Source organism: Eggerthella guodeyinii (genome assembly GCF_009834925.2).
Classification (GTDB): domain Bacteria; phylum Actinomycetota; class Coriobacteriia; order Coriobacteriales; family Eggerthellaceae; genus Eggerthella; species Eggerthella guodeyinii.
Genome location: NZ_CP063310.1, coordinates 1,323,837 through 1,551,325, shown reverse-complemented (window position 1 = coordinate 1,551,325; position 227,489 = coordinate 1,323,837). Strand labels below are relative to the sequence as shown.

Below are 227,489 nucleotides of genomic sequence, written 5' to 3'. Positions count from 1 at the left end.
TGCTACGCCAACCCTGCGCCGGCGAGCTTCCCCGTCGACGTGTGGCGCAAGCTCGCGAACGCGGTCCTGTACTCCCCCGAAGCGCAGCTCGTCAACACCTACTGCAACCCCTTCGGGGATTACGACCTGCGTTGCGAGCTGGCTCGCTACCTGTTCGACTCGCGCAGCGTGGCATGCCGCCCCGAGCAGGTGGTGGTGCAATCGGGCATCGCCGACGGCTTCGACCGGCTGCTGAAGCTGTTCTCGCCGCGTGACGACCGCATCGCCTTCGAAGACCCCTGCCTGAGCGTCGCGCGGGCGGCGATCGTCGGCAACCGCTTCGAGACGGCGCCCCTATCGGTGGCGTCCCCGCAGCGCTTCTTCGACGATCTCGAGCGGTCCTCGGCGAAGCTCGTGTACGTCACGCCGTCGCACCAGTTCCCCACCGGATTCACGATGCCGCTGGCCAGCAGGATCAAGCTGCTCGAATGGGCGGCGGCGAACGACGCCTACATCGTCGAGGACGACTACGACAGCGAGTTCCGCTACAAGACGAAGGCCGTGCCCTCCCTGCACGCGCTCGACGGCGACGGGCGCGTGATCTACACGAGCAGCTTCTCGAAGACGCTCTCGCCGAACCTGCGCGTGAGCTACTGGGTGCTGCCTCCCGAGCTGATGGAGCGCTACCGCGAGCGCATGGCGGTGTTCCCCTGCCCCGCATCGTGGCTCAACCAGCGCGTGCTGTACCACTTCCTCGCGCAAGGGCACTGGGAGCGCCACCTTCGGCGCTACCTGACGCTGAACAAGCGCAAGCGCGCCGCCCTGCTCGATGCGTGCGATGCGGCGTTCAAGGGCGCGCTCCAGCTGTCGGGGACGAACGCCGGGCTGCACGTGTGGGCGAAGCTCGAAGGTTGCACCAGCAGCCGCGAGCTCATCGACGCGGCGGCTGCGGCGGGCGTCGTCGTCTACCCCGTCGACTGCTTCTACTGCGATGCGGCGCGCAGCGAGCCGGGCGCGTTCATCCTCGGGCACTCCAAGATCGAGGAGGAGGACATCCGGCCGGGCATCGAGCGCCTCCGCGACGCCTGGTTCCGCTGAGCGCGCGGGTGCGGCCCCGCAAGGAGCCGCACCCGCCGCCCGGTTCGCGGCTACGCGAGCAGCGCAAGCCCCTCTTCGGCGGCCTCGCGGGCCGTTTCATGGCAGTCCACCGTGGCCGAGCCGTCTCCCATGTTATGGAATCCCAAGCTCTGATCGCTGCCGTAGGCCAGGTAGAACACAGCCTTGTTGAGCAGCGTGGTGGCGCGGGCGAGCGCATCGGCGTCGGCGGAACCCGCCTGGGTCGTCTCCTCGAGCGCCCGGGCCAGGGCGTCGATCGATTCCTGGACGTCGGCCATGCCGGCCGAGAAGTCCGCCTGGCGCGCTTCCACGGCCTTCTTGCGATCGTCGGCGGAGCCGCTGTGGCAGCTCAGGCAGTTCTCGTACAGCGCCTCGTCGGTGCCGACGCTTTGCCACTGGTGCTTGGTGTAGGACGCGCCCGCCTCGTCGACCGCGGTCTGCGCGTGGCAATCGGCGCACGTCGCGCCCGCCTTGTCGTGCGTGCTTCCCAGGAAGTTGTTGAACACCACCTCCGCGGTGGGGACGATGGGCGTCTCGTTGCCCTCGGCGACGAGGTAGTCCCACACGTCGTCGGGGTCGAGGCCCACCTGGAGCAGCGACCAGGTCGAGCTGTCCGGATCCGAGAACTGCTTCGAGAAGTCGCCCATCGAGTGGCACTGCCCGCACACCATGTTGCCGTCGCTCGTCTCGATGCCGCCCTGCTCCGCGGCGTCGAGCACCCATCGGTTCACCGGCGTGAGGCTGCCGGGGTCGTTCTCGTGGCACGAGTAGCACGTGATGCCCACGTCGATCATGTCCTTCACGGTTTCCACGTCGGCGGCGAACAGGTCGTCGCCCAGGCCCTCCATCAGCACGCTCTGGTAGGCGCTCGAATGGCAGGAAAGGCATCCCGTCATGAACGGCGCGGGATAGTCGGGCGGCGGGTTCATGACGTCGACGTGCGCGTTCACCTTCCCGGTGGCCCCGTCGTGGGCGTACGCCGCGTGGCCCGCCTCCTGGTAGCTTTGGTACTGGTCGGGGTACTGGCTCTCCCAATGGGCGGCGTCCACGATCGGCTCGGCGGACGGCGCCGCCCCCTGCGCGTCGGTCGATGCCGCCGGCTGGGCCGCGCAGGCGGTCAGGACGCCCATCACGGCCACGGCCGCGACGACCCCGCCCAGCTTGCAGCGCGCGCTCGAAGCTCTCCCTTTCATCTTCTCCTCCTTCGTCAGCTCTTCGACATGCGTCGCCCGAAGAGCCGCACGCTCGCGATCCCCGGGTTCGCCGACCACGATATACGACGAACTGTCTTTTACCTAGGGACACATTCGCGATATTTTGTGGGACAGATGAAAGGGCAGCGGGGGGGGCCGGAAGAGGTTGCGGCCGTCCCGCTTATGCGGGGCGGTTTTTCCTTCCGGGGCCCATGAGCAGCTGGCGCAGGCCGGGCGTGACGGGGAACTCGAAGGCGCGCTTCGTGCGCACGCGCCCCAAGAAGCCCAGGTCGACGAGTTCGTACAGGTCGGCTCGCGCCGTGGCGTAGGCCACCCGGTGGGTCTTCTGGTGCGATTCGATGCGGAACACCGCCTCGGGGTTGCTGAGGGCGACCTGGAGCACCGCGCGCTGCCGGTGGTTGATGTCGAGGTCGTCGCGGAGCGCGCGCACGAAGGCCTCGTCGCGCTTGAGCATGCGCTTGAGCTCCGACTCCACCTCGTCGAGCTTGCGGCGCACGAGCTGCGTCGTCACGTTGATGTGGATGGTGTAGTCCACCTCGTCGCCGACGAGCACCTCGGCGTCCGCCACCGACGACATGACGGCGGGCGGCCGAAGCGCGCCGCGCTCCCATTCCCGGCTCGCCTTCACGATGGGGACGAACGCGAGGACGGGCCGGTGCGTCTTCCTGAACAGCAGCTTCATCATGAGCGAGCACACCATGCCGTTCCAGGCCGGCAGCGGCAGGACGCTCATGAACAGGTGCCGCACGCCCAGCGCGAGCAGCAGCGGATGCTCGTCGTAGGCGCCGCTGTTCTCCTCGATCAGCTTCGCCGCGAGCGCGAGCGCGGCCGGGCGGTCGAGCTGCTTGCGCTTCCACAGCCGCGAGCTCTGCCTCGACGGGCGGGTCGTCTGCCCCTCAACCCCGCAGGCCACCCGCTCGTACACCGCGAGGATCGTGTCGGGCGTGCAGGGCGCGTCGGCAAGCTCCTCGAGGTCCCAGGCGGCCCGATGCCAGTTCAGCAGCAGCCGCTCCTCGGAGCTCTCGGGATCGCGCTCGGCCAGCAGCACCTCGCGCGCCTTCTCGTACCCGATGCTCAGCCCGTCCTCCTGCAAGGTGGCGATCGCCTCGTCCACGTGGGCCTCCACGAGGAAGTAGGTCGTGTTGCGCGCCTTCGTGGCCAGATCGAGCCACGACCCCTCGTGGCAGCGCTTGTCGATGTCGTCGAGGTCGGCCACGATCGAGCGCGTGGGATAGTACCACCCGCATCTCCCCTCCCCGTCGCGGAACGGCAGCTCGACGGCCGTCTGGCGGCGCAGGGCGTTGAGGACGTCCCACGTCTGCTCGCGCGTGAGGGCCGCCGGCGTCTCGAGCGCATCGAATTCCGTCCGCGGCAGGGGATGCTCGTCCACGAGCGTGCGCAAGCCGCAGAACACCGGGTCCTGCAGCAGCGCTACCATCTGCCGCACCGTCGCATCCGTCATCGCTTCCGCCTGCATCCCCATCGCCCCCCTCGGATCGCCCGTCGCGGGCCCCACCTCCCCAGCTCGAGCCCGCCTGCACCGCGATCCATGTTCTAGCAGATATTGATAGTTCATCATACGCCGCGCCGCGTGCGCGTGGCAACCCTCCCCCGTTTCCCGCCTCCACGCTCCCGACGTGGGGGTTTCGCGACGGTTTTCATCTCGTTCGCCGCGAGACGCGTCTGTTCCAACTATCAATTTTCTAGATATTGACAGTTGATTCTTGCGACGCGTACCCTTCTCACCAGGGCAGATGCCCGCAAGGGAGCAAGCATCAGGGAGAGAGCTTGAAAGGGAGTGGAGACATGAGCAGCGAGAAGAGCATGACCCGCAGGGGATTCGTCGGCGCCGCGCTTGCGGGGACCATGGGAGTGGCGGCATCCTCGTTCCTGGCGGGATGCAGCGCGCCGGCCGCCTCGGGCGGCCAGGGCGAGGGAACGTGGAGCCAGGAGGTGGACGTGGTGGTCGTGGGCGCCGGCGGGGCGGGCTTCGCGGCCGCCATCGAGGCCGCGAACGCCGGAGCCAGCGTGCTGCTGCTGGAGAAGGCGGGCGCGGTGGGAGGCGACTCCACGCTGTGCGACGGCATCCTGGGCGGCTGGGGCACCAAGCTGGCCAAGGAGCAGGGCGTTGACGTAACCGCCGACGAGGTGTACGCGTGGTTCATGGGGCACCCCGAATGGTACGGCCCGAAGGATCCCGCCGTGGCGCGCGTCGAGGCCGACAAGAGCGGCGAGACCATCGACTGGCTGCAGGAGCTGGGCGTGCCGTTCGAGCAGGAGGTGGCCCCCCGCTTCGGCTACACGGAGCTGCCCGTCATCCACCAGGTGGACGGCAAGGGCGCCGAGATGATGCGCGTCCTCGCCGAGGTCGCGGAGAAGGCCGGCGTGACCACGCTGACCGACACCCCGGCGACCAAGCTGCTGACCGACGACAGCGGGCGCGTCGTCGGCGTGGAGGCGACGCAGAAGAAGGACGCCGTCCGCTTCAAGGCGAACAAGGGCGTGGTCATGGCCACGGGCAGCTTCGCCGGGAGCACGGACCTGCTGGGCACCCTCAACGCCGAGTGCGCGAACCTCATGCCCGGGTCGAACCCCGGCGCCACGGGAGACGGCCTCGTCATGGCCATGGAGCTGGGCGCCTACACCACGAGGGTGTCGGACCTGCCGCTCATGAGCTCGCTGGCCGGCGTGGAATCGGGCAGCATCGTGAACCTCAACTACGGCATGCGCCTGCACGGCCTGTGGCTCGACGCGAACGGCGAGCGCTTCTTCGACGAGGAGACGAACTACGAGAACCCCACCGGCCACCGCGCCATCGTGCGCAAGCAGAACGAGCAGGGCACCCCGCCCATCGCGCTGCTGGGCACCACGCCCGAGCTCGAGGCGATGCAGGCCACGTACCCGCTGAAGTGGGCCACCGCCGACACCGTGGAAGAGGTCGCGCAGATGGTGGGCCTCGACGGCGCGAAGGCGAAGGCGACGGTGGAGCGCTACAACGGGTTCTGCGAAGCGGGCAAGGACGAGGACTTCGGCCGCCCCGCCGACCTGCTGATCCCCCTGACCGGCCCGTTCTACGCCGCGCCCATCATGGTGAGCACGTCGGTGACCATGGGCGGCTTCAGGACGGACGAGCGGGCGCAGGCCCTCAGGCTCACGAGGCCGACCAACGGCTCGGCGACCGAACCCATCCCCGGACTCTACGCGGCCGGCGTGGTGTGCGAGTGGAACTGCGCCGCCGGCGCGACGGTCCTGTGCGCCATGACGATGGGCCGGATCGCCGGGAAGAACGCCGCTGCGGAGACGCCCGCGGCCTAGCGACGAAGACCATACGCCCCCTCCCCTCGAGAGGCCCGACCCTGATGGGCCGGGCCTCTTGCCGTGCGCCCCGCCGCGGCGCATGACCGCTACGCAACGGTTCTCCAGATCGTCGGCGAACCATGACGACGCAGCGGCCCGTTCGCGTTATCATAGACGTCGACACACGAACTCGCGCTCGCGGCCGCGCCCCGGCCGCGAGCTCCTACGGAAAGGCGGCACTGCATGGATCTCACTCCTGATCAGAAGCTGCACGGGTTCACCGTGCGCACGCGCGAGGACCTGCCCGAGATCGACGGCACGGCCTACGTGCTCGACCACGACAAGAGCGGCGCCCAGCTGCTGTACCTGCAGAACGACGACAGCAACAAGGCGTTCTCCATCGCGTTCAAGACGCCGCCCGCCGACGACACGGGCGTCTTCCACATCCTCGAGCACTCGGTGCTGTGCGGCTCGGACAAGTTCCCCGTCAAGGAGCCGTTCGTCGACCTGCTGAAAAGCTCGATGCAGACGTTCTTGAACGCCATGACGTTCCCCGACAAGACCATGTACCCCGTGGCCAGCACGAACGACCAGGACCTGCTCAACCTCACCGACGTGTACCTCGACGCGGTGCTGCACCCGGCCATCTACCGCAAGCGCGCCATCTTCGAGCAGGAGGGCTGGCACTACGAGCTGGCCGGCGACGTGGAGGCCGAAGCGGGCGACTCCGTGGTCGGCGACGCCGTGGCCGCCGCCGAGGCGGCGGACGGATCGGCGCGCCTCGTGCTGAACGGCGTGGTGTACAACGAGATGAAGGGCGCGCTGTCCGACCCGAACTCGGTGCTGTACGACGAGCTGCAGGCGGCGCTGTTCCCCGACACGGCCTACCGCTTCGAGTCGGGCGGCACGCCGCGCGCCATCCCCGACCTCACCTACGAGCGGTTCCTCGAGGAGCATCGCCGCCACTACCGCCTGGACAACAGCTACCTCACGCTGTACGGCGACGTCGACCTGGACGGCATGCTGGCCTTCCTCGACGATCGCTACCTGTCCCCCGTCGCCGACGAGCAGGCGGCTTCCGCGAGCCTCGACGCCGAGGGCGCGCCGATCGGCCCCCACGAGCTGCGCGAGCAGGCTCCCGTGCGCGCGCTCGGCGTGAAGCGGAACATGGCCACCGCGCCCGAGAACGCGTGCGCGGGTTTGGGCTACGTCATCGGCAACGCGCGCGAGCGCACGCGCATGGTGGCCGTGGACATCCTCATCGACGCCATCGCGGGCTCGAACGAGGCGCCGCTCAAGCGCGCCCTGCTCGACGCGGGGCTGGCGGCCGACGCGCTGGCGTTCTTCGCCGACTCGCTGCTGCAGCCCTTCGCCGTCATCCAGCTGCGCGGGCTCGAGGAGGGCGGCGCCGAGCGCTTCCGCCCTGTAGTGGAGGAAACGCTGCGCGGCCTGGCCGACGGCGGGCTCGACCGCACGCTCGTGGAGGCGTCGCTGTCGCGCGCCGAGTTCGTCATGCGCGAGCGCGACTTCGGCATGGCCGACGGCGTGGCGCTGTCCATGAGCGCGCTGGCCGGCTGGCTGTACGACGACGATGAGGCCACGTCCTACCTCAAGTACGAGGACGACTTCGCGTTTCTGCGCAAGGCGCTCGACGAGGGCTACTTCGAGCAGCTCATCCGCGAGGTGTTCCTGGAAAGCGACCACCTGGCCGAGGTGGAGATCGTCCCGGTGGACGGCGACGAGGACGCCTACGAGGAAGCGCGCCTCGCCGCCGCCGAGGCCGCGATGACGCCCGAGGACTTCGTGCGCGTGGCCGACGAGGAGGCGGCGCTGCGCCGCCTGCAGGAGGAGCCCGACGCGCCCCAGGCGCTGGCCACGCTGCCGCGCCTGTCGGTGTCCGACATCGGGGAGGCGCCCGTGGAGCCCGCGTACGGCCTCGTGGAGGGCGCGGACGTCCCCACGCTGCGCCACGACGTTCCCACGCGCGGCATCGCCTACGCCTACCGCTACTTCGACCTCGACCGCGTGGCGTTCGACGAGCTGCCCTACGTGGCCGTGCTGGGGCTCGTGCTGGGCAAGCTGGGCACCGCGCGCCATACGGCCTCCGAGCTGGACACGCTCGTCAACGGTAAGCTGGGCAACCTCTCGTTCTTCGCCGAGATCTACGAGGACGAGGCCGACCCCTCCGCGCTCGCGCCGAAGTTCGTCGTGAGCTCGAGCGCGCTGACCGAGAACGTGCGGGAGCTGGCCGAGCTGCCGCGCGAGATCATGCTGGAGACGGACTTCTCCGACACGAGCAAGATCAAGGACGTGCTGCAGCAGCGCCGCATCGGCATGGAGCAGGGCTTCGCGAACGCGGGCCACGCCAGCGCCATGGCGCATCTGGCCTCGTACTACCTGCCTGCCGGCGTGGTGCGCGAGCAGCTGGGCGGCGTCGGGTTCTACCGCTTCCTCAAGCAGCTGCTGGCCTCGTTCGACGAGCGCACCGACGACGTGTCCGCGCGCCTGGCCGACCTCGCCGCGCGCCTGTTCGCCGACAACGCGCTGACGCTGAGCTTCACCGGCTCCGACGACGACTACGCGCGCTTCGCGTCCGCGGGCGCGACGCTCGGGCGCACGCGGCCCGAGGACGGCGTGCGCCTCGTCGCGCCCGACCCCGTCGTGCTCAACGAGGCGTTCGTCGTGCCCACCGACGTGTGCTACGCCGCGCAGGGCTTCGATCGCCGCGCCTTCGACGCGGGCTACACGGGCGCCTGGCAGGTGGCGGCGCGCGCGCTGTCCTACGACTACCTGTGGAACGAGGTGCGCGTCAAGGGCGGCGCGTACGGCGCGGGCTTCCAGACGGCGCGCACCGGCAACCTGCGCTTCTACTCCTACCGCGACCCGCACCTCGACGACACGCTGGCCCGCTTCGCCGGAGCGTCGGAGTGGCTCGCCGCGTTCGACCCCGCCGCCGACGCGATGGAGGGCTACGTGGTGAGCACCGTGGCAGGGTTCGACACGCCGCTCAAGGCGCGCGCCCTCGTGCGGCGCCAGGACGGCGATTTCTTCGGCGGGCGCACCCCCGAGAGCCGCTTGGAGACGCGCGCCCAGATGATCGACGCGGACGCCGCCACGCTGCGCTCGCTGGCCGCGCCCATCGCCGAGGCCGTCGCGCTGAACGCCGTGTGCGTGTTCGGCAACCGCGACATCATCGAATCGTCCGATGCCGGCCTCGCCGTGGTGGACCTGCTGAACGAGTAAGCCCGCCGCCTTCCATCGCCGCCGCGGCCCCGAGCGCTCCTGCGCCGGGGCCGCGGCGCGTTCGGGGCCGCGCGTGCGCCCATCGATGTTTCACGTGAAACATTCGTTCGCCTCTCTTTCACCGCGGATCGACGCAGGATCGGGACGAAAGCGCACTTTCGGGGCCCATCCGCGCACGGTTGAGCTAGAATAAGCGGTTGGAACCGAGTGCGTGCGATGCGGGCGGAATCGGGGATCGCCCCGGCCGTTGACGGCCGAGGGATACGCGCCTCCCGCCGAGCACGCGGCCGCGCTTGACTGAGCGCCGCACTAATGATAGTAATATAGTATCAAATAGACGAGAAGAGACGGAGAAGGCGCATCATGCTGGAACTGAAGAACCTCACCTTCGAGGTGCCGCTCGCGGACGGATCGAAGGACACGAAGCGCATCATCGACGATTTGTCCCTCACCATCCCCGACGGCCGCTTCACGGTCATCACCGGCCCCAACGGCGGCGGCAAGTCGACGCTGGCCAAGCTCATCATGGGCGTCGAGCGCGCGACGAGCGGCCAGATCCTGCTCGACGGCGAGGACGTCACCGATCTCGGCATCTCCGAGCGCGCCAAGAAGGGCATCGGCTACGGCTTCCAGCAGCCCGCGCGCTTCAAGGGCATGAAGGTGAAGAAGCTGCTCGACATCGCGGCCGGCAAGAAGCTGCCGATGCTCGCGTGCAACGAGTACCTGGCCAAGGTGGGCCTGTGCTCGGCGAGCTACCTCACGCGCGAGGTGGACAAGAACCTGTCCGGCGGCGAGGTGAAGCGCATCGAGATCGCCACGATCCTCGCGCGCGACCCGAAGCTGGCCATCTACGACGAGCCCGAGGCCGGCATCGACCTGTGGAGCTTCGACCGCCTCACCGAGACGTTCCGCGACATCCACGAGGCGCGCGACGGCCGCTCCATCGTGATCATCTCGCACCAGGAGCGCATCATCCAGCTGGCCGACGAGATCGTGCTGCTGCGCGACGGCAAGGTGGTGGACACGGGCACGCCCGACGAGCTCATGCCGAAGCTGGGCTTCGTGGCGAAGGGCATCCCCGGCTGCCAGCTGAGCACGCCCACCGAGCTGCACATCACCGAGATCCCCACCACCTGCTAACCCCGCGCGGGCCGCGCGCCCGCCGCACCGCACACGAAGGAGGCCATCATGGCTGTTGACCTTTCCCCCATCGACGAGGGGCTGCTCGCCGAGATCGCCAACATACACGGCATGCCGAAGGGCGCGTTCAACATCCGCAAGGACGGGCAGCTCGTCGAGCGCCATTCGTCGGCGAACATCGAGATCGCCACGAAGACGGACAACCCCGGCATCGACATCCGCATCAAGGCCGGCACGAAGGGCGAGACGGTGTACATCCCCGTCATCGTCACGCAGTCCGGCCTCAAGGACGTCGTGTACAACACGTTCTACATCGAAGACGACTGCGACGTGACCATCATCGCCGGCTGCGGCATCCACAACGAGAGCCACCAAGCGTCCGAGCATGACGGCATCCACACGTTCTACTGCGGCAAGAACAGCCACGTGAAGTACGTGGAGAAGCACTACGGCGAGGGCACGGGCACCGGCGAGCGCATTTTGAACCCCGTGACGAACGTCGTCATGGAGGAGAACGCGAGCTGCGAGATGGAGCTCACGCAGCTGCGCGGCGTGTCGTCCACCGTGCGCGACACGAACGCCGAGCTGGGCGCGGGCGCGAAGCTCGTGCTGACCGAGAAGCTGCTGACGCACGACGACCAGGTGGCCACCTCGAACATGAAGGTGGAGCTCAAGGGCGACGATTCCAGCGTGCAGGTGATCTCGCGCTCGGTGGCGCAGGACAACTCCAAGCAGATCTTCAACCCGCTGGTCATCGGCGAGGCGCAGTGCCGCGGCCACGTGCAGTGCGACGCCATCATCATGGGGCATGCCAAGGTGACCGCCATCCCCGGCATCGAGGCCGCCAGCGAGGACGCGCTGCTCGTGCACGAGGCCGCCATCGGCAAGATCGCCGGCGACCAGATCACGAAGCTCATGACCCTCGGCCTGACGGAAGAGGAAGCCGAGCAGGAGATCCTGGAGGACTTCCTGAACTAGCGCGACCCGAGCTCCCGAACCCGAAACGCCCGTCGAACCCCTTGCGGATCGACGGGCGTTTTTCGTTCGAATGTTTCACGTGAAACATTTGTTTGCGCGAACGAATGTTTCACGTGAAACATTCGGGGGCCGGGCCGGGCGCGCGCCTACCGCTCGTAGCGCCCCACGAAGTGCAGGATGACGGCGGCGCTCGTCGGGGTGCAGCGCTCCCCCTCCAGGAGGCGCTCGCACGTGGGGATGCCGCGGGCGATGATGGCCGCGGTGGCCGGTGCGGGGATGGGCAGCTCGCCGTGCGCGCACGTCACGGTGCCCCGCCCCGTCTGCACGGGGGTGGCGACGATCTCGTCGGGATCGAGGGCCTCCACGGCCAGGCAGATGGCAGCCACGTTGCGCAGCGCCTCGCCGTTGCCCACCTCGTGGAAGTGCGTCTCCTCCACCGCGCAGCCGTGCGCCGTCGCCTCGGCCTCGGCGAGGATGCGGTAGATCGCGCGCATGTCGTCCTTCACGCGCTCGCTCGCGTCGAGCGCGTCGATGGTGGCGTAGACCGCGCCCAGGTCGTGGTGGTGCCCCTCGGGCACCCCGGCCGCATCCGCGGCGGCGCGCACCTGCGCGCGGCGCGCCTCGGGCAGCTGCAGCAGCGCCTCGTCTAGCAGATGGCGCCGGGTGGCGTTCTCCTCCAGGTTCCAAACCAACGTCGTCATGCCGTCCTCGCTTTCACATGGTTGATCATATGGGCCTGGTAGCCCGCGCCGAAGCCGTTGTCGATGTTCACGACGGACACGCCCGAAGCGCACGAGTTCAGCATGGCCAGCAGCGCCGCCACGCCGCCGAAGCTGGCGCCGTAGCCCACGCTCGTGGGCACCGCGATCACCGGGCACGAGGCGAGGCCGCCCACCACGCTGGCCAGCGCGCCCTCCATGCCCGCCACCGCCACCACGACGCTCGCCTGCGCGATGTCGTCGGCGTGCGCGAGCAGGCGATGGATGCCGGCCACGCCCACGTCGTAGAGGCGCACCACGTCGTTGCCCAGCATCTCGGCCGTCACGGCGGCCTCCTCGGCCACGGGCAGGTCGCTCGTGCCCGCGGCGGCGATCACGATGGGGCCGTTGCCGTCGGGCTCGGGCGCCTCGCCCACGATGCCGAGGCGCGGCCCCTCGCGATACGCGAACGGCAGCGAGCACGCGCCCTCCAGGCCGCGCTCGACCGCGGCGGCCTTGTCGGCGTCGAGCCGGGTGATCAGCACGCGCTCCTGCCCGTTCGCCACGAGCGCGCGGCACACGCCCGCGATCTGCTCGGCCGTCTTGCCCGCGCCGTACACCACTTCCGACACGCCCTGGCGCATACCGCGGTGATTGTCCACCGTCGCGTAGCCGAGCTCCGTGAACGGGGCGATGCGCAGCGCCCGCTCGGCCTCGTCGATGGCCGTCTCTCCCGCCGCAACGCGCTCGAGCAGCTCGCGCAGTTGTCGTTGCTCCATGTTCAACCTCTCCGTCGTCTTGTCGTTCGTCGACCATTGAACCACTTGGAGCGCACTCCAAGTCAAGCGCCTCGCCGCCCCGTCACGAAGAAAGCCCCGGATGCGGGTTCCGCGATCCAGGGCTTTCGCACGTTTGGCGCATGCCGTCGCTAGGCGGCGATGTCCTCGGGCTGCACGGCGTTCTCGCCGGCGTTCACCTCGTCGCCGGTGTTGTCGTCGGCGGGCGCGGCGGCGTTGCCGTCGTCGGCGGGCGCGGCGTTGTCGTCGGCGTTGTCGCCCTCGCCCTCGTCCTGGGGCTCGTCCGTCGTGTCGGCGGTGTTCGCGTCCGTCGACTTGGTGGCGCCGGCCGTCAGCGGCGTGGACGACAGGTCGAGCGCGGTGCCCAGCCACTTCGTCTCGATGACGTCGATGGTGCCGTTGCTGGTCAGCGTTGCAAGCGCCTCGGAAACGGCCTGCTTGAGGTCGGTGTTCGCGTCGGACACGCCCACGCCGTAGCCGGCCGCCTGCTGCATGAGCGCCACGATGTGGACGTCGTAGCCCGCACTGTGCGCCGCGTACGTGCCGATGATGGCGTCGGCCGCCACGTACTGCACCTGACCCGATTCGAGTTCGGCGAAAGCGCTCTTGAGGTCGTTGGTCGTGGAGAAGGCGGCCTTGTCGAACTCGTTGGTCACCGCCCAGGCGCTCTTCGACGACACCTGCGCGGCGATCTTCGTCTCGGCGGTGTTCGTGGGAACCTGAGTGTTGGACGGCGTGGAGAACAGCGCCACGGCCGTGGGCAGGTAGGCGTCCGACTTCCAGAACGAGGTGCTGCTGTCGGACTTGTCGATGCCCATGACGATGTCGACGGTCCCCTCCTTGAGCGCCGATTCCGCGTCGGACCCCACGTCGACGATCTCGAGCTTCAACCCGAAGCTGTCGGCCAGCGCAGCCGCCACGTCCACGTCGATGCCGACGATCTTGGACGACGATTCGGGCTGGCCCGCCAAGGGCTGGTTGTCGGTGTTCACGCCGACGCGCAACGTGCCGTCCTTGCCGATGGTCGGCGACGACAGCGTGGCCGCTTTCTCGGGGGGAGTGTAGCTCTGCTGCGATGAGCAGCCCGTCAGAACGGCGAGCAGGGCTGCCATGCACGCGACCGCCATGCAGCAGGACGCGAGCGTTTTATAACGCTTCATAACCGGTGAGCCTCCATCTAGCTTGATCTTCATGCTGCCTCTTTCGACTGACCTAGTCTTTGCCCCCACACTCGCGCACTGGAGCTCAGCTTGCGCCTTGCCCTCTCGCCCGTCGCAACCGTATGTCGCGATACGCGGGCGGTGCGGCTTACCTCTAGGATACGCCATGATCGTCGCGCGGAAACCGCGTGGCTTACGTGGGTCCTTTCGACCGCATCTGCCGTGGACTGAGGTTGAAAAACCCGCAACTACAGACTCGAAAGAAGCATGGTTAGTGTATCAGATCATGAATTGAGCCGGAAGCGCACCGGCAGAATCTGCGGATTCGGCGATTCGCATAGCGGAAGCCCGATCACGTGCCCTGTATGAGCGCATCCTGAACCAGAAGGTCTCTGAGGAATTGGCGATCGGTCCGCAAAAAGCCGTCGGTCAAATACGCCAGCCCTCGATACATGCCCGTCACAGCGAATCGCTTCATGTCCGCCGTGAGCATAGGAACCCATGAGACGAGATGCTCCTCGAGGAAATCGAGCTGCAGGGCGAGAAGCTTACGGGCCTTTTCGGTATCGCCGCCCTCATACGCCTCGATGGCCCGATCGCACAACACTTTTTCGAACTCCAGTTCAAGGGCGAGGTGATCCTCCCCTTCTTTCCAGCAGGGATCCTTTTCGACACCGCATGCGCGGTAGATCGCCAAAATCTCACGGCGCGCCCCCTCCATCAGCAAGCGCTTCTCCGACGTGTACACCGATTCGTAGGGGTAAGCGGCTGAAAAGCCATCGACGCCGTGTCCGAAAAAGCAACGTGCGAAATCGATTCTCAGCTCACTGAGCGACTCACTCCACAGGTTCGAAAGGAATGTCGCAATGAGCAGGAAACCCGTGTCGAGATCGTCGTCATCTGCGTCGGCAGGATACAGCATGCCATGCATCTCATCGAGCAGCTCTTGGTCGATCTCGGTACGGTACAGACGAGACAGCAGCGCATATGTTGCAGAGCGCCGCCCAAGAACGCCCGCTACGTCCCGTTCAGCGCTCCCTTCTATGCGCGACGACCCCATTTCAACGGTTTTCCCAGTCATGATTCAGACCCTCTCTCAAATCGTTCCGAGAAGACGCGGACGAGCGCTTGCCTCCCCAGCTCGGTCGTGCGCCATCCACCCGCCCACGAAAGCGCTCCGCAGTCTTCGAGCCTCTTCAGGAAAAACGAGCAATGCTTTCGCGGGCTTCGTTCCGCAGGATCACCGCCGACGAGGCGCTCCAGCTCTTCGACCTTCCTGCCAACCCCGTCGTCGCAGTACCTCAAAAGCCGTTCGTAGACCGGGCGGTACCGGGGCTCCTCTCGCGAAAGCCGCACCAAACAAGACCAGGAGTCGTCTTTTTCGAGGTAAGCCCGTCCTTCGTCGGTAGCAACCCAAAACACACGTCTGCCGTCGACTGGCCGGTAGAATCGCGAGCCGTCGATTTCCACGATATCCGGGCGCTGCTCCGCTTCACCAGCGAAAGCCGAACCGTCTTCGCCCACCTTCTCGATAGCGCCCGCCTCTTCAAGCAGCAACGAGTAATCGTAGCCGGAGTACACCGACCGATCGAAGGATTGCAACTCTTCGACTTTTTGCCTCAAAGCATCCGCACGCCTGATCTCTAACAGGAAATCCATGATGCCCACGAGCACGCGACGCCTCGGCGCCAAGGCTTCGAACAGGTCGTCTATACGTTGCAAAGCAGGGCGGTCATCGGCCTTCGAAACATAGCCGATAGTCGCCATGACGTCCATGCGCGGCCCTCGTTGGCCGCCTTCGTCGTCGATATCCTCATCGATTTCGCAACTCGCGAAAGGATCGTAATCCGTCTCGTATACGGAAAGAGGTTTCCCGGATGCTTGCTCAACGTCGTGCTCCATGAGTAATCCCTCCTTTTCATCTTGCCGATTCGGCATCGTATCGCTTCGGGCAACCTCGAAAGAGGCTGCCCGAAGCTCCCTCACATGCGTCCCGACCCTGCAAAAGGGGTATTATGGGGAAAGGCCGAGGCACATGACGCGGGTCAGTAGAACATGAAGACGCTGCCCCCGCAGGCGAAGAACACCATGCGAAGCAGGATGCCGCCGACGACGGCGAACAACGCGACGCCCAAGCCTGCGGAAGCCCATGCTCTGCGTTTCCGCCCGTAGAAGGCGCAAGCAACCGCTGCAAGAGCGAAGACGAGCGCGAGAACCGTGAAAGCGACGACGCTCCCTGAAAAAGGACTGTACGTGGCAGCTGCGGCCATAGCGGTGGTAGGGTGATTCGGGTCGAAATAGTAGCCCACGTCGGAGAACCCTCCCGATGCGCTCGTCATGACGAGAACGAAAGCGACCGTGCCGACCACGTTCACCACGCTGCCCGTCAGCGTGCATGCTCCATGGAAAGCCGCATCCTCATCGGCCTTGCGGTCGATGAACGCGAAAGCTCCGGAGCCTACCGCAAACGCGAGGCCCAGCAACGAGGATACCTGGAGGAGCGAGTTCCACGTAGGACGAGCGGCCATCATGTACGACAAGCCGGCGATAACCACAAGCGCGACGGAAGCGAGTATCGCGGCGATTGCGCACCATTTGGGCACCCCGCCTTCGCGCCGAAGCACGACGAAGAAGGCGATCATAACCGCCGCCATGACGACGACCGCGATAAGCTCTTGGGTGATGCCGCTCGTTATATGGCCGAACCCGTTGAACACCCTCTCCCAATGTTGCAGATGGAGGAACACCGAGATGCCTCCAAGCGCCAAAAGGGCAGCGCTTGCATACAGCGAGGTACACTGCGCCCGCACGCCTTTACCGACCAGCGCATAGACGCCTTGCGCTGCGAACAGGCCGGCGCTTGCCGAGACGAGCGTCGTGAACAGAATCAAAGGCCATTGTAATTCCATGGTCTACTCCTCTCCGCGCCATTGGCGATCGCGAAGGATGAAAGCGAACGAAGGCCGGTTCCCCACATCGGGAAGATGATGAACGTCCGCATCCGCATAGGGATGCACATGGTCACCGAGCTTCACGCGGGTCTTCTTCATGGTCTCGTACGATTTGTCCGTCCCGAAGGCGCTCGGCTCGCCAGGTGCTTCGAGATTCTCCATACCCCGATCCAAGTCCCCGAAGAACCGCGCACGGGCACAGCACTGCTCGACGCATTGGGGCAGCTCCCCCTGGGCGATCTTCTGTTCGCATAAGGTGCACTTTTCCACGACGCGTTCCTCTTCGTTCAAATAGCGAACGCCGTACGGACAGGCCATGACGCAAAACTGGCACCCTATGCACTTGGATTTGTCGACTTGAACGGTGCCGTCTTCCGCTTTGTGCGACGCTTGCGTGGGGCAAACGTTCACGCAGGCGGGGTTCTCGCAATGCTGGCAGCCTGCCGGAAGAAAATACATCTCGACATCGGGGCACTGTCCGTCAGGACTCTTCGGGTTGGGACCGATGCGCAAGACTTTGTTCCAAAACGAGCCGACCGGTACGCCGTTGGCTGCTTTGCATGCCACGCTGCAGCTCAGGCACCCTACGCAACGGTTCAGGTCGGTAACGATAACGTTATGCATCAGTAATCACTCCCGTTCAAAGAATAGTCGGGCAGCCATTCCTTCAAGCGTGGATCCGAAGCATCGTGGATGATCTCGGTCCCGTCTTCGTCGCAAGGAACGGGATTGCCGAACGGACTGTTCTCAGGCGTCGCTTTGTACATCTTCACCGCAAAACCGCGCATGCATGGCGAAGCCATGATCGGATCCACGTTCTCGGGATTCAGCAAACGGTTGCAATTGCACAGGCTCTCTCCATGGTTGGGCGCAGAGAGCTCGGGGAACCACCAGGCATGCTCCAGGTTCACCACCCCTTCCCCGATGCCGTAGTAGACATCGGCGCATTGCCTGATCTTGCCGTGCTTAGTCTCGATCCACACCCAATCTCCCTGCTCGATACCCAGTTTCGCGGCATCGAGCGGGTTGATTTCGATACGGGGCACCGGCCATTGCTCGCGGCACCAAGGAAGCTGGCGATGCTCGGAATGGAAGTACACCGGTATACGTCGGCCCGTCGTGGCCACGAACGGATATTCTTCGAAAAGCTTCGGATCGCTTGCAGGGCTTTCCAAGGGCTCGCGATAATCAGGAACGAGCCACGACATGTCGACGTTCGCCTTACCGCCCATGCCGTACCGCTCGATGACGGTGGGCCACAGCTCATACTTCGACGTCGGTGTGATATAGCCGAATCGACGGGTCTCATCGCATCCCGGCACGCTGAGCCCAACGATGCCTTCGGCGCGTCCGACGCCGGGCTTGATGGTCATATATCCCGTTTCCCATCGGCGGTACGTCCCCATCTCTTTCGGATATACCTTCTTCGCGTTCTGCCACCCGTTCTCCTGGAAATCCTCCTCAAATTCCCGATAGCTCTTATACGGCAACCCTTCTCCGATTTTCGCGGCTTCCTCCTGAGCCAGCTGGAACATGCGCTCGCACGAGTCCGCCGTATCGGGATCGGGCATGTCGGGGTCCATGCTCCAGGGAAATTCCATCGCCTGCGCCAGCGCCTTCATGAACATGGGATCGTCCTTGCAGTCGCCGGGGGCATCCACGCAGGGCACGTTCATGGCCAAGCCGCAATGGGGTCCTTGGCTGATGCGAGGGAAGCGCATCTCCAGCCAGTGATACACGGGCACCAAGATATCGGCGCACTCGGCCGTCGGATGATGCCAAAGATTCGCCTCCAGCCAGAAGTCGAGCTTGTTCATCGCTTCCCAAGCAGGTCCCGACGTGCCATGGTTCATAAACGAACCGGAATCGTTCGCCCCGGCCACGATAGGATACGGATCCCCCGTGAGAACCGCCTTCCATATGCTGTTAGGCTCCGACCACTGCCCGTACCATTTGGTGATGGGCCAGTCGTCGCCGCCAACGATCAGCTCGTTCTGATCGAACTTGTTTCCCGCTTCCGGGCTGGCGTCGAACTGACCGCCGAGAAACGCGTAGGGCAGCCAGCATTCGTCGTTGAAATAGGAGTGGGTAGGACCTCGGTTCCCCGCTGGTATGTCCATGTTTCCCGTCATATGGGAGAGCAGCATGATCGAACGAATCGTCTGGTAGTTGTTGCCGTTCTGATCCATGGCGAGGCTGATATGGATGCCGCCGTTGCCATGATCGGCCCCCTCCGGTCGCGTAGCCCAAGCGAGGCAAGCCTCTTCGATCTTGCGGGCATCGACGCCAGTGACCTCCTCGGCCCATTCGGGAGTCTTGTCTTCAAGCATGTCCACGTAGTACTGCCAAACGGTTTTCGCTTTGACAGTACGCCCGTCTTTCAGGGTTACATCGTACTCGCCCGTGAGATCGGGGTCGATGCTCTTGAACTGCGTCGGGGCGGGCAGCCAGCCTTCGAACGGCGTGCCCTCCTTTGCGACGCGACCGTTCGACATCGCATCGTCGGTGGTGATGGACTCGCCGTCCCATTGCGTGACCTCGACGTCGTAGAAAGAGAGGGCGTCGTTGCCGACCTTGCCGTCCCGAGCCTTATTGGCATCGTGAACGAAGAACTTCTGATACGAACCGCCCTCTACGATGTCGCATTCCTTCAGAAGATGGGTTTTCATATCATGCGCGCCCGAGTTGTCTATCATCCATCCGCCCGACGGTTCCATATCCTCGACGACCAAGAACGGCCCGTTCGACCACCGCTTCATGTACAGTTCGTCCATAAGGTCGTGTTCGTAAATGATCTTCGCCCATGCGAGGGCAATAGCCTGATCGGTGCCCGGCCGGACGTTCAGCCAGTAATCGGCCTCTTTGCCAATACCGGTCATACGCGGATCTATGCTGATAAAGGCCTCGGCCTTGCTTACCGCATTCACGACGCTACGGCATGAGTCATCGTAATTGGAGTACTCGATATTGCCGCCCCACTCGACGTAGACGCGAGGCTCTTCGGCAGATGTCATCCAGTTCGACCCGTACTCGTCGGTCGTGGACGTCGTGAGAAAACGAGGCCCCTTGCAGATGCACGATGCCACGTGATGGTTCACGGCTCCCGTGAGGATCGCCAAGGTAGCATAGCCCCCCATAGCCCACATACGGCTGGTGCCGTTCATGGTGAAAATGCCGGTTCCGCCGTACTTCTCCTTGACCTCCGCGAATTTCTCAGCAGACACCTTCATTGCCTCATCCCAAGAAATACGCTCCCAACCTGGGTCTTCGCCTTTCGGACGCGTACGCTTCATAGGATAGCGCAGCCTGTCGGGATGATAGCAAGCCTGGATGGACGATTGAGACTTCGTGCAGCAATTTCCTCGGCTCGTAAAGCACGACTGATCGCCCTCGACACGGATCGCCTTTCCATCCTGCACGGTCACCCACACTCCGCACTCCATTTTTCCGCAAGCACGGCAGACGGTGCGGACGCGCCTCACATCGTTTTCCGCAGTCGCAGAGTCGCCCTCGTCGGCCAAGGCGACAAGCGAGCCTCCAGACGAAACCGCCACGATGCTTGCCGTAGCCACAGCCATCTTCACGAAACTGCGACGGGATACGTTCAGCTTTTCCACCGGTTCTCCTCTCCTCCAAGATCCTGCCAGCGCAGGCACGCACGACATACTTTTTGGCACTGGAACAAGCAAGACCCCCTCTCAGCTGCTTGGTATCGGTGATTCCACCATAGCGGCCAGGATCACGCAGCGAATCGGATGAAGTTTATGTTCGGTCTCAGAGCGTGCGCCTGTCTGTCATAGATAGTTTATGATTTTCTGTAATACCTGATGAGCGCTTTATGACATCACAATTCCTCGCAAGAACCCAAGCGCGCTTCTGACGAAGAGCTTTTATAATCGAATCGGGGGAGAAAACGTACGAAGGGGTTCGCATGTCGGGGGATTTCGCCAAAGAGACGCCGAAGGACATCTTCTTCGCGCGCTTGAAAAAGTTTTCCAACGAGACGTTCTCGAAGCGCATGCTCGGGTTTTCTTTCAGTCGCGCCTGGGTGTTCTTGGTATTTTTCAACGAAACGGCGCTGGTAAGCCCCGTTGGAGAACAGGTGCTCACCGAGATATACCAAGGGTCGCTGTTCGTCTTGGTATTGACCTTGTTCGCCTGCGGCCTCATGAGCCGCCTTTCCGAGAAATTTTCAAGCAGCACCGCGGCTCGAATCGCACCGGCGATCTTCTGCATAGTCGGCACTTCGGCCATCCCCTTCGCAAGCCTCGAAAGCCCAGCAGGTTACGCAATGCTCGCGGTGGCCGCAGTGGCAACCGGGGTCGGATCAGGTCTTCTCTTGCTGCTTTGGGGAAAGATCTACAGCTTGGAAGGAGGGCCCTCGACCGCAGCCGAAGTCTCCGTTTCCTACGTGCTGGCCACGCTGCTCGTCCCTTTCTATCACGCAACGACACACGGTTTTCAGATGATTATCGTATCGGTTCTCCCTATCGCCTCGAGCGCTCTCATGGCAAGGGAACTGAAAAGGGTGAAAACCGAAACGTCCGAGGAGCAAACCGACGAGATGCAGCATCGCGCCATGCCCGAAAACGGATCTCTCGGGTACGCCGGCATCCTCGTCAAATTCGCTATCAGCTCCGTTGTGTTCGGATGCGTCATCAGCGTGGTCCGATTCTTCTACACGGCGAACGCAACCGTCGATCCCGGAGCGTACCCCTCCTTCGTTTTCCCTCTGTCCGCGCTGCTGGTCGGTTGCGTCATGTTGGGCATCGTCTTGTTCAGCAGGCGCCTCGACCTGGCGTTCTCGTATAAGCCGGTCCTCATTTTCATGGCGCTCGGATGTCTGATGCTGCCTTTTTTCGAAGCTAATTACTTTCTCTCGTACACGTTCGCTCTGACCGGCTACTTCTGCTTCGAAATCGTCAGCTGGGTCATGCTGTCAGACATGACCTTTCGCTTTGGAGTACCGGCATTCAAGGCGTACGGTTTCGGGCGCTGCGCGGTATCGGGAGGCGTCCTGCTCGGCTCCCTGCTGATCTCCTGGCTGGCGGAAAGCGTGAACCTCTCTTCTCAGTTTCGCTTCGCCGCTGCATGCTTGATGCTTTTCGTGATGATAGTGGCGTACACGCTCACGCTTACCGAGCGCGATATAGCGCGTATGCATCGTCGTTCTATGGATCGATTCGAGACGCAAGCTTCTCGCATCGCGCCTTCCGACGCCTGGAAAAGCACGTCAGGCGACGAATCGGCACGAGAGCCGCTTTCCTTGGAGGAAAAGGTTGCGATCATCGCCGAGCAGCACCAGGTCTCGGGACGCGCGCTCGAAGTGATGACGCTCTTGGCGCAAGGACGCACGGCCGCTCGCATAGAGCAGGAGCTCTACATATCACGAGGAACCGTGAACACGTACAGTCACCGCCTCTATCAGAAGCTTGGCGTCCACAGTCGCCAGGAGCTGCTCGATCTCATTTACAGCGTCGAGGAATAGAGCCTTCGTACCTGACACGCGGGCGCGGCGCGGGCATGCGCGTTGGAGCCACGTGGGATGCGCGTGGGAAACGGGGGCAAAGGGCGTGGGATCGGCGTGAGGCGCGCGTGGGAAGCGCGCGAGAACGGCGGGTGCCGGGCGTGCGAGCGCGGTGTGCGGCGCGTGGAACGCCCCGTGCTATCCTCGAAGGATGACGAAGACCCGCACAGCAACCGCCCTCTCATCCGCGCCGCGCCCGCGCAGCGGCGCCCTCGCGCGCCCGCTTCCCCCGCGCCGATCCCGCGTGGCGCAGACCACGCGCCTCTATGGCCGCGGCGCGGCCGAGGCCATCGCCGAGACGCTGTGGCCCACGCGCTGCGCCGTGTGCGACGCGCCCGGCGAGGTGCTGTGCGCGCCGTGCCGCCTCAACCTGCGGCACGTCGACTGGTGGCGCGCCTGCCCGCGCTGCGGCGCGCCGTTCGGGCGCGTGCAGTGCAGCGAGTGCAACGACGTGATGCTGGCCGCAACCGGGCGCGACGAGCCTCCCTTCGACGCCTGCGCGAGCGCCGTGGCCTACGACGACGCCGCGGCGCGCATCGTGCGCACCTGGAAGGACGCCGGGGAGCGGCGGCTCGCCGAGGCCATGGCCGCGCTCATGGCGCCGATGGTGCCGCCGTCGTGGCGCTCCGAGCATCCGGCGATCGTGCCCGTGCCGGCCACCGGCGCCGCACGGCGTCGACGCGGCTTCGACCACGGCGAGGAGCTGGCGACGGCCGTGGCATCCCGCCTCGAGCTCGACGTGGCGCCCCTGCTCGCCCGCCCTCGCAACCGCGACCAGCGCGCCCTCGCCCGGCGCGACCGGCTCGCGAACATGGAGGGCCGCTTCATCCCCCTGCCGGGCGCGAGCGCGCCGCCCTCGGTCATCGTGGTGGACGACGTGTACACCACCGGCGCCACCCTGTTCGCCGCAGCCGACGCCGTCCGCGCCGCCGGCGCCCGAACCGTCCGCTGCCTCACCTTCGCCCGCGTCTGGTAAGGAGTCCCGCACGATGAGGAGAACGTCATCGAAACCGTCGCCCGAAACGTACGGTTTCGGGCGCGATTCCGACCGTTTCGGGCGACCGCGCCCACAAAAAAGCGGCGGGCCGAGGCTCGCCGCTTTCGCGTGTTGCTTGTCGGTCGAAGCGCTAGATGATGCGCTCGCGCTGCTTCTGGGGGGCGGCGCTGGCGGCGTCGGAGAGCTCGGCCACGTCCACCGAGATGCTGTGCTTGATGGGCTTCCAGTTGCACTTCTTCACGAGCGCGACGAGCGCGATGGGGATGTAGGTCATCATGAACACGGGGAACGTGAACATGTACAGCACCTTCTTGCCCGTGGTGGAGCGGATGGAATCCCATTCCACGAACGTGGTGAGCACGCCGAACATGAACATGAAGATGAAGTAGTTCATCAGGCAGAACAGGATGGACGACAGCGACGAGGCCACCATGATGCCCGTGGACATGGCACCGGTGAGGCTGAGGAACACGATGATGGCGTTGAACAGCACCGACACGATGGTCAGCAGCATGCCCGGCGCGATGGTCATGAGCATGTCGTAGCAGGCGAAGCGCGCGCCCTTCGGGTTCACGGCGATGCCCTTCGCCAGGCGGGCGCCGTAGTGCCAGAACACCTGGTAGAAGCCCTTGGCCCAGCGGAAGCGCTGGTTCCACGAGTCGCGGAACGTGATGGGCTGCTCGTCGTAGAGGATGGCCGTGGGCGTGTAGCTGATGCGCGTGCCCTCAAGGATGCTGTTCGCCGAGAACTCGATGTCCTCGGTGAGCAGGTGCCACTTCCAGCCGCCGTTCTTCTCGATGATGTCGGCGGCGATGAAGAAGCCCGTGCCCGACACGGCGCAGCTCGTGTTGAGCGTGAGGCGCGCCTGGTTCAGGAACTTGGCCTCGCGCAGGAACCACACGGCGTAGCCGGCGGAGATCCAGTTGGAGTCGTAGTTCTTGGAGTTGCGGTAGCTGGTGGAGGCCTTCGCGCCGTTGTCGTAGGTCTTGTTCATCTCGCGGAAGTAGTTCACGTCCAGCACGTTGTCGGCGTCGAACACGAAGAACGCCTCGTAGCCCTTGTCGGCGTAGCGCTCGCGGATGCACTGGAAGCCGTAGTCGAGCGCGTAGCCCTTGCCCACTTCCTTGTCGTTCGTGCGGGGGAACACGATGGCGCCGGCCTCGCGGGCCACCTCGGCGGTGTCGTCCGTGCAGTTGTCGGCGATGACGAACACGTCGATGAGCTCGGAGGGGTAGTTCTGCACCTTGATGGAGTGGATGAGGTCGCCGATGACGGCGCTCTCGTTGCGCGCGGAGATGACCGCGGCGAACTTGTGGTTCTTCTTCGCCGTAAGAACCTTGGGCTTACGCGTCAGCACCACGAACACGTAGTACAGCTGATACGTGTAGCAGATCGTGAACGTGAGAAACACGCAGAAGTTGAATATATCAACGAACGAGATCTGCGAAAAAAACTGGTCCAGCACCTTTGCTCCTTTGTCGGGCCGCGAACCTGCTTGGCGACCGTGCCATCGCGCACCCGTCTTGTGCGGGTCGCGCTCCGCCCCCCTTGGTGTTGTTCGGTTTCGTCTGAGGGTTGTGCGGAACGCCGACGAGCCCTGCCGATGACGCGAGGGCTGCTATGCGTTCCAAGCTGGACAGATTATAGCGGGTGGGCGGCCGTTCGGGGCAACAACGAGTCCGTTCGTTACCGTTTCTTCCGAATTTGAGGCGATAAATCACCGGTATTCACAAAGGTTCTGCATATGAACTTCATAAATGGGTCGGCCCGGCTATGATAATCTGAGAGATCGAGAATCGAACGTTCCCTTATGTCAACGGAGGCATACCCTTGAACTACGACATCAAAGACATCGCGCTGGCCGACGAGGGCCTCGCCCGCATCGAGTGGGCCGACCGCGACATGCCCGTGCTCGCGTCCATCCGCGAGCGCTTCGAGCGCGAGAAGCCGCTCGAGGGCGTGCGCATCGGCGCCTGCATGCACGTGACCACCGAGACGGCGAACCTCATGCGCGCGCTCACGGCCTCCGGCGCGCGGGTGACGCTGTGCGCCTCCAACCCGCTGTCCACCCAGGACGACACGGCCGCGTCGCTCGTGCGCGACTTCGGCATCGACGTGTTCGCCGTCGCCGGCGAGGACGCCGACACCTACAACCGCCACATCGAGGCCGTCATCGCCACCGACCCGCAGATCGTCATGGACGACGGCGCCGACCTCGACACGGCGCTGCACACGCGCTTCACCGACAAGCTGCAGCACGTGGTGGGCGGCACCGAGGAGACCACGACGGGCGTCGTGCGCCTCATGTCCATGGCAGCCGAGGGGACCCTCGCCTACCCCGTGTTCAACATCAACGACGCCAACACGAAGCACTGCTTCGACAACCACTACGGCACCGGCCAGTCCACGCTCGACGGCATCGTGCGCGCCACGAACCGCCTGCTGTGCGGCCGCACCATCGTGATCTCGGGCTACGGCTACTGCGGCAGCGGCCTGGCCCTGCGCGCGAAGGGCATGGGCATGCGCGTCGTCGTGTGCGAGGTCGACCCGCTCAAGGCGCTCGAGGCGCACATGGAGGGCTACGAGGTGATGCCCGCGGCCGAGGCGGCGCGCCTCGCCGACGTGTGGGTGACCGTGACGGGCAACTGCAAGGTGGTGGACGGCCCGGCCTTCGAGAACATGAAGGACGGCGCGATCATCTGCAACTCGGGGCACTTCGACTCCGAGATCAACCTCGAATGGCTCGAGGCGAACTCCGTCAAGAAAGAGGAGATCAAACCGCTCGTCGAGGAGTACACGCTGCCGGACGGCCGCACGGTCATCGTGCTGGCGCAGGGGCGCCTCGTGAACCTGTCGTGCGCCGAAGGACACCCCGCCAGCGTGATGGACATGAGCTTCGCGAACCAGGCGCTGGCCGCCGAGTACCTGTTCCAGCACGCAAGCGAGCTGGAGAACAAGGTGTACGACGTACCGGCCGCCATCGACGACGGCGTGGCCCGCGTGAAGCTGGAGACGCTCGGCATCGAGATCGACGAGCTCACGGAAGAGCAGATCGCGTACATGAGCTCCTGGAACTTCGAGACGCTGTAAGGGCCGAAGCCCCCTCCCCTGCAGGTAACGAACCCGGCGCCGCGACGCGCCGGGTTCTTTTTTCGCCTATACTGCGAGATGGACGGCAAACCCGCGTCGGGCACCCTAAGACGCCCGCAGAAGGAGGCGTTTGACATGGTCGATTACGCATTGGACGGCAAGGTCGCCATCGTGACCGGGGCCGCGGGGGCGGGCGCAGGCGGCACAGGCCTCGCCATCGCTGCGCAGCTGGCAGAGAACGGCGCCAAGGTGGTCATGGCCGACATCAACCCCGCCGGCAAGCAGCGCTCCGACGAGCTGAACGAGCGCGGCTTCGACACCGCGTTCGCGGAATTCGACCTCGCCCAGGAGGACGCGATCGTCGCGCTCGTCGAGGGCGCGGTGAGCCGCTACGGCAAGCTCGACATCGTGGTCAACAGCGGGTTCATGCAGCTCAAGGAGGGCCAGGTGGCCGAGACGGACGTCGAGACATGGGACCGCGTCTTCGCCGTCAACATGCGAGGCACCTTCCTCATGGTGCGCCACAGCCTGCCCCACCTGCTCGAGCACGGCGGCGCCATCGTCAACGTCAGCTCCACGGCCTCGCTCGTGGCCGAGGACAACACGGCCGCCTACGCCTGCTGCAAGGCCGGCGTCAACGCGCTCACCCGCTCGGTGGCCGTGCAGTACGGCGACAGGGGCGTGCGCTGCAACGCCGTGGTTCCCGGCTCCATCCTCAACGACCAGGTGCTCGCGTACGCCGCGACGAACGAGTCGGTGCAGTTCCAGTTCGACATGCTCAAGCGCCACGCGCCCCTCAAGCGCTACGGCGCGGCCGAGGACATCGCGAACACCGTGCTGTTCCTGGCCAGCCCGTTGGCGCGCAACATCACCGGCCAGGCCGTCGTGTGCGACGGCGGCTATTCCATCCGCTCGGGCATGTGGGCCGACGTCCACGAGTACAAGCAGGACCACCCCTGGGACACGATGTAGAAAGTTCCGCTTGACTTGGAGCGCGCTCCAGGGTTCATGATAGGCGTCGAAGCAACGGACGCACGATCATGATTCGCGATAGGAGATGCACATGTTAGGAACGTTCAGCTACGTCAACCCCACCAAGCTGTACTTCGGCGAGGACGCGCTCGACTCCCTCCACGGGGAGCTGGCGCGCTACGGCGACCGCGTGCTGCTGGCATACGGCGGCGGCTCCATCAAGAAGACCGGCCTGTACGACGAGGTGCGCGGCATCCTCGCGCGGTGCGGCAAGGAGGTGTTCGAGGTGCCGGGCGTCATGCCGAACCCCACCGTGGAGAAGCTGCTGGAAGGCTGCGCGGTGGCGCGCGACAACGACGTCGACCTGATCCTGGCCGTGGGCGGCGGCTCGACGGTGGACTACGCGAAGGCCGTGAGCGTGTCGGCCTGGTGCGACGAGGACCCGTGGGAGAAGTACTTTGCGCGCCTCGAGGAGCCCGAGAACCGCATCATCCCCGTGGGCAGCGTGCTGACCATGACGGGCACCGGCTCCGAGATGAACGGCGGCTCGGTGATCACGAACCGCGCGACGAAGCAGAAGATCGGCCACGTGTTCGGCGAGGAGGTTTTCCCGAGGTTCGCCGTTTTGAACCCGCGCCTCACGTTCACCGTGCCGCGCTACCAGATGGTCGCCGGCATCTTCGACATCATGTCGCACATCCTGGAGCAGTACTTCTCGGGCGACGACGACAACACCTCGGACTACCTGGCCGAGGGGCTCATGCGCTCGCTCGTGCACTCGTCGCGCATCGCCGCGGTGGACCCGGAGGACTACGAGGCGCGCAGCAACATCATGTGGACGGCGGCCTGGGCGCTGAACACGCTCATCGCGAAGGGCAAGTCCACCGACTGGATGGTGCACATGATCGGCCAGTCCATCGGCGCGTACACCGACGCCACGCACGGCATGACGCTGTCGGCGATCTCGCCGGCGTACTACCGCCTCCTCATGCCCTACGGCCTGCCGAAGTTCGCCCGGTTCGCGGTCGCGGTGTGGGGCGTGGACGCCGCCGGCAAGACCGACGAGCAGACGGCCGCCGAGGGGCTCGAGCGCATGGAGGGCTGGATGCGCGAGATCGGCCTCGTGATGAGCATAACCGAGCTGGGCGTGACCGACGACATGATCGACGGCATCGCCGACGGCTCGTTCGTCATGGACGGCGGCTACCACGTGCTCGACCGCGACGAGATCGTGGCCGTGCTCGAAGCCAGCAAGTAGCGCCGCGCGCCGCCGCCTCGCCCGGGTTCGGACGGGGCGGCATGGGAAGCGCTCGTGTCGCCCCGCCCGCCTATCGAGGCTCGAACGGATTCTCCATCTCGATGCCGAGATAATCGAAATCATGCACGTTGCGCGTAGCGAGGACCGCCTCGTTGCGTTGGCATATCGAGGCGATCATCAGGTCTTCGATCGTAGGTACGCGACCGCTCGAAAGGGCGCGATCGTGCAGGCGCGCGCACAGAAACGCACTGAACGCATCGAAGGGGAACGTCTTGTCCGAGCAATCCATGACGATTGCCGAGATGGCCTCCTCCAAGAGTCGGCGGCGCTTTCCTTCCGGTAGGCGCAGCATGCCGAAGTACAGCTCTTTGACGGTTACCGAAGTAAGGTACACCTCCCCTTCGCGATCGAAGAACCAGTCGACGACGTCAGGCGATGGGTGAGGTTTCATCAACTCCGAAACCACGTTCGTGTCGGCAACGTACCTCATAGCCAGCCCGCTGCGTCGAACGTGCGAGCGGGATGGCGCTCGGGAGCTTCGATCTCGAGGCCGTCCGCCGACGCAGCGGCCCTCCGGAGCATCGACACCCAGTCGCGCGGTTCAGGCTGCAAAGCGGATTCGAGGATCGCCCGCGCCTCGGCTTGTTGGGAGCGGCCGTTCTTCGCCGCGCGCGCGACAAGCGCGTCCTTGGCGCGGTGATCGAGGTTTCGAATGAGCAGGTCTGGCATGGCGATCCTTTCTCTTGAAGCGCATCCAGATGATATCATCGATATCATCTGGATGCAAACGGGGAGGGGAACCGAAGAGCGGCGGTGCCCGCACCTCAGCGCTTCGCGGGCAGGCGTTTGACAGCTTTCGAGATATCCTTGTACTTCCGTTCCTTTTGGGCCAGGTAGCCGGCCTTGTCCTCGGCGAACGCGGCCTCGGCCTTCAGCTTGCGGTACGCCTGCCAGCGGCGCTCGGACAGCTCGCCGTCCGCGATGGCCTCGTAGACGGCGCACCCCGGCTCGGACGCGTGGGTGCAGTTCGAGAACCGGCACGAGGCGAACAGGCGCTCCACGTCGGCGAACCCCTGCTCGAGGCCCTCGGCGACGTCCCCGAGCCCCAGCTCGCGCATGCCGGGCGTGTCCATCACGAGGCCGCCGCCCGGCAGCAGCACGAGCTGGCGGCGCGTGGTGGCATGACGGCCGCGGCCATCGGCGCGCACGGCGCGCGTTTCGAGGACGTCCTCCCCCAGCAAGCGGTTGACCAGCGTCGACTTGCCCACACCCGACGAACCCAGAAGCGCGACGGTCCTGCCGGGGCGCAGGTAGGGGCGCACGGCCTCGCAGCCGCCCTCCTCCATCGACGACACGGCCAGCACGTCGACGCCGAAGGCCACCGACTGCACGGCGCGCAGCCGCCGCTCCAGGCTGTCGCACGCATCGGCCTTCGTCAGCACCGCGACGGGCACCGCCCCGCTTTCCCACGCGAGCGTCAGGTAGCGCTCAAGGCGCCGCAGGTTGAAGTCCCCGACGAGCGACATGCACAGAAACGCGGTGTCGATGTTCGCGGCCACCACCTGCCGCTCGAGCGTTGCACCTGCCGCCTTGCGCACGAAGGCGCTCGTGCGCGGAAGCACCTGCCCGATGATGGCGCGCCCGCCCGCGTCGTCCGCGCGGTCCATGAGGACGAAATCGCCCACCGCCGGGAAGTCGGCGGCCGAGCGGGCGGCATGGCGCAGCCTGCCCGCCGCTTCGGCGAAGAGCTCGCCCTGCGCGCCGACGACGCGATACAGCTCGTGGGCCTGGGACAGGACGCGTCCCACGACGGGGTCCTCGACGCCGGACGCCTCGCGCGCACGCTGCATGAGCGCGTCGGTCACGCCGTAGGCGCGCAAGTCGACGGCCGCCATCACGCCTCGCCCCCTTCGCGCGTTGGCGTGCCGCATGCGTCCGCCCCGAGCCCCTCGAGAGGGAACGGCGGCTCTGCCAGCGGCTTCACGGCGATGGACATGAGCTTGACGGGGTTGTCGTCGGCTGCGATGCGGTTGGAGCTCAGGTGCCCGCAGCGTTTGCAGCGGTGCACGATGGCCCATTCCCCGCCGTTGCGCACCCACACGCTGATGGGTTCCATGACGCTTTCGCACACGGACGCCCGGTCGCCGGGCCGCTCGTCGACATGCAGGCTGTGCAGGCAGTGGGGGCAATGGTTGCGATGGCGGCTTCTCGCCTCGTCGGGCGTGACGAGGCGGCCGCACTGTTTGCAGATGAAGCTGTCCATGCAGGCATGAGCCTGGTAGAAGGCGCTGCCTCTCTTACATTTTTTCACGGTGGTTCTCCCAAAACGTTGATGGTCGTTGCCCTGTTTGGGAGGTTCCGGCGGAGACTAACGCTCGCAAACCTCCCGGCTTGCGACAAGCTCCACGCTACATCCTTGTGACAAAAGTCATGCTCCTCAAGTTGTGTTGACGCCGCCGTTTATACCACAGGAAGGCGGAGGGCCGCAAGCGCGGGCCCGGGGAGCCTCGCCCGCCGCGCGTCGCGCAGCGCGCGGGCGACCACCTTGTCGAGCGGCACGAGCCCGGGGAAGGCGACGCGGCAAAGACCTCGGAATCTCTGCCAGAAGGCACGGTGCCAACCGCATGCGCCCCTGCCAGGCAGCGCGGGACCCTTCGGCCCGCTTCCCCGCTCAGGATGGCAAAGCGCCGATCGCGAAGGGGCGGCTCGCGAGCCGAAGGCGAAGCGCGGCAAGGAAGGCGTGCGCGGCGGGCGGGAATCCGGTAGGATGGCACCAGGTTGTTTTCCTCAAGAGAATCGACGCCGCCATGCATGCAGAAAAGACCTCCTCGCCCCGCCCCGGCCTGACGAGGAAAACGTGGACGCTCATCATCCTGCTGTCGTTCTTCGGACAGGTGGCCTGGGCGCTCGAGAACAACTTCTTCAACCTGTTCATCCAGGACGTGTTCAACGCGTCGCTCGCCGATGTGGCGCTCATGGTGTCGGCCTCGGCGCTGACCGCGGCGGCCACCACCCTGTTCGTGGGCGCGTGGTCGGACCGCGTGGGCAGGCGCAAGGCGTTCATCGGCGCAGGCACCATCCTCTGGGGCGCGTCCATCATCGTGTTCGCGTACCTGCAGACCATCTCGCTCGCGCTGGCCGGCACCGCGGCGGCGGCCATGGCGTTCGGCGTGACGCTGACCATCGTGTTCGACTGCGTCATGACGTTCTTCGGCAGCCTGGCGAACGACTCGTGCTTCAACGCGTGGGTCACCGACATCACCACCGAGAAGAACCGCGGCAAGGTGGAGGGCGTGAACTCGGCCATGCCGCTGCTGGCGATGCTGGCCGTGTTCGGGGGCGCGATGTTCCTCATGATCGTGCGGCCCGACGGCACGGTGACCTACGACTACCCGCTGTTCTTCACCATCGTGGGCGTGGCCGTGGTGGTGCTCGGCATCGTGGTGGTGCTGCTCATGCAGGACTCGCGCCCCGAGCGCACGCAGGCGGGCGGCTACCTGGACAACGTGCGCTACGGCTTCCGCCCGCGCGCGGTGTCCGAGCACCGGATGCTCTACCTCGTGCTGCTGGCCTACCTCGTGTTCGCCACCGCGCTGCAGGTGTTCATGCCCTACTACGTGCTGTACCTGCGGCTTCCCTACATCCTGGGCGAGAACTACGTGTTCGTGATGGCCCCGGGCATCGTCATCGCGGCCGTGTTCACCATCCTGTACGGCAAGCGGGTCGATCGCCGCGGGTTCCTGCGCGCGGTCGTCGTGCCGCTCGCGCTGTTCGTGGCGGGATGCCTCGTGCTCACCCTGCTCACGAGCGCGGCGGGCGTGTTCGTCGGCTCGGTGCTCATGCTGTGCGGGTACCTGGGCGCGGTGGCGTGCTTCGGCGCCGAGGTGCGCAACAACACGCCCGCCGGCTACGTGGGGGCGTTCCAGGGCGTCCGCATCTTCATGGCGGTGCTCATCCCCATGCTCGTGGGGCCGTGGATCGGCTCGACCCTGAGCGCCACGTCGGGCGCCATCGGGTTCGGCGTGGTGGGAGACGGGTTCACGCCGTCGTCGCTCATCTTCTTGGGAGGCGCCGTCGTGGCGCTGCTGACGTTCGCCGTGCTGCCGTTCATCCGCGCGCAGCGGCGACGCAACGACTAGGGACGAAAAGGAGCCAGCCATGCTCGACCTCAAGCGCGTCATCGCAAGCGCGCCGCGCAAGCCGGAGCACGCCGCGCTGCAACCGCTGACCACGCCGTGGAGCGACCTCGCCGCAGCGGGCGGCGACCGCGCGGCGCACCACCCGCGCCCGCAGTTCGCGCGGGCGGCTTTCGAGGTGCTCGACGGGCGCTGGGACTACGCGATCGCGCCCGTCGCCGACGCGGCGAGCACGTGGCGCGACGCCGAGCCGCCCGCCGCGTGGGACGGGGACATCCTCGTGCCGTTCTCGCCGGAAGCGCCCCTGTCGGGCGTCGGGCGGCAGCTGCAGCCGGGCGAGCTCCTGTGGTACCGGCGGCGCTTCGGCGCGCCGGAGGGGTTCGACGCATCCCGCCAGCGCTGCATCCTGCACTTCGAGGCCGTGGACTACGCATGTGCCTGCTCCGTGAACGGCGCGCGCGTGGGCGCGCATGCGGGTGGGTACCTGCCGTTCGCCTTCGACGTCACCGACGCGCTGACGGACGGCGACAACGAGCTGGTCGTATGCGTGCACGACCCGAGCGACGCCGGCGTGCAGCTGCGCGGCAAGCAGCGGCTTGCGCGCGGGGGCATCTGGTACACCGCGCAGAGCGGCATCTGGCAGAGCGTGTGGTTGGAGGCGGTGCCGAACGCGCACCTGGAGTCGCTCGCCATCGACGCGCGGGCCGACGAGGGGAAGCTCGTGCTGCGGGCGGACGTGCGCGCGGACGGCGGCGCGGATGCGGCAGCCGGGACGGCGCCGGCGGTGAGCGTGCGGCTGCTGGACGGCGGCGTGGAGGTCGGGCGCGCGTCCGCGGCGCCGAAGGACGGCGCCTGCACGATCGCCATCGACGTCGCCGACCCGCACCGGTGGAGCCCCGACGACCCGCACCTCTACGACCTCGAGGTGTCGTACGGCAGCGACCGGGTGGACAGCTACTGCGCGTTTCGCACCGTGACCGTGGAGGAGGACGGGCGCGGCGTGCGGCGGCTGTGCCTCAACCACGAGCCCGTCTTCCTGCGCGGCGTGCTCGACCAGGGGTACTGGCCCGACGGCCTCATGACCGCGCCGTCGGACGAGGCGCTGGCCTTCGACGTGCGCGCGATGCGCGAGGCCGGCTTCAACCTGCTGCGCAAGCACATCAAGGTGGAGAGCGACCGCTGGTACTACCACTGCGACAAGCTGGGGATGCTGGTGTGGCAGGACATGGTGAGCGGCGGCGCGGCGCCCGACCCGTGGCACTCCAGCTACAAGCCCACGTTCTTCCGCGGCTCGTGGGGTCGCTACGCCGACGACGACCCGCGCCACTACCCCGGGCTCGCGTCCGACAGCGCGGCGTTCCGCGCCGAGTGGACCGACGCGTGCGCCGCCACGGTGCGCCATCTGGGGAACCACCCGTCCATCGTGACCTGGGTGCTGTTCAACGAGGCCTGGGGGCAGTTCGACGCGCGCGCGGCGGTGGAGCTGGTGCGCGGGCTCGACCCGACGCGTCCCATCGACGCCGTCAGCGGCTGGTACGACCAGGCTTGCGGGGACTTCCTGAGCGTGCACAACTACTTCCGGCCGCTCGAGGTGTACGACGACGCGGCGCGGCCGCGGCGCGCGTTCGTCATCTCGGAGTTCGGCGGGCTGTCGTGCCACCTGGCCGCGCACAGCGCGCTGGCCTCGTCGTACGGCTACGCCGCGTACCCCGACCTCGCGTCGTTCCGCACGGCCGTGCGCGAGGTGCTCGCGCAGGCCGACGCGCTGGAGGAGGCGGGGCTCGCGGGCTACGTGTACACGCAGCTGTCCGACGTCGAGGAGGAGACGAACGGGCTTCTGACCTACGATAGGCGCGTCGACAAGCTGACGGAAGGGGGCGCACGATGAGAACCGAGGAGGAGGCGCTCGCGCACCTGCGGTGCCGATTCGCCACGCTGTTCGGCGACGCGGACGGGCGCGCGTTCGCGTTCGCCTCCGCGCCCGGGCGGGTGGAGCTGGCCGGCAACCATACCGACCATCAGGGCGGGCGCACCATCTCCACCGCCATCGGCCTGCGCATGTTCGCCCTGGCCGCGCCGAACGGCACCGACGACATCCGCGTGTGCATGGAGGGCTTCGGCGAGGCGCTTGTGAACGTCGGCGACCTCGAAGCGCGCGAGGAGGAGCGGGGGACGTCGCGCGCGCTCGTGCGCGGCATGGCGGCGGCGTTCGCGCGCGCGGGCGGCATGGTGCGCGGCTTCGACGCGGTGACGTGCTCGGACGTGCCCGCAGGGTACGGCGTGTCCTCGTCGGCCGCCTTCGAGATGCTGCTCGGGCTGCTGATCCGCGCGGTGTGCGAGCCGGACGGGCCCGCTCCGGAGCGCGACCTCACCTCGCTCGCGCTGGAAGGATCGTGGGCGGAGGACGTGCATTTCGGGAAGCCGAGCGGGGCGCAGGATCAGCTGGCAAGCGCGTACGGCGGCATCGTGAGCCTCGATTTCGAGGGCAGCGTGCCCCGCGTGGCGCCCGTCGACTTCGACGTGCGGACGAGCGGGCACGCCCTGTACCTGGTGGACAGCCGTTGCGATCATTCCCGCTACACCGACGAATTCGTGGCCATCCCCACCGACATGCGCGCCGTCGCACGGCGCCTCGGCCGCGAGAGGCTCGAAGACGCTCCCTATCGGGAGTTTCTGGAAGCGCTGGCGAGCGTGCGCGTCGAGCTCGGCGACCGCGCGGTGCTGCGCGCCCTTCACTACTTCGAGGAGACGCGGCGCGTGGCCGCGCAGGAGCAGGCGCTGGCGAGCGGCGATTTCGCGGCGTTCCTCCGCCTCGTGCGGCAATCGGGCGCATCGTCGGCCCAGTTCCTGCAGAACGTGTCGCCGCGCGGCGACGGCTCGGGCGACGAGCAGCCGGCCATGGTGATCCTCGCGCTGTGCGCGCACCTGCTGGGCGGGCGCGGCGCGTACCGCATCCACGGCGGCGGCTTCGGGGGCAGCGTGCTGGCCATCGTGCCGTGCGACGAGGCTTCGGCGTTCCGCACCTCGATGGACGCGCTGCTGGGCTACGAGGCCTGCCTGCCCGTGTCGATAGGCGCTCCGGGAGCGCGCGTCCGGCAGGTCGCCCGATGAGCACGCCGCTGCCGCCGCCCGAGGAGGTGCGCGCGACGTTCGACCGCCTGCTCGCGCGCGAGGCCGAGCAGGCGGCAGTGTACCTGCACGGCCTCGGCGTTGCAAGCGGCTACCTCGCGGGGGCGGCCGACGCGCGCAGCATCCGCTGGACGAGCGGGAGCGCGTACGGCCCGCTCGAGTGCACCGTCAACCTCGCGAAGCCCGAGAAGGACCCGCGCGCCATCGCCGCGGCGGCGGGCGCGACGGACGCGGGAGGCGCGGGGGCCGAAGGAGGAGCGGGGGCCGGCGTCGGCGTGCCGCAGTGCGACCTCTGCTGGGAGAACGAGGGGTTCCCCGGCACGCCCGAGCACCCCGCCAAGCCGGGCCTGCGCATCGCCGCCATCGAGCTGGGCGGCGAGCGCTGGGGGCTGCAGTTCTCGCCGTACGCGTACTTCCCCGAGCACTGCATCGCGCTGTCCGCGGAGCATCGGCCCATGAAGATCGACGAGGCCGGCTTCGAGCGGCTGCTCGACTTCGTCAACCTGTTCCCGTTCTACTTCGTCGGCTCGAACGCCGACCTGCCCATCGTGGGCGGCTCCATCCTCTCCCACGACCACTTCCAGGGCGGACGCCATACGTTCCCCCTCATGAACGCGCCCGTCGAGCGCGCCGTCGAGCTGCCGGGGCTGCCGGAGGTGCGCGCCGGCGTCGTGACATGGCCGGCGTCGGTGCTGCGCCTCGCCTCGCGCGACCGCGCCGCCCTCGCGCGGGCGGCGGCGCGCGTGCTGGACGCGTGGCGGGGCTTCTCGTTCGAGCCGGGCGGCGTGCGCGCGTGCAGCCGCGGCGCCGGGGGCGCACCCGTGCGCCACAACACGCTCAACCCCATCGTGCGGCGCGTCGGCCCCGCCTACGTCATGGACCTCGTGCTGCGCAACAACCGCGCCGACGGCGCGCGCCCGTGGGGCGTCTTCCATCCCGGCGAGGAGCTGCACCACATCAAGAAGGAGAACATCGGCCTCGTCGAGATCATGGGGCTGGCCGTGCTGCCGCCCCGCCTCGCCCGCGAGCTGCCGGCCGTAGAGCGCGAGCTGCGCGCGGCCGTGCGCGAGGGCCGCTCCCCGCGCCAGTTGGAGGCGCGCCTGCTGACCTGCGCGGACACCGCGCCCCACGCCCCCTGGGCGGCCGACGTGCTGGCCCGCCGAGGCGCGGACCTCGCCGCGGATCGCGCGGACGGCCCGCGCGGCGGCGCCGAGGGCGGCGCGCCCGGCCCCGTCGTGCGCGAGGAGGTCGCCCGGGTGTTCGCCGCCGTCCTCGAATCCACCGGCGTCTTCAAGCGCGACGCCGTCGGCCGCGCGGGCTGGGACGCGTTCATCGGGGAGCTGGGCCGCCCCCGGTGAGGGCGAACCTGCGCTCGAGCCAGTCCATGAGGTCGTTCAGCGGGTGGCCCGGCCTCTCGCGCATGGCCAGGTAGAACGTCACGTGCACGGCGGCGTCTTCGAGGGGGATGGAGACGCGGTCGAGATCGGCGCGCTTCAGCTCGGACTCGTCGGTGACGAAGCTCGGCAGCGGCGAGGTGCGCGCCAGCTGGCCGAACACCAGGTAGTCGCTCTGCGTGACGTAGTGGGCGCGCGGCATGAGGCGCTCGCAGATGTCGCGCCAGAACCCGATGCCGGCGTACAGCAGGAACGTCTCGCCGTCCAACTCCGCAAGCGAGAGGGAGGAGCGGCCCGCCAGCGGATGGCCCTTCGGCAGGAACGCGCACAGGTCCTCGCGCATGAGCACGGCGCTGCGCACGCCCTCCCCCTCCGGACGGTGCGGCACGATGGCGAAATCGAGGGTGCCGTCCAGCAGCCGGCGTTCGAGCTCGGCCACGGGCATGGTCTCGGGATTGGCCACGAGGTCGGGGCGGCGCTCGGCGATGGCGGGCATGAGCCGCCACAGCGGCGCGGGCGCGCACGTCCCGACGCGCAGCATGCTGCGGCGCGCCCGCAGGCCGTCGAGCGCCTCCCGCATGCGGGCGACGTCGCGCAGGATGCCCTGCGCGTGCTCGAGCGCCAGCAAGCCGGCCTCGTTGAGTTCCACGCTGTTCTTCGTACGCGCGAACAGGCTGGCGCCCAACTCCGCCTCGAGGCGCTGCATCGAGCGGCTCAGCGCCGGCTGCGAGATGTGCGTCCGCTCCGCGGCGGCCGAAAACGTCCCGCACGACGCGACCGCCTCGAGCTGCCTCAGCTGTTCCAGTTCCATCGCTTCACCTCCGCTATGCGTTTCATGCATGGCTACAACGCTTCTTGCATTGTACTTCCTTCTTTCGGCTCTGCATACTATGCATAGAGAACCGATCACGACGAAAGGAAGCGACATGGATTACCTCACCTTGAGCAACAACGTGCGCATGCCTCTTTTGGGCTACGGCGTGTACCAGGTGGACGCCGGCGACGCCGAGCGCTGCGTGAGCGACGCCCTGGAAACGGGTTATCGCCACATCGACACCGCCCAGGCGTACTACAACGAGGAGGGCGTGGGCGCGGCCATCGCGAAGAGCGGCGTGGCGCGCGACGAGCTGTTCCTCACCACCAAGGTGTGGATCTACCACGCCGGCGAGAAGAACGCGGCGGCCTCCATCGACGGCTCGCTGCGCAAGCTGGGGTGCGACTACGTCGACCTGCTGCTGATCCACCAGCCCTTCGGCGACTACTACGGAACCTGGCGGGCCCTGGAGGCCGCGTACCGCTCCGGCAAGGCGCGTGCCATCGGCGTGTCGAACTTCTACCCGGACCGCCTGGTCGACCTCTGCCGATTCAGCGAGATCAAGCCCATGGTGAACCAGGTGGAAACGCACGTGTTCCAGCAGCAGCGCGCCGCGCGCGAGGTCATGGACCGCTACGGCGTGGCGCACGAGTCCTGGGGGCCCTTCGCCGAGGGGCGCAACGGCTTCTTCTCGAACCCGGTGCTTGCGGCCGTGGGCGCGAAGCACGGCAAGACGGCGGCCCAGACGGCGCTGCGCTTCCTCATCCAAAGCGGCGTGGCCGTCATTCCCAAGTCGGTGCGCAAGGAGCGCATGCGGGAGAACTTCCAGGTGTTCGATTTCGAGCTGGACGCCGAGGACTTGGGCGCCCTGCGCGCGCTCGACAAGGGGGAAAGCCTGTTCTTCAGCCACTACGACCCGGAATTCGTCGAGTCCATGGCCGATTTCGGCACGCGCGTGATGTAGCGCGCCGCCGCCCCGCGGGCGGCGCTCGCGGGGCGGCGGCGTTGCCGATCAGGCGCGCGCCAGCCCCTCGATCCACGGCTCCACCTCATCGAGCGCGCCGGGAAGGCTGCCGCGCGTGAGATGCAGGGCTTCGCGCACGTCGGCTTCGGGGCACAGCTCGCGCAGGGCGTCGAGGGCGGCGGCGTTGCCGCTCGAGCTGCTCGTGGAGAACGGGGCCGCCGTCTTGCCCGCCAGGTCGTGCTGCGACAGGAACGCCCGCATCACGTGCGGCAGGCCGCCCCACCAGATGGGATGCCCGAGGTAGACGGTGTCGTAGGCGTCCCAATCGGGCGCTTCCCCGACGAGGGTCGGCAGGTAGCCCTCGTCCTGCTCGCGCTGCACCTGGGCGATCATGGCGTCGTAGTCGTCGGGATACGCATCCGCCGTCTCGATGCGGAAGAGGTCGGCTCCCGTCGCCTCGGCGATGCGCTCGGCCACCGTGAGCGTGGTGCCCGAGTACGAGAACACCGCCACGAGAGCGCGTCCGCCGCTCGTCCCCGAGGCCGGGGCGGGCGTCGGCTCGGGCTCGGCGCCCGGGGCGTCCGGCTCGGGCGCCGCTGCGGGTTCGGCGGGCGCCGCGCACCCGGCCAGCACGTCCGCGCCGAGCACCGCCAGCCCCAAGCCGAACGAGCCCATCACGAAGGTTCGCCGATCCATATCCCGTTCGTTCATTTCATGCTCCCTTTCAATCGTTATCGCAGTATGCGGACGAGCTCGATGCCTTCTGCCTCGCCGCGGTCGCGGCTGTAGAGGCGCTCGACCGCGTTGTTCCAATGCTCGTGTACGCCGAGGTTTCCCACCGGGCCGCCCGCGCCGTCGCGGTAGGCCGCGCCCGACGGCGGCGCGGCGACGAGGGCGGCCTCGTGCAGGTAGTTCTCCACGCCCAGGTTGCCGTCGAGCGCGGCGTTGCGCGACGTGACCGCCGGCTGGTTGATGAGGAAGTCGGCGCCCACCGAGTCGAGCGCCACCGGATCCTGGGACAGCAGCAGGCTGGCAGCGAAGCCGCCGTCGAAGGGAGCGCCCTCCCACCGAGCGGCTTCGGCCGTGACCGATGCGCCCTCGGACGTGGCGGGCACGAGGCCGTCGAGCATCCACAGCATCGTCTTGCCGCCGAGGTGCGCGTTCGCCAGCAGGTCGACGAGCACGGTGTACATGCCCATGACCTGGCCGGACACGAAACGATGCACGCCGGCGGCCTCGGGCGGGCGCAGACGGCTGGAATTGACGAGCGAGCCGAAGTGGTTCTTCGCGCTGAGCGTCAGGCCGTAGGAGTGCCCCTTGAGGCTGGCGAGCCCGATCAGGTAGTCGGCCTCGGACGCGCACGCCGGCACGACGTTGGCGTCGCCGGCCACGTCCGCGGACCACCGGATCGGCGCGTCCTCGTCGCCGACGACGTCGTTCGGGCCGCCCTCGTCGTTGTAGCGGAAGCGCACGTCGGCGAGCGCGCCCTCCGAGCACAGCGCGCGCACGTGCTCGGGGACGATGCGGCACACGTCGTACACCGTGATGTCGGACGCCGCCGCGCCCGCATCCTCCACGAGCGAGAGCAGCAGCGCCCGCAGCAGCACGGGCGTCGTATAGCTCATGGCGCTGTCGACGTCCGAGCCGTTCGTGCCCGCGCCGTTCATGTTGGCCTTGACGGCGATCTTCTGACCCGCCCGGTAACCGCCGCTGCGCCCGACCCGGGCGTTGTGCGCCTCGAACAGCGCCCGCCACCCGGACGCCGCGTCGTCCGCGCCCGCCGTGGCGGCGATCCCATCGTCCACCATGCGCCGCACCGCACCCTCGTCGAAGTGCTCGCGCTGCCACCAGTAGCCCGATCCGTCCCAGATCACGGCCGCCGCATCGCGCACCCAGGCGACGCGCCCCGGCAGGGCGCCCACACCGCGCCCGAGAGGCTCGTGCGGCGGGAACGCCGAATCGTAGGGAAGCTGCGCGGCGCGCGGCGCATCGGGCGCGGCGGGTTCGGGCGCCGCCGCCGGTTGCTCGCCGCCGCCTGCGCAGCCGACCAGCGCCCCGCCTGCCAACGCGGTCGCCCCGAGCGCGGCCGCACCCATGACGAACGTGCGCCGATCCATGCGCGCTGCCTTGCGAGTGCCCTTCATCTCGTTCATCGCGACCCCTTTCGTCGTCGGCTTCCTGGTACCATAGCGGCTGGAGCGCACTTCAGGTCAAGCGGGAAAGGACGGTTTTATGGAGAAACTGCTTCTCGTTTCCCTGTTTCAGAGCGTCACGGGCCTCCTTAGGCAAGTCGAACCCGACCTCAAGGGCAAATCCGTCACCTACATCCCCACGGCAAGCCGCGTCGAGCGCCGGGGGTTCCTCGCCCGCATGAGCCGATGGGTGCTGCGCAGCATGGGCCTGCGCGTGGACGCGATCGACGTGTCCACCGCCCCCTACGAGGCCATGCGGCGCGCCTTCGAGCGCAACGACCTCGTCTTCGTCGTGGGCGGCAACACGTTCTACCTGCTGCAGGAGCTGAGGAAATCGGGAACCGACGAGCTGCTGCGCGAAGCGGTGCGCGCGGGAAAGCTCTACATCGGGGAGTCGGCCGGGGCCATCGTCGCGGCGCCCGACATCGCGTACTCGCGCGCCATGGATCGTCCCGACCGCGCGCCCGACCTGCGCGACACCGTCGGGCTCGGCCTCGTCGATTTCTACCCGGTGCCCCATGCGAACAACCGCGAGCTGGGACCTGCCGCCGAGCGTATCGTCCGCGAGCACGCCGGAGCCCTCGACGTGCGCCCCTTCGACGACAAGCAGGCGCTCTACGTGGAGAACGGAGCCGTGCGGGTGCTGAACGCTTGAGCCGAGATGCCCCAAAAGGGGACAGCTCCCTTTTGGGACACTTTCAACCGTCCGTCCCCGCCGTGCGCCATAAAGGGTTACAGGATGCTGGCGGCGTAGAAGGCGTAGCGGGCGGTTGCCACGCCGACCAGCACGAGGGCGAACGCCGTCGCCGGGCCGACCGCGGCCGGGAGCTTGCCTTTCCAGGCCAGCAGGCCGAACGCGACGCCCGCAGCCGCCAGTACGACGGCTGCGGCGAACGGCAGCGCGTCGTAGCCGAGCGAGGCGAAGTGCGCGGCCACCAGCGCGATCGACGCGATCGCGAGCGCACCGAGAACCGTGAAGGCCGCGGCGAACAGGTCGTTGCGATACGTTCCGCCGCGCAACAGCGCCCACAGCGCCGCGCCCATGGCCAGGTCGCCCGCCACGAACAGCGGCAGCGTCTGCCACGTCGCCCAGGCGGGATTGCCGTAGCTCGTGAAGTACGCCCACCCCATGACGCCCATGAGCCCGAGCGCGGCCGCCGCAGCCGCGACGCGCACGACGCGCGGGCTCGCGCCACGGCGCAGCAGCAGCACGAAATCGACCAGCACCACCACCCCGAACGCGATGGACCAGTACGCCTCCTCCGCGATCATCGACGCGGGGTTGCTCATCGCCAGCAGGAACCGCTCGGGACGCCCGAGGTGCCCGAGCACGCCCAAGAGCCCGACGCCCAACAGCGCGAGGCACACGAGCGGGAACAACCAGGGGCGCTTCGCCTCTCGCCCGTCGTCCGCAAAGCACGCGGCAACCGCGTACGCCCCGGCAGCCATGCCGCCCAGGGTCGTGAACGCGAACAGGGGGAATTCGGTAATCAATGCCATCACCATCCTCATCGCGTTCCCGCGCACGAACGCGCGGGAACAAGCTCGTAATCCTCGATGCCGTACGGGCGCAGCGCCTCGAGCGCCGCAAGCGCTTCGCGCGCAGCCTCGAGCGCGCGGGCCTCGGCGCTCCCCTGCCGCACGTCCGGCGCACCGACGGGCGTCCCTTCGGCGGCCAGGCCCTCGGCCCAGTACGCCGCCTCAGCAAGGAACACGGCGTCCACGCGTGCGAACGCCGCAAGCGCCTCGATCAGCTGCGGGTACAGCACCGCCGTCCTCGACCGCCGCACCGCCTGGGCGAACGCGTCCAACCAGCTCGTCAGATGCGCCGCCACGAACGCCCCCTCGTCGCGCAGCTCGACGGCGAGCCCGTTCGCGTCGCCCGCACGCAGCGCCGCCAGCGCCACACCAGAGCGCTGCGCCAGGAACGCGCACAGCAGGGCCGCATGGTCGTCGGGCACGCGCGCGAGGCGCTTCGGCTCGAAGCCGTGCGCACGGTAGGCGGCGCGCACGGCCAGCGTGCTCTCCTGGAACAGCGACGGCTCGTGCGTGCGATAGGGCGACTCCCAGGAGAACGCCGGCAGCGGCCCAGGGCCGACGAACAGCCGCACGTGCTCGTCGCGCGCCTCGTCGAGCAGGGCCGCGCGGTCCTCGCGCGCGGCCAAGCTTTGCAGGAAGCGTCCGAACCCGCGCATCGTCGCGTCGTCTTCAGCGTAGGTGCTCACCACCTCGGCGGTCCCCCGTCCCAGCAGCGCGTCGAGCGCCGGCGCGTCCGGCGCGGCGCCGAGCAGCTTGTGGAACAGCGTGTACAGATAGGCGCGGGACAGCAGCAACTCCTCGAGCGCGAACGCCTCCTCCGCGACCCCGGCGACCGTCGCCGCCTCGGCCGCGCTCACAGGGTCACCTCGCGGAAATCCTCGCGCAGCGCTCCCGCGCTCGGGCGCAGCAGCAGGTTCGGGTGCGTGACGTCGGCGCTCGGCAGCACGGGCAGCTCGCTCGTCAGATCGCCTCCGTGCGCGGCGCGCAACCCGTCCAGCTCGCCGAACTCGAGGGCCCGCATGGGGCACGCGTCCACGCACACGGGGTTGCGACCCGCATCGCGCAGCGCCTTGCAGGCGTCGCACTTCGCGATGAGGTTCGCGTCCTCGTCGTGCTGCGGCGCGCCGTAGGGGCACACCGTCATGCAGTTGCGGCAGACCACGCAGCGGTCGGCGTCGTATTGCACGGTGCCGTCGCCGGCCTTGTGCAGGGCGGCCGTGGGGCAGCCCGCCACGCACGCCGGGTCGTCGCAGTGGTTGCACGACAGCGCGAGGTGGAACAGGCTCACGTCCGGATACGTCCCGCACTCGAACGAATCCACCCTGCGCGGGCGCGGGCCCGCCGATTGCAGGTCGCGACGGTCCTTGCACGCCACCTGGCAGGTGCGGCAGCCGATGCAGCGTTGCAGGTCAACGTAGAATCCCAAGCTCATCGTCTATGCCTCCTCGTTCTCGTAGATGCCCCGGACGGTGTACGCGGGCGCGTCCTCGGCGTCGATACCGGGCGCCAGGAACGGGTCGCGGTCGCAGTCGGCAGGTAGGGGATCGCCGTCGTATTTCTCGATTTCTATGAGCAGGCTGTTGTACCCGTCCACCTGGGGAAAGTAGTTCGATTGCTGCCCGTCGGAGAGCATCTGCTCGCTTCCGCCGCGATCGACGATGCGGTCGGCGTCGCTCTCGTCGAGCAGCGTCCGCACGCCGTGAGGGATGGCTGCCGTGCCCGGCATCATGCCGTGCAAGGGCTGGGCGCGGCGAAGCATGCGACCGAACTCGTTGAAGCACGCCACCGTGTCGCCGGCCTCGATGCCGCGCTCCTCGGCGTCCTGGGCGTTCATGAACACCGGGTTGGCGAACGCCTCCTGCGTCCACGCCATGTTGTCGTAGCACGTGTGCGCACGGCGCATGTAGTGGGGCGTGTACGCCTGCAGCGGATAGGGGCCCTTCGCCTTGGCATCCCAGTCGGCAAACGTCTCCTGGTAGCCGCGGTTCGGCACGAAGTAGTTCGCATAGGGCTTGATGGGCTCGGGGTTGAGGCCCACTCGGTTCACGTTGTCGGCTTTGAACTGGCAGTATATTTCCAGCTTGCCCGAGCGGGACGGACGCGGCCATGCGGGGTCGGCAACCGTCACCGACGTGCCGTCCTCGCCGATGCCCAGCTTGTCGTCGCGGTAGCCCACGTAGTTGCGCCGGTCGTCGGCGGAGCGCTCGACCACGTAGGAGCCCCGCGCCATGAACTCGTCGAAACCCACCTTGCCCTCCTGCTCCGGGTAGTTCGCGCCGTGCTTCTCGTTGTCGGCGGCCGTCCAGGCGATCACCGGTTCCCAGCGCGACAGGTCGCTCGAAAGCTCGCGCATCCCCAGGAAGTAGCCGAGCCACTGGTCGTAGTTGCTCTTGGGATACGCCTCGTCGGGGTCGAAACCCATGCGCTCGATGATGTCGCGGCAGATGCGCTTCTCCTCACGCGCTTCGTACATCGGCTTCACGAGCGGGCGCCACGCCAGAAGCGCGTCCTTGCGCTGCTTCTGACCGTTGCCGTCGCCGAAGGGGCTCGGCCAGCACAGCTCGCCCCAGGCCTCGTCGTCGTTGCCCTCCCAGTGCGTGGCCACCGGCAGGATGATGTCGGCGAACTGCGCGGTCAGCGAGAACTTGATCTCGAGCGAGATGCACGTGTCCGCGGCGCGCATCACCTCGATGGCCGTGGGCAGGTTGCCGCGCGTCTGCATGAAGTTGGAGTTCGTCTGGAACAAGAGACGCGGGTTGACGGGCATCTCGCGCGCCTCGTGGTAGGTGGGCGTGTTGGCGCGCAGCTTGGCGGGATCGTCGCCCGATCCCAGGTCGTAGGGCCCGACCGACGTGGAGAGGTAGCGGCCTTCCGCAAGCGAGCTCCACCACGAGTTGCCCTCGATGCAGCGGTTCGGCCCGGTAGCGCCCGGAGAACCCACGAGGTTGTCGATATAGCCGTAGTCGCCGCCTGCATGCTGGATGAGACGGTAACCCGAATCTCCCGCGTCCCACGTGTAGATGGCGGCCGAGCCGTGCCCCGACTTGCCGTAGTGGCCGCCCAGGGCCGACACGGTCATGAACGTCTGCGGCAGGTTCTCGGCGCCCAGGTAGCGGGACGCCGCGTAGCTGTGGAAGAAGACCACCTTGTTGTTCTTGCCGGCCAGCTCCGCGTACCACGCGATGTCCTCCACCGGCGTGCCGCATATCTCGCTCGCCCACTCCGGCGTCTTCGGCTGGCCGTCGTAGGCGCCCAGGACGTAGTCGCGGAAGTTCTCGTCGTCGGCCGCATCGTCGGGCATGGTCTCGGGCGTGAAGCCCACCGTGCGCTCGTTCACGAAGTCCCAGTCGATGACGTCGCCGCGCTCGTCGTCCAAGCGGATCATCTCGTGGATCACGGCCAGCAAAAACGCCGTGTCGGTGCCGGGGCGCACGCGGATCCAGCGCGCACCCAGCTGCGCGGCGCTCACGTTGTAGCTGGGGCCCACGTACACGAACTCGGTGCCCGCTTCTTTGGCGTTGTTCAGCCAGTACATGCTGGAGTGCTGCGCCCACGCGGGGTTGCAGCCGTACAGCACGATGGTGTCGGCGTTCGGCAGGTCGTACTTGTCGGGGCCCATCATGAGGTCGGGATGGTCGCCGTGCGAGTACAGGCCCAGCGCCTCGGTTTGAAACGCCCAGCAGCCGAACGACTCGGTCTCGGTGTTGTACACCGCCCCGCCGATGACGGGGAACATGGCCGAAGCGGGGGCCCAGCGCCAGCCGTTGCAGATGACGGCGTCCTGGCCGTATTCCGCATACACGCGCTTGAGCTCGTCGGTCACGTAGTCGAGCGCCTCGTCCCAGCCGATGCGCTCCCACTCGTCCTTGCCGCGCAGCTCGCCGTGGGCGCCCTCGCCGCCGCCGGGCTGCCAATGCTTGCGCTTCATGGGATACTTGATGCGATCAGCGTTGTACACCTGCTGGCGCAGGCTGCGGCCGCGCAGGCAGCCGCGCTGCTGCGGGCAGTCGAAGCGGTCCTCGCGAGCGTCGTCCGTCTTCTGCCGAACCACGACGCCATCCACCACGTAGCCCATGTTCAGGCACATCTGGTTGCAGTTCTGGTGGCAGTGGATGGGGACCCACTCCCCCTCCCCGCCGATGACGCGCGCGTCCGACGCGATGGCCAGCGCGCCGTCGTCGTCCGCGAGGCGCGCCGGCGCCTCCGCGCTCGAGCAACCGGCGAGGCCGAGCGCCGCCGCGGCGGCCGTGGCTCCCGCGCTCGCCCGCAGGAAGCTGCGACGGCTCATGGTGCTGTGCAACAAACTCATCTTCGTCTCTCCTTTCCCCCTGCCGGCACCTCGCGCCGGCCTTGTACCCATTGTGCGGTGGGGAAAAGGACAAAGCTAATACCTATAATGAGTAGTTCCATATGCTTGCTAGGCATGCAGTGGGAAGCGCATCGAGATGAGGTGCATCACGAAACCTCCATTTGACTTGGAGCGCGCTCCAGGGGGCACACTGGGATGCGACATGACGATCGACGCATCGCACCGAACGAGAGGAAGCACCATGGGAAAGAACGTCTTGGTCGTATCCGCCAGCCTCAGACCCTCCAGCAACTCGCACGTCCTCGCGCTCGCCTTCGCCGAAGGGGCGCGCGAGGCGGGGCACGACGTGGAGACGGTGAGCCTGCGCGGCAAGCGCATCGGCTTCTGCCGCGGATGCCTCGCCTGCCAGGCGGGCGCGGCGTGCCCGCTCGACGACGACGCGCCGGCCATCGTGGAGCGCATCGTCGCGGCCGACGCCATCGCGCTGGCCACGCCCATCTACTTCTTCGAGATGGCGGGCCAGCTGAAGACCCTGCTCGACCGCAGCAACCCGGCCTATCCCTCCAGTCCCGCGTTTCGCGACGTATACCTGCTGGCCGCGGCGGCCGACGAGGACGAGCACGCCTTCGACGGCGCGGTCAAGGGCGTGCAGGGTTGGGTCGACTGCTTCGAGCAGGCGCGGCTCGTGGGCGTGGTGACCGCCGCGGGCGTCGATGCGCCGGGCGCGGTCGAGAGCCGGCTGCACGTCGTCAACCGCGCGCGCCTCATGGGATGCGGCGTGTAGGGGCCGGGTGCCCCTCGCCCGCCCCCTGGCCCCTCGGCCCCGTCATGCTTTCGGGGCATGAAGAATCTTCCACTATAAGCATTGGCCCTTTCCCCGCCGCCCGGGTACCGTGGTGTCAGGACGAGCGGGCCGAACACGACAAGCAGGAGGATCGCCATGCAAATCGCCGAAGTCGCGAAACGTTACGACGTCTCGGTCGACACCATCCGCTACTACGAGCGCATCGGGCTCATCCCCCACGTCACGCGCCTGCCGAACGGCATCCGCGACTTCGCCGAATACGATTGCGGCTGGGTGGAGTTCATCCGCTGCATGCGCGAGTCGGGCGTGCAGATCGAAGCCCTCGTCGAGTACGTGACGCTGTTCCAGGAAGGCGAGCACACCGCCGCCGCGCGTCTCGAGATACTCGTCGAGCAGCGCGAGAAGCTGGCTGCGAAGCTCGAGGAGATGAGGGCCACCGTGCAGCGCCTCGACGGCAAGATCGCCAGCTACCGGGCCGGCGGGAAATGCTCCGAGACCGGCGACGAATGGCTGCGCAAAGAATAAAGATACTCGCCGCATCTCCTCCTCTCTGAGAAAAGCACCGGATGGCACTTTTTCACTGCCCTTGCGATGCCGCCCTGAAGCGAAGGAGAGCATGCATCGAATCTGGCCCGTACTGCACAAAAACCGCCGTCGTGCGACACATCCCCGACGTCCTCATCGCACGGCTCCGCTTACCGCAGGGAAAACACCAGGTCGGGGGAAAAGGATATTTCCCAAATACGCTCTGCGTCCATCATGGCGGGGTGCACGAGGCCTATAGGTTTCGCACGTCGAGGTTTTTTGTGCACTGAGGCTCGAAATACGTGTAAAAGACGTCCGTCGGATCCCCGCCGACCGACATACGTGGAAGAAGCCGAGGCGGTGCACCTCGCCTGTTCGACCCTTCGCGCTCCCCCCTCCCTCCGGTGCGAAGCGAACGCGTGCCGGCGAAGACATTCGTGCTTCGCCGGCACGCTCGCCATCACTCCTGGCCCGCGCATTCCTCCTGCAAGCAGGCCAAAAACGCCTCGGCGGCCTTCGAGAGGCGGCGGTGCTTCTTCCAGACGACGTCGATGTTCGACGAGAGCGGCGGGTCGAGCGGCCGGAAGCTCACCGGGCCGCCGGGGGCCGTCTTCACCAGCCCATCGTAGCAGATGGCCGACCCGAGGCCCTCCTCCACCATGAGCGCCCCGTTGAACACGAGGTTGTACGTGGCCACCACGTCCCAGGAATCGAACGCCTCGCCCGCCCACGCCTGCATGACGCCCGCTTTGAGCGCCTGGCGCGAGCAGATGACCGGACGCTCGGCAAGATCGGCCGGCCGCACGGCGGAAAGGTCGACCAAGGGGGAATCCGCGCGCATGAGCACGCCCCAGGCGTCGAGCATGGGCAGCGGGCACGACAGGCAGTCGGGGCGGCTCACGGCCTCGAATTCCACCATGAAGTCGAGCAACCCTTCGTTGAAGCGGTCTATCAAGTCGGCGCTCGTGCCGCTGAACAGGTGGAAGTGGATGCCGGGGTGCTCGTCGCGCGCCCGTTTCGCCGCGCGCAGGATGATGCGCATGGCGTCCGACTCGCCGCAGCCGATGTACACGTCGCCGGCCACGGCGCGCTCGGGCTGGGCCAGCTCGGCCTCGGCCTTGTCGGCCAGCTCCACGATGGCCTCGGCGTACTCGCGCAGGCGCACGCCCTCGTCGGTGAGCACGATGCGCTTGGCCCCGCGCTCGAACAGCTGCTTGCCGAACCCCTTCTCCAAGTCGGCCAGCTGGCGCGACAGGGTGGGCTGCGTCACGTGCAGCGCTTTCGCCGCGTTCGAGACGGTGCCCTCCTGCGCGAGGGCGAGGAAGTACCTGAGCGTTCGAAGCTCCACGACGGCCTCCGTTTCGGTATACCCGATAGGCATATGTAGGCTTTCATTATAGGCATTGGCTATCTTATCACGCCCGCAGTACGGTGGAGGAGGAAACCAAGGACCGTCTGCTGGAGGATGCTATGAACACCGAAACCCCAACGAGCCCCGCACGCGCCACGCTCGCGGCGGCGCTGCTGGTCGCGCTCGCGTTCGCGCTCGGCTTCGCCGAGTTCGTGCTGATCGGCATCACGCCCGCCGTGGCCGAAGGGCTGGGCGAGCCGCTCACGCTCATCGGCGACCTCGTGGGTTACTACGCGCTCGCCTGCGCCGTCGCCACGCCCGTCATCGCGCTCGCCACGGCGAGCGCCGACCGCTTCAAGGTGATGGCGGCGCTGCTGGCGGTGTTCAGCGCCGGCAACCTGCTCACCCTGTTCGCCGGCGACTACGCGCTGCTGTTCGTCTCGCGCGTGCTGCCCGCAACCGCGTCGGGCACGCTGCTGGCGCTCGCGCTCACCTACGTGCCCGACATCGTGGCGAAGGAGCGCGTGGCCGCCGTGCTGGGGCTCGTGCTGGCCGGGTTCTCGGTGTCGAGCGTCATCGGCGTGCCCATCGGCACGGCGCTGGCCGGCCCGTTCGGCTGGAAGGCCGCCTACGCCTGCGTGTTCGCGCTCGGCCTGGCCGTGAGCGCCGCCCTGCTGCCGACGCTCCCCCGCGGTTCCTCCGCGCGCGCCGCGAGCGCGACGCCCACCCTGCGCGCGCAGCTGCGCCTGCTCGGCGACGCGCGCGTGCTGGGTGCCGTCGCCATGATCCTCGCCGGCGCGGCGTCCACCTACGTGTTCTACACCTACCTCACCCCCGTCCTCGCCGACGTCGTCGGCCTCGACGCGGCGGGCGCGAGCCTCGTGCTGCTGCTGTTCGGCACCGCATGCGTGGGTTCGAACCTGCTGTCAGGCTGGGTGGCGGGCCGTTTCGGGCTGCGCGCGCTGCCCGTCGCCTTCGTCGCGCACGCGGCCTTGCTGGCCCTGCTGGCCGCGAGCCTGCCCGCCGGCGGCATCGGCATCGCGAACATCCTCGCGGTGGGCCTGCTCATGTACGTGATGAACTCCACCGTGCAGATGCTGTTCCAGGACGTCGCCCGCGCCGACTACCCCAGCGCGCTCACGTTCTCCGCCTCGCTGCACCCTATGGCGTTCAACGCGGGCATCGCGCTGGGATCGTTCGCCGGCGGGCTCGTGGTGAACGCGGGAGGCCTGCTGGCCACCGGCCCCGTCGGAGCGCTGTTCGCCCTCGCGGCCGCCGCATCGGCCTCTGCGCTGGCCCGCAACGCGCAGCGCAGGGACGTCGCCGAAGGGCGCGCCCGCGAAGCCGCGGAGCTTTCCGGAGCCCGCTCGCGAGGTATTCGCGAGGAAACTCCCGCAAACGCGCTCGATAGGCTATCATAGACGCAGGTGATCGGCGCGCACCCTGTTTCCGCGCCGCGCACGATGCGCGCCAACCGCGCGCCGCGTCGTGCGAATCCCGTAATGATGCTTGGAGATGCGCTTTGAGTTCGACGTTTCAAGACCTCGGTTTGTCCGAGACGACCCTGTCCGCCGTCGCGCGGATGGGATTCACCGTACCCACCCCCGTGCAGGAGCAGGCCATCCCGCTGGTTCTCGAAGGTCGCGACGTCGTGGCCGCCGCGACCACCGGCACCGGCAAGACGGCGGCGTTCGCGCTGCCCCTGTTCGAGCGCATCGGGCGCGCCAAACGCCCCGGGTCGCCGCGGGCGCTCGTCGTGAGCCCCACGCGCGAGCTCGCGCAGCAGATCGACGCCGCCTGCCTGCAGCTGGCGAAGGCGTCGGGGCGCCGCATGCTCACCGTGGTGGGCGGCATGCCCTACAAGGGCCAGATCGCGAAGCTCGGCCGCGGCATCGACGTCCTCGTCGCCACGCCCGGGCGCCTCTACGACCTCATGGAGCGCGGCGACGTCAAGCTCGGCGACGTGGAGGTGCTCGTGCTGGACGAGGCCGACCGCATGCTGGACATGGGCTTCTGGCCCACCATGAAGAACATCGTGGCCGCCACGCCCTCCTCGCGCCAGACGCTGCTGTTCTCGGCGACGCTCGACCGCAAGGTCATGCAGAGCGTGGCCTCCATCCTGAGGGACCCCGCGTTCGTCGAGGTGTCCCACAAAGGCGAGACGGCCGACACCATCGACCAGTTCATCGTCCCCGTCGGCCCGATGAAGAAGCCGGAGCTGCTGCGCCTCGTGCTCCAACAGCGCGGCGACAAGCGCGTCATCGTGTTCACCGACACGAAGACCCGCGCCGAGATCTGCACCGGCCAGCTGAAGCGGGCCGGCTTCCGCGCAGACTCCATCCACTCCGACAAGACGCAGGTGCAGCGCAAGCGCGCGCTCGAGGGCTTCAGCAAGGGGACGATCGACGTCCTCGTGGCCACCGACGTGCTGGCCCGCGGCATCGACGTGTCGAACATCGAGTACGTGGTGAACTACGACCTGCCCGAGAGCCCCGAGGACTACGTGCACCGCATCGGCCGCACGGGGCGCGCCGGCGAGACCGGCTACGCCATCTCGTTTGTCAGCCCCGAGGCGAAGGCGCAGCTGCTCGACATCGAGAAGCTGCTGGGCGAGCACATCCCCACGCTGGACATCGACGGCTACGACGCGACGGAGGCGGAGAAGGCGCTCGCGGGCCAGTTCGTGCCCAAGACGACGGTGGGCAGCGCCGCGTTCTCGCGCTCCCTGCGCCGCAACGGCGCGGGCGGCTTCGGCAGAAGGCGCTAGCGGCAGGTCAGAACTCGACTAAACCGTACTCCATATCGGCGGGCTTGTAGGCGCTCACGAACTCCTCGGGCGTGAGCGCCGGCACCGGCGATTGCGCGAAGTCGCGCTTGTTGCGGGTGACGATCACGTCGACGCCGTTGCGCTTCGCCGCGCAGGCGATGAGGTCGTCCTCGTAATCGCCTTCGAATTCGCTGTGCGCGCGCAGGCAATCGGACGCCCCCACGTCGAGAATCTCGACCAAGCTCGCCAGGTTTCCGAACGCCTCCCGGGCGTCCTTGCGCGACATGAGCTTCCGCGCCGACAGCAGGTACACGATGCTGGGCGTCATGTTTGCCGTGATGCACAGCTCGAACTCGCGCACGATGGCAACGTCCATGGCCTCGAACGAAAAGGCGAAGTCCTCGGTTTTGCCCCAAATGTCGATGATGACGTTGACGTCGAACAGCACTTTCATGAGCGAACGCCCGGGCGGGTTTTCCATTCGAGATGATCGTGCCATGAGGTCGAAGCTTCGAAGCACGGCGATGCGGGCAAGATGCCCACCATGTCGCGCAGGGTCGAGCGCTTGCGCCCCACTGCCGCACGGCGGGCATCCTCGTTCGCCGGCTTGATGAATTCCGGAAGGCGCTGCTCCCTCTCCATGTACTCGTACAGCCCGCGAACCGCATCGGACACGGACACGCCTTCGCGCTTGAGCACCTGAGCACCGCGATCCTTCAAGTCTTCGGGCAAACGTACGTTCAAAGTTGCCGTAGCCGCCATTGCCTCACCGCCTTTCCCGCATTGGATTTCCTCTAGTCTACCATGGTGCATTACGTAATGCAATTCTGGCTAGCGAGGAAACTCCCGCACCGCGCGCCGACCAGCGCGAGGGGCGTCGGGATCCGAAGTTTCGGGCAGGTACCCCTCGTTCGCGAACGCTTGCGGCAGATCCCGGACGGTCACCTCGAATTCGACGTTGCCGAGCGTCAAGGGCTCCGCCTGCTCCGCGACGACCACCTCGTCGACCAGCGCCGGGAGCGGCACCTCGCCGCCCCTACGCCATGGCCGCCAGGCGCTTGGCATGCCAGGCGCCGAACACGTTGAACAGCACGTGGAACAGGGCGGTCACGCCGATGGCCAGGATGGTGAACAGCACGGTCATGCCGAAGGTGAACGGCTGGATGCCGAACAGCCCGTGCAGCACCGTGGCCCCGAGCGCCGTGCCGCCCACCACCACGACGAGCAGCGCCGCGCGGATGGGCGTGAACGGGATGGACAGCCGCACGATCAGCAGCGCGCCGATCCACGCCGTGAGCAGCACGCACATCGTGGACACGTGCGCGTAGTCGAGGTGCAGGAACTCGTAGCCCACCACGTTCACGACGAGGATCGTGAGCACCGCGCAGATGGCGCCGGGAATCGATTTGACGATGACGTTCTCGAGGAAGCGTCCCCGGATGCGGTCCTTGTTGGGCTCGAGCGCCAGCACGAACGACGGCAGCCCGATGGTGAACGCGCTGATGAGCGTCATCTGGATGGGCTGGAACGGGTACTGCCACGGCAGCAGGATGAACAGCACCGCCAGCGTCATGGACAGCAGCGTCTTCACGAGGAACAGCGACGCCGAGCGCTGCAGGTTGTTGATGGAGCGCCGTCCCTCGGCCACCACCTTCGGCATGGCCGCGAAATCGTTGTCCACGAGCACGAGCTGCGCCACGTTGCGCGCCGCGTCCGAGCCGGCCGCCATGGCCACGCTGCAGTCGGCCTGCTTGAGCGCGAGCGTGTCGTTCACGCCGTCGCCCGTCATGGCCACGATGTGCTTCTTGGCCTGGAGGGCCACGACGAACGCCTTCTTCTGCTCGGGCTTCACGCGGCCGAACACGCTGTAGCGCTCGATGGCGTCGGCGATGGCGGCGTCGTCGGCCAGCGTGGTGGCGTCGACGTAGGCCTCGGCATGCGGCACGCCCACCTTGAGCGCGATGCCCGACACGGTGCGCGGGTCGTCGCCCGAGATCACCTTGAGGTCGACGCCCTGCTCCTTGAAGTACGCGATAGTCTGGGCGGCCGTCGCGCGGATCTGGTCGTGGATGGCGACGAACCCGAGCGGCTCGGGCGCGCCCACGATGTTGCCGTCCGCGTCGAAGCCGTCCACCCGCGCCAGCAGCAGCACGCGGGCGTCGGCGGCCAGCTCGTCCTGCTGGTCGGCCACCGCCGCGAACCCGTCCCCCAGCACGAACTGCCCCGCGCCCATCACGTAGCACGCCCCGTTCGCGAACGCGGCGCCCGACCACTTCTTGTCGGACGAGAACGGCACCATGCGCGCAGGCCGCAGCGTCTCGACACCGGTATCCGCGTAGTGCTCGACGATGGCCAGCGCCGTGTCGTTCGGATCGTCGTCGGCGCGCGCGATGGACGCGAACGCCGTGTCCACCGCGGCCTGCTCCACGCCCGGCACGGGTTGGACGGCCGCCACCTCCATCTTGCCCGTGGTGATAGTGCCCGTCTTGTCGAGGCACAGCGTGTCCACGCGTGCGAGCGTCTCGATGCAGTAGAGCTGCTGCACGAGCACCTTCGACTTGGCCAGGCGCACCACGGCCACGGCCAGCACCGTGGACGTGAGCAGGATGAGCCCCTCGGGGATCATGCCCACGAGCGCGGCCACCGTGGACAGGATGGCGTCGTTCAGCGCCACGTGCTCGCCGCTGAAGAACTGGCGCGCGAACAGCAGCGCCCCCAGCGGGAAGATGATGAAGCTGACGAACCTGATGATGCCGTTCAGGCTGTTCATGATCTCGGAGTTGGGGGCCTTGTGCTGCTTGGCCTCGGCGCTGATCTTGGCGGCGTAGTTCTCGGGCCCCACGTGGCGGACGCGCGCCCACACCGTGCCCGCGTTCACGAACGAGCCGCTCATCAGCTCGTCGCCCGTGCCCTTCTTCACGAGCTTGCTCTCGCCCGTGAGCAGGCTCTCGTTCACGTCGCACGCGCCCGAGACCACGGTGGAGTCGGCGGGGATCTGGTCGCCGCGGCCCAGCTCGATGACGTCGTCGCGCACGAGCTGGTCGAGGGGCAGCTCGACCTGGGCGCCGTCGCGCAGCACCGTGGCCTTCGAGCTGGCCACGATGGACAGGCGGTCGGTGGTGCGCTTCGAGCGGATCTCCTGCACGATGCCGATGCACGCGTTGCACACGATGACCACCATGAACAGCATGTTCTTGTACGATCCGGTGAACAGCACGAACACCGCGAGAACGGCGTTGATGGCGTTGAACAGCGTCAGCACGTTCTCGCGCACGATCTGGCGCACGGAGCGCGTCTTCACGCCCGCGTCGACGTTCACCTCGCCGCGGGCCACGCGCTCGGCGACCTCCGCCGCGCTCAGCCCGCGCACCTGTTGCTCTTCGGTCATGCTCGCTCCTCGTCCCGTCGCAGGGGGACGGCCGGGCCGCCCCCCGCTTGCTCAGTCTTTGATGTTCACGCCCAGCCGACGCGCGATGCCGGCCGCCTGGAACAGGTCCATCGAGCACCCGCGCAGCTCCCCCATCGCGTCCGACAGCACGATGTCGGCCAGCTGGCACGTGGACAGGTCCACGCCGTCCAGGCTGCACCGGAAGAAGCTCGTGCCCACGAACCGCACGTCGTCGAACTCGACGCGCCGCTGGCGCAGCTCGGCCAGGTCGGCGTGGGAGAAGTCGGTGGTGCCCACGCGCACGTCCTCCAGCTTCCCCTTCGCGAGCGACGCGTAGGCGAACGTGGAGTCGCGCACCTCCACGCGCGAGAGCACCGCCTCGAGGAAGTCGGCGCCCGTGAACTTGCACGAGGCGAACGTGCAGCGCGTGAAGTTCGCCTGCGAGAACGTGGAGTTGGAGAAGTCGCAGTTCGCGAACGCCACGTCGGCCACCATGGCCCGGTCGAAGTCGCACCCGACGAACGAGCACCCCTCCACGCGCGATTCGGCCAGCTCGAGAAGGGCGAAGTCGGCCTCCTCCGCGGAGTCGCCGCGCACGTGAACGTGCGACGCGCGCATATCGCCGCCGGAGCGCTCGATCCAGCGGGCGAGGTCTTCCACGTCCACGAGCTCGCCGGGGATGTCGGGACGCGCCGGCTGCGGGGGCCGGGGCGCGCGTGCGGGTTCGGTCATAAAGGTTCCTTTCCTGTTGCGACCCAGTATAGCGAAGCGGCTGCCCGCGCGATGCGCGGCCGGCGCGCTTCCATCGTTTACGAAGGGTTTATCTTCCGCCTTTATCCTTGCAACCATCGTACCCGACGGGCCGCACCGCGGCCCCGCCAGAAAGGAATCGCCATGGAAGTTTACGAGAACGCCCCCGTCACCTACGAGTACAAGACCGTCGCCGCGCCCGGCGAGCGCGAGGCCCTCTACCGCGACACGTACCGGAGCTTCGGCTGGATCGTCGAGCCCGGCAGCGCGTCGCCGACGGGGCCCGTCGCCGCTGCGAGCAGCGGAGAGCGCACGCTCAAGATGAAGCGCGACCGCCGCCTCGCGCAGCGCGAGCAGGTGACGGAGCTGCAGCGCCGATGCGAGGCCGCCCTGCGCGACATCGACAAGCTGGAGCGCTCGAAGAGCTCGAAGGCGCGCATCGCCGCCTTCACCCTCGGCGTCGTGGGATGCGCGTTCATGGCGCTGTCGGTGTTCAGCTACCTCGCCGGCAACCTCGTGGCCATGACGGTGTTCGCCGTGCCCGGGTTCCTGTGCTGGGCCGCGCCGTACTTCGTGCACCGCGAGCTGCTCGCGTCGAGCGAGCGCTCGCTGGCCCCGCGCATCGACGCCCAGTACGACATCGTGTACGGCACGAGCGAGCAGGCGGCGACCCTCCTGCGCTCCGCCTAGCATGCCCGCGCGCGCATCCGGCGCCCTCGCGCGGGGCGTCCGGCGCTCGGACTTCATCCGGCTGTCGTTCGGCACGAACGCGGCAGCCGGCGCGCTCAAGCTGGCGCTCGGGCTGGCCGGCCTCTCGCCGCTCGTGCTGCTCAACGCCGCGTACAACGGCGTGCTCGCGGCGGCGCGCCTGGCCATGCTCGGGCACCGTCGCGCCATCGACGCGGATGCGGCCTCGGAGGCCGGCGCGCGGCGCCTGCAGCGCACGAGCAGCGTCGCGCTCATGGCGCTCGGGTGCACCTTCGTCGCGTTCAACGGCCTCATGCTGGCGCAGGACCGCGCGCTCAGCTTCGACTACAACGTGGCGCTCGGGTTCGCCACCTGCGCGTTCGCGAAGCTGGGGGTGGCCGTGTACGGCATCGTGCGCGAGCGGAAGAACCCCGACGGCGTCGTGTTCGCCTGCAAGCTGACGAACCTGGCCGACGGCATGGCGTCCATCGCGATCACGCAGGCGGCGCTGCTCGACATCACGGGCTCGCAGAACGTGCTGGCCAGCGGCTGCTTCGGCGCGGCCACGGGGGCGGCCGTCCTGGGCATCGGGCTGTGGCTGCGCGTGCGCGCGCGGCGCGGCGGGGCCTAGAGCGTCGGCAGCACCACCGAGAACGCGCTGCCGGCGCCCGGGGCGCTGACCACGCTGACGCGCCCGCCGTGCAGCTCGGCGACGCGCTTCACCAGCGCGAGGCCGATGCCGTTGCCCGGCGTCGCGCGCGAGGGATCGCCCTGGTAGAACCGCTCGAACGCGCGCTCGCGCACCGCGTCGTCCATGCCCGGCCCCTCGTCGCGCACCGTGAACGCCACGCTGCCGGGAAACGCGTGGAGCTCGACGCGCACGGTGCCGCCTGCAGGCGAGAACTTCGCCGCGTTGTCGAGGAGGTTCGTCCACGCGTGGTTCAGCAGGTCGGCGCTGCCGAGGTAGGTCGTCTCCTCCAGGTCCAGCTCGAGGGCGATGTCCTTCTCCACCCAGCGCGCCTCGAGCGCGAGCACGGCGCGGCGCACCTGCTCGGTCAGGTTCACGGGAGCGCGGTCGGCCACGATCTGCTGCGCGTCGGCTTTCGACAGCGCCAGCACGCTCGACGACAGCGACGCGAGCCGATCCGACTCCGCGATGATGGCGTCCAGGTAGCGCTCGCGCTCCCCGTCGGAGAGCCCCGGGCGCTTGAGCAGGCGCGCGAAGCCGGCGAGCGAGGCGATGGGCGTCTTGAACTCGTGCGAGAAGCTGTTGACGAAGTCGGTGCGCAGAAGCTCGATGCCCGCCAGCTCCGCGGCCGTGCGGTTCACGCTGTCGGCGAACGCGCGCACCTCCGACGGGTACCGCCCGCGGCCCAGGTCGATGCGCGCATCGAAATTCCCCGCCGCCACCTCGTTCAGCACGTCGGCGATGCGGTAGAGCGGCCACACGAACAGCCGCTGCATCATGACGATGACCGACGTGGCCACCACCGCGCAGATGAACAGCATCGCGGCCACGCCGAACGCGGCGCTGCTCACGACCGGCGACGACTGCAGGCCGCCCCTCACGACGACGAGGCTGACCGCCGTCATCAGCACGATGACGATGAGGAACACGTTCGCCACCAGCAGCACGAAGCCGCCGAGGTACGTGCGCAGCGGGCTCTTCGGCCGCCTCATGCGCTCCTCACCGCCCGGTAGCCGATGCCGCGCACGGTTTGTATCTGGAACTCGGGCCAGCCGTCGAAGCGGGTGCGCAGGCGGTTGACGTGCACGTTCACCGTGGCGAAATCGCTGTCCGAGTCGAGGCCCCACACCTCGTCCATGAGCTGCAGTCGCGTGAACACCTGCCCCGGATACGCCAGCAGCTTGTACAGCAGGTAGAATTCCTTGGGCGGCAGCGTCACCGGCGGCTGGCCGGCGCGCGTCACGCTGAGGGCGTCGTAATCGCACACCACGTCGCCCATGACGATGCGGCGGTCGCTGACGATGCGCGCGCGGCGCATGAGCGCCTTGCAGCGCAGCACCATCTCCTCGGGATCGACCGGCTTCACGAGGTAGTCGTCGGTGCCCACGAGGAAGCCGCGGCGGATGTCGCGCGGGTCCTCGCGCGCCGTCACCATGAGGATGGGCAGGTCGTATCCGCAGGTCCGCAGCGTGTCGGTAAGCTCGTAGCCGTCCATGCGCGGCATCATGACGTCCACCACCAGCACGTCGTAGCGGCACGCGTCGAGAGCGGCCAGGGCGGCCTCGCCGTCGAACACGGCGTCGGCCTCGTAGCCCTCCGCGCGCAGCACGGCGCAGAAGTACGCGTTCGTGTCGACGTCGTCCTCAACCACCAGCATCCGAACCATATCCGGCTTCCTTCCTCTCGATGCGCCCCGCGCATCCGGCGAGGGGCGCCGCCCCCATGCTGCCACGCGAAGGTAAACCCAGGGTAAACGCAGGGCGCCGGGGAGCGGGGCGCGGGGTCGCCGGCGGGCGCGAGCGCGGGCGCGGCGGGGAGCGCCGGCGGCCCTAGAGCGCCAGCGCGAGCGCCATCGCGACGGCCAGCACGCCCACGGCGGCCAGCGGCGCGGCACCGGCCGCGTAGGCGCGCAGCGGCTCCAGGCGGTAGTACAGCAGATAGCTTGCGAGGCTCGCCAGCAGCACGAGCACCACGAGCGCCCCCAGCGCGACGGCGACGGGCGCGGCCAGCGCCGAGGCGGCGTACGCCACGTTGAGCACCCCCAGCTCCAGCACCGCCCAGGCCGTGAACAGCAGCAGCTCGGTGGTAACCGGCCGCTTGAACAGCTTCACCGTGCCTGTCAGCAGCACGACGTACAGCGCGAGCCCGCAGCCGGCCATGCCGCCGAGGACCGCGGGCCGCGCCCCGGCCGGCAGCAGATCCGCCATGCCGACCGCGCACAGCGCCACGCCCGCGACGCCCAGCACGGCCGCGCCCACGATGCACGCGACCCCCGCGGCGAAGCGCAGGCCGCGCGGCCTCTCCCGGCGCGGGTCGAAGAACAGGCGCCACCAGGCCAGGTACAGCGCCGTGCAGGCGGCGAGGGCCGCATGCCCCCCGACGAGGAGGGCGATCGGCGCGGCAAGTTCGGTTCCCAGCATGGCGCCCCCTTCGCCCTACCGCGCCAGCAGGCCCGCGGCCGCCAGCGCGTCCTCGATGCTGTCGTCCTCGGTGATGGCGCGCACTGCCCGGCAGGGGTTGCCGAACGCGATGGTGCGCGGCGGCACGTCCTTCGTCACCACGCTGCCCGACCCGATGACCGCGCCCTCGCCGATGGTCACGCCCGGGTTCACGGTGACGTTGCTGGCGATCCACACGTCGTCGCCCACGGTGATGGGCAGGTCGCGCTCCCACAGGTGCGACACGCCGTCGCCGTCGATGCGCATCGCGCGCTCGCGGCCCACGAGGGGGTGCAGCGGCGTGACGAACGAGCAGTTCGGCCCCACCCACACGTCGTCGCCGAACGTGATGGGCGCCCCGTCCAGGAACACGCAGTTGTAGTTGAAGAAGCAGCGCTTGCCCACGCGGATGTTGTACCCGTAGTCCACCTGGGCGCCCGTCGTGAGGGACGAGTGCTCGCCGAACGCGCCGAACAGGTCGCGCAGCAGCGCCTCGCGCGCCGCGTCGTCGAGGTCGGGGTCGGTGTTGTAGCGCCGCATGACGGCCACGGCGCGCTCGTGGTCGCGCATGAGCGAGGCGTCGGCGGCGTCGGTCCACGCGCCCGACGCCAGCTGCGCGCGCATGCGCTCGTTGTGGGCGTCGCGGCCGTTGCGGTCATCGTGTTCGGAGGCGCTCATGGGAGCATCACCATCCCTTCGTCTTCGCGGCCGATGCCGCGCGCGTGCGGGGTTTCGGGGCGGGCAGCTCGGGCAGCATGGCCGCCACGAGGCGCGCCACCTCGGTCGGGCTCTCGCTTTCCACGAGCAGCATGGGCTTCGCGCCCTCGTAGGGGATCGCCTCGGCGCGCAGCAGGCCGCGCGCCGCCGGCACGTCCTTCACGAGCAGGCGCTCGTCGTAGACGCCGCCGAACAGCTTCCCTTCGGCGTACAGCAGGTACTCGCCCATCATGGCGCGATGGGACACGCCCGGCACCTCGGCCAGCAGGTCGAGGACGTAGGCGAGGTAGTCTTTGCTCGTGGTCATGCGATTCCCTTCGTCGGCTCTGCGAGGCGCATGTGCAGCTGCGGAAACGGCCGGCCGGCGTCGTCGACGGGCGAGCGGCCCTCGACGCGGAAGCCCATGCGCTCGTAGAAGCCGCGGGCCTGCGGGTTCTGCTCGTTCACGTCGAGCGTCACCGCGCCCTCGTGCTCCATCGCGTGCTCCAGCAGCGCGCGTCCCACGCCGCGCCCGCGCGCCTCCGGCGCCACGAACAGCATCTCCACCTTGCCGTCCTGCGTGCCCGCGAACCCGCACGGCGCCCCGTCGGCGTACGCCACCGCCAGGGCGGCGACGCCCGCGAGGCCGGGCCCCACTTCGGGGCGCAGCCCCACGATGTCGTCCTCGGTGAGGAAGTCGTGCGTCGCGCGCACCGACCGCTCCCACACGTCGGCCAGGGCGGCCACCAGCTCGGGCGTCCTCTCGGCAGGCGTTTCGATATGCATAGGCGCTCCTTCCGCCCGTCCCCGGGCGACGTTTCACGATGCCCCATTCTACCCGATATGCGCGCGAAGGTGCGCCGTCGGCTTCGCCTCCGCCGCAGGGGCTCACGCGCCCCAGGCGCCGCCGGGGTCGTCGGGGGGCGGGTCGGCGGGCTCGGGGACGATCTCCTCGACGAACCAGCGCGGGTCCTCGTGGAACAGGAACGTGTGCGCATGGCCCACCAGCACGTCGTAACGCACGCCCGAGCCGCCCACCTTGAGCGACGCGCACCGCCGCACGCCCAGGATGGCGCGCACGGGGAACCGCCGCCCGTCGCGCCACACGACGGCGCGCGGCAGGATGCGCCCGTCCTCGAGGAACGTCGCCTCCACCTCCACGTACCGCTTCCGCCGCGCCGCTATGCCCCGCACCATGCTCGCTCGTCCCCCCCCTCTTCATCCTGCCGATTCGCGCTCTTCACCCGACGCTTCGTCGGCACCCGGCTCGATGGGGCGCACATCGAGAGCCCTGACAATCTCCCGACCGAAAACCCGTCGCACGGCTTCCCTGCCGCCCAAGAAACGCCTGATGGGCGAAAACGGGACGGCCACCCGATGCCGGCGAACCTCCGAAAAATTGTCAGGGCTCCCCTTTTGCGCCCCCTTCGGCCCGTCGCTGGACGACGCCGAAGGGTCCCGCGCGGCGGCAGCCGGAAGCGTCGCGGCTGGCGCCGGACGACCCCCTCGCGCGCCCTCGGCCCTAGAAGTACCCCACGGGGTGCACGACGTTCTCCTTCTTGACGTCGAGGTCGAGCAGGCTCTCGTCCAGCAGCTCGGCCCCGCGCTGGATGCAGGTGTTGCCGAAGCGGCGGCGCAGACCGTCGATCGTCTCGTCGAGGTCTTCCAGCACGCGGCGATGCGCGTCGAAAGGCAACTCGAGCTGCTGGGGCGCGGCACAAGGCTCGAGGTTCGACGCGCGCACGTGCAGCCCGCGCAGGGGCCGCGACTCGTCGAGCGGCTCGTTGGCCGCGAGCAGGTCCCAGGCCGTGCGCGCGACGGTGCCGGTCACGTTCGTCGCGCGGCGCAGCGTCGTCTGGCGCGAGTAGCTGGTGAGGTCCTGCGCGCTGCGCACGCCGATGGACACCGTGGACGCGCGGAAGCGCGCCTCCCGCAGCCGCTGCGCCACCGACTCGGACAGCAGGTAGATGAGCGCCTTCGCGTCGGACGCGTTCACGATGTCGTGCGGCGCGGTCAGGCCGTTGCCGAAGCTCTTCACCGTGCGGTCCACCTCGTTTCTCGCGGCGTCGTAGGGCTTCACGGGCGTCGCGTCCTCGCCGCGCGCGAACGCGCGCAGCACGAGCCCGATCTTGCCCAGGCGGCGGCGCAGCAGCTCGGGCGAGGCGCACGCCAAGTCGCCGATGCAATCGATACCCGACGAGTGCAGCTTGGCGCGCGTGGCGGCGCCGACGTACAGAAGCTCGCTCACCGGGGCGTCCCACACCAGACGGCGGTAGTTCTCCGGCGTGACGAACGTGACGGCGTCGGGCTTGCGGTAGTCGCTGCCGAACTTCGCGAATATCTTGTTCCACGACACGCCGATAGACACGGTGCAGCCCAGCTCGTCCTTCATGCGGCCGCTGATCTCGGCGGCCGCCTGCGCCGCGTCGCCGCCGGCCAGCCCCAGCGAGCCGGTGAGGTCGAGCCACGCCTCGTCGAGGCCGAAGGGCTCCACGAGGTCGGTGTACTGGTAGTAGATGCGGCGCGCCATGGCCGAGTACGCCTGGTACACCTCGTAGCGCGGCGGCACCACCACGAGCCCGGGGCACTTCGCCCGCGCCTCCCACAGCGCCTCGCCCGTCTTGACGCCCGCCGCCTTCGCGCCCGCGCTCTTCGCCAGCACGATGCCGTGGCGTAGCTCCTCGTGGCCGCCCACCACGAGCGGCAGGCCGCGCAGCTCCGGCCGCTCGGCCTGCTCCACGCTCGCGTAGAACGCGTTCATGTCCGAATGGAAGATCACGCGGTGCTCGTCGACGCCCTCCGGCGAGCCGATCGTGCGCCCGCCGAACGTCTCGGGGACGCCCCTCTCGCCTCCCTCGCCCTTCGCGCCCCTCTCGCTTGCTGCCTGCATGCGCGCCTCGCCGCCTTCCGCACCGCGTCCCGATCTTGTACGAGAACGCATGTTCGCACACAATCGGGCGGCGCGCAAGCGAACAGACCGTGGAGTTTCGGCGATGGAATACGTCTATTGATCAGGTGATATATAAGCGATGAACCCTACGAGCCGACCGGTGCGCGCACCTCGTGCGCCACGATGACGCGCGCCTCGCCGACCTCGACGCCGCCGTCGCGCAGCAGCGCGGCCAGGTCCTCGGCGGACGGGGCCGGCCCCGCTCCCGCGATCTCCACGGTGACGCCGTCGTCGGCCGTCTTCACGCTCAAGCTCTCGTAGCCCGACCCGTCCAGCCACTGGCGCACGGCCGCGTTCGCGGCGCGCTCGTCGGAGGCGCCCTGCGCGATCCTCTCGCTCGTCGCCGCAAGCGGCAGCGCCACCAGCAGCGTGCCCGCGATGGCCGTGGCGTACCACAGGCGGCGCGCCACCGCGCCCGCACGGTCGCGCCGGCCGAAGCCCATGAGGAAGAAGGCCAGGTTGCCGGCCAGCTGGATGGAGAAGAAGTTGACGAAGAACAGCAGCAGCGCCCCGCCCGCCATCGCGAGCGCCCCTTGCACGAGCGCGGCTCCCGCCACGCACAACGGCGGCACGATGGACACGGCCACCGCCACGCCCGGCAGCGTCTCGCCGACGTCGTCGCGCGCCGCCGCGAGCGCGCCCACGAAGCCGGACGCCACGGCCACCACGAGGTCCACGAGGCGCGGCGCCGTGCGCGACGTCGCCTCGACGTTGCCCGCCAGCGGCACCCCGGCCGGCAGCAGGGCCGTCACGAGGCACGCCACGAGCACCACGACGAGCGCGCCGCCCGCCGCCACGGCCAGCGCCCTGAGCGCCTGGCGGGGACGGCCGCGCGTGACGGCGAACGAGGTGCCCATGATGGGCATCATGAGCGGGGCGATGATCATGGCGCCGATGATGATGGCCGGCGAGGACGCCGCCACGCCGCCCGTGGCCACGACGGCCGACAGCACGATGCACAGGAAGAACGCGGACAGCTGCTTGAGCGGGTCGTCCACCACGGCGAACAGGCTGCGCTCCATGCCGGCGACGTACGCCTCGTCCACGCTGCCGCCGAGCAGCACGCGCGCGATCCGGTCCATGCTCCTCCCCTCGTGTCGACGTTTCGCACGATGGTACCCCGGCGCGCCCGGGCGCGGGCGAACCGGCACCGAACATGATCCCAACCGTTAGCGCGCCGTCATGCGCGTCCGCGGGCGCGTGCAGGCCCCGCGCCCGGGCGGCCCCGCCATGCGCTAGAATGGCCCCATGCAGACGGACACCTTGAAATACTCCGGGATCGTCTTCCTCGCCGGCGCCAGCTACGGCGCTCAAGCCACCACGGTGAAGATCACCTACGCCGCCGGCTTCACCTGGACCCAGGTGGTGGCGAGCCAGGCGCTGTTCGCCGCGCTGCTGTTCGCGGCGGCGCTGCTCGTGCAACGGGCGCGCGGCACGCGCCTCGTGGCGCTCTCCCCCAAGCAGGTGCTCGCCCTCGTAGGCCTCGGGCTGAACACGTGCATCGGCACCGTGCTGTACAACTACGCGCTCACCCTGCTGCCGGTTTCGGTGGCCATCACGCTGCTGTTCCAGTTCACGTGGATGGGCATCGTCGTCCAGCTCGTCGTCATGCGCCGCCGCCCGCGCGCGGCCGAGGCGGCGGCCGCCGTCGTCATCCTGGGCGGGACGCTCCTGGCCAGCAGGGTGTTCTCGAGCGACGTGGGAACGCTCGACCCCGTCGGGGTGGCGTGCGGGCTGCTCTCGGCCCTCAGCTGCACCTTCTTCATGTTCTTCTCGAGCCGCGTCGGGCGCGGCCTGCCGCCCATCCAGCGCGGGCTCGTCGTGTGCCTGGGCGCGTGCGCGCTCGGCTTCGCGCTGTGCCCCGACTACTTCGCCAGCGGCGCGCTGCAGGACGGCATCTGGAAGTACGGCCTGGTGCTGGGGCTGTGCGCCCTGTTCGTCCCCGTGGTGCTGTTCGGCATCGCCACGCCGCACCTGACGCCGGGGCTCTCGGCCATCATGGCGTCCTCCGAGCTTCCCTGCGGCATCGCCCTGTCCACGCTCGTCATCGGCGAGCCGGTGGAGGCGCTCCAGATCGTCGGCATCGTCGGCATCCTCGCCGGCATCGTCATCTCGCAGCTTCCCCATCTGCGGGCGCGGGTCGAACCCGCAGCCCGCGCGTGAGGAACGGCGGGAACGGATCGCCCGCGTCGGAGGGAAGCGGGCGCGGGTCGGCGGCCTCGTAGCGCGGGGCCGGCTCGGCGAGGACGCCTTCGAAACGGACGGGCACGCCGAGCGATGCGTAGAAGCTGCGCCCCGCCTGCACGTGGAAATGCAGATGCGGCTCCGAGCTGTTGCCCGAGCTGCCGCAGCGCCCCACCGCCTGCCCGCACGCCACTTCGTCGCCCACGCGCACGGCCACGCTGCCGGGCATGAGGTGGCACAGGCTGGAATACTCGCCGTGCGCGTGCTCGATCAGCACGTAGTTGCCGCGGATGTCGTCTCCCCCGCAGGCCACCGAGCCGTCGAGCGCGATGGGCGCGTCGGGGCAGTCGTCGCGCGCCTCCGCCACCGTCCCCGCGGCGGGAGCCAGCACGTCGAGGCCGTAGCAGCGGTACGAGGCGGGGTCGGACGGGTCGGCGGGGTCGGGAGCGCAGCTGCCGCCCTCGTCGTCGAGCACGAGGAAGTCGTAGGCGTAGCGCTGCGTGACCACGTCCCAGGAATGGGAGGTCTCCTCGGTCACGCCGCCGTTGAACACCGTCCACGCCCCCGCGAACGGCAGCCGGTACGCGTTGCGCGACGGGCCGTCCTCGGGGCCGGGCACCTTGTTGTCGTAGCGAAACGCGATGGCGACGAGACCCGCCACCTGCTTGATCGCCTGGATGAGAATCGGTGGTCTGAGCATGGGCCGCGGTCCTTTCCGTCGCCTGCCGAGCGCGTGGGCACCATCATAGCAAATGCGCGGGACGCGCTGCGCGGCGCCCGGCGTTCGCGCCGGGGCGGCGCCTCGCCTGCGTCAGAGGTACGCCGCCGTCGCGCCGACACCTGAGGCGCGCAGGTCGGCGGGGGTGCCGGCGAACATGAGCTCGCCGCCCGCGTCGCCGCCTTCGGGGCCGAGGTCGATCACCCAGTCCGCGCGGTCGATGACCTGCGGGTTGTGCTCCACCACCACGACGGTGCTGCCCGCGTCCACGAGACGGTCCACGAGGGCCAGGAAGTGGTCCACGTCCTGCGGGTGCAGGCCCGTGGTGGGCTCGTCCAGCAGGTAGAGGTTGGTGCGCCCCTTGCCTTCGATCAGCTCCTTCGCCAGCTTGAGGCGCTGGCCCTCGCCGCCCGACAGCGTGGTGAGCGTCTGGCCCAGCATGAGGTAGCCCAGCCCCACGTCCTCCAAAAGGCCCAGCGTGCGCGCGATGCGCCGCCCCGCCGCGCCGTCGGCCGCCGCGCCGAAGAACGCCGCGGCCTCCTCCACCGTGAGGTGCATGACCTCGTCGATGGACTTGCCCGCGTAGGCCACGGCCAGCACCTCGTCGACGAACCGCCGGCCGCCGCACGCCGGGCACACGGCCTCGACGTCGGTGAAGAACAGCATGTTGCTGGTCACCGTGCCCAGCCCCTCGCAGCGCTCGCAGCGGCCGCCCGGCGCGTTGAACGAGAAATGCTTCGGCGCGAGCCCGGCGCGCACCGCGTCCTCGGTGGCCGCGAACAGCGTGCGGATATCGGCCGCCACGCCCGAGTACGTGGCCACGTTCGAGCGCTTCATCTTCACGAGGGGCGCCTGCCCCACGTCCACCACCTGGTCGAACCCGTCGCAGCCGCGCACCTCGCCGCCCTCCGAAGAGCCGTCGCCGCGCGCGACGAGCTCGAACACGAGCGTGGACTTGCCCGAGCCCGACGGGCCCGTGACGGCAGTCAGGCAGCCGGCGGGGATGCGCACGTCGATGCCCTTGAGGTTGAACAGGCGCGCGCCGCGCACCTCCACGGCCGTGCGGTCGGCGGGGCGGAACGCCGCCTTGGGCGCGGGGGGCGCGCCGAGGTAGCGCCCCGTGGCCGACGCGGGCTCGGCGGCGATCTGCGCGAGCGTGCCGGCGGCGACGATGCGCCCGCCGTGCGCGCCCGAGCCGGGACCCACGTCCACGATGACGTCGGCCGCGCGCATGACGTCGGGGTCGTGCTCGATGACGAGCACCGTGTTGCCCAGGTCGCGCAGCTTCTTCAGCACCGCCACGAGACCCTCGGTGTCGCGCGGGTGGAGGCCCACGGTGGGCTCGTCGAGGAGGTAGATCACGCCGGACAGCTCCGAGTCCAGCACGCTGGCCAGGCGCATGCGCTGCCGCTCGCCGCCCGACAGCGTGACCGTCTGGCGGTCGAGCGCGAGGTAGCCGAGCCCCACCTGCACAGAGCGCGCAAGCTTCGTCTGCACGTCGCGCAGGTAGTCCTCCACGAGCGCGCGGCGCTTGGGCGCGAGCGACGCGTCGAGGGCGCGCGCCCACGCGAGGATGCGCTCGAGCGACGCGGCGGCCAGCTCCGGCAGCCGCGTGCCGTCCACCGTGGCCGTGCGCCCGAGCTCGCCCAGGCGCTCGCCGCCGCACGAGGCGCATACGGCGGCCGTGAAGTAGCGCTCGAGTCCCTTCGAGGCGCCCTCGTGCTCGGCGTAGCGCCGCCACAAGAGCGGCAGGACGCCCTCGAACTTCCCGTCCGCCATCGTCTTCGGAGGCGCGATGTGCGGGCACGCCTCGGCGAGCACCGGGCTCGCCGTGCCGTTGAGCAGGATCTCCCGTTGCAGCGCGTCGAACCGCGCCACCGGCACGCCCACGGGAACGTCCAGGCCGTAGCGTCGGCACGCGGCATGCAGCGCGCCGATCATGTAGTCCTGGTAGCGGCTCGCCCAGAAGTCCACCGCGCCGTCCTCGAGCGAGCGGCTCTCGTCGAGCACCGCCTCCAGGTCGATGGCGAGCGTCGTGCCCAGCCCCTCGCACGCAGGGCACGCGCCCTCCTTCGTGTTGAACGAGAACTGCGTGCGCGTGAGCTTCGGCATCCGCTGCCCGCACGCGCTGCAGCGCATGAACACGAGGAAGTCGCTCCCCCGCTTCTCGGTCTCCTCCTCGCACGCATCCGAGCTGACGGTCGCGCCGCAATGCGGGCACGTGCGCACGTGCAGCTTCTCGAACACCATGCGCAGGTCGGTGTACACGTCGGTCACGGTGCCCACCGTGGAGCGCGGGTTGCGGTTGGCGTCGGTCTGCGAGATGAGGATGGCGGGGGACGCGCCCGCGATGCGGTCGACCTGGGGCTTGCGGATGCCCTCCATCCCGAGCGCCTCGAGGTACTGGCGCTGGCACTCGTTGAACAGCACGTCGATGAGCAGCGTGGACTTGCCCGACCCCGACAGCCCCGTGAACACCGCGAGCTTCCCCTTCGGGATGTCGAGCGAGATGCCCTTGAGGTTTCCTTCGCGCGCGTTCCGTACGACGATGTTCGACATAGGGCGTCCTCCCCGCTTCGGTTTTCAGGAAAACCTTGATTATAGAGGAGGAGCGCCGCCCGGACAAGGAGGCGCCGTCAGCGCGCGCATTCCGATCCGTTGCGCACGACGAGGGCGACCGCCGCGGCGAAGAGCGCCACGCCGGCCAGCACCGCGGGCAACGGCGCGAACAGCGCGAGCGCGAAACCCACGCCCACGAGCGCGAGGGCGCCGTACTCGTAGCACAAGCGGGGGCCGCCCGGGAACGGGCGGACGGCGTCGAGCCCGCAGCTGAGCAGCAGCGCGGCGTTCAGGAGCGCCGCGAGCGCGGCGGCGGCGAGCGGGGACGCGCCCGCAGGGGCGGCGACGGCGGCGACCGCGCAGGCGAGCACCGTGGTCAGGACGAACGCGGGCAGGGTGTCGAACACCAACAGCTCGAGCACGCCGAACGGCAGGCGGTCGCGCACGAGCCGGTTGCGCAGGTCGTCGCGAAACGCCCGCGTGGCCTCGCGCGCGCCCTGCGGCATGAGGACGGCCACCGGCAGCCAGAACACGAACAGCGCGGGGCCGCCCGCACCGAGGAGCGCGAGCACCCCGAGCGGCACGGCGAACGCCCCCTGCATCAGGAGACTCGGGATGCCGTCGTACTGGCGCGCGTGCGACAGCACGGCCCGCTGCACGAGGGCGCGGCGGCCCTCGCCCGACGGCAGGGAGAACCGCGCCGGGCGGGCGGCCAGCTTGCGGCGACGCTGGTATTCGGCGATGTCGCTGCGGTCGAGGGGCGACAGCACGCCGAACCGGCAGAGGTCGGCGTGCAGGGAGTTCTCGTCGATGACGCGCGTCATGTCCGCGCGCGGCGCCAGCAGGAAGAGCGCGAGCGCGGCGAGAGCGACGGCGAGGGCCCCACCCGCGGCGAGCGCCGCGAACGCTGCGGGAGCCAGCAGCGCGGAGGCGTGCGCGCTCAGCACGAGGGCGCACCACGCGGCGGCGGCGACGGCAAGCGCCGCCACCGCAGCGGCCGCGTTCCACCCGGTCCAGCGCGCGCGTGCCAGCCGCGCGAGGCCCGCGACCCAGCCGAGCGCCGCCGCAGCGGCCGCCACCGCCGCGCCCGCGAGCGCCACCGCGGCCGGCGGGGCCGCGAGCACGGCCGCGCTCTCAAGCCCCACGCCCAGCAGGAACCCGGCCGCGCCCCCGGCGGCCGCAGCCGCGAGCGCCTGCACGCCTGCGGCCATGCCGACGAGCGCCCGTGCGCTCACCGCGCTGGCCGCCAGATAGGCGATGTCGGGATGCGACAGCTTCAACGGCGTCGTCCGCACGCCCGCGATGCCGCTGCGCAGCAGGACGAACGCCGGCACCAGCAGCGCAAAGCGCACCGCGAGCGCGCAGACGGCGGCGTCGAGGCCCGCGAACGCCCCCTGGATCGCATCGACGAGGGCGGCCGCCATGAGCGCGAACCACACGGCCATGATGCCCACCGCGTACAGCTGGTAGGCGCGCTCGCCCCAACCGCCGTCGTCGATGCCCGCGCCCGCGAGGTGCAGGGCGCGATCGATCGCCGAGCGAGCATGCCGCACGCGCAGCCACAGCAGCAGGCGGACGTCACGCATCGTCGCCGCCCTCGTCGCCATCCTGCGCGGCCCGCGCATCGCGCACGTCCAGGCGGCCGCCCTCGAGGCGCGCCAGCTTGTCGGGCCGCAGGTTCGGCACGTCGTGGTGGCAACTGACGAGAACGGCGGCGCCGGCGTCCCGTGCCTCCTCGACCAGCGCGCTCAGCACGGCGGCCGCATCCGGGTCGAGCGGCCCGTAGGGCTCGTCGAGCAGCAGCAGGCGCGGCGCGCGGGCCAGCGCCAGCACGAGAGCAAGCTTCTGGCGCATGCCGCGCGAGTACGACGAGGGCAGCCGGTCGCGCTGACCGTCGAGGCCGAACCGGGCCATGAGCTCGTCCGACGGGTCGTCGGCGGCATCGAGGCGATTCGCCTGCCGCACGAAGCGGATGTGCTCGCCCGCCGTGAGGTCGTCGTAGAACGAGGGCACGTCGGGCACGAACGCGAGCAGGCTGCGCTGCGCGCGGTCCGAGCCGTCGAAGCGCGCGCCGCACAGCTCGACGAACCCCTCGGCGGGCGCGTCCCACCCGGCGAGGCAACGCAGCAGCGTCGACTTCCCCGCCCCGTTCGGCCCGGTCAGAAACGCCACCTCGCCCGCCCGCAACGCGAACGACGCCCCGCCGAACACCTCGGTCTTCCCGTAGCGGTAGCCCAGCCCTTCCGCGCGCAGCACGGTCTCGCGCGCCCCGCTCATCGCAGCGCCTCCAACCGGTCGAGCAGCGGCCGGAACCGCGGGTCGTCGGCATGCTCCATCCACGGCGGCCGAGCCGTGATCAGCTGCTTGCCCAGCTGCTTGGGGTCGAGCGCCGCGACCTGGGCGTCCTTCTCCTGCTCCTGGCCGGGATCGGACGCAGTCAGCTCGGGCACGAGATCGTAGAGCACGCCCTGGCGCGCGCCGTACAGCAGGCCGCGCGCATCGAGGCTTCCCAAAAGCGCGATAAAGCGCTCCAGATAGGCCTTCGTGCGCTCCTCGTCGCCCGCAAGCAGGTACGCGGCGGAAGCGCTCGCCAGAAACGTGAGCGCCGACAGGGGGTTCTCCGCTTCCAGATCGAACCCGCGCAGCATGCCTTCTCCGGCCTGCACGAGCGCATCGCGATGAGCGGCGTCGTCGGCATACAGCGGCAGCTGGGCGTTCAAGCTGCTCATAACGCTTATCACGCCCCAGCCCATCGACTCCTGGTACAGCTTCAGGCAGGCCTCGCGGTCGCCTTTCTGTTCGTACGTGACAGCCAGGAGCAGTTCGACGCCGATGGATCTCTCGGGTTTCAGGCTCTCGAACAGCGAGATGCAGCCGTCGACGTCGCCCAGGATGTTCATCGTGGACGCACGCATCATGCGGGCGGTGCGCACCAGCTCCACGTCGTCCGCGTGCTCCTCGACGCGCTCGAACAGCTTGATGGCGCGCATGCACAGCTCGTCCGGATGCTCGGTGTCGAACACGGCGCGCTGCACGTAGAGCCCGCCCATCTGCTGCAGCAGCGGCCAGCAGGAGTAGTATTCCGCAACCAGCCGGTCGACGCTCTCGAGGGCGGCATCCGGATCTTCGCTCATCTGCGCGAACAGGCGCAGGTAGACGTCGCGCACCTCTTCGGCCGTCAGCTGCGGCCGATAGTCGAACAGCTCGTCGAGCGTGAGGTCGAAGTAGGCGGCGATGCGCGGCAACAGGGCCACGTCGGGCATGCTCTGGCCCAGCTCCCACTTCGACACGGCCGCCTTCGTCACGCCCAGATGGGCGGCCAGCTCGCCCTGCGTGACGTCGGCCGCGCGCCGCTCGCGCGCGATGACAGCTCCCAAGTTGATGTCGCGCATGCGCGCTCCCTTCCGTCGCCCCGCTCGTTTCGTGCTTCCAGTATGCGGGAACACGAGCGGTTGACGCAAGCGAACAGCAGTTGACTTTGCCCGCCGCCCGTCAACCGCCCCGCGTCCGAGAGGGCGAACGCCGCGTGCGGGCTCCTGCGCGACCACGGCGCGCCGACCAACGAGGGATCCATGAGACAACGCCGGACATTCCGAGCCCCCTTGAAGAACGAAGCCGGAGAAGCCGTCGGCTCATGCGGGACGGAACCTTCCGCGCGCTCGCGGCCCGCGAACATCCATCGGGCATTATGCGTCAGACGGGGAGCCGGAACAGACGCGGTCGCCCCTCCTCTGACGCATAGCCGCAGTTCGGAGTCCGACACGCTCCCTCTGATCGGGCGCGCCGCCGCCTGCAGCCCGCCGCAGCTGCCCGGTCCTCGCCCCCCGGTTCCCGAGTTATGCACCATCGTGGCAGGCCCGATCGCCCCTCATCGGGCACCTCGCGCGCGGAGGTGCGGAATAACCCCAGGTCGGAAGTTTCCCGTGCGGGCTAGGTGGCGCGCAGAGGGCTTCGCAGGGGTGCATAACTCGGGAACCGAGCGTTTTTCGGGGGTTCTCGATGCCGCGGGGGTGCATAACTCGGGGACTTCGCCCGGGAACGGCCCTTGCGCGTCCCGATCCGGCGCGGCCGCCCCGCCAGGCGCGCCGGCCCAGCATCCCGGCGGTTCCCGAGCGGGACGGCACCGGCAAGGGCCGAGGTCCCGACCCTCCTCGGCGCTATGCGATCATGCGTCAAGGGGGGGGGGAGCCGGAACGCCTGCTCACGTGAAACATTCCGCTGCGGGCATGGTAAGCTGGAAGCGCATGCACGAAGCGCGATCGAAGGGGCTGGGCGGATATGGACAAGGCGTTTTGGGAGCGGTTCGCCTCCCTGTACGACCTCGCGATGAAGACGCGCGGCGGCGCGGCCGACGAGGCTGCCGCATGGGCGGCGGCGCGGGTCGCGCCCGATGCGCGCGTGCTCGACGCAGCCTGCGGGACGGGGCTGTTCGCGTGCGCGCTCGCGCCCGGGGCGGCGCGGGTGGACGCGTGCGACTACGCGCCGGCCATGGTGGAGCGCACGCGCGCGAAGGCGGCGCGGCTCGGGCTGGCGAACGTCTCCTGCTCCGTCGAGGACGCCTGCGCCCTCTCGTTCGCCGACGACGCCTTCGACGCGGCCGTGGCGGCGAACGTGCTGCACCTGCTCGACCGCCCCGAAGCCGCGCTGGCCGAGCTGTCGCGCGTGACCAAAGCCGACGGGCTCCTCATCCTCCCGAACTACGTCAATGCCGAAAGCGACGGCGCGATGCGCTTCCAAAAGCTCATCGGCGCGGCGGGGTTCTCTCCCGCGCGCAGCTGGACCGCTGACGGGTACCGCGCATTTCTCGAAGCGAACGGCCTGGTCGTAGAAGAAAGCCGGCTGTTCGACGCCAGGCAGCCGCTACTCGTGGCGGCGGCGCGGGTTGTCGGGCGTGCGGCGCGGCGGGGCTGAGCGCCATGCGGATGGAGCGGCTCATCGGCATCATGTGCGTGCTGGCGGACACGCAGCGCACCACCATCGGGGCGCTGGCCGAGCGGTTCGAGGTGTCGACGCGCACGATCGCGCGCGACCTCGACGCGCTGGGGCGGGCCGGCGTGCCCCTCGTCACGTTCCCGGGCGCGGGCGGCGGCGTGGGCGTCGTCGAGGGCTTCAAGGTGCGCCGCGACCTGCTGAGCACGCACGATGCGGCCGCGCTGTACGCCGCGCTCGACGGGCTGCGCAGCGTCGACGGCGACCAGGCCGTCACGCAGCTCATCGCCCGGCTCGTGCCCGGCGCCGACGCGAACCCGCGCGCCGCAGCGGGCGGCCCCATCGCCCTCGACCTGTCGTCGTGGTTCGCCGACGGCGTCGTGCAGGAAAAGCTCGCCCTGCTGCTCGACGCCGTGCGCGGGCGGCGCTGCGCGCGGATCGAGTACGTCGCGCGGTCGGGGCGCGGGACGCGCGTCGTGGAGCCGGCGCGGCTCGTCTACAAGCAATCGAGCTGGTACCTGCACGCCTTCTGCCGCGAACGCGAGGCGTTTCGCCTGTTCAAGCTCAAGCGTATCGCCGCTCTCGACGTGCTGGACGAAACCTTCGAGCCGCGCGACGCCCCGCCGCTCGCCCTCTCCGCCCCCGACGCCCCGCTGCTGCTGCCTCCCGACGAGGACGCGCCCGGCACCGCGCTCGTGGAGCTCGACTACGATGCCGCGAACGAGTTCACCCTCGCCGAAACCATCGACGCCCGCTTCCTCGAGCGCGATCCCGGCGAGGCCGTCGGCGTCGCGAGGTTCCGCACCGACAACGTCGCCTGGGCGCGGCGGCTGGCCGGTTGGCTGGGCGATCTCGTACGGTTTCGCGAACCATGACATACTGCTGTCATGGTTGGTTCGGTAGCATGGTCGGCGTCCCCAATGGAAAGGATCCATCATGCAAGATTCGAAGAAAACCGTGCTCGTCTACGTGTTCGACGGCTTCGCCGACTGGGAAAGCTCCTACGTGTGCGCCGAGCTCAACCAGACGGACGGCTTCGAGGTGAGAACCGTCGCGCCCGACCGCGCGCCGAAGCACTCGATGGGCGGCCTCGCCGTGCTGCCCGACTACGCGCTGGACGACGTTCCCGAGGAATTCGCCGCCCTGCTGCTCATCGGCGGCAACCCCTGGCTCGACCCGACGAGCGGCATCGACGCCGTGGTGCCCCTCGTCAAGCGCGCACGGGCGCAGGGGGCGCTCGTCGGCGGCATCTGCAACGCGGCGTCGTTTTTGGCCGAACACGGCTTCCTCGACGACTGCGCCCACACGGGCAACACGCTCGAGTACGTGCAGCAGTGCGCGCCGCACTACCGCGGCGGCGAGCATTTCGTGGAAGCGCAGGCCGTCGCCGATAGCGGCGTGGTCACGGCGAACGGAAGCGCCGCGCTCGAGTTCGCGCGCGAGGTGCTGCGCGAGCTGAACGCGAAGGACGACCCCGACGCCTGGTTCAAGCTCCACAAGGACGGCTTCTACCCCGGGTAGCGACGCCCCCCGTGGCGCGGACGCGCCCGAGCGTCCGCAAGCGGCGCCCCGCGTCACGGGGCGCTCGCCCCTAGCCCCGCGGCAGCCGCAGCGTCACGCGGGCGCCGCGGCCCTCCGCGGCGTCGCGGTTCGCCAGCTCCACCGAGCCGCCGTGGCGCGCGGCGGCCCCCGCGGCCACGTGCAGCCCCAGCCCGCGGTGCCCGCGCGCGGCGCGGGCGGGATCGCCCTGGTAGAAGCGCTCGCATCCGCGCTCCAGCGCCTCGGGCGAGAAGCCGGGCCCCGCATCGGCCACGCTCACCGCGAGCGCGCCGCCGACATCGGCCGCGCCGTCCGCCCGCACGCGCACCTCCACCGTCGAGTCGGCGGGCGCGTGCTCCACGGCGTTCGCCACCACGTTCATCACGGCGCGCTCCACGAGCGCCTCGTCCATCCGCAGCGTCTCGGGCAGCCCCGCGCCCTCGCTCCACGCCACCTGCGCGCCGCCGCACGCCGCGAGCGCCTCGGCCTGCGCGCGCAACCGCGCGAGCAGGGGGCGCAGCGGACGTTCGACCGGCGCGAACGCCGTTGCGTCGCCCAGCGTCGCGTCGATGAGCGCGGCCAGGTACGTCCCCATCTGGCGCGCCCCCTCGGCCGCGTCGGCCGCGCACGGGCGCTGATCGTCCGTCAGCTCGCCCTCCAGCAGCAGGTCGACGTTGCCGCGCACCACGGTGAGCGGCGTCTTCAGATCGTGCGCGAGCGCGGCGATCTGCTCGCGCTGCGCCTGCTCGCTCCTCCATTGCGCCTCGAGGGAGTCCTTCAGCGAGGCGCGCATCTCGTCCATCGCGCCCAGCACGTCGTCGATCTCGCGCACGCCCGACGTCCCCACCTCGAAATCGAGGTCGCGCTCCTCGATGCGGCGCGCGGCGTCGGCCAGCGGGGCCATCTTGCGCGACAGCACGCGCGCCGCGCGCACGGCGATGCCCACGAGCACGAGCACCGCCAGCACGGCGAACCCTCCCAGCAGCAGGTTCTGCGGGTTCGGCAGCGCGTCGCGCAGCCCCTTCGACGCGAACTGCGGCATGTAGTCGTACGTCAGCACGCACACCGAGCCGTCGGCCAGCTCCACCGGTTCGTAGCGCGTCGTGCTCAGCCCCCCGTAGGCGATGGCGAGCCCGTCGAAGGCGGCCGCTTTGAGATCGTCGCGCGCGCTCTCGGGCGCATCGCCGGCCACGTAGGCGCCGTCCTTCGCGAACAGGGCCCAGCGGAAGCTCGACGGCACGGCGGCGTCGACGGCCTCCGCATCGTCGGTCGGCAGCTCGGCAAGGCGCGCCGACGTCTCCGCGAGCGCCGTGTCGCCGTAGTTCGCCGGATACACCGTGCCCGTCCCCACGAGGATGCCGAACACGACGTACGTCCCCACCGCCAGCGCGACGGCCGCCGCCAGCACGTAGGCGAAGTAGCGCAGGATGACGAGGCTCAGCGGCAGCCCGCGCCCGCGCCGGGCGCCGCGCCCGCTCACGCGATCCATTTGTACCCCACGCCCCACACGGTCTGCACGGGCTCCGCGCCCGCGGCCTTCAGCTTCGCGCGCGCGTTGCTCACGTGCACCGAGATCGTGGCCGCGTCGCTTTCCGCGCCCCACCCCAGCACGCCCTCGACGATCTGGTCGCGCGAGAACACCTGGCCCGGATGGCGCGCCAAGAACTCGCACACGTCGAACTCGGTCTTCGTGAGCGCCACGCGCGCGTCGCCCACGTACAGCTCCCGCGCCGCGAGGTCGAGCCGCACGTCGCCGAACGCGAGGGCGTACACACGCTCGCGCTTCTCGCGCCGCAGATGGGCCGCCACCTTCGCGCGCAGCTCGGCCGCGCCGAAGGGCTTGCGAATATAATCGTCCGCGCCCACGCCCAAGCCGAACACCGCGTCCTCCTCCGCAGCTTTCGCCGTGAGGAACACGATGGGCGCGTCCGTGCGCTCGCGAACGATGCGGCACAGCTCGAAGCCGTCCATGCCGGGCATCATCACGTCGAGCAGCACGAGGTCGTAGCGCTCGGGGTGCGCCGCGAGCGCCTCATCGGCGCACGCCGCGCAGCGCACGTCGTGCCCGTCCTTGCCGAGCGTGCGTTCGAGAAGGCTCCTGATCGCCGGCTCGTCGTCCACCGCCAGTATCCGCGCCATCGTCGCTCCTTTCATCCGTCGTCGAGTGTAGCACGAGGCGGCAACCCCGTCCCGCCGCCCCGCCCCTTGCCGTCGCCTCATTCCCCGCCGCGGCGGCCTTCGAAGCGGTTCGCGCAGGCCAGCGTTACGGCCAGCACCACGGCCGTCGCGACGACGCACACGAGCGCCACCGCCGTCCAGGCCGACGCGAGCGCAGACGCTTGCGCGGCCGCGCCCAACCCCGAGGCGATGGACGCCTCGAGGGGGAGCGTCGCCAGGCGGGACGGCCAGGCGAACGGCACGACCGCGGCCAAGCCGACGCCCAGCGCGCCCGACAGCGTTCCCGTCACCAGCCCGTTCGCCAGCCCGCCGAGCAGCGCCATGGCGGCGATGAACCCGAGCGCGCCCAGGCCGATGGACGCGTTGCGTCCCCATTTCAGCGCCACGAGCAGGAAGATCGCGTACGAGCACGCGCTTCCCAGCGCGATGCCCAATACGGCCAGCGCGAGGGCCGGAAACTCCGGCAGCGCCCGCCCCGCAAGCGCCAGAGCCGTGCAGAACAGCACCGCCGCCCACGCCGCCGCCGCGAGGCCGAGCGCCAGCAGCGCCGCGAGCTTCGCCGCGAGCGCAGCGCGCCGCGACGACACGCCCAGCAGGTTCGCCCCTTCGCCCGCACGCTGCTCCGCGTCGGCCGCCAGCCCGCACGCGATGCCCGCCAGCAGCGGCGCGCCGGCGCCGAGCAGCTGGAAGAACGCGTCGGTCCCCATGAGCGAGTCCCAGGACGAGAACGCGAAGTACGCGCCCGCGAGCCCGCCGAGGACCGTCGCCAGCACCGCGTGGAGCCACACGATCGGCGAGCGGCGCAACCGTACCGCTTCCGAGCGCAGCGCGTGCGCGAACGTCACCCGCGCCATCATGCGGCCTCGCGCTTTGAGAACCACGCCGCCCCGACGATGGCGAGCGCGGCGAACAGGGCGACAGCCAGCGCGAGGCCGAGCACGGAGTCCCCGCCGAACGCGCCGAACGCGTCTCCCGCCTCGAGCGGCACGCCCGAGGGCGCCACGCCCAGCAGCGGCGCCACCGCGCACAGCGTCGTGGCCGGGGGAAACGCGAACCACGAGTCCGACGTCCACAGGGCGACGCCCACGCCCACCTGCACCAAAGCCGGAATCGCAATGCCGGCGAGCGTGCCGAAGCGCAGGGTCAGCGCGAGCGCGGCGGGAACCATCCACGAGCTGGCGATCGTCAGCAGCGCCGCCGCGGCCAGCCCCTCGGCGAAGCTCGGCCCCTCGGCGCCGAGCGCCGTGAGCACCGTCGAGCACGCGAGCACGACGAGGTTCGCGCCCAGCACGAGCGCGAGCGCGTAGGCCACCTTGGCCCACCACGTGCGCGCCGGCGGCAGCGGCAGCCCCAACACCGGGCGCAGCTTCTGCCGCGCGTCGAGGTTCGCGATGGACGCGCAGATCAGCGCGATGGCCACCGGCATCATGAGCGCGTACCAGTAGTTCCACAAGCACGTCGCGATGCCGCCGACGGCGCCCGTGCCCGGGATCACGCCGGAGGACAGCACGCCCAGCGCGCAGAACGGCAGCGGCGCGATGAGCGCCACCTTGCGCGGGGCGGCGCGGCGCCCCTTGAGCACCTCCGCCTTGAACGCGGTCGGAAACGATCGGGCTCCGGCCCCCATCATGCCACCGCCCTTCCCCTGCACACGTCCATGAACAGGCGCTCCAGGTCGACGCCCGCGTCGAGCGGCGCCTCGTAGGCCAGCCGCCCTTCCACGATGATGCCCACGAGGTCGGCCACGTGCTCCACCTCGCCCAGGATGTGGCTCGACAGCACCACGGTGATGCCGCGCTCCGGGAACGACCTGATGAGCGCGCGCAGCTCCTGGATGCCCACCGGGTCCAGGCCGTTCGTCGGCTCGTCGAGGATGAGCAGCCGCGGGTTGCCCACGAGCGCGAGCGCGATCCCGAGGCGCTGCTTCATGCCGAGCGAGAACTGCCCCGCCCGCTTCGAGCCCGTGCCGACGAGGTCCACCGTGGCCAGCGCCTCGTCGATGCGGCTCTCGGGCACGCCGAGCAGCGTCGTGCGCACGCGCAGGTTCTCGCGCGCGGTGAGGTTGTCGTAGAGCGGCGGCGTCTCGATGAGCGCGCCGATGCCGTCGAGGTCGGCGCGCGTCCACGGCCGTCCCGCGAACGCGATGCTGCCCGACGTGGGGCGCAGCATGCCGCACACCATCTTGAGCAGCGTCGACTTCCCCGCCCCGTTCGGGCCCAACAGCCCGTACACCGCGCCCTCCGGCACGTGCAGCGACACACGATCGACCGCCGCCTGCCCTTTGAACGTCTTCGTGAGCGCGTTCGTCTCCAATATGCATCCCATTGCGCTTTCCTTTCTCGATCCTTCGAACCCAGGATGCGCCCGGTTCTTAAAGATTCGTTAAAGGCGAAGAAAAAGCCTGCAGCAAGCGATGCACCGCATTGACCCCGACGCAGCGTCATGGTTTACCATAGAAACGCAAACCGCCGCACGCCCGTCAGGAGGCCCTCATGACCCCCATGTCCGCAAACGCGCCCTCTCCGCGCGCCCACCGCGCGCCCCCGCGCCTGGCGCTCGCGCTGCTCGCCTGCCTGCTGCTGTACGGCATCGACCTCGCCTGCGTGGCCGCCGTGCCGGCCGACGGCCTCTCCTACGCGTCCAACTTCGCCCTACCGTTCGACCTCATGGTGTGCGTGCCCGCGGCGTTCTACCTGCTCGTGGTGCGCCGCGCGCAGCTCTCGCCGCTGCTCGTGCTGCCGGTCATCTGGCTGGGCGGCCTCGTCTCGCTGCAGCTCGCGGTTCCGGAGCAGCCCTCGATCCTGCCGCTGCTGGGCGTCGCGACCCTCGCCGTCGAGGCGGCCGTGGCCGTGCGCGAGATCCGGCGCTTCGTCCGCGGCTACCGCGCCGCGCGGGCCTCCTCGGACAACCCGCTCGACTGGTTCGCGGGGGCGTTTTGCGTACTCGTGCGCAACGAGCGCGCCGCGCGCATGGCGGGCCTCGAGCTTGCCATGTGGTACTACGCCGCGGCCTCGTGGCGTTGCGCCCCGCGCGTGCCGTCAGGCTACCGGGCGTTCACGTCGCATCGGCAGAGCGGCTACGTCGCGGTGGTCGGCGTCCTGATCGGGCTCATGGCCGTGGAGACGTTCGCCGTGCATATGATGGTGGCGCGGTTCAGCGTGGCCGCGGCGTGCACGCTCACGGCGCTGTCGGTCTACACGGTCGTCTGGATGGTGGCCGAAACCCGCGCCGTCGTGCTGAACCCGCTGCTCGTCGGCGACGCCGAGCTCGTGGCGCGCTGGGGCATGCTCGTCTGCGAGCGCGTGCCGCTGAGCCTGATCGCGCGCGTGGGCGCCGACGAGCCCGCCGTCCCGAAACGGGAGCGCCTCGACCTCGCCGCCATGGGCGGACAGGCGTGCTGGATCGAGCTGGAGCGGCCCCTCGAGGTGCGCGGCGCCTTCGGCAAACCGCGCCTCGTGCGCGCGCTCAAGGTGAGCCCCGACGACCGCGCCGCGTTTACGAGCGCGCTTCGCCCGCGAAGCTGACGCGGTTCTTGCCCGCGCGCTTCGCCCCGTACAGCGCGCGGTCGGCCGCCCCGAACAGCGCCTCGTACGTCGCGCCGTCCGCGCCCGCCATCGCCGCGCCCACGCTGATCGTCACCTGCGCGCACGCCGCGCTTCCCACGCGCGCACGCCGGCTCACCCGCAGCGCGGCCTCGCGCGCCTGCGCGCGGTCGGCATGCGGCAGGAACGCGACGAACTCGTCGCCGCCGATGCGCGCGATGACGGCGTCGTCGTCCGCAAGCGCCGCTTCGAGCCCGCGCGCGACGCTCACGAGCAGGTCGTCGCCCGCGAGGTGCCCGAACGTGTCGTTCACGCCCTTGAAGTCGTCGACGTCCACGACGAGCAGCGCGCCCGCGCGGCGCGCGGCGCTCGCGCGCAGCAGCGGCTCGATGAGCTCGGAGGTGGCGCCCTGGTTGAGCAACCCGGTGAGCGGGTCGCGGCGCGCCTGGTCGGCGAGGTCCTCGAGCTGGCGGCGCTCGTCGGTGACGTCCTTCCAGCTGCCGATGGTGCGCACGGCCGCGCCGGCGCGATCGTACAGGACCATCGCGTGCATCCGCGTCCACCGCCAGGTTCCCTCGGGCTCGCCCTCGAACCGGCGGCGCACGTCCATCGTCACCGACTCCTCGCACTGCAGCGCCTCGACCAGCCGCGCGTAGTCGTCGAGGTGCATGCGCGCGCCGTCGCCCAGCATCCCGGTGTAGCGTTCGAAGCGCCGCTCTTCCGGCAGCGCGTTCTCCCCCGCGCCGGGCATGCGCTCGTACTCCACGAGCACGTCCCGCTCGATGTCGTACTCGAACAGCACGTCGGTGACGCTCCGCAGCGCGATGCGGTAGCGCTCCTGCTCCATGGCCAGCGCGATCTCGGCCTCCTTGCGCGACGTGATGTCCATGAGCACGCTGCCGATCTTCACCGTCCCGTCCGCGGTTCGCACCTTGCGGCCCGAATCGAGCACCCACGCCAGCGAGCCGTCCTTGCGGCGCACGCGGTACTCCGTCTCGTAGGTGGGCCCCTGCGCGAAGCAGCGGTCCACGTCGGCGAGCGCCTGCTCGAGGTCGGGCCCGTACACCATGCCCCGCGCGGTGCCGCCGCTCATCTCCTCGAGCTCCTCGACGGTGTAGCCCAGCATGCGCGCCAGGCCCTCGTTGATATAGGACAGCGTGTAGGCCTCGTCGTCCTCGCTCATCTTGAGGCCGCCCATGATGTTGTCGGTGAGCAGGTCGATGGTGGCCGTCTTCTCGCGCACGAGCTGCTGCAGGTACTCGTAGTTCTGCATGCCGCCCTCGAACGGGAAGTAGCGCTCGTCCTTCATGGCCTGGTAGGGGTTCGACGCGTGCACGTGGCGTATCTTGAGCACGCCCCCGTCGTCCACGAGCTCGTAGGTGCACCGCTGCCGCTCCTCCAGCACGAGCCCCGACTCCGCGCACGTCCGCACGCGATAGCGGCCCATGACGGTGCACGTGCGCTCCGCGACGTTCACGAGATGCAGCTCCTCCTCGGACACGTCGCAACGCGGGGCGAGCGGCGCCCGTTCGCGGAAGTAGGCGAACGCCTCCTCGGCATCCGCCGAGAACTCCACCTCGCCGGCGCCGACCCACGAGAAGTCGTCGGTGAAGCGCTCCACCACCTGCTCGATGCCCTCTCCCGCCGCGTAGAACCGGCGGATCGTGTCGAGCACGAACGCTTTTGCCTCGTCGAACAGCGGATTCATCGCATTCCTCTCGCCTGTCGAAGCGCGCATTCCCGCCGCACCCCCTGTGCATTACCTCAGATGAGTATACCGCTTCAACCCGGGTTTCAATAAAGGAAAGGGCATGTTCGCCGAACAACGAGAAAGGCCGGGCGCGTCATGCGTCCGGCCTGGTGTTCCGTGGAGCCAGTGACAGGACTCGAACCTGCAACCCACAGTTTACAAAACTGTTGCGCTACCATTGCGCCACACTGGCGTGCGCTTGAAACGCGCGCGTGCGTATTGTACGACATCGCGCGCGATTCGCAAAGCGGCAATCCCCGGCGACGGCCATGGCGCGGCCGCCGCGCCCCCAGCCTTCGGCACCGCCCCGGCCCCTCCGCTTCCCCGCCTCCCCTAGGCGCCCGGCTCGTCGATCCTCAGCGCGCGGTACAGGCGATCGGGCACGAGGCTCACGAGATCGTCGGTCCAGCGCGCGAGATCGGTGGGCGCATCCGAGCGGAACCAGTCGTTCAGCACCTCGCATTCCAGCTTCGAGAACACCTCCACGATGAAGCGCATGTTGTCGTTGACCGTCACGTGGCGGTAGTTCTCCAGCGTGTCGAGCAGCACGGTCTTGCGGTTCTCGGGCATCACCGTCTGGCCGAACGGCGTGTTGATGCTGTACTGGATGGACTTGCGGTAGAAATCGCGCTCCTGCGAGATGAGCCGCAGGTGATGGTAGTACCCCGTCTTCCAGTCGATGGTGCGCCCGATCTCGTTGAGGTAGAATTGCCGGCAGAAGATGGAATGCCACCAGGGAATGTCGTACTTGCTCTCGAAGTGGCGGTAGAACGTCTGGCGCGATATGCCGGCGTTCTCGCATATCTCGGCGATGGTGATGCGGTCGAGGGACTTGTCCACGGCGTGGAGAATCCTCATCTTCGTCCTCAACTCCGGCGAGTCGAACACGTCTTCCCCACGCGCTAAATTCGGCAGCATGCGAACCCCTTTCTCTCAGAATCGGCGCTCGCGTGGCACGAACGCCTTGACGCGACCTCTCCATGAAAACATACCGCCGCCGCCCACCAACATGCACGTGACGTTTTCCATCGAAGGTAACGCGAAAAAAGACACTTTGAGCCAAATGTCACGCCGCGCGGACGCGAGCGCCACGCTGTGCAAACCGAGGGCGACACCTCCCCGCGTGCGACCTTTGAATCCACCGTTACCGCACATCAAAATGCGTTTATGGAGAGGTGGACAATCCACCCTGCAATCCTCAATAGGCAGCGCAGGGAGCGTTGCCGGAGAAAGGAGACTGTCATGGCGAAGATAGTCAGCTCTTGGAACGACTGGGACCCGCTGAAGCGCGTGATCGTGGGCCGCTGCGACTACTCGATGATCCCGCCCGAGGAGCCCGCGACCTCCGAGAAGGTGCCCGTCGACTCCGAGATGCGCGGCATGTGGGGCCCCCGCCCGACGGCCACCGTCGAGCGCGGCAACGAGTGCCTCGACAACCTCGTGAAGATCCTCGAGGACCGCGGCGTGGTCGTCGACCGCCCGACGCCTTTGCAGTGGAACCAGGCCATCGGCACGCCGGACTTCCGCAACGACTCCATGATGACCTGCATGCCGCCCCGCGACATCCTGCTCACCATCGGCAACGAGATCATGGCGTCGGCCAACTCCTTCCGCTGCCGCTACTTCGAGTACCTGGCCTACTGGCCGCTCATGAAGCAGTACTTCGACGAGGACCCCGAGTTCAAGTGGACCCAGGCCCCCCGCCCCCGCTTGACGGACGCCTCCTACAAGCACAACTACTACGACGAGAAGATCTCCCTTGAGGACCGCCTGGTCCGCACGGCCAACAAGGACTTCGTCACGACCGAGGTCGAGCCGATGTGGGACGCCGCCGACGTGATGCGCATGGGCAAGGACCTGTTCATCCAGCACGGCCTGACCACCAACCGCACCGCCATGGAGTGGTTCCAGCGCTACTACCCCGAGCTGCGCGTCCACGCCGTGAACTTCCCCGGCGACCCCTACCCGATCCACATCGACGCGACCTTCGTGCCGCTGCGCCCGGGCCTGATCATCAACAACCCGCAGCGCCACCTGCCCGAGGAGCAGCGCGCGATCTTCGAGGCCAACGACTGGCAGATCGTCGACGCCGCCCAGCCGGCCCACACCGAGCCGCCGGCGCTGTGCTACAGCTCCGTCTGGCTGTCCATGAACTGCCTGGTCCTCGACCCGAAGACCGTCATCGTGGAGGCCTCCGAGGTGCACCAGCAGGAGCAGATGGACAAGCTCGGCATGAACGTCATCCCCTGCGACCTGCGCGACGCCTACCCCTTCGGCGGCGGCCTGCACTGCTCCACGGCCGACGTGTTCCGCGAGGGCGAGTGCCTCGACTACTTCCCGAACCGCGTCGCCGACCCGACCCTCATCCATCCCGAGATGTGGAACGACTAGTTCGCCCTCAACCGTGAGCGCCTGCGCGCCAGGGGACACCGCGCGCAGGCGACACCGTTCGAGATCCGGCCCCGGAGAGCCCCGTCCTGACGCGCGAGCGGCACTCCTTGTTCGAGGTTTTCCGGGAGTCGGGCAGCCTTTCCCTATACGATACTTCAACACCCATGCGGCGCCGCAGCGCCCGCGTGATTCGTTGCACCCTCGAGCACGTCCGCAAGCCCGGACCTATAAGGGTTGACGTGTATCCAGGACCCGGACGACACGACGCCGCTCAAGGAGGGATACATGAACGAGCAAGCGAAATACAAGCTCAAGGGCTTCATCTTTATGTTCCTCTCGTCGTCCGCGATGGGCGGCATCGGAGCATTCGGACGCTACATCAACGCACCGGGCGACTTCATCTCGTTCGGCCGCAACCTCATCGGCTTCATCGCGCTCACCGTCATCTTCGTCGTGTTCGCGCGCGGCAACTTCAAGAAGGTGCGCAGCACGAAGCTCTCGCCCGCGATGGTGTTCTCGGGCATCTTCCTGGGCCTGCTGTCGGGCCTCTACGTCATCTCGACGCAGTACACGACGCTCGCGAACGCGTCGTTCCTCATCTACACCGGCCCCATCTACTCCACCATCCTGGCCGCCATCTTCCTCAAGGAGAAGATCAACGTCAAGGGCATCCTCTGCATCGCCGCCGTGGTCGTCGGCATGCTGTTCATCGTGGGCATCATCACGCCGACGGGCCTCACGCTCGACCTCGACCCGAAATGGATGTTCGGCAACATGATCGGCCTCTTGTCCGGCGTGGCCTACGGCCTGTACCTGTTCGTCGGCCGCTACCGCCAGGACTGCGACTCGAACGTGCGCTCCTGGTGGAACTTCCTGTTCGCCTCCGTCACCATCCTCGGCCTCATGGCCGTGGACAGCTTCCTGTCGGGCGGCCTCAAGTACACGGTGAAGGTCAACGGCGTGCAGCAGGTCGACGCGGCCGGGCAGATCATGACGGCCCCGTGGAACATCTTCACCATGGACGCCACGTCCTGGCTCGTGTGGATCGCCGCCGCGCTGATCACCGGCTTCATCGCCTTCCACCTGCTGGCCTATGCCACCAAGATGCTCAAGGCCGGCGAGCTGGCCGCCATCTCCTACCAGGAGACCATCATGGCGTCCGTCCTCGGCTTCTTCATGTTCGGCGAGATCCTCACCCCGCTGCAGCTGGTCGGCGGCGCCCTCATCATCCTCGGCGGCGTCTCGCAGATCTTCTTCTCCACGAAGGCCGCGGCCAAGGAGGGCGACAAGGTGCTGAAGGAGGCCGAGATCCGGGAGACCCTTGAAGCGCACATCGACGAGGAATCGGCCAAGGAATCGCTGAGCTAGCCCACACGCCACCGACCCGAGGAGGGTGCGAACCATGAAGATCACATCCAACCTGACCCATATCGCCACCGAGGTGGAGCTCGAGGCCGCCAAGAACGCCGACGAGCTGCAAGCCGCGTTCGCCGCGCAGGGCCTGCCCGGCTTCCCGGCCGAGCTCGACATCGCCGAGCGCACCGAGGACCACGTGCAGATGCTGTCGCTCGATGCGATGCTGCAGTTCGCGCGCGCCGCCAACGCCGGCGCGGTCACCTACGACGTCACCTACTTCCCGCATGCCGACGAGGCCGAGGTCGACTACCAGCTGAACCAGCTGGCGCACGACCTGGAGATCAGCGCCGAGGTCATCCGCGACCTGTGCGCGGCCGAGATCGGCGAGTACCTGGCGCTCGACGCGAAGCGCGACGCGAACGTCCCGGTGCACAGCATCGTGGAGGCCTACGTCGGCGGCACGGCCGTCGCCTGGTACGGCATGAACGACTACCCGCGCCTCAAGCGCGTCATCCTACGCAAGCTGGCCCAGGGCGGCGCCCAGGCCCGGCGCAACTTCATCCTGCGCGCGAGCAAGGCCCAGGTGGACCTGCTCGAAGACTACTGATCCAAGCGCTGACCCGACACGGCGCCCGCCGCGTGCGGCGGGCGCCTTCCCATTCAAGGAGGGACCCCTTATGAAACCCACTGTGTACATGGAGGAAATGGACGCGTTCACCTACCGCGAGAAGCTGGCGAAGGACGCCGTGGTGTTCATCCCCGTCGGCGCGCTCGAGCAGCACGGCTCGCACATGGCCATGTGCGTGGACGCCGCGCTGACCAAGGCGATGGCCGGAGCCACGGCCGAGGCGCTCGTCGCCGACACGGACGGCGCGCTCGAGGGCATCGTGGCCGCGCCCATCAACTACGGCTACCGCTCCCAGCAGCGCTCGGGCGGCGGCTTCCACCTCACGGGCACCACGTCGCTGTCCGGCACGACGCTCATCGCGCTGGCGAAGGACGTCGTGTTCGGCCTCATCCTGCACGGCGCGCGCAAGATCGTGCTCATGAACGGCCACTACGAGAACTACCAGTTCATCTTCGAAGGCGCCGAGCTGGCGCTGGAGAAGGCGCGCGAGAGCGGCATCGACGACGTGAAGATCCAGCTGCTGTCGTACTGGGACTTCGTCGACGAGGAGACCATCGAGGCCCTCTACCCCGACGGCTTCACCGGCTGGGACCTCGAGCACGCCGGCGTCATGGAGACGTCGCTCATGCTGCTGTTCCACCCCGACCTCGTCGACATGGACAAGACGGGCGACGCGCTGTACGACGGCCTGCCCGCCGAGCTGCCGAACTACGACGTGCTGCCCATCGTCCCCGGCTACACGCCGCCTTCGGGCTGCCTGTCCTCGCCCGTGGAATCGTCGCGCGAGAAGGGGGCCATCCTGCGCAACGTGGCGGTGAAGCACATGGTGGAAGCCGTCAAGCACGAGTTCTCCGGCGAGGGAGACTACCATGAGGTCTAAGAGTTCGGACGACGACGCGCGCAGGCACGTCCACCCCATGGAGGTGGAGGACGAGTCGGGCGAGGTGGACCCCGAGCCGAAGGAGGCGCAGGCCGCGCGCCTCGGCCGCACGGTCAAGCACGACTACGTCATCCGCGCCGTGTCCGTGGCCATCGTGGCCGTCGTGCTGGGCATCGCGCTGGTCAGCGCCGACACGTTCATCAACGCGGTGGGCGCGCTGCGCACGTTCGTCACGCAGTACTGCAGCTGGTGGATCGTGCTGTGCGCGTTTTTGTGCTTCGCCGTGTGCGTGCTCGTGGCGGTGACGAAGCTCGGCACGATCAGGCTGGGCGGCAAGGACGCCAAGCCCGCGTTCTCGTACTTCTCCTGGTTCGCGATGCTGTTCGCCACCGGGCAGGGCGTGGGCCTCGTGTTCTGGGCCGTGGCCGAGCCCATCATGATGTACGGCGGGACGCCGTTCAACGCTCCCGATCCCCTGTTCGCCGGCGACACGGCGCTTGCGTGGACGTACTTCCACTGGGCCATCCCGGCGTGGGCCATCTACGCCATCGTGTCGCTGTTCATGTCCTACGCGCGCTACAACATGCACAAGGACACCACGTTCCGCGGCACGGTGGAGGACCTGTTCCCCGCCCGCGCGAAGCGGCCCGTCGGCATCGTCGTGGAGATCCTCGTGGTCATCGCCACCATCTTCGGCCTGACCACGTCGCTGGGGCTGGCGTCCTACCAGTTCAACACCGGCATCCAGCAGATCTTCAACATCCAGACCGGGCAGGCCCTGCAGGTGGCGTTCGTCATCCTGTTCGGCGCCATCGCCACCATGTCGGTGTGGTTCGGCGTGGTGAAGGGCATCAAGAACATCTCGAACGCGAACGCGATCATCTCCATCGTGTTCGTGGCGGCCGTGTTCATCTTCGGCCCGACGCTGTACATCCTCGGCGTGCTGCCCGAGTCGCTCAGCGTGTTCGTCGACCAGTTCATGCTGATGAGCGGGTTCACCGAGGCGACGAACCTCGCCGCGGGCATCGCCTCGTACGGCGACTCCTGGCAGGCGTTCTGGTCGTTCTTCATCTTCTGCTGGTGCTTCGCGTTCGCCACGTTCACGGCGGGCTTCGTGTCCACCATCTCCCGCGGCCGCACGCTGCGCGAGTTCGTGGGCGGCGTGGTGTTCGTGCCCGCGGCCGTCTGCATCGCGTGGACGTGCGTGGTGGGCGGCACCGGCGTGTGGGCGGCGATGTCCGACCCCGGCATCGTGGCGCAGACCACGGCCGACTCCTCGATGGGCCTGTTCCTCACCATCGACAGCATCCCCGTGGTCGGCGGCGTGCTGACCGTCGTGGCCACCATCCTCATCGGGGGCTACATCGTGACCTCGGTGGACTCCGGCGTCATGGCGCTGTCGAACTTCGTGTCGCCCGCCGCGCGCCAGAGCCGCGGGTTCAAGGTGGTGCTGGCGCTGTGCATCACAGCGCTCGCCGTGCTGTTCATGGTGACGGCCGGCCAGGACTTCCTCAACACCATCCAGTTCGCCACCATCGCCGGCGGCATCCCGTTCAGCATCGTCGTGCTGCTGATGGGCATCCAGTTCTTCAAGTGGGTCAAGCACGACGAGCAGCTGGTTGAGCGCGGCATGGCCGAGCCGTTCCCCGCGGGGTCGCTCGCGGCCGAGCAGCTGCGGCGGTGGCACGAGGAGAAGGACGCGCGCGACGCCGAGGAAGCCTGGCGCGCGCGGCACGAGGGGCCCGACGCCCTCGACGGTCCCGTCGCCGACGAGCCGACGGCGGAGGGATCGCGATGAGCGCCGAAACGGCCCGGCCGATGCCGAAGGTGCCGTTCAAGGTGGCCGCCTCGTCGTTTTTGGGCAACTTCATCGAATGGTTCGACTACGCCACCTACACGTACTTCGCCATCACCATCGGCATCGTGTTCTTCCCCGAGTCGGAGGTGAACTCCACGCTGCTCGCGTTCGCGGTGTTCGCGCTGTCGTTCGTGTTCCGCCCGTTGGGAGCCGCGTTCTGGGGCAGCATGGGCGACAAGAAGGGGCGCAAGTGGTCGCTGTCGCTGTCCATCTTCATGATGACGGGCGCAGCGTTCCTCATCGGCTGCCTGCCGTCGTACGAGACGGTGGGCCTGCTGTCCCCCATCCTGCTGCTGTGCCTGCGCAGCATCCAGGGGTTCTCGGCGGCCGGGGAGTACTCGGGCGCGGCGGTGTTCCTGGCCGAGTACGCGCCGGCGAACCACCGCGGCAAGTACTGCTCGCTCGTGCCCGCGTCCACCGCGGCCGGCCTGCTGGCGGGCTCCACCGCGGCGCTCGTCATCAAGCTGCTGCTGCCCGAGGCCGACGTGGTCTCCTGGGGCTGGCGCATCCCGTTTCTGCTGGCCGGCCCCCTCGGGCTCGTGGCGCACTACATCCGCACGAAGCTCGAGGACTCGCCCACCTACCAGGAGATGACCTCGGCGGCCGACCCGGCCAAGGAGGCGCCGCACCCCACGCGCCTCGTGTTCAAGAAGTACAAGAAGCGCCTCGTGGCCAGCATCGCGGCCACCATGGTGAACTCGGTGGGCTTCTACCTCGTGCTCACCTACCTGCCCACGTACCTGACCAGCTACACGTCGATGGAGGCCTCGGCGGCGCAGCTGGCCACCGACATCGCGCTGGTCACGTACATCTTCATCATCTTCGGAGCCGGGAAGGTGTCGGACATCGTGGGCCGCAAGAAGATGCTGCTGGGCTCGTGCGCGGCGTTCATCGTGCTCAGCATCCCCGCGTTCATGATGCTGGGGACGGCCCAGCTGCCCATCGTCATCGCGGCCGAGCTCATCATGTGCGTGACGCTGTCGTTCAACGACGCGAACATCGCCTGCTACCAGGCCGAGATGTTCCCCACCGAGGTGCGCTACACCGGCGCGGCGCTCGGCTCGAACATCGCCTACGTGGTGTTCGGCGGCACGGCCTCGATGGTGGCCACCGCGCTCATCGACGCCACGGGCAACGGCCTCATGCCCGCGTACTACATGATGGGCATCTGCCTCGTGGCCGGCATCGTGCTGCTGTTCACGGCGCACGAGTACGCCGGCGTCAAGCTGAACGACATCGAGTAGGACGCGGAAGGGGCGCTCGGCGCGTGCCGGGCGCCCCTTCCCTAACGCACCGCCATCCCTTGCGCTACAACTCGGAGCGGCCTCTGGCGCGCCGCCCGCCCGCATGGTTTGCTGCGGTCATGGCCTTTCGGAAGACATACGTGGAAGTGACGGCGCGCATCGACGTGGACGGGCGCCTCACGCCGCTCGCCATCGTGTGGCGCGACGGGCGCACGTTCGCCGTCGACCGCGTGCACGAGGCCATCCGGCGCGCGTCGCAGCGCGTGGGCGGCACGGGCGTCCGCTACCTCGTGTCGGTGAACGGCCACGAGAAGTACCTCTTCTACGAAGGCCCCCGCTGGTTCGTCGAGGAGATCGCCCCCGACGAGCCCCGCGCCACCTAGCGCCCTTCGTCGCAGTCGCCGCCGTACGCTTCCGCTCTTCCGCTATACTGGTGGGCGACCGTACGAAGCGCCAACGAGGAGACCACCGCATGAGCAAGCACGACCGCGTCGAGGGCACCCTCGACCTCGACGAGAGCACGCCCCCGACCCATCGCAAGATCCCCCTGCCGCTCAAGGTGTTCGGCATCCTGTGCATCGTCAGCGGCGCGGCCATCGTGCCGGTGCTCGTGCTGCTCATCGTCGGGATGGTCATCGCGTTCCAGCAGGGCATGATCACCGGCGAGCTGTCCACGGCCACGCTCGTCATCTTCATCGCCGACGCCGTGCTCATGACGGTGCTGGCCACCATGTTCGTCATCCTCGGCATCCGCCTGCTGCGCGACAAGCGCCGCCGCACGGCGCAGATCGCCGAGGTCATGATCGTCATCCTCATCCTGGTCATCCTCTGCGACATGATGCTCTCCGGCCTCACGCCCGACCTCATCCCCTACGGCGTGGTGCTCGTCGTGCTCATCGCCCTGTCGAGCTACGTGGACCCGTCGCTGGCCGACGAGCGCGAGCTGCAGCGCAAGCTGCGCGACATGGAGACGCGCGAGGCTGCCGAGGACGGCACGCTCGGCCGCGACGAGACCGGCAAGGGCTTCATCGCGCTCAACTTCTTCAACCTGTTCTGGATCTTCGTCGTGTGCTGCGTGCTGGGGCTCATGATCGAGACGGCGTACCACTTCCTCGTGGTGAACCCGGGCCACTACCAGGATCGCGCGGGCCTGCTGTTCGGGCCGTTCTCGCCCATCTACGGCTTCGGCGCCGTGCTCATGACCGTGGCGCTCAACCGCTTCCACGACAAGAACGTCATCCTCATCTTCCTGGTGAGCGCCGTCATCGGAGGCGCGTTCGAGTACCTCACCAGCTGGTTCATGCAGTTCGCCTTCGGCATCGTGGCCTGGGACTACACGGGCACGTTCCTGTCCATCGACGGGCGCACGAACGGCATGTTCATGGCCATGTGGGGCGTGCTGGGCGTGGTGTGGATCAAGCTCCTGCTGCCGTGGATGCTCAAGCTGGTGAACCTCATCCCGTGGAACTGGCGCTACGCGGTGACCACCGTGTGCGCCGTGCTCATGATCGTCGACGGCGGCATGACGCTGCTGTCGCTCGACTGCTGGTACCAGCGCGAGGCGGGCAACCCGCCCGAGACGGCCGTGGCCCAGTTCTTCGCCGACCACTTCGACAACCAGTACATGGAAGAGCGGTTCCAAAGCATGTCGATCGACCCGAGCAACGCCACCCGCGCGAGCTAGGCGGGAGAAGCGGCGCGATCGCGATCGGAGGGAGTCCGCGCCTACGCCTCAGCCGAGCCCGTGAGCGCCGCGCGCACGCCGCGCACCATGAGCCGCCCGAGCGCGACGCCGGCGAGGCACACGAGGACGCTGCCGCAGGCGTACAGCGCGCCCGTGGCGTACTTGCCGCGCTCCAGCAGCGTGAGCGTTTCGAGCGAGAACGCCGAGAACGTGGTGAAGCCGCCGCACACGCCCGTCTTGAGGAACAGCACGGCGTTGTCGGACATGCCGGGCCACACCGTGGCGGCCTCGAACACCGCGCCGATGAGCACCGCGCCCGCGAAGTTGATGATGAACGTCATGAGCGGAAAGTCGCCCTCGACCGGCACGAGGCCCAAAAGATAGCGGCCCACCGACCCGATGAAGCCTCCCATTCCCACGCACAGCACCGCCAACATCGCCCGCTCCTTCGCTCGCCTTCCCACGTCGTGCGGGCATCAGTATACTCCAGGCGCGCCGAAAACGGGTCGCGCGGCGCGCAGAGGGGCGGGGATGGGATGGGGATGAGGGCGCGAGGCGGAGCGGGCGAGGGAGCGGGCATCGCGGCACCGATCGCCCGCGGCCCGAGCCGCCGCCCCGCGCGAAAAAAGAGGCTCCCCGGATCGTATCCGGGGAGCCTCCGAACCGAGCCAAGCCGTGCGGCTCCGGCTCGATCTCAACCGCCGTGCGGCTTCGGCTTGGCCTACGCCTGCTTCTTGATGGAATGCGCCAGGAAGGTGCACACCGCGATGATGACGATGCTCACGAGCGACGTCCACTGGAACGCGCCCTGCATGATGTTCATGACGATGCCGACGATGCCCAGCACGAGGCCGATGATGCACAGCACGAAGAACAGCCCGATCTTGTGCGGGTTCTTGGCGCCGCGCAGGCCCAGCAGGCCGATGATCAGGTTGATCACGCCGCCGATGATGGTGCCGACGCCGAAGGCGAGCGCCGCGCTCGACATGCTCATGGGGCCGGAGCCCATGTCGATGGATTCGGCGGACATCCCGGGCACCGCCGACCCTGCCGCCATGAACGCACCCAGCAGGATGACGATGATAGCCCAGACGATCAGGATGATGGAGATGATTTTCAGCGTTTTCTGGGAACCGGACACGGTCGCCCCTCTCTGTCGATGATGCGAAGTCTGCCGCGCCTTCCCGCAACGCGGGAACGAGGGCGCGGCGGGCCTCCCACCGTACGAAACGTGCACCCCTGCGCACGCTGCGCGGAGCGTACCGCGCAGCTGAAAGTGTAGCGCTGCGGATGCGGCCGCCCCTATCTCCAACAAGCGATTCAACCACATTTTGAGGAACGGAGGGCGGCGCACGGCAGGTCCTCCCCGCGGTTTTCCCTTGACTTCGAACACTCGTTTGCGTAGTATACGAACATACATTCTCGCGAACATTTGATCTGACGAACGGATGAACGAATGGACCTCGTTGGCAAGCTCGAAATCCTCGCCGATGCCGCGAAATACGACGTGGCGTGCACGTCGTCGGGCATCGACCGCGACGCGCAGAAGGGCAAGCTGGGCAACACGCTAGCCGCCGGATGCTGCCACAGCTTCGCGGCCGACGGGCGCTGCATCACGCTGCTCAAGGTGCTCATGACGAACGTCTGCGTGTACGACTGCGCCTACTGCGTGAACCGCGTGTCGAACGAGGTGCCGCGCGCCGCGTTCAAGCCGCGCGAGCTGGCCGACCTCACCATCGCGTTCTACCGCCGCAACTACATCGAGGGCCTGTTCCTCAGCTCGGGCGTCATCCGCAACCCCGACTACACCACCGAGCTCATGATCCAGACGCTCTCCATCCTGCGCGAGGAGCACGGCTTCCGCGGCTACGTCCACGCGAAGGCGGTGCCCGGCACCTCGCCCGAGCTCGTGCAGCAGCTGGGCCATCTGGCCGACCGCATGAGCGTGAACATGGAGCTGCCCTCCCAGAAGAGCCTGCAGCTGCTCGCGCCCGAGAAGGACAAGCAGCGCATCATCGCGCCCATGCGCCAGATCCGCGACAACATCGCCGTGGATAAGGACACCCGCGCGCTCGTGCGCAAGCAGACCACCTACATGAAGCAGGTTCGCCCCAAGAAGAAGGAGCGGGCCTTCGTGCCCGCCGGCCAGTCCACGCAGATGATCGTGGGAGCCTCGCCCGAGAGCGACTTCCAGATCCTCAACCTGTCGGCGGCGCTGTACCGCACGCTGTCGCTCAAACGCGTGTTCTTCAGCGCCTACACGCCCGTGAACGACGACAAGCGCCTGCCCGGCACCGACGCCATCCAGCTCAACCGCGAGCACCGGCTCTACCAGGCCGACTGGCTGCTGCGCTTCTACCGCTTCGACGTGACCGAGATCATCGACGAGGACAACCCGTTCCTCGACCCCGACCTCGACCCGAAGGCGAACTGGGCCATCAACCACCTCGACTTCTTCCCGGTGGAGGTGAACACGGCCCCGCTCGAGGCGCTGCTGCGCGTGCCCGGCATCGGCGTGCGCGGCGCGAACCTCATCGTGCGCGCGCGACGCACCGCGTGCTTGCGCGAGCCGGAGCTGCGCCGTCTGGGCATCGCCTACAAGCGCGCCCGCTTCTTCATCACGTGCAGCGGCGGCTACGCGGGCCAGGGCGTCGACTTCTCCCGCGAGGGGCTGCGCGCGCAGCTGGCCGCGCCCATCAAGGGCGGCAACCACGGCCGTCGCGCCGACAAGACCACGCCGGGGCAGATGAGCCTGTTCGAGAGCGTCGAAACGCCCGAGAAGGCGCGCATCGCCGCCGGCGCGGGGCAGCGGGCGCTCGAGGCGGGGCCCGCCGCCGCGCCGGCGGCCGACGGGACGTACGGATGGCAGCGCGCCCTCGAGATGCCGGAAGCCGTGTGCGCATGAGCCGCGCGACCGCCGCCGACGATCCCCCGTTCGTCTCGGAAGAACCCCTCGTCGACGTCGCGTACGGCTACGACGGCACGCTCGAGGGGCTGCTGTCGGCCGTGTTCGAGGCGTACGCGCGCCGCGAGGACCCGCAGGACGTCGCGCCCGCCTCCGTGCTGCAGCCGCGCCTCGGCCAGACCGTGCGCATCGTCGAGACGGACGAGGAGCGCGCCGTGCGCGTGCGGCGCGGCCTGAGGAGCCGCTGCGGCGATGCCGTCTACGACGCCGTCAAGCACGCCTCGCTCAGCGACCAGCCCGACGCCGGCACCGTCGTCTACCGCTTCATCCGCTACGCGATGGCGCAGAACCGCCCGGGACGCGCGCGCCGCCGCGTGCTGAACGATCTCGCGCATCCCGCCGTCCAGCCGCTCCATCGCCTCGAGCGCTCCGTCCTGAACGAGCGCCACCGCATGCTGCAGTTCCTCCGCTTCGAGCATCTGGAGAACGGCGTCTGGTTCGCGCGCTGCAACCCCGCGGCCTCGGTCATCCCGCTGCTCATGGACTGGTTCAGCGGGCGCTTCAACACGCAGCCGTTCATCATCTTCGACGAGGCGCACAACGTCGCCGGCGTGTACGAGGGCCGCGACTGGTACCTCGTGGAGACGGAGCACGTCGACCTGCCCGACCGCGCGTCCGAGGAGCGCCTCATGCAGCAGGCGTGGAAGCGCTTCTACGACACCGTGGCCGTCGAGGCCCGTTACAACCCCGAGCTGCGCCGCCAGTTCATGCCCAAGCGCTTCTGGAAGAACCTCACCGAGATGCAGGAAGACCTCCCCGGCACCGAAATCTCCCCGCGGTAGCTCTGCGCCTCGCGGCGTCAGCTCCTCCGCGCCCCCGCCGGCCCTCGGACGCCGGTCAGGTCGAACGGGGGGATGAAGCTGTCCTCGGCGGCGCCGCCCTGCTGCCAGAAGTAGTCCTCCACGCCCAGCTCGTCGGCGTAGTCCAGCAGGCGCTCGTACTCCTCGTCGGAAACGCGCCCGGCGAGCTCGGGGCAGCGCCGCAGCGTCGCGGCCGCGTGAGCGTCGCCCGCGGCTGCGGCATCGGCGAGCACGGGCGTGTACTGGTTCATGAGCGACAGCAGCACCGCGTCGCCGAAGCGCTCGTGCACGAGGCGCACGACGCGCTTCGAGTCCTCGAGCGCGCCCGGCAGCATGAGATGGCGCACGATGACGCCGCCCGTCAGGCGCGGCGCGCCGTCCACCTCGTTGAACGCCGGCGCGCCCGCCTCCTCCACCATCGCCTCGAGCGCCGCGAGCGCCGCCGCGGGGTAGTCGGGCGCCTGCGAATAGCGGCGCGCCAGCGCGGCGTCGGCGTACTTGAAGTCCGTGAGGTACGCGTCCACGACGCCCGCGTTCGCCCGCACGGCGGCGACCGTCTCGTATCCCGACGTGTTCCACACGACGGGCAGCGCGAGCCCGCGGGCGCGCGCCCATGCCACGGCCGCGCGCGCCTCGGGCGCGTAGTGCGTCGGCGTGACGAAGTTGACGTTGAGGGCGCCCTGCTCCTGCAGCTCGAGGCACATCGCGCCCAACCGCTCGACGCTCACCGCCTCGCCCGCCTCCCCCGCGGCGATCACCGCGTTCTGGCAGTACGCGCACCTGAGCGGGCAGTGCGCGAAGAACACCGTGCCGCTGCCGCGCGCGCCGCTGACGGGAGGCTCCTCCCAGAAGTGCAGCGCCGCGCGCGCCACCACGAGGCGGCCGTCCGCCCCGCACGCGCCGCGCTCCCCCGCCGCGCGGTCGGCCCCGCACGAACGCGGGCAGAGGTCGCACCCCATGGCGCTAGTTGGCCGAGTACGCGCCGTAGCCGGGGTAGTCGGGGTAGGAGCCGTGGTCGTGCCCGTGGTCGTGGTCGTGCCCGCAGCCGTCGTCGAGGTCGTCGAAGTCCTCGGACGCGTCGCCGTAGGCCTGCTCGGCGCGGGTCCAGTCGAGGCCCTGCTCGGCGCACGCCTTCTCCTCTCCGTACACGAGCGCCAGCGCCGCGGGCGCCTTGTCGGCGCCGCCGATGACGGCCAGCAGCTCCAGGAGGTGCAGGCACGCCTCGGCCTGCGGCAGGATGAGGTCCACGTCGTCGGCGGCCGTCAGCGCGGCGGACAGCTCGGCCATGAACATCTCCACCGTGTACGTGCCGTCGAAGCGGCCCGTGTTCACCGCGGCCAGCACCTGCTCGGCGACGGGCGTCGCGGCGCCCACGCGCTCCACGGCCTGGTCGAGCGACGCCGACGAGCGGCGTACGGCGCGGTACAGCGCATCGGCCTCCACGGCCGAGATCACCTGCGCCGTGGTCTGCAGCGTGTACGCGGCGCGCGCGAGCTGCGCCGAGCCCGCCCCGCCCGTTTCCTGCACCGTGCCGGCGATCGCCTCGAGCACGGGGCGCGCCTCGTCCACGGCCTCCTCGTCGCCGCCGACGAAGCACACGAGGTTGTCGCGGTCGCCGAACGCGTCCGCGCGCGCCATGTCGACGACCACGAGCGGCGCTTCCACCGACATGAGGTCGCTCACCACGGCCACGGCGTTCAGCTCGCGCGCGAAGCTCGGCGTCGATGCCGACAGGTCGATGAGCAGCGCGCCCTTCCCCGCCGCCTGCACGAGCCCCTCCTCGTCGAAGTACGCGTCCTCGAGCGCCGTCTGCGACGTGCAGAACGTGATGATGGCCTCGGCATGCGCGAGGTCCTCGGTGCGCGTGCAACCGGCGGCCTCGAGGCGGGCCGTCACCATGGCGCCCACCGTCTCGTTGCCCGAGTATACGAACGAAAGTTCCATCTAAGCACCTTTCCCGATGCGTCTGAGTAGCGTGCGTTGCACAGGGCGCGCGTCGCGCGCGTGCGGGCTATTCGCCGCCCTTGACCTTCTTCGCGATGCGGTCGGCAACCGACAGCTCCTCGCGCTTGTCGTTGCCCCAGAACACCACCGCGATCATGTCCGGCCCCACGTGGCTTCCGATGACCGGCCCGATGCTGCTCTCCAAGAACAGGATGCTGTCGTCGGTCTTGCCGAGCGCCTCCTGCAGGCGCGCGGCGTCCTTCGGGCAGTCGGCGTTGCCGATGACCACGCAGCGGCCCGGCCGCGAGTCGGCCTTGCGCTTGTTGTAGTAGTCGGCCAGCTGCTTGATGCCCTTCTTGCGCCCGCGCGCCACGCCCGCCAGCGACAGCTTGCCGTCGGTGGTGATGGTCAGCAGCGGCTTCACGTCCAGCTTGGAACCCGCGTACGCCACCGAGCTGGGGATGCGGCCGCCGCGTCGCAGCGCCTCGAGGTCGTCCACCATGAACTCGGCGTCCACGAAGTAGCGCGCCTCCTCGGCCCAGCGCGCCAGCTCGAGCGCCGTCATGCCGTTGTCGCGCTGGCGCAGCGCCTCGTACACCAGCAGCGCCTCGGCCACCGAGGCCAGGCACGTGTCCACGAGGTACAGCTCGGCGTCGGGATGCTCGGCCATCAGCTGGTCGTACACGAGCGCGGCCGCGTCGAAGCTGCCCGACAGCCCGCTCGAGAAGCTCAGGAACACGGTGGGCACGCCGCTTTCGATGGCGCGCTCGAACGCGTCGCGGAACACGGGCACGGGCACCTGCGCCGTGGTGGGCTCCTCGCCGTTGCGCATCGCCTGGTAGAAATCGTGCGCCGTCGACGCTTGGTACAGGTCGTCGACGTGCTCCCCGTCGCTCATGACGTAGGGGAACTTGATGAGCTCGACGCCTTCCCGATCAACGACCTCGTACGGCAGGTCGCAGCACGAATCGATGATGAGGTTGCACTGATGCTGCATAACGGTTCTCGCTTTCTGAGCGGTTTGCAAACGGTGTCTGACGATGGGCGCGGACGGCTAGGACGCGCAGGCGCGCGCCTGGGCCGGGCCGGAGAGCTTGCCCGCGAGGGCGTTGGCGCACTCGTAGGCGATGCCCACCGCCGGCCCCACGTGCAGGCCGATGACGGGGCTCACCGGCAGCACGCTCACCGAGCGCCCGATGAGCGGCTCGACGACCTCGCGCGCCCATTCGATGGCCGGCGTCTTGTCGCCGATGTAGTGCACCACGACGTGCTTGAGGCCGTGCTGCTCGATGTCGCTTTTGAACGTGGCCACGATCTTGTCGAGCGCCTTCTTGCGCGTGCGCACCTTCGCGAACGTCGTGGCCTTGCCGTCGCTCACCGTGAGCACGGGCGACAGCTGGATGAGGTTGCCCAGCAGCGCGGCCGCGTTGCCGATGCGCCCGCCCCGCTGCAGGAACGTGAGCGTCTCGGGCGTGAACAGGAAGCGGGTGGACGCGATGCCCTGGAGGGCGGCTGCGGCGCAGCCGGCGAGGTCCTCGCCCGCGTCGCGCGCGGCCACGGCGTCGAACACCGGCCACGCCTCGTCGTAGCCGCACGACGTGGAGTCCACGATGACGTAGGTGAAGTCGATGTTGCGCGCCTTCACGGCGCGGGCGGCGCGCACGGCGCCCTCGTAGGTTCCCGACAGCTCCGAGGAGATGAAGATGCCCAGCACCTCGTCGCCCGCGCGCGCCGCCTCTTCGAACAGGCTCTCCAGCACGAGCTGGGACGGCTGGCTGGACGTGGGGATGTCGTCCACCATGTCGTAGATGTCGGCGTAGAACGCATCGAGGTCCATGTCCGCATCGGCGTACTCGGTCCCCTCGCGGTTCACGAACAGGGTGACCACGTCGATGCCGGCCTCGCGCGCCACGTCGGCCGGAATGGAAGCGACCGAATCCGTAAGTATCTTGATCATGACATCCTTCCTTGACATGGGGCGCATGCGCCCTCGAACAAATCGCGTATCCTCGTACCCTACGCGATGCCCCGCAGCTTCACAACCAGATCGCGGCGACGCTCAAAAAGACCATATTCGAGGCCCACCGGGTAGGTGTGCGCGTTCAGCATGCGCTTCTGGCTCTCGTCGAGGGTGGCGAGCCCCGCCTGCGCGCGCTCGCGGGCGGCCCACGCGTCGCGCTCGGACGCGTCGAGCACCGTGCGCCCCTCGCGCGCGAGGGGCTTGAGCAGCGTCTCGGAGCACAGCCCCGCGAGGTTCTTCTGCCGCAGGTCGTCGGAAGGGTCCACGATGACCTCGCGCTTGCCGTCGCCCGGCGCGTTCACGTCGAACACCATGTCGCCGGCCAAGCGCCCGCTGCCGCAGTAGAAGTAACGGCGCACGTCCAGCACGCCGGGCGTGGTCAGCTTGGCGGCCGATTCGGATATCTTCAGGCGATCGGTCCACGCCGCATCGCCCGGGGCGCGCGTGGCCGACAGCTTGTACACGCCGCCCAGCGTGGGCTGGTCGTAGGCGCAGGCCAGCTTCGTACCCACGCCCCACGAGGTCACCTGCGCGCCCTCGTCGCGGATGGACTGGATGGTGAACTCGTCCAGGTCGTTCGACAGCACGATGCCGCAGTCGGTCAGGCCGGCCTCGTCCAGCATCGAGCGCGCCATGCGCGCGAGCCACGACAGGTCGCCCGAGTCGATGCGGATGCCGCTCAGGCGCTCACCGCGCTCGCGCATCTCGAGGCCCACGGTGATGGCGTTTCTGATGCCCTGCTCCACGTCGTAGGTGTCCACGAGCAGCACGCAGTTCTTAGGGAACGCCTCGGCGTAGGCGCGGAACGCCGTGAGCTCGTCGGGGAACGACATGACCCACGAGTGGGCGTGCGTGCCCGACACGGGCAGGTCGAACAGCTTGCCCGCCAGCACGTTGGAGGTGGAGGCGCAGCCGCCGACGATGGCCGCGCGGCTGGCCCACAGGCCGCCGCCCGCGCCCTGGGCGCGGCGCAGGCCGAACTCGGCCACGGGCGCCTGGGCGGCCAGGCACACGCGCGCCGCCTTCGTGGCGATGAGCGTCTCGAAGTTCACGCAGTTCAAAAGCGCCGTCTCGATGAGCTGGCAATCCATGATGGGACCGGTCACGCGCACGAGCGGCTCGTGCGGGAACACCACGGTGCCCTCGAGCACCGCGTCGATGTCCACGCGCAGCTCGAAGCTGCGCAGGTAGTCGAGGAATTCAGGCTTGAACAGCTTGCCGCCGCCGGGCGCGTCGAGCGAGGCGAGGTAGGCCACGTCGTCTTCGGAGAACGAGAACTCGTCCACGAGGTCGGCCAGCTGCGCCATGCCGCATGCGATGGCGTAGCCGCCCTTGAACGGGTAGTCGCGGAAGTACATGTGGAAGCAGGCCTGCGTGTCGCCTTGACCGGTCTCCCAATAGCCCTGCGCCATCGTGAGCTGGTACAGGTCCGTCAACAACGCGTAGTCGATCCTCATGATCGATGAGCCTCCTCGCAAACGTCGGGTATCCGTCGGTTATTCGCCGCTCGGCGCCGCGCCGCCCGCACCGGGCGCGCCTGCGCCCTCCGGGCCGCCGGCCTTGTGGCTGCGCCGGCGGGCGCGGCGATGCCCGCCGTCTCCCGTGCGATCGGCCTCGGGGCTCGGGGCGCCCGAGCGCTCGGGGCGGGGCGCCTTGTCCTGGCGCGACTGCTGGGGCTTCTGGCCCTGGCGCAGGCCCGAGGACTTCTGGCCGGGACGCTGCTTCGAGGGCTGCATGCCCTTCGGCCCCTGCTTCTTCGCACCCTCGCCGCCCTGGCGCTGGCCCTGCTGCTTCTTGCCGCCGCCGTTGCCGTTGTCGCCGTTGCCGCCCTGGCCCTGCCCCTGGCGGCGTTTCTGCTGCGGGCCGCCCTGGCCGCCCTTCGGCGCGCCGCCGCCCTGCTGCTTCTGCTTGCGCTTCTGCGCCTCGGCCGCCTCGGGGGCCGCGCCCTCGCCGCCGACCTTCGTCGAGCGCCTCCTGCGCGGCTTGCGCGCGCTCTGTCCCTGCGCGTCGGCCTGCTGCTTGCTGCCGCCGCCGTTCTTCTGGTTGCCGTTGCCGCCGCGCCCGCCGTTCGAGCCGCCGCCGTTGCGCGACTGCTTCTGCCCGCCGCGGCCCGTGCGGCGCACGGAGCCCGGATCGGCCAGCTTGTCCTGCCCGGTCAGCTGCGTGGTGGTGCTGAACAGCGCCGACTCGCTCGCGAACCCGATGGGGTCCTGCGTCGTGGCGTCCTGCCACGCCTCCTCGCCCACGCGGTTCGGGCGGTTCGAGCCCTCCTCGGGCGGGTCGAAGTCGGCCAGGGGCACCTTCACGGGTTTCTCGCCCATGATCTTGAGCGACACGATCTCGCGCGGCACGTCGAGGTCGACCACCTTCGCGGGGCCGTCGGGCGTCTCCACCGTGGCGTTCTGCTTCGGCGCGCGGCTCTTGAAGTCCTTGTACGCATCGAACTCGTAGCGCAGGCAGCACATGAGGCGGCCGCACACGCCCGAGATCTTCTGCGGGTTGAGCGAGAGGTCCTGCTCCTTGGCCATGCGGATGGACACGGGGCAGAACTCGCCGCCCAGGCGCTTGCAGCACAGCTCCTGGCCGCAATGCCCCAGGCCGCCCACCATGCGGGCCTCGTCGCGCACGCCGATCTGACGCATGTCGATGCGCACGTGGAAATGCGCGGCCAGCTTGCGCACGAGCTCGCGGAAGTCCACGCGCTCCTCGGCCTCGAAGTAGAAGATGGCCTTGTCGCCCTCGAACAGGTACTCCACCGACACGGGGTGCATGTCGCCGCTCGCCTCGGACGCCATCTCCTTGAAGACGGGCAGGGCCTCGCGCGCCTTGGCCTCCAGGTCGGCCGCACGGGCCTCGTCCTCGTCCGTCGCGATGCGCTTGACGGGCTTGAGCGGGCTTTTCAGCTTCTTGACCTGGGCTTCGTCGGCCTCGAACACGTCGTGGGCCGCACGGCCGAACTCGGTGCCGCGGGCGGTGGTCACGATCACGCCGTCGCCGGCGCGCACATCAAGATCCCCGGCGTCGAACCAGAGCGTCTTGGGGTTGTAGTACAGGTTAATCGGCGCTATGCGAACCATAGAGCACCTCTCTTATCTCGAACAGCATCGCGTCGATGCACGTTTCCGGTGATACATTATACGAGATCGCCTCGTCGCAGCGGCGCACGGCCTTGAGCGCGGCGGCGGCGCGCGCCTCGTCGGTCGCCTCGGCCGCCTCCATGATGGACGCGCGCGCGTCCACGTTGATCACGAGCTCGGGCGTCTCGGCGCACACGGCCATGACGTCGCGCAGCCACGAGCGCGCGATGGCCGTCAGCTGGCGCAGCGACTCGAAGGTCTTGGCCGTCAGCTGGCGCTTGTTGCGCGCCTCGATCTGGCGGATGGCCGACTTCGCGAGGAAGTCCGCGTTCTCGGCGAGGTCCTGCTCCTGCTCGGCGCGCGCCACGTCGAGCGGCGCCTTCACGAGCACCACGAAGTCGCTCGCGAACCCGATGGCGTCCCAATCGTCGGCTTTGCGCAGGTAGCCCAGCACTTCCAGCACGCGGGCGCGGAACGCCAGGCGCTCGTTGGACTTCAGGAACTCCACGGCGCGCGTGATGGAGCCGTCGCAGGCCTCGACGGCCATGCGCGCCTGCTCGCGCGACGCGCCCGTGTTCTGCACGATGATGCCGGCCGCCTCGCTTGCCGGGATGGTGCGGAACGGCACCACCTGGCAGCGCGACAGGATGGTGGGCAGCACGCTCTCGCGCGTGCGCGCGAGCAGGATGAGCACCACGTCGGACGGCGGCTCCTCGAGCGTTTTGAGGAACGCGTTGGCGGCCTGGACGCCCAGCAGGTCCACGCGGTCGAGGATGTAGACCTTCTTGTGCGCCTGGATGGGCGCGAGCGACGTGTCGGACACGATGTCGCGGATCTGCTCGACCAGGTAGCCGCCCGCGCCCTCGGGCGCGAAGTAGCGCACGTCGGGATGCTTCTTGCGCATGATGCGGCGGCAGGCGTCGCACGCGCCGCAGTTGCCGCCGCGCGGGCCGGAGGCGCCCTTCGGGCACAGCACGGCCTGCGCGAACGCGTAGGCGGCCATCGTCTTGTTCGACCCGGCCGGGCCGGTGAACAGGTAGGCGTGGCTCACCTTGTCCTGCGCGACCGTGGCGCGCAGGAACTCGCGCACCTGCGGTTGGCCGAGGATGTTCTCGAACGCGTCGGCCACGGCGTTACGCCTCCACCTGCGAGCGCTTCACGTCGAGGCGCTCGAAGAAGGCGGGGTCGGCGGCGATCTGCGCCATCCAGGGGAACAGGTCGGCCAGCTCGGCGAACACCGCGGCGGCCGTCGCGGACTTGCTGCCGTCGGAGACGACCACGCGCACGCGCTCGGGATCGCAGCGCGCGATCTCCACGAACGCCTCGTTCACGCGGGCGTGGAACTGCTCGCCCGCCTGCTCGAGGCGGTCGGCACCGCCCCGATGCGTCGCGCGCACGAGGCCCACGTTCGCCGCGCCGCCCGTCGTCATGAGGATGGTGCGGTCGGGATGCACGCCCTGACAGGCGAACTCGTTGACGCGGTCGACGAACATGCGCGGCAAGCCCCGCCCGCAGGCCTGGTAGGCCACCGTCGAATCGGTGAAGCGATCGCACAGCACCACGGCGCCCCGTTCGAGCGCGGGCGCGATGACCTGCGCCACCAGCTGCGCGCGGGCGGCTTCGTAGATGAGCAGCTCGGCCTCGTCGGACAGGCCGTCGTTCGCCGGGTCGAGCACGACGGCGCGCAGCTGCTCGCCCACCTCGGTGCCGCCGGGCTCGCGCAGGCACAGCACCTCGCGGCCGTGCGCGCGCAGCGCCTCGGACAGGAAGCGGATATGCGTCGTCTTGCCGGCTCCCTCGCCGCCTTCGAACGTGATGAAGATGCCGCGCAGGGCATCGGTCGTATCTGAAAAATCCTGTGTCACGGGTATGGCGTTCCTTTTCTTCTGAAGCGGCCGGGGCTTACACCAGGTCGTACACGTCGCAGCCTCGGACGTCGACGCCGACGAACGCGGGGAACTCCACGACCTCGATGCGACGGAGCGCCTCGGTTCCCAGATCGTCGTACGCCACCGTCTCCGATGATGCCACGCACTTCGCCAGATAGGCCGCGGCCCCGCCGCATGCCACGAAATAAACGGAACCCGTGGCACGGCACGCCTCGCGCACCTCGGCGGAGCGGCGGCCCTTCCCCACCGTTGCCGCGATGCCCGCGCGATGCAGCGCCGGCGCGGCGAAGTCCATGCGGCTGGCCGTGGTGGGGCCCACCGCGCCGAACGGCCGGCCGGCGGCCGCGGGCGTGGGGCCCGCGTAGAAGATGGCCTGGCCCTCCAAGCCGTAGGGCAGCTCTCCGCCCGCGGCCTCGAGCTCGGCCATGAGGCGCACGTGCCCCGCGTCGCGCAGCGTGTACAGCGGCCCGGTGAGCAGGCAGGCGTCGCCCGCTTCGAGCGTCGCAAGCCGCGCGCGGTCGAACGGCAGCGTCAAGCGGATGGGTTCATCGCCCGCCATAGCGCACCCCCTCGGCCTCAACATGGGCGCAGGCGGGGGTTCGCGCTCCGGCCTCATGGGAGATGCGATCAACCTGCGTCTCCTCCCCCTGGGCGCGGGCGGCGACGTCCCGGTCGCACGCCGCGTTCCGCGCCGACAGAGGGGACTCGCCGGTCGCTAAGGAGAATGGCCCGCAGCCCGCCCCCTCGCGCAAATCGACCGTGATCCGCCGCATGGCCGAGCAGCCCATGTTGATGGCCAGCGGCAACGCCGCGATGTGGCACGGCGCGGTGGCGACGCGCACGGCGAGCGCCGTCGTGCGGCCGCCGAGGCCGCCGGGGCCCAAGCCCGTGGCGTTCACGGCATCGAGCAGCTCCTCCTCGAGCGCGCGCAGCTGCGGATCGGTCGCTGGCTCGTCCACGGGCCGCATGAGCGCCCGCTTCGCGAGGCCGGCCACCTTGTCGAACGTGGCGCCGATGCCGACGCCCACCACGAGCGGCGGGCAGGCGTTCGCGGCCTTCTCGCGCACGCAGCGCACGAGCTCGTCCACGATGCCCTGCTTGCCGGCGCCCGGCACGAGCATGACCACGCGGCTCGCGTTGTCCGAGCCGCCGCCCTTCAGCATGAGGTGCAGCCGCGCCGCGCCCGGCTCGTCCACGGGGTGGATGTCGCAGAACGCGGGCGTGTTGTCGCCCGTGTTCGCGCGGTCGAAGACGGCGTCGCGCACCACCGACGTGCGCAGGCGCGCCTCGGCGTAGGCGCGGGCCACCGCGTCGTCCACGTCGGCGAACACGTCGCCGCGCACGGCCACGTCGGGCCCGATCTCGAGGCTCGCCCACACGGTGCCGGTGTCTTGGCACAGGGGCACGCCGTCCTCGGCGGCTATCGCCGCGTTCGTCAGCAGCTGGTCGAGCACGGCCGCGCCGCGCGGGTTGTCCTCAACCGCGCGCGCGGCGACGAGACCGGCCTCGATATCGGCCGGCAGCACGCAGGCAAGCTGCGGGATGGCCGCGTACACCGCGTCCGCGACCTGTGATTTCGTGATGATCGTATCCATAACGGAAGATTATACCGCAAGCGGGGGCGCTTGACCCGCCCGTTGGGACATGCTTTCCCTTGGCGCGGGCGCGCTCGACGTTCCGTTCCGAAGGCGCACGTTCGCCCCGAGCACACGCCTGGAGGCCGTTTTGCGTGTGTTTGGGGCGAACGTGCGCTCAGAACGTCACGCCCAGCAGCGGCTGCTCTCGGAAGGCGGCGTATTCTTCGGCGAGGGAGCGCAACCCGGCTTCGGGGCAGTCGTCCCACAGCGCGAAGGCGACCGTCATGCCCCGCGCCTGCTTCCTGCTCGTCCACGTGCCCACCACCTCGCCGTCGCGCACGACGGCGCCCGGGTTCGCCACCGTCTTCCAGATGCGCCGCTGCAAGACCGGGTCGGCCTGCAGGGTGGCGCGGTCGCGCTGGTCGAGGTACGGGTCGTGGGCGGCGAGCAGCAGCAGGTCGCGCTCCGGCGGCTCCACGGCCGCAAGCGCATCGCGGTCGGCCGCCAGCACCCAGGCTCGCCTGCCGTCGAACGTCACCGGCTCCAGCTCCTCCGCGATGCTTCCCCACATGCGCCGCGCCTGCGCGCCCGAGCAGCCGAGCTGCTTCGCGAGCGCGTCGGGTCCCGTCGGGCCGTAGCAGTGCGCGAACGTGCGCACGAGACGCTCCACCGCATCGTCGGCGGGCTCCAGCGCATGTCCCAGCCAGCGCCGGTACGAGGTGAACGTGGGCGCAGCGCCGTCGCGCCCGCCGAACACAACGAGGCCGAGGAACGCGCAGGGACGCAGCAGGAACGAGATCGCCGCCCCGCCCACCGTCTGCTTGTCGGGGCTGCCGTACATCGACGGCGCGCGCCATGCCGCGCGCTTGCCGGCGCCCAGCAGGGGCTCCACCTCGTCCGCCAGCACCTGGTCGAGCGCCACCTTGCCGGTAATCGACCCCTCGTCGAGCCGCGGCATCGCGCGCATCGCCAGATCCAGCGCCTCGTCGAACCCCAGGCCCAGCGCGTCGAGGGCGAGCCCGATGCCCTTCGTGTATATCCACGGCTCGCCATCGCGCGGCACGAGCGCCGACAGGAACGCGGCGCTCTCCGACGCGGGGAACACCAGGGGCGCGCCGCGCATGCTCCAGGCCTGCACGAGCGACTTCTCGACGCACAGCAAGCGCTCGGCGTCCTCTGCGCGACAAGCCGGCGCGCGGTTGAACAGGGCCGCCTCCCAGGCGCCCGGCGGCGAGTTCTGCATCCCGCACGCGCCCGCCAGCGCCACGGCGTCCTCGAGCGCGTACGCGCGATCGAGGTGATGCGCGCGCAGCCGGAACCGACGCACCTGCTCGACGCCGACCTCCCCCATGGCCATGGGGCTATTTCACCACGAAGTCGCCCGGCAGGCGCGGCGCCGTGCGCGGGAACGACACGGCCGGGTAGCCCAGCAGCATGCACACCTGCAGCGGTCTGTCCTCCGCCTCGAGGAACGCTTTCGCCGCGGGCAGCTCTTCGGCTGCGCGGCACAGATAGCCGTTGTACAGCACGCCGAGGCCGAGCGAGGCGGCCACCAGCTCCATGTTCTGCGCGGCGAGCCCCGCGTCGTCGGCGCGCTCGGCGGCCACGAACACCGCCGCCGGCGCGTTGCGGAAGAGGAAGTCGACGGGCTCGTCGGCGAACCGGCCGCGGCTGAACGGCTTGTACAGCTTCGCCCAGCGCGGCTTGTCGGCAGGCGGCAGCGCCAGCAAGCCGTCGATCCCGTCCCACACGATGCCCTTGAACTCGTCGAGCGCGTCCTGCACCACGACGAAACGGCATCCCTGGGCGTTCTTGGCCGTGGCCGTGTAGCGCCCCGCCTGCAGCACGAGCTCGAGCGCCGCGCGCTCCACGGGGCGCGGCCGGTAATCGCGCACGCTGCGGCGCGACTTGATGGCGCGCAGCAGCGTCGCCGCGTCGAGCGTCGCGCTCGCGGGCGCGCTGGGCTCCACGTCGGCCATGTCGTAGCTCGGGATGGACACCGCCTCCGTCGGGCAGACGGCCACGCAGTGCCCGCACAGGATGCAGCGTCCCTTCACGCGCGCCACGCCGTCCTCCACCAGCAGGTTCGTTCCCACGCAGTCCCGAACGCACTTCCCGCACCCGATGCACCGCCCCGCATCGATATCGATCAACATGCACACCTCTCTCGAAAAACGGAAGCGCCCTGCTCGGGCGCTTCACCACTCGCTTGGCGCGGCCTCAGGCTCGCGAACCGGAGAACGCCGCGCCATGAGGGATGCCTACAGGTTCGCCAACCCCGCGCGGACGCTGTCGGCGCTGGCGCGCAGGGCGGCCAGCTCGTCGTCGTTCAGGTCGAATTCCACGACCTCCTCGACCCCGTTCTTGCCGAGGCGCACCGGAACGTTCATGTAGAGGTCCTCGATGCCGTACTGGCCGTCGATGTGCGCGCACACGCTCATGACCTCGTGCGAGTCGGTGAGGATGGCCTCCACCATCTTCGCGATGGACGCGCCGGGCGCGTAGTAGGCGCTGCCGGTCTTGAGGAAGGCCACCACTTCGGCGCCGCCCTTCACGCAGCGCTGCACCACGCCGGCCACCGCCGCTTCGTCCATGAGCTCGGTGATGGGCGTGCCGTCGACCGTGGTGAAGCGCGGCCAGCACACCATGCCCTCGCCGTGCGCGCCCACGGCCCAAGCCGTCACCGCGGCCGGCGGGCAGCCCAGCTGCTCGCACACCGCGAACGCGAGGCGCGAGGAGTCCAGCACGCCGCCCATGCCCATGAGGCGGTTCGCCGGCAGGCCGGATTCGCGGAACGCCAGCGTGGTCATGACGTCGAGGGGGTTCGTCACGCAGATGAACACGGCGTTCGGGGACGCCTCCATGGCGGCGCCGATAACCGACTTCATGATGCCGGCGTTCACGCCGAGCAGGTCCTCGCGCGTCATGCCGGGCTTGCGGGCGATGCCGGCGGTGATGACCACCACGTCGGAGTCGCGCGTGTCGGCGTAGTCGTTCGTGCCGGTCACCTTGACCGTGAACTGCTCGACGCTGCGCATGTGCATCATGTCGAGCGCCTTGCCCTGGGGCAGGCCCTCGGCCACGTCGATGAGCACGACGTCGGCCAGGTTCTTCGATGCGATGATGTGGGCCGCGGTCGCGCCGACGTTGCCCGCTCCGACGATGGTTACTTTAGGCATAGGGTTTCGCTCCTCGTTCGTTGATCGTACTTCGCATGATTGTACCGCTGCGAGGCCCGCTTCGTTTTCGCGGCGGGCCTCGCAGCCGGCATCTTCATGCTTTTGTCGTTTTTCGACCGCGTTACTTCTTCGCGGGGGCTTTCTTGGCCGGCGCCTTCTTCGCCGCGGGCTTCTTCGCCGCAGCTCCCTTGGCGTCCTTCGCGTCCTCCTTCTGCTCCTTGCCGGGGCAGTCGAAGTTCGGGCAGAGCTTCCAGGGGCCGCGCGCCGTGGTGACGATCACCATAGGCGCGCCGCAGTGCTCGCACACCTCCTCGGTGGCCGTGAGCGCGCCGTACTGGGGCAGCGGATAGCCCGTGCCGCAGTCGTCGTAGTTCTCGCAGCGGATGAAGCGCTTGAGCGTGCGCGGGTTCTTCTGCGCGATCAGCTTCGCCGCGATGCCCTTCTCCTTGCACGCCGGGCACTCGCCCACCACCACGTCGGGCTCCTTGTTCGTGGCGCAGTGCGGGTCGATGCAGATGGTGCGCGGCTTGGATCGGAACGCGGTCACCTTCACCTGGGGCATGCCGCACGTGGGGCACGGCTCGGGGACTGCCTCCACCTTGCCCTTCGGCAGCGGGTAGGTCACGTCGCAGTCGGGCCAGCCGGAGCAGCCGATGAACATGCTGCGCGTCTTCTGCGAGGCGCGCAGCTGCAGGTCCTTGCCGCACTTCGGGCACGGGCCCACGTAGGCGTCGGCGGCCACGGCGTCGGCGAGGGCCTCCTTGACCTCCTCGGAATGCGGCAGCAGGCTGGCCAGCTGCTCGGACAGGAGGTTGCGGCTCGTGTTCACCACGTCGGTCTTCGTCTTCTGGCCCTCGGCGATGTTGTCCATTTCCTCTTCGAGCTCGGCCGTCATCTCGGGATGCGTGATGTGCGGCGCGAACTTGTCGAGGGCGTCGCACACGGCCATGCCCAGCTGGCTGGGCTCGATGGGGTCGTTCACGCAGTACTTCACCGCGTACAAGCGCTCGATGATGGAGTGGCGCGTGGACTTCGTGCCGAGGCCCAGCTTCTCCATCTCCTGGATGAGCTTGCCCTGGCTGTAGCGCGCGGGCGGCTCGGTCTGCTTCTTCGTGCAGGTGGCGCCGCCGAACGCGATCGTCTCGCCCTCGGACAGCGCGGGCAGCTGCTCGTCCTTCTTGAGGCCGTAGGGGTAGATGGCGCGGTAACCCGGCTTCACCAGCACGTCGCCCTTCGCCACGAACGGCTCGGCGTTCACGTCGAGGGTGACCTTCGTACCCTCGATGACGGCCGCCTCGGACAGCGTCGCCAGGAAGCGTCGCGCGATGAGGTTGTACAGCTTGTAGTCGGCGGGCGCCAGGTCGTCGGGCGTGGCCTTGGCGGTCGGGTAGATGGGCGGGTGGTCCGTCGTCTCCTTCTTGCCGCGCGTGGCCGTCAGCTTGCCCTTCTCCAGCAGCTCCTTGCAGTACGGGGCGTAGGCGGGATTGCCGGAGATGGCCTTCACCGTGTCCGCGAGGTCGAGCGAGCTCGGGTACACGGTGTTGTCCACGCGGGGGTAGGAGATGTAGCCGTCCATGTACAGGCTCTCGGCGATGCGCATGGTGCGCGCGGGGCTCAGGCCCTCGGCCGACGCCGCCGCCATGAGCGACGTGGTGTTGAACGGCGCGGGCGGCTGCACCGTGCGCTTCTTCTTCTCGACGGACGACACCGTGGCGCTCGTCGCGCCTTCGACGTGGGCCATGACGGCCTGCGCCTCGGCCTCGGCCTTGAAGCGCGCGGTGGCGTGCGGGGCCTCGAACGCGTCGGGGTCGGTGCCGAACGCGCCGCGGATCACCCAGTAGTCCTCGGGGATGAACGCGAGGCGCTCGCGCTCGCGCGCCACGATGAGGGCGAGCGTGGGCGTTTGCACGCGGCCCGACGAGCGCACGTTGCCGTAGCCGGCGAACTTCACGAGCGTCAGGTAGCGCGTGAGCACCGCACCCCAGATGAGGTCGATGTCCTGGCGCGAGGCGCCGGCGGAAGCGAGGTTCGTGTCGAGCTCGACGAGGTTGTCGAACGCGTGCGTGATCTCCTCTTTCGTGAACGCCGAGTAGCGGGCGCGCGTCACGGGAGCCGTGGGGTTCACTTCCTGGATGCAGCTGAGCGCGTCGGAGCCGATGAGCTCGCCCTCGCGGTCGAAGTCGGTCGCGATGATGACCGAGTCGGCCTTCTTCGCGAGGTTCTTCAACGAGCGGATGATCTCCTTCTCCTTGGGCAGCTTGTTGATGGGCGCGTACACGAGGTACGGCAGCGCGTCCATCTTCCAGGTTTTCAGCTCCACGCCGTCCTCGGTGAAGGGCTTCTTCTTTTTGAACGGGGGCTTCGGCAGCGTCGCGGGCAGCTCCGCCGGGAGCGTCTCTCCCTCCTCGGTGACGCCTTGCCAGCCGCCGCGCTTCTTGTACACCATCGTCGGCGCGAAATCGGGTTCCAGGATGTGGCCGCGCAGGCCGATGGTCACCCATTCCTCCCCGTCGACGTCGAAGCGGTACACCGGCGTCGAGTACACCTTGTCCGCCTTGGGTTTCTTGACGCCGAGCAAATCGGCGATCTTCTGAGCCGCGTCGTTCTTCTCGGTTACCACCAGCTTCACGCGGTTCCCTCCTGTTCTGTTCCGGCCGCCTCCCGCAGCCTGTCATTCACACGGTTGCCCCACCTATTTATTAACGTGTGCGGGGATGGGCGCGCCGTCAAGCGCGCGTGCGCCGCGCCGTCCGGGCGCAGCAGGTGTTAGCATACACGATTTCGCGCGCAGAGGGCGAAAAATTGAAGAAACCGTATGGCGACGGCGAGCGATCGAGCGGAGCCCGACGGTCGCCCGCCCGCGATGGCGCAAAGCCCCGCGAACCGCCTACGAGGACAACCTGATGGGAAACTCGGCACGCGCGACATCGAGCAGCTCTTGCTGCGAATGGACGTCCATTTTCGCGAAGGCGTTTTTGATGTGCGTGTTCACCGTGTTGAGCGAGATGAACAACGCGTCGCGAATGTACGGGCGATTTCGGCCCGCCAGCAGATGCGCCACTATCTCCTCTTCGCGCGGGGAGAGCTTGTACGCCCCGGCCATTCGGTGCGCCTGCTCGCGCAACGCGGCATCGATCAGATCGGGCGCGTCCTCGTCGGTCGAAATCGACGGGAACGCCATCGGCGGCGAGAGCGGCTCGCCTTCCGTTCCGAAGCGCCTCGCTCGCTCTTCAAGCGCCATGACGCATGCTACGAGGATGCACGCCACGAACGGCAACGAAAGCCATAGCTCCGAATTCCCAACCGAGGCGACCAGCGCCAACCCGAGCCCTTCCCCCACCGCCATGCCGATCCCCAGCCCCACCAAGTAACACGAGAAGAAAAACGGCCCGCTCCCGGAACGCCGATGCGCCGCCTTCGCGAGGAGCAACCAGAAAAAGGCCTGCAAGATGGTCGATGCCACGGAGTTCGCCATAATGGCCCCCTGGTGCCCGATCCCCCCATCCACCGGGACGAGGGCGAACGCGAGCAGCAGAACCGGCAGCATCCAACGCGTCACCAGCGACGAGCTCAAGCAACGCGCCGACGTCAGCGCGAGCACCACGAACACCCCGAACACCACCGTAGGCACCAAAAGCGCCGACAGGAAGTACCAGGCCCCTTGGGTTGCCGGCCCATCGGCGACCACGCGCACCACACCGTATCCGATGCGAAAAACCAGCAGCACCGCCGTGGCCGCGACGACCCCGCGCACACGCAGCAAAGGCTGGTCGCACGCACGCGCGCTCAAAGCACGGAAGCGAGACGGCGACACCGCCGATTCCGGGCATTCCCCGGACGGGCGGCGCAGGAACACCGTCGAAGCCAGCGGCAGCAGCACCAGCAGGGCAAGCGCGGCATCGGGCGGCAGCACGACCAGCAACGCGAACAGCACGCGCGCGACGATGAACGACATGGGAACTGAAAATTCGATCATCGCGTCGTCCTCGTCGGCAATGCGACTCCCCCACACGACGGTCAGCAGAGAGAAGCCCGCGGCGACGGGCACGACGCACAGCACGACGACGAGAGGCTCTACCTGGCCCGCTCGCGAGCACCAGGCCACCAGCAAGCTGCCCGCCCCGCAAAGCAGCGCCGCCGTGGGAGCCGCCCACGAACGCGACCGGAGTGCGCGCGGAGGACGCAGGCCGAACGCCAAGCAACCCGCAATGCCCAGCAACCCGGACAGCAGCATCGACGCGATCCACGGATACTCGGCATCGAGCACGCCGTTCAAACCGCCCCATACCATGGAAGAATAGAACGCACCGTAAATCCAAGCCATGAAGAACGACAGCCCGAACGGGCCCCTGCCGTAGGCTCTCACCAAAGCGCCGATGCTGTCGGATCCCAGCTTCATCATGCATGATTCCTTACGTCGCACCAGGTCAACAGGGGCCATCACCAGGTTGTGGCGAGGGCGCGCCGTCACGCTGCCCCCTCGATTTCACCACGACGCAGCGATGGCGAGCACTGTTGCTGCCGATTATAACAGGGGCGGAGCCGACGCAGAGGGGACGCACCGTGCCACGCACGCCGTCCCGGCAATCGAGCGGGAGGCAAAGCGTCGAAAGCGTCGGATCCCACCGCAAGAAGCAGAAACGAAACCAAGGAGGATTCATGGAAACCACTGTTGAAACCGCTCGGACGGGAAGCCTGACGCGTCGAGGATTTCTGACGGGAGCCGTAGCCGTCGGCGCCGCCTCGGCGCTCGGATTCGCCGGATGCGCGCCCGGCGCGACGAGCGCCGCCTCTGCCGAGAGCTCCCCCGCGGACGTGAGAACGTACACGGGTTCCGGCGCGGGACGCATGGGCGACATCATGGTGAAGGTGGGCATTGCCGACAACGTCATCGCGTCCGTGGAGGTCATCAAGCAGCACGAAACGCCGATGATCGCGAACTCGGCCCTTTCGCGCATCCCTCAGCTGGTCGTGCGAAACCAATCGCTCGACATCGACGCCGTCACCGGCGCCACCATCACGAGCTTCGGGCTCAAGGAGGCCATCGGCAACGCGTTGTCGCAGGCGGGACTGAGCGAAAAGGACTTGGCCAAAACCGGCAAGGACGACGGCATCAAAGCGGAGGAGCCCATCGAAGCCGATATCGCCGTCGTGGGCGGGGGGCTTACCGGCCTCGTTGCCGCCGTGCGAGCGCTGCAGAACGGCAAGCGGGTCGCCTTGTTCGAGGAAACGGCTCACCTGGGCGGATCATCCTGCGTTTCGGACGGATGGATCACGGGAGCCGACACCATCATGGAGCGCGCGGAGGGAATCGAGGACTCGGCAGACCAGTTCTACGCGTTCCTCACGCAAGGCAGCGAAGATCCGGCTATCGTCCCCTATCCCGAGATCACCCGCACGTACGCCGAAACATCCGGACCCCTCATGGACTGGCTCGACACGTACGTCAACGTGGATTTCGGCGAGCGCAAGGGCGGCTACGGCCTGTACACCCCGCCCGATCAGCCCCGCATATACGGCGTGAACAACGGCGGCGGATCGATGGACATGGCCCTCATCGAGCTGATCCAGAGCGGCATCCGAGAAGGCAACGCCTCCGTCGTTCTGGAAGCGCGAGCCACGAACATCCTCAAGGACGACGGTGCCGTAAGCGGCCTTGAGATCACCTACGCCGACGGCACGGTGAAGGAGTTTCCGTTCAAGGCCGTCATCATGGGGACGGGCGGCTACAGCCACAACCAGGACATGATGCCGTACGCGAATTGCGGCACCTGCTCGCCGTCCACCGCGTCGGGACACGGTTGGGAACTCGCCGAAAACGCTGGAGCCTGCATGCTGCCTCCTTCCATCTACGCGCCGTACGCGGGCGGCATCCCCAACGCGGGGTTCGAGATGCGATACCAAGCGAACCTCAAATTTCCCGGCGCCATTTGGGTGGGCTTGGAAGGCACCCGCATGGCCAACGAGGACGTGCCCCTCTTGGCGAAGGGCGCATGGGGCAAGGCGAGCGACAACGTCGGCTACGTGGTGTTCTCCGACGCGCAGCGCATTGACGGATTGCGGCCCATCGTGCTCACGAGCTACCTGGAAGGCGAGCTCACGCCGTGGCAAAGCGCCGAGCTGCTGGACAGCCTCGTGGACGAAGGCAAAGTGGCCTGGAAGGCCGACTCGGCGGTCGAGCTGGCGAGGGCGGCGGGAATAGACGAGGCCGCGTTCGCGCAAACGATCGAAACGTACAACGGATACTGCGACGCGGGAAACGATGCCGATTTCGGACGCACGGGGCTGCAGAAGCTCGAAGGCGCGTTGTACGCCCTCAAGACCGTCCCCTATCAGCTGCAATGCACGGGCGGCATCCGCGTGAACGCAGACGCGAACGTGCTGGACGCAAGCGAGCAGCCGATTCCGGGCCTCTATGCCGGCGGCGAGGCCATCGGCATGCGTCAAAGCTCGGCCGGCGGACAGGGCGGCTGCGGTCTGGGCAACGCCGCAACCTGGGGCTACATCGCCGCCGATTCCGCAAGCGCCTACGTGGGCTAGAGATGCGCGAACGCCCGGCCGGCCCCTCCCCGGTCGGGCGTTCGCACCTCGAACGAGCAAGCCCCACCAAGGCGACCGCGCCGCATCCGCCGCGTCAGACGAAGCTGATCCTGAGCTTCTTGCCGAGGCCTTCGGCCACGCGCTGAAGCGTTTCGATCGTGGGGTTCGCGTTGCCGGACTCCAGGCGCGCGAACGCGCTCTGCTTCATGCCGCACCGCTGCGCCAGCTCGCGCTGGGTGAGGTCCTCTGCGGCCCGCGCCGCGATGATGGCGTCGACGACGTCGTAATACGGCTGCAAGCGCTCGTACTCGGCGGCATATTCCGGGTCTTTCATCTGTTCCGCATGGTATTCGCTGAGCGTGGTCATAAAGGCCGCCTCTCTTCCCAATCCCGTTTATACCTCCGCGCGCGTCCGAGCTCCAACCGCGGCGTTTTATTCGTCTTCTTGATAAAGCCGTTCGTCACGATGATCCTACGCCCTTCATAGAAGAAGTAGAACACCCGAACGATGTCGTTCGGGTGTCCGATCCTCAACTCGAAAAGGCCCTTTCCCACATGCTTGGCGTAGGGTTCGCGCAGCTCGATATTGCGTTGCTCAAGCTTTGTCAAATCGCCGACCATCTTCGATCGCAGTTTCGGCCTGAGCGCATCCATGAATTCCCGAACCGGCTCCGAACCGTCCGCCTTACGATAGAACACCACCTGGAAGTCCATAGTCCCCTTCTCCAAGCAATCCGAGTATATAACATTTATGTTATATCGTCAACGCAACTCCGCCCTTTCTATGATAGCGACGCCGTCTTACGCGCAGATGGTGCAGATCACCATGGAAAGTCTTCTCGATCCAGCGCGGTTCCCACGCGCTTCCCACGCGCCTTCACCGCGCCGCACCCGCGGATCGCACGCGCATTCGACGCCGGATGCGCGCGAATCCAACGCCGATCCCACGCAGCGCGGCAGGGCGGCGGCGCGCTCGTCGCGCACGCGTCGCATGCGCACTTCCGGAAATAGGATGGGGATTTCGTCACCGTGCGTTGAAGATGCTGGGGGTGTTTTGTGAAGCGGCCGCAACTCGGGTACCCTTGGACGCACGGGATGAGCCGCCGAATCGCCGCACCGCTGAAACCTCGTCGCACCATGAACGGAGCAGCGGCGGCGTCCCGCCGAACGCACGGCCCGTCGGGCCGACAAACGGGAGGTATGCCATGAAACGAGTTCTGGGCGTGTTCCTCGGGCTGATCGCCCTCGTCATCGTCGGCATCGTGGGCGTGTTCGCCCTCTCGGGCACCGACGCGGGTCCCGTGAGCGACCTCGTCAACGACGCGAAGGCGGCCGCCACGAACGCCGCCATCGACGCCACCGGCCTCAAGGACAAGGCGAAGAGCGCCCTCGAGGACAACAAGGCCAACATCGCCGCCGCAACGGGCCTCAGCGAGAGCCAGGTGGATCAGGCCATCGACGAGCTCAGCATCGACGAGTGGCAGGCAGCCTCGCTGCCCTCCTCCGCCACGGCCACCGGCACCATCGACGGCAGCGCCGCCGGCGTGGACGGCACCATCACCACCTACGACGATCCGGGCTACATTTCCATCGAAGCCTACGGCCAAACGGTCACGCTCGCCGTGCCCGAAAGCGCGCAGAACTACCTGCCCTACCTCGCCTACGTGCAATAGCGGCGGCGACCAAGGCAAGCGGCGCGGGACCGAACGGCTCGCTGCGCGACTCGGGTTCCGTTTCGCGCGCTTTTTCAGGGATCCGTCTGCGGCAAAATCGGATTTTTGGCAGTGTTTTCACGTTTTGAACTCCGCGAGAAAACACCCGATCGTTAAGCCGTCGGCAAAATGCCTGGTCGTCTCACCGCCTCCGTGAGAAACTCGTTTTCCATACTGCCAAAAACCCGATTTTTCCGCAGATCGGCCCGCCTCCGCTATCCGCGCCCGCGGCGCTCCGCCCGGGATGGCGCCTACGCGGTGCGGGCTTCCTTCAACCTACGCTGGTAGGCGCGCACGATCTGAGACAGTGTGAAGCACACGATGAAGTAGATGAGGGCCATGATGCCGAAAATGGCGAATATCTGCGTCGTGGAGTTGTAGCTGTTCATGAGGATCATGCCGCGGCCCATGAGCTCCTGCAGCGCCATGGCGCCCCACAGGTAGCTCGTGTCCTTGATGGTGGTCACGAACTGCGACAGCAGCGCGGGCACCATGTTGCGCAGCGCCTGCGGCAGGATGATCACCGCGTAGGTCTGCACCGCGGAGAACCCCTGCGACTTGGCGGCCTCGTACTGGCCGTGCGGCACGCTGGCCAGGCCGCCGCGCACGATCTCGGCCACGCTCGCGCTGGTGAACAGCGTGAACGCCAGCACGGCCGCGCCGATGGGCGGCAGCTGCGCCACGAAGAACGTGAACATGATCCACAGCAGCAGCGGCGTGTTCTTGAATATCTCGATGTACACGGTGGCGATGCCCCGCAGCACGCGGGCGTTCGACGTGCGCATGACCGAGATGACGGTGCCGAGCACCACCGAGCAGAGGATGGCCAGGGCGGAGATGAGCAGCGTCATGCCGAGCCCCTGCAGCAGGAAGCGCATGTTGACCCACGTGAACAGGGCGGCGATGTCGCTCATCAGCGCTCCTTTCCCCCTTCGTCGGTCGTGGCGGCCTCTTCGCCGTCGGCGAGCTCGGCGCGCTCCACGTCCATGGAGCGCTCGTCGGTCTCGGCCGCCTCCTCGGCGTCCTCGAGCGCCGCGTCCGCCTCCTCGTCGAGGCGCACGTCGTCAGGCTGCACGGTCTGGGGGCCGCCGGTCTCGTCGGCCCGCTCGCGCGCCTCGCGGCGCTCGCGGCGTTCTTCCCGATGCTCTTCGCGACGCTCGCGACGGCCCTCGCGCCCTGCGGCGCTCTCGGCCTCGGCGTCGAAATCGGCCTCGTCGTGCGGTGCGCGCACCTGGGCGATGCGCTCATCGGGCTGCTCCAGCTCGCCCGGCAGGTAATCGTTATCCAAGAAAGCCTCCTCTCCCAGCTCCGCGCGGTCGCGGACCTGGTCGCGCGCGGCCTGCGCCTGCACGCTTTCGTCAACGCGACGCCTGACGTCGCTCGTGATACGGTCGCTCGTCACCGTCTCGGCCCGCGAGGCCAGCGCCTCGTCGGCCTCGGGAGAACGGCGGCGCGCCTGCCCGTCGCGCGCGCCTTCGGCGGCGGCGTCGGGCGTCGTGGGCACGGCGGCGCCCATCTGATCGTGATCGCCCTCCACGCCGCGGCGCGCGGCGACGCGGCGCTCGAGGCGCCGGTGCGCCTTCACGCGCCCCGACTTCGTGCGCATGGCGCGCGCGGCCCGCTCCTCGTCGCCGTACTCGTCGGCGATCTCCTGGGCGATCTCGCGCCCGATCTCGTCGGCGATCTCGGCGGCCTGGTTGCCGGTGAAGGTCTGGTCGTACGGGTTCTCCGGCGCCACGCCCGGCTCGAGCGCGTCCTCGGCCAGCGCGTGCAGCGGGTGGCGCGGCGAGGGCGCCACGCGCGCCGGCGCGATGTCCACCGTGCCGTACATGGTCTGCACGCCGCCGGCCATCGCGTCGGCCGCCGCGCGGCCGGTGATGTCGTGCGTGCCCGGCGTGACCTCCATCGTGTCCTCGGCCAGCGCCTCGGTGGCGTCGCCCGTGGACACGTGCTTGTGGGCGCGGGTGCGGCGCTCGAGGTACAGCGCCAGGCGCGACAGCGGGAAGCAGATGACGAAGTACAGCAGCGCCGCCACCACGTACACGGGGCCGTAGTAGCTCGTCGCGCCGGCGAACGAGTTCGAGAAGTACATGAGCTCGCCGCCCGCAATGAGCGCGAGCACCGACGTGTTCTTCACCAAGTTGGCGGCCTGCACGGCAAGCGGCGGCATGATGATGCGGATGGCCTGGGGCAATATGATCACGAACATCGACTGCCAGTACGAGAAGCCCTGGCTCTTCGCCGCCTCGAACTGCCCGCGGTGGATGGAGCCGATGCCGGAGCGCACCACCTCGGAGATGTAGCCGCCGTGGTAGATGCCGATGGCCAGCACGCCGATCCAGAACGCGGCCAGCGACAGGCCCAGCAGCGGGAAGATGGCGTAGAACACGAACACCTGCAGCAGCAGGGGCACGTTCTGCACCACCTCGACGTACACGCGGGTGATGCCGCGCAGCACGGGGATGCGCGACACCGACAGCACGCCGAACACGATGCCCAGCGCCAGCGCGATGACCAGCGCCAGCACCGAGATGCCCACCGTGGTGCCGAACGCGGCCAGGATGTCGGGCCAGCGCTCGAACAGCGCCTCCCATTTGTAGGGCGCGAAGATATCAAGCATGCGACGCGCCTCCCTCGTCCTCGCCGGCGGGCGTCTCGGTCGAGAGCCCCCACCGCTGCTGGAGCGCGGCCAGCGTGCCGTCGTCCTGCATGCCGGCGATGGCGGCGTCCACCTGGTCGGCCAGCTCGGTGTTCGACTTCTTCGTGGCCACGCCGTACTCCTGGGGCGCGAACTGCGCGTCCAGCAGCATGGTGGAGTTGTCCACGTAACCGTTCAGGATGGAGCGGTCCACCGAGAACGCGTCGACGCGGCCGGTGACCAGCGCGATCTTGATCTCGGGATACGTCGAGTACTCGGCGAAGTTCATGTGGATGCCGATCTCGTCGCCGGCGGCGGTCAGCTTGTCGCGCGTCGTGGCCGACAGCGCCACGCCCACGGTCTTGCCGTCCAGGCCCGCCAGGTCGACGATGCCCGACGACTTCTTCACGAGCACGCCGATGTGGTCGGTGTAGTACGGGCGCGAGAAGTTGTAGCTCTTCTTGCGCGCCTCGGTGATGGTGAACGTGGCCAGCGTCGCGTCGAGCGTGCCGTTGTCGAGCATCGCGCCGCGCGTGGTGACGTTCACGCCGGTCACCTTGAGCGCATCGGGGCTGCCCTTGATGCGCTTCGCCAGCTCGCGCGCGATGTCCACTTCCATGCCCTCGATGTTGCCCGTCTCGGGGTTCTGGAAGCCGAAGCCGGGCACGTCGATCTTCGTGCCCACGCGCAGCACGTTGGGGTCTGCCGCGCAGCCGGCGAGGCCGCCCGCCGCCCCGCCGAGCGCGAGCGTCGCCGCGGCCAGCGCCGACGTGCGGATGAATGTCCTTCTCGTGATCATGGCGCGCCTACAAGATCTTCGACAGGAAGCTCTTGACGCGAGCGTTGTCGGTTTCGTCGAACAGGTAGTGCGGCGTGCCCTGGTCCACCACGAGGCCGTTCTCCATGAACACGACCTTGTCGGCCGCCTCGCGCGCCAGGCCCATCTCGTGGGTGACCATGACGATGGTCATGTTCGTCTCGGCCAGCGACTTGATGACGTCGAGCACCTCCTGCACCATCTCGGGGTCGAGCGCGCTCGTGGGCTCGTCGAGCAGCATGATCTTGGGGTGCATGTTGAGGGCGCGGGCGATGGCCACGCGCTGCTGCTGGCCGCCGGAGAGCTGGTCGGGGTACTTGTCCATCTTGTCGACGAGCCCCACGCGCTCGAGGTAGGCGCGGCCGTCGCGCTCGGCTTGCTCGCGCGGCACCTTCAGCACCTTGATGGGAGCGAGCGTCACGTTCTCCAGCACGGTCTTGTGCGGGTAGAGGTTGTAGCTCTGGAACACCATGGCCACGTCGCGGGCGAGCGCACGGGAGTTCACTTTGCGGTCGGACAGGTTCATGCCCTCGACAACCACGGTGCCCGAGTCGGGCACCTCCAGGCCGTTGATGCAGCGGATGAGCACGCTCTTGCCCGAGCCGGACGGCCCGATGACGACGACCTTCTCGCCCTCGGCCACGTCGAGCGACACGCCTTTGAGCGCCTCGACCGCGCCGAAGTTCTTCCGAATGTCCGTTACCGTGATAGCTTGAGCCACGCTTGACGCCTCCCGTATGGTTCTAGGCCGCGATCTACAAGGGGCGCCGCGGTCGACTGATCGATGTTGGAATGCACCGATCAGTCTAGCATGCACGGCATCTTCCCAGATGACAGGGAGGTTACGAGACTTTGACGATAGCGAAATCGGTCGCTTTCAGCGCGAAACCGGCAGCGCGCCCCGCCTGTCGCGCGACGGCGGGCGGGGCGCGCGAAGGGCCTAGCGGGCGAACATGAGGCGCTCGCTGTCGAACATGCGCTGCAGCACCGCCACGCCCACGGCGGTGTACACGAGGTTGCTGGCCACGCAGGCCACCACGTTGATCGGCTGGAAGTCGAACGAGAAGATGCCGATCATGCACTGCACCGAGTTGTACAGCGGGACGAGGTAGTAGGCGATCTCCGTCTTCGCGTCGCCGAACATGCCGAGGATGCCCACGAGCATGACCACGATCATGAGCGGCGTCAGGAACATCGTGGCCTCCTTCACCGACTTGGCCAGCGTGGACACCACGGTGATCAGCATGACGATGAGGAGCGTCGTCGACAGGATGACGAGCGCCAGCAGCAGGTAGTCAGCCGGGCCGTACACGTTCATGTCCACGGCCCCCTGCATGATGCTGGGCAGCCCCGCGAAGATGCCGAGCGCACTCGACGCGGCGATGAGCAGGCCGATGACGGTGATGGCCAGCACCTTGCCCAGCGCGATGTCGCGCCGGTTGATGGGCGTGGCCAGCAGCGTCGCCATCGTGCCGCGCTCCTTCTCGCCCGCCACCGACTCGGCCGCGATGGACATGACGCTCGTGAACACGAGGATGAGCAGCAGGAGCGGCACGATGGACACGACGAGCGTGCCGGCGATGTCGCGCTCCTGGGCCACGTCGTAGCCGCCCTCGCCCGCGTTGACGTCGAAGCGGTTCGACAGCGACGACTCGTAGGCGTCCAGCATCCCGGCGAACGACGAGTACGCCTGGCTGGAATCGGGGTCGGTGGAGTTGAAGTAGATCTCCACCTGCGGCGCCGGCGCGCCCGACGCGGGGTCGTACGCCGCCACGTCGGCATCGAAGCCGTCGGGGAACACGGCGAAGGCCTTCACGTCGCCCTGCTCGATGCGCTCGCGCATCTCGTCGGCATCGGGCAGCGCGCTCTCGGGCACCGCGTCGATGCCCGCGGCAGAGGCGAGCGCCTCGATGCTGGCCGGCTCGTTCACCACGGCCACCACGGGCCGCTTGCCGTCGTCGGGGTTGAACATGCCGCCCATGGCGTCGCCCATGAACGTCCACATGAAGAAGATCAGCAGGCCCGGCAGCGCGATGGACACGAACGCCGAGGCCTTGTTGCTGAAGAAGCGCGCCAGTTCCTTGCGCGCGATGGTGAGGGCGCTGCTTTTCACGAGGCCTCACCCACCGTCTCCGCGTACAGGTCGAAGAACGCGTCCTCGAGCGAGCGATCGCCCGCCACCTCCGGCAGCGTGCCCGAGGCCACCATGCGCCCGTCGATGACGATGCCCACGCGGTCGCACACCTTCTCCACGAGGCTGAATATATGCGTGGACAGGAGCACCGTCTTGCCCTCGGCGGCCAGCTCCAGCAGGAAGTCGGTCACGGTCTTGGCCGTGAGCACGTCGAGGCCGTTCGTGGGCTCGTCGAAGATGATGACGCGCGGGTCGTGCACGAGCGAGATGGCCAGCGACGCCTTCTGCTTCATGCCGGTGGACAGGTCGGCCACCTTCGTCTGGGCGAAGCGGTCGATGCCGAACCGCTCGAACAGCGCGCGTTTGCGCTCGTCGCGCACGGAGGCGTCGACGTGGTGCAGCTCGGAGAAGAAGTCGAACAGGTAGTCGGGCGAGAAGGTGTCCTCCAGCTTGAGCTCGCTCGTGAGGAAGCCGATGAGGCTGCGCACGCGCGTGGCGTCGGACACGACGGACGCGCCCTCCACGAACGCGTCGCCCTCGTCGGGCTTCACGAGCGCGGCCAGCATGCGCAGCGTCGTGGTCTTCCCGGCGCCGTTGGGGCCGAGCAGCCCGTAGATCTCGCCGCGGTACACGTCGAACGACAGGCCGTCGACCGCGGTCTTCACGCGCGCGTCGGTGCGCTCGAGCTTGCGTTGCTTGGCGGAAAGCCTGAACGATTTCCGCAGTCCTCGTGCGGATAGGGCAGATTCCATCGGCTCACCTCTCTGAGTCGAATCGGGAACGGTTCCGCATGAGTATAACAGTGAGGGGGGGGGGGGCAAGCATATTTTGAGGATCGGCTCACTGCCGGCTTGCGACGACGTTTGGTATATACTTCTCGAATCGGGGCACGCAGAAGGTTCGCGCAAGACGATGATCCGCCAGGAGGTGCCATGAAACAGGCTTCGGCACGATTCGCTCCCATAGCGCTTGCCTTCGCGTTCGCTTTCGGTCTGCTGGCAGGGACCGCGCAACCCGCTTTCGCTGAACAGCAGACCCCCCCCCCCCCCCGCTTCAGAGCATCGCACGGTACGCGTCGCCTGGCCAGACCAACCGGGGCTGACCGAAGTCGACGAAAACGGCGTCTACTCCGGCTACACCTTCGAGTATCTTGAACAGATCGCTCAGTTCACCGGCTGGGATTACGAATTCGTGCATGTCGAAGGTGACATCAACACCCAATTAGTCACGTTCCTCGGCATGCTGGAAACCGGCGACGTGGACATCGTGGGAGCCATGAGCTACAGCGACGCCCTCGCGCAACTCTACGATTACGCCATCAATCCCTACGGCACCGCGCACACGTCGTTGCTCGCCTCCGACGACAACTACGACATCACCGACGTGAACATCTATCAGCAACGCAAGCTGCGCGTGGCCTTCCTGGGATCCTCGACGAAGAGCACCGCCGCCGTGCAGGCGTTCTGCGACATGAACGGCATCGAACTCGAGCACGTCGAATGCGGCAGCGCCGACGAGCAGGTCGAAGCCGTCTTATCCGGACGCGCCGACGTGCTCACGGGGGTGGATATAAGCCCCGAGAAAGGCATGCACGTCGTGGCATCGCTCACGCCCAACCCCTTCTACTTCGCAACCACCAAGGGAAACCAAGACATCGTCTCCTCTCTCAACGAAGCCATCGTGCAGATCGAGAAGTCCGATCCCACGTTCGGCACCGAGCTGTACGAAAAGCACTTCAACAGCTCCCAGAAGTCGCAGGGTCTCTCGAAGGACCTGCGCGCATTCGTCGCGCAATCCGACACGGTGCGCGTCGGCTACCTGGCGGGCGCGGCCCCCATCCAGGATTTCGACGACGTCACGGGCGAGCCCACCGGCGCGTCCAAAACGGCGCTCGACTTCATCGCGACGTACACGGGGCTCTCCATCGAGTACGTCCCCATCCCAAGCCCGGATGACTGGAGCGCCACGATCAAGCAATACGACCTCGACGTGATCGTCGGCATCGCGCGCGATGCCGAATTCGCCCGAACCTACCGCCTTTCGCTCAGCACCCCGTACCTGTCGTCCTACCAATGCCTCGTCGTGCGCGACGGCGCCGACGCCTCGGACCTCGACGGCCAGCGCCTCGCGGTGTCCAAGGGAGCCGTGGGAAGAGAGGCCGCCGCCGACAACGTCCTGATCTTCGAGACGATAGAAGACTGCATCAAAGCCGTGAGCGCAGGCGACGCCGACTACACCTACGCTGAAGGCTTTACCAGCTCGTACCTCATCAACACCGGGAACCTGAACAACGTCACCTCCCTGGTGAACGCCGACGTATCGAACGATCTCTGTTTTGCGTTTTCCCCCGACGCAGACTCCCTGCTGCTGCGCGCTTTCAACGAGGCCATCCGCGAGATGCCCGCCGGAACCGTCAGCGACAGCGTCTACAGAGAGATCCTGCAGGATGAGCAAATAACGGTCGCTCAATTCGCCGAGGCGTACGCGAAGGAGATCGCCATCGGCGGCGTCCTGGTCATCATCGTCGTCGCGTTGACGGCGCTGTACGTGTGGAGCCGCTCGAAAGCACTCGCCACCACCCGAGCGGAGAAAGAGCGGCTTGAAGCGATTGCCGAGCAGGACGGCCTCACGGGGCTGCTCGGCGTTGGAGCATTGCGGGAACGGGCGCACGAATTGGCCGCGCGCAAGGAGATCGGCGGTTTCGTCGTCATCGACATAGACGACTTCAAGGACATCAACGACACGTACGGGCACAAGGCGGGCGACGAAGCGCTCTGCATGCTCGCGCGCACGCTTGAAGAAGCATTTCGGGAAAACGACGCGATCAGCCGTTTCGGCGGCGACGAATTCGCCGTGTGCCTCAAGGGCCCCCTCAGCAAGGAGGCCCTCAAGCAACTCTGCGAGACGCTGGTCGAGCGCGTTCGCACCAGCTCGATCGCCCAGGGGCGCCCCTTCACCGTGAGCGTCGGCGCCTTCCGATCGACGGAGGGCGATGAGGGCTACCTCGACCTGTACGACTGCGCGGACAAAGCCATGTACGAGGCCAAACGCTCGGGCAAGGGGCGCTTCGCCATCGCTTGATCGCGCATTCGAAGCGCCCCTCCCCTTACGAAACGGACGGAGAAGGATCCGGGTCGGGCGCGTCGGAGAAGGCGGGCGCGTCGGCGCCGACGGCGGCTTTCGCGTCCTCGGCCTGCTCGCGCTCGAGCACCTTCTGCATGGCGGCGATGGCGCACTCGATCTGGCCGTCGTCGGGCTCGTTCGTGGTGAGGTACTGCATCTGCATGCCCGGCCACAGCACCACCTTCACGAGCGGGTTGTCGGGGTGGCCGCCCGCCCACTTCACGGTGATCTCGTAGGAGATGCCCGCGATGATGGGCATGAGCAGGATGCGCACGAGGATGACGAGCGCGAGCTTCGGCGCGCCGTCGGGCACGCCCCACATCTCGATGAGCCCGTTGATGGGCGTGATGGTGTACACGAAGATGGCGATGACCATGACCATGATGAGGAACGCCGTGCCGCAACGCACGTGCAGGCGCGGGAAACTGCGCGCGTTGGCGGCCGTGAGCGGCAGGCCGTGCTCGTAGCAGTGGATGGTCTTGTGCTCGGCGCCGTGGTAGCCGAACATGCGCTTGATCTCCTGCATGCGGCCGATGAGCCACAGGTAGAACACGAACACGGCCACGCGCAGGAGGCCGTCCACGATGTTCCACAGCACGGTGTTCTGGTCGTACTCGCCCACGATGAGGTTCGTGATGAACGCCGGCGCCACGATGAACAGCACCACGCCCAGCACGAGGCCGAGCACCATCGAGACGGCCATCTCCTTCTTGCCGAACTCCACCTCCTCGTCCATGAAGGACTTCTTGGCGGGCTGAGGCTCGGGTTCGGACTCGGACGGAAGCTCGGGCTCGTCGACCACCTCGAGCGTGCGCTGCGCCCCGAGCGCGTCGATCATCGTGTCGGGCCGCCCGAAATCGTCCTTCCAGGAGAAGGAGGAGCCGGAGGCGTCCGCGCCTCCGTTCCTTGCGCTCGCGGAAAGGGTCGCCTCGCCAGCAAGCTCATCGGCGAGCGCAACAGGGGAAGCTGCGGATTCGTCAGTCTCCGCAGGGGAAGCCGCAGCTCGATCGCTTGCAGGCCCCTCCTCCCCCTCTTCCGCGAACGCGTGCAGCGCGGCGATCTCGAGCGCCTTGTACCCCAGCACGAGCGACTCCACGAGCGCGCGGCAGCCGCGCACGAGCGGCCAGTGCATCCAGCCGTTCTTGTTGCGGCCCGAGGCCAGGTCGTGCTCTTCCACGTAGATGTCGCCGCCCGGCTCGCGCACGGCCACCGACCAGTTGTACTTGCCGCGCATCATGATGCCCTCGATGAGCGCCTGGCCGCCGACGTGCGTCTTGAGCGCGCCGTCTTCGGAGAACGCGCGCGACAGATCGCTCCTCTGCTCGCCCATGCTAGTCCCTCTTCACACGCGGGTACGGGTTCCCGCAGGTCATCTTGCCCTCGGGGCAGTTGCCGCGGATGCAGGGCGCGCCCGCGTCCATGAAGATGAACGGCGCCGTGGGCTTGGCCAGCTCCAGCATGCGATGCGCCATGTCGCGGATCTCCCACTGCGCGCGGTTGCAGCAGCGCAGGGAGAAGAAGTGCAGCAGCTCGCGCACGTTCATCGTGATGACGATCTTCGTCTCGGCCGCGTTCGGCAGCAGGTAGCGCGCGTCCTCGGCGGGGATGCCGGCCGCCAGCAGCTTCTCGTACGCCTCGATGGCGGCGGCGATGGCCTCGTCGAACACCGCGTTCGTCTCCTCGCTCGCTCTCACGCTGTCGGGCTTCACCGTGGCCAGGCCGTCCGTGAACTTCACGTAGCGCTGGCTCTGCTGGTTGAAGCTGGCGATGCGATGGCGCACCAGCTGGTGCGTCAGCGCGCGCGAGACGCCGTCCACCGCGAACGTGTAGCTGGCATGCTCGAGCGTGGACGTGTGACCTGCGCTCATGATGGTGGACAGCACGCTTTTCACGCGCTCCTCCGGCATGGTCTCCATCAGCTCGGCCGCGCCGACGGGCGCGTAGCACAGGCGCGCGGCCGTGGCGATGGCGCGCTCGGGGTCGGGCGTGTGGTACAGAAGTTCAACTTGCATGGGATGAATGCTCCTCGCTTCGAGATAAATTCGGCGGTTCGCGCGCACAGAGGCGTTCTCTTTCGCTAGTATAGTACCCGAAGCCCCCAACCAGCGAAGCGAGAGGCGCGCCATGCCCGAAAACAACACGTCCCAGCCCTTCGTCCCCCAGCTCACCACCCGCGACTGGAACGACGAGTGGAAGCAGCTCCAACAGGCGCGACGCCGGTTCGACGACGCGTCCTACTGGGACAAGCGCGCGTCCACGTTCACCACGAAGGACGCGCCGAACCCCTACGTCGAACGGTTCCTCGAGCTCGCCGGCATCCGCGAGGGCGAGACGGTGTTCGACATGGGCTGCGGCACGGGCGCGCTGTCGGTGCCGCTGGGCAAGCGCGGCACGAAGGTGGTGGCGGCCGATTTCTCGCAGGGCATGCTCGACCAGATGCAGGCCATCCTCGATGCCGAGGGCATCCGCACCGTGTTCCCCAAGCGCATGAGCTGGTCGGACGACTGGCCGGCCCACGGCGTGCGCCCCGGCATGGTGGACGTGGCGCTGGCCTCGCGCTCGGTGGCCACGGCCGACCTGCGCGACTCGCTGCTGCGCCTCACCGACGTGGCGCGCCGCCGCGCGTGCGTCACGCTGGCCACGGGCTCGTCGCCGCGCACCGACGAGCGCATCCTCAACGCCATCGGCCTCTCCAGCGTGCTCGGCCGCGACCATCTCTACGCGTTCAACATCCTCGCGAACGAGGGGCTGCGCCCCGAGGTCGCCTACATCGACAGCGAGCGCACGGACACCTTCGACTCCCTCGACGACGCGTTCGGCGTGTTCACCCGCATGGTGGACGACGCCACCGCGGCGTTCATCGGCGCCGAGGAGCGTGCCGCGGCCATCGCCCGGCTGCGCACGTGGCTCGAGGAGAACCTCGTGGCCAACGAGCGCGCGGGCCTGCCCGACAAGAAGGGGCTTCCGGAGAAGCCCCTGCGCCTGCGCGAGCCCCGGACGGTCACCTGGGCCTTCATCGCCTGGAACAAGTAAAACGTCCCGAAGGGGGCAGCCCCTTCGGGACGTTCGCGCGTCCTACAGCTCGATGCGCTCGAACATGTCGGGGCCCACGCTGCACACGGGGCAGGTGAAATCGTCGGGCAGCTCGTCGCCGTACTCGATATGGCCGCACACCTTGCAGCGCCACGCGTACTTCGGCTTCGGAGCCTCCGCATCGCCTGCGGCGCCCGCCGCGGCCGTGGGCGCCGCATCGGGCGCGTCGGGCAGGTAGCTCGAGGCCTTCGGCGGCGTCTTCCCGCCTTTCACCTGGTGGTAGTAGGCGTACGTCATCGGGTCGCCCGCGCACACCTTCGCCGCCTCCTCCACCTCGCCGATGTAGAGGATGTGCGTGCCGAGGTTCACCGCCTGGGTGACGCGCACCGAGAAGCGCGCGACGCACTGCTCGGCCACGTAGGGCACGCCCGCCGCGTCGACGGCCGTCTCGCAGGCGGCGAACTTGTCGGTGTCGGCGCTGGAATGGAAGCCGAACGTGCCGATGAGCTCCATCGTCGTCTCCTGCGCCAGGCACGACACGGTGAAGCGGCCGGAGTCCAGGATGACGTCGGTGGTGGCGTTCTCCTTGTTCAGCGCCACGCTCACCTGCAGCGGCGACGACGTGACCTGCTGAAACGTATTGGCGACGCAAGCGGCCTTGCGTTCCCCGTCCGTCGCGCCGATGATGTAGAGCCCGTAGCTCAAACTGAAGAACGCGGTTTGATCGATCATGGTAGGCCTTTCCCCTGCTCTCGTTTACTCTGCTAATAATGATAATCATTCTCATTAAGGAACGCAAGCGATCGGCGCGATCGGGCGACGAGCGGCGCGCGACTCTCACGCCGAGAGGCCGCATGCCGCCCGCACGAGGGCGCGGGCGCGCTCGTCGGGGGCGAGCACCTCCGCGCCGCCCCAGGCGGCGGCGAAGCGCTCCTCGGCGCACGGGCACAGCCAGTCGCGCACCACCGCGAGCGCATGGGGGAAGCCCGACGCGGGCCCCCGCTCCAGCAGCGCCGTCGCCGCGGTCAGGCCGCCGTCGCGCATGAGCTCGAGCCGCCCCAGCTCGTCCACCACGAGCAGCCCGGGTCGCGTCTCGCCCGCCCGGAATGTTTCACGTGAAACATCTGTTTGCGCGAACGAATGTTTCACGTGAAACATTCGCGCAGGATCCGCAGGGCTCTCGGGGTTCTCGGGGTGCGTGCGGCGCGCATCCCCGCGCGCGAGGGCGTCGAAGTGGGCGTTGACCCGCGCGATGGCGTCGTCGGAGATCTCCCAGGCCAGCTGGGCGGCGGCGCTCTGGCTCGTCGGGTCGAACGACCCCTCCGCCAGCGCGAGGTCGCGGCGCCGGGCGAACGCGACGCGCTCGCCCGCGGGCAGCAGCACGTTGTCGATGCCGAGCTTCTCGAAGCGGCCCTCGCCCGCCAGCCCGCGCTCGCCCGACGCCTCGTGCGGCGCGCGCTCGCGCCACACGCCGGGGGCCAGCACGCCCGCGACGGCCACGCCCTCGCCCGCCAGCTCGTCCGCCAGCGCGCCGAGCCAGCGCGTCTTGCCAATCTGCACGTCCCCCGTCAACAAGAACAGCATCGCCCGGCGCAGCCCCTTTCCTGGTTGTTTATTCTCGAACGTATATTATACTCTATCGCACAGCGAAGAGCGGCGGCGCCGTGGACGGGCGCCGCCCCGAGAAGAGAGGCCCGCCATGGAATCTCCCGAGAACCGCGTCATCAGCTTCCCCGGAACGTACGACGACGCCACCCCGTGGAAGCTGTACAACCGTCTGATCGGGGGCATTCCCGACGATCTCGTCGTGCGCGACTACTGCCTGGGAACGCATTGGTCCTACGTCGAGGCCGACTGCGGCATGGGCGTGAGCTTCACCTGCAAGGGCGGCGCCAAGCGCGCCTGCAAGCAGGACCTGCGCGGCGTGCCGCTGCGCGCGATGGCCGAGCTGGCGAAGTCGTGGTGCTTCGAGGAGGCCACGCTGGGCGTGGCGGCGCTCAACGCCTACTACGCGCGCAAGGAGCTGCTCGACCCGCTCGGGGCAACCTACGACGAGCCCGTCGAGCTGCCCGACGGCACCGTCCGCAAGATGGACGCGTTCGAGCTGTACCGCCCGCGCATCGAGCGCTCCGCGGGCAGGCGCGTCACGGTGATCGGCCACTTCCCCCACGTCGACCGCATCGCCGCCTACGCCGACCTCACGGTGCTCGAGCGGAACTGCACCCAGGAGCTCGACACGCCCGACCCCGCGTGCGAGTACGTGCTGCCCGGCACCGACTTCGCCTTCATCACCGGCGTCACCCTCATCAACAAGACCGCGCCGCGCCTGCTGGAGCTCGCGAAGAACGCGACCACCGTGTTCGTGGGCCCCAGCGTGATCATGACGCCCTCCCTGTTCGAGCAGGGCGCCGACGCGCTGGCCGGCAGCGTGGTGGCCGATCCGGAGAAGGCGCGCTTCGCCGTGCAGAACGGCGCCGGCCAGTTCTTCGGCGAGGCGTTGCAGATGACCTTCGTCGCGCGCGAGCGCGCCTAGCCTCCGCTCCCCGTCCGAATACCCGTACAGATGTTTCACGTGAAACATCTGTACGGAACCGCCCTGCGTTGCCGCCTTTATTGTATTCAATTGATAATAATTGTGTTTTAGTATATATTGCTCCCAGTATTATTCTCGATTGCACATCATGGGGGACGAGAGCAATAGAAGCTATTGAAGAAACGTTAGACGAGGGGATGGGAGGTGCTGCTGATGCCGGAAGCATCAGCAGCACCGAGGGGGTACCCCCTCGGACGCGCGACGGCGAGGCGGAGGCCCGATGCGCGTCCCGCCGCAACGCGCGGCGCGGCACGCTCATCCTGATCGCGCTCGGCGTGCTCGTCGTGGTGAGCACGCTCGCCTCGCTCATGCTCGGGCGCTACCCCATCACCCCCATCGAGGCCGTCGGCATGCTGGCCAACCTCGCCTTCCCCATCGACCCGTTCTGGACGTCCCAACAGGAGACGCTGTTCTTCCAGGTGCGCCTGCCGCGCATCGCGCTCGCGCTCATGGTGGGCTGCAGCCTGGCGGCCGCCGGCGCCGCCTACCAGGGCACCTTCCAGAACCCGCTCGTCTCCCCCGACATCCTCGGCGCCTCGCAGGGCGCCGCGTTCGGCGCCGCGGTGGCCATCCTGCTGGGGCTCGGCTCGCTCAGCATCTCCGTCTTCGCGTTCGCCTGTTCCATCGCCGCCGTGCTGCTGGTGCTGGCCATCGGCACCCGCGCGAAGGGCAACCACCTGCTCATCGTGGTGCTGGCGGGCGTCATGGTCAGCTCGCTGTTCCAGGCGGGCGTCTCGTTCACGAAGCTCATCGCCGACCCCACCGACCAGCTGGCCGCCATCACGTACTGGCTCATGGGCAGCCTCACCGGCGCGAAGTGGAGCGACATGGCCTTTTCCCTGGGCCCCATCGCGATCGGCCTCGCGGTGCTGTTCGCCCTGCGCTGGCGCATCAACGTGCTCACCATGGGCGACGACGAGGCCTCCACCATGGGCGTGAACGCGCGCCGCGTGCGGCTCATCGTCATCATGGCCGCCACGCTCGTCACCGCCGCCAGCGTGTCCATCTCGGGCATGATCGGCTGGGTGGGCCTCGTCATCCCCCACTTCGCGCGCATGATCGTCGGCTGCGACTACCGCAAGCTGCTGCCCGCGAGCATGCTCATGGGGGCCAGCTTCCTGCTCATCGTCGACGACGTGGCGCGCCTCGTGGCCACGTCCGAGATACCCATCGGCATCCTGACCGCCTTCGTCGGAGCGCCGTTCTTCCTGTATCTCATCACCAGGAGGAAGCAGGAGCTGTGAGCATCGACGTCGAACACCTCAACTTCTCGTACGGCAGCCACCACGTGCTGCGCGACCTGAGCTTCCGCATTCCCGACAACACGCTCGTGAACGTGCTGGGGCCCAACGGCGTGGGCAAGTCGACGCTGTTCCGCTGCATCCTGTGCCTCAACAACGGCTGGACGGGAAGCATCCGCGTGAACGGGAAGGACCTGCGCACGATATCCATCCGCGAGCGCGCGAGCGAGATCGCCTACATCCCCCAGTCGCATTCGTCCACCTACGCCTACGACGTGCTCGACGTGGTGCTCATGAGCGCCGGCGGCGGCATCGGGCTGTTCTCCACGCCCAAGCGCATGCACGTCGACCGCGCCTGGGACGCGCTCGAGCGCGTGGGCATCGCGCATCTGGGCCATCGCCCCTACACGCAGATATCGGGCGGCGAACGGCAGCTCGTGCTCATCGCGCGCGCCATCGCGCAGAATGCGCGCACCATCATCATGGACGAGCCCACGAGCGCGCTCGACTACGGCAACACGGTGCGCGTGCTGTCCACCGTGCGTCAGCTCGCCCGCGAGGGCATGAGCATCGTCCAATCGACGCACCAACCCGACCAGGCGTTTTTGTACGCAGACCAGACGCTCGTCATCAACGAGGGCCGCGTGCACGCGTTCGGCGACCCCAAAGACGTCATCACCAAGGAGCTGGTCAGCACCATCTACGACGTGGACGTGGAGGTCAATTCCCTATACGGCGACAAGGTGCGCGTGTGCGTGCCTGTACGCGAGATAGAGCGTTAGAAGCAAGGCAACAGAGGTTGACGAAAGGAAGAATCTATGGGAGGGATTACCGCAAAGAACACGCTGCGGGCACGGCGCCTGCTGGTCGCGGGCATGCTGTGCCTGGGGCTGGCGTTCGCGCTGAACGGATGCTCGCAGACCCCGTCGCAGGACGCGCCCGCAAGCACGGACGGCGCGGCGCAGACCGATCAGGCGACGCAGAACGAGACGCGCACGTTCACCGACTCGGCCGGGCGCACCGTCGAAGTGCCCGCGCAGATCGACCGCATCGCCCCGGCCGGCCACACCGCCACGCAGATCCTGCTGACGATGGCGCCGGAGAAGATGGTGACCGTCTCGCAGGAGCTCACCGCCGATCAGGCGAAGTACCTGGGCTCCGACTACGCCGAGCTGCCCGTGACCGGCGCCGCCTTCGGCGCGAAGGGCGACCTCAACAAGGAAGCGGTCGCCGCCTCCGGCGCGCAGATCCTCATCGACACCGGCGAGCTCAAGGACGGCATCAAGGAGGACCTCGACACGCTGCAGGAGCAGCTGGGCATCCCCGTGGTGGTCATCGAGACGAAGATGGAAGACTACGGCGCAGCCTACGAGATGCTGGGCGAGCTGCTGGGCATGGAGGACCGCGGCAAGGAGCTGTCCGACTACTGCAAGGCCGCCTACGACGAGACCGTGTCGGTCATGGACAAGATCCCCGAGTCCGAGCGCGCGAACGTGGCCTACCTGCTGGGCGACAAGGGCACGAACACCATCGCGAAGGACTCCTACCAGGGCCAGGTGGTCGACCTCGTGGCCAACAACGTGGCTGAGCTGGGCGAGGTGTCCGGCAGCGGCGCCGGCGTGGAGATCAGCATGGAGCAGCTGGCGCTGTGGAACCCGCAGGTCATCCTGTTCGCCGAGAACAGCATCTACGACACGGTGGGCTCCGACGCCGCCTTCGCCGACCTCGACGCCGTCAAGTCCGGCACGTACTACGAGGTGCCTAACACGCCGTGGAACTGGCTGAACAGCCCTCCGACGGTGAACCAGGTGCTGGGCATGCAGTGGCTGCCGCGCCTGCTGTACCCCGAGCAGTACGATAACGACCTGTACGAGACGGTGGCCGGCTACTTCAAGACGTTCTACGGGTACGACCTGAGCGAATCCGAGTTCGACGAGATCGCCGCGAACGCGCAGCCCAAGGCCTAGCGCCTCGTCCTGCGACCCGATCGCACCCCTGCGGAAAGCCCGGCGCGCGCCGGGCTTTCCTGCTATCATCGTGGAAAACCGACCTAGGAGATGCATATGGGAGAGAAGATCATGGACGGCTTCCCCTCGCGGGAGGAGGCGCTCGCCGACTTCTTCGCCGCATGGGAGCCGGTGCGGCGCGTCGAGCACGTCGCGCTCGACGACGCGGTCGGGCGCGTGCTCGCCGAGGACCTCGTGTCCGCGAACACGCTGCCGGTGGTGCGCGCCTCGTCGTTCGACGGCATCGCGGTGAAGTCGGCGGCCTTCGCGAACGGCCTGCCCGACACGAGCGGCTGGAAGCCCGGCGCGGACTACGTGCGCGCCGACACCGGCGACGACTTCCCCGACGCGTTCGACGCCGTGGTGATGATCGAGAAGGCGGCCGTTCAGGAGGACGGCTCGGTGGTGCTCGACGACGACGTGACGGTCGAGCCCGGTTCGGGCGTGCGGGCGTCAGGTTCCACGCTGCGCGCGGGCGAGCCGCTCATGAGCGCCGGCAGCGTCATCCGCCCCACCGACCTGGCCGCACTCGCCATGGGCGGCGCCACGATGGTGCCCGTGCGCGTCAGGCCGCGCGTGGCGTTCATCCCCACGGGCAGCGAGCTCGTGCCCGCCGGCATCAAGCCGCGGCGCGGGCAGAACGTGGACACGAACAGCCTCATGTGCAAGCACCTCCTCATCGAGTACGGCGCCGAGCCCGTGGTGTTCCCCCTCGTGCACGACGATCCTGCCGAGCTCGAGCGCGCCTTCGAGGCGGCGCTCGCCACCGCCGACGTCGTGGTGGTCAACGGGGGCTCGGCCCTCGGCGAGGAGGATTTCAACGTGAGGCTGATCGAGCGGCGCGGGCGGGTGGTGCACCACTACATCGCCGCCGTACCGGGGCGGCCGCTCATGATGGCCGTGGTGGACGGCAAGCCGGTCGTCGACCTCCCCGGCCCCACCATGGCCGCCTACTTCGGCTCCGAATGGTGCCTGCAGGCGATCACGGCGCGCATCCTGGGAATTCCGCCGCACCGCCGCCCCGTCGTGCGGGCGCGGGCGGACGCCGCGAAGACGAGCATCCCCAAGATGGCGAACATCGCCCGCGTGCGCCTGACGCGCGACGACGAGGGCTACGTGGCGCACTTCCTCAACTTCAAAGCCGGAGAGCTGGCCGCGTGCATGACGTCGAATGCCCAGCGCGTCTCGCCCCTCGGCGAAGCGGGATGGGACGAGGGCGACCTCCTCGAGGTGGAGCTGCTGCGCGGCGAGGAGTTCATCGAGGAGGGGTAGTCCAGCCCCGAGCGGCACATCACCACGCGCCCTCACCCCGAAACGCACGAACGCCCGGTCATCGACCGGGCGTTCGTCTTGCTTGCAGCAGAAGCGGCGCAGATGCGCTATTCGGCGGCAGGAGCCTCCTCGACGAGGGCGTCGACGGCGGCGGCTTCCTCAGCCGTAGCCTCGACGGCGGTCTCGGCGGCAGCCTCGACCTCAGCGGCCTTCTTGGCATCGGCCTCGGACTTCTTGGCGAACTCCGCGGCGCGCTTGGCCTTCTCGGCGGCCTTCGCGTCGCGCTCGGCCTTCTTCTTGGCCTCGGCCTCGGCGACGGCAGCGGCACGCGCGGCCTTCTTGGCGGCCTCGCGCTCGGCCACGGATTCCTTCGCCGCGGCACCGAACTTGTCGGCGAAGCGCTGGACGCGTCCACCGGTGTCGACGAAACGCTGCTGGCCGGTGTAGAACGGATGGCACACGTTGCAGATGTCGATCTTCAGCTCAGGCTTCGTCGAACGCGTCGTGAACGTGTTGCCGCAGCTGCACTTGACCGTGCACTCCACGTATTCCGGATGAATACCCTGTTTCATTATGGTTCTCCTTTACGGGCCTTGGTTTCCGACCAAGGCGAAGACAAGCTTTTGTACTATAGCACAGCCGCCCGGCGAACGCACGCGATTTCTCAGGAAATCCCTTCCCTCGCCTCCTACAGGAACGCCTCGTTCACCGGGAGGTTGTAGGCGGCGGCGATGCCGCGCAGGCCCTCGTCGGGGATGGCGCTGGCGAACCGGTCGCTGCCGCCGTTCATCGCGCGGGCCTGGGCGTAGATGGTCGCCGCCTTGTCGATGGTGTGCGCCAGCCCGAACGTGGCGTCGAAGTCGGGGCCTGCGCAGAACAGGCCGTGGTGCGCCCACACGCACGCGTCGTACGTGCGCATCGCATCGGCCGTGGCGTCGGCGATCTCGGGGCCGCCCGGCACCATCCACGGCACCACGCCGATGCCCTTCGGGAACGCGATCATGCTCTCCATCAGCATCTTCCACAGCGCGCGCGTGAACGTGCGCGCGTCGAGCGGCAGCACGTTCGTCAGCGCCACCACGTGCGCGGGGTGCGCATGATACAGCACCCGGCCCGCGTTGCCGGCGACCTCCTTGCGCACCGACTGGATGGCCGCATGGCTGGGGAACTCGCTCGTGGGCACGCCGCCGTTCTTGAAGCCCCACACGATGCGCCACGCGTCGCCTGCGGCGTTGACCTCCACGATGCCCGCGCCCGCGTCGGGGTCGAGCGCCACGTTGCGCATGTGCGCGCCCGCAGCCGTCACCAGGAAGAACTCGCCGCCCAGGTTGGCGGCCTGCACGCCCAGCGGCACCCACGAGCTGGGGTTGTCGTAGAAGAACGAGCGGCTGGACGCCACGTCCTCCGGCGTGAGCCGATACGACGCGTTGCCGCCGTTGCTCTCGTGCCAGCCCTGGCCCGCGCCGTCGCTGCATAGGCGCGCGAACCCTTTCACGAACGCCTGCTGCTCCACGGCCACGCCCGAGACGGCGCCCTTCGCCGCCGACACGCCGCGGTCGAGCACTTCCTGCGCGTTATCGAAGAAACCCATGATCAACTCCTTGTCCGTAGTTCGTCAGTCGTCGTTCTCGTCGGTGCGGATCTGCACGACGTACATCACGTTGGTGGCGGCCACCGCGCCGGCGCCCGGCTCGCCGATGGTGGGGCTCGTGGACGGATCGCCCGCCGTGAACACCGCCAGCTGCCCCGGCTGAACGAGCCCGTGCTCGAGCACGGCGTCGTGGGCCTGCTCGATGACGTGGCGCATATCGCCCTGCACGTCGCCGAGCATGGGCGTCACGCCCCAGTTGAGCTGCTGCTGGCGCATGACGCGCGGAAACGGCGTGACCACGTAGATGGGCACCCGCGGCCGCAGGTTCGACATGAGGCGCGCCGTGCGGCCCGACATCGTGGGCGCCACGATGCAGGCGGCCCCCACGTTCTCGGCCGTCTGCACGGCGGCCAGCCCCACGGCCAGCGCCACCCGCGCGCGGTCGCGGCTGCGGTCGGGCGCGTGCTCGTCGAACAGGTAGGGCTCGCTCGACTCGGCGATGCGCGCCATCATGCGCACGGCCTCCACCGGGTAGGCTCCGCTCGCGGTCTCGCCCGACAGCATCACCGCGTCGGTACCGTCGTAGATGGCGTTCGCCACGTCCCCCACCTCGGCGCGCGTGGGGCGCGGGTTGCGTATCATGGAATCGAGCATCTGGGTGGCCGTGATCACCGGCTTCGATGCGCGGTTCGACGCACGGATGATCTCCTTCTGGATGTGCGGCACCTTGTACGCCGGCACCTCCACGCCCAAATCGCCGCGCGCCACCATCACGCCGTCGGCCGCCTCGATGATGGCCTCGAAGTTCTCCACCGCCTCGGCGCACTCGATCTTCGCGATGAGGCCCACGTCCGCGCCGCCGTGCTCGTCGAGGAAGCGCCGCAGCTGGCGCACGCCCTCGGCGCTGCGCACGAACGACGCCGCCACGAAGTCGACGTCCTGCTCGATGCCGAAGACGAGGTCGGCGCGATCCTGGTCGGTCATCACCGGCAGCGGCACGCTCGTGTCGGGCAGGTTGACGGACTTGCGCTCGCCCAGAAGCCCGCTGTTGCGCACGGTGCAGCGGATGTCGGAGCCCTCGACGGCGTCCACCGCGAGCTCGATGAGCCCGTCGTCCAGCAGGATGGCCCCGCCGGGCTCGACGGCGCGCGCCAGCCCCGCGCAGGTTTGCGCGACCAGCTGGGCCGTGCCCTCCACCGCGCGTTCGGTGAGCACGAGCGGGTCGCCTGCGCGCAGCTCCACGGGCCGTCCGCCCGCCAGCGCGCCCGTGCGGATCTCGGGGCCGCGGGTGTCCAGCAGGATGGCGCACGGCGAGTCGAGGTCGCGGCGCACGCGCTTCAGCAGGTCCATGCGCGCACGATGCTCGTCGTGCGAGCCGTGCGAGAAGTTGAAGCGCGCCACGTCCATGCCGGCGGACAGCAGCTCGCGCAAGGCGGCTTCGTCGTCCACGGCCGGCCCCAGCGTGCAAACGATCTTCGTGCGTCTGGCCATGCTCCTCCTCGATCGCGCCTGTTCCATGATCGCATGATACCGTGAAACCGCCGCGCGCCCGCGCCGCATCGCCCCAATCCGGCGAGTCTGCACACAACCGCAACGCACCGCAGGCGGCTCCGATCCGAAGACGCTCCCGCAGGATCGCCTCTTCGATACCTGACCTGCCGCATCATGGACAAAAAGGGCAGTTTTCAAGATAAAGAAAAGTCGGCTTTTTGTCCACCCGACCCGTTCCGCGCGCAGTATCGCCCAGCCGAGCGAAAGCGACGCACCCGGCGCGATCCGCAAAGCGCTCGCGACCGTCGCGCCGCCCCGAACGGCGACGCGCGCCGAGCCGCTCGCAGGAGGCGCCCCGAAACGGCAACGGGCCCCGAAGCATCCTTCGGGGCCCGCCTGCGCCTTTCGGACGCGCGTCCGCACGCGCGTGCGCTTACGCGACGAGGAAGTCGGCCACCGCCGAAGCGGGGCTCGTGCGGCCCTCCTCGTTCATCGACCGCACGCGCAGCCGGTAGCTGCCGGCATGCTCCGGCGTGAACGCGTACGTCCAGTGCACCCAGAGGTCGGCCGACGCGTCGGACACGTCGTGCGTGCACCACGTACGGCCCCCGTCGAGCGAGAACTGCAGCGCGACGATGCGCGTGCCGTAGTCGTCGGCGTATCCTTCGAACGTGACGGTCTGGCCTACGGCCAGCTCCTGCGGCGCGATCATGGAATCCCCCTTCGCCTTACGAGACGGATGCCGCCAGCACGCCCACGTTGGGGCTGTTGGGGTACGTCATGTCCTCGCCCGGGCTCGCGGGCGGCTCCTCCTCGCGCGTCACGCGCACCTCCACCACGTCGCGCACGAAGTAGTTGGCCGGCGTGCGCGTCATCCACAGCTGGTTGTTGCCGCCCACCGAGGCCGACAGGTCCTCGTCGTTGATCTCGTAGGACAGCACGCCGTGGCGGCCCACCACGTAGCTGATGGGCATAGCCAGCTCGGTGCCGTCGCTCGACACGAACGTCACCGTGTTCACGCCGTCGCGCGCTTCGGCGCGGTCGAGCAGGTGCGAGACGGGGATGCCCTTCACGTCGGCGGTGATGATGGCCTTGCCGTCGGCCGGATTCCCGCCGCAGGTGCACGTCATCACCTGCTTGACGCTGTTCTCGGACGCCAGCTCGTCCACCGGGGCGGTGAACGCGTTGTCCACCTCGCCGGTCACGGCGAGCTTCCATTCGAGCGGGTTCGCGACGACGAGGTCGTCGGTGGCGCCGCACAGCGCCGACGTCGCCCGCTGGAACACGTCCTTGATGACGCTGTTCAGCGTGAGCTCGGTCTGGTCGTACGAGAACGTCCCCGCTGCGGCCGATGCGCTGACCAGCGGCGAGGCGACGGCGGTGCCGGCGGGCGCCTCGACGGCCGCCGCGGGAGAAGCGCTCTGGTCGGATGCCGGCGCGCCGTCGGCCGCGAAGGCCGTGCCCGCCCCGCTCAGCGTCAAGGAGGCGATCATCGTGCCGGCCAGCAGGCCTTTCTTGTAATCTTGCATGCTCATCTCCGATCTACTTGACGTTGAACAGGAAGTTGGTGTCGCGCGACGACACGCGCTCGGAGCCGTCGGGCTGCGTCGAGGTGGTGCGCACCTTCAGGAGGTACGACCCCGCCTCGGCCGGCATGTACGTCATGCGCCAGTACGTCCAGCGCGTCGGGTCGTTGCCGGGCGTCTCGAGCGTCGTCCAGGTCTTGCCGTGGTCGAGCGAGTACTCCACCTTCGCGATGGGCTCGTCGTAAGCGTCGGCGAAGCCCTCGATGGTCAGTTCCTTGCCGGCCTGGCCGTCGAGCACCACGCCGTCGGGGTAGTTGAGGATGGCGCTGTTCGGCTTGCCCTGCATCAGGCCGGTGTGCGGATCGAGCGGCGTGTCCACGCCCTCCTCGTCCTCGAACTCGGGATCGTTGACGAAGTCGATGGTCATGATGGCCTTGATGTAGGAGGCGGCGGAGTTGCGCGGCACGGCGAGCGTCACCGGGTAGCCCTGGCTCGCGGGCAGCGGCTGGCCGTTGATCTCGGTGACCAGCAGGCAGTCCTCCACGTTGATCGACTCGAACGAGGGTGCCACCATGTTGTAGCCGTCCTCGGACGTCACCTCGATGTTGGTGGTGCCGCCGGCCGGCTTTACGTAGTCGATGACGTCCTTCATGGACACGCCGGTCAGCTCGGCCTGGTAGATCCACGCGTTGGCCGTGGCGTTCTCGATGCAGCCCTGCTTCTGCACGAAGCTCTTGGTGCCGAACTTCTCCTTGAGCTCGGTGACCGTCATCTCGAGGGGGTTCTCCACGTCGCCGCCGATGGTCAGCATCCATGCGTCGGCCACCGCCGGGTCGGTGTCGGTGCGCCACTCGGACGGCTCGTTGTTCAGCGACTCGAAGAACAGCTGGTCGTTGTCGGACACGGTGTCCTGGTCGTAGCTCAAGCCGAGCTTCGCATCGTCGGCCTTCACGTCCGTGATGCCTTTGTACAGGTCGTACTTGGCGTAATCCCACAGGTTGAACTCGCTGTTCTCGTCGATGTAGTGGCACGAGTCGCAGCTGCCGTTCATGCCCGAGAACTTAGCGTTGCCGTTGTGGATGCCGTGCAGCGTCTCCACGAGCTGGATGTTGCCGAACCCGGCGTTGCGGTGGCAGCCCAGGCAGTTCGCCACCGTCAGCTGCGTGGGATAGCCCATGGCGTACACGTTGTGCTTCGTGGGCAGGCTCATCACCACGTCCTCGATGCTCTCGTGGCACGACAGGCAGCCGCGGTTGTCGGCGTCGAGGTACGTGACGTTCCAGCCCTTCGGGTCGACCGGCACGGGTTGCGTGGTGAATCCGAACTGGTCGGTGTACTGCGCCGGCTGGTTGTCCTCGGCGTTCTTGGCCACCTTGTCGGCGTACTTCAGCTTCTCGGCGTATTCGGCGTAGTTCTCGAGGTACGTGCCCCCGTCGTCGGCATAGCCGATGTCGTTGCCGATGCGGCCCAGATCGTCGGCCGTGATGGGGGCGGGCTTGTCGGCCCCCTGCGTCGACCCGGACCCCTGCGGCGCGCATGCCGCCATGAGCCCGACGGCGGCCACCAGGCACAGCGCCGATGCCGCCAGCTTTCCCTTCTTCTTCATGCGATCCCTCCTTCGTTTCTCGTTCTTCGACGAGCGGTATCCGCCCGCTCGTCCCCCGTGGAAACTCTACGGGAAGACGCGGTTCGACTGTAGGCGCAGGGTATCGGCGCGCACCGTCTTTTTCGCGCAGGGGCGGCCCGCGCGTGCGCGCGGATGGTTATTCCCGACCGGCAATGTTCTGAGACAAGCATTCAACGAGACCGCGCGCCGACGCGCCGGCATCTTTCGATCCGGGCGCAGTTGTGGCACACTACCATCTGAAAGAAACGCGTCCGACAAGGGGATGGACGCATCAGGCAAAGGGGGACCCATGAGGCTGAGGGGCCAAAAGGGACACAACGACGAGACGTCGATCCTGCTCACGTCATCGCTGCATCGCAAGATGGATTTCGACCGGTACCTCGATCAGGGCACCGTGCTCAAGCTGTTCCGCGAGGAGGAGCACGACGCCACCTGCGAGGCGCCCGACGACCCCTACCTGTTCTACGTGCAGGCCGGGGCGATGGAGGTGGGCCTCAGCCGCGCCGACGGGCGCAAACTGAGCTACTTCTACGTGCGCGGCGCCGGGGACGCGGCCATCGCGGGGCTGCCGGGCTATATGTCGCTCGGTTCGAGCCGGCTCACGTTCAGGGCGGTGCGCAACACCGTGCTCGTCAGCTTCACGCGCGCCCAGGTGCGCGCCCTCATGCACGCCGACGACGCGTTCTACGACGACGTGATGCACGCGCTGCACATGACGATGGCGCAGCTGGGTCACCGCCTGGACTCCGCGAACCAGCAGTCCACGAGCCGCCGCATGCTGCTGTGGCTGGAGAAGCTGTGCGAGGCGAACGCGCCCGACCCCGACGGCGTGTACCGCATCCCCTGCAACCTCATCGTCGACGAGATATCCGGGCTGCTGGAGATCCACTACGCCACGTGCAACAAGCTGCTGAAATCGCTCAAAGAGCAGGGCATCGCCTGCAAGACGAGGACGCACCTCGAGATCGCGAACCGCGGCGAGGTGCAGAGGCTGCTGCTCGAGGAGAACCCCGTCCTGTACTGACGGGGAGGGGGCGGCGCGGCCCAGGGGCAGCGAGAAACAAGAACGGATGTTTCACGTGAAACATCCGTCGCAGACCGGCGGAGGGGCGGGCGAACCGCCCGGTCGCGAGACGAAAAAGCGCCCGCCCCGACGATCGGGACGGGCGCTTCGCGCTTCAAAGCGGCTGCCTACACCTCGGCGACCCAGAGGCCGTGGATGTTGCAGTACTCGTACACCTTGAGGGCCTCGTCGCCCTCGGCGATGGCGAAGTCGGCCACGGGGGCGTCCTCGGGCGTGAGCTCGACGATCTGGTAGCCGTTCTTCGTGACGAGGCAGATGAACGTGATGAAGTGCTCCGGGGTCATGGGGTGCAGCGTGCTGCCCACCTCGACGTGCACGTTCGCGCCGTCGACGCGCACGACGGGCACGTGCTTCTCCACCGCGGCATCGGTCGTGTTGGCGGTGAGCTCGGCCATCTGCTCGCCGCAGCACACCAGCGGAACGCCCGAGTCGAACGGCTTGATGGCGATGTTGCCGCAATGCATGCACTTGTAGAACTTGAGATCCATGGTAGGTCCCCCTTCGTCGTCTGGTGAAACTTGCAGTCAATCTGTTCTGTTGCCAGTTTAGCTTCGTCCGGCGTGCAAACCGTTACCGCAGGGGCGGTTGCCGCCGAACCGTAACCAAGCGCGCGTCCGTCCGCGCCGGAGGCCGGATGGCGCGAGCACCGCTCGGTTCGCGTTAAATGTTACTCAGATTGTTGCATTTCGGGAAGACCCTCTTGGGGCTTTTTCACGACAAGCGCATAAACGAGCACGCCCACCCCCACGAGGATCAGCGGCACCGACAACAGCTGCCCCATCGTGAGCCAGCCGCCCCACAGGTAGCCCAGCTGCGCGTCGGGCTCGCGCACGAACTCGACGAGGAAGCGGAAGCATCCGTACATGATGAGGAACAGGCCGAGGAACGTGCCGCGCGGACGCGGCGGCGTGCGGCGCGACAGCAGGTACAGCACGGCGAAGATGACGATGCCCTCGAGAAACGCCTCGTAGAGCTGCGACGGGTGGCGCGGCATCGTGCCCGCGGCGCCGCCGAACACCACGCCCCAGGCCGCGTCGGTGGGCGCGCCCCACAGCTCGCCGTTGATGAAGTTCGCGCAGCGGCCGAACAGGAGGCCGAGCGGCGCGCCGATGCAGCCTAGGTCGGCCAGCGTGAGGTACGGGATGTGGGTGAATCTCGCCGCCACGATGCCCGCCAGCAGCGCGCCGATCAGGCCGCCGTGGAAGCTCATGCCGCCCTGGTTGAACGCGAGGATCAGCTCGGGGTGCTGGAAGTAGTACCCCTCGCCGTAGAACAGCACGTAGCCGAGCCGCCCGCCCACGATGACGCCGATGATGACGCAGAACATGATGGTGAGCAGCGAGTCCGCGTCCACGCGCACGCGCCAGCGGCGCGCGACGCGCCAGATGACGAGGCCGGCGAAGACGAAGCCCAGCACATAGGCGACGCCGTACCAGCGCACGACGAACGGCCCGAACGAGAACAAGATGGGATCGATGGATTGGTAGATGTCGTTGAGCATGTCGTTCCTTCATCGCCCGCGCCGGGCGCGGGCCTCTGATCGTAGTTCGAGCCGCACAGAAAACGGTTCCGCCTGCCTGAGCCGACGGAACCGCGTTTATTCGAGACCCATGCCGGCGCCCACTTCGAGCGCGGCGAACCGCACCTCCTCGCGCAGCTGCGGCGGGATGGGCTGCATGCTGGACACGGTGGCGTCGCAGTGCGGGCAACGCAGCGTGAACAGCGCCAGATCGGCGCGCACCACCATCATGGACTCGTAGCGACACACGTCCAAACCGACCGCTCCGCATGCGGGACAGGTCACGCCTTTGCTCATCGGTTCACGCTCCTCTCGCTTCGTCGTCCGCCTGCCGTTTCCCTCATTGTAGCAGAACTTCCCAGACGGATATCCACGATTGGAAAGCGCTCCGTCAACGCGGACGGCCCCTCACGACCCCACGACGCGCTCGAGGAAAAACGCGTGCACGCGGTCGTCGTCGGTGAGTTCCGGATGGAACGCGACGGCCAGCGCGCGGCCCTCGCGCACGGCCAGGGGCTCGCCGTCCTCGGCCGTGCTGAGCACCTCCACGCCCGGCCCCCAGTCGGCGAAGCGCGGGGCGCGGATGAACACGCCCTTCACCGGCCCGCCCTCGACGCCCGCCCACGGCACCGTCGTCTCGAACGAGTCGATCTGCCGCCCGTAGGCGTTGCGGCGGATGCGCACGTCCATGAGGGCGAGCGGCTCCTGGTCGGGGCGCGCGCCCTCGATGTCGCGCGCCATGAGGATGGCACCGGCGCACGTGCCGAACACGGCCATGCCGTCCGCATGCGCGGCGCGCAGCGGCCCGTACAGGCCGTGGATGGCCAGCAGCTTCGCGATAGCCGTGGACTCGCCGCCCGGGATCACGAGCCCGTCGAGCCCGTCGAGTTCGTCGGGCCAGCGCACGAGGCGCGTGTCGGCCCCCAGCCCGTCGAGCATTCGCCGGTGCTCCCGGAAAGCGCCCTGGAGGGCCAGGACGCCGATGCGCTTCGTCACCATGCGGGGCCTTACCAGCCTCGGGAGGCCATGAGCTCGTTGTCGGGGATGTCCGAGATCTCGATGCCCACCATGGCCTCGCCCAGGTTGCGCGAGACGCGCGCGATGGCGTCGGGGTCGTCGTAGTTCGTGGTGGCCTCCACGATGGCGCGGGCGCGCTTCGCCGGGTCGCCCGACTTGAAGATGCCGCTGCCCACGAACACGCCGTCGCAGCCCAGCTGCATCATGAGCGCCGCGTCGGCGGGCGTGGCGATGCCGCCGGCGGAGAAGTTCACCACGGGCAGGCATCCGTGCTCGGCCACCCACTTCACCAGCTCGTAGGGTGCCTGCAGGTCCTTCGCGGCCGTGAACAGCTGCTCGTCGCGCAGCCCCTTGATGCGGGCGATGTCGGTGGTGACGGTGCGCATGTGGCGCACGGCCTCCACCACGTTGCCCGTGCCTGGCTCGCCCTTCGTGCGGATCATGGCCGCGCCCTCGGCGATGCGGCGCAGGGCTTCGCCCAGGTTGCGGGCGCCGCACACGAACGGCACGTCGAAGTCCCACTTGTTCACGTGGTACTCATCGTCGGCCGGCGTGAGCACCTCGCTCTCGTCGATGAAGTCCACGCCGAGGCTCTGCAGCACCTGCGCCTCCACGAAATGCCCGATGCGGCACTTCGCCATGACGGGGATGGACACGGCCTCCACGATGCCCTCGATCATGGTGGGGTCGCTCATACGGGCCACGCCGCCGTGCGCGCGGATGTCGGCAGGGACGCGTTCGAGCGCCATGACGGCCACCGCGCCCGCGTCCTCGGCGATCTTCGCCTGCTCGGGGTTCACGACGTCCATGATGACGCCGCCCTTCATCATCTCCGCGAACCCGGTCTTCACCTTCAGCGTGCCGTGCGCCTGCTCTGCCATCGTCTCCCTTTCGTCGGTGATCTCGTGTCGTGCTTGGGGTAGCGCGCGGCCGCGCAGATGCCCTGCACGGCCGCGTTTGCGATGCGATTGACGCGCGAGCCCCGCGGGGCCGCGCGCTTTGACCCGGTTCGCTCGGCTAGAGCAAGAACCGGTTCGGGTTGCCCTGGCGCGTGACCTCGCCGGTACGCTCGGCCACGTCGGGACCGTGCTCCAGGAAGTGCTCGCAGAAGCGGCACACCTCCTTGACGGCCGCGTCGTAATCGCGCTCGGGATTCAGCAGCTTGTTGAAATCCTGGCATACCACGTGCGTCGAGCGCGTGCATGCGGCGAAACGGCAGTCGCAGGGGCACGGCTCGCCCGGGATGTTGTGCGGACAGCGCGACATCATCTCCTCGTCGCATCCGCGACGTTCCCAACACTGCGCCATATCCGCCTCCTTCCCCGCTCTCGTCTGAATCAGGTCCGGCTTACAGGTCGGCCGGGACGACCTTCGTCACGCCGGGGACGCGCTCCTTGAGGATGCGCTCCACGCCGTTGGCCAGCGTCATCTGGGACATGGGGCAGCCCTTGCAGGCGCCCTGCAGCTCCACCGACACCACGCCGTCCTCGCTCACGTCGACGAGGCGCACGTCGCCGCCGTCGGCCTGCAGGCTGGGGCGGATGAGCTCGAGCACTGCCGCCACATCGTTCTTATCTACCATGACAAAGCTCCTTCGTTGAACTTGAACATCTTGCTATCAGGTGCCGATTCTACCACAGTCTAGGACGTGGGCTTCCAATCCTTGCCGAGAACCACCAACACGTCGGTGTCGAACGTGTAGAAGCCCGATCCGGCCACCGTGCGGCCGATGCCGAGCGACGCCACCACGGTTTCCGCCGCCGCCTCGAACGCGTCGTCGTTGTACACGACGAGCGTCTCGTTGTAGGCGTACGTGTCCATGTTGCCCGTCTCGGTCACGTCGAAGCCGAAGCCCTTGAGCGTGTCCGCCATCTGGGCCGCGCCGCCCGTGATCTCGGCGCCGTTGCGCACGGTGATGGTGAAGCTGCCCGGGTCGACCTGGGGCGTCGCCTGCTCCGTCACGGGTTCGGCGCCGGCTTCCACGAGCTTCATCATGCTCTTCCAGGAGTCGGACGACGCCGCGTACGTGGTCACGTCGTCGCGCGTGGTCTCGTAGCCGGGCACGAGCGCGCCGTACACCGTGGAGGCGTCCATGCCGCGCAGCGCATCGGCGATGGACAGCGCGGCCGTCGCCGACAGGTCGGTCTGGAAGGCGCCGCCCACGTTGTCGAGCGTGGTGAGGAAGCCGAGCGACCCGTCGCCCAACAGGCGCAGCGACAGCGCGGTGAGGAACGCGCGCTGGTTCGCGGCCTGGGACTCGAGGCCGTCCGTGAAGTTGCTGGCGCGCAGGAACGTGAGCGCCTTCGCGCCGTCGAGCGTCTGCGTGCCCGGCTGCAGGTAGGCGTCTCCGGCGTTCGGGTCGTCCACCTCCTCGGCCACGTTCACCTCGATGCCGCCGAGGGCGTCCACGAGACGCACGATGGATTCGGCGTCGATCTTCACGTAGTGGGCCACGTCCACGCCGGCGAAGTCGGCCACGGCCGACACGAGCGCGGCGTCGCCCTCCTGCGTCTGGGCCTCGCGCAGCGGATGCGTCTTGCCGTCCTTGAGAGACACCTGCAGCGTGGGCGGGATCGACACGACGGTCACCGTGCGGGACGCTTCGTCGACGCGCACGAGCGCCACGGCGTCGGGGCCGTCCACGGCGTTCGCCGATCCGGGCGCGTCCAGGTCGGCGGCCACCACCGTGTAGAAGGCCGTCGCGTCGGCCTTCGGCGCGACGAGCGCCGAGGAGGCGTCGGAGTCCTTGAGCGCGAGCTTCGCGTCGAGCGACCCGAAGAACGTGGCCACGCCCACGGCGGCGGCGATGCACACCACCACGAGCAGGCAGACCGCGATCGCGAGGATGCGGCGCACGCGCGCCTTGCGCTGTATCTCCTGGGTGAACTCGCGGCGGCTGACGCGGCGGGCGTACTGCGACGAGCTCTCGCCCGACGCGGTGGTGGGCAGGATGGTGTCCACGACGCCGCGCGCCGCCCGCTTCTGCTTGCGAGGGCTGGAGAATCCCACCGATTCGCCGTTCATATGGCGCGACGAGCGCGGCACGTGAGTGCCGACCGTCGCCGACTTCATGCGGTGGGACGTGAGTTTCGAGCGGGCCTGCGTGAAGCCCTGCTTGCGTTTGTTGACCATGGGCGCTCGCTACAGCGACGACCGGGCTTGCTCGGCGTTCGCGCGCACCACGTCGGCGCCGAGGGCGCGCAGCTTGCCCACGTAGTCCTCGTAGCCGCGGTCGATATGGCCGATGTTGTGGACGCGCGTCTCGCCCTCCCCCACGATGCCGGCCAGCACGAGGGCCGCGCCGGCGCGCAGGTCGGTGGACGACACGTCGGCGCCCTGCAGCTCCTTCACGCCGCGCACGAGGGCGTGATGGTCCTCGATGGCGATGTCGGCGCCCATGCGCATGAGCTCGCTGGCGAACATGAAGCGGTTCTCGAACACGTTCTCCGTGATGACGGACATGCCGTCGGCGAACGCGGCCAGCAGCATGAACTGCGCCTGCAGGTCGGTGGGGAACCCGGGGTGCGGCAGCGTCTGGAGGTCGATGGGCTCGAGCGGGCGCGTGCGGCCCACGGTGATCCAGTCGTCGCCCGTCTCCACGTCGCAGCCCATGGCGCGGAACTTCATGAGCGCCACGCGCAGATACGACGGGTCGATGCCGTGCACGGTCACGGGGCCGCCCGTCAGCGCGCCGCCGGCCAGGAAGGTGCCGGCCTCGATGCGGTCGCCCACCGTGGTGTGCTCGCAGGGGTGCATCGAGGCGAGCGGCACGCCCTCCACCTCGATGATGTCCGAGCCGGCACCCGTCACGCGCGCGCCCATGGACGCGAGCATGTTCGCGAGGTCCACGATCTCGGGCTCGCGCGCGGCGTTCTCGATGACCGTGGAGCCCTCGGCCGCCACGGCGGCCATGAGCAGGTTCTCCGTCGCGCCCACGCTGGGGAAGTCGAGCACGACGTGCGAGCCGTGCAGGCCGTTCGGCGTGGTGGCCTCGAGGAAGCCGTGGTCGATGGAGAACTCCACGCCGATGGCCTCGAGGCCCACGAGGTGCATGTCGATCTTGCGCGCGCCGATCTGGCAGCCGCCCGGCATGGCCACGCGGGCGCGTCCGAAGCGGCCGACGAGCGGGCCGAGCACCGAGATGCTCGCGCGCATCTTCGACACCAGCTCGTAGGGCGTCTCGTGCTTGTCGACGGCGGAGGTGTCCACCGTCAGTGTGTGGCCGTCGCGCTCCACCCGCGCGCCCAGGCAGCGCAGCACGTCGGACATGATGCTGATGTCCGAGATGAGCGGGACGTTGTGGATGACGGTTTCGCCCTGCCCCAGCAGGGCGGCGGCGATCAGCTTGAGCGCCGAGTTCTTCGCGCCCGCCACGGCGACGTCGCCGGCGAGCGTGTTGTTGCCTTGTACGATGATGATCTCTTCAGCCATGGAAGCATCCTCCGCGCCCGACGCGATGGGTCCGGGCGTTCTCTCGTCTATAGACACGCACCGCGGTGGATGCGCCCGATTCGTCATCCCTCCATTATAGGAACCGGGAGCCTGCCCGCCCACCCTCATCACAACGAAAGCAGAACGGCTGATGAAGGGCGGATGCCGGCACAGCCGGAACAGCCGTCACGCCGTCGCGTCGATGAGGTCGATCACTTCCTGGCGCGAATGAACGTCCAGCTTTTTATACACCGTCGCCGTATGGGTATGAACCGTGCTCGGGGAGATGTACAGCACCTCGGACGTTTTCCGCATGCTGTACCCGAGCGATACGCAGAACAGTATCTCCTTCTCGCGCTGCGTCAAGCCGAAGCGCTCCCCGACGCGATCGCACGCTTCGCCCCTCTTCGCCCCGCGATCGGGGCTTTGGCGACTGGGCGAGAACACGATTTTGGCGACGCTGCCGTTGACGAACATGACGCACACGAGCACGAGGCACAGGATCAGGCAGAACCCGAGGAGCAGCGCGTAGCCGACGGCGTACTCGCCGATGAAGGCGAGCGCATCCGGGGCGTACTGCGACAGAAACACCCGGACGGCGTTGATGATGAGGGACGGGACGAACAGCGGGACGAGGTAGCACACGCCGAAAACCGGGAAAGGGTCCAGATCTTCCTGATAGACGATGACCATGAATATGACGAAGAACATGATCTTCGTCATGCGGCGGAAGAGGTACATGACGTCGAAGCAGAAATTCGTCTGCACGGCCAAAACGAACACCGCCATGAAGAAGCTCAGGAACATGAGGGCCAGAAATCCGAGGCAGACATGCCAGAACAACCTGCTTTTGAAGAAGGGCGTCTCTCCCGATTGAACGGCCGCGAGGGCGAGCAGCAGGACCAAGATCAACGGCAATACGTACGTCAAAGGCGATTCGCTCGTTATCACGCGATACCCGGGAACGAAAATCTCGACGTACGAGATCAAGTTGATGGCCAGAACGAACAGCGACAAGGGAACCAGCCAAGCCTTGCGGTCGGCATGCCCCGCGTCCGCCCCGTCGATATCCTTTTCAAGAGGGGCGCCTCCGAAGTCCCTCCTCGTCCTGATGTAGGCGAGGTAGCACGCGCCCGACAATCCCAAACTGGCGATGGGCAGCACCGTCCGGTACTCGCTGTTGTTGAGATTGCTGGGAGACGCGACGTAGGCAAGCGCCATCGCCGCAAGCACGAGCACGACGACGGCGTTCAAGCTGCGGGAGAACGCCAACGCGCGGATCTCGTCCACCCACGAGAAGAACACGACGACGAAGCTTGCCGCGAACGTCACCAGGCAGACCATGCACAGGACGATCGAGAGCGCTCCTCCCAGATACCCGAAAAACGATTGCACGAGGAGGAGGCTCGCCGAGCCGGCCACGCCGAACGCCGGTACCGTCCAACGCCCTCGAAAAGAGCGGACGAAACCCTTCCCGACGGTCGACGCGAGCACCGTCAAGCCGACGAGGACCGTAAGGAAAAAGCAATACGCGAGAACTCCGTCGAGGTAGCCCAACGCGCTGAAGTACGATTCTTTGAAGAACCCTTTGGCCACGTACATCCACGCGAACAGGAAACCGAGGATCAGGAGGACGCCGGAACCCCATCCGGGCACAGGACCGGCAGCACCTCCCTCAGGAGCACCGTCCGAACCGGGCGATCGTCGTCCTGCCGATTGCTCGAAAACGCTTCCCCGCTCCCCCGCAGGCTGTCGCGACACCGTTCCATCCCCCATTCGAACCCCCCTTATCGTTCGAATCGCGCGTTCGCATCTTACCATGGTCGCGCGGGCGCGCACCTGAGACGACCCGAAGGACTGGCAGCCCTCGCCGCGCAAGACGTAACACTCACCAGGCCTTATTCATAACTCGACAGTTTTTGTCGAGCAAAACCGACAGAAAGCGTCGAGATGACGAGGGCCGTTTCGCCCCTCGTTGTCGATGACCGGCGCGACGGCCCTCGATACCATGGGAAACGCCTCGACGGGATCGAACGCGAGCCCGGCGAGGCGAAGGTACCGGCAAAGCACCACGATTACTAAGGGGAGCATCATGGATCATCTCAATGGCAGGCAGGGCGGAACGCTCAGCCGACGCACGTTTCTCGCGGGAGCGGGAACGGTGGCGGGCATGGCGGCGCTCGCAGGCATCGCAGGCTGCGCCCCTTCGGCGCCCTCCGGGGGAAAGGCCGAAGACGGCAAACCGAGCGGTTCCTACGCGTTCGCGAAAAAGCAAGCGGACGTCGCCGACGGCGAGCAGCTTTCAACCGACGTGCTGGTCGTCGGGGGCGGCGGGGCGGGCCTGTGCGCCGCGTTGAGCGCCGCCGAGAACGGCGCCCAGGTCATACTGGCGGAAAAGCTCAGCCAGCTCGGAGGGGCGACGATGCTTTCAGGAGGGGCCATCCCCGTCGTGGGAACGAGGCAGCAGGTCGAGGCCGGGGTGCAGGACAGCACGTTCGCGATGGCCACCGACATCCTTCGACCCACGAACTACACGGTCCGTCCCGATCTCGTGCACACCGTAGCCGAGAACGCCAAGGACCTGATCGAATGGACGGAGCGGATGGGCGTCGTGTGGAACCTCGACGAACGAGGGCGCTTCGGGCAGACGGCTCGTCGCATGCACATCGCGGAAGGCACCGGCGAGGGGCTCGTATCCAAGCTCATCGAGCACATGGGAGCGCAGGACGCGATCACGCAGATGCTCTCCTTCGAAATCGAGGGCCTCGTGCTGGACGACTCCGACGCCGTTGCCGGCGCTTACGGAACGCACGACGGGAAAGCGTGCACGATCACCGCCAAGAACGTCGTGCTCGCCACCAGCGGGTTCGCCAACAATCCCGACATGATCGCGCGCTACTGCCCCGAAACCGCGGAAGCCGTCAAAGTTGTGGCAATGGGCGCGACGGGAGAAGGCATCGAGTGGGCGGAGGAGCTGGGCGTTGAGCTGCAGTGCATGGGCGCCTATCAGGGACACGCGTTTCGCGGGGTGGACAGCAACACGACCGCCGGCCATCAAGCGCTCGCGACCAACGGCGCGATCATCGTCAATTCCAACGGAGAGCGATTCGTGAACGAGTACGGGGGCTATTCCGACCTCTCCCCCCACGTCCTCGCCCAACCTGGACATATCGGATACCTCTGCTTCACGGACGCGCAGGCGGAGAAGAGCAAGGAGTTCCCCGAGCGGCAAGCGGCAGGTTTCGTGGTTACGGGGGCAACCGCATCCGAGCTTGCCGACGCGCTTGGAATCGAGTCGGCAGCCCTCGAGAGGACGTTCGAAGCGTACCGGCAGGGAATCGAGAAGGGCGAGGACGACTTCAATCGCTCGAGGCTTCCCGAAAGCTTCGACGGCCCCTATCGCGCGATGAAGATCACCGGCGAAATACGCCACACGCAGGGCGGCATGCCGACCGACGTCGCGGGTCACGTCGTGCGCCCCGACGAATCCCTGATACCGGGCCTGTACGCGGCAGGCGGCTGCACCGAAGGCTTCTCCTGTCGCGCGGGATCGGTGTACTCGAGCGGCAACGGCTTGATACAGGCGCTCCTCTTCGGCATGATCGCAGGCAGGAACGCCGCGCTCGAGGAAAAAGGGAGCGCGCAGGTTGCCGTCTGGGAAGCCCCGAGCACCGTCGGGTAGATCCATCGGCTCGGGAGAATCCAGCCGCTCGTCAAGCCTTCCCGCGCTGCACCGCAAAAAAAGACCCGGGGCCGAGGCTCCGGGTCTTTTTGCGTGCGCGGTATGCGGAGAAGGCTTACGCCTCTTCGCCGAGCACGAAGCGCTTGAAGTCGACGATCTTGATCTCGCCGCCGAGGTTCTTGGCGACCTCAGCCGCGTACTCGCTGACGGACTGGTCCGGGTTCTTCACGAAGGGCTGCTCGGTCAGCGTGCTCTCCTTGAAGAACTTCTCCAGACGGCCGGTGGCCATCTTCTCCTGGATGGCCTCGGGCTTGCCGGACTCGGCGGCCTGCGCCATGTAGATGGCCTTCTCGTGCTCGACGATGGCCGGGTCGACGGACTCGCGCGTCGCGGCGACCGGAGCCGCAGCGGCGACCTGCATGGCCACGTCGCGACCGAACTGCTTGAAGCCGTCGGACGCGGGGTCGATGCCCTCGACGTCGAACTGCACGAGCACGCCGATCTTGCCGCCGCCGTGGATGTAGGACGACACGGCGCCGCCCTCCACCACCGCGAAGCGGGCGAGCTGGATGTTCTCGCCCAGCGTGTGGATGGCGTCGGTCACCACGGCCTCGACCGTCTCGCCTGCGGCGTCGGCGGCCTTGAGGGCCTCGAGGTCGGCCGGCTTGGAGGCCAGGGCGGCCTGGGCGATCTTCTCGGCGTAGGCCTTGAACTTGTCGTTCATGCCCACGAAGTCGGTCTCGCAGTTGAGCTCGACGACGGCGCCGGACGTGGCGTCGTCGGAGACGATGGCCATGACGGTGCCCTCGTTGGTGGCGCGGCCGGCCTTCTTGGCGACGGCGGCGAGACCGCGCGTGCGCAGCACGTCGACGGCCTGGTCGATGTTGCCGTCGGCCTCGACGAGCGCCTTCTTGCACTCCATCATGCCAGCGCCGGTCATCTCACGGAGTTCCTTGACCATGGAAGCGGTAACAGCAGCCACGTTGATCCTTTCTCTCACGATGCCGCGGCCTTGGGACGCGGCGGGGTGTCAAGCGCCACCGCGCTGGGTGAGCGGGGCGGCGCGTTCAGTGCGGTAGATGCGCGAAGCAGCTTATTCGGCGGCAGGCGCAGCGGCCTCGACGGCAGCCTCGGCGACGGCCTCGACGGCAACCTCGGCGGCAGCGGTCTCGGCGGCGGCCTCGGCGACGGCTTCGGCAGCTTCGGCGGGCGCAGCCATGTCGGCAGCGGTCACCGGCACGCCCACGCCGGCGATGACGGCGTCGGCGATGAAGTCGGCCAGCAGACGGACCGAGCGGATGGCGTCGTCGTTGGCGGGGATGCCGAAATCGACGTCGTCCGGATCGCAGTTCGTATCGAGCGTGCCCACCACGGGGATGTCGAGACGACGGGACTCATGGATGGCGATGGCCTCGCGGTTCGTGTCGATCACGAACACGGCGTCGGGCGTGCGCTTCATGTTGCGGATGCCGTTGAGGTTCGTCTGCAGCTTGGACAGCTCCTTGTGCAGCAGGATCTGCTCCTTCTTGGGCAGCACGGCCATGCGGCCGTCGGCCTCCATGGCCTCCAGCTCCTCCATGCGGTTCACGCGGGAGCGGATGGTCACGAAGTTGGTCAGCATGCCGCCGAGCCAGCGAGCGTTCACGTAGGGCATGCCGCACTTGTTGGCAGCGTCGGCGACGGCCTCCTGGGCCTGCTTCTTCGTGCCCACGAACAGCACGGTGCCGCCCTTCTTGGCCAGCTCGGACACGAACGTGTACGCCTGGTCGAGGCCCACGAGCGTCTGCTTGAGGTCGATGATGTAGATGTCCCCGCGGCTGCCGAAGATGTACGGCTTCATCTTGGGGTTCCAACGGCGCGTCTGATGGCCGAAGTGGCTGCCCGCATCGAGCAGCGAAGTAATGCTGACTTTCGTCATGACTCTCTCCATTCGTTAGTCCTCTGCTTGCGGTCATCCCCGAGATCCGCAGCCTTTTTCAGTTGGCCACTAGCGGATCGGGTCGCGCAAGCATGCGTATTTAGAAACTGCAGAAGTATACCACGCCCCCGAGCGTTTGCAAGCGGAAAGCGCAAAAGGACGCAGTTGTGCGCGGTTGCCCACAACTGCGAGCGGATGCGGCGAATTCGCGGCCGGCCGACGGCGGCGCCCACGTTCAAGCCGAAGACGAGCTGCGCGACGAGATCAGGCGTCAGTACGACGCCCTCGAAGGAGGGATTGGATCGTGAAATCGGGGGCGCCGTTGTAGAAGGACACGTCGACGCGGCGATCCATCATGACGGAGTGGACGAGCAGAGCGGCCGCGGCGGCGAAGCAAGCGAACAGCGCCAACGCCACGAACGAGAACATCTGAATCGATTGGAGCATGCCGGGCATGAACATGCCCAAGACGAGCAGCGCGACACCGCCACCGACGCCGAACAGCTTCCGACGGCGCGCTTCCGCCTTCTCCTCCGGCGTGTAGCAGTCCTCGACCACCGGGTGCTCCTTGCGAAATGCCGCATGGCTGCGATACGCCGGAACGAAAAAGCACAGGCCGAGCGCGATCCCTACGAGGTGGACGACGATGTTCGCCGAAACCGTCGTGCTGTTGTAACCGCCGCCCGTCACGAACATCGCCACCCCGAAGCTCATGACGATCACCGCCACGCCCGCAGCGACATCCCACGCACGGCGGCGCATGTGCTCGTCGTAGCCGTCCTTATCGACAGGCATGGCTGCGGAGGCTGGCTCGGCCTCCACGATCGCCACGTTCGCCGTCGCGCCGCCGGTTAAGTCGCCCCGCACGAGGTCGTCGAGCGAGCACTCGAACAGGTCGCACAGCTTGATGAGCTTGTCCATCTCGGGGTAGCTTTTCTCGGCTTCCCATTTCGCCACGGACTGGCGGCTCACGCCGAGCAGCGTCGCAAGCTGCGCCTGGCTCAAATCGCGCGTTCCACGCAGATGCTGGAGGTTGTCTCGGAAGCTCATAGGATTCTCCTCTCGCTTGCCTTCTCTCTACAGCATGCACCGAAACCGCGGTTCCCTCAACCAACTTTCGGATGCTTTTCACGGTTTTTCTCGACAACCGGAAGTTGTCACCGCTGCTTACCGGCCGGTTTGCGCATGGCGCGGGCGTAGAAGAACGCGACGAGCAGCCCCGCCGCCGCGATGACGACGGCTATCGAGAGGGTGTGCTCGAACGCCGCAGCGTACGCCGACGCCTTCGCCGCGCCCGCCGCCGTATCCCTGAGCACGTCGGCCGACAGCACGCCGACGAACAGCGACGAGCCGATGGCCGAGGCGATCTGCACGGCCGTGGAGTTGATGGACGCGCCGGCGGAGTACGTCGCGGGCGGCAGCGTGCCGAGCGCCGCGGTCTTGGACGGCGCCACCACGAACCCGGCGCCCGCGTACACAGCCGCCGACGACAGGACGATCAGGATGGCGATCATGCTCTCGGCCGAGAAGAACGCCGCCGCCTGCCCGACGAGCACGAGCACGAGGCCCGCCGGTATGAGCGGCCACGCGCCGTGCCTGTCGAACACCCGGCCGCCCAAAAGCGTGAACGCCGCGTTGACCAGCACGGGGCCCAACAGCAGCAGGCCCGCGAAGAACGCCGTGTACCCCAGCGCCCCCTCGTAGTACAGCGGCAGCAGGATGCTCATGGAGAACGACGTGAGCATGCCCACCATGACGAGCAGGATGCCCACGGCGAACCGCGGGTGGACGAGGGGGTGCAGGTCGAGCAGCGGGCTCTCCAACGCGAACTGCCGCCAGGCGAACAGGGCGAGCAGCACCGCGCCGACCGCGAGCGCCGCGAGGGAGGGAGCGAGATCGCGCGTGACCTCGCCCAAGCCGTACAGGAACGCGGCCAACCCGAGCGGCCCGAGCATCACGCTGAGCGCGTCGATGGGAACGCGCTTCGTCGAAGGGCCGCCGTGGATGCGGAAGAAGCCGACCGCGAGCAGCGCGACGGACATGGCGAGCGATACGACGAACATGGCGCGCCAGCCGAACTGCGTGAGCGCGAATCCCGAGGCCGTCGGGCTGATGGCAAGGCCCACGGCGATGACGCCGCTGTTCAGCGCGAGGCGCGTGCCGCGCACCGCGGCCGGCGAGTTCGTCATGATGACGCTCGTCACCGACGGGAAGAACAGGCCCGTGCCCACCGCCTGCACGAGGCGGCTGGCGAACAGCATCGGGAAGTCCTGCGAGAGCAGCGCGCACGCGCTGCCGAGCGCGAGCGCCCCCGCGCCGACGAAGAACACGCGCCTCAGCCCGAGGCGCCTCAGCATGAACGCCGACAGCATGATGGCCGTCGCCGCGACCACCATGTACCCCACGATCACCCAGTTCGCGATGGAGAGCGTGACGCCGAAGTGCTCCGCCAGCTCGGGCAGGGCGACGTTCATCATGCTCTGGCCGAACGAGGCCGTGAACGAGCACGCCAGCAGCACGGGCAGCATGCTCGCCACGCTTCCGCTTCGCTTCTTCGCGTTGCCCATCCGACCGCCCTTCCTCGTCCGTTTCCTCGTTGCGCCCGACGCGGCGCGGCGACGGACGCTTCAAGTGTAGCGGCGGGAAAGGCCGGCCCCGGAAGCGTTCCGAACACGCAACGCTCCGGTCATACAGCCGAAGGTCTGCCGTTCAACCACCATTGACGGGTATCTGGCTGCATACCAAGCGGCTCCTACGGGTACGCTCTAGCTTGGTGAAGAGGCTTGCGGACGGGTTGCCCCGAAGCAGAGCACACTGATCAACGGGTGAACGACGGTTCACGTCAATAGTGGCGCGGCACGCGAATCGTCGAGTTCTAACCAATTTTTTCGTTTTGCGTTCGTTTAGGGGTGCGTGTTGTCCCGTTTAGGGGACATGCTGACCCGCAGCGATCGAACACGAATCACGCGACCTGCGGAAACGTAAAAACCACTTTCGAGGATCGGTATCCAAGGACGCTTCGAAGCGCCAAATCGCGCGCAAAACGAAAAAATTGGTTAACATGGGCGAATTCGCATGCCCGGCTGTCATTGACGGATACCCGGTTGCATTGAGAGTTGGAGCTTGGGGACGGGCTTGGGGCAAGCGAAGCGGTGCCCCTTGGTTTTTTCCGGGAGTCGGCGGCGGAAGCGGCGGAGCCCGATCGCATCCGGTATCCTGGGGCGCAGCTACCCACCCGATCGAAAGGACCACCCGATGGGGCTCTTCTCCATGAGCGGTCGCAAAAAGCACCGCACCAACCAAGGCAGCGGCTACTATCAACCGCAAGGATTCATGGGCAAGCTCGGCGGCTTCGTGGGCTCGTTCAGCAGCTCGGACCGCAAGCGCTACGGCCACGGCTACCCCCAGCAGAACGCGCAGCCCATCCCCGGCCAGGCGCAGGCCGCGCCCCAAGCGCAGGCGCAGGCTCCGCGTGCCGCCTCGGCCGCAGGCTCGCTTTCCTGCCCGAAGTGCAGCGCGCAGGTGCCGGCGGGCTCCAAGTTCTGCCTCGAATGCGGCGAGAAGCTGGGCGGCGGGTTCTGCGCGCAGTGCGGCGCGACGCTGCCTCCCAGCGCGAAGTTCTGCCCCGAATGCGGCACGCCGCGCGGCTAGCGCGCTTCGCCACCGCGGCCGGCGACCGCAGGCTCGTCGGCCGCACGTTCGGCGCATGGCGGCTCGACGCCGTGCTGGGCCAAGGCCGGTTCGGCACGTGCTTTCGCGCCTCGCGCGCAAACGGCGAGCCCTTCAGCGCGGCCCTCAAGCTGATCAAACCCGAGCAGGGGTCCCTCGACCGCGACGCCCTCTGGAACGAGGCGAAGGCGCTGTCGCTGTGCGCGCACCCCGCCGTCCCCCGCTGGCTCGGCATCGTGCGCGAGCGCGACGACGTGCGCGACCGCGGGCGCTGCTTCATGGCGCAAAGCCTCATGCCCGGCACTTCCCTCGACCGCCTGCTGTTCCGGCAACGGCGGTCGTTCGACCAAGCGGCGATCGCCTCCATCGGCCGCCAGGTCATCGACGCGCTCGCGCACCTGGAGGGCCGCGGCGTGGCGCACGGCGACGTGCGGCCGGCGAACCTGCTGATCGACGCCGAGGGAACGGTGTCGCTCGTCGACTTCGGGCTGGCCGGCTTCTTCGACCGGAACGCGGCGAGCCCGGCCGCGACCGCATCCGATCGCGCCGGGCTCGCCGACGTGCTGCTGTTCCTGCTGTACGCGAGCCCCGCCGCAGTGCGCAGCAGGCGGCACGCGAAGCTTCCCTGGTTCGACGACCTCGACCTCCCGGCCGCCCAGCGCTCCCTGCTGCTCGACCTGTTCTCGGACGAGCCCGCGCTGCACGGCTTCGCGTCGATCGGCGATGCCTTCGAGGAGGCGTTCGCAGCGCCGCCGACGGCCCGACGCTAGGCGCGGTACGTCCCGCCGTTCCTCACACTGAGCGCCACCGTGGACGCGTTGTGCAGCAGCGACGAGGTCTGCGGCGTGATGAGGCCGCCGATGCCCGCCGCCAGCAGCGCCGAGTTGATGGCGATGACCTCCTTGAACGATGCGTTCAGACGCGCGGTCAGCCCCGCGCTCAGCGTCCGCAGCGTCACGAGCGCACTCAGGTGCCCTCCCGTCAGCGTGATGTCGGCCACCTCCTTCGCCACGGCGGTGCCCTGCCCCATGGCGATGCCCACGTCGGCCAGCGAGAGCGCCGGGGCGTCGTTCACGCCGTCGCCCACCATGACCACCTTGCTCCCCTCCGCCTTCAGCCGCTCCACGAAGGCGTACTTGTCCTCGGGCAGCAGGTTGGCGCGGTACTCCGTCACGCCGGCGGCGTCCGCGATGCGCGCCGCCGTGAGCTCGCCGTCGCCCGTGAGCATGACGACGCGCTTGAACCCGAGCATCCGCAGGTCGGCGATGGCCTCGCGCACCCCGGCCTTCAGCGGGTCCTCGATGCCGATGACGCCGATCAGCTCGCCGTCCACCGCCAGGTACAGCGGCGACAGCCCCTCCGTTTCGTCGGCCACGCGGCGCTTCTGCTCCTCGGTGAAGGACACGCCTTCGTCCTCCACGACGAAATGCTCCGAGCCGATGACCACGCGCTTGCCGTCGAGCGACGACGCGATGCCGTGCGCCACGAGGTACTCCACGTCGGCGTGGCGCTCGCGGTGCCGAAGGTTCTTCTCCGCGGCCGCGCGCACCACGGCGCGGGCCACCGGGTGCGGGAAATGCTCCTCCAGGCAAGCGGCCAGCCGCAGCACCTCGCGACGGTTCCACCCGTCGAGCGCCAGCACGCAGGCCACGTTGGGCGTGGCCTCGGTCAACGTCCCGGTCTTGTCGAACACGATGGTGTCGGCCGCCGCCATGGCCTCGAAGTGCTTCGAGCCCTTCACGGTGAAGCCCGCCTGCGCGCTTTGGCTCATGGCCGCCAGCACGGCGATGGAGCCGGTGAGCTTGAGGGCGCAGGAGTAGTCCACCATGAGCGCCGCCGACGTCTTCACGAGGCTGCGCGTGGTGAGCGCCACGGCGCCCGCCAGCAGGAAGTTCCAGGGCACGATGCGGTCGGCCAGCTGCTCCATGCGCGACTGGGTTTCCGATTTGAAGGATTCCGCCTGCTCCACGAGCGCCACGATGGAGCGCAGCTTCGTCTCGCCCGCGTCCGCCGTCACGCGCACGATGATCTCGCCGTCCTCGACCGCGGTGCCCGAGAACACGTTGTCGCCCACGCCGCGCTCGACCGCCAGCGGCTCGCCGGTGAGGGCGGCCTGGTTCACCATGGCCGTGCCGCGCACCACCTCGCCATCGACGCACACGGGCATGCCGGTGCGCACGGCGATGCAGTCGCCCGGCTTGAGGTCCGACGCCGCCACCTGGATCTCCTGGTCGCCCTCGACGAGCTGCGCGGTTTCCGGGAGGTCGAGCAGCGCGTTCACGAGCGCCCCCTCCGACCGCGAGCGCGTGTACTCCTCCAGCGTCTCGCCCAGGTTCAGCAGCAGCATCGTCTCACCCGCCGTGCGCGGGTCGCGCTTGACGAACGACATGCCGATGGCGGCAGCGTCCAGCACGGGCACGTCGAGCCGCGCCCGCCCGAGCGAGCGGACCGCCGCCGCCAGGAAGCCGCGGTAGCGCCAGGCGGTGACGAGGGCCGCGACGGGCTTCGGCAGGAACCACCGGCGCGCGAAGTACGACCCCACGAGCACCGCGATGTCCATGAGCAGCGACTGGGTGCGCGGCGCCAGTTCGAGCCCGCAGTTCGAACGGGCTTCGGCGATGGCCTCGGCGTCGATGGCGTCCAGGTGATCGAGCACCCGCTGCCGCGCGCCGTCCGCCGCACGGTAGCGCACGGCGATGCTGCCGATGCGAGGGTAGACGTTCGCGCGCTCCACCGCCGGGCACGCGCCCAGCACGCGGTAGAGCGCGTCGAGATCGTCGGCGGGCACGGGACCGACCAGCCGCACGCGCATGCGGCCGGGAACCTCGCTCGCGATGACGTAGTCCATCGCGCTCTACTTCGCAGGCTGTTCGTCGGCCTCGACGGCGGGCTCGGCAGGGCGCTCCCCGTCTTTGCCGGCGACGCTGATGTAGGTGGCCTCGGCCACGATGTCGTCGACCTCGGCCTTCGCCTGCTCCACGATGTTCTCGTACGTCGCCTTCGCGCGCAGCCCCTGCGCGACGCCCTGCACGTAGCATTTCTTGGCGGTGTTGCTGGTCAGCGCCTTCACGCCCACCGTGCCCAGCAGAAAGCCCGCGCCCACCAGCAGCCCGCTCTTCTTCTTGAATCCCATCGCTTCGCCTCTCTCTCGTTGGTTCCCCATCCGCGCGCTTCGATTTGAAGTTGCACGAATCTAACTTATCAAGGATAATGCGGTTGTCGGATAAAGTCAATCATGGTTAACTAGTATCGTCGACATCGAAGCGAAGGAGGTCGGACATGAAGCAGCATCGATTCTGGGCATGGGCGAGCCTCGCCTGCATGGCGCTGGCGCTGTACACGGGACGCAAGCGCGTCTGACGCATCCCGTGGGGAATGCGAGGGGGTTGCCGGGTTCCGCCCGCATCCCCGGCGCGGTTCGGGTACCATGAGCAGCATGACGAACAGCACGGCCGCAAGGAGCGTCCCATGAACATCAACAACGTGGTATTCGAGCGATCATTCGGCGTATCGTCTCAGCTCACGCCTTCGACCATGCCCGAGATCGCGTTTGCGGGACGCTCGAACGTGGGCAAGTCGTCGCTGCTGAACAAGCTGTTCAACCGCAAAGGGCTGGCGAAGGTGTCGCAGACGCCGGGCAAGACGGCCACCATCAACTTCTTCTCCTGCGACGGCGTGCGCTTCGTCGACCTGCCGGGCTACGGCTACGCGAAGGTGTCGAAGTCGGACAAGAGCCGCTGGTCGGAGCTCATCGAGGGCTACTTCAACCAGGATCGCGACCTCGCGCTCGTGGTGTCGCTCGTGGACATCCGCCACGAGGCGTCCGACCTCGACGTGAACATGATCGGCTTTTTGCAGGAGGCCGAGCTGCCGTTCGCCGTGGTGCTGACGAAGGCCGACAAGCTCAGCCGCCAGCAGCAGATGAAGCAGAAGGCCGCCCTGAAGAAGCAGCTGAAGCTGGGAGCCGACGTGCCGCTCGTGGTGTGCTCGTCGGAGAAGGGCACCGGCATCGACGAGCTGCGCTCGCTCATCAAGAACAGCGCGCGGTAAACGCCGCGCCCCACGCGCCCAAAAAGAAGACGGCCCCGCGGGGCCGTCTTCTTTTTGGGCGAACGATGGGGTTACGGGCGGACGAAAATCATCCCGGACTGTACCGGGCCTTGCACGACGCCAACACCGTACGTGGCCGCATGAATCATTTGACCGCCTCCAATGTAGATGCCGCAATGGCCGGAATTGACCGCCACGTCGCCTGGCTGAGGGTTCGTAACGGGGGTCCAACTCATGAACGTCAGCGTGCTGCCCATGCGGGAGTAACTGCCGCTCAGGCAGAACGACACGAAACCGGAGCAGTCGTACGAAGTAGGACCGGCGCCGTAGCTGGGATCGTCGTAGCCATACGCCTTGCCGATCTGGCTGTAGGCACGATCGACGACGGTGCTCGCGATGGGCTCATTGTAGTCGGGAGCCGGCGTCGGGTTGGGCGTGGGGGACGGGCTCGGAGACGGCGTGTCGCCACCGCCGTTGTTGTTGCCGGCATTGCCGGCATTCTCGGCCTGCTTCACGGCTTCGTCCACCACCGACTGCGCCTGGGCTTCCTCGGCGGCGGTCTGCGCGGCGCGCTCCTGCTCCAGCAGCTCGGCGGCCTCGGCGCTCAAGCCGTCGTAGGTGGCCTGCATGGCGGACATCGTCGAGGCCGCTTCCTGCTTGGAGCGCAAGGCCTCGTCGGCCTTCTCGGTGGCGACGCGCTGCTGCTCGGCGTAGGTGGCTTCCTGCTCCTGCACCTCGGCGCGCAGGTCCTTCGTCTGCTGCACGAGGTCGGCGTCGTTCTCGTTCAGGGTGTTGAGCATGTCCCAGCCCGTCGAGAACTCCTGGAACGTGGTGGCGCCCAGCAGCAAATCGAGGAACGAGCTGCCGCCCGTGCGGTACATGCTGCGCGCGCGGGAGCCCAGGCGATCCTGCAAATCGGCGATCTGGCCGTTGGCCTCGTCGATGCGCGCCTGCGCCTCGTCGCGCTTGGCTTCGGCGTCCTGCTGCGCGGCCAGCGCCTCGTCGTAGACGACGGCGGCCTGGTCGAGCGTGCTCTGCATGCTGTTGAGCGACGCGAGCGCGGCCTGGGCTTCCGCCTGCTTCTCGCCGGCCGTCGGATCGGCGTACGCCATCGAGGGGATCATGAGGGATGCCGCAAGGGCCGCAGCCACCACTCCCGCGAACACGCCCTTGCGGGCGCGCGTTGCTTGCTGTTGCATGTGGGAACCTCCACCTGCGCTTAGATGCTTGTATACACTGCGAGCCAGTGTACCAGATCGTGCGGTTCGCCTATGAAACAGGTTGGAAATCAAACAGGAACATCATACGAACCGCAGGTGGACAGCACGGTCGCTTCCACCCCTCAACTAGCCGTTGAACCCTTCGTCGCGAATACGCCCCGCCCCGTCGGCCGCGGTCGTGGCCAGCTCGTCGCAGCGCTCGTTCTCAGGATGGCCCGCATGCCCCTTCACCCACACGAACGTCACGTCGTGGGGCTTCTTGGCGGCCAGCAGACGCTTCCACAGATCGTCGTTCTTCACGGGCTGCTTCTGCGCGTTCTTCCACCCGCGCTTGAGCCAGCCGTCCACCCAGTGCTGGTTGAACGCGTTCACCACGTACTGTGAGTCGGAGTACAGCGTGATGGAGCACGGGCGCTTGAGCACCTCGAGGCCCGCCACCACGGCCATGAGCTCCATGCGGTTGTTCGTGGTGTGCTCGTAGCCCTGCGACAGCTCCTTCTCGTGGACGACGCCCTTCGAATCGGTGAAGCGCAGCACCGTGCCGTAGCCTCCCGGCCCCGGGTTCCCCCGTGCCGCACCGTCGGTGTATATGTCTACGTGCATGAGAAGCGCCTTTCGCGTCCGCCGAACAAAACCGGGAGGGTATCATACCACGAGCCCCCTCCCCCGCGCGTCAGCTCCAGATGAGGTCCATCATCTCCTGGCGGTCGTGGACGCCCATCTTGGCGTAGATGTGGGAGACGTGGGTCTTGACGGTGCTGCCCGACAGCACGAGCTCGTCCTGTATGAAGGCGCGCGTGCGGCCCTGGGCCAGCAGCACGAACACCTCGGTCTCGCGTGGCGACAGGGCGTAGCGCCCCGCCAGCTCGAGGCACGTGTCGGACACCGTGTCGGCCAACGGCTGCGCCGCGTCGGGCCGGCGCGCGGGCGCGGGTGCGGCAACGCCCGCGGGCGCGCCTGCGGGCGTCGAAGCCGGCAAGGGCCGCACCGTCGCGGGCGCGGCCTCGGTGGGCGCGGCAACAGGCGCGAGCACGGCCTCCGCAGGCGCGGGCGCGGGCCCGTCCTCCGCAACAACCGCCCCGGCCGACGCCGAAGCCTCCCGTCCGTCCGGGCGGCGCTTGCCGCCCAGCCACGTGGCGTACATCGCCCCGATCACGATCACGTAGGTGGCCAGCAGCACGTAGATGTTGCTGATGATCTCCGACGAGCTGAGCAGGAGCAGCCACGCGATGGAGGCGCCGGCGAACACCGCTTCGGATATGCCGATAACGCGGTACGACGGCATGTCGAGCGCATCGAGCGCCGTGACGATGACCGTCCAGAACAGCAGGTGCGCGCACAGCTCGTCGATCTGGATGACGTCGGTGAGGAACGGCAGCGAATCGCTGTCGGGACTGGCCTGCAACGCGACCACGAACAGGCCGGCCAGGATGAGCAGCATCGCCGGCTGGAAGCGCATGGTCAGCGTGAAGTCGGCCATCTTGATGAGCGTGCCGTAGGCGAACGCCACGATGACGAGCGCCGAGACGACGAAGCCGGCGAACCACGCAGGCGACACGCCGCCGTTGGCCGCGTCCCCCCACAGGCCCAGGTAGGTGACCGAGCGGATGACGGCGAGCAGGATGGCCGACACCGCCAGGAGGATGTACAGGTTGCGCTTGAACGCCTTGGACGCAGGCGCCGCCTTGCGCGGCTTCGCCGGAATGCCGTACACCGTGCGTCCCGCCGGCGCCTCCCCTTCCCCCGCATCGTCGTCGCGCCGCGCTTCCCTCCGAGCCGTCGCGCACGCCGCCTCAAACACAAGCGCCGAGACGACCGGCAGCGTGATGGCCACGAGCACCTGCCACTCGGGGCTGATGAGCAAGCTGAACGCGGGGACGATGGGCAGCTTGATGATGATGCCGGCCGCGACGGACCACACCACGCACACGAATCCCTGCGTGCGGGCGAGCAGCAGGATGTAGCGCGCCAGAAACCAGAAGAAGCCGATGCCCACCATGAACAAACCGCTCACGGCCAGCGCCGCGGAGTCGAAGAACGTCTGATGGTACGCGAGCCCGAAGCACGCGGTGCCGAACGCGGACAGCAGCGGCAGCACGTAGCGCAGCGCGTTGTCGGCGCGCTTGAGGGCGCGCGGGAACGCGATGAACGCGAGCGCGAGCAGCAGGATGCCCACCAGGTAGAACATGCGGGGGTTGACGAGCGCGCCGATGCCCTCCGTCGAGGAGGTGAACCCGAGCGTGTGGCTCGTGAGCATGCACCAGGCAAGCGTCAAGCCGAAGCCGACAGCCGCAAGCGCCGCGGACGTATGGACGTGCAAACCCCGGATGGTCATCAAGCGTTCCCCTTTCGCCGCTGCCATTATGGCACATCGTGCTCCGCGACGCATCGGCCATGCTTCAACCATCGTTGTAATCGCAGGTCAAATGATATTTCACATCCAAAACATCGTCCAAAACGGCCGATGCGGAGGCCGTTGGAGACGCGGTGGAAAATCGGACGTACGGGTGATGGCGGGCTGCCGACGAGGGGCGTAGGATCGAACGATCATCCGGCATGCACCGCCCGGATCGACCTCAAGGACGAGAGAAAGGGGAACTATGACAGTCGAAAAGCGACGGGGAGCAGCGCGAGGAGGTACGCCGTGCAAGCTCGCCATCACGCTCGCCTGCTGCGTCGCGGCGACGGCCGCGCTGGGCCTGTGCGCGTGCCAGCCTCAGGCGGCGCCCGAGCCGGCGGCGGCCGACCAGCCCGCGGACAGCGTCACGAAATCCTACGACCTCCAGGCCGGGCGCGACACGTTCGACGACCCTGCGAAGCTCGAGGACTACGTGGCCAACCGAACGAAGCGCGACGAGGACTCGAAGGAGCTGTACAAGGCGACGGTCACCACGCTCGAGGACGGCACGCAGGTGCAGCCCGTGCCCAACGACGCGCGCGGCTACAACATGGGCATCATCAAGGCCGAGGAACGCGGCTGCACGTCGTGCCACTCGCTCGAGAACGCGATCGAGTGGTGCCCCATCTCGCACAACGGCCTGAACAGCTACGGCGACGACCCCATCAACGTCACCACGTGCATCGCCTGCCATGACGGCCAGCAGAAGCCGCTGTTCGGACGCTCGGGCCTCGAGATGGGCAACGTCATCCACAACTCCCATCTCAACAGCGACAACTTCACCGACAAGAACGGCAACTGCCTGTCGTGCCACTACATCGACCCCGTCTCCGGCGACATGCCCCTGTGGGACGAGGTCAAGTACGACCAGATGCAGGGCTTCACCGCCGTGGCCGACGTGAACGGCGCGTTCTCGTTCGACCAGAACGTGCTCACGGACAACGACCTGGCGTTCTACCAGCTTTCCGCCTCCACCGACCCGAACGGCATCGCGCTGCATTCCAGCAGCGACGACTCGGTGCTCCAGGAGCGCGTCGTGGCCGTGGGCGGCCTCGTCGACACGCCGCTCGACCTCAAGCTCGTCGACATTCCCGAAGACCAGCTTGAAACCCGCATCATGAAGATGAACTGCTCGGCCAACGGCGTGGGCGACGCGTTCATCGCCAACGCCGAGATCACCGGCATCCCGTTCGAGACCATCTGCGAGCAGGCCGGGGTGCAGGGCGGTGCCGTGACGCTCGTGTGCGAGGAGGGCAAGTCCACGTTCAAGGTGGATTGGCTCATCGAGAAGAAGGCCATCCTCGCCTTCAAGATGAACGGCGAGAACCTCCCGAGCGAGCTGGGCTACCCCTGCACGATGTTCACCGAGGGCACCGGCGCCTCGTCGAGCCGCCGCTACATCACCGAGCTGCAGTTCTCCGACGAAGCAGAAGTGAAGAAGTGGAAGAACGACGTGCCCGGCACGCTCGTTCCGGGCGAGGACGACACGTACTTCAACAAGCCGGTGGGCGCGTTCCTCAACGTCCGGGACGGCCAGATCTTCTCCGGCACCTCGTCGGTCACGTTCGAGGGCTACGCCGACGGCTTCAACGAGCAGGTCACCGAGGTTTCCTTCTCGCTCGATCAGGGCAAGACCTGGCAGACGTGCGACACCTCCTCGTCCACGATCGACCGCTGGATCTACTGGACCTATCGCATCGACGGCCTCGAGCCCGGCAGCTACGACCTGCGCATGCGCATCGTCACCGAAACCGGCCGCGTGATCCCGCAAGACGTCGACACCGTGTTCCACATCCAGTAGCGAGGGAGACCCATCATGACCCGAATGAACGCGAAAACCCTGACGGCCCTCGTGGGCGCCGTGGCGCTGACCACGTCGGCTGCGGCCGGCGTCGCACCGGCGCTGGCGGACGGAGCGGCGCAGGCCCCCTTGGCAGGCGACGCGCAGCTCTCCGGCGCCGCCGCTCCCGGCGGCATCGTGAAAGCGGCGAACGTGCAGGGAACCTTCACCTTCGATCAGACGGTGCTCTCCAGCACCGCCGACATCTCGAACGTGTTCTCGAAGGCGGCGGCCGTGCTGTGCACAAGCATGCCGGAATACGGCGAGGCGCGCGGCGAAGAGCCCATCAACGTGGGAGGCGACGTCGGTCAGGCGTACAGCGCCACGCTGTCCGAGCTCGCCGACGAAGAGGGCACCGACGCCTACGACATGGCGTGCTCGTGCGCGTCCAACGTGCCCGGCGGCGGCGGCGCGATAGCGAACGCCGAAGTGGAGGGCGTCGCGCTGGCGTCCATCGCCGACAAGGCCCAAGCCCGGTAGCGCCGTCGCGCTTCCAGGCGCGCAGCCGAGCCCGCGCCGTCGGGCGCGGCTGCGCGCGCAGGCCGTCGTCTCCCAAGGAGGATCCCATGCGCTGCAACACCGTAACGTTCACCGCCGCAGACGGGCATCGCGCGTCGTTGCCCCTCCAACCGCTCATCGACCGCGGCGCCGTCGTGGCGTCCCGCGTCAACGGCGAGGACATCTTCGACGTCATGCGCGCGCGAAACCAGCTGTGGGTGCCCGGGCTGCCCGCCAAGCTCTTCGTCCGCGACATCGTGGACATACGATTCACCGAGGAGGCCGCGCCGCCCGCCATCCCGGCGTTCGAGGACGACGGCCACGATTTCACGAACAGGCCCAACGTGGCGGTGAAGGCGCCGTACGCGGCGCGCGTCGGCGAGCCGCTGGCCCTCGAGGGCTGGGCGAGCGACTTCGACAAGGCCATCGCAGCCGTGGAGCTCTCCTTCGACGAAGGGGAAACCTGGAGCATCTGCCTCACCGAGGGCGCCACGCCCGAGCGCTGGGTGTGGTGGCGTTTCGAGTTCGCACCGCGCGCACCGGGCCGCCACAAGGTGCTCGTCCGCGCCGTCAACGAGGACGGCGCGAAGTCGCCCGTGCCGGCCGCCCACCTGTTCGAGGTGGCGCCGCGAGCGCCCCTCGCCCCTCCCCCGCGCGTCAGCTCCAGATGAGGTCCATCATCTCCTGGCGGTCGTGGACGCCCATCTTGGCGTAGATGTGGGAGACGTGGGTCTTGACGGTGCTGCCCGACAGCACCAGCTCGTCCTGGATGAAGGCGCGCGTGCGGCCCTGGGCCAGCAGCACGAACACCTCGGTCTCGCGCGGCGACAGGGCGTAGCGCCCCGCCAGCTCGAGGCACGTGTCGGACACCGTCTGCACGAGCGGCGCCGCGTCCTCGCCGGAGGAGGCACCCTTGCGGTTCGGCATGAACCAGACGGCGCACAGCGCGACGGTCACGAAGGCGTACGTGGCCAGCATGACGAGCAGCGTGTCCACGATGGCCGCGCGCCCCAGCAGCAGCACCCAGGCGATGGACGCGCCCGCGTACACGATGCCGGCCGCGCCCATGACGCGGTACGACGGCACGTCGAGCACGTCGAGCGCCGTCACCACCACGGTCCAGAACAAGAGGTGCGCGAACAGCTCGTCGATCTGGATGACCACGGTGAGGAACCCGAGCGACGCGCCCGTGGGGTTCGCCTGGATGGCCACCACGAACAGGCCCACGAGGATGAGCAGCAGCGCGGGCTGGAAGCGGATCGGCAGCGCGGCGTCGGCCAGGAGCGCGAGCGCCGCGTACGCGAACACCACGACGCAGGCCGCCGGGATGACCAAGGCGGTGAGCCACGGCAGGGCCGTGGAGATGCTCGCGTTCGTGTCGCCCCACATGCCGAGGTAGCTGACCGAGCGGATGACCGCCAGCACCACCGCCGCGATGGCCAGCAGCACGAACATGGTGCGGCGCTCGGCAGCCGACGTGTGCTTGCGCGTGCGCGGGACGGCCGGCACGCCGAACACCGTGCGCACGCGCACCTCGTCGATCCCCGCTGCGGCGAGCGGCGCATGCTCGGCCCGCTCCTCTTCGGCGCGGTCCGCGCGGTCGCGCGCCATGGCGCAGGCCGTCTCGAACAGCAGCGCCGTGGCCACCGGCATGATGATGGCGATGACCACCTGCACGGTAGGGCTCGCGAACGCGCCGAGCACGAGCAGGATGGGAAGCTTGACCACCAGCCCGCCCGCGATGCTGCCGACGGCGCACACGTAGCCCTGCGTGCGCGCGAGCAGCAGGATGTAGCGCGCGGCCAGCCAGAAGTAGCCCACGCCCGCCACGAACAGGCCGCCCACGGCCAGCGCGCCGGGATCGAAGAACGTCTGATGGAACGACATGCCGAAGCACGCCGTGCCGAACGCCGAGAGCAGCGGCAGCACGAAGCGCAGCATGCCGTCGGCGTGCTTGAGCGCGCGCGGCGCCGCCGCGAACGCCACCGTGCACACGAGGATGCCCGCAAGGAAGAACAGCCGCGGGTTCACCCATGCGTCCATGCCGGCGGTGGACGACATGAAGCCCAGCGTGTGGCCCATCAACGTGCACCACACCAGATTGAGCCCCAGCCCGCACGAAGCGAGCACGCCCACCGGATTGCTATGCAGACCGCGGTTGCCCATGATCAGAGTTTCCCCACGTTTCCCCCAACGTCCGATCGCCCACGCGGCGACCGTCCCCCATTATCGCACTCCCTTCGCGCACCCGCACCCTCAAATATCGGGAGAGCTTCGCCCGCCAGGCGAATCACCCCGCCTCACACGGGCATCGCCCAAAGTGTCCGATGCGGAAATCGCCGGGCACGGCGCGAATCGGATACTTGGGTGATGGCGCGCACGGCGGCGGGCATCCTACGATGAACCGGTCCGTCGAAGCGCCGTCCGCGAGGGAGCGAGAGGAGGGGCGAAGCCGAGCAAGCGGGAACGGCCGCGTCGGACGACAGGAACCAAGACGAGGAAAGGGGGATGCATGAGGTTCAACAAGAAGGCCATCATCGTGGCAACCTGCGCGGCCTGCACGCTCGGCCTGGCGGTCGGATGCGCGCCGCAGCAGTCGGAGAACGCGAGCACCGCCGCTCCGTCCGGAGACGGCGCCGCCGCCCCGCAGGAGCAGAATCTCACGCCCGAGCAGCAGGCCGTCATCGACGGCGCCGAGGGCACGACGAACGAGGACATCAACGAAGACTACTATCCCGGCAAGGAGTACCTCGACGGGTTGTGGGACCGCTGGGACCAGGTGGCAACCGAGTACGCGCCCGAGGTGAGGACGCTGCCGAACGGCCAGATGGTGCAGCGCACGCCCACCGAGTACGAGGTCGATCCCGACGCCTGGCAGATCCAGGCCGGCTCGAACTCGTACAACACCTACTGGCTCGATGCCGACAACCGCGGCTGCGAATCGTGCCACGCCGACATGAACGCGCTGCTGAAGAACCTGCCCTACGAGCACCCGGTGGCATGGAACGACGAGCTGGACAACAAGACGACGCTGCAGCAGTGCCTGTTCTGCCACTCGTACGCGCCCGGTTACATCTCCAAGCAGTACGAGTTCGGCACGCTCATGCACGGCATCCATTTCGGATCGCGCACGAAGGGCGAGTTCGCCGACCAGTACGACGGCGACTGCATGTCGTGCCACAACGCCACCGAGAACGGCGGCGGCATGGAGCTGTGGGACACCACGAAGTACGATCGCCTGTGGGGCATCAACGACGTTGAGAACGTGCAGGGCACCTTCGCCATCGACCAGGAGAGGACGCAGGATCAGAGCGGCGTGTTCTCGTACGACTGGATGCACGCCTACTACGACAACATGCGTCACGGCGCGGGCGTGAACGGCCTCGACCTCGAGATGCCGCAGAGCCTGTTCGACGAATGGACCATCACGGTGGACGGCAACGTGAACGCCGAGTACACGGCCACGCTGCCCGAGCTCATCAAGGAAGCGGAAGCCGACGGCGCCGTGGTGACGAAGACCTCGAAGATGGTGTGCAACTGGAACCCGGTCGGCGGTGGCGGCGTCACGAACACCGAGATCACCGGCATTCCCGTGAGCTGGCTCGTCGAGAAGGCGGGCGGCTACAAGGACGGCACGACGGGCGTCAAGGCGCTGCGCGCCGACGGCAGCTCCAAGCGCGCCTTCCCCGTGGGCAAGGTCGACTCCGACGAGGCGCTGCTGGTGTACAAGATCGGCGGCGAGTACCTCGACGCGACGCGCGGCTACCCGTGCACGAACTGGGTCGAGGGCGTCGATGCGCAGATCAACTCCAAGCAGGTCGACACCTACCACGTCACCGACGAGGACATCGACTACACCGACAAGTGGGCCGGCAACCCGAACGGGTGGCAGAACGAGGACGACGTTCCCATGAACAAGCCCAACGCCACCATCCTCGGCGTGCCCGACGGCCTGCTCGTGCAGAACGGCCAGCCCTACGAGTTCTCGGGCTACGTGGACGGCTACGACGAGAAGATCGCGAGCGTCGAGTTCTCGATGGATCGCGGCGAGACCTGGACGAAGTACGACCTGGCCGACACCGACCGCAACAAGATGGTGTGGTGGACGTACTCCTACACGCCCGAGCTGGAAGGCGCGTACTGCCTGACCATCCGCGCCACCACCGAGAGCGGCATGGTGAGCTTCGAGACCCAGACCGTGATGTTCAACGCAAAGGACAAGCTGCCCAGCCCCGAGGAGACGACCGTGCTGAAGACCGCGTCGCTCGTCCCCCCGAAGGTCGAAGCGGCAACCGACGAGAAGAGCGAGTAGGAGGACGCCATGGCTTACAACCCCAAGAAGATCGCGGGCGGCGTGGCCGGAGGGGCGCTGCTCATGTTCGGAGCGGCGGGCGCGTTCGGCGCCGCAGCCGGACTGCCGCAGACCGCCGACGCGGACCCGATCGCCACGACGCACACCGTGGGCAACCACGAAGTGACGGCCCAGTGGTTCGACGAAGGCGACGAATCCTTCGTATCCGTGCCCGACGCGCAGGGAACGTTCTCCTTCAACCAGGAGGGCGTCACCCCCAACGACGAGCTGTTCAACGTGTTCGGCGCGGCGCTGACCAGCATGTGCTCGAAGCCCGCCACCGAGTTCGCCGACGTGGAGGGCGGCGTTGCCAACTTCTACGTGAACGTGGGCGGCAACATCAAGAAGAACTTCACCATCGACGTGCGCGACCTGGCCGACGACGCCAGCCAGGAAACGATGATGGCGTGCTCGTGCGCCACCGGCTCCCCCTTCGGCCAGGCGGCCGTCATGGGCGTGCCGCTGTCGGCCGTGGTGGAGATGGCCGACCTCGAGGACGGCGTGAACACCATCACCGCCTACGGCGCGGACGGCTTCGGCCAGCCGCTGCCGCTGCGCTACGCGCTCGAGAAGAACGCGCTGCTGGTGTACCAGGTGAACGGCCAGGAGCTTGAGGCGGCCACCGGGTCGAGCCTGCAGCTGTGGATGCCCGAGACGGTGGCGCGCTACTTCACGCGCGACATCGTGAACATCGAGCTGACGCAGGAGGATGCGGAGCCCGACGTGCAGGTCGTCGACCCGTGCTACCGCAACAAGATCAACATCATGAACTACGCCGACGACTGCGTCTTCAAGGCCGGCGACGAGATCACGTTCGAGGGCGTGGCGGACGATCTGGGAAGCCCCATCGCCGCCATCGAGTTCTCCTTCGACAACGGCCGCACCTGGACGTCGTGCGACACCGACGGCGCCACGGCCGATAAGTGGGTGAACTGGCAGTTCACCACGTCGTTCGAGGAAAAGGGCGACTACCGCATGACCGTGCGCGCGAAGACCGCCGACGGCATGGTGTCCCCGCTCGCGGCGACCCTGCTGTTCGAAGTGGCCTAGAACGCCCCGCGTTCCGCGCCGACCGAAACGCCCGCCCGCATTCCGCAGGCGGGCGTTTTTGGGTCGCCGATACGCACACGTCGTCGCCCACGGTGCCTGCCCAAGTATCTGCCCCCGATGCGGCATCCCGAACGACGGCCCCGAGTAATGCTGCATACATTGGCATAGCGAAAGAATCGCACAGCGGGCACGCAAATCGACTCGAAGTAACCAATTTTTTCGTTTTGCGTGATTGATGACGCAATTTTGACGACACAAGAAAAAGGCGTACTCTCGTAGCAGTCTCTTGACCTGCAGGTTTGCAAAACGGCTTTGAGGCATCCTTCGGTCAGGCTACCGAAATGTGGCCCGGGATCCCTTTTCGGCACGCAAAACGAAAAAATTGACTAGCACTTCGGAATTCTCGTGCCGCGCCCCTCAACTCTTGCTGTCCCGATGCTGGACAGGATCGCTTTGGGGAAATGGGATAAGGTTGGGCAATGGGGGGGGGTTCGCTCACGCCGCAAGACCCTTCGACCACGGCGTTGCGTGCGAGCGCCCAGAATGGCAAGCGAAAACGTTTTTCGCTTGGCAACAGGGAGGATAGGACGACTTCCCTGAACGTCAAAGCGGGATGGGCGTTGTGCTATAGGTACCTTCGCACGCGCTGGCAGTAGGCGCGATATTCATCGCCGAACGTCGCTTCGCACTCGCGCTCCTCAGCCTTGATGATGAAGTGGGCGGCCGCCTGGAACACCAGCACCAGCACGAGCAACGCGAGCGATTGCGTGAGCAGCGCGCATCCGAGGAAGTACAGGAAGTACGCCACGTACATCGGGTTGCGGGAGATGCGGTAGACGCCCGTCTCCAGCAGGCCGCTCGCCGACGGGCGCGCGAACTGCACCGTCGACGCAACGAGCAGGACGACCCCCGCCCCGTACACGACGAGCCCCGCGCCGAACAGGTACGACGGCTCCAGTTCGATGCCGAGGAAGCACGGGTACACGATGAGGGCGACGTTGGAGATCTGGTACACCCCGTAGGCGATCTTCTCCCGACCCACCAGCGGCGCGAAGTGCGCCGCCCGCGCAAGCGCACCCTTGTCGAGGGCGCCCAGCAAGCCGAACCGAATAAGGAACAGCGGGATCATCAGAAGGAACGCCATGGGGCTTCTCCTTTTATCGCACGTGCTTCCCGCGCCGATGCGCGACGCATGAGGCGTGCGATCGGCGCGGAGCACGACGCCCGCATCCCGAAGCTCCTATCGCGCCACGCAAGATGCTACTTGTACTGGCTCGGGTGCTTGGCGAAGAAATCGAAGCGGGGCGGCAGCTCGCGGATGCGGTGGCGCGCCTCGGTGATCTCGCCGGCGCTGCACAGCTCCTCCATGCCCTCGAAGTCGTAGTTCCAGCTGAAGAAGTCGTCGAACTCGAAGCTGAGGTAGTCGCAGATCTTCTCGGCACCGGCCGGCACCACGGGGTGCATGAGCAGCGTGGCCATGCGCAGCAGGAAGAACGAGTCCACGAGCACCTGGCGACGCAGCTCGTCGTCGCCCGTGTTCTCGGCCTCGCGGATGCCGTCCGACCAGCGCTTGTTCGCCCAGCGGATGAACTCGTCCATGATCGACATGATGGTGTGCAGCTCCACGCGATGCATCGTCTCGTCGTAGGCGCGCAGCACCTCGTGCACCTTCGCCACCACGTCCTCGGACACCTCGCCCAAGGGCATATAGCCCTCGAAGTTCTTCTGCGCCTCGTAGAAGCAGCTGCGGGCCAGACGGTTGAACACGTTCGTCAGCAGCGCGCCCTCCTTGAGCACCGGGTCGGCCACGCGCGGGTCCTCGAGCTCCTCGGGGGTGGCGAGGAACGGCTTGGGCTTGAAGCCCACCGACTTCTGATCGAGGCCGAGCGCCAGGAAGTGCGCGCGCAGCTGCTCGACGGTGTAGTGGTCCAGCAGCTCGTCGGCCGTGGGCGGCTTCACCGACCCCGACGACGAGGCTTTCTTGTCGCCGAACAGGATGTGATGGTTCGCCACGAGCGTGGTCTGGCGGATGGGGTGCTCGGTGACCCCGGGTGCGAGGATGTCGCCGGGACGCAGCGCCTCGATGAGCGCCGGCTGCGCCACACCGTAGAAGTACAGGTTGTCCTGGCCGATGAACTGGTACACCTCGGCGTCCTCCGAGCACCAGTAGTCGCGCCAGCTTCCGCGCGGCAGCCCCATCTTGTCGTTGATCGCCATCGTGAACGACATGGGCGCCCACAGGCTCTCGGGCCAGCACCACACCGTGAGGCCCTCGAGCCCCTCGATGACCGGCGCCTTCACGCCCCACTCGATGTTGCCCGTGATGCGGAACGGCACGAGCGCCTTGCCCGTGCGGAAGCGGATGCCCGCCCGCCCCAGCACCTCGCGCGCCGCGTCGCGGTCGTCGATGGTGGCGAACTCGATCTCGAAGCTCTGCTTGCCCTTATCGGCCTCGCGCAGCTCGTGGGCCGGCAGCTCGCCGGCCACGGCCTCGTAGGCCTCGCGCGCGTCGTTCTTGATGTAGACGACGGGCGGGGCGAGGAATTCCTTGATGGTCTGCCCCACGATGGCGCGCACCTCGGGGTCGGCCTCGAGCGCCGCCACGTGGCCGCGCAGGAAGTCGGCGAACACGGGCAGGTCGAAGTACCAGTTCTCCACGGGACGCATCTCGGGCGTGGTGCCGGTCAGCGACGACTTCGGCGCGATGAGGTCCTCGGGCGCGTAGCTGTGCCCGAGGTCGCACTCGTCGGCGTAGGCGTGCTCGGACTTGCAGCCCTGCACGGGGCAGCGCCCCGTCACCTGGCGGCCGTTGAGGAACGTGTCGGCTTCCGTATCGTAGAACTGCAGCGTGGCGCGACGCTGCAAATGCCCGTTCTCGTGCAGCTTCTCGATGAACTTCTCGCTGATCAGCTGGTGCACGTCGCCCGAGTGGCCCATCCCCGACCCCTCGTAGATGGACAGGCTGATGCCGTAGGACTCCAGCGTGCGCTTCTGCGCCTCATGGTTGCGCTCGACGTAGTCGGCGATGGAGCCGTCGAACTCCCCCGCCTCCACGAGCTTGCGGTAGCCCTCGTTGATGGGCGAGCCGAAACAGTCCGTGCCGCTGATGAAGCGCACGTTGGCGGCGCCGATGCGGTCGCGCAGGAAGCGGGCGAAGGCGTCGGCCGGCACGAACACGCCGGCGATGTGGCCGAAGTGCAGCGGCTTGTTGCCGTAGGGCATGCCCGCCGTGACCACGGCGCGCTTGGGCCACGAGATCCGTTCGTTGCTATTGGGCGATGCTGCCATCGTTGTCCAGCTCCTTCAGCGCTCGGGCGATATCGTCGGTGGAGACGTTGCTTTCGGACATGAGATCGAGCAGGCTCGAAAGGCTGCTCGAGGAATCCTGGAGGGTGACCGTGGTGTAATGCGTGGTGTTCGCGAGCTCGGCCGCCTTCGCCACCGCATCGTCCTTCGTGCCGATCTCGTCGGCCAGGCCGTTCTCGACCGCCGTCATGCCGGTGAACGTGAGGCCCGTGGCCAGCGCGCGCACGTCTTCGACGGACATGTCGCGGCCCTCGGCCACGGTCTGGATGAACGTCTCGTTGATCTGGTCGACCTGATCCTGGTAGTAGGCGCGCTCCTCGTCGGTGAGCGGGCGCGTGCCGTAGCTGGAGTCCTTGCTGTCGGCGCTCGTGACGTTGTCCACCGAGATGCCCAGCTTCTCCATGAGGCCCGACAGGTCGGTGATCTGCATGGCCGTGCCGATGGCGCCGATGGCCGTGGTCTTGGCCGTGTAGATGTAGTCGGCCTGCGAGGATATCTCGTAGGCGGCGCTCGCGTTCATGGACGCGCTCGACACCACGACGGGCTTGCCGGAGCGCTCGGAGAACTCGCGCACGTAGTCGGCCATCTCCTCGCCCGCAGTTGCGGTGCCGCCGCCGGAGTTCACGCGCAGCACGATCGCCTTGATGTGGCTGTTCTTCTCGGCACGGTCGAGCTGGGCCTTGAGGCCCTCGGGGCTCGAGGTGGTGCCGTCGTACTGGATGGTGCCGTCGATGTCGATGACGCCCACCGCATCGCCCGTGAGGTAGTCGACGTCGTCGGTTGCGGCGGAGGCGCCGAAGGAGCCGAACGACGAGGACATGACGGACGTGCACGACCACATGCCCAGCGCCAGCAGCGCGAACACGAGCACGACGGCCACGAGGGCCACGATCCACCCACGGCTTTTCTTCGGAGGCTGCTGCACGGCGTAGCCGTACGGAGCGCTCTGCGGGGTCGGTTGCTGCGGCGCGGCTGGCTGCTGCCACACCTGCTGCTGCCAGTTGTTATCTTGAGACATGGTCCCTCCTTGGTTCGTGCATCAGCTCATACTACCGTACGCGTCACGAAACCGCACCCAACGGATGCGGTTCCCTGGTGGTTTCCATTATAAGACCGCGGGCGGCACGCACGTTGACGCCCGGATGACGGATGCCTGAGCCCTAGAACTCGAGCGACCCGTCCGCCTTGGTGTGCTGGGCCTTCTTCGCCGTGCGTACGAGGAACTCCTGGTTCGTCTCGGTCTGCTTGAGCGACTTGATGAGCATGTCCATGGCGCGCTCGGTGCTGTTCGTGTTCGCGAGGATGCGGCGCACGGCCCAGATGAGCGGCGCCTCCTGCGGCTCGAGCAGCAGGTCTTCCTTGCGCGTGCCCGAAGCCACCGGGTCGATGGCCGGGAAGATGCGGCGGTCGGCCAGGTTGCGGTCGAGCTTGAGCTCCATGTTGCCGGTGCCCTTGAACTCCTCGAAAATGACCTCGTCCATCTTCGAGCCCGTGTCCACGAGCGCCGAGGCCAGGATGGTGAGGCTGCCGCCGTGCTCGATGTTGCGCGCGGCGCCCAGGAAGCGCTTGGGCGGGTAGAGCGCCGTGGAATCGACGCCGCCCGACAGGATGCGGCCCGAGGCCGGCTGCGCCAGGTTGTAGGCGCGCGCGAGGCGCGTGAGCGAGTCGAGCAGCACGACGACGTCCTTGCCGCATTCGACGAGGCGCTTCGCGCGCTCGATGACCAGCTCGGACACGGCGATGTGGTTCTCGGTGGGCATATCGAACGTCGAGGAGATGACCTCGCCCTTGATGGAGCGCTCCATGTCGGTGACTTCCTCGGGACGCTCGTCCACGAGCAGGCACATGAGGTGCACTTCGGGATTGTTCGCGCTGATGGCGGCTGCGATGTCCTTGAGGATGGTGGTCTTGCCCGCCTTCGGGGGGCTGACGATGAGCCCGCGCTGGCCCTTGCCGATGGGCGACACGAGGTCGATGACGCGCGCGGTGACGGTGTTCTTGCCGTGCTCCATGGTGAGGCACTCGTCCGGGTAGACCGGGGTGAGGTCGCCGAAGCGGACGCGGCTTCCCAGCTCTTCGACCGGGGTGCCGTTGACGGCCGTCACCTTCTGGATGGCGGCGTACTTCTCGTTCTCGCGCGCCGGGCGCGTCTGGCCGGTCACGAGGTCGCCCTTGCGCAGACCGTTGCGGCGGATGGTGGACAGTCCCACGTAGCAGTCCGTCTCGCTGGGCAGGTAGCCCTGCGTGCGCAGGAAGCCGTAGCCGTCGGCGAGGATGTCGAGGATGCCCGACACCTCGATGAAGCCCTCGGCCTTGACGCTGGCGCCGAACACGGCTTCGACGAGCTCGGCCTTCTTGAGGCCCGTCACGTCGAGGTTGAGCTCGGCGGCCTTCTCGCGCAGCTCGGCCACCTTGAGCTTCGCCAGCTCCTCGCGCGACACGCTGGGCTGGACTTCGCGGTTGCCGCCGCGGTTGTTGTCGTGCTGGCGGCGTTGGCGGCGCTGGTTCTGGTTGTTGTTCTGCCGGTTCTGGCCGCCGCCCTGCTTCTGGCGGTTGTTGTTGCCGCCGCTGTTGTTGTTGGGCTTGCCCGCGTTCGAGGCGTTCTGGCGGCGGTTGTTCGAGCCGGAACCTTGTTGCTGCTGTTGCTGCTGCGTCCCGCCGGCCTTCACCGACTTGCGCGGCGTGCGCGTGGCCGACGAGTTGCGGCCCGGCGTGGCCGCGCCTTCCGCCTTGCTTGCCGATTTGGCGTTCACGCTCGTCGAGCGGCGCTTGGCGGGTGCGGCTGCGGGAGCCGTTGAGGTTGCTTCGTTTTCGCTCATGCCTGCTGAACTTTCTCCCAGTCCTTCATGAACGCATCGAGGCCGCGATCCGTCAACGGATGCTGCACGCACTTCTTGAGCGCGGCGAACGGCACCGTGGCGATGTCGGCGCCCATGAGGGCGGCCTGCGTCACGTGGTTCGCGCTGCGCACCGACGCGGCGATGATTTCCACGTCGTGGCCGAAGTCGTAGTTGTTCACGGCAGCCACCACGTCGGCGAGCTGCGCGATGCCGTCCTCGGCGATGTCGTCGAAGCGGCCGACGAAGGGGCTGATGTAGCGGGCGCCGGCGCGCGCGGCCATGATGGCCTGCGGCACGCTGAAGCACAGCGTCATGTTGACGGGGATGCCCTCCTCGGAGAGCGCCTTGGTGGCGGCGAGGCCTTCCACCATGGTCGGGATCTTCACGACCACGTTGTCGGCGAGCGCGGCCAGCTCGCGGCCGTCGCGGATGATCTCGTCGCGCGTCATGGCGACGCTTTCGGCCGAGACGGGGCCGGCCACGATGTCGCAGATGCGCTTGATGTGGTTATGGAAATCGTCGAGCTTGCCGCCGGTGCGCGCGTACAGCGTCGGGTTCGTGGTGACGCCGGCGAGCACGCCCCAGCTGGCCGCCTCCTCTATTTCGTTGAGATCGGCGGTGTCCAGAAAAAACTTCACCCAGGTCCTCCTTATACAATGACTATTACCGGTGAAACGCGCGCGACCGCGCGCATGGATTCCGTGATGAGATGCAGATGTGTTGGGTGTGTGCTGAGAGATAAAAGAACTGATCATCATGGTACCGCATGTGTTCGGTTCGTTCAAGCGCAAAGCGGTCGGGTTCGTGGAAATGCGATGGAGGAAGGTCTACGAATCGGTGCGGACGGCCGTTTCGCACCGCGGGCAGGCGCCCGCGGACATCGAGCCGCGAACTACGCGATGGTGCGGAAGAAGCAGGTGCGCTCCCCCGTGTGGCAGGCGGGACCCGCCGGATGCACGAGCGCGAGCAGCGTGTCGGCATCGCAGTCGTAGCGCAGCTCGACGAGCTTCTGCACGTTGCCCGACGTGGCACCCTTATGCCACAGCTCCTGGCGGCTGCGGCTCCAGAACACCGTCTCGCCGCATTCGAGCGTCAGCTCGAGCGACTCCTCGTTCATCCACGCCATCATGAGCACCTCGAGGGTGTCCGCATCCTGCACGATGCACGGGACGAGCCCGTCGGCGTTGTAGGTCAGTTCGGGCATGTCCATATAGCTTCTCTCCGCTCTCTAAAATACGTGCAGCCAACCGAAGGCGATCTCGTCGACCCGCGATCGCGTCGACGAGGCTTTTGACGAGGTTTTCCCTAGTTCGTGGCAGAAATCGGGAGTTTTTCGTCGCTGGAGGGGCCGCGCAAGCGCACCACGCGCGCCGTCGAGTGGCGAACGGCATCATTTCGCCTGATCAGCAACTGGCACTTGTTGCCCCGACGCGAGAGGCGCCTCACCATGCGACGAAAAACTCCCGATTTCTGCCACGAACGGGCCTCGTCGCATGCAGGCGGGCGATCACAGCCTCACGGGGATGCCTTGGGCGCGCATGTGCTCCTTCACCTGGCGGACGGTGAGCTCGCCGAAGTGGAAGACGCTGGCGGCCAGCACGGCGTCGGCCTCGCCCTCGATGACGCCCTGGGCGAAGTGCTCGAGCTTCCCCACCCCGCCCGAGGCGATGACCGGGATGTCCACCGCGCGCGCGACGGCCCGGGTGAGCGCGCAGTCGAAGCCGTCGCGGCTGCCGTCGCGGTCCATGCTGGTGAGCAGGATCTCCCCCGCCCCGCGGCGCGCCGCCTCCTGCGCCCAGGCGACCGCGTCGATGCCCGTGGCCGTCCGCCCGCCGTGCACGTACACCTCCCACTTGTTCGGGTTGCCCGCCACCTGCTTCGCGTCGATGGCGCACAGGATGGCCTGCGAGCCGAACGCCGCGGCGGCCTGGGTGATGAGCGACGGCTCCGCCACGGCGGCCGAGTTCACCGACACCTTGTCGGCGCCGGCGGCGATCATCGTGCGGATGTCGGCCACGCTGCGGAAGCCGCCGCCCACGCAGTACGGCAGGTGAAGCTGCTCGCTCGCGCGGCTGGCGAGGTCGACGGTGGTGGCGCGGTCGTCGCTCGTGGCCGTGATGTCGAGGAAGATCACCTCGTCGGCGCGCTCCTCGTCGTAGCGTTGCGCGAGCTCGATGGGGTCGCCCGCGTCGCGCAGGTTCACGAAGTTGACGCCCTTCACCACGCGCCCGTCCTTCACGTCCATGCAGGGGATCACACGTTTCGCTAGCATCGCGCACCGCCGATCCCACAGGGGTCGGCCTGGATGGCGGCGGCTTCGGCGCGGCGCGTGGCCTCGTCGCATGCCCGCACCCCTTCCTCCACCGACAGCGCGCCCTCGTACACGGCGCGCCCCGCGATGACGCCTTCGATGCTGCCGGCCACCTCGCCCAGGCGCACGAGGTCGTCCACGCCGGCCACGCCGCCCGACGCGATCACCGGATGGCCGAACGCCTCCGCCATCGCCGCGTACGCCGCCGCCTCGACGCCGGTCTGCATGCCGTCGCGCGCGATGTCGGTGTACACGAGGTGCCGGAACCCGAGCGCCGACACGTCGCGCGCCAGCTCCTCGGCCGCCACGCCCGCGCCCTCGCGCCAACCGGCCACGGCCACCTCGCCGCCCTTCGCGTCGATGCCCGCGCACAAGAGCCTGCCGTACTGTGCGATGGCGGCCTCGGCGAAGGCGGGGTCGGCCACAAGCGACGTGCCCAGCACCACGCGCGACACGCCTGCGTCGGCCAGGCGCGCGATGGTGTCGAGCGAGCGCACGCCGCCGCCCACCTCCACCTTGAGCAGGGTCTTCTTCAGGATGCGCTCGATGATGGCGATATTCTCGGGAACGCCTGAGCGGGCGCCGTCGAGGTCCACCACGTGCAGCCACGCAGCGCCCTGCTCTTCGAACAGCTGCGCCTGGGCGGCGGGGTCGTCGTGGTACACGGTCACGCGGTCGTAGTCGCCCTTGGCGAGGCGGACGGCCTTGCCGCCCAGGATGTCGATGGCCGGAAGCAGGTACACGGCGTTCACGCCCCTTTCACGATGGACACGAAATTGCGCAGCAGACGCGCGCCGGCGTCCGAGCTTTTCTCGGGATGGAACTGCACACCGAACGCCGCGTCGCCGTAGCGCACGGCGCTGGGGAACGTCACGCTGTGCGTCGTCTCGCCGATGGCGAACGGGCCCGACGGCGCGATGAAGCCGTGCGTGAAGTAGAAGTACTCGCCCGGCTCGACGCCCTCGAACAACGGCGACGGCGCGCCCGCGAACTCCACCGTGTTCCAGCCGACGTGGGGCACCTTGTACGCGCGGCCCTCCGCGTCGGCCTTCGGCATCGCGCCCACCACGCCGGGCAGCACGGCCAGGCCGCGGGCGTTGTGCGTGGAGGCCTCGTCGTCCTCGTCGGGTGCGCCTTCGATGCCCTCCTCGAACAGCAGGTGCATCCCCAGGCAGATGCCGAGGAACGGCACGCCGGCCGCGATGCGCTCGCGGACGACGCCCGTCTGCCCGAGCGCCTGCATCGTGGCGGCCGCGTCGGCGAACGCGCCCACGCCCGGCAGCACGATGGCATCGGCGGCGGCGATGGCGGCGGGATCGCACGCGACGAACGCGTGGCCGCCCGCCGCGTCGATGCCGCGCTCGACGCTCTTCAGGTTGCCCTTGCGGTAGTCGACGATGGCAATGCGCGGGGCCATCACAGGCTGCCCTTCGTGGAAGGCAGGGCGTCGCCGATGCGGGGGTCGCACTCGACGGCCTGGCGCAAAGCGCGCGCGGCGGCCTTGAACGAAGCCTCCACCAGGTGGTGCGCGTTCTCGCCCGTCATGCTGCGCACGTGCAGCGTGATCCCCGAGTTCGCCGCGAAGGCGATGAAGAACTCCTTGGCGAGCGACGCATCGAACGAGCCCAGCATGACGGGAGGCACGTCCACGGCCCAGTGCAGCTGGCCGCGCCCCGAGATGTCCGCGGCCGCCAGCACGAGTGCCTCGTCCATGGGCAGCGCGAGCGACCCGAACCGCGCGATGCCGCGCTTGTCGCCGAGCGCGCGGGCGACGGCCTGGCCCAGCACGATGCCCGTGTCCTCCACGGTGTGGTGCGCGTCCACCTCGATGTCGCCCTTCGCGCGCACGGTCAGGTCGATCAGGCTGTGCCGCCCGAAGGCCGTCAGCATGTGGTCGAAGAACGGCACGCCCGTCTCGACGTCCGTCGCGCCCGTGCCGTCGAGGTTCACGACGATGCGGATGTCCGTCTCGTTCGTCGTGCGCTCGACTTCGGCGGTTCTCTGGTTCATGGCTGGCCTTTCTTTTCCTTATCGCCGGTCCAATAGCATCAGCAAGGGTTTCCGTGGTGCTCGAGATCGTGGGGAGGGCGAGGACGAAGCGTACTTCGGTACGCAAGTCCTCGGCCTCGCCGCGAGATCGGGTGCCACGGGAAGCCGCCCCCTACGGGGACTAGCTTCGCGTCGCAGCCCTCGGCCCGTTCCGTCGGCCGTCAGGCCAACGGAACCTTCAAGTCGCACTTCCCCATCACCGCGTCGCGCAGGGCCCGCAGGAACGCGTCGTTCTCCTCGGGGGCGCCCACGGTCACGCGCAGGCAGTTCTCCAGATGCGGCGCGCGCGAGAAATCGCGCACGAGCACGCCGCGCTCGTACAGCGCCTCCCACACGAGGGGCGCGTTCTCCACGCGGAACAGCACGTAGTTCGCATCCGACGGGAACGACTTCACGCCGGGAACCATCCTCAGCCCCTCGATCAGGCGGGCGCGTTCCTCGATCACCGCGAGGATGCCGCGCTCGAACTTCGCGCGGTTCGCGTACACCACGCGCGCGACGGCCTGCGAGATGGCGTCCACCGAGTACGGCTGGCGCACCTTGACGAACTCGCGGACGACCTCGGCGTCGCCCAGGATGTAGCCCATGCGCACGCCGGCCAGGCTGAACGCCTTCGAGAACGTGCGCAGGATGACGAGGTTCTTGTGCTGCGCCAGGTAGGGGCGCATCGTCTGGCGCGAGAACTCGAAGTAGGCCTCGTCCACCATGACGAGCGCGTCGGTGGCGTCGAGCAGCCGGAGCATGAACGTCTCGCTGGCCAGCTGGCCCGTGGGGTTGTTCGGGCTCGTCACCACGAGATAGTCGATGCCGCCCTCGGCGACGCGCGCCAGCACGGCCTCCTCGTCGATGGAGAAGTCGACGCGGCGCGGCACGTCAACCACCGTCGTGCCCGTGAGGCGGGCGTTGGCGTCGTACACCGAGAACGTGGGCGGCAGGTTGAGGAACGTGCGGCCCGGCCCGCCCCACGCCAGCGCGAGGTTGAACAGCAGCTCGTCGCCGCCGTTGCCCACGAGCACCTGGTCGCGGTCGAGGCCGTTCGCCTCGGCTATCATGTCGCGCAGGTCGTTGGCCAGCGGGTCCGGATAGCGGTTGAGGGGCAGACGCTTCACCTCGCGCATGATGTCGCGGCGGATCTCGTCGTCCACGTCGTGCGGGTTCTCGTTCGCGGAGAGGATGGCGGTGGCGGGCAGGTACTTCGGATCGTAGGGCGTCACGCCTGCAAGCTGGGGAGCGGCCGTGCACACGCTACGCATCGGCGATCCCGTCCCCGGCCGCGCGGCCCGCTCCGTCGCCGCCCTCCATCCCATACACGTTGCCCGTGTCCAACAGGTTCTTGCGCATCTCCACGCTCATGGCGTGCGCCCACAGGCCCTCGTGCCGCGCGATGGTCATCACCATGTCGGCGTCGCGGGCGAGCGCCTGCGACGAGTACTGGATGACGCTCGACTTCTTCACGAACTCGTCCACCGACAGCGGCGAGGCGTAGCGCGCCGTGCCGCCCGTGGGCAGCGTGTGGTTCGGGCCGGCCGCGTAGTCGCCCACGGCCTCGGGCGTCCAGGCGCCCAGGAAGATGGCGCCCGCGTTGCGGATGGCGCCCAACAGGTCGAAGGCGTGGTCGACGTGCAGCTCCAGATGCTCGGGGGCGATGACGTTCACCGTCTCGATCGCCTGGGGCATGCTGTCGCACACCACGATGAGGCCCTGGTCGGCGAGCGAGGCGGCCGTGATCTCGGCGCGCGTGGACGTTTTCAGGTGGCGTTCCACCATGCGCTCCACCTCGTCGGCGTAGGCCTCGTCGAAGGCGACCAGGTAGCAGGCGGCCAGCGGGTCGTGCTCGGCCTGCGCCATGAGGTCGATGGCCACGAGCGCCGGGTCGGCCGTGGAATCGGCCACGACGCACACCTCGGACGGGCCGGCGATCATGTCGATGCCGACGTCGCCCGACACCACCTTCTTCGCCGCGGCCACGTAGGCGTTGCCGGGGCCGGTGATCTTGGCCACGGGCGCGATGGACTCGGTGCCGTACGCCAGCGCGGCGATGGCCTGCGCCCCGCCCACCGCGTAGATCTCGGTGACGCCGGAGATGCGGCACGCCTCGAGGATGGCCGGATCGAGCGAGCCGTCGGCCGTCGGCGGCGTCACGCACACGATGCGCCCCACGCCGGCCACGGCGGCCGGCAGCGCGTTCATCAGCACCGACGACGGGTACAGCGCGCGCCCGCCCGGCACGTAGATGCCCACGGACTCCAGCGGCTCCACCTTCGAGCCCACGAGCGCGCCGTCCTCGCGCACGGTGAACCAGCTCTGCTGCTTCTGGCGCTCGTGGAAGTCGCGGATCTGCGCGGCGGCCTGGCGCAGGGCGCGCGCCGTCTTGTCGTCCACGTTCGCGATGGCCTCGGCGATGGCGGCCTGGCTCACGCGGAAGTCCTCCACGCGCACGCCGTCGAACTGCTCGGTGTAGGCGCGCAGGGCCTCGTCGCCGCGCTCGCGCACGCCCTCGACGATGGCGGTGGCCGCCGTCAACGCGGCCGCGTTGAACGCGCCGGTGCGCTTGAGATGGGCGTTGGTGAACTGCTCGCCCGGTTGCAGGATGATGCGGCGCATGGGCTACTCCTTTTCCTTGCCGGCTTGGCGCGCGGCGGCTTCCGCGTTCCGCTGCAGCGCTTGGGTCAATTGTACGATACGCGCGTCCGTGCGGAACGCGCAGGTGTTCGAGAAGAAGCGCGCGGTCGACGAAAGGACCTCGTCGACCACCACGAGGTCGTTCTCGCGCAGGGTGGTGCCGGTCGCCGTGATGTCGACGATGCGCTCGGCCATGCCCGTCAAGGGCGCCAGCTCGATGTTCCCGTGCAGCTTCACGATCTCCACCTGGGTGCCCGTCTTCGCGTAGTGGGCGCGCGTGATGTTGGGGTACTTCGTGGCGATGCGCAGCGAGCCCAGGCGGCGGTAGTGCTCGTCGGCCGCGTCGGCGGCGCCGGCCGGCTCGGCCACCACGAAGCGGCACGCGCCGTAGCCGAGGTCGACGAGCTCCACGACGTCGGATTCGGCCTCCAGCAGCGAGTCCTTCCCGCAGATGCCGCAGTCGGCGGCGCCGAGCGACACGAACGCGGGCGCGTCGGTGGGGCGCACGATGACGTACTCGACGCCCGGGTTGCGGATGATGAGGGAGCGCCCGGGATCGGCCAGCCCCGTCACGTCGAGGCCCGCCTCGCCGAGCGCGGCCACCGTGTCGGCGTTGAGCGAGCCCTTCGGCACCGCGATGCGCAGCGGGCGCGCGGAGGGCGCGCCGCCGGCCGCGCAATCGGCGGCCGCAGCTGCCGCCATGGCCTGCTCGAGGGAGAACGCGAAGCCCGCGGCCGGGCGGCTCTCGCCGTACGACCCGATCATGTTGTCGTAGCGGCCGCCGCTGCCGAGCGGGGTGCCCAGCTCGGGCGCGTAGGCCTCGAACACGATGCCCGTGTAGTAGTCGAACGAGCTCATCACCGAGAAGTCCACGAGGATGCGGTCGGCCAGGCCCGCCTCGGCCAGCAGGTCGCAGGTGCGGGCGAAGTCGTCGAGGCCGTCCTCGCAGCCGAGCGGGGCCACGAGCGCGCGCACCTGCTCCACCGCCTCGCGCCCGCCGCGGATGCGCGGCAGCGCGCGGATGGCCGCCGCGAACACGGGCGGCACGACGGCCGCCTCGCCCGTGAGCCGGTCGACCTCGACGAAGTTCGACGCATGGAACGCGGCCAGCACCTGCTCGGTCCACTGCGCGGGCGCCCCGCTCGCGGCGAGCAGCGCGCGCAGCACGCCCACCGTGGCCAGCGCCAGCTTGCAGCCGCGCGCGCCCGCCAGCTCGAGCGCCTCCACCATGAGCTCCACCACTTCCGCGTCGGCCTGGGGCCCGGCCTCGCCGATGCACTCCACGCCGATCTGCGTCATCTCGCGCGCCTGGGCCTGCATGCGGCCCTCGGCCTCGCGGAACACGCGCTGCATGTAGCGGAAGCGGAACGGCCCCGGCTGGCCCGCGAGGCGCGTCGCGCACATGCGCGCCACCTGCAGCGTCACGTCGGGACGCATGGCCAAGAGGTCGCCGCCGGCGTCGAAGAACTTGAAGGGAGAGCCGGGCATGCGGCCTCCCGCGCGCATGACGTCCATGACCTCGAGCGTGGGCGTCTCGATGGGCAGGTAGCCGCGCGCGGCGAAGCACGCCTGCACGTCGCGGGCGATGCGCTCGCGCATGCACGCCTCGTCGGCAAGCACGTCCCTGAACCCCGCCGGTGTCACGTAATCCATGATCCTCTTCCTTCGCTGGCCTGTTTGTCTCTGGTACTTTATCACAGTAGAGTAGTAAAGCAAGCTGTTTGCAGAATGTTTTGGAGAACCGCTACATTTTACGTCATGGAAGGGGTGCGGGGGCAGCCCCGCGCCACCCGAAACGAGAATGTTTCACGTGAAACATCTGTTCGGGGTAAAACGAGCGTGCGCCGCCCCCGAAGGAGCGGCGCACGGATGCGGAAGGGCGCTCGCTCTCGCTCGCCCCGCCTTAGAACAGCGAGAACTGCTGGGGCGCGAAGTCGTAGGAGCACACCACTTCGTCCTTCAAAAGCTCGATCTCGTGGGACTCCCATTCCTTGACGGACACGACGTAGTTCGTGCCCTCCTGCTCGAACACGAGCGCGCCGCCCACCATGCCGATGCAGCGGCCGCCGCACTCGCCGTCGTGGCCCTCGGGCACCTGCAGGTCGTGGCAGTCGGGCGACGGGCCGCCGAAATAGTGCGGCGACAGGTCCTCGGCCGGCTCCGCGCCCTCGAGGCCGAGGCGCTCCACCGTGGCGTCGAGCACCTCCTTCGCCTCGGCGAAGTCGAAGCGCTCGTTCACGAGCAGGTCGACCTTCTTCGACGCGCGCATGGTTTCCAGGATGCCGGGCTGCGCGCACAGCGCCGCCTCCAGCTCGCGCGCGTCGTCGGCGCATCCGAAGCGGCCGACGATGCGGGCCGCGCGGGCGCCCTGCTCCAGCAGGCGCTCGATGCCGCGCGTCTCCGACGAGATGCCGGCCTTCACGTACTTCGGCGAGAAGTACGCCAGGTAGGTGAAGTGCGGCGTGAGGTTGTAGGCGCGCTGCTGGGCCGAGATGAAGTCGGCGTAGTAGAACGAGGGGTTGAAGCCCGTGGCTTCCTGGCACGCCGGGCACATCGTGTCCTTCGCATCGGGAAGCAGCTCCACGTTGAGCGGGCACACCTCCTTCGTGTAGGACTCGAGATCGAAGCGCCCCACGCAACGCCGCTTGGGCAACCGACGCAGCGAGAACGTCTTGCCGAGCACGGCGAAGCGGTGCTGCGCACCCCGCTCCACGTCGTTGATCAGCAGGTAGGGACCGGATTCGGCGAAGCCGTGGCCCGCCAGGACAGTCGTGCGACCGTTCGCGAAGTTCGTCATATCGTTATCCTTGTGCAACTCGTACCGAATAGATCACTGTTTTCGACGCGAATGATAGCGCACAAGGGGCATTCGACGCGAGCGCGCGCGGCGAAAGGCGAAAAATCGCACAGAAGCAGCGCGGCCCCTTCTCTGGGAAGGGGCCGCGGTTCGTCTCGCCTACGCCACGCCCGACGCCATGAGCGCCTGGGTGGCCTGGTACATGGTCACCGAGAAGTACACCATGAACGCCACCGCCACCGAGCAGAGGATCTTCGCCACGATGTGCCAGTCGCTCCTCCAGCACAGCACGATGCCCACCGGCCAGAATATGACGAGGAAGAAGACGATCCAGAACGTCTGCTTGTACCACACCTTCTGGTTCGGCTCCTCGATCAGGTCGTTCGCATTCTTGCGCAGGTCGCGCTTCAGCCAGTCGCCCGCGCGACGGTCGTCGTCAGCCATGCCGCTTCCTTTCCTCCCACCGCGCCCCGTGCCCGCGCGTCCGCGTTTCCGTCTATCCTACCACGCCTGTCGAGGGCGTCCGGAGCGTCCTCAGTTCAGCCCGGCGTACTCCACGTCGATCTGGTCGTCGAGGTACTCCTGCACCGGCTGCTTGCCGTACTCCTCGAGGTGCGACAGATGCCAGCACTCGGTGGGCGGCAGCCCCTCGATGTTGTCGGCCACGAACACCGGGTCCTTGCCGGCCTTGCGCTGCGCCGAGTAGTCGTCGAGCACCTTGAGCGCCCACTTGCCCAGCAACATGATGGCGATGAGGTTCACGATGGCCATGAAGCCCATGAAGATGTCGGCCAGGTTCCACGCGAGGTCGAAGCTGTTCACCGCGCCGTAGAAGATGACCGCGAGGCACACGAGGCGGAACACGAGCAGCAGCGCCCGGCTGTCGCCCTTGATGAAGCGCAGGTTGTTCTCGGCGTAGAAGTAGTTGCCGATGAGGCTGGAGAACGCGAAGGCGAAGATGGCGAACGTGATGAAGTGGATGCCGATCTCGCCCACCGAGTTGTTCACGGCCATCTGCACGAGCGGCATGCCGTTGAGCGCGGCGGCCGCCTGCGGGTCCTGCACGTAGAACACGAGCACCATCATGGCCGAGCAGGTGCAGATGAGCAGCGTGTCGATGTACACGGACAGGCTCTGCACGAGGCCCTGCTTGCAGGGGTGCGACACCGACGCCGTGGCGGCCGCGTTCGGCGCCGAGCCCATGCCGGCCTCGTTGGAGTACAGGCCGCGCTTGATGCCCAGCATGACCACCGAGCCCGCGAAGCCGCCGAAGATCGACTGGAAGTCGAACGCCGAGGCGAACACCAGCGAGAACACCTGGGGCAGCACGGTGATGTTGGTGACGGTGGTCCACACCGCGATGGCGATGTAGGCGATGGCCATGATGGGCACGATGATGGACGTGATGATGCTGATGCGCTTCGCGCCGCCGAAGATGACGAACGCGGTCATCACCGCCAGCACGATGCCGCAGGCCACGGCCGCGCCGTTCGTGGCGTAGTCGGGGATGTAGTACTCGAGCGACGAGGCCGCGTTGAAGGCCTGCAGCCCGTTGAACCCGAACGCGAAGCACAGGATGAGCAGCACGGCGAACAGGATGCCCAGCCAGCGCTTCCCCAGCGCCTGCTGGATGTAGTACGCGGGGCCGCCGCGGAACTCGCCCTCCTTGCCGCGCACCTTCCACACCTGCGCGAGCGTGGACTCGATGAACGCCGACGCCGCGCCGATGACGGCCATGAGCCCCATCCAGAACACGGCGCCCGGGCCGCCCGTGGCGATGGCGGTGGCCACGCCGGCGATGTTGCCCGTGCCCACGCGCGACGCCGTGGACACCATGAGCGCCTGGAACGACGAGATCGAGCGCTCGCCCTCCACATGCTTCTTCTCGGTCAGCTGCGTGAACATGTCCTTGATGTAGCGGATCTGCACGGCCTTCGTGCGGATGGTGAAGTACACGCCCACGGCCACCAGCAACAGCAGCAGGATGTACGTGTACAGAAACCCGTCGACCTCGCCCGTCCAGGCGATGAGCCATTCGTTGAAGTCCATTCGTCCCCCTTCTCCTTCAAAAGCGGAAGCGCGCCCGAACCGCAGCGCGCCTCCGCGTCTTTACGTACGTGCGCGATCAGCCCTATCCGAGCTTCTTCGCCAGCAGCTCGTTGATGAGCTTCGGGTTGCCCTGGCCGCGCATCTCCTTCATGCACTGGCCCACGAAGAACCCGATGAGGCCCGTCTTGCCGCCCTGGTACTGCGCCACCTTGTCGGGGTTGGCCGCCAGCACCGCGTCGATCACGGCCTCGATGGCGCCCGTGTCCGACACCTGCTTCATGCCGCGCTCCTCCACGATGGCCGCCGGGTCCTTGCCCTCGTCGAGCACGGCCGCGAACACCTCTTTGGCCTGCTTGGACGAGATGACGTCCTCGGCTTGCAGGCGCACGAGCTGAAGCGCGCGGGCCGGGGTGAGCGGCGTGGAGCCCAGGCGGACGCCGTCCGCGGCGTTCAGGTAGGCGGTCACGTCGTTGATGACGAGGTTCGCCACCGGCTTCGCCAGCTTGGCCGCGTCGCCCGCGGCCAGCTCCATGCACGCCTCGAAGAAGTCGGCCGTCTCGCGATGCTCCACGAGATGGCGCGCATCGTAAGCGCTGAGGCCGAACGCGTCCTCGTAGCGGGCCGCCTTCTGGTCGGGCAGCTCGGGGAGCTTCGCGCGCACCGATTCGATCCACTCGTCGGCGAGGTCGTAGGGCGCGAGGTCCGGGTCGGGGAACAGGCGGTAGTCGTCGGCCGTCTCCTTCACGCGCATCACGATGGTGCGCTTGGCCGACGGGTCCCAGTGCCGCGTCTCCTGGAAGATCTGGCCGCCCTCCTCGAGCACGTCCGCCTGGCGGCAGATCTCGTAGGCCAGGCCGTCGTGGAGGTTCTTGAAGCTGTTCATGTTCTTGAGCTCGGTCTTCACGCCGAATTCCTTGGCGCCGCGGCGGCGCAGCGACACGTTGCCGTCGCAACGCATGCTGCCCTCCTCCATCGAGCAGTCGGAGATGCCCAGCGCCAGGTAGATCTGGCGCAGCTTCTGCATGAACAGGCGCGCCTCCTCGGGCGTGCGCAGGTCGGGCTCGGTGACCAGCTCGGTGAGCGGCGTGCCGGCGCGGTTGTAGTCGACCAGCGAGTGCGTGGCCCCGGCGATGCGGCCCTCGCCGCCGCCGATGTGCACCATCTTGCCCGCGTCCTCCTCCATGTGGATGCGCGTGATGCCCACGTGGGCGGTGTAGCCGTCCGCCGTGCGCGTCACGTTGCCGCGGCTCTCGCCCACGGCGAGCCCGTCCAGGTCGATACGCTCCTTCGCGGCCGCGCCGTCCACGTCGAGGTCGAGGTGGCCGCGCATGCAGAACGCCACGGGACCCTGCGTGGTCTGGTAGTTCTTCGACATGTCGGGGTACATGTACGTTTTGCGGTAGAACATCGAGTGCTTCTCGATGTCGCAGTTCGTGGCCAGGCCCGCCAGCACGATGGACTCGATGGCCGCGCGGTTCGGCACGGGAAGCGCGCCGGGCATGCCGAGGCACACGGGGCACGTGTGCGTGTTCGGCTCGGCGCCGAACTCCAGCTTGCAGCCGCAGAACATCTTGGTGTCGAGCGTCGTCAGCTCGGCGTGTATCTCGAGGCCGATGACGGCCTCCCAATCCTGCAGCACCTCTTCGAGCTTTCTCATGGCTACTCGCCTGCCTTTCCGTCGTCGAGGAGGCCGGGCAGGTCGACCCCCGGCACCGCGTCTGCGGCGTCGGGGATGGTCGCCTGCGCGCCCGCCGGCGCCGCCGCGCCCGGCGCGAACGCCGGCGCCACGGGGGCCGGGCCGTACACCGTTTCCAGCGCGGCGGCCACGCGCAGCATGTTCTCGTCCTTGAACTGCGGCGAGATCAGCTGCACGCCCACGGGCAGCTGCGTCTGCGCGCCCAGGCCCACGGGCAGGCTCATGCCGCCGTTGCCCGCGATGTTGATGGAGATGGTGAACATGTCCGACAGGTACATGTCGGTGGGGTCGCTCACCTCGCCGAACGTGAACGCGGTGCGCGGAGACACGGGCGCGACGATGCAGTCCACCTGCTCGTAGGCGCGCGCGTAGTCCTGCGTGATGAGCGTGCGCACCTGCTGCGCCGGGTAGTAATAGGTGTCGTACACGCCCGCAGACAAGAGGTAGCTGCCCAGCATGATGCGGCGGCGCGCCTCGGGGCCGAAGCCCTTGGCGCGGCTGGCCTCGTACTGGCCGCCGAGGTCCTTGTGACCGGGATCGCAGTAGCCGTAGCGCACCGAGTCGAAGCGCGCGAGGTTGCTGAACGCCTCGCAGGGGCCCAGCACGTAGTAGGCGCTCATCGCGGCCTGGGCGTTCGGCAGCTCCACCTCCACGATGTCGGCGCCGAGCGCGCGCAGGTGCTCGACGGCCTCCTCCACCTTGGCCTTCACCTCGTCGGTGAGGCCGCGGGCCTCCATGAACGCGGGCACCACGCCGATGCGCATGCCGCGCACGCCCTCGGCCAGGTTCGCCGTGAAGTCGACGTCCACGGCCTGGCTCGTGCAGTCGAGCGCGTCGCGGCCGGCGATGGCGTTGAGCGCGTACGCCGCGTCCTCCACCGAGCGCGTGAACGGGCCCACCTGGTCGAGCGAGCTGCCGAACGCCACCACGCCGTAGCGGCTGACCACGCCGTACGTGGGCTTGACGGCCACGGTGCCGCAGAAGCTGCCGGGCTGGCGGATGGAGCCGCCCGTGTCGCTGCCCAGCGTGATGGTGGCCAGGCCCGCGCCCACGGCCGACGCGCTGCCGCCCGACGAGCCGCCGGGCACGCGCGCGAGGTCCCACGGGTTGCGGGTGGGGCCGAAGGCGCTCGTCTCCGTGGAGGAGCCGAACGCGAATTCGTCCATGTTGAGCTTGCCGAGCGGGATGCCGCCGGCGTTGATGGTGCGCTCGACGCACGTGGCCGTGTAGGGCGACACATAGTTGGCGAGCATGGTGGACGAGCACGTGGTGTGCGTGCCCTCGAGGTTCATGTTGTCCTTGAACGCCACGGGCACGCCGGCCAGCGGTCCGCACGCGTCGAGCGTGCCGGCAGCCACGGCGGCGTCGAGCGCGGCCGCCTGGTCGAGCGCGCGCCGCTCGGTGGTTTCGAGGAACGCGTGCGTGGCGCCGTCGAGCGCGCGCACGCGCGCGAGCGAGCTCTCGGCGATCTCGCGGGCCGAGAAGTCCTTGGCGGCGAGGCCGGCGCGGATGTCGCGCACGCTCATCGCGGCGAACACGGGGGCGGTGGAGGCCATCAGCGATCGCCCCCTTCGCCGAGGATCGACGGGATGAGGAAGCTGCCGTCCTGCTGCTTGGGCGCGTTCTCGAGCGCCTCCTCCTGCGTGAAGGAGGGCGCCTCGGCGTCCTCGCGCATGACGTTGGAAAGGCCGCCGATGGGGTGGAACGTGGGCTCCACGCCCTCGAGGTCGTATTCGGTGATGGGCTTCAGGCTGTCGATGATGGCGTTGAGGTCGACGACCATGCGCGCCACCTCGTCGTCCGGCAGCCCGATGCGCGCGTATTCCGCGATGCCGCGGACGTCGCGCTCGGTGAGATGTTGGGTCATAGGGCCTGCTCTTTCCTTCTCTCGTTTTCACGCATCGGCCCCGCGCGGCACGCCCGGAAACCGAAGGTGGAACAGGTGAAAACATAACGCCGTCCATAATAGCAAACCTTGCGTGCGGCGCGGGCGCGCACGCCCGCGCCGCACGATTTTTCTCGAAGGCGACGCGCGGAGCAGAGCGAGCGTCTCCCACAGGGGCCGAAAACGGCGAGAACCGGGCCCTGTCCAGCAGAATCACCCGCTTCGGGTGTAGAACCCACCCGATCGTCGGCTGCCCCTCCCCGGCGTGGCGGGATATCGTCTTACGCAGAGGAACCGCATCACGACAAGGGAGAGGAACGAACCATGCTACAGGGCGACCAGAACAACCAGGCCAACACGACGACCGGAAGGGCCATCGGGCGACGCGACTTCCTGCGCGGCGCTCTCGGCTCGGGCATGCTCGCAGCCGTGTCGTTCGCCGGCCTGACCGGCTGCGCGCCGAGCCAGGCGAGCGCGAGCGAGGGGCGCGACGGCGGGACGTACGACGTGATCGTCATCGGCGCGGGCGGCGCGGGCATGACGGCGGCCATGAGCGCGCACGACGGCGGCGCACGCGTCATCCTGTTGGAGAAAATGGCCGTGGCCGGAGGCAACACCTGCTTCGCCGAGGGCGGCATGAACGCCTGCTGCACCCAGCTGCAGAAGGAGGAGGGCATCGAGGACAGCGTGGACCTGTTCGCGTCCGACACGTTCAAAGGAGGCCATGATCTGGGCAACATGGACCTCATCCGCTATATGTGCGAAAACTCCAACGCCGCCATCGAGCGCCTCGCCGAACGCGGCATGAACCTCACGAAGATCTCCACGTCCGGCGGTGCGTCCGTGCCGCGCATCCATCGTCCCGAAGACGGAAGCGCCGTGGGCAAGTACCTGGTCAAGCACATGTGCGACCAGTGCGCACAGCGCGGCGTGGATGCCGTCACCCACATGAGCGTGCAGGAGATCCTCCTCGGCGAAGACGGGCGCATCGCCGGCGTGCGGGCGCTCGACGATCGCAGCGGACACCTCGTCGACTACCGCGCCCGAGCCATCGTGATCGCCGCCGGCGGGTTCGGCGCGAACCACGAGATGCTCGCCCAGTACCGCCCCGAGCTGCGCGAGGCCGTGACCACGAACCAACCCGGCGCGCAGGGCGACGGCATCCTGCTCGGCCAGGCTGTGGGAGCCGATATAGTGGACATCGAGCAGATCCAGGTGCACCCCACCGTCGAACAGGGTACATCGATCCTGTTGAGCGAGGGAATCCGCGGCGACGGCGCCATTCTCGTGAACGCCGAGGGCAACCGCTTCACGGACGAGCTGCTCACGCGCGACGTGGTGTCGGCTGCCGAATGGGAACAACCCGGCGGCTGGGCGTTCGCCGTGTTCGACCGCAAGGTCTACGACGAGAACAAGAGCATCAAGGAGAAGTTCGAGGAGAAAAACCTCGCTCTTTCCGCCGACACGCTCGAGGACCTGTGCGGCCTCATGGGCGTCGACGCCTCCAACTTCACCGCGACGATGGAGGCGTACAACGGCGCGATAGCCGCCGACGCCGACGATCCGTTCGGCCGTTGGAAGAGCCGCTACCCCATCGACGAGGCGCCATTCTACGCCATCAAGGTGGCGCCCGGCATCCACCACACGATGGGCGGCCTGCGCATCGACACCGAGGCGCGCGTGCTGGACGCGAGCGGCGCGCCCATCCCCGGCCTGTTCGCGGCCGGCGAGGTGACGGGCGGCATCCATGGCGGCAACCGCCTGGGCGGCAACGCCATCTGCGACATCAACGTCTTCGGCCATCGCGCGGCGGAGAGCGTGCTGGCGTTCCTCGGCCGCTAGACGCGATTCACCTCTCCTCCCGAGATGGCGGCGACCGGAGGGTCGCCGCCATCTGCCGACGCCTCGCCCCCCCTTCCGCTATACTGGGACCCGACGGGACGGATCGCAAGGGGGAGCAGAACCGCATGGCGCACTCGGCAGACGGACAACAAGACGCACGGGGGCTTTCCGCGTTCCTCGCACGGCATGTGCCGCTCTTCTCGATCAACTTCCTGGGCCTCGTCGCCGTGCGCATCTGGATTCAAGCCGACCTGTACGATCGCTACACCTCCACCGATTCCGGCATCATCACCATCGCGGCCAACCTGCTGCGCGCCATGCTCATCCTCATCATGCTGGCCATCATCGCGCGACGCGGGTTCTCCGTCAAAGCGCAGAGCGCGCTGAGCCTCGTCTCGGCCGCCGCCATGACGGCGGCAAGCGCCCTGTTCCTGTTGGAAAGCGTGTATCCCAGCCAGACGCTCGTCGCTGCGGCCTGCGCGTTCGCCGGGTTCGGCATCATCTGGGGCGGCGGCATGTGGATGAGCTTCTACGTGCGCCTGCGTCCCGCCGAAGCGCTGCTGTACGCCTTCCTGTCGCTTGCCGCCAGCTCGTTTCTGGGCCTGTTTCTGGGCATCGTTCCCGAAAACGTGGCGCTGCTCGTGGCCATCCTCATGCCCACGCTGTCCTGCATCGCCTTCCGTCGAGCGCAAGCCCTGCTCGATGCGCGGGAGGGTCGCGAGGAGCCTCTCGAACACGGCGAGCGCGGCGACGCGGCGGATCGCGCGTACGACCGGGAACCGCGTACGACCTTCGTCCGGCTGCTCGCCGGCGTCGCGCTGTTCAACCTCGCCCTCGGCGTCGCGCGCGGATTCCCTTCGGGAGCCTCCATCGAGCTGCCCTTGGCATTCCAGGCGCTCCACCAGTTCGGAGCGGCGGCGCTCTCGCTCGGCGTGATCGGCTGGGCGCTCGTCAGGGGGCGCTCGCTCAGGTTCTCGTCGCTGTGGAACATCGCCGTCACGCTCGTGGTTGCCGGCGTGCTCGCGCTTGCCGCCATGAGCGAGCCCTTGGCCCCCTTCGGCGCCATGCTCATCGCGGCGGCGAACACGTTCTCGCTCGGCCTCCTGTGGTACAGCTGCTACGACGTCGCGCGCCATAGCAGCTGGGCTCCGTACGCCATCCTCGGGCTGGGATGGGTGGCGCACATCCTGCCGCGCGAGCTCGGGCGCGCGCTCATCTGGGTAGCCGAACCCCACTCGGCGGCGGCCGTCGGCATCACCACCGCCATCGTCCTCCTGCTGGCGATCAGCATGGCGTTGCTGCTGGGCGACTCCATTCCGCGCACGCGTCCCCTGTTCGCCGATTTCCGCACGCGCGGCGGCGGCATCGCGAGCAGCATCGCCGCCCATGCGCAGGCTGTGCGCGGCGAAGGCGGCGCGGCTGTGGAGAGCGACGTGGCCGGAGACACGCTGACGCGTCAGCTTGAGCGCTTGAAGCAGCGCTACTTCCTCACCGAGCGCGAATGCGAAGTGGTGGCGCTGCTCGCACGCGGGCGCAGCAAGACCGCCATCGGCGAGAAGCTGTTCCTGTCCGAGAACACGGTGAAGACCTACGTCAAGAACGTGTACGCAAAGCTCGACGTCCACACGAAGCAAGAACTCCTCGACCGCATCGACGAGCAGCCCGTCGGATAGTCCCGCAGCCCTCAGGGCAACATCAGAGCAGCAGCGAATCGCGACGCACCGGAACGAATGTTTCACGTGAAACATTCGTTCGCATGGTGTGCCCGGCCCCAGGTGACGAGCCCGCCGTCGCATGGCGCGTCGACCGCGTGCGGCGCCGCACCCGAAGCTCCTTCGCCCGCTTCTGCCCCTCTTCCCCCGCCCCCGCCGCTCGCCCTCCCAACATTTTTCTAAATACCCGTTGACGCCTTATACTATGTGTCATATAGTATAAGGCGAAAGGAGGTATGCGATGGATGCACAATTGAAGCGAGGGTTCCTCGATGTTTGCGTGCTCGCATCGATCAACCGCCAGGACTCGTACGGCTATCAGATCGTCAAAGACGTGCCGCCGAGCCTGCACCTCACGGAATCGACGCTGTACCCCCTGCTCAAACGGCTGGAGTCGGCAGGATTGCTGACGGTGTACGCCGTTGAGCACAACGGGCGCCTGCGCAAGTACTATCGCATCACGCCCGCCGGGGTCACGTACCTCGACGAGTTTTTGAAGGAATGGGACGACGTTTTGGACGTCTACGAGTATGTGAAACGAGGTGCCAACCGATGAATAAGACCGAGTTCTTGGATGCGTTGCGGCGCGCGCTCGGCAAGCTGCCGTCTTACGAGGTGGAGCAGTCGATCGCGTTCTACGCCGAGATGATCGACGACCGCATCGAAGACGGCATGGGCGAACAGGAGGCGGTGGCCGCGCTCGGGCCGGTGAACACCATCGCGGCGCAGATCATCGCCGAGACGCCGCCCATCCCGAAGGCCATCGCGAAGGCGAACACCGGCAGCCGCACGCTCAACATCGTGCTGCTGGCCATCCTCTCCCCCATCTGGGTGACGCTGGCGCTGGCGTTCGTGCTCACGGTGCTCTCCGTCTACCTTGCCATCTGGATGGTCGTCGTGGCGCTCTGGGCCGTCGTGGTCTCCCTGCTGGTGTGCGCGCCCTTCGGCGTGTTCGGCCTCGCGTGGTGCACGGCCATCGGGTACCCGCTCTCGGGCATCTGGATCTTCGGCTGCGGACTGGCCGGCGCCGGCATGGGGCTGTTCTCCTGGTTCGGCGTGCTCGCCGCCAGCAAGGGCCTCATCAACCTCACCCATTCGTTCGCCCGCTGGGTGAAGGGGCTGTTCATCAAGCTGCAGCGCAACGACGCCAGCCCCATCGCACCGGAAGGAGCAGCTCATGTCTAGCGGCAAGAAGACGTTGCTCGTCATCGCGACCATCCTCGTCGTCGGAGGCTTCGCCATCTCCTTCGGCGCGTTCGCGGCGGCCGGGTTCAACATCGAGAACCTCTCGACCGAATCCCGCAACTGGACGTCCACTACGAAGACGCTCGACCCCGAAGCGGAAAGCCCCCACAGCACCATCGTCCTGCGCGACGTGGACGAGAACGTGCGCATCGAGCCGACCGACGGCGACGCCATCGAGGTGACGTACTGGACGAACGAGCGGAAGCACTTCGACGTGACCGACAGCGGCGGCACCGTCACCGTCGAGGGTTCGCGCGACTCGTACATCGGCATCATGATGATCGGGTCGTTCGAGGACCATACCACCGTCGTGAAGGTGCCGCGCAGCTACACGGGCTCGCTCGACATCGACATCATGGGCGGCAACGTGGACGCGGCCGACCTGGACGGCCTGGGCTCCGTCACGGCGAAGACCGCAAGCGGCAGCATCAAGCTCGCGAACCTCGTCGCCAACGACATCGTGACGAGCGCGGCCAGCGGCAACGTGGAAGTGCGGGGCACGCAGTGCTCGTACCTCAGCGCCACCACGATGAGCGGCAACGTGGAGTACTCCGACGTCGAGGCGTCCGAGATCGTGAAGCTCGACACCGCGAGCGGCAAGCAGACGCTGCGGAACGTGAACACGGTCACGCTCGATGCGCACATGGGCAGCGGCGACATCCAGGCAACGGGCATCGCCGCCGCCGACGCGAAGTTCGACGCCGTCAGCGGCAACGTGAGCGCCTCGTTCACCGGCTCTGACAGCGAGTACGCCATCGAGGCCTCGTCGGTCAGCGGCAACGTGCACTCCCCGGCGGGCAGCGCCACGGCGTCGCGGCACGTGAGCGCCCATACGATGAGCGGGAACGTGACGCTGACGTTCGCGGAAGGCGGCGCGAGCGTCGACAGGGGCGGCACCAGCAGCAGCGACGGCGGCTTGAGCGCGCCGCAAGCCCCGGAGGCTCCTGAAGCGCCCGAGGCCCCATCCCTCTAGGCACCCTCCCTCCCTGCGCGAACGCGCGACGAAGGCCCGCAGCATCCGCTGCGGGCCTTCTGCATGCGAGCGCGGCTACGCCTCGTCGGCGGCCATGTCGAACAGGATGTAGTGCGACGGCGTCTTCGCACGGATGGTGACCTCGCGCGTGGCGGTGATCTCGGCCGCATCGCCCTCGGCCAGCTCGTTGCCGTTCACCATGCCCTCGCCCTCGATCTGGATGAGGTAGGCCTGGCGCGCCGGGTCGAGGTCGTAGTACAGCATCTCGTCCGCCCCGATGGCGCTGACGAGCACCTTCATGTCCTGATGGATGCGGATGGGCGCGAAGCCCTCCTCGCCCGAGGCGATGGGCATCCACTTCCCCACGCGATCCTCCCAGTCGAAGCGGTGGTCGCCGTAGTTCGGCTCCACGTTCTTCTCGTCGGGCAGGATCCATATCTGCAGGAAGCGCAGCGGCTCGTTCGTGTCGTTGAACTCGCTGTGCATGATGCCGCTTCCGGCGCTCATGTACTGCACGTCGCCGCGCTCGAGCCGGCTGCCGTTGCCCAGGCTGTCGCGGTGGGTGAGCTGGCCGTCCACGACGTAGCTGATGATCTCCATGTTGTCGTGCGGATGCGTGTCGAACCCGCCGTGCGGGTCGAACCGGTCGTCGTTGACCACGCGCAGCGCGCCGAACTTGATATTGTCGGGGTTGTAGTACTCGGCGAACGAGAAATGGAACAGGCTGTGCAGCCATCGGCGGTCGCTGCGGCCCATGTTCTCGTGCTTGATGACCTTGATCATGGCGAATCGCTCCTTCTAGTTGTTGTTGAAGCGATCATAGCGTGCCCCCGTGCGCCACGCGTGGCGATTGCATGTCGCCCACGTAACGAGATGATGAGGGGCATGCTCAACGGGCGGGCGGCGAGGCGGCCCGCACGCCAAGCGCTCATCGCGAAAAACCGCCGCCGAGTCACAAAAATCACCGGCGTGAAGCCCCGCGGAAGCCGAAGGACGGCGTGAAGGAATCCCTCGACAACGAAACACCAGGTCGCGAAAAACGCGTGGGCCGTTCTCGTCGCACGATAGCGCCCCGATACACACGAAAAGCTTCACAGCGGTGATTTTTGTGACTTCGAAGCGGTTTCGCACGCAACGATGCCCCGAGCAAGGAGTGCGGGCGGATGTTTCACGTGAAACATTTGTACGTGCTGCGACTTCGCGCCGACGCGCCGCGCCTTCCCTTCGCGCGGGATCGCGCTTGCGGGCGAAGGGGCGCGTCCCGCGCCGGCTCGCGATGCGCGCGGCATGCGGTCGGCGCGACGCGGGACGCCGCGCTCCCCGGCGACACCGCGCTCCCAAGACGGGGGCCGAGCATGCGAGCTTCCAAGAGCGGGGTCGCTCGAGAACGCACGAGCCTCCGAAGCCCCTCCCGCCGCCCCGCGCCGCACGCCGCCTCTCTCCCACGTCGCCGTCCCGCGCTCCACGCCCCACCCCCTCCTACGCGCTTCAACCTTTGTTCCGGCTCCTCTTGATTATTCTAGTATTATAGAATAATATAACGATAGAACAAAGGACATCGCCGCGGAGGCGGGGGAGCGCGAAGGGAGGATCGGGGTTCCACGGTGCCGACGGCACCGACAGCTACGGACGAGAGCAAGGGATCGACGAGGAAAGGGGGACGCCATGACGAAGTACGGCATGGTGATCGATTTGACACGGTGCACGGGATGCCAAACCTGCGTGGTGACGTGCCAGATGAACAACAATCAGAGGCCGGGCGTGCACTGGAGCACGGTCGACACGATCGAGCAGGGGGAATGGCCCGACGGCGACCGCTTCGCCCTGCCCCACGCGTGCATGCACTGCGACGACGCCCCGTGCGTGCACGTCTGCCCCACCGCCGCCAGCTCGCAGCGCGCCGACGGCATCGTCACCGTCAACTACGACGCGTGCCTGGCCTGCGGCGCTTGCGTGATGGTGTGCCCGTACGAGGCGCGCACCATCAGCTTCAAGGACGATTGGTACTTCGGAGCCGCCGAAGCCGCTCCCTACGAGAGCTACGGCACCCCGCACTCGGACGTGGCCGAGAAGTGCATCTTCTGCGCCGAGCGCGTCGACGAGGGCGGGCTGCCCCACTGCGTGGAGGCCTGCCCGATGGCCGCGCGCGTGTTCGGCGACGTGGACGACCCGTCAAGCGAGGTCAGCGCGTACATCAAAGACAACAACGCCGAGAACCTGCGCGGCACGTCGCTGTATTATGTGAAGGGCGACCACGATTTCAGCCTGCGCGAAGCGCTCATGACGAACGTCTCGAACGTGCCCAACATCGTGGCGAGCGAGGCCGAGCCCGCCGGTCCCCAGGGCGAGTTCCAGGGTCCGAACGCCGCGGTGATCGGGGTCGGCGCGGTGGCGGTGGCCGCCGTGGCGGCCGGAGCCGGATTCGCGGCGGGCAACGTCCGCGGCAAGAAGCACGCAGCGAGCACCGTCGAGGGAAAGGAAGGCGAGTAACATGACCACGCCGAACAGCACGATCAACCTCTCGCGCCGCGCCTTCGTCGGCGCCGCCGCCCTCGGAGCCGCCGCGCTCGCCTCGGGCGGCCTGGAAACCGTCGCGCCCGAGCAGGCCTTCGCCGCCGAGGACGCGGGCGAAACCTACGTGTACACGTCCTGCCCCATGTGCAACCAGTCCGTGTTCTGCGGACTGAAGGGCACCGTGCAAAACGGCAAGCTCGTGCGCGTCGAGGGCAACGACCAGCACTCCAAGCCCAAGCCGTGCCTCAAGGGCCTCACCAGCCTGCAGAACGTCTACGACCCGAACCGCCTGCTGTACCCCTTGAAGCGCACGAACCCGAAGAAGGGCCTCGGCGAGGATCCCCAATGGGAGCGCATCACCTGGGACGAGGCGCTGTCCACCATCGCGACCGAGCTCAACAAGGCCAAGGAAACCTACGGCGCGTCGTCGGTGACGTTCCACTCGGGCGACCCGAAGGAGCACCTGCCCGTGTTCTGCCGCGTGGCCGCGCTGTTCGGCACGCCGAACGTGTCGTGGGGCGGCGCGCAGTGCGCGTTCGCCGAGATGCTGGCGGGCATCCTGGACTTCGGCGGGCGCACCGGATCGCTGCCGAACGCCGACACCAAGGTGCACCTGCAGTGGGGCTCCAACATCGCCTGGTCGATGTATCCCCAGCCCACCGCGTACAAGGGCATGCTCGATGCCAAGAAGGCGGGGTGCAAGTACATCGTCATCGACACGCGCCTGACGCCCACCGCCGTGCAGCTGGCCGACATCTACCTGCAGCCGCGCCCCGGCTCCGACGGCGCGCTGGCGCTGGCCATGGGCAACGTCATCGTCGAGGAGGACCTCTACGACCACGACTTCGTCGAGAACTGGACGGAGGGCTTCGACGAGTACAAGGAATACGTGAAGGAGTTCACGCCCGAGAAGGCCGAGGAGATCACCTGGGTGAAGGCCGATGACATCCGCGCCGCCGCGCGCATGTGGGCCGAGGGAGGCCAGGGCACCATGTGGGTGAGCCCCCACTCCACCACGCACCACTCCAACGGCGTGCAGAGCACCCGCGCCATCCACCAGCTGCTCGGCCTCATGGGCTACTGGGATCGCGAGGGCTGCAACAAGCTGGCTCCCGGCATCACCGGCACCGACGACTCGTCCTTCCAGCTCAAGGACGTGGCGAAGGAGCTGCTCGACCAGCGTGCCGGCGTCGAGCGGTGGCCGGTGTGGTCGGCGACCTCGACGTACTACCAGAACAACGGCCTGCTCGAGTACATCGACGACGGCCTCATCCACGCCGGCGTGTTCCTGGGCACCAACCTCATGAACTTCGCGCAGACCACGCAGATCCAGGAAGCCGTGTCCACCCTCGACTTCGCCGTGGGCATCGACATCCACCTGAACCCGTGGACGCACGACTATATGGACATGGTGCTGCCCACGGCCGTGTGCTGGGAGCGCATCGCCCCGTTCCAGACGCAGCCGACCGGCCTCATCGGCAGCCAAGCCGCCATGGACCCGGCCGGCGAGGCCCGCGAGGACTGGCAGATCCTGCTCGACATCGGCTGCGCGCTCGGCTTCGAGGAGGAGTGCTTCAACGGCGATCTCAAGGCGTGCATGCAGGCCTACCTCGACGCCGGCGGGTCGGGCGCCACGGTCGACGACGTGCAGAACGCGCTGCCCGGCGTCTACCCCCTGCCGTCGGCGGGCGAATGGTCGCCCAAGCAGTACGAGCAGAAGGGCTTCGGCACGCCATCGGGCAAGATGGAGTTCAAGAGCGGCCTGCTGGAGAAGCTCGGCTTCGAGGGCCTCGCGAAGTACGAGGAGCCGCACGTCAGCCCCGTGGCCACGCCCGACCTGTTCGAGCAGTATCCCCTGATCCTGACCACCGGCAACCGCGTGCCCTGGTACGTGCACAGCAAATACCGCCACACGCCTTGGCTCAACCAGTTCATGCCCGAGCCCATCGTGAACATGAGCCACGAGGACGCCGAAGCCCGCGGCCTCGAAGAGGGCGACATGGTGCGCATCTTCAACCAGCTGGGCGAGGTGCAGTTCAAGGTGCACGTCACCAACATGATGCACCCGGGCAACGTCGAGATCCTCCACGGCTGGGAACAGGCGAACTCGTGCCTGCTCATCGACCGTGTGTTCGACCCGATCTCCGGCTTCCCCACCTTCAAGGACGCCCTCTGCGAGATCGAGAAGATATAGCCTGATCATCCGCTGTTCGGGCCCCGCGCACCCCTCCCCTGCGCGGGGCCCCGCTTCACCGGCCCGGGCGACGGGAGCCTGTTCCGTGCGGGACTGCAATCGCGCGCGCGAACAGGCTGCCGGCGGCCGGGCCCCGCACCTGCCGCCGAGACGGAGGAAGGAACCGCCATGAACGAACAGGTATCGCTCGCGCTGGCCGACCGCGCCGCATCCTACGGGCTGCTCGCGCGGCTGTTCAACCGCGAGGTAGACGAGGAGCTGCTGGAAGGCCTGCGCGCGCTGCCCTTCCCCGACGATACGGGGTCGGCCCCGTTCGACGAGGCGAACCGCCTGATGGGATCGTACCTCGCCGCCGCCGACGAGCATACGCGCACCGAGCTGGCCGTGGACTTCGCGCGGCTGTTCGTCGTGCGCCGGCGCTCGACGCGCACCGCGCCCTATCCCAACGAGTCGGTGCACACGTCCGAGGAGCACCTCGTGATGGACCGGGCGCGCGACGAGGTGCGCGCCCTCTACCGCGCCGAGGGGCTGCGGGCGTCCGACGCCGCACGGCTGGGCGAGGACCATATCGCCCTCGAGCTGGAATTCATGCAGGTGGGGGCGCAACGCGCCGCGGCGGCATACGACGGGGGCGACGGGGAGGAGCTGCGCCGCCTGCTGGACGTGCAGGCCGCGTTCCTCGACGGACACCTGCTGAACTGGGTGCCCTCGTTCGCCGCCACCATGGAACAGGTCGCCCGAACCGGCTTCTACCGCGGCCTGGCGAAGCTGCTGGTCGCCCACCTGCAAGAGGACCGAACGCTCGTGGACGAGGTACGGAACCTGGACGCCTGAGCGGCGCGCAGCGCGACGTAGGGACGTTGGAACCGACGGGCAACTCCTGCTATGATGCCCCTGAGGGGAAGCAAGGGAGGGGTGAGCGTGACGAGATTCGCAATGGCCTTGGACATGGCGCGCTGCACGGGATGCCAAACCTGCGTCGTGGCGTGCCAGCAGCACAACGCCCTGCGCCCCGGCGTGGCTTGGACCTGGGTCGACACGCTGGAGTGGGGGCGATGGCCCGACGGCGACCGGGCTGCGCTGCCCCACGGCTGCCTCCACTGCGACGACCCCTCGTGCGTGAGCGTGTGCCCCACGGGCGCCAGCGGCAAGCGCGACGACGGCATCGTGGTTGTGGCGTACGATCGCTGCATCGGGTGCGGCGTGTGCCTGACGGCCTGCCCGTACGGCGCGCGCACCATCAACGCGCGCGACGGATGGCATTTCGGCGCCGCGACGCCCGCGCCCTACGAGAACGCCCCGACGGAGCGCTTGGGCGTGGCGGAGAAGTGCACCCTGTGCGCCGATCGCGTTGATGCGGGGCTGGAGCCCGCGTGCGTGGCCGCCTGCCCCGTGGGCGTGCGCGCGTTCGGGGACCTGGACGACCCGACCGCCGCGCTGCGCGCCTTCATCGAGGGAGCCGGCGCGGCGCGCATCGAAGGGACGGGCATGCTCTACGCCGTCGGCGCCCACGCCCTCGACGTGGAAGAGACGCTCAGAACGCAGTTCCACCGCTCCTCGACCGAGGCCGCCGCCGCTGTCGACCGCACGGGCGAGGGCAACCCCGCCGTGGTAGCGGGCGCCGCCGTCGCCGCCGCGGCGTTGGCGGCAGGCGCGGGCTTGACCGCGAAGAAGAACCGGGACCGACGGGCCGAGCGCGCGTCGTCCCCCGAAGCGTAAGGCGGACGCCCTTGTTCAGCGATTCCATCATCTGGTACCTGTTCCTCGGAGGGGGCGGAGCCGGCGCCGTCACGGTGCTGGCGCTGTGCGACCTCCTGTTCGGGCGCTGGTCGAAGCGCCCCGGGCGCGAACGGCTCGCCTGGACGCAGGAGCTTTCAACGCCGTTCTTCGTGCGCGGCTACCTCTTCGCCGGCGGGGCGCTCGTGCTGGGCACTCTGTGCCTGCTGCTCGACCTCGCGCACCCCGAGCGGTTCCTGTACGTGCTGCTCTACCCCACCGCGTCGGTGCTGACGTTCGGCTCGTACGTGCTGAGCGCCACCGTCGCCTGCACCGTGGCGTTGGGCGCCATCGCGCTGTTCGGCAGCGCGCGCACGCCGCTTGCGCTCATCAAGGCGCTCGAAGTCGCCGCCGTGACGTGCGGCACGGCCACGATGGTGTACACCGGCGTGCTGCTCGCGCAGATCGGGTTCATCCCGCTGTGGGGCAGCCCGCTGTTGCCCGTGCTGTTCGCCTGCTCGTCGCTGTCGGTGGGCGCGGCCTGCGCGCTGGCCGGGACGTGGCCCGAGGCCGCCGCGGCGGGGCGCCTCATGCGGACGCTTTCGCGCGCCGACGCCGCGCTCATCGCCTGCGAGGCGGTCGTGCTGGTCGCGTACCTGGCCCTCGCGGCCGGCGTGCAGGGGCAAGGCGCGGCGGTGGAGACGCTGCTGTGGGGACCGGAGGCATGGGTGTTCTGGATCGGGTTCGTCGGCGTCGGCCTCGTGTTGCCGCTTGCGCTGGACGCCGCGTTCGCGGCCACCGGCGCATCGTCGCTCGTGGCGGTTGCCGTGCCTTTTGTGCTGGTCGGTGGTTTTTTCCTCCGATACTGCATAGTCAACGTACAATTCGTATAGACCATGCACGGCATGATCGGGTTGGTGAACCATGGACGAGGATGAACGAGGTGAGAACGTGGCCCTGATCGAGGTGGACGATGCGAGCGGCATCCCTATATGGGTGCAGGTGCGCAATCGGCTCATGTACCTCATCGACTCCGGCCACTACAAGAACGGCGACCGCCTTCCCACGGTGCGCGCCCTCGCCGCCGACATCAACGTCAACTACCACACGGTCAACAAGGTGTACACGAGCCTCGAGCACGACGGCTATATCAGTTCGAAGCGCGGGCGCGGGGCGTTCGTCAGCAAGACCGAGGATGCGGACGGCGAGGCCACGTCGGGGGACGTCATCCTCGTCGAGGGCATCCGCCAGTGCCTCGAGCTGGGCATGACCGTCGACGACGTGGAGAAGCGCTTCGCGAAAGCGCTCGACGGATTCCGGGCCGACGCGTAGAGCGCCGCGCTCGTTTCATCTACCTGCATGGAGGAAGCTATGAACACGAGAACGAGCAAACTTGCGAATCAGAGGCGCACGCTGGGGGAATCGGCGCTCGTCGAGTCGGCCTCCGCGCCGTACCTCCCCTCCAAGGCCACGAAGAACGGCGCCGTGCTGTTCTCCATCGTGCTGGCCGCGGCGGTGTTCGCGGCCCTGCTGCTGGTGGCGTGGTTCGGCCTCGGGCTGATGAACCCGTGGGTGCTGGCCATCGCCGCCCTCGTGGCCGTGGGGCTGGCCATGACCGTCCACATCGCCATGGAGTGGGAGCGCGTGGTCATCTGCCGCTTCGGCGCGTTCAACCGCGTGGCCGGGCCGGGGCTCATCTTCACCATCCCCGTCATCGAGCAGGCGGCGTGCCACGTCGACATGCGCACGGTGTCCACCCCGTTCGGCGCCGAGAAAACGCTCACCTCCGACCTCGTGCCGGTGGACATCGACGCCGTGCTGTTCTGGATGGTATGGGATGCGAAGGCGGCGTGCATCGAGGTGGAGAACTACAGCCAGGCCGTGCTCTACATCGCGCAGACCGCTATGCGCGACGCCATCGGCCGCATGAGCGTGGCCGAGGTTGCGCTGTCGCGCGAGCAGCTGGACAAGGAGCTGAAGACGGTCATCGAGGAGGAGACGGAGCCGTGGGGCATCGCCATCCTGTCGGTGAAGGTGCGCGACATCGTGATTCCCGCCGAGCTGCAGGAGGTCATGTCGCTGGAAGCCCAGGCCGAGCGCGAGAAGAACGCGCGCCTCGTGCTGGCCAGCGCCGAGGAGGACATCTCCGAGATGATCGCGAACGCGAGCGACGTGTACGAGAAGAACGACGCGGCGCTCAAGATCAGGACCATGCACCTGCTGTACGAGAGCATCAAGAAGTCGGGCGGCACCGTGGTGACCGTCCCCTCCTCGTTGAGCGACGGCCTGGGATCGTCGGCCGAGGATATCGCGAAGGCGATCAAGGGGAAGTAGGAGGGTTCGTCCTTTCATGGCGCGGCGGAAGATTCGGGAGCAAAGCCTCCCCCGCCGCGCCGATCGCACGTCGCGGCCGTCGCGAATCGGCGCGGGACATGTCCCGCCTCCCGCAAGCCCGCGTCCGCGCCACGGTGCGGGCGCGCCTCACTCCCTCCCCGCGCGCTCCTTTTCGTACTCCGCGATCTCGGACAGGAAATCCTCCCCGTAGCGGGCGAGCTTCGTGGCGCCCACGCCGCTGACCTCCAGGAACTCCTCGTCGGTCGCCGGCTTCTTCGCGCACATGTCGCGCAGCGCCGCATCCGAGAACACGATGTAGGGAGGCTTGCCCGCCTCGTCGGCCAAGCGCTTGCGCAGCGTGCGCAGACGCTCGAACAGCTCGGGATCGGCATCGCCCGCCGGTGCGCCCGACGAGCCGAACACGTGACCGCCGCCCGCCGAGCCGCGGGCGCGCTCGGGCAATCGCCGTACGCGCTTCATCGACAGGCTGAACCCCTCTTCGGCGGCCTCGCGCGCACGCGGCCCCAAGCCCACCACCGGGTACGACCCCTCGGTGATGAGCAGGTAACCGTCCGCCGCCAACAGCTCGATCACTTCCTTCACCTGCGCGGCGGGCACGTTCACCGTGTTGTAGCACGCGGCCTCGTCGAGGTGCATGTCGAGCAGCTTCGCGTTCTGCGACCCGCGCAGCACGTCCACCACCATGCCCTTGCCGAAGCGCCCGCGCAGCTCCTGCACGCAGCGCATCGCCGCGAGCGCGGTGTCGGTGACGTCCATCGCTTCGAACTCGCCCGCGCAGTTCGAGCAGTTGGCGCACCCCTCGTCGGGCGTCTCCGAGCCGACGGCGCTCGGCGCGCCCGCGTCCTCGCCGAAATAGTCGAGGATGTAGCGGCGCAGGCAGCCCGTGGTATGGCAGTACCCGGTCATGGCCGCCAGCAGGCGGCGACGCGACGCGCGCACGGCGTCGGCCTCCTCGGTCGAGAGCTCCTCGTTGCCCGACTCCTGCTCGATGAAGAAGCGACAGGTGGACACGTCGCCGTCGCTCCAGTACAGAAGGCAGGTGGAAGGCTCGCCATCGCGGCCGGCGCGGCCGGCTTCCTGGTAGTACGCCTCGATGCTGCCGGGCATGTTGTGATGGATCACGTAGCGCACGTTCGACTTGTCGATGCCCATGCCGAACGCGTTGGTGGCCACCATCACGGGCGCGTCGTCGGCGATGAACGCGCGCTGGCTCTCGGTGCGCGCGGACGCCGGCATGCCCGCATGGTAACGCGCGGCGCGGATACCGGCCTCGAGCAGCGCGGCATGCACCTTGTCGGTATCCTTGCGCGTGGAGCAGTACACGATGCCGCTGTCGTCGGCGTGCTCGAGCGCGTAGGACGCGATGCGCGCGATCTTGCGCTTCGGATCGAGGCGCTCCACGCCGAAGTACAGGTTCGGGCGGTCGAACCCGGTGACCACCTCGTAGGGATCGCGCAGGTCGAGCAGGCGCACGATGTCGGCGCGGACGCGCGCGGTGGCCGTGGCCGTGAACGCCGCCACGACGGGCCGCACGGGCAGCTGCGCGATGAAATCGCCGACGGTCAGGTACGATGGACGGAAGTCCTGGCCCCACTGCGACACGCAGTGCGCCTCGTCCACGGCGACGAGCGGGATGTGCGCCGTTTGCGCGAACTCGACGAACCGCGGGTCGGCCAGGCGCTCGGGTGCGACGTACATGATGTCGTACCGGCCCTCGAGCGCGCGGTGCAGCACCGTGGACTGCTGTCCGGGCGTGAGCGTGGAATTGAGGAAGGCGCCGCGGATGCCCGCGTCGAGCAGGGCGCGCACCTGGTCGCCCATGAGCGACACGAGCGGGCTCACCACGATCGCAAGGCCGTCCATGACCACGCCGGGCACCTGGTAGCACACCGACTTGCCCGCGCCCGTGGGCATGACCGCCAGCGCGTCGCGGCCGGCGAGCACCGCCTCCACCACGCCCTCTTGGCCCGGTCGGAACGCCTCGTAACCGAAGTGCTGTTTGAGCGCTTGGCGCGCCTGCGATAGATCCGTCACTGCTGCTTCCTCCCCGCCGATTCTCGGCCGCGTTTCGTGCTTCCCATGATACCGCATCCTCCCGCGAACCCGTCTTGCGCGCCGACGGGAAGCGTGTATAATGCGGGTTGTCAGCGGTGCCCGCGGGTTTGGAAGTCCGGGCGGGTGACGCCGGTTCGTTTCAGGGACGGTTAGGGACTAGGACTCCCGCCGTCCTTTCTGTTGCTTCGACGCCTTCCGCTTTCGCTGCAACCAGTCGCAAACGGCCATTGCACATGACACGATGGAACAAAGTCCTGCGATCAGATTGAAACTATCCATAGGGCTTCACCTCCTTTCGAAGGCATCACCCGCCGGAAACGGACACCGCTGACGAGCATGATTCTAGTCCGTCGGACGCTTCCTGTGAAGTAAAAGTTTCCCCAGTTCATAAGGTATTTTTCACATCAAATCCGCGTTGGATTCGCGTGAGTATCGCGTGGGATTCGCGCTGGATTCGAGCGTGCTGCACGTTGGATCCGCGTTAGATTCGCATGAGATCCGCGTGCGGTTCGCGCACGATGCGCGTGAGATCGGCGACGAATTCCGCGACCTCTCCCTCCGGTACCATGTTTTTCACGCATCTCGCGACAAAACGCGCCGCATGATCGTGTTCGGATCAGAAAGGGAACGCACCCGAGAAACGACTCGACATAGCAGCGCTGCACAACCGCCACGCCAAGACGGCGTACCGGCCGCGCTACTCGCTCCTCGGCAGCGCCGCCGATGCCGAGGACGCCTCGAGCTACGCCGCGCAGCCGGCACGTCCACGCTCGAGGCGGCCCACGCCCTGCTGGCCGACGCCACGCTCATCGACCGCGGAGGAGCCTGCCCGCCCTTCGTCCCGCCGCGTTGATCGTCAGCCTTCGGCCGCTTCACCCTCGCGGCAAAAACCCGTCCAGCTCGGCGTCCAGCTCGGCCAGGTGCTTGACGCGGGGATGCTCGTCGAGGACGCCGCGGGCCATGACCATGCGGACGTCGCGCAGCGCCTCCAGGTTGTCCAGCGGGTTCGCGTCGAGCACGATGAGGTCGGCCGCCTTCCCCACCTCGATGGAGCCCGTCTCGTCGCCCAACCCGAGAATGCGCGCGTTGCCGAGCGTCGCGGTGTGCAGCGCCAGCTGGCGCGAGGCGCCCACGATGCGCTCGAAGTACACCACCTCGCGCCACATATCGTACTGCGTGATGTAGGGGCACGACGAGTCGGTGCCGATCCCCACGGGAATCCCCGCCGCCAGCGCCTGCTTCGCAGCCTGCACGATGCCCTCGTAGACGATGCGGCCGTTCACCTTCTGCACCTCGGTGGAGTGCGTCTTCTCGGGGTCGAGCTCCACGAACGGCAATGCCGGCGAGATGGTGCACGTCAGCGACGAGGCGCGCCCGGCGCCGTTGCGCTTGAACAGGGCCACCAGCTCGTCGTCCAGCGCGGCGCCGTGCTCGATGGTGTCCACGCCGGCCTCGAGGCCCACGCGCACGCCCTCGGCGCTCTCGATGTGCGCGGCGGTGCGCAGGCCCAGCTTCCGCGCCTCGTCGCAGGCGGCCTGCGCGATCTCGGGCGCCATGCGCAGCACGCCCGGCTCGCCCTCCACCTCGGCGTCGAACACGCCGCCCGTGATGAACAGCTTCACCAGGTCGCACTTGCGCGCGAAGCAGGTGCGCACGATATCGCGCGCCTCCTCGGGCGTGGACGCGACGTGCGCGAACAGCCCCGCGCCGTGACCGCCCGGCACCGTGACGCCCACGCCCGACGTGACCAGGCGCGGGCCGGGGTACTTCCCCGCGTCGATGGCGTCGCGCACGTCCACGTCGGCGAACCCGGGGTCGCCCACCGAGCGCACGGTGGTCGCGCCGCTGGCCAGCTGCTGCTGCGCGTGCGCCTTGAGCGTGCGGCGCAGGTACCACCTGCCCAGCGGGTTGCCCACCACCTTGTCGATGAGATCGCCGGCCGCCCCGGCGCTCGTCGGCTTGCCCGATCCGCACAGGTGCACATGCAGGTTCACCAGGCCCGGCGCCAGGAACGCCCCGGCGAGGTCGATCTCGCGCGCGCCCATCGGCCCCACCGTGGTGGACGTGGGACCCACGCGGACAATGCGGCCCCCGTCCACGACGACGGTCATGTTGGGCTGCGGCTCCATGCGCTCGGTGCCGTCGAGCACGGTGGCATGCGTGAAAACGTAAGCGGACATGGCAACTCCCTCTCAGCGAACGATACGGCTTTGCTCGACAGTATACGCCGCCGCGCGGCGCACCGTTGCATAATCGCACCGGTGCGCCCATACTGATCGCGTGGACAACGGAGCCGGCGCACCCGCATCGGCCACCGCCGATCGGAAGGAGCTTTTCATGGCGAACATCCGCGAAGAGTACGTGGACTACCGCGGCTTCAAAACCTACTGCAAGATCGTCGGCGAAAACGAGCCAGGCAAGAAAACCCTGCTCATGCTCCACGGAGGCCCCGGCGACTGCCACAACTACCTGCTGCCGTACGCCGACATGGCCGACCGGTACGGCCGCCAGATCGTGTTCTACGACCAGATCGGCTGCGGCAAATCGGCGATCCCTCACCAGGAGGACGACTTCTACGCCTACGATCTCTGGGTGGACGAGTTCTACGCGGTGCGCGAAGCGCTCGGGCTGGACGACATCCACCTGTTCGGCAACTCCTGGGGCGGCATGCTGGGCATGCTCTGCATGATGAAGGACGACGCCGGCGTGAACTCGTTCGTCATCAACTCCTCCCCCGTGCGCATCGCCACCTGGCTCTCCGAGGCGAACCGCCTGATCAAGTACCTGCCCGAGGACATGCAGCGCGCCATCGCCGAGGCCGAGCGCACCGGCGACTACGACACGCCCGAGGCCAAAGCCGCCTACGACGAGTACTACAAGCGCCACGTGGTGGGCCTCTACGAGAAGGACTACCCCGACTACATCAACGACACGTTCGCCGGCGTGGGCGAATGCTACCAGGTCATGCAGGGCGCGAGCGAGTTCGTGGTCACCGGCAAGATGAAGGATTGGGACGTCCGCGAGGGCGTGAAGGGCATCAAGGTGCCGTGCATGGCGCTGTCCGGCACCGACGACGAGGGGACGCCGCTCGTCGTCAAGGAGGGCGTCGACCTCATCCCCGGCTGCGAGTGGACGCTCATCCAAGGCGCGCCCCACATCGCGAACGTCACGCATCCTCGGGAATGTCTCGAAGCCGTCGAGGGCTTCGTCAGCCGGTTCGAGTAGCGTCGCCGCGCTCGGCGCGCGCGACGGAGAACACGAGGTGCGGCATGTCCACGCCTCGGTAGCGCTTGACGATGGAACCCTCCGGCTCCATGCCGAGACGGCGCGCCACCCGCTGCGAGGGAAGGTTCGTGTCGCGGATGATCGAGTACACGCGTTCGACGCCCACGGTGTCGAACGCGTGGTCGCGGCAGGCCCGCGCCGCCTCGCAGGCGAAGCCGCGATGCCAGAACGCCCGCTGGAACAGGTAGCCCACCTCCACGACGCGCACGCCGTCGGCATCCTGGTAGGTCAACCCGCATTGGCCGATCATGGCGCCGGTCTCCTTGAGCACGACCGCCCACAGCCCGAAGCCGTCGCGCGCGTAGCGCTCCAGCTGGCGGTCGAGCCACGCCTGCGCCTCGTCGTCCGGCAGCGCGCCCTCGTAGGCGTACATGGCCTCCTCGTCCTGGAGGATGGCGCAGAGGGCGGCGAAGTCGCCTTGGTCCATCTCGCGCAGAACCAGCCGCTCGGTCTCGAGGACGAAGCGCCCGGCAGGCCGGCTCGCGCTCACGGCCGCTTCCCGCCCTCGATGCCGAGGCGCGCGGCCGTCTCGGCGAGCGCCTCGGCCGTGATCGCCCGGCCCGCCCCCACGTGCACGGCCACGCACGAGAAACTGGGCTTGTCGGCCGTGAACAGCGCCAGCTCGCGCGACGCGGCGCGCACGGCGTCTTTCGTCATGCCCGCGCGGCGCAGCGGCGACACCACGCCCAGCTCGGCGAGCGCCTGGAAGCCGGGGCGGTTCGCCGGATCGTCCGTGACGTTCGTGCCGTCGGCCAGCACCTCGAAGCCGTCCTGCGCCATGTGGGCGAGGATGGTGGAGAAGATGAACGTCTTGCACCGGTAGCACCGGTCGGGGCCGTTCGCGCATATCCCGCCCTGCGCCAGCACGTCGGCGTCGATCAGCTCGAACTCGGCGCCCAGCTCGCGCGCCAGCCGGCGCGCGTCGTCGATCTCGAAGGCGGGCTGGAACGCCGTCCGCACGCCGTAGGCCTTCACGTCGCATCCGGCGCGCAGCGCGGCGGCCAGCAGAAACGAGGAGTCGCACCCGCCCGAGAACGCCACGGCCAAGCGCGGCGTGCGCGCGAAAAACGCGTCGAGCGCCTCGACGCCCACGTCCTGCCCGGGACCCGTCGCCGTCATGCGGGCTTCTTCTCGAACAGCTCGGCGGCGCGCCCGAGCTCCTTCACGATCTCGATGTGCTGCGGGCACACGCTCTCGCATGCGCCGCAGCCGATGCACGTCGACGCGGGACCGCCCGACGCGTTCCAGTCGTAGTTCTCCTGCGCGCGGTACGCGTCGTGGTACAGCTCCAGGATGTTGAGCGACGCGAGGGCCGCGGGGATGCGCACGCCCTGCGGGCAGTTCTTCAGGCAGTAGCGGCAGTCGGTGCACGGCACGGTGTCCACCCCGCCGAGGATGGCGCGCACCCGCGCGAGCGCCTCGTCCTCCACCCGGCTCAGCGGCTCGAAGCCGTTCATGATGGCCACGTTCTCGCGCACCTGGTCGGGCGTGGACATGCCCGACAGCACGGTGAGCACGCCCGGCAGCGACGCGACGAAGCGCAGCGCCCAGGAAGGCAGCGACGCGTCCGGGTTCACGGCGCCCAGCACGTCTGCCGCATCCTGCGGCAGGTGCACGAGCGAGCCGCCCTTGATGGGCTCCATCACCACGACGGGCAGCCCGTGGGCGCGCGCCACCTCGTAGCACGCGCGCGATTCGATGGTCTCGCTTTCCCAGTCGGCGTAGTTGATCTGCAGCTGCACGAAATCCACCTCGGGATGGGCCTCGAGCACCTCCTCGAGCACGGCCGCCTTGTCGTGCAGGGAGAAGCCCAGGTTGCGGATGAGCCCGGCTTCCTTCTTCTCGTGCAGGAAGTCCCACAGGCCGAAGTCGTCGAACAGGCGCGTGCGCTCCTCGCCCAGGTTGTGCAGCAGGAAGTTGTCGAAGTAGCCCGCCTGAGTCTCGCGCAGCGACTTGTCGAACATGGCGCGCGCATGGTCGGCGTTTTCCGCGAGCCACGCCGGCAGCTTCGTGGCCACCTGGAACGATTCGCGCGGGTAGCGCTCGACGACGGCCTCGCGCAGCGCCGCCTCCGACCGGCCGTTATGGTAGCCGCGCGCCGTGTCGAAGTAGGTGAAGCCCGCGTCCATGAACAGGTCGACCATCTCCTTGACCTGCTCGACGTCGATCTCCTTGCCGCCGTCGCGCTCGACGACGGGCAGCCTCATGAACCCGAAGCCCAGCTTCCCGATCTCGTCCATCGATTCCTCCCGTTCCCCGATCATGCGCGCCTATGCGCGCTCGGCGTAGATGTCCGCGTTCACGTGCCAGGCGCCATCGTCTTGCACGGTGATGTTCTGCCAATGGAAACGGTCGTCTTCGATGGTGACGAACACCCATTTCCGTCGCTCGTCGTCGATGTTCGTCAGGACGATCATGCCGTCCTGCCTCCTCGCCTCGAGCCTGATGATCTTGCCCGTGTAGCCGTAGGCGACGTCCCACGCGCGGGTGGCGGGGTTGTAGACGCGAAGGGACGTGCCGTATTCGGCCAGCGGGTGCGCGAGCTCGGTTCTCGTCCCGCGCGATGGCAGGATGATCACGTCCTGGATCGCCATGCCCTCAAGCGCCCAGGAGAATATCCACTCGCCCTCGACCGAGCACGACAGGTTGCGATCGACGTAGTCGAGCTTCCAGCTGCCGACGAGCTTGCCGAAATAGTCGTCCTCCTCGGGCAGCTCCGGGCTTCTGCCGCCGCTCGTCAACGCCTCGATAAAGTCGTTCATGCCCGCAACCCCTTCTCGCACAGCTCGTACGCGTCGTTTGCTTCCCCAGTTTAGCATAGAGGTATTCGCACCGGAGCGGCAGGAGCGGGGCCCGACAGGAGCCAGCAGCACCCGCCAAAGAGGAACAACCAGCTCGAAGGCTGGTTGTTCATCATCGCAGTGCGTTTACAGGCCGCCTACGAACACGGCCCTTTCGTCGGATCACTTCCGCTTGCCGGCAAGGGTGCGCGCAGCGAAGACGGCGATTCCGGCGCAAACGACAACCGCCAACCCCAGCATAACGACCCCGGAAACCGAAAGCGGATCACCGGTAGAAGCGAGCGGAGCAGCCGAAGGTACCGGCTTAACCGAAGCAACGGGCGTTGTATCCGCAGGGTCGATCGGGGCGGGATCCTCAGCCAGCTCCCCCACTTCAAGCGCGAACGCGGACAGGCTCGTCACCGTGATAGTGACCATGCCGTCTTTGGCGATAACGCGGTTGGAAAGGAGGTGTCCGTCGTTGAGCCGATGCCACACGGTCACCCAATGCCCGTTAGCCTCTTCGCCGACCGGGAAGGACAGCATAAGGCTGCCAAAGCCCTCGTGAAGGGCAATGCCGTCGGCAGACAGATTGACCTCGAACACGCCGGCGAACGTTCCCGACCCCATTGCCGCGACAAGCTCATCGTAGGCCGTGCCCGAGGTGAGCTCGGCCGCGCTCAAAGCGACCGTTGCCCCATCGGGAATATTCGACCCGTTCAAAGTGCCCTGCGCCTTGACTCCCGCATCGCCCGCAACGGGGATCTCGACATCGGCGTTCGAGCCTTTGAACACGGCGCATATGTTCTCATCGGCAGTAACGGGTGCTTGCACATCATACGGTTCGCCGAGGCTCGAACCATCCTTGAGACGATAGTAGCCTTCGAAGACCCGGTCCTCGGTGCCCCCGAGATACTGCTCCGCGTATTTCTGGAACGAAGGGCTGTCGGAAACCGAGTAGCCCCTTCCTGCCGGAATGGCAAGGTTCGTCGGCGGGTAGGAGCTGCTTGAACCGGTGCTATCCTGTATGGAAACGTCGACTCGGTAGAGAGGGACGGCGTATACGGGCTGAAGGTTCACATCGCCTTCGACAACGGTCGAAGAGGAGAAGATGCCTTCGAGGTTCTTCGATACGTCAGGATCGTTTTCCGGAGCATCGTAGAGGCCGATGCGCCACGGGTAGACGCTTCGCTTCGAAAGATCCGAAGAGTAGGACGCCTTCCATCCTAGAAAGTTCGCGTCAGCCGTCAGCCCAAAGTAATCCACTTCCGTTTTGCCGGGATTCGGGATGTCCTCCGCAGCAACGGTACCGCCCTTCGCCACCTTGATCGATCCAGCCTCGCCGAAGGTCACCGTGCAGACGGATGCCTCCTCTCCGCCCGCAAGCGCAGCCCCGCCGTTGCCTTCGACGGCTGAAGCATTCCCGTTCGCTCGTCCGGTCGGCTCGCCATCGTCCGCAGCGTACGCGAAGGCGCTCATTGCCAGCACCAGAGCCGCAGCGACGAGCAGCGAAGCGCAAAGCCTGGTGGCAAGCACGCCAGTTGTCGTCCTAGTCCCCTTGTAAGCCATCCCGTATCCTCCCTGAAAGACAATCACGTGCATTTTTTACACAAATCATAATTAGTTTACCCTATCGCTTCGGAATTCTGCAGCGCAACCCCCGATTCAAGAGCGCGTCAAGGAAAAGTGAACGACGTTCTGGAACAGGGTCGCCCCACATGACCCCTTCCATACGAAACGCCATCAGCTCGGTACGTTCTCTTCGCCCGAGGGCGCCCCGCATCACAATGGGGCCGTACCCCCACGTCGAGAGATTGGAGAGCTCGTGTACTATTCCAGCGGAAACTACGAAGCGTTCGCCCGCCCGGCAAAGCCGGAGGGCATCGAGGACAAATCGGCCTACATCGTCGGCACCGGGCTGGCGGGCTTGACGGCCGCATGCTACCTGATCAGGGACGCCCAGATGGACGGCTCGCGCGTGCACCTGTTCGAGCGCGACGCCGAGCCGGGCGGCGCCTGCGACGGATGGGAGTATCCGCAGATCGGGTTCACCATGCGCGGCGGACGCGAGATGGACAACCACTTCGAGGTGATGTGGGACCTGTTCCGATCCATCCCCTCCATCGAGGACGAGAACATGAGCATCCTCGATTACTACTACCAGCTGAACAAGCGCGACCCCAACTATTCCCTGTGCCGCGCGACGGTCAACCAAGGCGAGGATGCCGATCTCGACAACAAGTTCGGCCTGTCCGACAAGGCGTGCATGGAGATCATGAACCTGTTCTTCACGCCCGAGGAGCAGCTCGACGACAAAGCCATCACCGACTACTTCTCCGACGACGTGCTCGATTCGAACTTCTGGCTGTACTGGCGCACCATGTTCGGCTTCGAGAACTGGCACAGCGCGCTCGAGATGAAGCGCTACATCCAGCGCTTCGTGCACCACGTCGGCGGCCTGCCCGACTTCAGCGCGCTGCGCTTCACCCGGTACAACCAGTTCGAATCCCTCATCTTGCCCATGGTGAACTACCTGAAAGGCCAGGGCGTGCAGATCCACCTGAACACCGAGGTCGTGGACGTCACGTTCTCCAACACCCCGGAGCGCAAAGCAGCCACCGAGGTGCAGACGATATGCGAGGGGGCGGACAAAACCTTCCACCTCACCGACAACGACCTTCTGTTCATCACCAACGGCAGCTGCGTCGCCAACTCGTCCTTCGGCTCGCAGGACGAGCCGGCGCAATTCAACACCGTGCTGGAAAAGGGAACCGGCTTCGACCTGTGGCGGCGCATCGCCCGGCAGGATCCGGCATTCGGACATCCCGAGAAGTTCATCGGCGACCCGGAGAAGTCCAATTGGATGAGCGCCACCGTCACGACGCTCGATGAGAGAATCGTTCCCTACATCGAGAAGATCTGTCGCCGCAACCCGTTCTCGGGCGGCGTCGTAACCGGAGGCATCGTTACCGCCAAAGACTCGAACTGGCTTTTGAGCTGGACGTTCAACAGGCAGCCCCAGTTCCGCGCCCAACCCGACAACGAACTGTGCGGATGGATATACGGCCTGTTCACCGACGTGCCCGGCAATTACGTGCAAAAGACCCTGCGCGAATGCACCGGCAAGGAAATCTGCATGGAATGGCTGTACCACCTGGGCGTTCCCGAATCGCAGATCGAAGAGCTCGCCGAGAACAGCGCCAACACGGTTCCGTGCATGATGCCCTACATCACGGCGTTCTTCATGCCGCGCGCCGCTGGCGACCGCCCCGACGTCGTGCCCGAAGGAGCGGTGAACTTCGCGTTCATCGGCCAGTTCGCCGAAACGCCGCGCGACACCATCTTCACCACGGAATACTCCATGCGCACCGGCATGGAGGCGGTCTACACGCTGTGCGGCGTCGACCGCGGCGTGCCCGAAGTGTGGGGCAGCGCGTTCGACATCCGCGACCTGCTGAACGCCACCACGCTCATCAGGGACGGCAAGCCCATCACCGACATGGAGATGAACCCCCTCGAGAAGCTGGCCCTGCACGAGGGGATCGAGAAGATCAAGGGCACCGACCTCTACGGGCTGCTGGTCGAGTTCGGCGTGATCCCGCCCGATCGCGACGACGACGCGCCCGCGCCCGCCACCGGAGCCGTATATCCCGGCATGCACTAAACGCACCTGCAACGTAACGAACCCCCTGTTCAAAGGGGGTTCGTTACGTGAGCGACACCGGCAAGCCCTACACGTTGAACTTGAAGTGCATGACGTCGCCGTCTTGGACGACGTACTCCTTGCCCTCCTGGCGCAGCTTGCCGGCGTCGCGGCAGCCCTTCTCGCCGTTCAGCTCGGAGTAGTCGGCGAAGGCCGCCGTCTCGGCCTTGATGAAGCCGCGCTCGAAGTCCGAGTGGATGACGCCGGCCGCCTGCGGCGCCTTCGCGCCGATGGGCACGGTCCAGGCGCGCGTCTCGGTCTCGCCGCTCGTGAAGTACGACTGCAGCCCCAGCAGGTGGTACGCCTCCCGGATGAGGCGCGCGAGGCCCCCTTCCTCGAGCCCCATGGCCTCGAGGTACTCCTTCGCCTCGGCCGGATCGAGCTCGGCGAGGTCGGCTTCCACCTTCGCGCTGATGGGCACCGGCGCGCAGCCGTCGATCTCGGGCAGGTCGGCCGTCATCTGGTCCTCGTCGACGTTGGCGATGTAAAGCATCGGCTTCATCGTCAGCAGGTGCAGGTCGTACAGCGCCGCACGCTCGTCGTCCGAGAGGTCGAGCGTGCGGGCGCGATGCCCCTCGTTCAGCCCCTCGTACACCTTCTTGGCCGCGGCCACCTTCGCCGCGCCCGCCTTGTCGCGCTTGGCTTCCTTCTCCAGACGCGGCAGCGCCTTCTCCAGCGTGCCCATGTCGGCCAGGATCAGCTCGGTCTTGATGGTTTCCACGTCGCTTTGCGGGTCCACCTTGCCGGAGACGTGCACCACGTCGGGATCGCCGAAGAAGCGCACGACCTCGCAGATGGCGTCCGTCTCGCGGATGTTCGCGAGGAACTGGTTGCCGAGGCCCTCGCCCTGGCTGGCGCCCGCGACGAGGCCCGCGATGTCCACGAACTCGACGGTGGCCGGCACGATGCGCGCGGGATGGTCGATCTCGGCCAGGCGGTCGAGCCGCGCATCGGGCACGGGCACGACGCCCACGTTGGGCTCGATGGTGGCGAACGGGTAGTTGGCCGCAAGGCCGCCCTTGTTCGTGAGGGCCGTGAACAGCGTGGACTTGCCGACGTTCGGCAGGCCGACGATACCGATGGATAGCGACATGGAACTTCCTTCTCAAGCGATGCAAACGTATCGCCCCATAATAGCAAACCGAAGGATGGCGTGCTGCGTCCGCGGCAAAGCAACTCCGCTTCCCCACCTGAAAATTCTTCGGGCATATCCTTCCGCCGGTTTCCTATAATGGTTGTTCGCCGGCACGAGCCGTCCGATCGACGGCGACGCGGGCGCCATCGAGAAAGCGACCCCTATGCAGATCGAATTCGTATTGAGCGATTACCTGGTGAGCGTAGGCGCCGCGATGTTTCTGTGCGTCGCCCTGTCGGAGCTGGGCAACGCGCGCCACATCGGCCTGCCCAAAAGCGCGCTCGGGTCTTTGTTCCTGCTGGTCATCGGCGCTTGCTTCGGGTCGCTCGCCCTACCGGGGACGGAGGGCCCGCTCGCCTCGCTCCGCGCGTTCCTCAACCTTTCGGAGATCGTCTCGATACCCGGCCTTTCCCTATTGCTCATCTGCATGGTCGTCGCCTATCTCGCGACCACGCTCAATCCGGGCGAAGGAGACGTGCCCACCCGCATCGTCTGCGCCGTGGGCGCGGTGACGTCGATCGCCCTGTGCGCGTACCTGCTGTATCACACGGTGCACCTGGGCGCCATGTCGAAGCGAGGCACGCTGCTCTATTCGATCGCCTTCGTGACGAACGCGATCACGACGGGGTACGTGCTGTTCTCGCTCTCCTGCCAGCTCGACGCGAACGCGAAGGAGCCCACCTCGTTCGAGCGCCGTCTCGCCGTGATCGTGTGCGCGCTGCAATCCCTCGCGTTCGCGGCGTTTACCGCCTCGTTCATCCTGCAGCTCTCCCAGGGAATCGTCGTGATGCCGGATGCGTCCACGGCGGCGACCGTGACGGCCTGCTGGATCGCGTTCTTCGTATTCGGCCTCGTCGGAACCGTCCTGTGCGGAATATGGACAGCGCGCGCGAAGGGCGGAGGCGATGGTGCGAAGCGGCAAAGGAGGAGCCTGGCCCTTCTTCTCGCCGCCTCGGTCGTGGCCGGCTGCATGCTGCAATGCATCATGCAGCTTTCAAGCACTTGGATGATATAGGGGGATGGTCGATGCGTACTGACAACGGCGGGGTCGCATGCGGAGGCGTGCGCGGCATCGCGCCCCAGATGGCCCTGGGGACCTGGCTTGCGTGGTTCTGGCTCGCCTTCGGCAACGGCTGGTGCAACCCTCTCGAGGGGAAGGGCTATCTCGTCGCGGCCGCACCGGCGGCGTTGTTGGCGGGTGCCGCCGTGTTTCTGGTCGCTGCCTGGAAAGGCGGCGCGTTCGACCGGCTCGCCCGCAAGCGCTCGCTGGCGCTCGCCTCCGGCGTCGTCTGGGCGGCCTGTTCGCTCCCCCTCGCGCTCTCGTCGACCATCGCGCTTCCGGACGGGCTCGCCGGGACGCTCTCCCTCGTCGCCTCCCCGTTCGCCGCGTGGCTGTTGCTGCTGTGCGGCCGCGCGTATGCTGGCGAAACGATCACGCGCGCGTTCTCCCTGTTCCTCGTCGCATGGCTGCTCACGTTTCTCGCGTACTTCCTCGCGACGAGCCTTTCGGGATTGGGCGGGGCC

At 68.0% G+C, this 227,489-nt stretch carries 204 protein-coding genes and 1 tRNA gene (2 of these 205 cut by a window edge); 72 read left to right on the top strand and 133 right to left on the bottom strand.

Going from position 1 to position 227,489, the window contains the following annotated elements; genetic code table 11:
- Positions 1-1,077, top strand: the 3' portion of a protein-coding gene (gene pdxR, locus GS424_RS06335; protein WP_160943229.1) for a MocR-like pyridoxine biosynthesis transcription factor PdxR. Its footprint begins 342 nt before the window's first position; 1,077 of the gene's 1,419 nt are visible here — the last part of the coding sequence; its start codon lies off the left edge, out of view; its stop codon occupies positions 1,075-1,077.
- 50 nt (positions 1,078-1,127) lie between these two features.
- Here pdxR and GS424_RS06330 read toward each other — a convergent pair whose 3' ends face one another.
- Positions 1,128-2,288, bottom strand: coding sequence for an ammonia-forming cytochrome c nitrite reductase subunit c552 (locus GS424_RS06330; protein ID WP_160943228.1), 1,161 nt, complete (start codon positions 2,286-2,288; stop codon positions 1,128-1,130).
- A 181-nt stretch (positions 2,289-2,469) separates the two neighbouring features.
- A complete protein-coding gene (locus GS424_RS06325; RefSeq protein ID WP_160943227.1) occupies positions 2,470-3,792 on the bottom strand; it encodes a Fic family protein in 1,323 nt (440 codons plus the stop codon).
- Between the two features lie 323 nt (positions 3,793-4,115).
- Between GS424_RS06325 and GS424_RS06320 the strand changes: the two genes are divergently transcribed.
- The 4 genes from GS424_RS06320 to GS424_RS06305 all read left to right on the top strand — a co-directional run bounded on the left by GS424_RS06320 (position 4,116) and on the right by GS424_RS06305 (position 10,967).
- Positions 4,116-5,624, top strand: coding sequence for an FAD-dependent oxidoreductase (locus GS424_RS06320; protein WP_160943226.1), 1,509 nt, complete (start codon positions 4,116-4,118; stop codon positions 5,622-5,624).
- A gap of 225 nt (positions 5,625-5,849) precedes the next feature.
- Positions 5,850-8,849, top strand: coding sequence for an insulinase family protein (locus GS424_RS06315; RefSeq protein ID WP_160943225.1), 3,000 nt, complete (start codon positions 5,850-5,852; stop codon positions 8,847-8,849).
- Positions 8,850-9,212: 363 nt separating this feature from the next.
- Entirely contained in the window at positions 9,213-9,989 is a 777-nt protein-coding gene (locus GS424_RS06310) for an ABC transporter ATP-binding protein (protein WP_160943224.1), read from the top strand.
- A gap of 48 nt (positions 9,990-10,037) precedes the next feature.
- The gene (locus GS424_RS06305) at positions 10,038-10,967 is read left to right on the top strand and encodes a SufB/SufD family protein (RefSeq protein ID WP_160943223.1); all 930 of its coding nucleotides are present in this window, start codon (positions 10,038-10,040) and stop codon (positions 10,965-10,967) included.
- A 146-nt stretch (positions 10,968-11,113) separates the two neighbouring features.
- Here the strand turns inward: GS424_RS06305 and larC are convergent, their stop codons facing one another.
- The 8 genes from larC to GS424_RS06265 all read right to left on the bottom strand — a co-directional run bounded on the left by larC (position 11,114) and on the right by GS424_RS06265 (position 20,190).
- The gene (larC, locus tag GS424_RS06300) at positions 11,114-11,668 is read right to left on the bottom strand and encodes a nickel pincer cofactor biosynthesis protein LarC (protein ID WP_160943222.1); all 555 of its coding nucleotides are present in this window, start codon (positions 11,666-11,668) and stop codon (positions 11,114-11,116) included.
- A complete protein-coding gene (larB, locus tag GS424_RS06295; RefSeq protein WP_160943221.1) occupies positions 11,665-12,444 on the bottom strand; it encodes a nickel pincer cofactor biosynthesis protein LarB in 780 nt (259 codons plus the stop codon). The genes larC and larB overlap by 4 nt, the downstream gene beginning before the upstream one ends.
- Before the next feature lie 149 nt (positions 12,445-12,593).
- Positions 12,594-13,622 (bottom strand): substrate-binding periplasmic protein, encoded by a 1,029-nt coding sequence (locus tag GS424_RS06290; RefSeq protein WP_160943220.1) that lies wholly within the window; start codon positions 13,620-13,622, stop codon positions 12,594-12,596.
- A gap of 352 nt (positions 13,623-13,974) precedes the next feature.
- Complete coding sequence (locus GS424_RS06285) at positions 13,975-14,703, bottom strand: TorD/DmsD family molecular chaperone (RefSeq protein WP_160943219.1); 729 nt, start codon at positions 14,701-14,703, stop codon at positions 13,975-13,977.
- A complete protein-coding gene (locus GS424_RS06280) occupies positions 14,700-15,524 on the bottom strand; it encodes a hypothetical protein (protein ID WP_160943218.1) in 825 nt (274 codons plus the stop codon). The genes GS424_RS06285 and GS424_RS06280 overlap by 4 nt, the downstream gene beginning before the upstream one ends.
- A gap of 143 nt (positions 15,525-15,667) precedes the next feature.
- Positions 15,668-16,531, bottom strand: a complete 864-nt coding sequence (locus GS424_RS06275; RefSeq protein ID WP_160943217.1) for a dimethyl sulfoxide reductase anchor subunit family protein — start codon at positions 16,529-16,531, stop codon at positions 15,668-15,670.
- 3 nt (positions 16,532-16,534) lie between these two features.
- Positions 16,535-17,200 carry a 4Fe-4S dicluster domain-containing protein gene (locus tag GS424_RS06270; RefSeq protein ID WP_425321385.1) on the bottom strand — a complete coding sequence of 222 codons (666 nt, stop codon included), beginning with the start codon at positions 17,198-17,200 and terminating at the stop codon, positions 16,535-16,537.
- Positions 17,197-20,190, bottom strand: coding sequence for a molybdopterin-containing oxidoreductase family protein (locus GS424_RS06265; protein WP_160943215.1), 2,994 nt, complete (start codon positions 20,188-20,190; stop codon positions 17,197-17,199). The genes GS424_RS06270 and GS424_RS06265 overlap by 4 nt, the downstream gene beginning before the upstream one ends.
- Positions 20,191-20,504: 314 nt before the next feature.
- On the opposite strand from GS424_RS06265, the gene GS424_RS06260 reads away from it, so the two are divergent.
- Complete coding sequence (locus tag GS424_RS06260) at positions 20,505-22,061, top strand: LuxR family transcriptional regulator (RefSeq protein ID WP_160943214.1); 1,557 nt, start codon at positions 20,505-20,507, stop codon at positions 22,059-22,061.
- 283 nt (positions 22,062-22,344) lie between these two features.
- The gene (locus tag GS424_RS06255) at positions 22,345-23,076 is read left to right on the top strand and encodes a double zinc ribbon domain-containing protein (protein WP_244977693.1); all 732 of its coding nucleotides are present in this window, start codon (positions 22,345-22,347) and stop codon (positions 23,074-23,076) included.
- 151 nt (positions 23,077-23,227) lie between these two features.
- Here GS424_RS06255 and GS424_RS06250 read toward each other — a convergent pair whose 3' ends face one another.
- Complete coding sequence (locus GS424_RS06250) at positions 23,228-24,562, bottom strand: glycosyltransferase family 2 protein (protein ID WP_160943212.1); 1,335 nt, start codon at positions 24,560-24,562, stop codon at positions 23,228-23,230.
- A gap of 365 nt (positions 24,563-24,927) precedes the next feature.
- Here GS424_RS06250 and ahcY point away from each other — a divergent pair, with 365 nt between their 5' ends.
- The 3 genes from ahcY (at position 24,928) to GS424_RS06235 (ending at position 28,417) form a co-directional block, all read left to right on the top strand.
- Complete coding sequence (gene ahcY, locus GS424_RS06245; RefSeq protein ID WP_160943211.1) at positions 24,928-26,187, top strand: adenosylhomocysteinase; 1,260 nt, start codon at positions 24,928-24,930, stop codon at positions 26,185-26,187.
- A 135-nt stretch (positions 26,188-26,322) separates the two neighbouring features.
- On the top strand, positions 26,323-27,159 hold the full coding sequence (locus GS424_RS06240) for an SDR family oxidoreductase (RefSeq protein WP_160943210.1): 837 nt from the start codon (positions 26,323-26,325) through the stop codon (positions 27,157-27,159).
- 91 nt (positions 27,160-27,250) lie between these two features.
- Positions 27,251-28,417: an iron-containing alcohol dehydrogenase gene (locus GS424_RS06235; protein WP_160943209.1), complete on the top strand. Its 1,167-nt coding sequence runs from the start codon at positions 27,251-27,253 to the stop codon at positions 28,415-28,417.
- 70 nt (positions 28,418-28,487) lie between these two features.
- Here GS424_RS06235 and GS424_RS06230 read toward each other — a convergent pair whose 3' ends face one another.
- The 4 genes from GS424_RS06230 to GS424_RS06215 form a co-directional block, all read right to left on the bottom strand.
- Complete coding sequence (locus GS424_RS06230; protein WP_255466636.1) at positions 28,488-28,907, bottom strand: type II toxin-antitoxin system VapC family toxin; 420 nt, start codon at positions 28,905-28,907, stop codon at positions 28,488-28,490.
- Positions 28,904-29,146, bottom strand: a complete 243-nt coding sequence (locus GS424_RS06225; protein WP_160943207.1) for a FitA-like ribbon-helix-helix domain-containing protein — start codon at positions 29,144-29,146, stop codon at positions 28,904-28,906. The genes GS424_RS06230 and GS424_RS06225 overlap by 4 nt, the downstream gene beginning before the upstream one ends.
- A 95-nt stretch (positions 29,147-29,241) precedes the next feature.
- Positions 29,242-30,312, bottom strand: a complete 1,071-nt coding sequence (rsgA, locus tag GS424_RS06220) for a ribosome small subunit-dependent GTPase A (RefSeq protein ID WP_160943206.1) — start codon at positions 30,310-30,312, stop codon at positions 29,242-29,244.
- Positions 30,312-30,728, bottom strand: a complete 417-nt coding sequence (locus GS424_RS06215; protein ID WP_218958885.1) for an RNHCP domain-containing protein — start codon at positions 30,726-30,728, stop codon at positions 30,312-30,314. Before GS424_RS06215 ends, rsgA begins: the two co-directional genes overlap by 1 nt.
- A 496-nt stretch (positions 30,729-31,224) precedes the next feature.
- On the opposite strand from GS424_RS06215, the gene GS424_RS06210 reads away from it, so the two are divergent.
- From GS424_RS06210 to GS424_RS06195, 4 genes are read left to right on the top strand one after another with little or no spacing between them, the layout of a single operon-like run.
- The gene (locus GS424_RS06210; protein ID WP_160943205.1) at positions 31,225-32,556 is read left to right on the top strand and encodes an MFS transporter; all 1,332 of its coding nucleotides are present in this window, start codon (positions 31,225-31,227) and stop codon (positions 32,554-32,556) included.
- Positions 32,557-32,575: 19 nt separating this feature from the next.
- Entirely contained in the window at positions 32,576-34,441 is a 1,866-nt protein-coding gene (locus GS424_RS06205) for a glycoside hydrolase family 2 protein (protein WP_160943204.1), read from the top strand.
- Positions 34,438-35,664 carry a galactokinase gene (locus GS424_RS06200; protein WP_160943203.1) on the top strand — a complete coding sequence of 409 codons (1,227 nt, stop codon included), beginning with the start codon at positions 34,438-34,440 and terminating at the stop codon, positions 35,662-35,664. Before GS424_RS06205 ends, GS424_RS06200 begins: the two co-directional genes overlap by 4 nt.
- Positions 35,661-37,040: a galactose-1-phosphate uridylyltransferase gene (locus GS424_RS06195; protein ID WP_160943202.1), complete on the top strand. Its 1,380-nt coding sequence runs from the start codon at positions 35,661-35,663 to the stop codon at positions 37,038-37,040. Before GS424_RS06200 ends, GS424_RS06195 begins: the two co-directional genes overlap by 4 nt.
- On the opposite strand, the gene GS424_RS06190 is transcribed toward GS424_RS06195, so the two are convergent.
- Complete coding sequence (locus GS424_RS06190; RefSeq protein WP_160943201.1) at positions 37,012-37,887, bottom strand: LysR family transcriptional regulator; 876 nt, start codon at positions 37,885-37,887, stop codon at positions 37,012-37,014. The two genes, GS424_RS06195 and GS424_RS06190, sit on opposite strands and share 29 nt — an antisense overlap.
- 115 nt (positions 37,888-38,002) lie before the next feature.
- On the opposite strand from GS424_RS06190, the gene GS424_RS06185 reads away from it, so the two are divergent.
- Positions 38,003-38,854, top strand: coding sequence for an aldo/keto reductase (locus tag GS424_RS06185; RefSeq protein WP_160943200.1), 852 nt, complete (start codon positions 38,003-38,005; stop codon positions 38,852-38,854).
- Between the two features lie 48 nt (positions 38,855-38,902).
- On the opposite strand, the gene GS424_RS06180 is transcribed toward GS424_RS06185, so the two are convergent.
- Together GS424_RS06180 and GS424_RS06175 are read right to left on the bottom strand one after the other, a co-directional pair.
- Positions 38,903-39,550 (bottom strand): flavodoxin, encoded by a 648-nt coding sequence (locus GS424_RS06180; RefSeq protein ID WP_244977692.1) that lies wholly within the window; start codon positions 39,548-39,550, stop codon positions 38,903-38,905.
- A 35-nt stretch (positions 39,551-39,585) separates the two neighbouring features.
- Positions 39,586-41,007 carry a DUF362 domain-containing protein gene (locus tag GS424_RS06175; RefSeq protein WP_244977691.1) on the bottom strand — a complete coding sequence of 474 codons (1,422 nt, stop codon included), beginning with the start codon at positions 41,005-41,007 and terminating at the stop codon, positions 39,586-39,588.
- Positions 41,008-41,086: 79 nt separating this feature from the next.
- Between GS424_RS06175 and GS424_RS06170 the strand changes: the two genes are divergently transcribed.
- The gene (locus tag GS424_RS06170) at positions 41,087-41,701 is read left to right on the top strand and encodes a Type 1 glutamine amidotransferase-like domain-containing protein (protein ID WP_160943198.1); all 615 of its coding nucleotides are present in this window, start codon (positions 41,087-41,089) and stop codon (positions 41,699-41,701) included.
- A 77-nt stretch (positions 41,702-41,778) separates the two neighbouring features.
- Here GS424_RS06170 and GS424_RS06165 read toward each other — a convergent pair whose 3' ends face one another.
- From GS424_RS06165 to GS424_RS06150, 4 genes are read right to left on the bottom strand one after another with little or no spacing between them, the layout of a single operon-like run.
- The gene (locus GS424_RS06165; RefSeq protein WP_160943197.1) at positions 41,779-42,546 is read right to left on the bottom strand and encodes a DmsC/YnfH family molybdoenzyme membrane anchor subunit; all 768 of its coding nucleotides are present in this window, start codon (positions 42,544-42,546) and stop codon (positions 41,779-41,781) included.
- An 8-nt stretch (positions 42,547-42,554) separates the two neighbouring features.
- The gene (locus tag GS424_RS06160) at positions 42,555-43,442 is read right to left on the bottom strand and encodes a TorD/DmsD family molecular chaperone (RefSeq protein WP_160943196.1); all 888 of its coding nucleotides are present in this window, start codon (positions 43,440-43,442) and stop codon (positions 42,555-42,557) included.
- Positions 43,439-44,017, bottom strand: a complete 579-nt coding sequence (locus GS424_RS06155) for a 4Fe-4S dicluster domain-containing protein (RefSeq protein ID WP_160943195.1) — start codon at positions 44,015-44,017, stop codon at positions 43,439-43,441. Before GS424_RS06155 ends, GS424_RS06160 begins: the two co-directional genes overlap by 4 nt.
- Positions 44,018-44,020: 3 nt before the next feature.
- Complete coding sequence (locus GS424_RS06150) at positions 44,021-46,894, bottom strand: molybdopterin-containing oxidoreductase family protein (protein WP_160943194.1); 2,874 nt, start codon at positions 46,892-46,894, stop codon at positions 44,021-44,023.
- Between the two features lie 241 nt (positions 46,895-47,135).
- Here GS424_RS06150 and GS424_RS06145 point away from each other — a divergent pair, with 241 nt between their 5' ends.
- Both GS424_RS06145 and GS424_RS06140 read left to right on the top strand, forming a co-directional pair.
- On the top strand, positions 47,136-47,678 hold the full coding sequence (locus GS424_RS06145) for a flavodoxin family protein (protein ID WP_160943193.1): 543 nt from the start codon (positions 47,136-47,138) through the stop codon (positions 47,676-47,678).
- A 156-nt stretch (positions 47,679-47,834) separates the two neighbouring features.
- A complete protein-coding gene (locus GS424_RS06140) occupies positions 47,835-48,224 on the top strand; it encodes a MerR family transcriptional regulator (RefSeq protein WP_160943192.1) in 390 nt (129 codons plus the stop codon).
- A gap of 460 nt (positions 48,225-48,684) precedes the next feature.
- Here GS424_RS06140 and GS424_RS06135 read toward each other — a convergent pair whose 3' ends face one another.
- Entirely contained in the window at positions 48,685-49,572 is an 888-nt protein-coding gene (locus tag GS424_RS06135) for a LysR family transcriptional regulator (protein ID WP_160943292.1), read from the bottom strand.
- Positions 49,573-49,694: 122 nt separating this feature from the next.
- On the opposite strand from GS424_RS06135, the gene GS424_RS06130 reads away from it, so the two are divergent.
- Positions 49,695-50,996, top strand: a complete 1,302-nt coding sequence (locus GS424_RS06130; RefSeq protein ID WP_160943191.1) for an MFS transporter — start codon at positions 49,695-49,697, stop codon at positions 50,994-50,996.
- Between the two features lie 128 nt (positions 50,997-51,124).
- Entirely contained in the window at positions 51,125-52,342 is a 1,218-nt protein-coding gene (locus GS424_RS06125) for a DEAD/DEAH box helicase (protein WP_244977690.1), read from the top strand.
- Between the two features lie 7 nt (positions 52,343-52,349).
- Here GS424_RS06125 and GS424_RS06120 read toward each other — a convergent pair whose 3' ends face one another.
- The 5 genes from GS424_RS06120 to GS424_RS06100 all read right to left on the bottom strand — a co-directional run bounded on the left by GS424_RS06120 (position 52,350) and on the right by GS424_RS06100 (position 56,462).
- A complete protein-coding gene (locus GS424_RS06120; RefSeq protein ID WP_160943190.1) occupies positions 52,350-52,796 on the bottom strand; it encodes a type II toxin-antitoxin system VapC family toxin in 447 nt (148 codons plus the stop codon).
- A complete protein-coding gene (locus tag GS424_RS06115; RefSeq protein ID WP_160943189.1) occupies positions 52,793-53,104 on the bottom strand; it encodes a type II toxin-antitoxin system RelB/DinJ family antitoxin in 312 nt (103 codons plus the stop codon). The genes GS424_RS06120 and GS424_RS06115 overlap by 4 nt, the downstream gene beginning before the upstream one ends.
- A gap of 69 nt (positions 53,105-53,173) precedes the next feature.
- The gene (locus GS424_RS06110; RefSeq protein ID WP_244977689.1) at positions 53,174-53,368 is read right to left on the bottom strand and encodes a hypothetical protein; all 195 of its coding nucleotides are present in this window, start codon (positions 53,366-53,368) and stop codon (positions 53,174-53,176) included.
- 10 nt (positions 53,369-53,378) lie between these two features.
- Positions 53,379-55,730, bottom strand: a complete 2,352-nt coding sequence (locus GS424_RS06105; protein ID WP_160943187.1) for an HAD-IC family P-type ATPase — start codon at positions 55,728-55,730, stop codon at positions 53,379-53,381.
- Between the two features lie 51 nt (positions 55,731-55,781).
- Positions 55,782-56,462 carry a pentapeptide repeat-containing protein gene (locus GS424_RS06100; protein ID WP_160943186.1) on the bottom strand — a complete coding sequence of 227 codons (681 nt, stop codon included), beginning with the start codon at positions 56,460-56,462 and terminating at the stop codon, positions 55,782-55,784.
- A 162-nt stretch (positions 56,463-56,624) separates the two neighbouring features.
- Between GS424_RS06100 and GS424_RS06095 the strand changes: the two genes are divergently transcribed.
- Together GS424_RS06095 and GS424_RS06090 are read left to right on the top strand one after the other, a co-directional pair.
- Positions 56,625-57,170, top strand: coding sequence for a hypothetical protein (locus GS424_RS06095; protein ID WP_160943185.1), 546 nt, complete (start codon positions 56,625-56,627; stop codon positions 57,168-57,170).
- A 1-nt stretch (position 57,171) separates the two neighbouring features.
- Positions 57,172-57,798: a hypothetical protein gene (locus GS424_RS06090; RefSeq protein WP_160943184.1), complete on the top strand. Its 627-nt coding sequence runs from the start codon at positions 57,172-57,174 to the stop codon at positions 57,796-57,798.
- Here the strand turns inward: GS424_RS06090 and GS424_RS06085 are convergent.
- The 9 genes from GS424_RS06085 to GS424_RS06045 all read right to left on the bottom strand — a co-directional run bounded on the left by GS424_RS06085 (position 57,795) and on the right by GS424_RS06045 (position 65,021).
- Positions 57,795-58,847 carry a HAMP domain-containing sensor histidine kinase gene (locus GS424_RS06085; RefSeq protein ID WP_160943183.1) on the bottom strand — a complete coding sequence of 351 codons (1,053 nt, stop codon included), beginning with the start codon at positions 58,845-58,847 and terminating at the stop codon, positions 57,795-57,797. The two genes, GS424_RS06090 and GS424_RS06085, sit on opposite strands and share 4 nt — an antisense overlap.
- On the bottom strand, positions 58,844-59,521 hold the full coding sequence (locus tag GS424_RS06080; protein WP_160943182.1) for a response regulator transcription factor: 678 nt from the start codon (positions 59,519-59,521) through the stop codon (positions 58,844-58,846). The genes GS424_RS06085 and GS424_RS06080 overlap by 4 nt, the downstream gene beginning before the upstream one ends.
- Positions 59,522-59,684: 163 nt before the next feature.
- Positions 59,685-60,275, bottom strand: coding sequence for a hypothetical protein (locus tag GS424_RS06075; protein WP_160943181.1), 591 nt, complete (start codon positions 60,273-60,275; stop codon positions 59,685-59,687).
- A 15-nt stretch (positions 60,276-60,290) separates the two neighbouring features.
- Positions 60,291-60,971 carry a sugar O-acetyltransferase gene (locus GS424_RS06070; protein WP_244977688.1) on the bottom strand — a complete coding sequence of 227 codons (681 nt, stop codon included), beginning with the start codon at positions 60,969-60,971 and terminating at the stop codon, positions 60,291-60,293.
- Between the two features lie 7 nt (positions 60,972-60,978).
- Positions 60,979-61,317, bottom strand: a complete 339-nt coding sequence (locus GS424_RS06065) for a TfoX/Sxy family protein (protein ID WP_160943180.1) — start codon at positions 61,315-61,317, stop codon at positions 60,979-60,981.
- Positions 61,314-61,775, bottom strand: coding sequence for a GNAT family N-acetyltransferase (locus tag GS424_RS06060; RefSeq protein ID WP_160943179.1), 462 nt, complete (start codon positions 61,773-61,775; stop codon positions 61,314-61,316). The genes GS424_RS06065 and GS424_RS06060 overlap by 4 nt, the downstream gene beginning before the upstream one ends.
- Positions 61,776-61,877: 102 nt before the next feature.
- Positions 61,878-62,186, bottom strand: coding sequence for an outer dense fiber protein 1 (locus GS424_RS06055; protein ID WP_154334638.1), 309 nt, complete (start codon positions 62,184-62,186; stop codon positions 61,878-61,880).
- 325 nt (positions 62,187-62,511) lie between these two features.
- Entirely contained in the window at positions 62,512-63,879 is a 1,368-nt protein-coding gene (locus GS424_RS06050) for a DNA polymerase Y family protein (protein WP_160943178.1), read from the bottom strand.
- A gap of 146 nt (positions 63,880-64,025) precedes the next feature.
- Positions 64,026-65,021: a DUF389 domain-containing protein gene (locus GS424_RS06045; RefSeq protein WP_154334641.1), complete on the bottom strand. Its 996-nt coding sequence runs from the start codon at positions 65,019-65,021 to the stop codon at positions 64,026-64,028.
- 166 nt (positions 65,022-65,187) lie between these two features.
- On the opposite strand from GS424_RS06045, the gene GS424_RS06040 reads away from it, so the two are divergent.
- Positions 65,188-66,102, top strand: a complete 915-nt coding sequence (locus GS424_RS06040; RefSeq protein ID WP_160943177.1) for an EamA family transporter — start codon at positions 65,188-65,190, stop codon at positions 66,100-66,102.
- Here the strand turns inward: GS424_RS06040 and GS424_RS06035 are convergent.
- From GS424_RS06035 to GS424_RS06015, 5 genes are all read right to left on the bottom strand, one after another.
- Entirely contained in the window at positions 66,047-66,823 is a 777-nt protein-coding gene (locus tag GS424_RS06035) for a M23 family metallopeptidase (RefSeq protein ID WP_160943176.1), read from the bottom strand. The two genes, GS424_RS06040 and GS424_RS06035, sit on opposite strands and share 56 nt — an antisense overlap.
- Before the next feature lie 111 nt (positions 66,824-66,934).
- Complete coding sequence (locus GS424_RS06030; RefSeq protein ID WP_160943175.1) at positions 66,935-69,400, bottom strand: excinuclease ABC subunit UvrA; 2,466 nt, start codon at positions 69,398-69,400, stop codon at positions 66,935-66,937.
- Positions 69,401-69,477: 77 nt separating this feature from the next.
- Positions 69,478-70,986 carry a hypothetical protein gene (locus tag GS424_RS06025; protein WP_160943174.1) on the bottom strand — a complete coding sequence of 503 codons (1,509 nt, stop codon included), beginning with the start codon at positions 70,984-70,986 and terminating at the stop codon, positions 69,478-69,480.
- Positions 70,979-71,677 (bottom strand): ABC transporter ATP-binding protein, encoded by a 699-nt coding sequence (locus tag GS424_RS06020; RefSeq protein WP_160943173.1) that lies wholly within the window; start codon positions 71,675-71,677, stop codon positions 70,979-70,981. Before GS424_RS06020 ends, GS424_RS06025 begins: the two co-directional genes overlap by 8 nt.
- Positions 71,674-72,792 (bottom strand): helix-turn-helix domain-containing protein, encoded by a 1,119-nt coding sequence (locus GS424_RS06015; protein ID WP_160943172.1) that lies wholly within the window; start codon positions 72,790-72,792, stop codon positions 71,674-71,676. Before GS424_RS06015 ends, GS424_RS06020 begins: the two co-directional genes overlap by 4 nt.
- Positions 72,793-73,678: 886 nt before the next feature.
- On the opposite strand from GS424_RS06015, the gene GS424_RS06010 reads away from it, so the two are divergent.
- The 3 genes from GS424_RS06010 to GS424_RS06000 all read left to right on the top strand — a co-directional run bounded on the left by GS424_RS06010 (position 73,679) and on the right by GS424_RS06000 (position 75,850).
- The gene (locus GS424_RS06010) at positions 73,679-74,311 is read left to right on the top strand and encodes a class I SAM-dependent methyltransferase (RefSeq protein ID WP_160943171.1); all 633 of its coding nucleotides are present in this window, start codon (positions 73,679-73,681) and stop codon (positions 74,309-74,311) included.
- A gap of 5 nt (positions 74,312-74,316) precedes the next feature.
- A complete protein-coding gene (locus GS424_RS06005) occupies positions 74,317-75,204 on the top strand; it encodes a helix-turn-helix transcriptional regulator (protein ID WP_160943170.1) in 888 nt (295 codons plus the stop codon).
- A 61-nt stretch (positions 75,205-75,265) separates the two neighbouring features.
- Complete coding sequence (locus tag GS424_RS06000) at positions 75,266-75,850, top strand: type 1 glutamine amidotransferase family protein (RefSeq protein ID WP_160943169.1); 585 nt, start codon at positions 75,266-75,268, stop codon at positions 75,848-75,850.
- A 70-nt stretch (positions 75,851-75,920) separates the two neighbouring features.
- Here GS424_RS06000 and GS424_RS05995 read toward each other — a convergent pair whose 3' ends face one another.
- The 5 genes from GS424_RS05995 to GS424_RS05975 form a co-directional block, all read right to left on the bottom strand.
- Positions 75,921-77,357 carry a sensor histidine kinase gene (locus tag GS424_RS05995; RefSeq protein ID WP_160943168.1) on the bottom strand — a complete coding sequence of 479 codons (1,437 nt, stop codon included), beginning with the start codon at positions 77,355-77,357 and terminating at the stop codon, positions 75,921-75,923.
- Entirely contained in the window at positions 77,345-78,007 is a 663-nt protein-coding gene (locus tag GS424_RS05990) for a response regulator transcription factor (protein WP_160943167.1), read from the bottom strand. The genes GS424_RS05995 and GS424_RS05990 overlap by 13 nt, the downstream gene beginning before the upstream one ends.
- Positions 78,008-78,084: 77 nt before the next feature.
- Positions 78,085-78,903, bottom strand: a complete 819-nt coding sequence (locus GS424_RS05985; RefSeq protein WP_244977687.1) for an ABC transporter permease — start codon at positions 78,901-78,903, stop codon at positions 78,085-78,087.
- Positions 78,900-79,676, bottom strand: coding sequence for a lantibiotic immunity ABC transporter MutE/EpiE family permease subunit (locus tag GS424_RS05980; protein ID WP_160943166.1), 777 nt, complete (start codon positions 79,674-79,676; stop codon positions 78,900-78,902). The genes GS424_RS05985 and GS424_RS05980 overlap by 4 nt, the downstream gene beginning before the upstream one ends.
- Positions 79,673-80,371 carry a lantibiotic protection ABC transporter ATP-binding protein gene (locus GS424_RS05975; RefSeq protein ID WP_160943165.1) on the bottom strand — a complete coding sequence of 233 codons (699 nt, stop codon included), beginning with the start codon at positions 80,369-80,371 and terminating at the stop codon, positions 79,673-79,675. Before GS424_RS05975 ends, GS424_RS05980 begins: the two co-directional genes overlap by 4 nt.
- A 167-nt stretch (positions 80,372-80,538) precedes the next feature.
- Here GS424_RS05975 and GS424_RS05970 point away from each other — a divergent pair, with 167 nt between their 5' ends.
- Positions 80,539-81,570 (top strand): hypothetical protein, encoded by a 1,032-nt coding sequence (locus GS424_RS05970; protein WP_160943164.1) that lies wholly within the window; start codon positions 80,539-80,541, stop codon positions 81,568-81,570.
- Here the strand turns inward: GS424_RS05970 and GS424_RS05965 are convergent.
- The 3 genes from GS424_RS05965 to GS424_RS05955 all read right to left on the bottom strand — a co-directional run bounded on the left by GS424_RS05965 (position 81,542) and on the right by GS424_RS05955 (position 84,256).
- A complete protein-coding gene (locus GS424_RS05965) occupies positions 81,542-83,296 on the bottom strand; it encodes a sensor domain-containing diguanylate cyclase (RefSeq protein WP_160943163.1) in 1,755 nt (584 codons plus the stop codon). The genes GS424_RS05970 and GS424_RS05965 overlap by 29 nt on opposite strands.
- A gap of 160 nt (positions 83,297-83,456) precedes the next feature.
- Positions 83,457-83,531 (bottom strand) — tRNA-Thr (locus GS424_RS05960).
- A 140-nt stretch (positions 83,532-83,671) separates the two neighbouring features.
- The gene (locus GS424_RS05955) at positions 83,672-84,256 is read right to left on the bottom strand and encodes a TetR/AcrR family transcriptional regulator (RefSeq protein ID WP_160943162.1); all 585 of its coding nucleotides are present in this window, start codon (positions 84,254-84,256) and stop codon (positions 83,672-83,674) included.
- Between the two features lie 324 nt (positions 84,257-84,580).
- On the opposite strand from GS424_RS05955, the gene GS424_RS05950 reads away from it, so the two are divergent.
- The 8 genes from GS424_RS05950 to GS424_RS05915 all read left to right on the top strand — a co-directional run bounded on the left by GS424_RS05950 (position 84,581) and on the right by GS424_RS05915 (position 93,379).
- Positions 84,581-85,729 (top strand): serine/threonine protein kinase, encoded by a 1,149-nt coding sequence (locus tag GS424_RS05950; RefSeq protein ID WP_160943707.1) that lies wholly within the window; start codon positions 84,581-84,583, stop codon positions 85,727-85,729.
- Positions 85,730-86,014: 285 nt separating this feature from the next.
- Positions 86,015-87,097, top strand: coding sequence for a DMT family transporter (locus GS424_RS05945; protein WP_160942996.1), 1,083 nt, complete (start codon positions 86,015-86,017; stop codon positions 87,095-87,097).
- A gap of 34 nt (positions 87,098-87,131) precedes the next feature.
- Positions 87,132-87,692, top strand: a complete 561-nt coding sequence (locus GS424_RS05940) for a hypothetical protein (RefSeq protein ID WP_160942997.1) — start codon at positions 87,132-87,134, stop codon at positions 87,690-87,692.
- Positions 87,693-87,762: 70 nt separating this feature from the next.
- Positions 87,763-88,593, top strand: a complete 831-nt coding sequence (locus GS424_RS05935; protein WP_160942998.1) for a creatininase — start codon at positions 87,763-87,765, stop codon at positions 88,591-88,593.
- Positions 88,583-90,391 carry a BCCT family transporter gene (locus tag GS424_RS05930; protein WP_160942999.1) on the top strand — a complete coding sequence of 603 codons (1,809 nt, stop codon included), beginning with the start codon at positions 88,583-88,585 and terminating at the stop codon, positions 90,389-90,391. The genes GS424_RS05935 and GS424_RS05930 overlap by 11 nt, the downstream gene beginning before the upstream one ends.
- Positions 90,388-91,695, top strand: a complete 1,308-nt coding sequence (locus GS424_RS05925) for an MFS transporter (RefSeq protein ID WP_160943000.1) — start codon at positions 90,388-90,390, stop codon at positions 91,693-91,695. The genes GS424_RS05930 and GS424_RS05925 overlap by 4 nt, the downstream gene beginning before the upstream one ends.
- 140 nt (positions 91,696-91,835) lie before the next feature.
- A complete protein-coding gene (locus GS424_RS05920; RefSeq protein WP_160943028.1) occupies positions 91,836-92,078 on the top strand; it encodes a hypothetical protein in 243 nt (80 codons plus the stop codon).
- Between the two features lie 89 nt (positions 92,079-92,167).
- Entirely contained in the window at positions 92,168-93,379 is a 1,212-nt protein-coding gene (locus GS424_RS05915) for a putative ABC transporter permease (protein ID WP_160943001.1), read from the top strand.
- 41 nt (positions 93,380-93,420) lie between these two features.
- Here GS424_RS05915 and crcB read toward each other — a convergent pair whose 3' ends face one another.
- Positions 93,421-93,816: a fluoride efflux transporter CrcB gene (gene crcB / locus GS424_RS05910; protein WP_160943002.1), complete on the bottom strand. Its 396-nt coding sequence runs from the start codon at positions 93,814-93,816 to the stop codon at positions 93,421-93,423.
- A 284-nt stretch (positions 93,817-94,100) separates the two neighbouring features.
- Positions 94,101-94,520 carry a hypothetical protein gene (locus GS424_RS05905; RefSeq protein WP_160943003.1) on the bottom strand — a complete coding sequence of 140 codons (420 nt, stop codon included), beginning with the start codon at positions 94,518-94,520 and terminating at the stop codon, positions 94,101-94,103.
- 315 nt (positions 94,521-94,835) lie between these two features.
- Here GS424_RS05905 and GS424_RS05900 point away from each other — a divergent pair, with 315 nt between their 5' ends.
- Positions 94,836-96,284, top strand: a complete 1,449-nt coding sequence (locus tag GS424_RS05900; RefSeq protein ID WP_160943004.1) for a putative DNA modification/repair radical SAM protein — start codon at positions 94,836-94,838, stop codon at positions 96,282-96,284.
- Positions 96,281-97,126 carry a TIGR03915 family putative DNA repair protein gene (locus GS424_RS05895; protein ID WP_160943005.1) on the top strand — a complete coding sequence of 282 codons (846 nt, stop codon included), beginning with the start codon at positions 96,281-96,283 and terminating at the stop codon, positions 97,124-97,126. The genes GS424_RS05900 and GS424_RS05895 overlap by 4 nt, the downstream gene beginning before the upstream one ends.
- Positions 97,127-97,143: 17 nt before the next feature.
- Here GS424_RS05895 and GS424_RS05890 read toward each other — a convergent pair whose 3' ends face one another.
- From GS424_RS05890 to GS424_RS05820, 15 genes are all read right to left on the bottom strand, one after another.
- Complete coding sequence (locus tag GS424_RS05890; protein WP_160943006.1) at positions 97,144-98,103, bottom strand: radical SAM protein; 960 nt, start codon at positions 98,101-98,103, stop codon at positions 97,144-97,146.
- Between the two features lie 4 nt (positions 98,104-98,107).
- Positions 98,108-99,088: an NAD(P)-binding domain-containing protein gene (locus tag GS424_RS05885; protein WP_160943007.1), complete on the bottom strand. Its 981-nt coding sequence runs from the start codon at positions 99,086-99,088 to the stop codon at positions 98,108-98,110.
- A 67-nt stretch (positions 99,089-99,155) separates the two neighbouring features.
- Positions 99,156-100,085 carry a DegV family protein gene (locus tag GS424_RS05880; protein ID WP_160943008.1) on the bottom strand — a complete coding sequence of 310 codons (930 nt, stop codon included), beginning with the start codon at positions 100,083-100,085 and terminating at the stop codon, positions 99,156-99,158.
- Positions 100,086-100,142: 57 nt separating this feature from the next.
- Positions 100,143-101,045, bottom strand: coding sequence for a DegV family protein (locus GS424_RS05875; protein ID WP_160943009.1), 903 nt, complete (start codon positions 101,043-101,045; stop codon positions 100,143-100,145).
- A 59-nt stretch (positions 101,046-101,104) separates the two neighbouring features.
- Entirely contained in the window at positions 101,105-102,565 is a 1,461-nt protein-coding gene (locus tag GS424_RS05870) for a nicotinate phosphoribosyltransferase (protein WP_160943010.1), read from the bottom strand.
- A gap of 39 nt (positions 102,566-102,604) precedes the next feature.
- Positions 102,605-104,185, bottom strand: a complete 1,581-nt coding sequence (locus tag GS424_RS05865; protein WP_160943011.1) for a PSP1 domain-containing protein — start codon at positions 104,183-104,185, stop codon at positions 102,605-102,607.
- Positions 104,163-105,314 (bottom strand): DNA polymerase III subunit delta', encoded by a 1,152-nt coding sequence (gene holB / locus GS424_RS05860; RefSeq protein ID WP_160943012.1) that lies wholly within the window; start codon positions 105,312-105,314, stop codon positions 104,163-104,165. Before holB ends, GS424_RS05865 begins: the two co-directional genes overlap by 23 nt.
- A 4-nt stretch (positions 105,315-105,318) precedes the next feature.
- The gene (gene tmk, locus GS424_RS05855; protein ID WP_160943013.1) at positions 105,319-106,050 is read right to left on the bottom strand and encodes a dTMP kinase; all 732 of its coding nucleotides are present in this window, start codon (positions 106,048-106,050) and stop codon (positions 105,319-105,321) included.
- A 37-nt stretch (positions 106,051-106,087) separates the two neighbouring features.
- Positions 106,088-106,633 (bottom strand): fumarate hydratase C-terminal domain-containing protein, encoded by a 546-nt coding sequence (locus GS424_RS05850; RefSeq protein ID WP_160943014.1) that lies wholly within the window; start codon positions 106,631-106,633, stop codon positions 106,088-106,090.
- A complete protein-coding gene (locus GS424_RS05845; RefSeq protein ID WP_244977686.1) occupies positions 106,620-107,669 on the bottom strand; it encodes a fumarate hydratase in 1,050 nt (349 codons plus the stop codon). Before GS424_RS05845 ends, GS424_RS05850 begins: the two co-directional genes overlap by 14 nt.
- Positions 107,670-107,826: 157 nt before the next feature.
- On the bottom strand, positions 107,827-109,008 hold the full coding sequence (locus GS424_RS05840) for a winged helix DNA-binding domain-containing protein (RefSeq protein ID WP_244977685.1): 1,182 nt from the start codon (positions 109,006-109,008) through the stop codon (positions 107,827-107,829).
- A gap of 4 nt (positions 109,009-109,012) precedes the next feature.
- Positions 109,013-109,807 (bottom strand): nitroreductase family protein, encoded by a 795-nt coding sequence (locus tag GS424_RS05835; protein WP_160943015.1) that lies wholly within the window; start codon positions 109,805-109,807, stop codon positions 109,013-109,015.
- Between the two features lie 105 nt (positions 109,808-109,912).
- A complete protein-coding gene (gene mdh / locus GS424_RS05830) occupies positions 109,913-110,830 on the bottom strand; it encodes a malate dehydrogenase (protein ID WP_160943016.1) in 918 nt (305 codons plus the stop codon).
- Positions 110,831-110,951: 121 nt separating this feature from the next.
- Positions 110,952-113,459, bottom strand: coding sequence for a DNA topoisomerase I (locus GS424_RS05825; protein WP_160943017.1), 2,508 nt, complete (start codon positions 113,457-113,459; stop codon positions 110,952-110,954).
- Positions 113,460-113,717: 258 nt separating this feature from the next.
- Positions 113,718-115,097 carry a response regulator transcription factor gene (locus GS424_RS05820; RefSeq protein WP_244977722.1) on the bottom strand — a complete coding sequence of 460 codons (1,380 nt, stop codon included), beginning with the start codon at positions 115,095-115,097 and terminating at the stop codon, positions 113,718-113,720.
- A 392-nt stretch (positions 115,098-115,489) separates the two neighbouring features.
- Here GS424_RS05820 and GS424_RS05815 point away from each other — a divergent pair, with 392 nt between their 5' ends.
- Positions 115,490-117,370, top strand: a complete 1,881-nt coding sequence (locus tag GS424_RS05815) for an FAD-dependent oxidoreductase (RefSeq protein ID WP_160943019.1) — start codon at positions 115,490-115,492, stop codon at positions 117,368-117,370.
- Between the two features lie 94 nt (positions 117,371-117,464).
- On the opposite strand, the gene GS424_RS05810 is transcribed toward GS424_RS05815, so the two are convergent.
- Together GS424_RS05810 and GS424_RS05805 are read right to left on the bottom strand one after the other, a co-directional pair.
- Complete coding sequence (locus GS424_RS05810) at positions 117,465-117,737, bottom strand: helix-turn-helix domain-containing protein (RefSeq protein WP_160943020.1); 273 nt, start codon at positions 117,735-117,737, stop codon at positions 117,465-117,467.
- Positions 117,734-118,084 carry a type II toxin-antitoxin system RelE/ParE family toxin gene (locus GS424_RS05805; protein ID WP_160943021.1) on the bottom strand — a complete coding sequence of 117 codons (351 nt, stop codon included), beginning with the start codon at positions 118,082-118,084 and terminating at the stop codon, positions 117,734-117,736. Before GS424_RS05805 ends, GS424_RS05810 begins: the two co-directional genes overlap by 4 nt.
- A 491-nt stretch (positions 118,085-118,575) precedes the next feature.
- Here GS424_RS05805 and GS424_RS05800 point away from each other — a divergent pair, with 491 nt between their 5' ends.
- The gene (locus GS424_RS05800) at positions 118,576-119,043 is read left to right on the top strand and encodes a hypothetical protein (protein ID WP_160943022.1); all 468 of its coding nucleotides are present in this window, start codon (positions 118,576-118,578) and stop codon (positions 119,041-119,043) included.
- A gap of 290 nt (positions 119,044-119,333) precedes the next feature.
- Here GS424_RS05800 and GS424_RS05795 read toward each other — a convergent pair whose 3' ends face one another.
- The 6 genes from GS424_RS05795 to GS424_RS05770 form a co-directional block, all read right to left on the bottom strand.
- On the bottom strand, positions 119,334-119,996 hold the full coding sequence (locus GS424_RS05795) for an amino acid ABC transporter permease (RefSeq protein ID WP_160943023.1): 663 nt from the start codon (positions 119,994-119,996) through the stop codon (positions 119,334-119,336).
- The gene (locus GS424_RS05790) at positions 119,996-121,702 is read right to left on the bottom strand and encodes an ABC transporter permease subunit (protein WP_160943024.1); all 1,707 of its coding nucleotides are present in this window, start codon (positions 121,700-121,702) and stop codon (positions 119,996-119,998) included. Before GS424_RS05790 ends, GS424_RS05795 begins: the two co-directional genes overlap by 1 nt.
- Complete coding sequence (locus GS424_RS05785; protein ID WP_160943025.1) at positions 121,695-122,519, bottom strand: transporter substrate-binding domain-containing protein; 825 nt, start codon at positions 122,517-122,519, stop codon at positions 121,695-121,697. The genes GS424_RS05790 and GS424_RS05785 overlap by 8 nt, the downstream gene beginning before the upstream one ends.
- 7 nt (positions 122,520-122,526) lie before the next feature.
- Positions 122,527-123,258, bottom strand: coding sequence for an amino acid ABC transporter ATP-binding protein (locus tag GS424_RS05780; RefSeq protein WP_160943026.1), 732 nt, complete (start codon positions 123,256-123,258; stop codon positions 122,527-122,529).
- Positions 123,259-123,477: 219 nt separating this feature from the next.
- A complete protein-coding gene (locus GS424_RS05775; protein ID WP_160943027.1) occupies positions 123,478-124,650 on the bottom strand; it encodes an ABC transporter permease in 1,173 nt (390 codons plus the stop codon).
- Positions 124,647-125,423, bottom strand: a complete 777-nt coding sequence (locus tag GS424_RS05770) for an ABC transporter ATP-binding protein (protein ID WP_160943030.1) — start codon at positions 125,421-125,423, stop codon at positions 124,647-124,649. Before GS424_RS05770 ends, GS424_RS05775 begins: the two co-directional genes overlap by 4 nt.
- A 217-nt stretch (positions 125,424-125,640) precedes the next feature.
- Between GS424_RS05770 and GS424_RS05765 the strand changes: the two genes are divergently transcribed.
- Complete coding sequence (locus GS424_RS05765; protein ID WP_193666552.1) at positions 125,641-127,752, top strand: transporter substrate-binding domain-containing diguanylate cyclase; 2,112 nt, start codon at positions 125,641-125,643, stop codon at positions 127,750-127,752.
- 25 nt (positions 127,753-127,777) lie between these two features.
- On the opposite strand, the gene GS424_RS05760 is transcribed toward GS424_RS05765, so the two are convergent.
- The gene (locus GS424_RS05760) at positions 127,778-129,124 is read right to left on the bottom strand and encodes a DUF1385 domain-containing protein (protein ID WP_160943032.1); all 1,347 of its coding nucleotides are present in this window, start codon (positions 129,122-129,124) and stop codon (positions 127,778-127,780) included.
- A 1-nt stretch (position 129,125) separates the two neighbouring features.
- The gene (thyX, locus tag GS424_RS05755) at positions 129,126-129,806 is read right to left on the bottom strand and encodes an FAD-dependent thymidylate synthase (protein ID WP_154334154.1); all 681 of its coding nucleotides are present in this window, start codon (positions 129,804-129,806) and stop codon (positions 129,126-129,128) included.
- Positions 129,807-129,918: 112 nt separating this feature from the next.
- Between thyX and GS424_RS05750 the strand changes: the two genes are divergently transcribed.
- Positions 129,919-130,827 (top strand): class I SAM-dependent methyltransferase, encoded by a 909-nt coding sequence (locus GS424_RS05750; protein WP_160943033.1) that lies wholly within the window; start codon positions 129,919-129,921, stop codon positions 130,825-130,827.
- Between the two features lie 42 nt (positions 130,828-130,869).
- On the opposite strand, the gene GS424_RS05745 is transcribed toward GS424_RS05750, so the two are convergent.
- A complete protein-coding gene (locus GS424_RS05745) occupies positions 130,870-131,559 on the bottom strand; it encodes a flavin reductase (protein ID WP_160943034.1) in 690 nt (229 codons plus the stop codon).
- A 105-nt stretch (positions 131,560-131,664) separates the two neighbouring features.
- Positions 131,665-132,411: a P-loop NTPase family protein gene (locus GS424_RS05740; RefSeq protein WP_160943035.1), complete on the bottom strand. Its 747-nt coding sequence runs from the start codon at positions 132,409-132,411 to the stop codon at positions 131,665-131,667.
- 115 nt (positions 132,412-132,526) lie between these two features.
- Here GS424_RS05740 and GS424_RS05735 point away from each other — a divergent pair, with 115 nt between their 5' ends.
- The 5 genes from GS424_RS05735 to GS424_RS05715 all read left to right on the top strand — a co-directional run bounded on the left by GS424_RS05735 (position 132,527) and on the right by GS424_RS05715 (position 137,939).
- Positions 132,527-133,360, top strand: coding sequence for a DUF364 domain-containing protein (locus tag GS424_RS05735; protein ID WP_160943036.1), 834 nt, complete (start codon positions 132,527-132,529; stop codon positions 133,358-133,360).
- A gap of 197 nt (positions 133,361-133,557) precedes the next feature.
- Entirely contained in the window at positions 133,558-134,664 is a 1,107-nt protein-coding gene (locus GS424_RS05730; RefSeq protein WP_160943037.1) for a FecCD family ABC transporter permease, read from the top strand.
- Positions 134,661-135,443: an ABC transporter ATP-binding protein gene (locus tag GS424_RS05725; protein ID WP_160943038.1), complete on the top strand. Its 783-nt coding sequence runs from the start codon at positions 134,661-134,663 to the stop codon at positions 135,441-135,443. Before GS424_RS05730 ends, GS424_RS05725 begins: the two co-directional genes overlap by 4 nt.
- Positions 135,444-135,479: 36 nt before the next feature.
- On the top strand, positions 135,480-136,628 hold the full coding sequence (locus GS424_RS05720) for an ABC transporter substrate-binding protein (protein WP_160943039.1): 1,149 nt from the start codon (positions 135,480-135,482) through the stop codon (positions 136,626-136,628).
- 96 nt (positions 136,629-136,724) lie between these two features.
- The gene (locus GS424_RS05715) at positions 136,725-137,939 is read left to right on the top strand and encodes a molybdopterin molybdotransferase MoeA (protein ID WP_160943040.1); all 1,215 of its coding nucleotides are present in this window, start codon (positions 136,725-136,727) and stop codon (positions 137,937-137,939) included.
- Between the two features lie 107 nt (positions 137,940-138,046).
- Here GS424_RS05715 and rpmE read toward each other — a convergent pair whose 3' ends face one another.
- The 6 genes from rpmE to GS424_RS05685 all read right to left on the bottom strand — a co-directional run bounded on the left by rpmE (position 138,047) and on the right by GS424_RS05685 (position 144,153).
- Positions 138,047-138,511, bottom strand: a complete 465-nt coding sequence (rpmE, locus tag GS424_RS05710; protein ID WP_154334162.1) for a 50S ribosomal protein L31 — start codon at positions 138,509-138,511, stop codon at positions 138,047-138,049.
- 116 nt (positions 138,512-138,627) lie between these two features.
- Complete coding sequence (gene rhaD, locus GS424_RS05705) at positions 138,628-139,530, bottom strand: rhamnulose-1-phosphate aldolase (protein WP_160943041.1); 903 nt, start codon at positions 139,528-139,530, stop codon at positions 138,628-138,630.
- Positions 139,531-139,554: 24 nt separating this feature from the next.
- Entirely contained in the window at positions 139,555-141,021 is a 1,467-nt protein-coding gene (gene pyk, locus GS424_RS05700) for a pyruvate kinase (RefSeq protein ID WP_160943042.1), read from the bottom strand.
- A 433-nt stretch (positions 141,022-141,454) separates the two neighbouring features.
- A complete protein-coding gene (locus GS424_RS05695; RefSeq protein WP_160943043.1) occupies positions 141,455-141,733 on the bottom strand; it encodes a molybdopterin-binding protein in 279 nt (92 codons plus the stop codon).
- Between the two features lie 16 nt (positions 141,734-141,749).
- On the bottom strand, positions 141,750-142,550 hold the full coding sequence (locus GS424_RS05690) for a molybdopterin-dependent oxidoreductase (protein ID WP_244977684.1): 801 nt from the start codon (positions 142,548-142,550) through the stop codon (positions 141,750-141,752).
- 13 nt (positions 142,551-142,563) lie between these two features.
- Positions 142,564-144,153: a molybdopterin-dependent oxidoreductase gene (locus GS424_RS05685; protein ID WP_160943045.1), complete on the bottom strand. Its 1,590-nt coding sequence runs from the start codon at positions 144,151-144,153 to the stop codon at positions 142,564-142,566.
- Positions 144,154-144,463: 310 nt separating this feature from the next.
- Here GS424_RS05685 and GS424_RS05680 point away from each other — a divergent pair, with 310 nt between their 5' ends.
- Positions 144,464-145,198 carry a Crp/Fnr family transcriptional regulator gene (locus GS424_RS05680; protein ID WP_160943046.1) on the top strand — a complete coding sequence of 245 codons (735 nt, stop codon included), beginning with the start codon at positions 144,464-144,466 and terminating at the stop codon, positions 145,196-145,198.
- Positions 145,199-145,365: 167 nt separating this feature from the next.
- Here the strand turns inward: GS424_RS05680 and GS424_RS05675 are convergent, their stop codons facing one another.
- The 10 genes from GS424_RS05675 to GS424_RS05630 all read right to left on the bottom strand — a co-directional run bounded on the left by GS424_RS05675 (position 145,366) and on the right by GS424_RS05630 (position 153,881).
- Positions 145,366-145,746: a desulfoferrodoxin family protein gene (locus GS424_RS05675; RefSeq protein WP_154334167.1), complete on the bottom strand. Its 381-nt coding sequence runs from the start codon at positions 145,744-145,746 to the stop codon at positions 145,366-145,368.
- A gap of 179 nt (positions 145,747-145,925) precedes the next feature.
- Positions 145,926-146,759, bottom strand: a complete 834-nt coding sequence (lgt, locus tag GS424_RS05670; RefSeq protein WP_154334168.1) for a prolipoprotein diacylglyceryl transferase — start codon at positions 146,757-146,759, stop codon at positions 145,926-145,928.
- Between the two features lie 96 nt (positions 146,760-146,855).
- A complete protein-coding gene (locus GS424_RS05665; RefSeq protein WP_154334169.1) occupies positions 146,856-147,074 on the bottom strand; it encodes a UDP-N-acetylmuramoylalanyl-D-glutamate--2,6-diaminopimelate ligase in 219 nt (72 codons plus the stop codon).
- Between the two features lie 111 nt (positions 147,075-147,185).
- Complete coding sequence (gene pdxT, locus GS424_RS05660; RefSeq protein ID WP_160943047.1) at positions 147,186-147,776, bottom strand: pyridoxal 5'-phosphate synthase glutaminase subunit PdxT; 591 nt, start codon at positions 147,774-147,776, stop codon at positions 147,186-147,188.
- Between the two features lie 8 nt (positions 147,777-147,784).
- Entirely contained in the window at positions 147,785-148,675 is an 891-nt protein-coding gene (pdxS, locus tag GS424_RS05655) for a pyridoxal 5'-phosphate synthase lyase subunit PdxS (protein ID WP_160943048.1), read from the bottom strand.
- Between the two features lie 136 nt (positions 148,676-148,811).
- Positions 148,812-149,102, bottom strand: a complete 291-nt coding sequence (locus tag GS424_RS05650) for a hypothetical protein (protein WP_154334172.1) — start codon at positions 149,100-149,102, stop codon at positions 148,812-148,814.
- A 40-nt stretch (positions 149,103-149,142) separates the two neighbouring features.
- Positions 149,143-149,376, bottom strand: coding sequence for a NifU family protein (locus tag GS424_RS05645; protein ID WP_101721966.1), 234 nt, complete (start codon positions 149,374-149,376; stop codon positions 149,143-149,145).
- Positions 149,377-149,435: 59 nt separating this feature from the next.
- Positions 149,436-150,926, bottom strand: coding sequence for an LCP family protein (locus GS424_RS05640; protein WP_160943049.1), 1,491 nt, complete (start codon positions 150,924-150,926; stop codon positions 149,436-149,438).
- 9 nt (positions 150,927-150,935) lie between these two features.
- Complete coding sequence (gene murA, locus GS424_RS05635) at positions 150,936-152,225, bottom strand: UDP-N-acetylglucosamine 1-carboxyvinyltransferase (protein WP_160943050.1); 1,290 nt, start codon at positions 152,223-152,225, stop codon at positions 150,936-150,938.
- 186 nt (positions 152,226-152,411) lie between these two features.
- Positions 152,412-153,881: a helix-turn-helix domain-containing protein gene (locus tag GS424_RS05630; protein WP_160943051.1), complete on the bottom strand. Its 1,470-nt coding sequence runs from the start codon at positions 153,879-153,881 to the stop codon at positions 152,412-152,414.
- Between the two features lie 325 nt (positions 153,882-154,206).
- Between GS424_RS05630 and GS424_RS05625 the strand changes: the two genes are divergently transcribed.
- Entirely contained in the window at positions 154,207-155,907 is a 1,701-nt protein-coding gene (locus GS424_RS05625) for an FAD-dependent oxidoreductase (protein ID WP_244977721.1), read from the top strand.
- Between the two features lie 115 nt (positions 155,908-156,022).
- Here GS424_RS05625 and tsf read toward each other — a convergent pair whose 3' ends face one another.
- The 4 genes from tsf to GS424_RS05605 all read right to left on the bottom strand — a co-directional run bounded on the left by tsf (position 156,023) and on the right by GS424_RS05605 (position 160,392).
- Positions 156,023-156,889, bottom strand: a complete 867-nt coding sequence (gene tsf / locus GS424_RS05620) for a translation elongation factor Ts (protein WP_101721963.1) — start codon at positions 156,887-156,889, stop codon at positions 156,023-156,025.
- A gap of 111 nt (positions 156,890-157,000) precedes the next feature.
- Positions 157,001-157,825 carry a 30S ribosomal protein S2 gene (gene rpsB, locus GS424_RS05615; RefSeq protein WP_193666551.1) on the bottom strand — a complete coding sequence of 275 codons (825 nt, stop codon included), beginning with the start codon at positions 157,823-157,825 and terminating at the stop codon, positions 157,001-157,003.
- A 264-nt stretch (positions 157,826-158,089) separates the two neighbouring features.
- Positions 158,090-158,875 (bottom strand): helix-turn-helix transcriptional regulator, encoded by a 786-nt coding sequence (locus GS424_RS05610; protein WP_160943054.1) that lies wholly within the window; start codon positions 158,873-158,875, stop codon positions 158,090-158,092.
- Positions 158,876-158,982: 107 nt separating this feature from the next.
- Positions 158,983-160,392, bottom strand: a complete 1,410-nt coding sequence (locus GS424_RS05605) for an MFS transporter (protein WP_160943055.1) — start codon at positions 160,390-160,392, stop codon at positions 158,983-158,985.
- A 703-nt stretch (positions 160,393-161,095) separates the two neighbouring features.
- Here GS424_RS05605 and GS424_RS05600 point away from each other — a divergent pair.
- Positions 161,096-161,476: a zinc ribbon domain-containing protein gene (locus GS424_RS05600; RefSeq protein ID WP_227100892.1), complete on the top strand. Its 381-nt coding sequence runs from the start codon at positions 161,096-161,098 to the stop codon at positions 161,474-161,476.
- Positions 161,455-162,264, top strand: coding sequence for a protein kinase domain-containing protein (locus GS424_RS05595; RefSeq protein ID WP_160943056.1), 810 nt, complete (start codon positions 161,455-161,457; stop codon positions 162,262-162,264). Before GS424_RS05600 ends, GS424_RS05595 begins: the two co-directional genes overlap by 22 nt.
- Here GS424_RS05595 and GS424_RS05590 read toward each other — a convergent pair.
- Both GS424_RS05590 and GS424_RS05585 read right to left on the bottom strand, forming a co-directional pair.
- On the bottom strand, positions 162,261-164,342 hold the full coding sequence (locus tag GS424_RS05590) for a heavy metal translocating P-type ATPase (RefSeq protein ID WP_160943057.1): 2,082 nt from the start codon (positions 164,340-164,342) through the stop codon (positions 162,261-162,263). The genes GS424_RS05595 and GS424_RS05590 overlap by 4 nt on opposite strands.
- Before the next feature lie 6 nt (positions 164,343-164,348).
- Positions 164,349-164,627: a DUF6110 family protein gene (locus GS424_RS05585; RefSeq protein WP_114526936.1), complete on the bottom strand. Its 279-nt coding sequence runs from the start codon at positions 164,625-164,627 to the stop codon at positions 164,349-164,351.
- 335 nt (positions 164,628-164,962) lie between these two features.
- On the opposite strand from GS424_RS05585, the gene yihA reads away from it, so the two are divergent.
- Positions 164,963-165,544, top strand: coding sequence for a ribosome biogenesis GTP-binding protein YihA/YsxC (gene yihA / locus GS424_RS05580; RefSeq protein ID WP_035586065.1), 582 nt, complete (start codon positions 164,963-164,965; stop codon positions 165,542-165,544).
- A gap of 71 nt (positions 165,545-165,615) precedes the next feature.
- On the opposite strand, the gene GS424_RS05575 is transcribed toward yihA, so the two are convergent.
- The 3 genes from GS424_RS05575 to GS424_RS17910 form a co-directional block, all read right to left on the bottom strand.
- Positions 165,616-166,743, bottom strand: a complete 1,128-nt coding sequence (locus tag GS424_RS05575; protein ID WP_160943058.1) for a coiled-coil domain-containing protein — start codon at positions 166,741-166,743, stop codon at positions 165,616-165,618.
- Positions 166,744-166,890: 147 nt separating this feature from the next.
- Positions 166,891-167,367, bottom strand: a complete 477-nt coding sequence (rnhA, locus tag GS424_RS05570) for a ribonuclease HI (protein ID WP_154334181.1) — start codon at positions 167,365-167,367, stop codon at positions 166,891-166,893.
- 70 nt (positions 167,368-167,437) lie between these two features.
- The gene (locus GS424_RS17910; protein ID WP_244977683.1) at positions 167,438-169,099 is read right to left on the bottom strand and encodes a helix-turn-helix transcriptional regulator; all 1,662 of its coding nucleotides are present in this window, start codon (positions 169,097-169,099) and stop codon (positions 167,438-167,440) included.
- Positions 169,100-169,364: 265 nt separating this feature from the next.
- Here GS424_RS17910 and GS424_RS05560 point away from each other — a divergent pair, with 265 nt between their 5' ends.
- The 3 genes from GS424_RS05560 to GS424_RS05550 all read left to right on the top strand — a co-directional run bounded on the left by GS424_RS05560 (position 169,365) and on the right by GS424_RS05550 (position 172,171).
- Complete coding sequence (locus tag GS424_RS05560) at positions 169,365-170,963, top strand: molybdopterin-dependent oxidoreductase (protein WP_160943059.1); 1,599 nt, start codon at positions 169,365-169,367, stop codon at positions 170,961-170,963.
- Positions 170,964-170,978: 15 nt separating this feature from the next.
- Positions 170,979-171,482 (top strand): hypothetical protein, encoded by a 504-nt coding sequence (locus GS424_RS05555; RefSeq protein ID WP_160943060.1) that lies wholly within the window; start codon positions 170,979-170,981, stop codon positions 171,480-171,482.
- A gap of 86 nt (positions 171,483-171,568) precedes the next feature.
- Positions 171,569-172,171 (top strand): molybdopterin-binding protein, encoded by a 603-nt coding sequence (locus GS424_RS05550; protein ID WP_160943061.1) that lies wholly within the window; start codon positions 171,569-171,571, stop codon positions 172,169-172,171.
- On the opposite strand, the gene GS424_RS05545 is transcribed toward GS424_RS05550, so the two are convergent.
- On the bottom strand, positions 172,158-173,666 hold the full coding sequence (locus tag GS424_RS05545) for a helix-turn-helix transcriptional regulator (RefSeq protein ID WP_160943062.1): 1,509 nt from the start codon (positions 173,664-173,666) through the stop codon (positions 172,158-172,160). The genes GS424_RS05550 and GS424_RS05545 overlap by 14 nt on opposite strands.
- A gap of 346 nt (positions 173,667-174,012) precedes the next feature.
- Here GS424_RS05545 and GS424_RS05540 point away from each other — a divergent pair, with 346 nt between their 5' ends.
- Together GS424_RS05540 and GS424_RS05535 are read left to right on the top strand one after the other, a co-directional pair.
- Positions 174,013-175,812: a molybdopterin-dependent oxidoreductase gene (locus GS424_RS05540; RefSeq protein ID WP_160943063.1), complete on the top strand. Its 1,800-nt coding sequence runs from the start codon at positions 174,013-174,015 to the stop codon at positions 175,810-175,812.
- 9 nt (positions 175,813-175,821) lie between these two features.
- A complete protein-coding gene (locus GS424_RS05535; protein WP_160943064.1) occupies positions 175,822-176,901 on the top strand; it encodes a molybdopterin-dependent oxidoreductase in 1,080 nt (359 codons plus the stop codon).
- Positions 176,902-177,526: 625 nt separating this feature from the next.
- On the opposite strand, the gene GS424_RS05530 is transcribed toward GS424_RS05535, so the two are convergent.
- The 19 genes from GS424_RS05530 to gatC form a co-directional block, all read right to left on the bottom strand.
- Complete coding sequence (locus GS424_RS05530; RefSeq protein WP_160943065.1) at positions 177,527-178,045, bottom strand: methyltransferase family protein; 519 nt, start codon at positions 178,043-178,045, stop codon at positions 177,527-177,529.
- Positions 178,046-178,161: 116 nt separating this feature from the next.
- On the bottom strand, positions 178,162-180,189 hold the full coding sequence (locus tag GS424_RS05525) for a methionine--tRNA ligase (protein WP_160943066.1): 2,028 nt from the start codon (positions 180,187-180,189) through the stop codon (positions 178,162-178,164).
- Positions 180,170-181,225 carry a signal peptide peptidase SppA gene (sppA, locus tag GS424_RS05520; protein ID WP_160943067.1) on the bottom strand — a complete coding sequence of 352 codons (1,056 nt, stop codon included), beginning with the start codon at positions 181,223-181,225 and terminating at the stop codon, positions 180,170-180,172. The genes GS424_RS05525 and sppA overlap by 20 nt, the downstream gene beginning before the upstream one ends.
- Positions 181,226-181,367: 142 nt before the next feature.
- Positions 181,368-183,026 carry a transcription termination factor Rho gene (gene rho, locus GS424_RS05515; protein ID WP_160943068.1) on the bottom strand — a complete coding sequence of 553 codons (1,659 nt, stop codon included), beginning with the start codon at positions 183,024-183,026 and terminating at the stop codon, positions 181,368-181,370.
- On the bottom strand, positions 183,023-183,685 hold the full coding sequence (gene fsa, locus GS424_RS05510; protein WP_160943069.1) for a fructose-6-phosphate aldolase: 663 nt from the start codon (positions 183,683-183,685) through the stop codon (positions 183,023-183,025). Before fsa ends, rho begins: the two co-directional genes overlap by 4 nt.
- A 254-nt stretch (positions 183,686-183,939) precedes the next feature.
- Complete coding sequence (hisI, locus tag GS424_RS05505) at positions 183,940-184,257, bottom strand: phosphoribosyl-AMP cyclohydrolase (RefSeq protein ID WP_160943070.1); 318 nt, start codon at positions 184,255-184,257, stop codon at positions 183,940-183,942.
- Positions 184,258-184,554: 297 nt separating this feature from the next.
- Entirely contained in the window at positions 184,555-185,319 is a 765-nt protein-coding gene (hisF, locus tag GS424_RS05500) for an imidazole glycerol phosphate synthase subunit HisF (RefSeq protein WP_160943071.1), read from the bottom strand.
- The gene (gene hisA, locus GS424_RS05495) at positions 185,313-186,101 is read right to left on the bottom strand and encodes a 1-(5-phosphoribosyl)-5-[(5-phosphoribosylamino)methylideneamino]imidazole-4-carboxamide isomerase (RefSeq protein ID WP_160943072.1); all 789 of its coding nucleotides are present in this window, start codon (positions 186,099-186,101) and stop codon (positions 185,313-185,315) included. Before hisA ends, hisF begins: the two co-directional genes overlap by 7 nt.
- Positions 186,102-186,106: 5 nt before the next feature.
- On the bottom strand, positions 186,107-186,775 hold the full coding sequence (hisH, locus tag GS424_RS05490) for an imidazole glycerol phosphate synthase subunit HisH (RefSeq protein WP_160943073.1): 669 nt from the start codon (positions 186,773-186,775) through the stop codon (positions 186,107-186,109).
- Complete coding sequence (gene hisB / locus GS424_RS05485; RefSeq protein WP_160943074.1) at positions 186,775-187,368, bottom strand: imidazoleglycerol-phosphate dehydratase HisB; 594 nt, start codon at positions 187,366-187,368, stop codon at positions 186,775-186,777. The genes hisH and hisB overlap by 1 nt, the downstream gene beginning before the upstream one ends.
- A 200-nt stretch (positions 187,369-187,568) precedes the next feature.
- Positions 187,569-188,660: a histidinol-phosphate transaminase gene (gene hisC, locus GS424_RS05480; RefSeq protein ID WP_160943075.1), complete on the bottom strand. Its 1,092-nt coding sequence runs from the start codon at positions 188,658-188,660 to the stop codon at positions 187,569-187,571.
- Positions 188,653-190,011 carry a histidinol dehydrogenase gene (gene hisD / locus GS424_RS05475; protein WP_160943076.1) on the bottom strand — a complete coding sequence of 453 codons (1,359 nt, stop codon included), beginning with the start codon at positions 190,009-190,011 and terminating at the stop codon, positions 188,653-188,655. Before hisD ends, hisC begins: the two co-directional genes overlap by 8 nt.
- Before the next feature lie 3 nt (positions 190,012-190,014).
- Positions 190,015-191,682: an ATP phosphoribosyltransferase regulatory subunit gene (gene hisZ / locus GS424_RS05470; RefSeq protein WP_160943077.1), complete on the bottom strand. Its 1,668-nt coding sequence runs from the start codon at positions 191,680-191,682 to the stop codon at positions 190,015-190,017.
- Between the two features lie 250 nt (positions 191,683-191,932).
- Positions 191,933-192,826: a DUF2797 domain-containing protein gene (locus GS424_RS05465; RefSeq protein WP_160943078.1), complete on the bottom strand. Its 894-nt coding sequence runs from the start codon at positions 192,824-192,826 to the stop codon at positions 191,933-191,935.
- 159 nt (positions 192,827-192,985) lie between these two features.
- Positions 192,986-193,270, bottom strand: a complete 285-nt coding sequence (locus GS424_RS05460; RefSeq protein WP_154334201.1) for a holotricin-3 — start codon at positions 193,268-193,270, stop codon at positions 192,986-192,988.
- 90 nt (positions 193,271-193,360) lie between these two features.
- Positions 193,361-194,875, bottom strand: coding sequence for an alanine/glycine:cation symporter family protein (locus GS424_RS05455; protein WP_160943079.1), 1,515 nt, complete (start codon positions 194,873-194,875; stop codon positions 193,361-193,363).
- An 82-nt stretch (positions 194,876-194,957) separates the two neighbouring features.
- Positions 194,958-196,532: an Asp-tRNA(Asn)/Glu-tRNA(Gln) amidotransferase subunit GatB gene (gatB, locus tag GS424_RS05450; protein WP_160943080.1), complete on the bottom strand. Its 1,575-nt coding sequence runs from the start codon at positions 196,530-196,532 to the stop codon at positions 194,958-194,960.
- Between the two features lie 2 nt (positions 196,533-196,534).
- The gene (gene gatA, locus GS424_RS05445; protein ID WP_244977682.1) at positions 196,535-198,127 is read right to left on the bottom strand and encodes an Asp-tRNA(Asn)/Glu-tRNA(Gln) amidotransferase subunit GatA; all 1,593 of its coding nucleotides are present in this window, start codon (positions 198,125-198,127) and stop codon (positions 196,535-196,537) included.
- Complete coding sequence (gatC, locus tag GS424_RS05440; RefSeq protein WP_154334204.1) at positions 198,127-198,438, bottom strand: Asp-tRNA(Asn)/Glu-tRNA(Gln) amidotransferase subunit GatC; 312 nt, start codon at positions 198,436-198,438, stop codon at positions 198,127-198,129. The genes gatA and gatC overlap by 1 nt, the downstream gene beginning before the upstream one ends.
- A gap of 342 nt (positions 198,439-198,780) precedes the next feature.
- Here gatC and GS424_RS05435 point away from each other — a divergent pair, with 342 nt between their 5' ends.
- The 5 genes from GS424_RS05435 (at position 198,781) to GS424_RS05415 (ending at position 204,228) form a co-directional block, all read left to right on the top strand.
- Entirely contained in the window at positions 198,781-200,298 is a 1,518-nt protein-coding gene (locus GS424_RS05435) for a flavocytochrome c (protein ID WP_160943081.1), read from the top strand.
- A gap of 125 nt (positions 200,299-200,423) precedes the next feature.
- The gene (locus tag GS424_RS05430) at positions 200,424-201,971 is read left to right on the top strand and encodes a helix-turn-helix transcriptional regulator (RefSeq protein ID WP_160943082.1); all 1,548 of its coding nucleotides are present in this window, start codon (positions 200,424-200,426) and stop codon (positions 201,969-201,971) included.
- Positions 201,972-202,251: 280 nt separating this feature from the next.
- Entirely contained in the window at positions 202,252-202,566 is a 315-nt protein-coding gene (locus GS424_RS05425; RefSeq protein ID WP_154334207.1) for a PadR family transcriptional regulator, read from the top strand.
- On the top strand, positions 202,563-203,195 hold the full coding sequence (locus GS424_RS05420; RefSeq protein ID WP_160943083.1) for a DUF1700 domain-containing protein: 633 nt from the start codon (positions 202,563-202,565) through the stop codon (positions 203,193-203,195). Before GS424_RS05425 ends, GS424_RS05420 begins: the two co-directional genes overlap by 4 nt.
- Positions 203,188-204,228, top strand: a complete 1,041-nt coding sequence (locus GS424_RS05415; protein ID WP_160943084.1) for a DUF4097 family beta strand repeat-containing protein — start codon at positions 203,188-203,190, stop codon at positions 204,226-204,228. Before GS424_RS05420 ends, GS424_RS05415 begins: the two co-directional genes overlap by 8 nt.
- Positions 204,229-204,303: 75 nt before the next feature.
- Here the strand turns inward: GS424_RS05415 and GS424_RS05410 are convergent, their stop codons facing one another.
- Entirely contained in the window at positions 204,304-205,011 is a 708-nt protein-coding gene (locus tag GS424_RS05410; protein WP_160943085.1) for a pirin family protein, read from the bottom strand.
- Positions 205,012-205,893: 882 nt separating this feature from the next.
- Here GS424_RS05410 and GS424_RS05405 point away from each other — a divergent pair.
- The 7 genes from GS424_RS05405 (at position 205,894) to GS424_RS05375 (ending at position 212,986) form a co-directional block, all read left to right on the top strand.
- Positions 205,894-206,718, top strand: a complete 825-nt coding sequence (locus tag GS424_RS05405; RefSeq protein ID WP_160943086.1) for a 4Fe-4S dicluster domain-containing protein — start codon at positions 205,894-205,896, stop codon at positions 206,716-206,718.
- 1 nt (position 206,719) lies between these two features.
- Positions 206,720-208,936, top strand: a complete 2,217-nt coding sequence (locus tag GS424_RS05400) for a molybdopterin-containing oxidoreductase family protein (RefSeq protein WP_160943087.1) — start codon at positions 206,720-206,722, stop codon at positions 208,934-208,936.
- A gap of 168 nt (positions 208,937-209,104) precedes the next feature.
- Positions 209,105-209,770: a TorD/DmsD family molecular chaperone gene (locus GS424_RS05395; RefSeq protein WP_160943088.1), complete on the top strand. Its 666-nt coding sequence runs from the start codon at positions 209,105-209,107 to the stop codon at positions 209,768-209,770.
- 87 nt (positions 209,771-209,857) lie between these two features.
- Positions 209,858-210,655, top strand: a complete 798-nt coding sequence (locus GS424_RS05390) for a 4Fe-4S dicluster domain-containing protein (protein WP_160943089.1) — start codon at positions 209,858-209,860, stop codon at positions 210,653-210,655.
- An 11-nt stretch (positions 210,656-210,666) separates the two neighbouring features.
- The gene (gene nrfD / locus GS424_RS05385) at positions 210,667-211,545 is read left to right on the top strand and encodes an NrfD/PsrC family molybdoenzyme membrane anchor subunit (protein WP_160943090.1); all 879 of its coding nucleotides are present in this window, start codon (positions 210,667-210,669) and stop codon (positions 211,543-211,545) included.
- Positions 211,546-211,603: 58 nt separating this feature from the next.
- The gene (locus GS424_RS05380; protein ID WP_160943091.1) at positions 211,604-211,984 is read left to right on the top strand and encodes a GntR family transcriptional regulator; all 381 of its coding nucleotides are present in this window, start codon (positions 211,604-211,606) and stop codon (positions 211,982-211,984) included.
- A gap of 39 nt (positions 211,985-212,023) precedes the next feature.
- Entirely contained in the window at positions 212,024-212,986 is a 963-nt protein-coding gene (locus tag GS424_RS05375) for a slipin family protein (protein ID WP_160943092.1), read from the top strand.
- Between the two features lie 147 nt (positions 212,987-213,133).
- Here the strand turns inward: GS424_RS05375 and recQ are convergent, their stop codons facing one another.
- A complete protein-coding gene (recQ, locus tag GS424_RS05370) occupies positions 213,134-215,041 on the bottom strand; it encodes a DNA helicase RecQ (RefSeq protein ID WP_160943093.1) in 1,908 nt (635 codons plus the stop codon).
- Positions 215,042-215,934: 893 nt separating this feature from the next.
- On the bottom strand, positions 215,935-217,242 hold the full coding sequence (locus tag GS424_RS05365; protein WP_160943094.1) for an amidohydrolase family protein: 1,308 nt from the start codon (positions 217,240-217,242) through the stop codon (positions 215,935-215,937).
- Positions 217,243-217,399: 157 nt separating this feature from the next.
- On the opposite strand from GS424_RS05365, the gene GS424_RS05360 reads away from it, so the two are divergent.
- The gene (locus GS424_RS05360) at positions 217,400-218,287 is read left to right on the top strand and encodes a proline iminopeptidase-family hydrolase (protein ID WP_160943095.1); all 888 of its coding nucleotides are present in this window, start codon (positions 217,400-217,402) and stop codon (positions 218,285-218,287) included.
- On the opposite strand, the gene GS424_RS05355 is transcribed toward GS424_RS05360, so the two are convergent.
- The 5 genes from GS424_RS05355 to GS424_RS05335 form a co-directional block, all read right to left on the bottom strand.
- On the bottom strand, positions 218,271-218,837 hold the full coding sequence (locus tag GS424_RS05355) for a GNAT family N-acetyltransferase (RefSeq protein WP_160943096.1): 567 nt from the start codon (positions 218,835-218,837) through the stop codon (positions 218,271-218,273). The genes GS424_RS05360 and GS424_RS05355 overlap by 17 nt on opposite strands.
- Positions 218,834-219,466, bottom strand: coding sequence for an ATP-dependent sacrificial sulfur transferase LarE (larE, locus tag GS424_RS05350; RefSeq protein ID WP_160943097.1), 633 nt, complete (start codon positions 219,464-219,466; stop codon positions 218,834-218,836). Before larE ends, GS424_RS05355 begins: the two co-directional genes overlap by 4 nt.
- Positions 219,463-220,587 (bottom strand): aldo/keto reductase, encoded by a 1,125-nt coding sequence (locus GS424_RS05345; RefSeq protein ID WP_160943098.1) that lies wholly within the window; start codon positions 220,585-220,587, stop codon positions 219,463-219,465. Before GS424_RS05345 ends, larE begins: the two co-directional genes overlap by 4 nt.
- Positions 220,588-220,617: 30 nt before the next feature.
- Positions 220,618-221,109, bottom strand: coding sequence for a hypothetical protein (locus GS424_RS05340; protein WP_160943099.1), 492 nt, complete (start codon positions 221,107-221,109; stop codon positions 220,618-220,620).
- Between the two features lie 201 nt (positions 221,110-221,310).
- Positions 221,311-222,696 carry a hypothetical protein gene (locus tag GS424_RS05335; protein ID WP_160943100.1) on the bottom strand — a complete coding sequence of 462 codons (1,386 nt, stop codon included), beginning with the start codon at positions 222,694-222,696 and terminating at the stop codon, positions 221,311-221,313.
- A 256-nt stretch (positions 222,697-222,952) separates the two neighbouring features.
- Here GS424_RS05335 and GS424_RS05330 point away from each other — a divergent pair, with 256 nt between their 5' ends.
- Positions 222,953-224,791: an oleate hydratase gene (locus tag GS424_RS05330; RefSeq protein WP_160943101.1), complete on the top strand. Its 1,839-nt coding sequence runs from the start codon at positions 222,953-222,955 to the stop codon at positions 224,789-224,791.
- Between the two features lie 67 nt (positions 224,792-224,858).
- Here the strand turns inward: GS424_RS05330 and ychF are convergent, their stop codons facing one another.
- A complete protein-coding gene (ychF, locus tag GS424_RS05325) occupies positions 224,859-225,923 on the bottom strand; it encodes a redox-regulated ATPase YchF (protein WP_160943102.1) in 1,065 nt (354 codons plus the stop codon).
- Between the two features lie 205 nt (positions 225,924-226,128).
- On the opposite strand from ychF, the gene GS424_RS05320 reads away from it, so the two are divergent.
- Together GS424_RS05320 and GS424_RS05315 are read left to right on the top strand one after the other, a co-directional pair.
- Positions 226,129-226,980, top strand: a complete 852-nt coding sequence (locus tag GS424_RS05320; protein ID WP_160943103.1) for a hypothetical protein — start codon at positions 226,129-226,131, stop codon at positions 226,978-226,980.
- A gap of 11 nt (positions 226,981-226,991) precedes the next feature.
- Positions 226,992-227,489, top strand: the 5' end (the start) of a protein-coding gene (locus GS424_RS05315) for a response regulator transcription factor (protein ID WP_160943104.1). It continues 1,014 nt past the right edge of the window; 498 of the gene's 1,512 nt are visible here — the first part of the coding sequence; it begins with the start codon at positions 226,992-226,994; the stop codon falls past the right edge of the window.

Bases quoted from the DNA above. Each gene is read 5' to 3' on its own strand.
- GS424_RS06330 (WP_160943228.1), bottom strand. From the start codon at position 2,288: ATGAAAGGGAGAGCTTCGAGCGCGCGCTGCAAGCTGGGCGGGGTCGTC.
- GS424_RS06325 (WP_160943227.1), bottom strand. From the start codon at position 3,792: ATGGGGATGCAGGCGGAAGCGATGACGGATGCGACGGTGCGGCAGATG.
- GS424_RS06320 (WP_160943226.1), top strand. From the start codon at position 4,116: ATGAGCAGCGAGAAGAGCATGACCCGCAGGGGATTCGTCGGCGCCGCG.
- GS424_RS06315 (WP_160943225.1), top strand. From the start codon at position 5,850: ATGGATCTCACTCCTGATCAGAAGCTGCACGGGTTCACCGTGCGCACG.
- GS424_RS06310 (WP_160943224.1), top strand. From the start codon at position 9,213: ATGCTGGAACTGAAGAACCTCACCTTCGAGGTGCCGCTCGCGGACGGA.
- GS424_RS06305 (WP_160943223.1), top strand. From the start codon at position 10,038: ATGGCTGTTGACCTTTCCCCCATCGACGAGGGGCTGCTCGCCGAGATC.
- larC (WP_160943222.1), bottom strand. From the start codon at position 11,668: ATGACGACGTTGGTTTGGAACCTGGAGGAGAACGCCACCCGGCGCCAT.
- larB (WP_160943221.1), bottom strand. From the start codon at position 12,444: ATGGAGCAACGACAACTGCGCGAGCTGCTCGAGCGCGTTGCGGCGGGA.
- GS424_RS06290 (WP_160943220.1), bottom strand. From the start codon at position 13,622: ATGAAGCGTTATAAAACGCTCGCGTCCTGCTGCATGGCGGTCGCGTGC.
- GS424_RS06285 (WP_160943219.1), bottom strand. From the start codon at position 14,703: ATGACTGGGAAAACCGTTGAAATGGGGTCGTCGCGCATAGAAGGGAGC.
- GS424_RS06280 (WP_160943218.1), bottom strand. From the start codon at position 15,524: ATGGAGCACGACGTTGAGCAAGCATCCGGGAAACCTCTTTCCGTATAC.
- GS424_RS06275 (WP_160943217.1), bottom strand. From the start codon at position 16,531: ATGGAATTACAATGGCCTTTGATTCTGTTCACGACGCTCGTCTCGGCA.
- GS424_RS06260 (WP_160943214.1), top strand. From the start codon at position 20,505: ATGTCGGGGGATTTCGCCAAAGAGACGCCGAAGGACATCTTCTTCGCG.
- GS424_RS06240 (WP_160943210.1), top strand. From the start codon at position 26,323: ATGGTCGATTACGCATTGGACGGCAAGGTCGCCATCGTGACCGGGGCC.
- GS424_RS06235 (WP_160943209.1), top strand. From the start codon at position 27,251: ATGTTAGGAACGTTCAGCTACGTCAACCCCACCAAGCTGTACTTCGGC.
- GS424_RS06230 (WP_255466636.1), bottom strand. From the start codon at position 28,907: ATGAGGTACGTTGCCGACACGAACGTGGTTTCGGAGTTGATGAAACCT.
- GS424_RS06225 (WP_160943207.1), bottom strand. From the start codon at position 29,146: ATGCCAGACCTGCTCATTCGAAACCTCGATCACCGCGCCAAGGACGCG.
- rsgA (WP_160943206.1), bottom strand. From the start codon at position 30,312: ATGGCGGCCGTCGACTTGCGCGCCTACGGCGTGACCGACGCGCTCATG.
- GS424_RS06210 (WP_160943205.1), top strand. From the start codon at position 31,225: ATGCATGCAGAAAAGACCTCCTCGCCCCGCCCCGGCCTGACGAGGAAA.
- GS424_RS06205 (WP_160943204.1), top strand. From the start codon at position 32,576: ATGCTCGACCTCAAGCGCGTCATCGCAAGCGCGCCGCGCAAGCCGGAG.
- GS424_RS06200 (WP_160943203.1), top strand. From the start codon at position 34,438: ATGAGAACCGAGGAGGAGGCGCTCGCGCACCTGCGGTGCCGATTCGCC.
- GS424_RS06195 (WP_160943202.1), top strand. From the start codon at position 35,661: ATGAGCACGCCGCTGCCGCCGCCCGAGGAGGTGCGCGCGACGTTCGAC.
- GS424_RS06190 (WP_160943201.1), bottom strand. From the start codon at position 37,887: ATGGAACTGGAACAGCTGAGGCAGCTCGAGGCGGTCGCGTCGTGCGGG.
- GS424_RS06185 (WP_160943200.1), top strand. From the start codon at position 38,003: ATGGATTACCTCACCTTGAGCAACAACGTGCGCATGCCTCTTTTGGGC.
- GS424_RS06180 (WP_244977692.1), bottom strand. From the start codon at position 39,550: ATGGATCGGCGAACCTTCGTGATGGGCTCGTTCGGCTTGGGGCTGGCG.
- GS424_RS06175 (WP_244977691.1), bottom strand. From the start codon at position 41,007: ATGAACGAGATGAAGGGCACTCGCAAGGCAGCGCGCATGGATCGGCGC.
- GS424_RS06170 (WP_160943198.1), top strand. From the start codon at position 41,087: ATGGAGAAACTGCTTCTCGTTTCCCTGTTTCAGAGCGTCACGGGCCTC.
- GS424_RS06165 (WP_160943197.1), bottom strand. From the start codon at position 42,546: ATGGCATTGATTACCGAATTCCCCCTGTTCGCGTTCACGACCCTGGGC.
- GS424_RS06155 (WP_160943195.1), bottom strand. From the start codon at position 44,017: ATGAGCTTGGGATTCTACGTTGACCTGCAACGCTGCATCGGCTGCCGC.
- GS424_RS06150 (WP_160943194.1), bottom strand. From the start codon at position 46,894: ATGAGTTTGTTGCACAGCACCATGAGCCGTCGCAGCTTCCTGCGGGCG.
- GS424_RS06145 (WP_160943193.1), top strand. From the start codon at position 47,136: ATGGGAAAGAACGTCTTGGTCGTATCCGCCAGCCTCAGACCCTCCAGC.
- GS424_RS06140 (WP_160943192.1), top strand. From the start codon at position 47,835: ATGCAAATCGCCGAAGTCGCGAAACGTTACGACGTCTCGGTCGACACC.
- GS424_RS06130 (WP_160943191.1), top strand. From the start codon at position 49,695: ATGAACACCGAAACCCCAACGAGCCCCGCACGCGCCACGCTCGCGGCG.
- GS424_RS06120 (WP_160943190.1), bottom strand. From the start codon at position 52,796: ATGAAAGTGCTGTTCGACGTCAACGTCATCATCGACATTTGGGGCAAA.
- GS424_RS06115 (WP_160943189.1), bottom strand. From the start codon at position 53,104: ATGGCGGCTACGGCAACTTTGAACGTACGTTTGCCCGAAGACTTGAAG.
- GS424_RS06105 (WP_160943187.1), bottom strand. From the start codon at position 55,730: ATGACCGAAGAGCAACAGGTGCGCGGGCTGAGCGCGGCGGAGGTCGCC.
- GS424_RS06100 (WP_160943186.1), bottom strand. From the start codon at position 56,462: ATGACCGAACCCGCACGCGCGCCCCGGCCCCCGCAGCCGGCGCGTCCC.
- GS424_RS06095 (WP_160943185.1), top strand. From the start codon at position 56,625: ATGGAAGTTTACGAGAACGCCCCCGTCACCTACGAGTACAAGACCGTC.
- GS424_RS06090 (WP_160943184.1), top strand. From the start codon at position 57,172: ATGCCCGCGCGCGCATCCGGCGCCCTCGCGCGGGGCGTCCGGCGCTCG.
- GS424_RS06085 (WP_160943183.1), bottom strand. From the start codon at position 58,847: ATGAGGCGGCCGAAGAGCCCGCTGCGCACGTACCTCGGCGGCTTCGTG.
- GS424_RS06080 (WP_160943182.1), bottom strand. From the start codon at position 59,521: ATGGTTCGGATGCTGGTGGTTGAGGACGACGTCGACACGAACGCGTAC.
- GS424_RS06075 (WP_160943181.1), bottom strand. From the start codon at position 60,275: ATGCTGGGAACCGAACTTGCCGCGCCGATCGCCCTCCTCGTCGGGGGG.
- GS424_RS06070 (WP_244977688.1), bottom strand. From the start codon at position 60,971: ATGAGCGCCTCCGAACACGATGACCGCAACGGCCGCGACGCCCACAAC.
- GS424_RS06065 (WP_160943180.1), bottom strand. From the start codon at position 61,317: ATGACCACGAGCAAAGACTACCTCGCCTACGTCCTCGACCTGCTGGCC.
- GS424_RS06060 (WP_160943179.1), bottom strand. From the start codon at position 61,775: ATGCATATCGAAACGCCTGCCGAGAGGACGCCCGAGCTGGTGGCCGCC.
- GS424_RS06055 (WP_154334638.1), bottom strand. From the start codon at position 62,186: ATGGTGCGGGGCATAGCGGCGCGGCGGAAGCGGTACGTGGAGGTGGAG.
- GS424_RS06050 (WP_160943178.1), bottom strand. From the start codon at position 63,879: ATGCAGGCAGCAAGCGAGAGGGGCGCGAAGGGCGAGGGAGGCGAGAGG.
- GS424_RS06045 (WP_154334641.1), bottom strand. From the start codon at position 65,021: ATGGACCGGATCGCGCGCGTGCTGCTCGGCGGCAGCGTGGACGAGGCG.
- GS424_RS06040 (WP_160943177.1), top strand. From the start codon at position 65,188: ATGCAGACGGACACCTTGAAATACTCCGGGATCGTCTTCCTCGCCGGC.
- GS424_RS06035 (WP_160943176.1), bottom strand. From the start codon at position 66,823: ATGCTCAGACCACCGATTCTCATCCAGGCGATCAAGCAGGTGGCGGGT.
- GS424_RS06030 (WP_160943175.1), bottom strand. From the start codon at position 69,400: ATGTCGAACATCGTCGTACGGAACGCGCGCGAAGGAAACCTCAAGGGC.
- GS424_RS06025 (WP_160943174.1), bottom strand. From the start codon at position 70,986: ATGCGTGACGTCCGCCTGCTGCTGTGGCTGCGCGTGCGGCATGCTCGC.
- GS424_RS06020 (WP_160943173.1), bottom strand. From the start codon at position 71,677: ATGAGCGGGGCGCGCGAGACCGTGCTGCGCGCGGAAGGGCTGGGCTAC.
- GS424_RS06015 (WP_160943172.1), bottom strand. From the start codon at position 72,792: ATGCGCGACATCAACTTGGGAGCTGTCATCGCGCGCGAGCGGCGCGCG.
- GS424_RS06010 (WP_160943171.1), top strand. From the start codon at position 73,679: ATGGACAAGGCGTTTTGGGAGCGGTTCGCCTCCCTGTACGACCTCGCG.
- GS424_RS06005 (WP_160943170.1), top strand. From the start codon at position 74,317: ATGCGGATGGAGCGGCTCATCGGCATCATGTGCGTGCTGGCGGACACG.
- GS424_RS06000 (WP_160943169.1), top strand. From the start codon at position 75,266: ATGCAAGATTCGAAGAAAACCGTGCTCGTCTACGTGTTCGACGGCTTC.
- GS424_RS05995 (WP_160943168.1), bottom strand. From the start codon at position 77,357: ATGGATCGCGTGAGCGGGCGCGGCGCCCGGCGCGGGCGCGGGCTGCCG.
- GS424_RS05990 (WP_160943167.1), bottom strand. From the start codon at position 78,007: ATGGCGCGGATACTGGCGGTGGACGACGAGCCGGCGATCAGGAGCCTT.
- GS424_RS05985 (WP_244977687.1), bottom strand. From the start codon at position 78,903: ATGATGGCGCGGGTGACGTTCGCGCACGCGCTGCGCTCGGAAGCGGTA.
- GS424_RS05980 (WP_160943166.1), bottom strand. From the start codon at position 79,676: ATGATGGGGGCCGGAGCCCGATCGTTTCCGACCGCGTTCAAGGCGGAG.
- GS424_RS05975 (WP_160943165.1), bottom strand. From the start codon at position 80,371: ATGGGATGCATATTGGAGACGAACGCGCTCACGAAGACGTTCAAAGGG.
- GS424_RS05970 (WP_160943164.1), top strand. From the start codon at position 80,539: ATGACCCCCATGTCCGCAAACGCGCCCTCTCCGCGCGCCCACCGCGCG.
- GS424_RS05965 (WP_160943163.1), bottom strand. From the start codon at position 83,296: ATGAATCCGCTGTTCGACGAGGCAAAAGCGTTCGTGCTCGACACGATC.
- GS424_RS05955 (WP_160943162.1), bottom strand. From the start codon at position 84,256: ATGCTGCCGAATTTAGCGCGTGGGGAAGACGTGTTCGACTCGCCGGAG.
- GS424_RS05950 (WP_160943707.1), top strand. From the start codon at position 84,581: ATGGCGAAGATAGTCAGCTCTTGGAACGACTGGGACCCGCTGAAGCGC.
- GS424_RS05945 (WP_160942996.1), top strand. From the start codon at position 86,015: ATGAACGAGCAAGCGAAATACAAGCTCAAGGGCTTCATCTTTATGTTC.
- GS424_RS05940 (WP_160942997.1), top strand. From the start codon at position 87,132: ATGAAGATCACATCCAACCTGACCCATATCGCCACCGAGGTGGAGCTC.
- GS424_RS05935 (WP_160942998.1), top strand. From the start codon at position 87,763: ATGAAACCCACTGTGTACATGGAGGAAATGGACGCGTTCACCTACCGC.
- GS424_RS05930 (WP_160942999.1), top strand. From the start codon at position 88,583: ATGAGGTCTAAGAGTTCGGACGACGACGCGCGCAGGCACGTCCACCCC.
- GS424_RS05925 (WP_160943000.1), top strand. From the start codon at position 90,388: ATGAGCGCCGAAACGGCCCGGCCGATGCCGAAGGTGCCGTTCAAGGTG.
- GS424_RS05915 (WP_160943001.1), top strand. From the start codon at position 92,168: ATGAGCAAGCACGACCGCGTCGAGGGCACCCTCGACCTCGACGAGAGC.
- crcB (WP_160943002.1), bottom strand. From the start codon at position 93,816: ATGTTGGCGGTGCTGTGCGTGGGAATGGGAGGCTTCATCGGGTCGGTG.
- GS424_RS05900 (WP_160943004.1), top strand. From the start codon at position 94,836: ATGGACCTCGTTGGCAAGCTCGAAATCCTCGCCGATGCCGCGAAATAC.
- GS424_RS05895 (WP_160943005.1), top strand. From the start codon at position 96,281: ATGAGCCGCGCGACCGCCGCCGACGATCCCCCGTTCGTCTCGGAAGAA.
- GS424_RS05890 (WP_160943006.1), bottom strand. From the start codon at position 98,103: ATGGGGTGCGACCTCTGCCCGCGTTCGTGCGGGGCCGACCGCGCGGCG.
- GS424_RS05885 (WP_160943007.1), bottom strand. From the start codon at position 99,088: ATGGAACTTTCGTTCGTATACTCGGGCAACGAGACGGTGGGCGCCATG.
- GS424_RS05880 (WP_160943008.1), bottom strand. From the start codon at position 100,085: ATGCAGCATCAGTGCAACCTCATCATCGATTCGTGCTGCGACCTGCCG.
- GS424_RS05875 (WP_160943009.1), bottom strand. From the start codon at position 101,045: ATGATCAAGATACTTACGGATTCGGTCGCTTCCATTCCGGCCGACGTG.
- GS424_RS05870 (WP_160943010.1), bottom strand. From the start codon at position 102,565: ATGAGGATCGACTACGCGTTGTTGACGGACCTGTACCAGCTCACGATG.
- GS424_RS05865 (WP_160943011.1), bottom strand. From the start codon at position 104,185: ATGGTTCGCATAGCGCCGATTAACCTGTACTACAACCCCAAGACGCTC.
- GS424_RS05850 (WP_160943014.1), bottom strand. From the start codon at position 106,633: ATGGCGGGCGATGAACCCATCCGCTTGACGCTGCCGTTCGACCGCGCG.
- GS424_RS05845 (WP_244977686.1), bottom strand. From the start codon at position 107,669: ATGGATACGATCATCACGAAATCACAGGTCGCGGACGCGGTGTACGCG.
- GS424_RS05840 (WP_244977685.1), bottom strand. From the start codon at position 109,008: ATGGCCATGGGGGAGGTCGGCGTCGAGCAGGTGCGTCGGTTCCGGCTG.
- GS424_RS05835 (WP_160943015.1), bottom strand. From the start codon at position 109,807: ATGTTGATCGATATCGATGCGGGGCGGTGCATCGGGTGCGGGAAGTGC.
- mdh (WP_160943016.1), bottom strand. From the start codon at position 110,830: ATGCCTAAAGTAACCATCGTCGGAGCGGGCAACGTCGGCGCGACCGCG.
- GS424_RS05815 (WP_160943019.1), top strand. From the start codon at position 115,490: ATGGAAACCACTGTTGAAACCGCTCGGACGGGAAGCCTGACGCGTCGA.
- GS424_RS05810 (WP_160943020.1), bottom strand. From the start codon at position 117,737: ATGACCACGCTCAGCGAATACCATGCGGAACAGATGAAAGACCCGGAA.
- GS424_RS05805 (WP_160943021.1), bottom strand. From the start codon at position 118,084: ATGGACTTCCAGGTGGTGTTCTATCGTAAGGCGGACGGTTCGGAGCCG.
- GS424_RS05800 (WP_160943022.1), top strand. From the start codon at position 118,576: ATGAAACGAGTTCTGGGCGTGTTCCTCGGGCTGATCGCCCTCGTCATC.
- GS424_RS05795 (WP_160943023.1), bottom strand. From the start codon at position 119,996: ATGAGCGACATCGCCGCCCTGTTCACGTGGGTCAACATGCGCTTCCTG.
- GS424_RS05790 (WP_160943024.1), bottom strand. From the start codon at position 121,702: ATGCTTGATATCTTCGCGCCCTACAAATGGGAGGCGCTGTTCGAGCGC.
- GS424_RS05785 (WP_160943025.1), bottom strand. From the start codon at position 122,519: ATGATCACGAGAAGGACATTCATCCGCACGTCGGCGCTGGCCGCGGCG.
- GS424_RS05770 (WP_160943030.1), bottom strand. From the start codon at position 125,423: ATGGAATCTGCCCTATCCGCACGAGGACTGCGGAAATCGTTCAGGCTT.
- GS424_RS05760 (WP_160943032.1), bottom strand. From the start codon at position 129,124: ATGGGCGAGCAGAGGAGCGATCTGTCGCGCGCGTTCTCCGAAGACGGC.
- thyX (WP_154334154.1), bottom strand. From the start codon at position 129,806: ATGCAAGTTGAACTTCTGTACCACACGCCCGACCCCGAGCGCGCCATC.
- GS424_RS05750 (WP_160943033.1), top strand. From the start codon at position 129,919: ATGCCCGAAAACAACACGTCCCAGCCCTTCGTCCCCCAGCTCACCACC.
- GS424_RS05745 (WP_160943034.1), bottom strand. From the start codon at position 131,559: ATGATCGATCAAACCGCGTTCTTCAGTTTGAGCTACGGGCTCTACATC.
- GS424_RS05740 (WP_160943035.1), bottom strand. From the start codon at position 132,411: ATGCTGTTCTTGTTGACGGGGGACGTGCAGATTGGCAAGACGCGCTGG.
- GS424_RS05735 (WP_160943036.1), top strand. From the start codon at position 132,527: ATGGAATCTCCCGAGAACCGCGTCATCAGCTTCCCCGGAACGTACGAC.
- GS424_RS05730 (WP_160943037.1), top strand. From the start codon at position 133,558: ATGGGAGGTGCTGCTGATGCCGGAAGCATCAGCAGCACCGAGGGGGTA.
- GS424_RS05720 (WP_160943039.1), top strand. From the start codon at position 135,480: ATGGGAGGGATTACCGCAAAGAACACGCTGCGGGCACGGCGCCTGCTG.
- GS424_RS05715 (WP_160943040.1), top strand. From the start codon at position 136,725: ATGGGAGAGAAGATCATGGACGGCTTCCCCTCGCGGGAGGAGGCGCTC.
- rpmE (WP_154334162.1), bottom strand. From the start codon at position 138,511: ATGAAACAGGGTATTCATCCGGAATACGTGGAGTGCACGGTCAAGTGC.
- rhaD (WP_160943041.1), bottom strand. From the start codon at position 139,530: ATGGGTTTCTTCGATAACGCGCAGGAAGTGCTCGACCGCGGCGTGTCG.
- pyk (WP_160943042.1), bottom strand. From the start codon at position 141,021: ATGGCCAGACGCACGAAGATCGTTTGCACGCTGGGGCCGGCCGTGGAC.
- GS424_RS05695 (WP_160943043.1), bottom strand. From the start codon at position 141,733: ATGATCGCGCCGCAGGAGCTGGCCGTAGGCCAGACCGTCACGTTCGAA.
- GS424_RS05690 (WP_244977684.1), bottom strand. From the start codon at position 142,550: ATGCAAGATTACAAGAAAGGCCTGCTGGCCGGCACGATGATCGCCTCC.
- GS424_RS05685 (WP_160943045.1), bottom strand. From the start codon at position 144,153: ATGAAGAAGAAGGGAAAGCTGGCGGCATCGGCGCTGTGCCTGGTGGCC.
- GS424_RS05680 (WP_160943046.1), top strand. From the start codon at position 144,464: ATGAGGCTGAGGGGCCAAAAGGGACACAACGACGAGACGTCGATCCTG.
- GS424_RS05675 (WP_154334167.1), bottom strand. From the start codon at position 145,746: ATGGATCTCAAGTTCTACAAGTGCATGCATTGCGGCAACATCGCCATC.
- lgt (WP_154334168.1), bottom strand. From the start codon at position 146,759: ATGCTCAACGACATCTACCAATCCATCGATCCCATCTTGTTCTCGTTC.
- GS424_RS05665 (WP_154334169.1), bottom strand. From the start codon at position 147,074: ATGAGCAAAGGCGTGACCTGTCCCGCATGCGGAGCGGTCGGTTTGGAC.
- pdxT (WP_160943047.1), bottom strand. From the start codon at position 147,776: ATGGTGACGAAGCGCATCGGCGTCCTGGCCCTCCAGGGCGCTTTCCGG.
- pdxS (WP_160943048.1), bottom strand. From the start codon at position 148,675: ATGGCAGAGCAGGCGCACGGCACGCTGAAGGTGAAGACCGGGTTCGCG.
- GS424_RS05650 (WP_154334172.1), bottom strand. From the start codon at position 149,102: ATGGCGCAGTGTTGGGAACGTCGCGGATGCGACGAGGAGATGATGTCG.
- GS424_RS05645 (WP_101721966.1), bottom strand. From the start codon at position 149,376: ATGGTAGATAAGAACGATGTGGCGGCAGTGCTCGAGCTCATCCGCCCC.
- GS424_RS05640 (WP_160943049.1), bottom strand. From the start codon at position 150,926: ATGGTCAACAAACGCAAGCAGGGCTTCACGCAGGCCCGCTCGAAACTC.
- murA (WP_160943050.1), bottom strand. From the start codon at position 152,225: ATGGCTGAAGAGATCATCATCGTACAAGGCAACAACACGCTCGCCGGC.
- GS424_RS05625 (WP_244977721.1), top strand. From the start codon at position 154,207: ATGACCGGCGCGACGGCCCTCGATACCATGGGAAACGCCTCGACGGGA.
- rpsB (WP_193666551.1), bottom strand. From the start codon at position 157,825: ATGACGAAAGTCAGCATTACTTCGCTGCTCGATGCGGGCAGCCACTTC.
- GS424_RS05610 (WP_160943054.1), bottom strand. From the start codon at position 158,875: ATGAGCTTCCGAGACAACCTCCAGCATCTGCGTGGAACGCGCGATTTG.
- GS424_RS05605 (WP_160943055.1), bottom strand. From the start codon at position 160,392: ATGGGCAACGCGAAGAAGCGAAGCGGAAGCGTGGCGAGCATGCTGCCC.
- GS424_RS05600 (WP_227100892.1), top strand. From the start codon at position 161,096: ATGAGCGGTCGCAAAAAGCACCGCACCAACCAAGGCAGCGGCTACTAT.
- GS424_RS05595 (WP_160943056.1), top strand. From the start codon at position 161,455: ATGCGGCACGCCGCGCGGCTAGCGCGCTTCGCCACCGCGGCCGGCGAC.
- GS424_RS05590 (WP_160943057.1), bottom strand. From the start codon at position 164,342: ATGGACTACGTCATCGCGAGCGAGGTTCCCGGCCGCATGCGCGTGCGG.
- GS424_RS05585 (WP_114526936.1), bottom strand. From the start codon at position 164,627: ATGGGATTCAAGAAGAAGAGCGGGCTGCTGGTGGGCGCGGGCTTTCTG.
- yihA (WP_035586065.1), top strand. From the start codon at position 164,963: ATGAACATCAACAACGTGGTATTCGAGCGATCATTCGGCGTATCGTCT.
- GS424_RS05575 (WP_160943058.1), bottom strand. From the start codon at position 166,743: ATGCAACAGCAAGCAACGCGCGCCCGCAAGGGCGTGTTCGCGGGAGTG.
- rnhA (WP_154334181.1), bottom strand. From the start codon at position 167,367: ATGCACGTAGACATATACACCGACGGTGCGGCACGGGGGAACCCGGGG.
- GS424_RS17910 (WP_244977683.1), bottom strand. From the start codon at position 169,099: ATGACCATCCGGGGTTTGCACGTCCATACGTCCGCGGCGCTTGCGGCT.
- GS424_RS05560 (WP_160943059.1), top strand. From the start codon at position 169,365: ATGACAGTCGAAAAGCGACGGGGAGCAGCGCGAGGAGGTACGCCGTGC.
- GS424_RS05555 (WP_160943060.1), top strand. From the start codon at position 170,979: ATGACCCGAATGAACGCGAAAACCCTGACGGCCCTCGTGGGCGCCGTG.
- GS424_RS05550 (WP_160943061.1), top strand. From the start codon at position 171,569: ATGCGCTGCAACACCGTAACGTTCACCGCCGCAGACGGGCATCGCGCG.
- GS424_RS05545 (WP_160943062.1), bottom strand. From the start codon at position 173,666: ATGGGCAACCGCGGTCTGCATAGCAATCCGGTGGGCGTGCTCGCTTCG.
- GS424_RS05540 (WP_160943063.1), top strand. From the start codon at position 174,013: ATGAGGTTCAACAAGAAGGCCATCATCGTGGCAACCTGCGCGGCCTGC.
- GS424_RS05535 (WP_160943064.1), top strand. From the start codon at position 175,822: ATGGCTTACAACCCCAAGAAGATCGCGGGCGGCGTGGCCGGAGGGGCG.
- GS424_RS05530 (WP_160943065.1), bottom strand. From the start codon at position 178,045: ATGGCGTTCCTTCTGATGATCCCGCTGTTCCTTATTCGGTTCGGCTTG.
- GS424_RS05525 (WP_160943066.1), bottom strand. From the start codon at position 180,189: ATGGCAGCATCGCCCAATAGCAACGAACGGATCTCGTGGCCCAAGCGC.
- sppA (WP_160943067.1), bottom strand. From the start codon at position 181,225: ATGTCTCAAGATAACAACTGGCAGCAGCAGGTGTGGCAGCAGCCAGCC.
- rho (WP_160943068.1), bottom strand. From the start codon at position 183,026: ATGAGCGAAAACGAAGCAACCTCAACGGCTCCCGCAGCCGCACCCGCC.
- hisI (WP_160943070.1), bottom strand. From the start codon at position 184,257: ATGGACATGCCCGAACTGACCTACAACGCCGACGGGCTCGTCCCGTGC.
- hisF (WP_160943071.1), bottom strand. From the start codon at position 185,319: ATGCTAGCGAAACGTGTGATCCCCTGCATGGACGTGAAGGACGGGCGC.
- hisH (WP_160943073.1), bottom strand. From the start codon at position 186,775: ATGGCCCCGCGCATTGCCATCGTCGACTACCGCAAGGGCAACCTGAAG.
- hisB (WP_160943074.1), bottom strand. From the start codon at position 187,368: ATGAACCAGAGAACCGCCGAAGTCGAGCGCACGACGAACGAGACGGAC.
- hisC (WP_160943075.1), bottom strand. From the start codon at position 188,660: ATGCGTAGCGTGTGCACGGCCGCTCCCCAGCTTGCAGGCGTGACGCCC.
- hisD (WP_160943076.1), bottom strand. From the start codon at position 190,011: ATGCGCCGCATCATCCTGCAACCGGGCGAGCAGTTCACCAACGCCCAT.
- hisZ (WP_160943077.1), bottom strand. From the start codon at position 191,682: ATGGATTACGTGACACCGGCGGGGTTCAGGGACGTGCTTGCCGACGAG.
- GS424_RS05465 (WP_160943078.1), bottom strand. From the start codon at position 192,826: ATGACGAACTTCGCGAACGGTCGCACGACTGTCCTGGCGGGCCACGGC.
- GS424_RS05460 (WP_154334201.1), bottom strand. From the start codon at position 193,270: ATGGCTGACGACGACCGTCGCGCGGGCGACTGGCTGAAGCGCGACCTG.
- GS424_RS05455 (WP_160943079.1), bottom strand. From the start codon at position 194,875: ATGGACTTCAACGAATGGCTCATCGCCTGGACGGGCGAGGTCGACGGG.
- gatB (WP_160943080.1), bottom strand. From the start codon at position 196,532: ATGAGAAAGCTCGAAGAGGTGCTGCAGGATTGGGAGGCCGTCATCGGC.
- gatA (WP_244977682.1), bottom strand. From the start codon at position 198,127: ATGGCCTCCACCGCCCCCGTGTTCGCCGCGATGAGCGTGCGCGACATC.
- gatC (WP_154334204.1), bottom strand. From the start codon at position 198,438: ATGACCCAACATCTCACCGAGCGCGACGTCCGCGGCATCGCGGAATAC.
- GS424_RS05435 (WP_160943081.1), top strand. From the start codon at position 198,781: ATGCTACAGGGCGACCAGAACAACCAGGCCAACACGACGACCGGAAGG.
- GS424_RS05430 (WP_160943082.1), top strand. From the start codon at position 200,424: ATGGCGCACTCGGCAGACGGACAACAAGACGCACGGGGGCTTTCCGCG.
- GS424_RS05425 (WP_154334207.1), top strand. From the start codon at position 202,252: ATGGATGCACAATTGAAGCGAGGGTTCCTCGATGTTTGCGTGCTCGCA.
- GS424_RS05420 (WP_160943083.1), top strand. From the start codon at position 202,563: ATGAATAAGACCGAGTTCTTGGATGCGTTGCGGCGCGCGCTCGGCAAG.
- GS424_RS05415 (WP_160943084.1), top strand. From the start codon at position 203,188: ATGTCTAGCGGCAAGAAGACGTTGCTCGTCATCGCGACCATCCTCGTC.
- GS424_RS05410 (WP_160943085.1), bottom strand. From the start codon at position 205,011: ATGATCAAGGTCATCAAGCACGAGAACATGGGCCGCAGCGACCGCCGA.
- GS424_RS05405 (WP_160943086.1), top strand. From the start codon at position 205,894: ATGACGAAGTACGGCATGGTGATCGATTTGACACGGTGCACGGGATGC.
- GS424_RS05400 (WP_160943087.1), top strand. From the start codon at position 206,720: ATGACCACGCCGAACAGCACGATCAACCTCTCGCGCCGCGCCTTCGTC.
- GS424_RS05395 (WP_160943088.1), top strand. From the start codon at position 209,105: ATGAACGAACAGGTATCGCTCGCGCTGGCCGACCGCGCCGCATCCTAC.
- GS424_RS05375 (WP_160943092.1), top strand. From the start codon at position 212,024: ATGAACACGAGAACGAGCAAACTTGCGAATCAGAGGCGCACGCTGGGG.
- GS424_RS05365 (WP_160943094.1), bottom strand. From the start codon at position 217,242: ATGTCCGCTTACGTTTTCACGCATGCCACCGTGCTCGACGGCACCGAG.
- GS424_RS05360 (WP_160943095.1), top strand. From the start codon at position 217,400: ATGGCGAACATCCGCGAAGAGTACGTGGACTACCGCGGCTTCAAAACC.
- larE (WP_160943097.1), bottom strand. From the start codon at position 219,466: ATGACGGCGACGGGTCCCGGGCAGGACGTGGGCGTCGAGGCGCTCGAC.
- GS424_RS05345 (WP_160943098.1), bottom strand. From the start codon at position 220,587: ATGGACGAGATCGGGAAGCTGGGCTTCGGGTTCATGAGGCTGCCCGTC.
- GS424_RS05340 (WP_160943099.1), bottom strand. From the start codon at position 221,109: ATGAACGACTTTATCGAGGCGTTGACGAGCGGCGGCAGAAGCCCGGAG.
- GS424_RS05335 (WP_160943100.1), bottom strand. From the start codon at position 222,696: ATGGCTTACAAGGGGACTAGGACGACAACTGGCGTGCTTGCCACCAGG.
- ychF (WP_160943102.1), bottom strand. From the start codon at position 225,923: ATGTCGCTATCCATCGGTATCGTCGGCCTGCCGAACGTCGGCAAGTCC.
- GS424_RS05320 (WP_160943103.1), top strand. From the start codon at position 226,129: ATGCAGATCGAATTCGTATTGAGCGATTACCTGGTGAGCGTAGGCGCC.